The sequence below is a fragment of the Pseudaestuariivita sp. genome (assembly GCF_052825805.1).
Genome location: NZ_JBRBVB010000015.1, coordinates 166,783 through 389,105, shown reverse-complemented (window position 1 = coordinate 389,105; position 222,323 = coordinate 166,783). Strand labels below are relative to the sequence as shown.

Annotated in this window: 219 protein-coding genes, 2 tRNA genes and 1 riboswitch (2 of these 222 only partly in view); of the genes, 126 read left to right on the top strand and 95 right to left on the bottom strand. The window is 65.8% G+C overall.

All coding sequences use genetic code 11. The annotated features are described in order from the left end of the window. A protein-coding gene (locus ACU0B3_RS17950) for a urate hydroxylase PuuD (RefSeq protein WP_446262257.1) crosses the window boundary here: on the top strand, positions 1-774 show its 3' portion. It extends 471 nt beyond the left edge of the window; the window shows 774 of its 1,245 coding nt (coding positions 472-1,245); the start codon falls outside the window, past its left edge; it ends in the stop codon at positions 772-774. Here ACU0B3_RS17950 and ACU0B3_RS17945 read toward each other — a convergent pair. Continuing rightward, entirely contained in the window at positions 771-2,060 is a 1,290-nt protein-coding gene (locus tag ACU0B3_RS17945) for an MFS transporter (RefSeq protein ID WP_446262256.1), read from the bottom strand. The genes ACU0B3_RS17950 and ACU0B3_RS17945 overlap by 4 nt on opposite strands. 147 nt (positions 2,061-2,207) lie before the next feature. On the opposite strand from ACU0B3_RS17945, the gene ACU0B3_RS17940 reads away from it, so the two are divergent. The 6 genes from ACU0B3_RS17940 (at position 2,208) to ACU0B3_RS17915 (ending at position 7,687) form a co-directional block, all read left to right on the top strand. Continuing rightward, positions 2,208-2,390 (top strand): hypothetical protein, encoded by a 183-nt coding sequence (locus ACU0B3_RS17940; RefSeq protein ID WP_446262255.1) that lies wholly within the window; start codon positions 2,208-2,210, stop codon positions 2,388-2,390. A 126-nt stretch (positions 2,391-2,516) separates the two neighbouring features. Next, the gene (locus ACU0B3_RS17935) at positions 2,517-3,851 is read left to right on the top strand and encodes an MmgE/PrpD family protein (protein WP_446262254.1); all 1,335 of its coding nucleotides are present in this window, start codon (positions 2,517-2,519) and stop codon (positions 3,849-3,851) included. A gap of 67 nt (positions 3,852-3,918) precedes the next feature. Then, positions 3,919-5,493, top strand: coding sequence for an ABC transporter substrate-binding protein (locus ACU0B3_RS17930; protein WP_446262253.1), 1,575 nt, complete (start codon positions 3,919-3,921; stop codon positions 5,491-5,493). 127 nt (positions 5,494-5,620) lie between these two features. Continuing rightward, entirely contained in the window at positions 5,621-5,794 is a 174-nt protein-coding gene (locus ACU0B3_RS17925; RefSeq protein ID WP_446262252.1) for a hypothetical protein, read from the top strand. Positions 5,795-5,943: 149 nt separating this feature from the next. Then, positions 5,944-6,489 (top strand): tetratricopeptide repeat protein, encoded by a 546-nt coding sequence (locus ACU0B3_RS17920; protein WP_446262251.1) that lies wholly within the window; start codon positions 5,944-5,946, stop codon positions 6,487-6,489. Between the two features lie 274 nt (positions 6,490-6,763). Continuing rightward, a complete protein-coding gene (locus ACU0B3_RS17915; RefSeq protein ID WP_446262250.1) occupies positions 6,764-7,687 on the top strand; it encodes a lysophospholipid acyltransferase family protein in 924 nt (307 codons plus the stop codon). Between the two features lie 285 nt (positions 7,688-7,972). Here ACU0B3_RS17915 and ACU0B3_RS17910 read toward each other — a convergent pair whose 3' ends face one another. Together ACU0B3_RS17910 and ACU0B3_RS17905 are read right to left on the bottom strand one after the other, a co-directional pair. Further along, the gene (locus ACU0B3_RS17910) at positions 7,973-8,674 is read right to left on the bottom strand and encodes a DUF1223 domain-containing protein (RefSeq protein WP_446262249.1); all 702 of its coding nucleotides are present in this window, start codon (positions 8,672-8,674) and stop codon (positions 7,973-7,975) included. A 158-nt stretch (positions 8,675-8,832) separates the two neighbouring features. After that, positions 8,833-9,453, bottom strand: a complete 621-nt coding sequence (locus ACU0B3_RS17905) for a YdeI/OmpD-associated family protein (RefSeq protein WP_446262248.1) — start codon at positions 9,451-9,453, stop codon at positions 8,833-8,835. A 407-nt stretch (positions 9,454-9,860) separates the two neighbouring features. Between ACU0B3_RS17905 and acnA the strand changes: the two genes are divergently transcribed. Both acnA and ACU0B3_RS17895 read left to right on the top strand, forming a co-directional pair. Next, positions 9,861-12,629 (top strand): aconitate hydratase AcnA, encoded by a 2,769-nt coding sequence (acnA, locus tag ACU0B3_RS17900; RefSeq protein ID WP_446262247.1) that lies wholly within the window; start codon positions 9,861-9,863, stop codon positions 12,627-12,629. Between the two features lie 62 nt (positions 12,630-12,691). After that, a complete protein-coding gene (locus ACU0B3_RS17895) occupies positions 12,692-13,123 on the top strand; it encodes a methyltransferase family protein (protein WP_446262246.1) in 432 nt (143 codons plus the stop codon). A 199-nt stretch (positions 13,124-13,322) separates the two neighbouring features. Here ACU0B3_RS17895 and ACU0B3_RS17890 read toward each other — a convergent pair whose 3' ends face one another. From ACU0B3_RS17890 to yajC, 9 genes are all read right to left on the bottom strand, one after another. Continuing rightward, complete coding sequence (locus tag ACU0B3_RS17890; RefSeq protein WP_446262245.1) at positions 13,323-13,874, bottom strand: DsbE family thiol:disulfide interchange protein; 552 nt, start codon at positions 13,872-13,874, stop codon at positions 13,323-13,325. Beyond that, the gene (locus ACU0B3_RS17885; RefSeq protein ID WP_446262244.1) at positions 13,867-14,043 is read right to left on the bottom strand and encodes a heme exporter protein CcmD; all 177 of its coding nucleotides are present in this window, start codon (positions 14,041-14,043) and stop codon (positions 13,867-13,869) included. Before ACU0B3_RS17885 ends, ACU0B3_RS17890 begins: the two co-directional genes overlap by 8 nt. Next, on the bottom strand, positions 14,040-14,771 hold the full coding sequence (gene ccmC, locus ACU0B3_RS17880) for a heme ABC transporter permease CcmC (protein WP_446262243.1): 732 nt from the start codon (positions 14,769-14,771) through the stop codon (positions 14,040-14,042). The genes ACU0B3_RS17885 and ccmC overlap by 4 nt, the downstream gene beginning before the upstream one ends. Positions 14,772-14,841: 70 nt before the next feature. Beyond that, a complete protein-coding gene (ccmB, locus tag ACU0B3_RS17875; protein WP_446262242.1) occupies positions 14,842-15,498 on the bottom strand; it encodes a heme exporter protein CcmB in 657 nt (218 codons plus the stop codon). Continuing rightward, a complete protein-coding gene (gene ccmA / locus ACU0B3_RS17870) occupies positions 15,495-16,106 on the bottom strand; it encodes a heme ABC exporter ATP-binding protein CcmA (RefSeq protein WP_446262241.1) in 612 nt (203 codons plus the stop codon). Before ccmA ends, ccmB begins: the two co-directional genes overlap by 4 nt. Positions 16,107-16,110: 4 nt before the next feature. Beyond that, the gene (locus tag ACU0B3_RS17865; protein WP_446262240.1) at positions 16,111-16,464 is read right to left on the bottom strand and encodes an Mth938-like domain-containing protein; all 354 of its coding nucleotides are present in this window, start codon (positions 16,462-16,464) and stop codon (positions 16,111-16,113) included. 14 nt (positions 16,465-16,478) lie between these two features. Continuing rightward, complete coding sequence (gene secF, locus ACU0B3_RS17860; RefSeq protein ID WP_446262239.1) at positions 16,479-17,447, bottom strand: protein translocase subunit SecF; 969 nt, start codon at positions 17,445-17,447, stop codon at positions 16,479-16,481. A gap of 3 nt (positions 17,448-17,450) precedes the next feature. Continuing rightward, positions 17,451-19,124, bottom strand: a complete 1,674-nt coding sequence (gene secD, locus ACU0B3_RS17855) for a protein translocase subunit SecD (RefSeq protein WP_446262238.1) — start codon at positions 19,122-19,124, stop codon at positions 17,451-17,453. Between the two features lie 41 nt (positions 19,125-19,165). Continuing rightward, positions 19,166-19,453, bottom strand: coding sequence for a preprotein translocase subunit YajC (yajC, locus tag ACU0B3_RS17850; protein ID WP_446262237.1), 288 nt, complete (start codon positions 19,451-19,453; stop codon positions 19,166-19,168). A gap of 139 nt (positions 19,454-19,592) precedes the next feature. Here yajC and ACU0B3_RS17845 point away from each other — a divergent pair, with 139 nt between their 5' ends. From ACU0B3_RS17845 to ACU0B3_RS17810, 8 genes are all read left to right on the top strand, one after another. Then, positions 19,593-20,273: a hypothetical protein gene (locus ACU0B3_RS17845; RefSeq protein WP_446262236.1), complete on the top strand. Its 681-nt coding sequence runs from the start codon at positions 19,593-19,595 to the stop codon at positions 20,271-20,273. Next, positions 20,266-20,829, top strand: coding sequence for a pentapeptide repeat-containing protein (locus ACU0B3_RS17840; RefSeq protein WP_446262235.1), 564 nt, complete (start codon positions 20,266-20,268; stop codon positions 20,827-20,829). The genes ACU0B3_RS17845 and ACU0B3_RS17840 overlap by 8 nt, the downstream gene beginning before the upstream one ends. A gap of 4 nt (positions 20,830-20,833) precedes the next feature. Beyond that, positions 20,834-21,547, top strand: a complete 714-nt coding sequence (locus tag ACU0B3_RS17835) for a trypsin-like serine peptidase (protein ID WP_446262234.1) — start codon at positions 20,834-20,836, stop codon at positions 21,545-21,547. A gap of 80 nt (positions 21,548-21,627) precedes the next feature. Beyond that, positions 21,628-22,920, top strand: coding sequence for a serine--tRNA ligase (gene serS, locus ACU0B3_RS17830; protein WP_446262233.1), 1,293 nt, complete (start codon positions 21,628-21,630; stop codon positions 22,918-22,920). 293 nt (positions 22,921-23,213) lie between these two features. Next, on the top strand, positions 23,214-24,176 hold the full coding sequence (locus ACU0B3_RS17825) for an ABC transporter permease (protein WP_446262232.1): 963 nt from the start codon (positions 23,214-23,216) through the stop codon (positions 24,174-24,176). A 10-nt stretch (positions 24,177-24,186) separates the two neighbouring features. After that, positions 24,187-25,149, top strand: a complete 963-nt coding sequence (locus ACU0B3_RS17820) for an ABC transporter permease (RefSeq protein ID WP_446262231.1) — start codon at positions 24,187-24,189, stop codon at positions 25,147-25,149. 198 nt (positions 25,150-25,347) lie between these two features. Next, the gene (locus tag ACU0B3_RS17815; RefSeq protein ID WP_446262230.1) at positions 25,348-27,060 is read left to right on the top strand and encodes an ABC transporter ATP-binding protein; all 1,713 of its coding nucleotides are present in this window, start codon (positions 25,348-25,350) and stop codon (positions 27,058-27,060) included. A gap of 1 nt (position 27,061) precedes the next feature. After that, entirely contained in the window at positions 27,062-27,697 is a 636-nt protein-coding gene (locus tag ACU0B3_RS17810; protein ID WP_446262229.1) for a DUF2461 domain-containing protein, read from the top strand. Positions 27,698-27,799: 102 nt separating this feature from the next. Here ACU0B3_RS17810 and ACU0B3_RS17805 read toward each other — a convergent pair whose 3' ends face one another. Beyond that, a complete protein-coding gene (locus ACU0B3_RS17805) occupies positions 27,800-28,570 on the bottom strand; it encodes a transporter substrate-binding domain-containing protein (protein ID WP_446262228.1) in 771 nt (256 codons plus the stop codon). Between the two features lie 123 nt (positions 28,571-28,693). On the opposite strand from ACU0B3_RS17805, the gene ACU0B3_RS17800 reads away from it, so the two are divergent. The 5 genes from ACU0B3_RS17800 to ACU0B3_RS17780 all read left to right on the top strand — a co-directional run bounded on the left by ACU0B3_RS17800 (position 28,694) and on the right by ACU0B3_RS17780 (position 31,470). Further along, entirely contained in the window at positions 28,694-29,431 is a 738-nt protein-coding gene (locus ACU0B3_RS17800) for an amino acid ABC transporter ATP-binding protein (protein ID WP_446262227.1), read from the top strand. A 269-nt stretch (positions 29,432-29,700) separates the two neighbouring features. After that, complete coding sequence (locus ACU0B3_RS17795) at positions 29,701-30,426, top strand: amino acid ABC transporter permease (RefSeq protein WP_446262270.1); 726 nt, start codon at positions 29,701-29,703, stop codon at positions 30,424-30,426. Next, positions 30,426-30,806, top strand: a complete 381-nt coding sequence (locus tag ACU0B3_RS17790; protein WP_446262226.1) for a VOC family protein — start codon at positions 30,426-30,428, stop codon at positions 30,804-30,806. The genes ACU0B3_RS17795 and ACU0B3_RS17790 overlap by 1 nt, the downstream gene beginning before the upstream one ends. After that, a complete protein-coding gene (locus ACU0B3_RS17785) occupies positions 30,803-31,165 on the top strand; it encodes a carboxymuconolactone decarboxylase family protein (protein WP_446262225.1) in 363 nt (120 codons plus the stop codon). The genes ACU0B3_RS17790 and ACU0B3_RS17785 overlap by 4 nt, the downstream gene beginning before the upstream one ends. A gap of 68 nt (positions 31,166-31,233) precedes the next feature. Continuing rightward, positions 31,234-31,470: an Lrp/AsnC ligand binding domain-containing protein gene (locus tag ACU0B3_RS17780; protein WP_446262224.1), complete on the top strand. Its 237-nt coding sequence runs from the start codon at positions 31,234-31,236 to the stop codon at positions 31,468-31,470. Here the strand turns inward: ACU0B3_RS17780 and paaZ are convergent. Further along, complete coding sequence (gene paaZ / locus ACU0B3_RS17775) at positions 31,467-33,488, bottom strand: phenylacetic acid degradation bifunctional protein PaaZ (protein WP_446262223.1); 2,022 nt, start codon at positions 33,486-33,488, stop codon at positions 31,467-31,469. The two genes, ACU0B3_RS17780 and paaZ, sit on opposite strands and share 4 nt — an antisense overlap. A gap of 123 nt (positions 33,489-33,611) precedes the next feature. On the opposite strand from paaZ, the gene ACU0B3_RS17770 reads away from it, so the two are divergent. From ACU0B3_RS17770 to tpiA, 7 genes are all read left to right on the top strand, one after another. Then, positions 33,612-34,865: an aminotransferase class V-fold PLP-dependent enzyme gene (locus tag ACU0B3_RS17770; protein ID WP_446262222.1), complete on the top strand. Its 1,254-nt coding sequence runs from the start codon at positions 33,612-33,614 to the stop codon at positions 34,863-34,865. 73 nt (positions 34,866-34,938) lie between these two features. Beyond that, positions 34,939-35,145 (top strand): hypothetical protein, encoded by a 207-nt coding sequence (locus ACU0B3_RS17765; protein ID WP_446262221.1) that lies wholly within the window; start codon positions 34,939-34,941, stop codon positions 35,143-35,145. 64 nt (positions 35,146-35,209) lie between these two features. Continuing rightward, positions 35,210-35,572: an SUF system Fe-S cluster assembly protein gene (locus tag ACU0B3_RS17760; protein ID WP_446262220.1), complete on the top strand. Its 363-nt coding sequence runs from the start codon at positions 35,210-35,212 to the stop codon at positions 35,570-35,572. Continuing rightward, positions 35,573-35,908 carry a TfoX/Sxy family protein gene (locus ACU0B3_RS17755; RefSeq protein ID WP_446262219.1) on the top strand — a complete coding sequence of 112 codons (336 nt, stop codon included), beginning with the start codon at positions 35,573-35,575 and terminating at the stop codon, positions 35,906-35,908. Positions 35,909-35,930: 22 nt separating this feature from the next. Then, a complete protein-coding gene (locus ACU0B3_RS17750) occupies positions 35,931-36,302 on the top strand; it encodes a HesB/IscA family protein (protein WP_446262218.1) in 372 nt (123 codons plus the stop codon). Positions 36,303-36,535: 233 nt separating this feature from the next. Beyond that, positions 36,536-37,366: a LysR family transcriptional regulator gene (locus ACU0B3_RS17745; RefSeq protein WP_446262217.1), complete on the top strand. Its 831-nt coding sequence runs from the start codon at positions 36,536-36,538 to the stop codon at positions 37,364-37,366. Positions 37,367-37,451: 85 nt separating this feature from the next. Beyond that, positions 37,452-38,192 (top strand): triose-phosphate isomerase, encoded by a 741-nt coding sequence (gene tpiA, locus ACU0B3_RS17740; RefSeq protein ID WP_446262216.1) that lies wholly within the window; start codon positions 37,452-37,454, stop codon positions 38,190-38,192. A gap of 24 nt (positions 38,193-38,216) precedes the next feature. Here tpiA and ACU0B3_RS17735 read toward each other — a convergent pair whose 3' ends face one another. The 7 genes from ACU0B3_RS17735 to ACU0B3_RS17705 form a co-directional block, all read right to left on the bottom strand. Beyond that, positions 38,217-39,221: a hypothetical protein gene (locus ACU0B3_RS17735; protein ID WP_446262215.1), complete on the bottom strand. Its 1,005-nt coding sequence runs from the start codon at positions 39,219-39,221 to the stop codon at positions 38,217-38,219. A 93-nt stretch (positions 39,222-39,314) separates the two neighbouring features. Beyond that, positions 39,315-41,204 carry an SLC13 family permease gene (locus tag ACU0B3_RS17730; RefSeq protein WP_446262214.1) on the bottom strand — a complete coding sequence of 630 codons (1,890 nt, stop codon included), beginning with the start codon at positions 41,202-41,204 and terminating at the stop codon, positions 39,315-39,317. A 442-nt stretch (positions 41,205-41,646) separates the two neighbouring features. After that, positions 41,647-43,023, bottom strand: coding sequence for a TRAP transporter large permease (locus ACU0B3_RS17725; protein ID WP_446262213.1), 1,377 nt, complete (start codon positions 43,021-43,023; stop codon positions 41,647-41,649). Beyond that, positions 43,023-43,694, bottom strand: coding sequence for a TRAP transporter small permease (locus ACU0B3_RS17720; protein ID WP_446262212.1), 672 nt, complete (start codon positions 43,692-43,694; stop codon positions 43,023-43,025). The genes ACU0B3_RS17725 and ACU0B3_RS17720 overlap by 1 nt, the downstream gene beginning before the upstream one ends. Positions 43,695-43,826: 132 nt before the next feature. Then, positions 43,827-44,822, bottom strand: coding sequence for a DctP family TRAP transporter solute-binding subunit (locus ACU0B3_RS17715; RefSeq protein ID WP_446262211.1), 996 nt, complete (start codon positions 44,820-44,822; stop codon positions 43,827-43,829). A gap of 373 nt (positions 44,823-45,195) precedes the next feature. Next, a complete protein-coding gene (locus ACU0B3_RS17710) occupies positions 45,196-46,461 on the bottom strand; it encodes a sigma-54-dependent transcriptional regulator (RefSeq protein ID WP_446262210.1) in 1,266 nt (421 codons plus the stop codon). Next, positions 46,458-48,197: an ATP-binding protein gene (locus ACU0B3_RS17705; protein ID WP_446262209.1), complete on the bottom strand. Its 1,740-nt coding sequence runs from the start codon at positions 48,195-48,197 to the stop codon at positions 46,458-46,460. Before ACU0B3_RS17705 ends, ACU0B3_RS17710 begins: the two co-directional genes overlap by 4 nt. 61 nt (positions 48,198-48,258) lie before the next feature. Between ACU0B3_RS17705 and ACU0B3_RS17700 the strand changes: the two genes are divergently transcribed. Next, positions 48,259-49,431 (top strand): cytochrome P450, encoded by a 1,173-nt coding sequence (locus tag ACU0B3_RS17700; protein ID WP_446262208.1) that lies wholly within the window; start codon positions 48,259-48,261, stop codon positions 49,429-49,431. Positions 49,432-49,651: 220 nt separating this feature from the next. Here ACU0B3_RS17700 and ACU0B3_RS17695 read toward each other — a convergent pair whose 3' ends face one another. Together ACU0B3_RS17695 and ACU0B3_RS17690 are read right to left on the bottom strand one after the other, a co-directional pair. Then, positions 49,652-50,122: a DNA polymerase III subunit chi gene (locus ACU0B3_RS17695; protein WP_446262207.1), complete on the bottom strand. Its 471-nt coding sequence runs from the start codon at positions 50,120-50,122 to the stop codon at positions 49,652-49,654. Between the two features lie 7 nt (positions 50,123-50,129). Continuing rightward, positions 50,130-51,599, bottom strand: a complete 1,470-nt coding sequence (locus ACU0B3_RS17690) for a leucyl aminopeptidase (protein ID WP_446262206.1) — start codon at positions 51,597-51,599, stop codon at positions 50,130-50,132. Between the two features lie 127 nt (positions 51,600-51,726). On the opposite strand from ACU0B3_RS17690, the gene lptF reads away from it, so the two are divergent. Genes lptF through rsmA form a run of 6 tightly spaced genes read left to right on the top strand, consistent with a single transcriptional unit; the run spans position 51,727 to position 59,178 of the window. Continuing rightward, entirely contained in the window at positions 51,727-52,872 is a 1,146-nt protein-coding gene (lptF, locus tag ACU0B3_RS17685; RefSeq protein ID WP_446262205.1) for an LPS export ABC transporter permease LptF, read from the top strand. Continuing rightward, a complete protein-coding gene (gene lptG, locus ACU0B3_RS17680; protein ID WP_446262204.1) occupies positions 52,869-53,963 on the top strand; it encodes an LPS export ABC transporter permease LptG in 1,095 nt (364 codons plus the stop codon). Before lptF ends, lptG begins: the two co-directional genes overlap by 4 nt. Continuing rightward, positions 53,964-56,090 (top strand): LPS-assembly protein LptD, encoded by a 2,127-nt coding sequence (locus ACU0B3_RS17675; protein ID WP_446262203.1) that lies wholly within the window; start codon positions 53,964-53,966, stop codon positions 56,088-56,090. It begins immediately after the preceding gene. Continuing rightward, complete coding sequence (locus ACU0B3_RS17670) at positions 56,087-57,340, top strand: peptidylprolyl isomerase (protein WP_446262202.1); 1,254 nt, start codon at positions 56,087-56,089, stop codon at positions 57,338-57,340. The genes ACU0B3_RS17675 and ACU0B3_RS17670 overlap by 4 nt, the downstream gene beginning before the upstream one ends. Then, positions 57,337-58,317, top strand: a complete 981-nt coding sequence (pdxA, locus tag ACU0B3_RS17665; RefSeq protein WP_446262201.1) for a 4-hydroxythreonine-4-phosphate dehydrogenase PdxA — start codon at positions 57,337-57,339, stop codon at positions 58,315-58,317. The genes ACU0B3_RS17670 and pdxA overlap by 4 nt, the downstream gene beginning before the upstream one ends. 24 nt (positions 58,318-58,341) lie before the next feature. Further along, a complete protein-coding gene (gene rsmA, locus ACU0B3_RS17660; protein WP_446262200.1) occupies positions 58,342-59,178 on the top strand; it encodes a 16S rRNA (adenine(1518)-N(6)/adenine(1519)-N(6))-dimethyltransferase RsmA in 837 nt (278 codons plus the stop codon). On the opposite strand, the gene ACU0B3_RS17655 is transcribed toward rsmA, so the two are convergent. The 4 genes from ACU0B3_RS17655 to prfA form a co-directional block, all read right to left on the bottom strand. Then, positions 59,175-59,711, bottom strand: coding sequence for an NUDIX hydrolase (locus ACU0B3_RS17655; protein WP_446262199.1), 537 nt, complete (start codon positions 59,709-59,711; stop codon positions 59,175-59,177). The two genes, rsmA and ACU0B3_RS17655, sit on opposite strands and share 4 nt — an antisense overlap. After that, positions 59,708-60,304: a DUF4167 domain-containing protein gene (locus tag ACU0B3_RS17650; RefSeq protein WP_446262198.1), complete on the bottom strand. Its 597-nt coding sequence runs from the start codon at positions 60,302-60,304 to the stop codon at positions 59,708-59,710. Before ACU0B3_RS17650 ends, ACU0B3_RS17655 begins: the two co-directional genes overlap by 4 nt. A gap of 192 nt (positions 60,305-60,496) precedes the next feature. Further along, the gene (gene prmC / locus ACU0B3_RS17645; RefSeq protein ID WP_446262197.1) at positions 60,497-61,327 is read right to left on the bottom strand and encodes a peptide chain release factor N(5)-glutamine methyltransferase; all 831 of its coding nucleotides are present in this window, start codon (positions 61,325-61,327) and stop codon (positions 60,497-60,499) included. Further along, positions 61,324-62,379, bottom strand: a complete 1,056-nt coding sequence (gene prfA, locus ACU0B3_RS17640) for a peptide chain release factor 1 (protein ID WP_446262196.1) — start codon at positions 62,377-62,379, stop codon at positions 61,324-61,326. Before prfA ends, prmC begins: the two co-directional genes overlap by 4 nt. Positions 62,380-62,444: 65 nt before the next feature. Between prfA and ACU0B3_RS17635 the strand changes: the two genes are divergently transcribed. Beyond that, positions 62,445-62,738 (top strand): hypothetical protein, encoded by a 294-nt coding sequence (locus tag ACU0B3_RS17635; protein ID WP_446262195.1) that lies wholly within the window; start codon positions 62,445-62,447, stop codon positions 62,736-62,738. Here ACU0B3_RS17635 and ACU0B3_RS17630 read toward each other — a convergent pair. Next, positions 62,682-63,086 (bottom strand): DUF1499 domain-containing protein, encoded by a 405-nt coding sequence (locus tag ACU0B3_RS17630; protein WP_446262194.1) that lies wholly within the window; start codon positions 63,084-63,086, stop codon positions 62,682-62,684. The two genes, ACU0B3_RS17635 and ACU0B3_RS17630, sit on opposite strands and share 57 nt — an antisense overlap. 165 nt (positions 63,087-63,251) lie before the next feature. Beyond that, positions 63,252-64,415, bottom strand: a complete 1,164-nt coding sequence (locus ACU0B3_RS17625) for a M20 aminoacylase family protein (protein WP_446262193.1) — start codon at positions 64,413-64,415, stop codon at positions 63,252-63,254. A 59-nt stretch (positions 64,416-64,474) separates the two neighbouring features. On the opposite strand from ACU0B3_RS17625, the gene mazG reads away from it, so the two are divergent. The 9 genes from mazG to ACU0B3_RS17580 all read left to right on the top strand — a co-directional run bounded on the left by mazG (position 64,475) and on the right by ACU0B3_RS17580 (position 72,582). After that, positions 64,475-65,299 (top strand): nucleoside triphosphate pyrophosphohydrolase, encoded by an 825-nt coding sequence (gene mazG / locus ACU0B3_RS17620; RefSeq protein ID WP_446262192.1) that lies wholly within the window; start codon positions 64,475-64,477, stop codon positions 65,297-65,299. Between the two features lie 367 nt (positions 65,300-65,666). Further along, on the top strand, positions 65,667-66,608 hold the full coding sequence (locus ACU0B3_RS17615) for a nucleoside hydrolase (RefSeq protein ID WP_446262191.1): 942 nt from the start codon (positions 65,667-65,669) through the stop codon (positions 66,606-66,608). Next, positions 66,605-67,063 (top strand): N-acetyltransferase family protein, encoded by a 459-nt coding sequence (locus ACU0B3_RS17610; protein ID WP_446262190.1) that lies wholly within the window; start codon positions 66,605-66,607, stop codon positions 67,061-67,063. The genes ACU0B3_RS17615 and ACU0B3_RS17610 overlap by 4 nt, the downstream gene beginning before the upstream one ends. A gap of 3 nt (positions 67,064-67,066) precedes the next feature. Beyond that, complete coding sequence (locus ACU0B3_RS17605) at positions 67,067-68,464, top strand: protein adenylyltransferase SelO (protein WP_446262189.1); 1,398 nt, start codon at positions 67,067-67,069, stop codon at positions 68,462-68,464. Between the two features lie 55 nt (positions 68,465-68,519). Beyond that, entirely contained in the window at positions 68,520-68,930 is a 411-nt protein-coding gene (locus tag ACU0B3_RS17600; protein ID WP_446262188.1) for a Fur family transcriptional regulator, read from the top strand. A gap of 204 nt (positions 68,931-69,134) precedes the next feature. Then, positions 69,135-70,007, top strand: a complete 873-nt coding sequence (locus ACU0B3_RS17595) for a DMT family transporter (protein ID WP_446262187.1) — start codon at positions 69,135-69,137, stop codon at positions 70,005-70,007. A 79-nt stretch (positions 70,008-70,086) separates the two neighbouring features. Further along, complete coding sequence (gene eno / locus ACU0B3_RS17590) at positions 70,087-71,361, top strand: phosphopyruvate hydratase (RefSeq protein ID WP_446262186.1); 1,275 nt, start codon at positions 70,087-70,089, stop codon at positions 71,359-71,361. A gap of 4 nt (positions 71,362-71,365) precedes the next feature. Then, positions 71,366-71,986 carry a DUF7002 family protein gene (locus ACU0B3_RS17585; RefSeq protein WP_446262185.1) on the top strand — a complete coding sequence of 207 codons (621 nt, stop codon included), beginning with the start codon at positions 71,366-71,368 and terminating at the stop codon, positions 71,984-71,986. Continuing rightward, positions 71,977-72,582, top strand: a complete 606-nt coding sequence (locus tag ACU0B3_RS17580) for a GNAT family N-acetyltransferase (protein ID WP_446262184.1) — start codon at positions 71,977-71,979, stop codon at positions 72,580-72,582. Before ACU0B3_RS17585 ends, ACU0B3_RS17580 begins: the two co-directional genes overlap by 10 nt. On the opposite strand, the gene ACU0B3_RS17575 is transcribed toward ACU0B3_RS17580, so the two are convergent. Continuing rightward, entirely contained in the window at positions 72,573-73,523 is a 951-nt protein-coding gene (locus ACU0B3_RS17575) for a DNA topoisomerase IB (protein WP_446262183.1), read from the bottom strand. The genes ACU0B3_RS17580 and ACU0B3_RS17575 overlap by 10 nt on opposite strands. A 2-nt stretch (positions 73,524-73,525) precedes the next feature. Continuing rightward, complete coding sequence (locus tag ACU0B3_RS17570) at positions 73,526-73,738, bottom strand: DUF2945 domain-containing protein (protein ID WP_446262182.1); 213 nt, start codon at positions 73,736-73,738, stop codon at positions 73,526-73,528. Positions 73,739-73,821: 83 nt separating this feature from the next. Here ACU0B3_RS17570 and ACU0B3_RS17565 point away from each other — a divergent pair, with 83 nt between their 5' ends. Further along, positions 73,822-74,247, top strand: a complete 426-nt coding sequence (locus tag ACU0B3_RS17565; protein WP_446262181.1) for a cupin domain-containing protein — start codon at positions 73,822-73,824, stop codon at positions 74,245-74,247. Positions 74,248-74,335: 88 nt separating this feature from the next. Here ACU0B3_RS17565 and ACU0B3_RS17560 read toward each other — a convergent pair whose 3' ends face one another. After that, a complete protein-coding gene (locus tag ACU0B3_RS17560) occupies positions 74,336-74,797 on the bottom strand; it encodes an Lrp/AsnC family transcriptional regulator (RefSeq protein WP_446262180.1) in 462 nt (153 codons plus the stop codon). Positions 74,798-74,947: 150 nt separating this feature from the next. Here ACU0B3_RS17560 and ACU0B3_RS17555 point away from each other — a divergent pair, with 150 nt between their 5' ends. From ACU0B3_RS17555 to ACU0B3_RS17535, 5 genes are all read left to right on the top strand, one after another. Next, positions 74,948-75,250: a DUF2849 domain-containing protein gene (locus ACU0B3_RS17555; protein ID WP_446262179.1), complete on the top strand. Its 303-nt coding sequence runs from the start codon at positions 74,948-74,950 to the stop codon at positions 75,248-75,250. Beyond that, on the top strand, positions 75,243-76,919 hold the full coding sequence (locus ACU0B3_RS17550; protein WP_446262178.1) for a nitrite/sulfite reductase: 1,677 nt from the start codon (positions 75,243-75,245) through the stop codon (positions 76,917-76,919). Before ACU0B3_RS17555 ends, ACU0B3_RS17550 begins: the two co-directional genes overlap by 8 nt. Further along, complete coding sequence (locus ACU0B3_RS17545; RefSeq protein WP_446262177.1) at positions 76,916-77,644, top strand: phosphoadenylyl-sulfate reductase; 729 nt, start codon at positions 76,916-76,918, stop codon at positions 77,642-77,644. The genes ACU0B3_RS17550 and ACU0B3_RS17545 overlap by 4 nt, the downstream gene beginning before the upstream one ends. A gap of 1 nt (position 77,645) precedes the next feature. Next, complete coding sequence (locus ACU0B3_RS17540; RefSeq protein WP_446262176.1) at positions 77,646-78,050, top strand: DUF934 domain-containing protein; 405 nt, start codon at positions 77,646-77,648, stop codon at positions 78,048-78,050. A 217-nt stretch (positions 78,051-78,267) separates the two neighbouring features. After that, positions 78,268-79,110: a ferredoxin--NADP reductase gene (locus ACU0B3_RS17535; protein WP_446262175.1), complete on the top strand. Its 843-nt coding sequence runs from the start codon at positions 78,268-78,270 to the stop codon at positions 79,108-79,110. A gap of 96 nt (positions 79,111-79,206) precedes the next feature. Here the strand turns inward: ACU0B3_RS17535 and ACU0B3_RS17530 are convergent, their stop codons facing one another. Further along, complete coding sequence (locus ACU0B3_RS17530; protein WP_446262174.1) at positions 79,207-80,637, bottom strand: hypothetical protein; 1,431 nt, start codon at positions 80,635-80,637, stop codon at positions 79,207-79,209. Positions 80,638-80,900: 263 nt separating this feature from the next. Here ACU0B3_RS17530 and infC point away from each other — a divergent pair, with 263 nt between their 5' ends. Next, positions 80,901-81,461, top strand: coding sequence for a translation initiation factor IF-3 (infC, locus tag ACU0B3_RS17525; RefSeq protein WP_446262173.1), 561 nt, complete (start codon positions 80,901-80,903; stop codon positions 81,459-81,461). Between the two features lie 283 nt (positions 81,462-81,744). Here the strand turns inward: infC and ACU0B3_RS17520 are convergent, their stop codons facing one another. The 5 genes from ACU0B3_RS17520 to ACU0B3_RS17500 all read right to left on the bottom strand — a co-directional run bounded on the left by ACU0B3_RS17520 (position 81,745) and on the right by ACU0B3_RS17500 (position 86,568). Then, the gene (locus tag ACU0B3_RS17520; RefSeq protein WP_446262172.1) at positions 81,745-82,752 is read right to left on the bottom strand and encodes a molybdopterin-binding protein; all 1,008 of its coding nucleotides are present in this window, start codon (positions 82,750-82,752) and stop codon (positions 81,745-81,747) included. Continuing rightward, positions 82,749-83,732: an XdhC family protein gene (locus tag ACU0B3_RS17515; RefSeq protein WP_446262171.1), complete on the bottom strand. Its 984-nt coding sequence runs from the start codon at positions 83,730-83,732 to the stop codon at positions 82,749-82,751. The genes ACU0B3_RS17520 and ACU0B3_RS17515 overlap by 4 nt, the downstream gene beginning before the upstream one ends. A 134-nt stretch (positions 83,733-83,866) precedes the next feature. Next, complete coding sequence (locus ACU0B3_RS17510; protein ID WP_446262170.1) at positions 83,867-84,178, bottom strand: hypothetical protein; 312 nt, start codon at positions 84,176-84,178, stop codon at positions 83,867-83,869. A gap of 155 nt (positions 84,179-84,333) precedes the next feature. Then, the gene (locus tag ACU0B3_RS17505) at positions 84,334-85,596 is read right to left on the bottom strand and encodes a vWA domain-containing protein (protein ID WP_446262169.1); all 1,263 of its coding nucleotides are present in this window, start codon (positions 85,594-85,596) and stop codon (positions 84,334-84,336) included. A 63-nt stretch (positions 85,597-85,659) separates the two neighbouring features. Beyond that, the gene (locus ACU0B3_RS17500; protein WP_446262168.1) at positions 85,660-86,568 is read right to left on the bottom strand and encodes an AAA family ATPase; all 909 of its coding nucleotides are present in this window, start codon (positions 86,566-86,568) and stop codon (positions 85,660-85,662) included. Positions 86,569-86,764: 196 nt separating this feature from the next. On the opposite strand from ACU0B3_RS17500, the gene ACU0B3_RS17495 reads away from it, so the two are divergent. The 5 genes from ACU0B3_RS17495 to ACU0B3_RS17475 are packed head-to-tail and all read left to right on the top strand — an operon-like array spanning position 86,765 to position 92,536. Further along, positions 86,765-87,829 carry a glycosyltransferase family 2 protein gene (locus ACU0B3_RS17495; protein ID WP_446262167.1) on the top strand — a complete coding sequence of 355 codons (1,065 nt, stop codon included), beginning with the start codon at positions 86,765-86,767 and terminating at the stop codon, positions 87,827-87,829. Next, on the top strand, positions 87,826-88,461 hold the full coding sequence (locus ACU0B3_RS17490; RefSeq protein ID WP_446262166.1) for a sulfotransferase: 636 nt from the start codon (positions 87,826-87,828) through the stop codon (positions 88,459-88,461). Before ACU0B3_RS17495 ends, ACU0B3_RS17490 begins: the two co-directional genes overlap by 4 nt. Further along, a complete protein-coding gene (locus tag ACU0B3_RS17485; RefSeq protein WP_446262165.1) occupies positions 88,458-90,782 on the top strand; it encodes a glycosyltransferase family 2 protein in 2,325 nt (774 codons plus the stop codon). Before ACU0B3_RS17490 ends, ACU0B3_RS17485 begins: the two co-directional genes overlap by 4 nt. Positions 90,783-90,784: 2 nt before the next feature. After that, on the top strand, positions 90,785-91,486 hold the full coding sequence (locus ACU0B3_RS17480) for an FkbM family methyltransferase (RefSeq protein ID WP_446262164.1): 702 nt from the start codon (positions 90,785-90,787) through the stop codon (positions 91,484-91,486). Between the two features lie 6 nt (positions 91,487-91,492). Continuing rightward, a complete protein-coding gene (locus ACU0B3_RS17475; RefSeq protein ID WP_446262163.1) occupies positions 91,493-92,536 on the top strand; it encodes a glycosyltransferase family 2 protein in 1,044 nt (347 codons plus the stop codon). Here ACU0B3_RS17475 and ACU0B3_RS17470 read toward each other — a convergent pair. Genes ACU0B3_RS17470 through ACU0B3_RS17455 form a run of 4 tightly spaced genes read right to left on the bottom strand, consistent with a single transcriptional unit; the run spans position 92,530 to position 98,563 of the window. Further along, the gene (locus tag ACU0B3_RS17470) at positions 92,530-93,564 is read right to left on the bottom strand and encodes an L-idonate 5-dehydrogenase (RefSeq protein WP_446262162.1); all 1,035 of its coding nucleotides are present in this window, start codon (positions 93,562-93,564) and stop codon (positions 92,530-92,532) included. The genes ACU0B3_RS17475 and ACU0B3_RS17470 overlap by 7 nt on opposite strands. Further along, the gene (locus tag ACU0B3_RS17465; protein ID WP_446262161.1) at positions 93,565-94,788 is read right to left on the bottom strand and encodes an NAD(P)/FAD-dependent oxidoreductase; all 1,224 of its coding nucleotides are present in this window, start codon (positions 94,786-94,788) and stop codon (positions 93,565-93,567) included. Beyond that, positions 94,788-96,494 (bottom strand): hydantoinase B/oxoprolinase family protein, encoded by a 1,707-nt coding sequence (locus tag ACU0B3_RS17460; protein WP_446262160.1) that lies wholly within the window; start codon positions 96,492-96,494, stop codon positions 94,788-94,790. Before ACU0B3_RS17460 ends, ACU0B3_RS17465 begins: the two co-directional genes overlap by 1 nt. Continuing rightward, positions 96,491-98,563, bottom strand: coding sequence for a hydantoinase/oxoprolinase family protein (locus tag ACU0B3_RS17455; RefSeq protein ID WP_446262159.1), 2,073 nt, complete (start codon positions 98,561-98,563; stop codon positions 96,491-96,493). Before ACU0B3_RS17455 ends, ACU0B3_RS17460 begins: the two co-directional genes overlap by 4 nt. A gap of 238 nt (positions 98,564-98,801) precedes the next feature. Here ACU0B3_RS17455 and ACU0B3_RS17450 point away from each other — a divergent pair, with 238 nt between their 5' ends. The 3 genes from ACU0B3_RS17450 to ACU0B3_RS17440 all read left to right on the top strand — a co-directional run bounded on the left by ACU0B3_RS17450 (position 98,802) and on the right by ACU0B3_RS17440 (position 99,461). Further along, positions 98,802-98,966, top strand: a complete 165-nt coding sequence (locus tag ACU0B3_RS17450; protein ID WP_446262158.1) for a hypothetical protein — start codon at positions 98,802-98,804, stop codon at positions 98,964-98,966. Continuing rightward, positions 98,963-99,136 (top strand): hemin uptake protein HemP, encoded by a 174-nt coding sequence (gene hemP, locus ACU0B3_RS17445; RefSeq protein WP_446262157.1) that lies wholly within the window; start codon positions 98,963-98,965, stop codon positions 99,134-99,136. Before ACU0B3_RS17450 ends, hemP begins: the two co-directional genes overlap by 4 nt. A 67-nt stretch (positions 99,137-99,203) precedes the next feature. Continuing rightward, entirely contained in the window at positions 99,204-99,461 is a 258-nt protein-coding gene (locus tag ACU0B3_RS17440) for a DUF1289 domain-containing protein (protein ID WP_446262156.1), read from the top strand. Between the two features lie 58 nt (positions 99,462-99,519). On the opposite strand, the gene ACU0B3_RS17435 is transcribed toward ACU0B3_RS17440, so the two are convergent. Then, positions 99,520-100,197 (bottom strand): DUF1045 domain-containing protein, encoded by a 678-nt coding sequence (locus ACU0B3_RS17435; protein ID WP_446262155.1) that lies wholly within the window; start codon positions 100,195-100,197, stop codon positions 99,520-99,522. Between the two features lie 131 nt (positions 100,198-100,328). Beyond that, positions 100,329-100,543, top strand: a riboswitch (cobalamin riboswitch). Between the two features lie 120 nt (positions 100,544-100,663). On the opposite strand from ACU0B3_RS17435, the gene ACU0B3_RS17430 reads away from it, so the two are divergent. From ACU0B3_RS17430 to ACU0B3_RS17415, 4 genes are read left to right on the top strand one after another with little or no spacing between them, the layout of a single operon-like run. Beyond that, positions 100,664-101,059 carry a DUF1636 family protein gene (locus tag ACU0B3_RS17430; RefSeq protein ID WP_446262154.1) on the top strand — a complete coding sequence of 132 codons (396 nt, stop codon included), beginning with the start codon at positions 100,664-100,666 and terminating at the stop codon, positions 101,057-101,059. Beyond that, a complete protein-coding gene (locus tag ACU0B3_RS17425) occupies positions 101,056-101,856 on the top strand; it encodes an ABC transporter ATP-binding protein (protein ID WP_446262153.1) in 801 nt (266 codons plus the stop codon). The genes ACU0B3_RS17430 and ACU0B3_RS17425 overlap by 4 nt, the downstream gene beginning before the upstream one ends. Continuing rightward, positions 101,853-102,788 carry an ABC transporter substrate-binding protein gene (locus ACU0B3_RS17420; protein WP_446262152.1) on the top strand — a complete coding sequence of 312 codons (936 nt, stop codon included), beginning with the start codon at positions 101,853-101,855 and terminating at the stop codon, positions 102,786-102,788. Before ACU0B3_RS17425 ends, ACU0B3_RS17420 begins: the two co-directional genes overlap by 4 nt. Before the next feature lie 3 nt (positions 102,789-102,791). Then, a complete protein-coding gene (locus ACU0B3_RS17415) occupies positions 102,792-103,898 on the top strand; it encodes a FecCD family ABC transporter permease (protein WP_446262151.1) in 1,107 nt (368 codons plus the stop codon). Between the two features lie 39 nt (positions 103,899-103,937). Here the strand turns inward: ACU0B3_RS17415 and ACU0B3_RS17410 are convergent, their stop codons facing one another. Both ACU0B3_RS17410 and ACU0B3_RS17405 read right to left on the bottom strand, forming a co-directional pair. Next, a complete protein-coding gene (locus tag ACU0B3_RS17410; protein ID WP_446262150.1) occupies positions 103,938-104,411 on the bottom strand; it encodes a Dps family protein in 474 nt (157 codons plus the stop codon). 146 nt (positions 104,412-104,557) lie between these two features. Beyond that, on the bottom strand, positions 104,558-104,977 hold the full coding sequence (locus ACU0B3_RS17405) for a hypothetical protein (RefSeq protein WP_446262149.1): 420 nt from the start codon (positions 104,975-104,977) through the stop codon (positions 104,558-104,560). 312 nt (positions 104,978-105,289) lie between these two features. On the opposite strand from ACU0B3_RS17405, the gene ACU0B3_RS17400 reads away from it, so the two are divergent. Beyond that, complete coding sequence (locus tag ACU0B3_RS17400) at positions 105,290-105,793, top strand: nuclear transport factor 2 family protein (protein WP_446262148.1); 504 nt, start codon at positions 105,290-105,292, stop codon at positions 105,791-105,793. 87 nt (positions 105,794-105,880) lie between these two features. On the opposite strand, the gene ACU0B3_RS17395 is transcribed toward ACU0B3_RS17400, so the two are convergent. The 4 genes from ACU0B3_RS17395 to ACU0B3_RS17380 form a co-directional block, all read right to left on the bottom strand. Then, positions 105,881-106,873 (bottom strand): TRAP transporter substrate-binding protein, encoded by a 993-nt coding sequence (locus tag ACU0B3_RS17395; protein ID WP_446262147.1) that lies wholly within the window; start codon positions 106,871-106,873, stop codon positions 105,881-105,883. Between the two features lie 25 nt (positions 106,874-106,898). After that, positions 106,899-108,170 (bottom strand): TRAP transporter large permease, encoded by a 1,272-nt coding sequence (locus tag ACU0B3_RS17390; RefSeq protein WP_446262146.1) that lies wholly within the window; start codon positions 108,168-108,170, stop codon positions 106,899-106,901. A 1-nt stretch (position 108,171) separates the two neighbouring features. Continuing rightward, positions 108,172-108,699 carry a TRAP transporter small permease gene (locus ACU0B3_RS17385; RefSeq protein WP_446262145.1) on the bottom strand — a complete coding sequence of 176 codons (528 nt, stop codon included), beginning with the start codon at positions 108,697-108,699 and terminating at the stop codon, positions 108,172-108,174. Between the two features lie 61 nt (positions 108,700-108,760). Beyond that, a complete protein-coding gene (locus ACU0B3_RS17380; RefSeq protein ID WP_446262144.1) occupies positions 108,761-108,988 on the bottom strand; it encodes a hypothetical protein in 228 nt (75 codons plus the stop codon). Between the two features lie 294 nt (positions 108,989-109,282). Between ACU0B3_RS17380 and ACU0B3_RS17375 the strand changes: the two genes are divergently transcribed. Both ACU0B3_RS17375 and ACU0B3_RS17370 read left to right on the top strand, forming a co-directional pair. Beyond that, entirely contained in the window at positions 109,283-110,170 is an 888-nt protein-coding gene (locus ACU0B3_RS17375) for a polysaccharide deacetylase family protein (RefSeq protein WP_446262143.1), read from the top strand. Beyond that, on the top strand, positions 110,167-110,673 hold the full coding sequence (locus ACU0B3_RS17370; protein WP_446262142.1) for a GAF domain-containing protein: 507 nt from the start codon (positions 110,167-110,169) through the stop codon (positions 110,671-110,673). Before ACU0B3_RS17375 ends, ACU0B3_RS17370 begins: the two co-directional genes overlap by 4 nt. Before the next feature lies 1 nt (position 110,674). On the opposite strand, the gene ACU0B3_RS17365 is transcribed toward ACU0B3_RS17370, so the two are convergent. From ACU0B3_RS17365 to ACU0B3_RS17345, 5 genes are read right to left on the bottom strand one after another with little or no spacing between them, the layout of a single operon-like run. Then, positions 110,675-111,262: a cupin domain-containing protein gene (locus tag ACU0B3_RS17365; protein WP_446262141.1), complete on the bottom strand. Its 588-nt coding sequence runs from the start codon at positions 111,260-111,262 to the stop codon at positions 110,675-110,677. Further along, complete coding sequence (locus tag ACU0B3_RS17360) at positions 111,259-112,047, bottom strand: ABC transporter ATP-binding protein (RefSeq protein ID WP_446262140.1); 789 nt, start codon at positions 112,045-112,047, stop codon at positions 111,259-111,261. Before ACU0B3_RS17360 ends, ACU0B3_RS17365 begins: the two co-directional genes overlap by 4 nt. Further along, complete coding sequence (locus ACU0B3_RS17355; RefSeq protein WP_446262139.1) at positions 112,044-112,880, bottom strand: ABC transporter ATP-binding protein; 837 nt, start codon at positions 112,878-112,880, stop codon at positions 112,044-112,046. The genes ACU0B3_RS17360 and ACU0B3_RS17355 overlap by 4 nt, the downstream gene beginning before the upstream one ends. Further along, complete coding sequence (locus ACU0B3_RS17350) at positions 112,877-113,782, bottom strand: ABC transporter permease (protein WP_446262138.1); 906 nt, start codon at positions 113,780-113,782, stop codon at positions 112,877-112,879. The genes ACU0B3_RS17355 and ACU0B3_RS17350 overlap by 4 nt, the downstream gene beginning before the upstream one ends. A 3-nt stretch (positions 113,783-113,785) precedes the next feature. After that, entirely contained in the window at positions 113,786-114,844 is a 1,059-nt protein-coding gene (locus ACU0B3_RS17345) for an ABC transporter permease (protein ID WP_446262137.1), read from the bottom strand. 181 nt (positions 114,845-115,025) lie between these two features. Between ACU0B3_RS17345 and ACU0B3_RS17340 the strand changes: the two genes are divergently transcribed. Then, positions 115,026-116,615, top strand: coding sequence for an ABC transporter substrate-binding protein (locus ACU0B3_RS17340; protein WP_446262136.1), 1,590 nt, complete (start codon positions 115,026-115,028; stop codon positions 116,613-116,615). Between the two features lie 90 nt (positions 116,616-116,705). Here the strand turns inward: ACU0B3_RS17340 and ACU0B3_RS17335 are convergent, their stop codons facing one another. The 10 genes from ACU0B3_RS17335 to ACU0B3_RS17290 all read right to left on the bottom strand — a co-directional run bounded on the left by ACU0B3_RS17335 (position 116,706) and on the right by ACU0B3_RS17290 (position 127,580). Further along, positions 116,706-117,386, bottom strand: coding sequence for a glutathione S-transferase family protein (locus ACU0B3_RS17335; RefSeq protein ID WP_446262135.1), 681 nt, complete (start codon positions 117,384-117,386; stop codon positions 116,706-116,708). An 18-nt stretch (positions 117,387-117,404) separates the two neighbouring features. Next, complete coding sequence (locus ACU0B3_RS17330; protein WP_446262134.1) at positions 117,405-118,160, bottom strand: SDR family NAD(P)-dependent oxidoreductase; 756 nt, start codon at positions 118,158-118,160, stop codon at positions 117,405-117,407. Further along, positions 118,157-119,305: a M24 family metallopeptidase gene (locus ACU0B3_RS17325; protein WP_446262133.1), complete on the bottom strand. Its 1,149-nt coding sequence runs from the start codon at positions 119,303-119,305 to the stop codon at positions 118,157-118,159. The genes ACU0B3_RS17330 and ACU0B3_RS17325 overlap by 4 nt, the downstream gene beginning before the upstream one ends. Next, positions 119,281-120,300, bottom strand: coding sequence for an ABC transporter ATP-binding protein (locus ACU0B3_RS17320; RefSeq protein ID WP_446262132.1), 1,020 nt, complete (start codon positions 120,298-120,300; stop codon positions 119,281-119,283). Before ACU0B3_RS17320 ends, ACU0B3_RS17325 begins: the two co-directional genes overlap by 25 nt. Next, on the bottom strand, positions 120,297-121,271 hold the full coding sequence (locus tag ACU0B3_RS17315; protein ID WP_446262131.1) for an ABC transporter ATP-binding protein: 975 nt from the start codon (positions 121,269-121,271) through the stop codon (positions 120,297-120,299). The genes ACU0B3_RS17320 and ACU0B3_RS17315 overlap by 4 nt, the downstream gene beginning before the upstream one ends. 11 nt (positions 121,272-121,282) lie before the next feature. Continuing rightward, positions 121,283-122,179: an ABC transporter permease gene (locus tag ACU0B3_RS17310; protein WP_446262130.1), complete on the bottom strand. Its 897-nt coding sequence runs from the start codon at positions 122,177-122,179 to the stop codon at positions 121,283-121,285. Next, on the bottom strand, positions 122,176-123,153 hold the full coding sequence (locus ACU0B3_RS17305) for an ABC transporter permease (protein ID WP_446262129.1): 978 nt from the start codon (positions 123,151-123,153) through the stop codon (positions 122,176-122,178). The genes ACU0B3_RS17310 and ACU0B3_RS17305 overlap by 4 nt, the downstream gene beginning before the upstream one ends. Before the next feature lie 30 nt (positions 123,154-123,183). Next, positions 123,184-124,791: an ABC transporter substrate-binding protein gene (locus ACU0B3_RS17300; RefSeq protein WP_446262128.1), complete on the bottom strand. Its 1,608-nt coding sequence runs from the start codon at positions 124,789-124,791 to the stop codon at positions 123,184-123,186. A 152-nt stretch (positions 124,792-124,943) separates the two neighbouring features. Further along, positions 124,944-126,392 (bottom strand): NAD-dependent succinate-semialdehyde dehydrogenase, encoded by a 1,449-nt coding sequence (locus tag ACU0B3_RS17295; protein WP_446262269.1) that lies wholly within the window; start codon positions 126,390-126,392, stop codon positions 124,944-124,946. 66 nt (positions 126,393-126,458) lie between these two features. Then, positions 126,459-127,580 carry an NAD(P)/FAD-dependent oxidoreductase gene (locus ACU0B3_RS17290; RefSeq protein WP_446262127.1) on the bottom strand — a complete coding sequence of 374 codons (1,122 nt, stop codon included), beginning with the start codon at positions 127,578-127,580 and terminating at the stop codon, positions 126,459-126,461. 101 nt (positions 127,581-127,681) lie between these two features. Between ACU0B3_RS17290 and ACU0B3_RS17285 the strand changes: the two genes are divergently transcribed. The 3 genes from ACU0B3_RS17285 to ACU0B3_RS17275 are packed head-to-tail and all read left to right on the top strand — an operon-like array spanning position 127,682 to position 130,580. Continuing rightward, positions 127,682-128,515, top strand: a complete 834-nt coding sequence (locus tag ACU0B3_RS17285; RefSeq protein ID WP_446262126.1) for a sugar phosphate isomerase/epimerase family protein — start codon at positions 127,682-127,684, stop codon at positions 128,513-128,515. 23 nt (positions 128,516-128,538) lie between these two features. Next, on the top strand, positions 128,539-129,477 hold the full coding sequence (locus ACU0B3_RS17280; protein WP_446262125.1) for a dihydrodipicolinate synthase family protein: 939 nt from the start codon (positions 128,539-128,541) through the stop codon (positions 129,475-129,477). Beyond that, complete coding sequence (locus tag ACU0B3_RS17275; RefSeq protein ID WP_446262124.1) at positions 129,474-130,580, top strand: NADH:flavin oxidoreductase/NADH oxidase; 1,107 nt, start codon at positions 129,474-129,476, stop codon at positions 130,578-130,580. The genes ACU0B3_RS17280 and ACU0B3_RS17275 overlap by 4 nt, the downstream gene beginning before the upstream one ends. Before the next feature lie 12 nt (positions 130,581-130,592). On the opposite strand, the gene ACU0B3_RS17270 is transcribed toward ACU0B3_RS17275, so the two are convergent. Next, positions 130,593-131,354 (bottom strand): SDR family NAD(P)-dependent oxidoreductase, encoded by a 762-nt coding sequence (locus tag ACU0B3_RS17270; RefSeq protein WP_446262123.1) that lies wholly within the window; start codon positions 131,352-131,354, stop codon positions 130,593-130,595. An 88-nt stretch (positions 131,355-131,442) separates the two neighbouring features. Between ACU0B3_RS17270 and ACU0B3_RS17265 the strand changes: the two genes are divergently transcribed. The 3 genes from ACU0B3_RS17265 to ACU0B3_RS17255 are packed head-to-tail and all read left to right on the top strand — an operon-like array spanning position 131,443 to position 135,165. After that, positions 131,443-132,390, top strand: coding sequence for a 3-hydroxyacyl-CoA dehydrogenase NAD-binding domain-containing protein (locus ACU0B3_RS17265; protein ID WP_446262122.1), 948 nt, complete (start codon positions 131,443-131,445; stop codon positions 132,388-132,390). Continuing rightward, the gene (locus ACU0B3_RS17260) at positions 132,387-134,045 is read left to right on the top strand and encodes an FAD-dependent oxidoreductase (protein WP_446262121.1); all 1,659 of its coding nucleotides are present in this window, start codon (positions 132,387-132,389) and stop codon (positions 134,043-134,045) included. The genes ACU0B3_RS17265 and ACU0B3_RS17260 overlap by 4 nt, the downstream gene beginning before the upstream one ends. Continuing rightward, the gene (locus tag ACU0B3_RS17255; RefSeq protein ID WP_446262120.1) at positions 134,038-135,165 is read left to right on the top strand and encodes an NAD(P)/FAD-dependent oxidoreductase; all 1,128 of its coding nucleotides are present in this window, start codon (positions 134,038-134,040) and stop codon (positions 135,163-135,165) included. The genes ACU0B3_RS17260 and ACU0B3_RS17255 overlap by 8 nt, the downstream gene beginning before the upstream one ends. On the opposite strand, the gene ACU0B3_RS17250 is transcribed toward ACU0B3_RS17255, so the two are convergent. Further along, on the bottom strand, positions 135,162-136,016 hold the full coding sequence (locus tag ACU0B3_RS17250) for an IclR family transcriptional regulator domain-containing protein (RefSeq protein ID WP_446262119.1): 855 nt from the start codon (positions 136,014-136,016) through the stop codon (positions 135,162-135,164). The genes ACU0B3_RS17255 and ACU0B3_RS17250 overlap by 4 nt on opposite strands. Positions 136,017-136,213: 197 nt before the next feature. Here ACU0B3_RS17250 and ACU0B3_RS17245 point away from each other — a divergent pair, with 197 nt between their 5' ends. From ACU0B3_RS17245 to ACU0B3_RS17210, 8 genes are all read left to right on the top strand, one after another. Then, the gene (locus tag ACU0B3_RS17245) at positions 136,214-137,521 is read left to right on the top strand and encodes an ABC transporter substrate-binding protein (RefSeq protein WP_446262118.1); all 1,308 of its coding nucleotides are present in this window, start codon (positions 136,214-136,216) and stop codon (positions 137,519-137,521) included. A gap of 71 nt (positions 137,522-137,592) precedes the next feature. Next, complete coding sequence (locus ACU0B3_RS17240; RefSeq protein WP_446262117.1) at positions 137,593-138,492, top strand: carbohydrate ABC transporter permease; 900 nt, start codon at positions 137,593-137,595, stop codon at positions 138,490-138,492. Continuing rightward, positions 138,492-139,325 (top strand): carbohydrate ABC transporter permease, encoded by an 834-nt coding sequence (locus ACU0B3_RS17235; protein WP_446262116.1) that lies wholly within the window; start codon positions 138,492-138,494, stop codon positions 139,323-139,325. Before ACU0B3_RS17240 ends, ACU0B3_RS17235 begins: the two co-directional genes overlap by 1 nt. A 6-nt stretch (positions 139,326-139,331) precedes the next feature. Then, entirely contained in the window at positions 139,332-140,435 is a 1,104-nt protein-coding gene (locus ACU0B3_RS17230; protein ID WP_446262115.1) for an ABC transporter ATP-binding protein, read from the top strand. Positions 140,436-140,448: 13 nt separating this feature from the next. Further along, the gene (locus ACU0B3_RS17225; protein WP_446262114.1) at positions 140,449-141,852 is read left to right on the top strand and encodes an aminotransferase; all 1,404 of its coding nucleotides are present in this window, start codon (positions 140,449-140,451) and stop codon (positions 141,850-141,852) included. Positions 141,853-141,862: 10 nt separating this feature from the next. Beyond that, positions 141,863-142,858, top strand: coding sequence for a dihydrodipicolinate synthase family protein (locus ACU0B3_RS17220; RefSeq protein ID WP_446262113.1), 996 nt, complete (start codon positions 141,863-141,865; stop codon positions 142,856-142,858). After that, positions 142,822-143,604 carry an SDR family oxidoreductase gene (locus ACU0B3_RS17215; RefSeq protein WP_446262112.1) on the top strand — a complete coding sequence of 261 codons (783 nt, stop codon included), beginning with the start codon at positions 142,822-142,824 and terminating at the stop codon, positions 143,602-143,604. The genes ACU0B3_RS17220 and ACU0B3_RS17215 overlap by 37 nt, the downstream gene beginning before the upstream one ends. Then, entirely contained in the window at positions 143,604-144,305 is a 702-nt protein-coding gene (locus tag ACU0B3_RS17210) for an SDR family oxidoreductase (RefSeq protein ID WP_446262111.1), read from the top strand. Before ACU0B3_RS17215 ends, ACU0B3_RS17210 begins: the two co-directional genes overlap by 1 nt. Before the next feature lie 98 nt (positions 144,306-144,403). Here the strand turns inward: ACU0B3_RS17210 and gcvPB are convergent, their stop codons facing one another. Genes gcvPB through ACU0B3_RS17195 form a run of 3 tightly spaced genes read right to left on the bottom strand, consistent with a single transcriptional unit; the run spans position 144,404 to position 148,468 of the window. Further along, positions 144,404-145,954, bottom strand: a complete 1,551-nt coding sequence (gene gcvPB / locus ACU0B3_RS17205; protein ID WP_446262110.1) for an aminomethyl-transferring glycine dehydrogenase subunit GcvPB — start codon at positions 145,952-145,954, stop codon at positions 144,404-144,406. Next, on the bottom strand, positions 145,951-147,339 hold the full coding sequence (gene gcvPA, locus ACU0B3_RS17200) for an aminomethyl-transferring glycine dehydrogenase subunit GcvPA (RefSeq protein WP_446262109.1): 1,389 nt from the start codon (positions 147,337-147,339) through the stop codon (positions 145,951-145,953). The genes gcvPB and gcvPA overlap by 4 nt, the downstream gene beginning before the upstream one ends. A 34-nt stretch (positions 147,340-147,373) precedes the next feature. After that, positions 147,374-148,468, bottom strand: a complete 1,095-nt coding sequence (locus ACU0B3_RS17195) for an ATP-NAD kinase family protein (protein WP_446262108.1) — start codon at positions 148,466-148,468, stop codon at positions 147,374-147,376. Positions 148,469-148,697: 229 nt separating this feature from the next. Here ACU0B3_RS17195 and ACU0B3_RS17190 point away from each other — a divergent pair, with 229 nt between their 5' ends. Next, positions 148,698-149,198, top strand: a complete 501-nt coding sequence (locus ACU0B3_RS17190; protein ID WP_446262107.1) for a DinB family protein — start codon at positions 148,698-148,700, stop codon at positions 149,196-149,198. A 77-nt stretch (positions 149,199-149,275) separates the two neighbouring features. Here ACU0B3_RS17190 and ACU0B3_RS17185 read toward each other — a convergent pair. Further along, positions 149,276-149,365, bottom strand: a tRNA-Ser gene (locus tag ACU0B3_RS17185). Between the two features lie 223 nt (positions 149,366-149,588). On the opposite strand from ACU0B3_RS17185, the gene ACU0B3_RS17180 reads away from it, so the two are divergent. From ACU0B3_RS17180 to ACU0B3_RS17140, 9 genes are all read left to right on the top strand, one after another. Continuing rightward, the gene (locus tag ACU0B3_RS17180) at positions 149,589-150,461 is read left to right on the top strand and encodes an SPOR domain-containing protein (RefSeq protein ID WP_446262106.1); all 873 of its coding nucleotides are present in this window, start codon (positions 149,589-149,591) and stop codon (positions 150,459-150,461) included. Positions 150,462-150,476: 15 nt separating this feature from the next. After that, entirely contained in the window at positions 150,477-151,667 is a 1,191-nt protein-coding gene (locus tag ACU0B3_RS17175) for a D-alanyl-D-alanine carboxypeptidase family protein (protein ID WP_446262105.1), read from the top strand. Beyond that, a complete protein-coding gene (gene tmk, locus ACU0B3_RS17170; RefSeq protein ID WP_446262104.1) occupies positions 151,664-152,293 on the top strand; it encodes a dTMP kinase in 630 nt (209 codons plus the stop codon). Before ACU0B3_RS17175 ends, tmk begins: the two co-directional genes overlap by 4 nt. Before the next feature lie 6 nt (positions 152,294-152,299). Beyond that, positions 152,300-153,421: a DNA polymerase III subunit delta' gene (locus ACU0B3_RS17165; RefSeq protein ID WP_446262103.1), complete on the top strand. Its 1,122-nt coding sequence runs from the start codon at positions 152,300-152,302 to the stop codon at positions 153,419-153,421. Next, positions 153,418-154,221, top strand: a complete 804-nt coding sequence (locus ACU0B3_RS17160; RefSeq protein ID WP_446262102.1) for a TatD family hydrolase — start codon at positions 153,418-153,420, stop codon at positions 154,219-154,221. Before ACU0B3_RS17165 ends, ACU0B3_RS17160 begins: the two co-directional genes overlap by 4 nt. Beyond that, a complete protein-coding gene (locus ACU0B3_RS17155; RefSeq protein WP_446262101.1) occupies positions 154,221-155,042 on the top strand; it encodes an MBL fold metallo-hydrolase in 822 nt (273 codons plus the stop codon). The genes ACU0B3_RS17160 and ACU0B3_RS17155 overlap by 1 nt, the downstream gene beginning before the upstream one ends. 4 nt (positions 155,043-155,046) lie before the next feature. Beyond that, on the top strand, positions 155,047-155,976 hold the full coding sequence (locus tag ACU0B3_RS17150; RefSeq protein WP_446262100.1) for an AEC family transporter: 930 nt from the start codon (positions 155,047-155,049) through the stop codon (positions 155,974-155,976). Between the two features lie 284 nt (positions 155,977-156,260). Then, entirely contained in the window at positions 156,261-157,259 is a 999-nt protein-coding gene (locus tag ACU0B3_RS17145) for a hypothetical protein (RefSeq protein ID WP_446262099.1), read from the top strand. A gap of 52 nt (positions 157,260-157,311) precedes the next feature. Further along, positions 157,312-158,760 (top strand): cobyric acid synthase, encoded by a 1,449-nt coding sequence (locus ACU0B3_RS17140; RefSeq protein WP_446262098.1) that lies wholly within the window; start codon positions 157,312-157,314, stop codon positions 158,758-158,760. Positions 158,761-158,906: 146 nt separating this feature from the next. On the opposite strand, the gene ACU0B3_RS17135 is transcribed toward ACU0B3_RS17140, so the two are convergent. Both ACU0B3_RS17135 and ACU0B3_RS17130 read right to left on the bottom strand, forming a co-directional pair. Next, positions 158,907-159,065, bottom strand: coding sequence for a DUF2256 domain-containing protein (locus ACU0B3_RS17135; RefSeq protein ID WP_446262097.1), 159 nt, complete (start codon positions 159,063-159,065; stop codon positions 158,907-158,909). Further along, complete coding sequence (locus ACU0B3_RS17130) at positions 159,062-160,567, bottom strand: FAD-binding domain-containing protein (protein ID WP_446262096.1); 1,506 nt, start codon at positions 160,565-160,567, stop codon at positions 159,062-159,064. The genes ACU0B3_RS17135 and ACU0B3_RS17130 overlap by 4 nt, the downstream gene beginning before the upstream one ends. Before the next feature lie 75 nt (positions 160,568-160,642). Here ACU0B3_RS17130 and pepN point away from each other — a divergent pair, with 75 nt between their 5' ends. From pepN to ACU0B3_RS17095, 7 genes are all read left to right on the top strand, one after another. Then, positions 160,643-163,237, top strand: a complete 2,595-nt coding sequence (gene pepN, locus ACU0B3_RS17125; protein ID WP_446262095.1) for an aminopeptidase N — start codon at positions 160,643-160,645, stop codon at positions 163,235-163,237. A 4-nt stretch (positions 163,238-163,241) separates the two neighbouring features. Then, positions 163,242-163,985 carry an SDR family oxidoreductase gene (locus ACU0B3_RS17120; RefSeq protein WP_446262094.1) on the top strand — a complete coding sequence of 248 codons (744 nt, stop codon included), beginning with the start codon at positions 163,242-163,244 and terminating at the stop codon, positions 163,983-163,985. Positions 163,986-163,988: 3 nt separating this feature from the next. After that, on the top strand, positions 163,989-164,420 hold the full coding sequence (locus tag ACU0B3_RS17115) for a hypothetical protein (protein WP_446262093.1): 432 nt from the start codon (positions 163,989-163,991) through the stop codon (positions 164,418-164,420). 307 nt (positions 164,421-164,727) lie between these two features. Next, a complete protein-coding gene (locus ACU0B3_RS17110) occupies positions 164,728-165,993 on the top strand; it encodes a hypothetical protein (RefSeq protein ID WP_446262092.1) in 1,266 nt (421 codons plus the stop codon). A 94-nt stretch (positions 165,994-166,087) separates the two neighbouring features. After that, a complete protein-coding gene (gene gatB, locus ACU0B3_RS17105; protein ID WP_446262091.1) occupies positions 166,088-167,602 on the top strand; it encodes an Asp-tRNA(Asn)/Glu-tRNA(Gln) amidotransferase subunit GatB in 1,515 nt (504 codons plus the stop codon). Between the two features lie 373 nt (positions 167,603-167,975). Beyond that, entirely contained in the window at positions 167,976-169,727 is a 1,752-nt protein-coding gene (locus tag ACU0B3_RS17100; protein WP_446262090.1) for a helix-turn-helix transcriptional regulator, read from the top strand. A gap of 196 nt (positions 169,728-169,923) precedes the next feature. Then, positions 169,924-170,493, top strand: coding sequence for a DUF4177 domain-containing protein (locus ACU0B3_RS17095; RefSeq protein ID WP_446262089.1), 570 nt, complete (start codon positions 169,924-169,926; stop codon positions 170,491-170,493). A gap of 334 nt (positions 170,494-170,827) precedes the next feature. Here ACU0B3_RS17095 and ACU0B3_RS17090 read toward each other — a convergent pair whose 3' ends face one another. Next, the gene (locus tag ACU0B3_RS17090) at positions 170,828-171,088 is read right to left on the bottom strand and encodes a BolA family protein (RefSeq protein WP_446262088.1); all 261 of its coding nucleotides are present in this window, start codon (positions 171,086-171,088) and stop codon (positions 170,828-170,830) included. Between the two features lie 73 nt (positions 171,089-171,161). Here ACU0B3_RS17090 and ACU0B3_RS17085 point away from each other — a divergent pair, with 73 nt between their 5' ends. From ACU0B3_RS17085 to ACU0B3_RS17060, 6 genes are all read left to right on the top strand, one after another. Next, on the top strand, positions 171,162-171,797 hold the full coding sequence (locus ACU0B3_RS17085) for a J domain-containing protein (RefSeq protein ID WP_446262087.1): 636 nt from the start codon (positions 171,162-171,164) through the stop codon (positions 171,795-171,797). A 181-nt stretch (positions 171,798-171,978) separates the two neighbouring features. After that, entirely contained in the window at positions 171,979-172,965 is a 987-nt protein-coding gene (gene cobS / locus ACU0B3_RS17080) for a cobaltochelatase subunit CobS (protein WP_446262086.1), read from the top strand. Then, a complete protein-coding gene (locus ACU0B3_RS17075; RefSeq protein ID WP_446262085.1) occupies positions 172,962-173,426 on the top strand; it encodes a thermonuclease family protein in 465 nt (154 codons plus the stop codon). The genes cobS and ACU0B3_RS17075 overlap by 4 nt, the downstream gene beginning before the upstream one ends. A gap of 312 nt (positions 173,427-173,738) precedes the next feature. Next, a complete protein-coding gene (gene cobT, locus ACU0B3_RS17070) occupies positions 173,739-175,613 on the top strand; it encodes a cobaltochelatase subunit CobT (RefSeq protein ID WP_446262084.1) in 1,875 nt (624 codons plus the stop codon). Positions 175,614-175,711: 98 nt separating this feature from the next. Then, positions 175,712-177,502 (top strand): aminopeptidase P family protein, encoded by a 1,791-nt coding sequence (locus tag ACU0B3_RS17065; RefSeq protein ID WP_446262083.1) that lies wholly within the window; start codon positions 175,712-175,714, stop codon positions 177,500-177,502. Between the two features lie 262 nt (positions 177,503-177,764). Next, complete coding sequence (locus ACU0B3_RS17060; protein WP_446262082.1) at positions 177,765-178,106, top strand: DUF427 domain-containing protein; 342 nt, start codon at positions 177,765-177,767, stop codon at positions 178,104-178,106. A 77-nt stretch (positions 178,107-178,183) separates the two neighbouring features. On the opposite strand, the gene ACU0B3_RS17055 is transcribed toward ACU0B3_RS17060, so the two are convergent. Next, positions 178,184-179,866: a chloride channel protein gene (locus tag ACU0B3_RS17055; RefSeq protein WP_446262081.1), complete on the bottom strand. Its 1,683-nt coding sequence runs from the start codon at positions 179,864-179,866 to the stop codon at positions 178,184-178,186. A gap of 89 nt (positions 179,867-179,955) precedes the next feature. Here ACU0B3_RS17055 and ACU0B3_RS17050 point away from each other — a divergent pair, with 89 nt between their 5' ends. Further along, the gene (locus ACU0B3_RS17050; RefSeq protein WP_446262080.1) at positions 179,956-181,326 is read left to right on the top strand and encodes an FAD-binding oxidoreductase; all 1,371 of its coding nucleotides are present in this window, start codon (positions 179,956-179,958) and stop codon (positions 181,324-181,326) included. A gap of 139 nt (positions 181,327-181,465) precedes the next feature. Here ACU0B3_RS17050 and scpA read toward each other — a convergent pair whose 3' ends face one another. Beyond that, positions 181,466-183,592 (bottom strand): methylmalonyl-CoA mutase, encoded by a 2,127-nt coding sequence (gene scpA / locus ACU0B3_RS17045; protein ID WP_446262079.1) that lies wholly within the window; start codon positions 183,590-183,592, stop codon positions 181,466-181,468. A 111-nt stretch (positions 183,593-183,703) separates the two neighbouring features. Here scpA and ACU0B3_RS17040 point away from each other — a divergent pair, with 111 nt between their 5' ends. Then, entirely contained in the window at positions 183,704-184,234 is a 531-nt protein-coding gene (locus ACU0B3_RS17040) for a DUF4174 domain-containing protein (RefSeq protein WP_446262078.1), read from the top strand. Between the two features lie 100 nt (positions 184,235-184,334). Here ACU0B3_RS17040 and ACU0B3_RS17035 read toward each other — a convergent pair whose 3' ends face one another. From ACU0B3_RS17035 to ACU0B3_RS16990, 10 genes are all read right to left on the bottom strand, one after another. Further along, positions 184,335-185,159: a hypothetical protein gene (locus ACU0B3_RS17035; protein WP_446262077.1), complete on the bottom strand. Its 825-nt coding sequence runs from the start codon at positions 185,157-185,159 to the stop codon at positions 184,335-184,337. A gap of 34 nt (positions 185,160-185,193) precedes the next feature. Further along, positions 185,194-187,194, bottom strand: coding sequence for an acetyl-CoA carboxylase biotin carboxylase subunit (locus ACU0B3_RS17030; RefSeq protein ID WP_446262076.1), 2,001 nt, complete (start codon positions 187,192-187,194; stop codon positions 185,194-185,196). A 90-nt stretch (positions 187,195-187,284) separates the two neighbouring features. Next, positions 187,285-187,485, bottom strand: a complete 201-nt coding sequence (locus ACU0B3_RS17025) for a hypothetical protein (RefSeq protein ID WP_446262075.1) — start codon at positions 187,483-187,485, stop codon at positions 187,285-187,287. 289 nt (positions 187,486-187,774) lie between these two features. Continuing rightward, the gene (locus ACU0B3_RS17020; protein WP_446262074.1) at positions 187,775-188,134 is read right to left on the bottom strand and encodes a hypothetical protein; all 360 of its coding nucleotides are present in this window, start codon (positions 188,132-188,134) and stop codon (positions 187,775-187,777) included. A gap of 117 nt (positions 188,135-188,251) precedes the next feature. Next, positions 188,252-188,395, bottom strand: a complete 144-nt coding sequence (locus ACU0B3_RS17015) for a hypothetical protein (protein ID WP_446262073.1) — start codon at positions 188,393-188,395, stop codon at positions 188,252-188,254. A gap of 214 nt (positions 188,396-188,609) precedes the next feature. Next, on the bottom strand, positions 188,610-189,017 hold the full coding sequence (locus ACU0B3_RS17010; protein ID WP_446262072.1) for a DUF6497 family protein: 408 nt from the start codon (positions 189,015-189,017) through the stop codon (positions 188,610-188,612). Beyond that, the gene (locus tag ACU0B3_RS17005; RefSeq protein WP_446262071.1) at positions 189,014-189,343 is read right to left on the bottom strand and encodes a hypothetical protein; all 330 of its coding nucleotides are present in this window, start codon (positions 189,341-189,343) and stop codon (positions 189,014-189,016) included. Before ACU0B3_RS17005 ends, ACU0B3_RS17010 begins: the two co-directional genes overlap by 4 nt. Next, complete coding sequence (locus ACU0B3_RS17000) at positions 189,340-189,726, bottom strand: cupin domain-containing protein (protein WP_446262070.1); 387 nt, start codon at positions 189,724-189,726, stop codon at positions 189,340-189,342. The genes ACU0B3_RS17005 and ACU0B3_RS17000 overlap by 4 nt, the downstream gene beginning before the upstream one ends. Positions 189,727-189,742: 16 nt before the next feature. Then, positions 189,743-190,006 (bottom strand): DUF7218 family protein, encoded by a 264-nt coding sequence (locus ACU0B3_RS16995; RefSeq protein ID WP_446262069.1) that lies wholly within the window; start codon positions 190,004-190,006, stop codon positions 189,743-189,745. A gap of 122 nt (positions 190,007-190,128) precedes the next feature. Continuing rightward, positions 190,129-191,661 carry an acyl-CoA carboxylase subunit beta gene (locus ACU0B3_RS16990; RefSeq protein ID WP_446262068.1) on the bottom strand — a complete coding sequence of 511 codons (1,533 nt, stop codon included), beginning with the start codon at positions 191,659-191,661 and terminating at the stop codon, positions 190,129-190,131. A gap of 178 nt (positions 191,662-191,839) precedes the next feature. On the opposite strand from ACU0B3_RS16990, the gene ACU0B3_RS16985 reads away from it, so the two are divergent. Both ACU0B3_RS16985 and ACU0B3_RS16980 read left to right on the top strand, forming a co-directional pair. Further along, positions 191,840-193,057, top strand: a complete 1,218-nt coding sequence (locus ACU0B3_RS16985) for a multidrug effflux MFS transporter (RefSeq protein ID WP_446262067.1) — start codon at positions 191,840-191,842, stop codon at positions 193,055-193,057. Positions 193,058-193,121: 64 nt separating this feature from the next. After that, positions 193,122-194,522: a helix-turn-helix domain-containing protein gene (locus ACU0B3_RS16980; protein ID WP_446262066.1), complete on the top strand. Its 1,401-nt coding sequence runs from the start codon at positions 193,122-193,124 to the stop codon at positions 194,520-194,522. Here ACU0B3_RS16980 and ACU0B3_RS16975 read toward each other — a convergent pair whose 3' ends face one another. From ACU0B3_RS16975 to betB, 3 genes are all read right to left on the bottom strand, one after another. After that, the gene (locus tag ACU0B3_RS16975) at positions 194,523-195,125 is read right to left on the bottom strand and encodes a thermonuclease family protein (RefSeq protein ID WP_446262065.1); all 603 of its coding nucleotides are present in this window, start codon (positions 195,123-195,125) and stop codon (positions 194,523-194,525) included. A gap of 287 nt (positions 195,126-195,412) precedes the next feature. Beyond that, a complete protein-coding gene (gene betA, locus ACU0B3_RS16970) occupies positions 195,413-197,074 on the bottom strand; it encodes a choline dehydrogenase (RefSeq protein WP_446262064.1) in 1,662 nt (553 codons plus the stop codon). Next, positions 197,074-198,537: a betaine-aldehyde dehydrogenase gene (betB, locus tag ACU0B3_RS16965; RefSeq protein ID WP_446262063.1), complete on the bottom strand. Its 1,464-nt coding sequence runs from the start codon at positions 198,535-198,537 to the stop codon at positions 197,074-197,076. Before betB ends, betA begins: the two co-directional genes overlap by 1 nt. A gap of 136 nt (positions 198,538-198,673) precedes the next feature. Here betB and betI point away from each other — a divergent pair, with 136 nt between their 5' ends. Beyond that, on the top strand, positions 198,674-199,255 hold the full coding sequence (gene betI / locus ACU0B3_RS16960; RefSeq protein ID WP_446262062.1) for a transcriptional regulator BetI: 582 nt from the start codon (positions 198,674-198,676) through the stop codon (positions 199,253-199,255). Between the two features lie 159 nt (positions 199,256-199,414). Here betI and ACU0B3_RS16955 read toward each other — a convergent pair whose 3' ends face one another. Together ACU0B3_RS16955 and ACU0B3_RS16950 are read right to left on the bottom strand one after the other, a co-directional pair. Continuing rightward, positions 199,415-200,320 (bottom strand): DMT family transporter, encoded by a 906-nt coding sequence (locus tag ACU0B3_RS16955; RefSeq protein WP_446262061.1) that lies wholly within the window; start codon positions 200,318-200,320, stop codon positions 199,415-199,417. Between the two features lie 63 nt (positions 200,321-200,383). Then, positions 200,384-200,977 carry a LysE/ArgO family amino acid transporter gene (locus ACU0B3_RS16950; protein WP_446262060.1) on the bottom strand — a complete coding sequence of 198 codons (594 nt, stop codon included), beginning with the start codon at positions 200,975-200,977 and terminating at the stop codon, positions 200,384-200,386. A 195-nt stretch (positions 200,978-201,172) separates the two neighbouring features. Here ACU0B3_RS16950 and ACU0B3_RS16945 point away from each other — a divergent pair, with 195 nt between their 5' ends. Beyond that, positions 201,173-202,414, top strand: coding sequence for a lytic murein transglycosylase (locus ACU0B3_RS16945; RefSeq protein ID WP_446262059.1), 1,242 nt, complete (start codon positions 201,173-201,175; stop codon positions 202,412-202,414). A 163-nt stretch (positions 202,415-202,577) separates the two neighbouring features. Here the strand turns inward: ACU0B3_RS16945 and ACU0B3_RS16940 are convergent, their stop codons facing one another. Next, positions 202,578-204,011 carry a Glu/Leu/Phe/Val family dehydrogenase gene (locus ACU0B3_RS16940; RefSeq protein ID WP_446262058.1) on the bottom strand — a complete coding sequence of 478 codons (1,434 nt, stop codon included), beginning with the start codon at positions 204,009-204,011 and terminating at the stop codon, positions 202,578-202,580. 391 nt (positions 204,012-204,402) lie between these two features. On the opposite strand from ACU0B3_RS16940, the gene ACU0B3_RS16935 reads away from it, so the two are divergent. The 3 genes from ACU0B3_RS16935 to ACU0B3_RS16925 are packed head-to-tail and all read left to right on the top strand — an operon-like array spanning position 204,403 to position 206,944. Continuing rightward, complete coding sequence (locus ACU0B3_RS16935) at positions 204,403-205,851, top strand: TadE/TadG family type IV pilus assembly protein (protein ID WP_446262057.1); 1,449 nt, start codon at positions 204,403-204,405, stop codon at positions 205,849-205,851. Between the two features lie 8 nt (positions 205,852-205,859). Next, positions 205,860-206,384, top strand: coding sequence for a TadE/TadG family type IV pilus assembly protein (locus tag ACU0B3_RS16930; protein WP_446262056.1), 525 nt, complete (start codon positions 205,860-205,862; stop codon positions 206,382-206,384). Continuing rightward, positions 206,384-206,944 (top strand): TadE/TadG family type IV pilus assembly protein, encoded by a 561-nt coding sequence (locus ACU0B3_RS16925; RefSeq protein WP_446262055.1) that lies wholly within the window; start codon positions 206,384-206,386, stop codon positions 206,942-206,944. The genes ACU0B3_RS16930 and ACU0B3_RS16925 overlap by 1 nt, the downstream gene beginning before the upstream one ends. Before the next feature lie 58 nt (positions 206,945-207,002). Here the strand turns inward: ACU0B3_RS16925 and ACU0B3_RS16920 are convergent, their stop codons facing one another. Then, entirely contained in the window at positions 207,003-207,485 is a 483-nt protein-coding gene (locus ACU0B3_RS16920) for a hypothetical protein (RefSeq protein WP_446262054.1), read from the bottom strand. 62 nt (positions 207,486-207,547) lie between these two features. Beyond that, on the bottom strand, positions 207,548-208,498 hold the full coding sequence (locus tag ACU0B3_RS16915; RefSeq protein ID WP_446262053.1) for an NAD(P)-dependent oxidoreductase: 951 nt from the start codon (positions 208,496-208,498) through the stop codon (positions 207,548-207,550). 204 nt (positions 208,499-208,702) lie between these two features. On the opposite strand from ACU0B3_RS16915, the gene ACU0B3_RS16910 reads away from it, so the two are divergent. Continuing rightward, complete coding sequence (locus ACU0B3_RS16910) at positions 208,703-209,611, top strand: pirin family protein (RefSeq protein ID WP_446262052.1); 909 nt, start codon at positions 208,703-208,705, stop codon at positions 209,609-209,611. Here the strand turns inward: ACU0B3_RS16910 and ACU0B3_RS16905 are convergent. Continuing rightward, positions 209,595-210,260 (bottom strand): TetR/AcrR family transcriptional regulator, encoded by a 666-nt coding sequence (locus ACU0B3_RS16905; protein WP_446262051.1) that lies wholly within the window; start codon positions 210,258-210,260, stop codon positions 209,595-209,597. The two genes, ACU0B3_RS16910 and ACU0B3_RS16905, sit on opposite strands and share 17 nt — an antisense overlap. A 78-nt stretch (positions 210,261-210,338) precedes the next feature. Here ACU0B3_RS16905 and ACU0B3_RS16900 point away from each other — a divergent pair, with 78 nt between their 5' ends. The 10 genes from ACU0B3_RS16900 to urtE all read left to right on the top strand — a co-directional run bounded on the left by ACU0B3_RS16900 (position 210,339) and on the right by urtE (position 221,748). After that, positions 210,339-210,662, top strand: coding sequence for a hypothetical protein (locus ACU0B3_RS16900; RefSeq protein WP_446262050.1), 324 nt, complete (start codon positions 210,339-210,341; stop codon positions 210,660-210,662). 107 nt (positions 210,663-210,769) lie between these two features. Continuing rightward, a complete protein-coding gene (locus ACU0B3_RS16895; RefSeq protein WP_446262049.1) occupies positions 210,770-212,059 on the top strand; it encodes a homoserine dehydrogenase in 1,290 nt (429 codons plus the stop codon). 74 nt (positions 212,060-212,133) lie between these two features. Beyond that, positions 212,134-213,096, top strand: coding sequence for a class II fructose-bisphosphatase (gene glpX / locus ACU0B3_RS16890; protein WP_446262048.1), 963 nt, complete (start codon positions 212,134-212,136; stop codon positions 213,094-213,096). A gap of 129 nt (positions 213,097-213,225) precedes the next feature. Continuing rightward, positions 213,226-215,001, top strand: a complete 1,776-nt coding sequence (gene recJ, locus ACU0B3_RS16885) for a single-stranded-DNA-specific exonuclease RecJ (protein WP_446262047.1) — start codon at positions 213,226-213,228, stop codon at positions 214,999-215,001. Between the two features lie 47 nt (positions 215,002-215,048). Continuing rightward, positions 215,049-215,123: transfer RNA gene (locus ACU0B3_RS16880), tRNA-Glu, on the top strand. A gap of 541 nt (positions 215,124-215,664) precedes the next feature. Beyond that, entirely contained in the window at positions 215,665-216,945 is a 1,281-nt protein-coding gene (urtA, locus tag ACU0B3_RS16875) for an urea ABC transporter substrate-binding protein (RefSeq protein WP_446262046.1), read from the top strand. Positions 216,946-217,023: 78 nt separating this feature from the next. Beyond that, positions 217,024-218,955, top strand: a complete 1,932-nt coding sequence (gene urtB / locus ACU0B3_RS16870; protein ID WP_446262045.1) for an urea ABC transporter permease subunit UrtB — start codon at positions 217,024-217,026, stop codon at positions 218,953-218,955. Positions 218,956-218,959: 4 nt separating this feature from the next. Beyond that, complete coding sequence (gene urtC / locus ACU0B3_RS16865) at positions 218,960-220,216, top strand: urea ABC transporter permease subunit UrtC (RefSeq protein ID WP_446262044.1); 1,257 nt, start codon at positions 218,960-218,962, stop codon at positions 220,214-220,216. 94 nt (positions 220,217-220,310) lie between these two features. Further along, on the top strand, positions 220,311-221,060 hold the full coding sequence (gene urtD / locus ACU0B3_RS16860; RefSeq protein ID WP_446262043.1) for an urea ABC transporter ATP-binding protein UrtD: 750 nt from the start codon (positions 220,311-220,313) through the stop codon (positions 221,058-221,060). Next, positions 221,053-221,748: an urea ABC transporter ATP-binding subunit UrtE gene (urtE, locus tag ACU0B3_RS16855; RefSeq protein ID WP_446262042.1), complete on the top strand. Its 696-nt coding sequence runs from the start codon at positions 221,053-221,055 to the stop codon at positions 221,746-221,748. Before urtD ends, urtE begins: the two co-directional genes overlap by 8 nt. A 17-nt stretch (positions 221,749-221,765) precedes the next feature. Here the strand turns inward: urtE and ACU0B3_RS16850 are convergent, their stop codons facing one another. Further along, positions 221,766-222,323, bottom strand: partial view of a LysR family transcriptional regulator gene (locus ACU0B3_RS16850; RefSeq protein ID WP_446262041.1) — the 3' portion only. 363 nt of this gene lie beyond the right edge of the window; only the last 558 of its 921 coding nucleotides appear in the window; the start codon falls outside the window, past its right edge; it ends in the stop codon at positions 221,766-221,768.

Below are 222,323 nucleotides of genomic sequence, written 5' to 3'. Positions count from 1 at the left end.
GTCGTGCTGGTGGCGATGTCGTGGGGGTACAACCAGGTCTTTACCGGGCGGGCGGCGCTGCTGCACCTCGGCGCCTTTACGGCCACGATCATGACCGCCAACGTGTTCTTCCAGATCATGCCGAACCAGCGCATCGTCGTGGCCGACCTCAAGGCGGGGCGCACGCCCCATGCCAAGTACGGCAAGATCGCCAAGGTCCGCTCGACGCACAACAACTACCTGACGCTGCCGGTCGTGTTCCTGATGCTGTCGAACCACTACCCGCTGGCCTTTGGGACGGCGTATGCGTGGATCATCGCCTCGCTCATCTTCCTGACGGGGGTGACGATCCGGCACTACTTCAACACGATGCACAAGACCGGCAGGGGACCGCACTGGACCTGGGGTGTCACGGTTCTGTTGATGCTGCTGATCGCGTGGCTCTCGGTCGCCCCGATGCAGGACCGGCTGGAGGAGGCCGAGGCCCGCGCGCTCACACCGTTGGAGGAGACGTTCGCCGCGGCAGACGGGTTCGAGGCGGCCTACGACGTCGTGCTGGGCAATTGCTCGATGTGCCACGCGCGTGATCCCTTCTACAGCGAGACCATGCACTGGGCACCCAAGGGCGTGCACCTTGAGACGGTGTCCGATGTCGCGCGGCACGCCGAAGCGATCTACCTGCAGGCCGGGCTCAGCCATGCCATGCCGCCTCCGGGCGCGATCTCGACCATGACCGAGGAGAACCGCCTGGCGCTCGTCGCCTGGTACCGGAACGCGACCCGGCGCGGCGACTAGCCCGCCTTTGTGGAAAGGCGCCGCCCCACTACGCCCACCAGAAGCGCAGCCACCAGCAGAAATGCGGCGCCGAGGGTCCAGGCCACCGGCGTGGAGATCGCCTCGGCGACAGCCCCCGCAAGCACCAGACCCAGCGCCGCTCCCAACTGCTGGATCAGGGAGCGCAGCGACAGCATCGTCGAGCGTTGCCGGTCTTCGACACAGTCATGCAGGATGCTGCTGGCGGGCGTCTCGGTGATGCCGAGCACAACCGAAAAGGCAATGAACGCCGCAACGAACCCGAGGGCACCGCCCTGCAGCGCCAGCGCCACCTGCACGCAGGCCAGAGCCGCAAAGGCCGCCCGAAGCGTCACCGCATGGCGCCGCTTGAACAGACGGCTGACATGCGGCGACAGCCAGGCCCCGAAGGCAATCGCAAAGAAGTACCCGGCCGTCAGCGCCCCGATCGCCGTGTTGGCGTAGTCCGGGTCGAGGAGCGGCTTGGCATAGGTCGGCCAAAGCACTTCGACCGGGTTCGTCGCCATCAGGAAGAAGGCAAGCGCGGCAAGCAGCAAGGGCAAGACCGGGTGCGTCAGCGCAAGGCGGCCCGCCTCCCCGATCACCTCCGGCACCGCGACGAACCCCGCCTTGAGGGCCCGCAGGTGCAGCGGCCGCGGCGTCTCGTCGATGCCGAACCAGGTGTAGGCGAGGACACCCAGCATGACGGCAAAGCTCGCCGCATAGCTGACATCGTAGGCGCTGAACCCCGCGCGTTCGGCCAGCGGTCCGGCAACGTCCGGGAGCAGCCCACCTGCCACCCCCCCCAGCGCCAGCCCCATGGCGCCCGCCCATTGCGCCTTGGCAAGGACCGGTTGCACCTCCGCGCCCGGCGCCGCGCGACGGTAGGTTTCGACGAACCAGGCATCGAGCGTGCCGGACCTGAGCGCGCGCCCGAACCCGATAAACGCAAACGAGAGGGCGAGCACGGCAAACGCGCTGGTCGACAAAAAGAGCGCCAGCGAGATCAGACTGGCGATCACGGCCGCAAGAAACACCGGCTTGCGCCCGATCCGGTCCGCCAGCCCGCCGAACGGCAGCTCCATCGCCATGGTCGTGACCGAATAGACCCCAAAAAGGAGCGAAATCTGGAAAAGGTCCATACCCCGGTCGGTCAATGCCAGCGCGACCACCGCCACCGTCAGCCCCATCGCGAACCGGTCGAGGAACTGGTGCAGCTGAAACACCCTCACATGCCGCCGCGCCAAAGGCGGCAGCGCATCGAACGAAAAGTCTGTCCCCGAGGTCATCGGCCTACCATCCTTACCAATGGTGCGGCGTGCAATCGCCTTTTGGGCAATTCAGCTGGCAAAGCGTTTGAGCCACCCGCAAATCATGCGCCTGCTGCCATCGCTTTATTGTTCTAGCCTAGGCCATTGGACGAGGTGCATCAGGTCATGCCGGCATCAAAAGCCCACCAGATGGTTCTGGCGACCCACGAAATGGCCTTCGCGCGCGATGTGACGGACCGAGTGTGCCTTCTGCACCGGGGGCGGATTTTGGAGAGCGGGACGCCGCAGGAGATGTTTCGTGCGCCGAAGGAGGCGCGGACCCAGGATTTTCCGGCGCGGGTTTTGTGAGAGGCATCGCCTTACTGAAAAGTCTTCTGGCACACCGAACGGCACGCCGCCACGTCGCAAATAGCACATTTAACTGTAATGGACCGTGCAAAGCTCCAACGTGAAGGACTTTCATGGCGGAGCGCTATGTCCCAGCTGCTCGAATTTATACACAACACGACTTACGAAGACTTACCCGCGCAGGCGATAGCAGACGCCAAACGCGGTTTGCTCGACACATTGGGCGTCGCGATTGCGGGCTCGCAAACAGAGTTGTCGCGGATCATTCGATCTCACGCTGTAGCACACTTTGGCGCGGGCACCGGACCAGAGTCGCCTCTTTGGCTGGACGGAAGGATGGTTTCCAGTGTGGGCGCGGCGCTAGCGAACGGGATGACAATCGACGCGCTGGATGCGCACGATGGCTCGAAGCCGACAAAAGGGCATGTCGGATGCGGCGTCGTTGCCGCTTCGCTCGCATTGGCACAATGCCCATGCAGCGGGCAAGAGTTGTTGACCCGCATCGTCATTGGCTACGAAGTGGGGACCCGCGCGGGTATCGCGCTTCATGCCACCGCTTGCGACTATCATACCTCCGGTGCCTGGATTGCTCTTGCAGCGGCAGCCATCGGAGCGCGCACGCTTCGTCTGGAAAAAAGCCAGACACTGCACGCGCTCGGGATCGCGGAATATCACGGACCTCGAAGCCAGATGATGCGTTGCATCGACCATCCGACGATGGTCAAGGATGGCTCGGGTTGGGGGGCTATGGCTGGTGTCTCGGCGGCTTATCTGGCCCAAGACGGCTTCACTGGTGCGCCTTCGGTCACTGCTACGGGCCCCGATGTCTCGCACATCTGGTCCGACCTGGGGAAGCGGTGGTACGTCGGTGAGCAGTACATCAAGCTTTATCCGGTCTGCCGCTGGGCGCAGCCTGCCGTGGAAGGCACTCTGAAAGCCATAAACGATCATGGGCTTGAGCCGCACGACATTAAATCGATCGAGGTCGAAACGTTTCACGAGGCTGCGCGCTTGACCGCCATTCCGACAACGACAGAGGAGGCGCAATACAGCTTGCCGTTTTCAGTCGCTGCTGCCGTGCTGGCAGGCACAATCGGACCAAGCGAGGTCTCTGCGGCTTGGTTCTCTCAAGGTTCAGTATCGAGCCTCGCACAACGCGTATCGACACGCGAGAACGAGGCGTTCAATCAGGCTTTTCCCGCGCGGCGTTTTGGCGACGTCCATGTGACGCTCAAAGATGGCCGGGTGATTTCCTCGGGACGGATCGAAGCTCAAGGCGACCCGGAGACTCCGCTGCCTGCAAAGACCATTGAAGACAAGTTCTTGCGCCTCGCCTCCCCGGTGATCGGGACGGAGAGAGGAGAGGCCATTCGCAAACTTGTTGCTACATTGGATGTGGAGCGCGAAGTGTCAGGTTTGTTGGATGCACTGGCCGCCCCCCATCACACCAATTTGATGTGACCTCCTGACGCACTAGGCTCACCCTCATGCCATTGCCCGGGCACGGGCCACGACCGAGGGACTTCACATGTATCGTTTTCTGAGCGCCACGGCGCTGACACTCACGCTGGCACTGCCGGCGGCGGCGGAGAGCTTTTCCTGGGCGGGGACGACCGACCCGCAGACCATGGACCCGCACGCGGTGAACGCGGCCCCGGTGCTGGGCTTTCTCAACAACGTCTACGAGGGCCTCGTGCGGCGCGGCAAGGACATGTCCGTCGAGCCGGCGCTTGCGACCTCCTGGGAGGCGCTCGACGTCGACGGCGACGGCGGCGGCTGGCGGTTCACGCTACGCCAGGGTGTGAAGTTCCACGGCGGCGAGGACTTCACCGCCGAGGACGTGGTCTTTTCCTACGAACGGGCGTCGTCGCCTGAATCCGACACCTCGAGCTGGTTTGCCGGCGTGACGGATGTGATCGCGGTGAACGACTACACCGTCGACATCCTCACATCCGTGCCAAACCCGATCTTCCCCGACAGCATCGCCAACTGGATGATCATGGACAGCGGCTGGGCGGCCGCGAACGGCGCCGAGCGCCCGGCCAAGGATTCCGAGAACGCCGCGACACTCAACACCAACGGCACCGGCGCCTTTGTGCTGACCGAACGCCAGCCGGGCCTGCGCACCGTTCTGACGCCGTTCGACGGCTGGTGGGGCGAGGCGGAGCACAACATCACCGAGGCGACGTTCACCCCGATCCAGAATTCGGCCACGGCCGTGGCGGCGCTGCTCTCTGGCGACGTCGACATGATCAACCCGGTGCCGATCCAGGACGCGGCGCGGCTTGATGGCCGGGACGGCGTGCAGGTGATCCGGGGGATCGAAGCGCGGGTGATCATGCTCGGCATGGCGCACGGCGCCGACCTCTTGAAATACGGCACCAACGCGGGCGACGCGAACCCGTTCACCAACGTCAAGGTGCGCCAGGCAGTCGCCCATGCCGTCAACGTGCCGGCGATCCTGCAGACGATCATGCGCGGCAGTGCGGAGCCCGCGAGCCAGCTCGTCTCCCCCGCCATGCGCGGCTTTGTCGAGAGCCTCGCCGAGCGCCCGGCTTACGATCCCGAGCGCGCGCGCGAGCTCTTGACCGAAGCGGGCTACCCGGACGGGTTCGGCTTTGGCCTCAAATGCCCGAACGATCGTTACCTGAACGACGAGGCGGTCTGTCAGGCGGTGGTCTCGATGCTGGCGCAGATCGGGCTCGAGGCAGAGCTCGATGCGATGCCGGTGCGCAATTACTGGCCGGAGCTGCGCGAGGACAATTTCGACATGTACCTGCTGGGCTGGTCGCCGGGCACGTTCGATCACGAGCACCCGATCCGCTTCCTCGCCTCGACGCCGAACTCGGAGAAAAAGCTCGGCAGCTGGAACTTTGGCGACTACTCCAACGCGCGGATCGACGAGCTCCTGCCGATGATCCAGGCCGAAGTGGACGACACCAAGCGTCAGACAATGATGGAAGAGGCGGTCTCGCTCTATCAATCCGAGCAAGCTTATGTACCGCTTTACGTGCAGCCGCTGGTGTGGGGGACGCGCGACAACATCGAGCTGACGCAGCGCCCGGACAACTTCTTTATCCTGCGCTGGGTGACGGTAAACTGATTAGGCTGCGGGCACACACTACGCCGGGCGGAGATGTCGCAGTCTCCGCCCGGCAAATTCCGTGACTTTGCAAAAGGTGCGGCTATCGTTTCCCCTACGGAAACAAATGCAACAGGAGAAGACCACTATGCGTGAAGCAGCAGGCATTGCCACACTCCTCGTCATGCTGACACCGACAGTCACGCTCGCCATGGGCTGCAGCGGCGCACACAAGATGGAAGCCGAAACCGCCTCCATCAGCTGCGCCGAGGGCATGTCCTACGACGCGGAAGCCAAGAAATGTGTGGAGATGGTGGGCTAGGCGCACCTCTCACATGGCACGGGAAAGGGTCGGCGCGCCGGCCCTTTTTCTTTGCCGCGCGCATTGCCGCTTTGCGCGGGCTGTTGACGGAAAGTTTAACCCAATCGCCGGCGCGCCGCGTATATGATGAAACAAACGGGAGATCTGACATGCTGAAAAACCTAACCGCACCCGCGCTGGTTGGCGCGCTTGTTCTGGCACCGGGCCTTGCGCTGGCCGCAGGCGGAGGCGGCTCGACGCCGGCCACCACCAGCACGACCAAGCAATGCACCAAAGGCCAGATCTACGACGCCGACAGCAAGGCGTGCGTGGACGCGCAGGAAAGCTCGCTGACCGATGACGAGCGCTATGACGCCGCGCGCGAGTTCGCCTACGTCGGCCAGTACGGCGCTGCACGGGCGGCGCTCGAGGCGATGACGGTCCAGACCGATGGGCGGGTGCAAACATATCTTGGCTTCACCGCGCGCAAGCTCGGCGACATGGATCAGGCTATGGTCCACTACACCGCCGCCTTGGAGCAGGACCCGGACAACATCCTCGCGCGCTCCTACATGGGCCAGGGCTATGCCGAGCTCGGTGACATGGACGCGGCCAAGATGCAGCTGACGGAGATCCGCAAACGCGGAGGTCGTAACACTTGGGCCGAGTTCTCGCTGGCTCAGGCGATCCGCACGGGTGCTGGGTACGCGTACTAACGACATGGCCATTTAGCCGGCGCGTGAGCAACGAAAGTTCACGCGCCGACCCAAGGGGTGGCGCATCGCGCCGCCCCATGGGGGCGGGTCGGCACGGCCTGACAGTGCCTGTCAGGCGGACGCTCTGATCTAAGCGCGCATTTTAAGGCTGACGGGCGACGCATATTAAGTCTAGTGTTGTTGCCGCGCGAAACTTGGCTCTCGCTTCGCCCCACTTGAGGCCCCTCCCCTCCGCCGCTATCTGCTGAGGCAGACTTGGGCAGGCGGGATGGACGTGGCCAAACCTTCCAGAGATCACAGCACCAATGGCACCCGGACGCAGTGGATGCAGAACCTCGTGCTGCGCGGGATCATCCGCTGCCTGCTCGCCCTGCCCTACACATGGCGCGTGCCGCTTATGGGCTGGGCGGCCCGGACGCTTGTGGCCCCAATCGCAGGATGGCGGAGCCGCATTCGCGAGAACCTCGCCTACGTGCGACCCGACCTCTCCGAAGAAGAGGTGACCGGCCTCACCCGCGCAGTCCCCGACAATGTCGGGCGCACGTTGATCGAGATCTACTCAGGCGCCGACTTCGTCAAACGCGCGGTCGCGGCACCGATCGCGGGCTCGGGCCTTGCAGCGCTCGAAGAGGCGCGTGCCGAAGGGCGCCCCGTCATCCTCGTCACCGCGCATTTCGGCAATTACGACGTCGCCCGCGCCAATCTGATCGCGCGCGGGCACAACATGGGCGCGCTCTACCGGCGGATGTCGAACCCGTGGTTCAACGACCACTACGTCGCGGCTATCTCTCAGATAGGCGAGCCGATGTTCGAGCAGGGGCGCAAGGGCATGACCCAGCTCGTCCGGCACATCAAAGGCGGCGGCGTTCTGGGCATTCTGACAGACCTCAACGCCTTCGGCGCGCCCAAGCTCAATTTCTTCGGCAAGCCCGCCTTTACCTCGGTGATCACCGCCGAGCTGGCGCTCAAGTACGACGCGGCGCTGATCCCGATCTACTCGGTCCGGCAGTCAGATGGCATGAGCTTTGAAGTCCGGGTTGAGGCGCCCATCCCGCACACGGACGCCGAGACGATGACGCAGGCCGTCAACGACAACCTCGAGGCGTTGGTGCGGGAGCACATGCACCAGTGGTTCTGGATTCACAAACGCTGGAAGCCGGGCCGTAAGGAGCGGGTTGCGGCGGCGGGCGGTAGCTAACTTATTTGCAGAAACCGGTCGTTCACGCGCCGACCCGAGGGGTGGCGCATCGCGCCGCCCCATGGGGGCGGGACGGCGCGGCCTGACGGTGCCCGTCAGGCAGGCGCTTTGATTTAGGCCGTAGTGAACGCGTATTCTACTGGGAGTGCTATGTACCCCTATGTTCACTCGTCCCGGCCTTGAGCCCGGACCTCAAAACAAAACAGGCGAGGCCCCGGATCGTAGTCCGGGGCGCGATAGCTCCGTGCTCGGACGTACGCCATCCGATCTCGCGCCGAGAAATCCCTACCGAAGCTGCGCCGCGCTGAGCACCATGCCATAGCCCTCGGCCTGCACGATCACCACCACGGGTGCGTCACCGGCGGCCTCTGCGGTCAGCTCGAGGGGCGCGGCGGCGTCCCATGTGGCGAGCGTCTGCCAGGACGTCACGATGTTGTGGTAGGTTAGACGCTTGCCGCGGTTTTCGCCGCGCTTGATGTCGACGGTCTGCTCGGGCGTGTAGCGCACAAGGTGCACCTCGGCCGCAGGCACGTCGGAGAGCGCGGTCGCGACGATTGCCACGCTGTCGCCGCTCCGTGTCAGCTCGAGCGCGACCACCGGCTCGGCCATGGCGTGTTTCTGGATCAGCTCGGCCACGTCCATCGGGCGGGAGCCGACCACGGGATGCAGCCCGCCGACCACCATCTGGGGCGTGTAGATCATCCGCTCGTTCCAGGTCTTGGCGTAGGCGCGTTGGCGCTGGGTGTGGGCCGGCTTGGCAAAGATGTCCTTCCACCCGATGTAATCCCAGTAGTCCACATGCAGCGCCAGCGGGATCACGTCATCGCGCTCGGCCAGCTCGCCCAAGAGCTTGTCCGCGGGCGGGCAGGAATAGCAGCCCTGGCTGGTGTAGAGCTCGACCAGCACCACACGCCCCTCGCTTTGCGCCGACACCGAGGCGGTCAGGGCGGTCAAAAGAGCAGCGGCAGTGGCCAGAATGCGCAGCATGGGAGCAGTCCTTTGGGTCTTGGCAGCCAGCCCCACATAGATGGCCCGGGCGCGCGGCGCCAATCAAGCCTTGGTGAGGGATCAAACTGTTTCCGTGACCTTATGTTGCAGCGCCCGGATTGCGTTGCAGAGTCGGCGCCTCGCTAAGCGCAGCGCCACTACCGCTCGTTGTGGCCCTTACCGGCGAGGATGGCGGCGGCGGCCTTGGCCGCGCGGCTGTCCTGCGTCTCGCGCTTTTTGGCGGACCCGACGTGCAGCGCGTGGCTTTTCCGGCGTCCCGGCGTGAGCGCGTCGAACGCCTCCGAGACTTCCGGCGCGGCGGCGAGCATCTCCACCAGTGCGTCCGGCAGGCTGACGTCCGTGGCCGGCTTGGGGGGCTTCAGACCTTGCGCGGCATAGCCCCTGGCCTCCGCCAGATAGGCGCTGATCGTGCCCGCCAGCGCGCGCACGTCCGCCGCGGATGTGAACCGCAGCGCATCCGCAAAGGCGGTGTTCGGACCTTGCGGGGTCAGCACACCCTCGGGGTCGGCCATCAGCCCAGCGTGAAAGAAACTGAGCCGCACTTCGGACCGGAACGCGCCAAGGATCGCGATGTTTTGCCCGTGGGCGGTGTAGCACGGATGGCCCCACTTGACCGTCTCGGTCAAGCCCGCGTCACGGCAGAGCGCGCGCAGTTCGCTGAGCGCTTCAGACCAGACCCGCGCCGAACAGTCCGCAGTGGCGAACCGCGCACAGCGCCCGCAGCCCTTGGTGAAGTAGTCTTCGATCTCGGTGATCATGGAGGAAGTCTAGCGCAGATTGCCCACGACCCGTAGCACAGATACAAAAGTTCACGCGCCGTCCTGCGGGGTGGCGCAATCGCGCCGCCCGTTTTGCCGAAGGCAAACCTTTGGTTTGACGGGGGCGGGCCATGCCGGAGGCATGACGCGGCCTGACGGTGCCCGTCAGACGGGTGCTCTGATCGAGGCAAGCAATTCGATCTAAATGAACAGCACTTGTTTGAAAGCCTGCCGGTGTACCCTGCAAACCCGTCCGGGACGGTGCTGGCAGCACGTACCGGGCACGATCTCAAAAAACTGTATGCAATCGTACACAAAATTGTCGCACCCTCTTGCGCACAAGGGTTTCGGGCGGCTATTGCAGCGCCAACGTATCCCAAATTGCCAGCCGGAGGAGCGCCAGCCCCATGCCCATCACCGTCGGACAAGACAGCTCGAACACCCGCAAGACCCTCACCGTCGGAGGCCAGTCGGTCTCGTATTACTCGATCGCGGCAGCGACCGAGGCGGGCCTCGGGGATTTCTCCAAGCTGCCCGCGGCGCTCAAGGTGGTGCTCGAGAACATGCTGCGGTTCGAGGACGGCAAGACGGTCTCGACGGACGACATCAAGGCGTTCGCCGAATGGGCCGACAAAGGCGGGAAGAACCCGCGCGAGATCGCCTATCGTCCGGCGCGCGTGCTGATGCAGGACTTCACCGGGGTTCCGGCTGTGGTCGACCTTGCAGCGATGCGCGACGGGATCGTGGCGCTGGGCGGTGACCCGGAAAAGATCAACCCGCTGAACCCTGTGGACCTGGTGATCGACCATTCCGTGATGATCGACGAGTTCGGCAACCCGCGCGCGTTTCAGATGAACGTGGACCGCGAGTACGAGCGCAACATGGAGCGCTACACCTTCCTCAAGTGGGGGCAGTCGGCGTTCAACAACTTCCGCGTGGTGCCTCCGGGGACGGGCATCTGCCACCAGGTTAACCTCGAGTACCTCGCGCAGACCGTCTGGACGGACACCGATCAGAACGGCGAGGAAGTCGCGTACCCCGACACGCTGGTCGGCACCGACTCGCACACCACCATGGTGAACGGCGCGGCCGTTCTGGGCTGGGGCGTTGGCGGGATCGAGGCGGAGGCAGCCATGCTCGGCCAGCCGATCTCGATGCTGATCCCCGAAGTCGTGGGGTTCGAGCTGACCGGCGCCATGGTCGAGGGCACCACCGGCACCGACCTCGTCCTCAAAGTTGTGGAGATGCTGCGCGAAAAGGGCGTCGTCGGCAAATTCGTCGAGTTCTACGGCGCGGGCCTCGACAGCCTGCCGCTTGCCGACCGCGCGACCATCGCCAACATGGCGCCGGAATACGGCGCGACCTGCGGGTTCTTCCCCATCGACGGCGAGACGCTGCGCTACCTCCGCGTGACCGGCCGGGACGAGGACCGCATCGCGCTGGTCGAAGCCTACGCCAAGGAGAACGGCTTCTGGCGGGACGCGGACTACGCGCCCGTCTACACCGACACGCTGCACCTCGACATGGGGACCATCGTGCCGGCGATCTCGGGTCCCAAGCGCCCGCAGGACTACATCGCGCTCGACAAGGCGGCGACCACGTTCCACGCCTATGTCGACGGCCAGCGCGGCAGCGACAAGGCCGCCAAGGAGTGTAAGACCCGCTGGGAGGCCGAGGGCGGCCAGCCCGCGCCGGTCGACATCCCGGGCAACACCGGCAGCCACGCCATGGGCTATAACAAGGACGCCGGCTACCAGCTGCACGACGGCTCGATCGTGATCGCCTCGATCACGTCCTGCACGAACACGTCGAACCCCTACGTGATGATCGGCGCGGGCCTCGTGGCGCGCAAGGCGGCGGCGCTTGGCCTCGACCGCAAGCCCTGGGTCAAGACGTCGCTCGCACCGGGCTCGCAAGTAGTCTCCGCATACCTCGAGGCCGCGGGGCTCCAAGACGATCTGGACAAGATCGGGTTCAACCTCGTTGGCTACGGTTGCACGACCTGCATCGGCAACTCCGGCCCGCTCGAGCCGTCGATCTCGAAGACGATCAACGACAACGACCTGATCGGCGTGTCGGTGCTCTCGGGCAACCGCAACTTTGAAGGGCGCATCTCGCCCGACGTGCGCGCCAACTACCTCGCCTCGCCGCCGCTCGTGGTGGCCTACGCGCTGGTCGGTGACATGAACGTCGACATCACGAAAGAGCCGCTCGGCCAGGACAAGGACGGCAACGACGTCTTCCTCAAGGACATCTGGCCGACCGCCCAGGAGGTCGCCGACCTCGTCGAGCAGACGGTGACGCGCGCCGCCTTCCAGGAGAAATACGCCGACGTCTTCAAGGGAGACGACAAGTGGCAGGGCGTCGAGACGACCGAAAGCCAGACCTACGACTGGCCGGCCACCTCGACCTACGTGCAGAACCCGCCGTATTTCCAGGGCATGACCATGGAGACGCGCAAGATCGAGAACATCGAGGGCGCCAAGGTGCTGGCTCTGCTGGGCGACATGGTCACGACCGACCACATCTCCCCCGCCGGGTCGTTCAAGGAGACGACGCCCGCCGGCAAGTACCTGACCGAGCGCCAGGTGCAGCCGCGCGAGTTCAACTCCTACGGCTCGCGCCGGGGCAACCACGAGATCATGATGCGCGGCACCTTTGCCAACATCCGCATCAAGAACGAGATGCTAGATGGCGTCGAGGGTGGCTACACTAAAGGCCCGGACGGCGCGCAGACGTCGATCTTTGACGCGGCGATGGCCTATCAGGAGGCGGGCACACCGCTCGTGATCTTCGGCGGTGAGCAGTACGGCGCGGGCTCCTCGCGCGACTGGGCCGCCAAAGGGACTGCGCTGCTGGGCGTCAAGGCGGTCATCGCCGAGAGCTTCGAGCGCATCCACCGCTCCAACCTCGTCGGCATGGGCGTGATCCCGTTCGAGTTCACCGGCGGTGACACGCGCAATTCTCTGGGGCTCACGGGCGAGGAGACCGTCTCGATCCACGGGCTCGACACGGTGTCGCCTCTGGCCGAAGTGCCGGCGACGATCACCACGGCGGACGGGTCGACCAAGGAAATTACGCTTAAGTGCCGGATCGATACGGCGGTCGAGATCGAATACATCGAAAACGGCGGCGTTTTGCACTACGTTCTTCGGAACCTGGCCAAGGCGGCCTGACATATCCCGTAGGGTGGGCAGATTTGCCTACCCTACCTTGCCCACCGGAGCGCTGACCTGCGATGAAGTTCCCGCCGTTCTACACGCTTGTGGCCGCCGTTCTGGCGCTGATCCTCAATGCGCTGCCGCTGCTCGAGGTCGGCTCGCGGGCCTTTGGCGGGCTCGTCGCTTTGGCCGGTCTCGTCTTGGCCGGATGGGCGGCGTACCAGTTCCGCGGGCGCCGGACACCGATCCACCCGGGACAAGCACCCGCCGCATTGATCACCACCGGCCCCTTCGCCTTTACCCGCAACCCGATCTACCTCGGCATGATCCTGATCGTCCTCGGCATTGGGTTCAGCCAGGGCAGCCTGCTGGGCCTCTTGCCAGCAGCCGGTCTCTGGTGGCTCCTCGACCGCGACTTTGCCGCGCCGGAGGAGGCCGCGCTGGTGACGGCGTTTGCGGAAGAAGGCGAGACCTACGTTGCGCGTGTGCGGCGCTGGATCGGAGCGTAGAAGGCGGTTTCACACAATTCTGAAATTCGTACGCTTGGCTGTTGTCGGAGCCTCCGGCGGTGGGGTGAGCGGGCTCCTCGAAAACGCTCCGGGGGAGCGTTTTGCCCGAGAACGGGCGGAGCCCTTTGGGAAGATGAAGCTGGAGCCTGGCGCGCTGTTTTGACGGCTGGCCACAGTGGGCGACGTTTGGGTGCCTGCGTTATCCGCCTGCTCCCATCGCCGCGGCGCGCTCCATGGCGGGGCGGAGGGCTTCTTCGAGGACGCGGGATGTGACGGGGCCGGCGATGCGGCGCACGACCGTGCCGTCGCCGGCGATCACAAAGGTCTCGGGCATGCCGTAGACCCCCCATTCGATGGCCATTCGGCCGCGTGGGTCGGCGCCGAGGCCGGTGTAGGGGTTGCCGAGTTCTTCGAGGAACACTTCTGCGTTGGCCAGCGGGTCCTTGTAGTTCACGCCATAGATCGGGATGCCTTCGTCCGCGAGGCGCTCGAGGGTGGGGTGTTCGGCGCGGCAGGGCGCGCACCAGCTGGCCCAGTAGTTGACGAGCACAACCTCTCCGCTGCGCAGGTCTGCGTCGGTGAAGCCAGGCTCGTCGGAGAAGGGTTCGGCAAGCACGGCGGGGGCGGAGGCGCCTTCGGCGGTAGAGGGCAGCTCGCCCTGCCCGTCTCGATTCATCCCAAAATAGGCCATGGCGGCAAAGGCCACGAAGAGCACGGGCGGCAGGGCCATGAGGGGCGAGACTTTAGCCATCGGTAGACCTCGCCGCGCAGGCCTCGGCCGCGCGGAGCGCGCGCGCAGTGGTGCGGTATTGGCGGACAAACACGATGACAAGCGCCAGCATCAACGCGAGGCCCCCGGCGTAGGAAAGCAGCACCTCAGTGGCGTATTTGCCAAGGTCGACGTTCAGGGTCCAGCTCATGCGCGCACCTCCCGCGCCTCGAGCACGGCGATGCGGCGCTGGCGGATCAGCATGATCGTGCGCGCCAGCACGAGCGCGAGGAACATCAGGCCAAAGCCCACCATCGCGGTCACGAGCGGCAGGAAATAGATGTCCGAGATCGTGCGCCCACCCGTCGCCACGGGCACGGTCGTGCCCTGGTGCAGGCCCTGGTTCCAGAAGTTCACGGCGTAGCGGCTGAGCAGTGCAAAGACCGAGCCGACAAGACAGAGCACGGAGGTCAGGTCGGCGGCCGTCTCGGTGTCCTCGATCGCGGTCCAGAGCGCCATGTACCCGAGGTAGAAAAGGAAGAGGATGAGGAAGGATGTCAGGCGCGGATCCCAGGCCCACCACGTCCCCCACATCGGCTGGCCCCAAACCGCGCCGGTCCAGAGCGCGATCAGTGTCATCACCATGCCCACGGGCGCCGCCGCGCGTGCAGCAAGTGCGCTAACGTGGTGGCGGCGGATCAGCCAGATCAGCGAGCAGACCAGCATCATCAGCCAGGCGTTGATCGCCATCAGCGCGGACGGCACGTGCAGGTAGATGATCTTGACCGTGGACTCGAACTTGTCAGCATTGGGGGTGAAAAAGAACCCCCAAACGAGGCCGAGAACCGTCAGGATGCCTGCCGCCCAGGCGACGAACGGCAAGAGGGTTCCGGCGAGGCCGGTGAACTTGCGTGGATTGGCGTATTCCCAAAGCGACATGGGCGTCATTTAATCCCGATCTTTGCGCAGCGCCAGTGACATACGCGTGTCCCGGCCAGACTGCGCGCGCTTATCGCAGGGTCATGCGCAAGACCGCCGCGGTAGCGAAGGGCAAGAGCGCCACGGTGCCGAGCGTGATGCCTCCAAGCAGCGCCAGCGTCGGGCCAAGGTCGAGCCCTTGCGTCCCGCGCCGCGCCACCTCCGCGCCAAAGATCAGCGTCGGCACATAGAGCGGCAGCACGAGCAGCGACAGCAGCAGCCCTCCGCGCCGAAGCCCTACGGTGAGCGCGGCGCCAAACGTGCCGATGGCGCTGAGCGCGGGCGTGCCGACGGCGAGCGAGACCAGCACCCAGGCAAAGCCGGATGCAGGCAGCGAGAGCAGCACGCCGAGGCCCGGCGCGATCACGATGAGCGGCAGCGCGGTGGTCAGCCAATGCGCGAGCGCCTTGATGAGCGCGGCGGCCTCGAGCGGCAGCGGCGCGGTGGCCAAACGGTCGAGCGAGCCGTCCTCGAAGTCGAGCGCAAAGACGCGGTCGAGCGAGAGGAGGCACGCAAGCAGCGCGCCCAGCCACAGGATACCCGGCGCGATCTCGGCCAGCAGCGCGGTGTCAGGCCCCACGGAGAACGGCACCAGCACGACGACGATCAGGAAGAAGGCCAGCGCAAGGCCGAACCCACCGCCCGCGCGCACGGCAAGGGCCATGTCGCGCAGGAGCAGCGCCTTCATTCAAACGCCTCGTCAAAGCCCCGGGGACCGGTGCTTTTGGCCACGAAGGGGCTGACGTCGAGCGTTTCGGCGTCAAGGCCGAGGTCGATATGGGTGGCGATCAGCGCGGCGCCGCCGCCCGCGAGGTGCTCCCGGACCAGCTCTGCGAAGGCTTTGACCGTGAAGGCGTCGAGCGACACGGTCGGCTCGTCCATCACCCAGAGCGGCCGCTGCGCGACAAGGATGCGGGCAAGGCCCACGCGGCGTTTCTGACCGGCAGAGAGCTTGCCTGCCGGGCGGTCGCGCAGTCCTTGCAGGTCGAACGCGTCGAGTGCCGCGTCGATGCCGGCTGTGCCAAAGACCTCTGCCCAGAAGCTCAGGTTTTCACCGACAGTAAGCGCCGTCTTTATCCCGTCGGCGTGGGAGGCGTAGGCGGCAGCGCCCTCCTCCATCTCGATCGTGCCGTCGAGGGGTGGTTGCAGGCCGGCGATGGTACGCAGGAGCGTCGTCTTGCCGATCCCGTTGGGACCGCGCAGGATGAGCGCGCGTCCCGCCGTGACGTCGAACGTCAGCCCTTCAAGCACCGCCGTCCCGCTCCGGCCCACGGCGAGGTCGCGGACGGCGAGCACGGGCTCAGACCGGGAAGAGCGCGCAGGCGACGCGGCGCCCCTCGCTCAAAAGGATGTTGTATGTGCGGCAGGCGGACGGCGCGTTCATCGGCTCGGCACCGATCCCGGCGTCCTCGACCGCCTTGCGGAATGCGGGAGGCAGGTGCGCGATGTCCGCGCCCGTGCCGACAAAGAGCACGTCGATCTTGCCGGCGAGCGCAAGGATTGCCTCGATGTCATCATACCCGCCCCAGGCCGCCACACCGGTCGGCGCCACGATCTGCGGGCCCTCGTGGACTTCGCCGCCGATGCGGAAAAATCCGGGCCCATAACCGTCGATGGGCGGGGCGTCGGAATAGTCGATCTCGTTCAGGCGCATCGCTCAGACCCGCCTCAGGCGTCGACGTTGGCGAATTGGGTGCCGGCGTTGGCGTCGGGCTTGGACCAGTCACGCTTGACCCCGAGCCACAGCAGCATCGCGGAGGCGACGAAGATCGACGAGTAGGTCCCGATGATTACGCCCCAGATCATCGCAAAGACAAAGCCGCGGATCACGTCCCCGCCGAGGACAAAGAGCGAGATCAGCGCGAGCAGCGTCGTCACCGAGGTCATCACCGTGCGGCTCAGCGTCTCGTTGATCGAGATGTTGAGCACCTCTTTCAGTGGGCGTTTTTTGTACTTGCGCAGGTTCTCCCGCACGCGGTCGAACACCACCACCGTGTCGTTGAGCGAGTAGCCGACGATGGTGAGCAGCGCCGCGATGATGGCGAGATCGAACCGGATCTGCAGCTCGGAAAAGATGCCGATGGTCAGCAGAACGTCATGCACCAGCGCCACCACGGCCCCGAGGGCAAACTGCCACTCGAACCGCGCCCAGATGTAGATCAGCACCGCGCCGATGGCGAGGACCACGGCGATGACCGCCGTCTGGATCAGCTCGCCCGAGACCTTGGGACCGACCGATTCCACGGACGTGAACTCGATATCCGGCGCAACGGCCTGCAAGGCGGTCAGCACGTCGTCGACGATGGCGCCCGAGACGCTCTCCTGCCCCTCCTGGGCCTGGATGCGGATCATCGCGACATTCTGATCGGGGCCAAAAGTCGGATCGAACACCTCGGTGATCGTCACATCCCCAAGCTCCAGCTGGTCGATGGCTCCGCGGTAGGCGGCGACGTCGACCGGCTGCGCGCTTTCGGTGCGCACCGTCGTGCCACCGCGGAAGTCGATGCCGTAGTTCAGCCCCTGCAGGAAGAAGGACACGAACGCCAGCACCATCATCAGCGCCGAGAGACCCAGCCACAGCTTGGAGCGGGAAAAGAAGTCCCAGGACGTCTCTTTGGGAACCAGTCGCAGGCGCATTGCTCAGACCTCCAGCACTTTGGGGCGGCGGCGCTCGAACCACATCACCACCATCAGGCGCGTGACAAAGATCGCCGTGAAGACCGAGGTGAGGATGCCGAGACCCAGCGTGACCGCAAAGCCCTGCACCGGCCCAGACCCCATGGTAAAGAGGATCACCGCCGTCAGGAACGTCGTGATGTTGGCGTCGAGGATCGCGGACAGCGCCTTTTCATAGCCCAGCTCGATGGCACGCGCCGGGCCCTTGGCCGTCTTGGTCTCCTCGCGGATGCGCTCGAAGATCAGCACGTTGGCATCCACCGCCATCCCGATGGTCAGCACGATCCCCGCAATCCCCGGCAGCGTCAGCGTCGCCCCGATGAGCGACAAGAGGCCAAAGATCAGACCGACGTTGATGATGAGCGCGATGTTGGCAAAGATGCCGAAGAGGCCATAGCTGAGGAACATGAAGACCAGCACGGCGGCAAAGGCGACGATGCAGGCGATCTGCCCGGCCCGGATCGAGTCGGCGCCCAGCTCCGGCCCGATGGTCCGCTCCTCGAGGAAGGTCAGCTCCGCCGGCAGCGCCCCCGCCCGCAGAAGCACCGCAAGGTTGGTCGATTCCTCGACCGTGAAGTTGCCAGTGATGATGCCCGACCCGCCCGGGATGTGGCTCTGGATAACCGGCGCGCTGATCACCTCTTCGTCGAGCACGATGGCGAAGGGATTGCCGATGTTCTCGGCCGTGTAGTCGCCGAACTTGCGCGCACCCGCCGGGTTAAAGCGGAAGTTCACCGCAGGCCGCCCGTTCTGATCAAAGGCCGGCTGCGCGTCGACCAGCTCCTCTCCCGTGACCACCGGGGCCTGCTCGAGCGTGTAGAAGACGCCCGCCTCGTCGAGCGAGGGCAGGATCTCGTTGCCGATGCCTGCGTTCTCGTCCGGGCTGGAGGCGCGGCCCACCACCGGCTGGAACGTCAGCTGCGCCGTGGTCCCGATGATCTCCTTCAACTCGGAGGCCGACCCGATGCCCGGCACCTGGATCAGGATGCGGTCCGCGCCCTGCCGCTGGATCGTCGGCTCACGGGTGCCGACCTCGTCGATGCGGCGGCGGATGATCTCGAGCGACTGGCGCACGGTGCGGTCGTCGGTGGCGATCTGCTCGGCCTCGCTGATGCGCGCGATCAGAGTGTCACCCTCGGCGGTGAACTCGTAATCCGTCGCGCCAAGGCCCGTCGCGGTCTGCACTGGCTGCGCGAGGCTACGGCCCACTTCCAGCGCGCGGGACATCCCCTCAGGCTGAGAAATGCGCACGCGCAGCTCATCAGGTGCCGAGGGCTGAAGGCGGATCGTGCCAACGGTCGTCCGCTCAGGGCGCAGCGCATCGCGCAGCTCCGGCCAGAACGCCTCCATCCGGGCCTCGTAGACGTCCTCGACCTGCACTTCGGCGAGCAGGTGCGCCCCGCCGCGCAAGTCGAGCCCGAGGTTCACCAGCCCAGACGGCAGGAAGGACGGCCAGAGCCCGGCATCGCCCTCCACCGCGCTGCGGTCTTCCGCGCTCGAACGGTCATTAACCAACACCGCCTGCGCGTCGTTGTAGCGCTCGACCCGGTCATAGAACGTGTTCGGAAAGGCCAGCATCAGCCCCACCGCCACGGTGAGCACGATCAGGATGCGCTTCCAGATGTCGATTTGCAGCATCCGCCGCGCCTCCCGTTGGGACTAGCCGTGTGCGGCGTGGATCAGCTTTTGGCGTCTGCCGGCTCGGTCTTGTTGAGCACCGCCGAGATTGTGTTCTGCACCACGCGCACCTTGACGCCGTCGGCGACCTCGACCTCGATATTGCCGTCACCCGGCACTTTGGAAACCTTGCCGATCATCCCGCCTGCGGTCACCACCTGGTCGCCCCGGCGCAGCGCGTCGACCATCTTCTGGTGCTCCTTCATCTTCTTTTGCTGCGGACGGATCAGCAGGAAGTACATGATCGCGAAGATCAGGATAAGCGGGATAAACTGTGCAATAGCTTCCATGAGGGCCTCTGTCGGTGTCCGAAAAAGAGCGCGCGTGAGGCGTCTCTCAAAGTCGCGCGGAACGTATGCGCGGGGCGTGGGAGTTGCAAGGCGCCTCGTTCCCCTTTGCACCGTTCGGATGGCGGGGCATGGTTGAAGGATGGACACCGTCTGGACCCACCTCCTTGCCACCCCCTGGCCCGCGCATGTGCCGTGGGGAGCGCTGGGCTTCACCGCCCTTCTTGCGATCTGCGGTCTGGGTCTGCTCGCCGGTCCCGCCCGAGGCTGGCAAAAGGCGATGGGGCTCGAGCGTGTCCCGACCTTCGCCTTTCTGGTGCTGGGGCTTCTTTACGCGGTCCTGTCGCTCGTCCTGATCGCGTCGCTGATCTGGCTGGTTGGAAAGGTGGCCTTCACCTTTGATCCCGATATCAACGAGTCCAAGTTCCGCTTCGTCATCGCCCAACTCGTCGCCGTCACCGCCGTGACGGGCGCCGTGGTCACGCTGCCGATCTCACTGGCGCGCTTGGAGGAATTACGTAAACAAAATAGGATTTCCGAACAAACCGCTGTCACAAATCAACTGCTCGATGCCATGTCGCACTTTGCCAGCGAAAGCGCTGCAGTCCGCATGGGAGCGATCCACGCGTTAGAACGTCTGATGAAACAATACCCCTCGGACCGACCCATGGTACTCAAAACGCTGAACGCGTACGTGTTGGATCAGGCCAGAAACCCAAGAGCTGGTGAAGACGAAGGCTACACTAGTTCTCCTATGCCCATAGACCTTCAAGCCGCCATTGACGTGCTTTTGAAAGGGAATGAGGAAGCAACGCATGAGTAATCAACTGCTAAGTTTGGACTTTCGTGCGGCGAACCTATCGCATGCGAACTTGATCGAAGCGAATTTATCCAACGTGAAAGCGCGAGGCGTGAACTTTTCTCATGCCAATCTTACGGGTGCCAAGCTGCACAAAGCTCAGTTGATGGCGTCAAACCTTGCGCATGCAAACCTGTCTCATGCGACTTTAGACCATGCCGATATGACTTCGGTGAACTTGAACAACGCAATCCTAAATTATGCACGACTTAGAGAGGTTATCTTAACCGCCGCCAGCCTGGCTAACGCGCGGCTTAACGGCGCGGACCTAGGCGGGGTCAAACTAAACCGAAGTGTGAACCTCAATCAGGCAAACATGCTTGGTGCTTGCTTACGAAACGTGGACGAAGAAACAGTCGAAGTTCTTCGACCGTTCTGGCAGGACATTTTTGCTGATGGAAGCGTTCAACTGAACAATGGAGCCCGACCATCGCATTGGGCGACGAAAAAGCTAGGCGACAAAGACTTCTTTAAGCAGTGGCACACCTGGCAGAGGTCTATCGGCATGAACCCGGACTAGCTCGGTGATTAAGCTCACAAGTACGCGGCTGGCCATTTCCCTCCTGCTCTGCTGGGCCCTCCCGGCTCTCGCGCAGACACCGCTTCCGGCGCTGAGCGAAGAGGAACGCCAAACCTGGGCGGCGGTGGGCAGGATCAATGTGGCGGGCTACCGGGATCGGTCGTTTTGCACGGGCACGCTTGTGGCGCCGACAAAAGTGCTCACGGCGGCGCATTGCATGGTCTGGGAGGGCGCGCCGAGGGCGCTTCCGAGGATCACTTTTGTCGCGGGCTGGGATCGGGGGGAGATGGTGACCTTTCGGCGCACCACCCGGCTCGAGCTGCATCCGCAGTTTGACCTCACGCGTGGACGGGTGGCGCAGCCGGCCTGGGATCTGGCGGTGCTCACGCTCGACAAGCCGATCACCGAAAGGCAGCTTCCGAGCCTTCCACTCGCGCCGCTTGTGGGCACGCAAAGCGCGGCCATTGTCGGCTATCACCGGGTGCGGCCAGAAGTGTTGAACGGACGGTTCGACTGCGCCTTTGACGCCGTGCGCCTGCGGATCGCGACGCTCGATTGCCCGGTGATCGCGGGCAACTCGGGCGCGCCGGTGCTCCAGCAGACGGACGAAGGATGGCGCGTCGTGGCGGTCGTCTCCGCGCGGCCAAGCGCCGAGGGCGACGTGGGCGCGATTATCACGCGGCTCGATCCCTGGCTGACGGGAGCCCTCGCGGACTGAGCATCTCTGGACGCTGCGGCTGCGCTGGCGTAGAGGCTCACGCATTCCTATCAACATTCCCGTCAACCGGAGTGAGAGACATGCACGACATCCGCGCCATCCGCGAGAACCCCGCCGCCTTTGACGCGGCGCTGGCCCGCCGGGGAGACGCCGCGATGTCGTCAGAGCTTCTTTCCGTGGACGAGGCGCGCCGGGCGCTGATCCACGCCGCTGAGACGGCGCAGGCTGAGCAGAACAAAGCCTCCAAGGAGGTGGGTGCAGCCAAAGCGCGTGGCGACGAGGCCGAGTTCGAGCGCCTCCGCGCGCTGGTTTCCGCCAAGAAGGCCGAGGTCGCCGAGCTGCAGGAGAAAGCCAAGGCGGAAGACGCAAAGCTTACCGACATGCTCGCGCGCATCGCCAACCTCCCAGCCGATGACGTGCCCGAGGGCGCCGATGAAGAGGACAACGTCGAGGTGAGCCGCTGGGGCACACCCCGCGAGACGAACTTCGAGACGAAGGAGCATTTCGAGATCGCGGGCGTCGCGCCCGGCATGGACTTTGCCACCGCCGCCAAGACGTCGGGCGCGCGGTTTGTCATGCTCAAAGCCGCCGTTGCACGGGTGCACCGGGCGCTCGCGCAGTGGATGCTGGACACCCACATCTCGGAGAACGGGCTGACCGAGGTGCAGTCTCCGGTGCTCGTCCGCGATGACGCGATGTACGGGACCGATAAGCTGCCGAAGTTCGGTGAGGACAGCTACCAGACCACGAATGGCTGGTGGCTGATCCCGACCTCCGAGGTGACGCTGACCTATTCGGTGGCGGGGGACGTGCTCGAAGAGGCGCAGCTGCCGATCCGCCTGACGGCGCACACGCTGTGCTTCCGCTCGGAGGCGGGCAGCGCAGGGCGCGACACGGCGGGCATGCTGCGCCAGCACCAGTTCGAGAAGGTCGAAATGGTCTCGATCACCCATCCAGAGCACTCCGATGCCGAGCAAAAGCGGATGCTGCGATGTGCCGAAGGGCTTCTTGAAGCGCTAGGAGTGCCCTACCGGACGGTCGTCCTCTGCACGGGTGACATGGGCTTCGGCGCGCGCCGCACCTACGACATCGAGGCGTGGTTGCCGGGGCAGAATGCGTATCGCGAGATCTCTTCGGTCTCCACTACGGGTAACTTTCAGGCGCGCCGAATGAATGCGCGGTTCAAGCCCGCGGGCGGCGGCAAGCCGGAGTTCGTGCATACGCTGAACGGGTCGGGTCTGGCCGTGGGCCGGTGCCTGATCGCGGTGCTCGAGAACGGGCAGCAGGCGGATGGGTCGGTCGACCTGCCGGAGGTGCTGACGCCTTATTTGGGTGGCAAGACACGGATCGATCCTTCGGGGGCTCTGGTCTGATCGGCAGTGCCCACCTTACCTTGCGTTGATCGATGCGTTGGGTGCGAGGCTGTGCAAGCGCTTTGAACAAGGCGGAGTAAGGTGGGCTGCTTGACGCTGAAGTCTCGGCAGTGCCCACCCTACTCTCCGCAGAATTGCGCGTTGCAGAGGCGTGGAGCACAGGTTTCAGACCGGAGTGGAGTAAGGTGGGCACTGCCGGCAGCCTGTCCATCCCCTAGGCACATGCCTGACGTTTGGGCAAAGAGGCAGGGGAGGCGCTTGACCTCCCTCGCCCCGCGCCGCACCATCACGCGATGATCAGCTTTGTCCTGAGGCGGGTTTTGCAATCCGTCCTTGTCCTCCTCGTCGTCGGCCTCGTGGCCTTTTCGATGTTCACCTTTGTGGGGGACCCGATCGACAACATGCTCGGACAGGAGCGCACGGACGCGGACATCGCGCGCCTGCGCGCTCAGCTGGGTCTCGATCAACCCTTTCCCGTCCAGTACCTGCGGTTCCTCGAGAACGCGATCCAGGGCAATTTCGGCATCTCGTACCGCCAGGGGCGCCCCGTTGCGGACATCCTTCTGGAGCGCGCGCCGGCGACGCTCGAGCTGGCGTTCGTTTCGGGTTTTCTTGCGATCTTCTTCGGCATCGTGCTGGGCGTCTTCACCGCGCTGCGGCGCGGCACGGTCGCGGCCAATGCCGTGATGAGCCTGTCGCTCATCGGGGTGTCGCTGCCGACCTTCCTGATCGGGATCCTCTTGATCTACGTCTTTTCGGTCGAGCTTGACATGCTGCCCTCGTTCGGACGCGGGGAGACGGTGCAGCTTGGCTGGTGGAGCACGGGGTTCCTTACGTCTTCCGGCCTGCAGGCATTGATCCTGCCGTCGATCACGCTGGGGCTCTACCAGATGACGCTGATCATGCGGCTGGTAAGGACCGAGATGCTGGAGGTCTTGCGCCAGGATTACATCCGCTTTGCCCGCGCCCGCGGGCTGCGCGACCGCGCCGTGCATTTCCGCCACGCGCTCAAGAACACACTGGTGCCGGTCATCACTGTGACGGGGCTGCAACTCGGCTCGATCATCGCCTTTGCGATCATCACCGAGACGGTGTTCCAGTGGCCGGGCGTCGGCCTTCTTTTCATCAACGCGATCAGCTTTGTCGATATTCCGGTGATGGCCGCCTACCTGATGCTGATCTCGGTGATGTTCGTGGTGATCAACCTGATCGTCGACCTTTTGTACTTTGCGATTGATCCGAGGCTTAGAACGTGAGGGCGGGCACATGAGCGATCTGACCGACATGCCGGCGGACCGTCCTGCGGTGGTGCCGCCTTCGCGGCTGAAGCGCGCGTGGGACAGTGATTTCGCCTGGTCGTTCCGTCATTCTCCGGTGGCGATGGTGTCGGCGTTCTTCACCGCGCTTCTGGTACTCGCCGCCGTCTTTGCGCCGCTGCTGGCGACCACCAACCCCTACGATCCGGCCTCGCTCAACCTGATGAACGGGTTTACCCCGCCCGGCACGCCCAATGCCTTTACCGGGGACAGCTTTGTGATGGGGACCGACGATCAGGGGCGCGATGTCTTCTCCACCATCCTTTACGGGATGCGCATCTCGCTCTTTGTCGGGGTCTCGGCGGTGCTTTTGGGTATGGTGATCGGCGTGACGCTGGGGCTAATTGCGGGCTATCGCGGCGGCTGGGTGGAGACGCTGATCATGCGCACAGCCGACGTGCAGCTGACGTTTCCGGCGATCCTTGTGGCGATGCTGATCTTTGGCATCGCCAAGGGGATCACCCCGATCGAGTACCGCGACCAGATGGCGATCTGGGTGCTGATCCTTGCGATCGGCCTCAGCGATTGGGTGCAGTTCGCGCGCGTCGTCCGCGGGGCGACGCTGGTCGAAAAGAACAAGGAGTACGTGCAGGCCGCGCAGCTGATCGGCCGGTCGGGCTTTGCGATCACGTTTCGGCACATCCTGCCGAATGTGCTCTCTCCGGTGCTGGTGATCGCAACGATCTCGCTGGCGCTGGCGATCATTGCGGAGGCGACCTTGTCCTTCCTCGGCGTGGGCGCGCCGCCGACGCAGCCGTCCCTTGGGACGTTGATCCGCATTGGGCAAGGGTTCCTGTTCTCTGGGGAGTGGTGGATCCTCTTCTTCCCGGCGGCGACGCTGTTGGTGCTGGCGCTGTCGGTGAATTTGCTGGGCGACTGGCTGCGTGATGCTCTGAACCCGAGGATGCGGTGATGCGCGTTGAAACAGAGGGTCATGCCCGGCCCTGGGAGGGCACCGCAACGCATCTTTTGAGCGCGTACTCCAAAGCACCATCGACGCACACTTTGCGCACGACAGCGCCGTATGCCCTCCCGGGGGGAGGGTCGGGCATGGCCCGGACAAGCCGGGCGGGACAGCGACACTGGGCGCGCTCTAATTCCAGAGGTCGCAATGCCTAACCCCCTCCTCACCATCGACGACCTGACCGTCGCCTTCCCAACCCGCAAGGGCCTGTTCGAAGCGGTCAAAAAGGCCGCACTGACCGTCGAACCGGGAGAAATCCACGGGCTTGTGGGCGAGTCCGGGGCGGGCAAGTCGACCATCGGCGCCGCGATCATGGGCCTTCTCGAAGGGAGCGGGCATATCGCGGGCGGCAGTGTCTCCTACCGGGGCGACGAAATTTCGGGCAAGGACCGCGCGGCCATGCGGCGCCTGCGCGGCAAGACGATCTCGATGATCTTCCAGGACCCGCTGACGTCGCTGAACCCGCTCTTCACCGTGGGCGAGCAGCTGACCGAGACCATGGTGGCGCATCTGAACGTCAGCCAAAGCGAGGCCACGCGCCGGGCCGAAGAGCTCTTGGATCGCGTGGGCATTCCCGATCCCAAGACCCGGCTGAACCAGTACCCGCACCAATTCTCGGGCGGGATGCGGCAGAGGGTGGTGATTGCCCTCGCCCTTTGCTCGGAGCCGGACGTGATCATCGCGGACGAGCCGACAACGGCGCTCGACGTGGCGATCCAGAAGCAAATCCTCGAGCTGATCAGGGACCTCACAACCGAGCGCCAAGTGGGCGTGATCCTGATCACCCACGACATGGGCGTGATTGCCGAGACCACCGATCGCGTGACGGTGATGTACATGGGTGAAGTGGTGGAGAGCGGGCCGACGGCTCAGGTGCTCGGCCAGCCCGAGCATACCTACACGCAGAGCCTGATCGCCGCCGTGCCGCGTCCCGAGGTCAAGGTGCACCGCTTTCCGCAGATCAGCTATGGCGGGCGGGAGACGACCTTCAACATCGCCGATCTGGCGCGCAACTGGCCACAGGTCTCGCCCAAGCCGGGGCCGCTGATCGAGGCCAAGAACCTCACCAAGAAGTTCCTCGAGAAAGGCTCTCTGATCCCGTCGATGCGCCGGTACTTCACCGCCGTGGACGATATCAGTTTCGACATCCAGCCGGGCGAGGTCTTTGGCCTCGTGGGTGAATCCGGGTCGGGCAAGTCGACCATCGCACGGATGATCGCGGGGCTCTACCCGCTCGACGGCGGGTCGGTGCGCTACGAGGGGACCGAAGTGTCGGGCGCGGATGCGCAGACGGTGCTGGCCTACCGACGCGACATCCAGATGATCTTTCAGGACCCGTTCTCTTCGCTCAACCCGCGTCACCGGGTGGATCATATCGTGGCAGAGCCGGCGCTGCATCTGGGGATGATCCCCAAGAACGAGGTGAGCGCGCGGGTGGGAGAGCTTCTCGACCGTGTGGGCCTCGGCGCGGAGGCGGGGCTCAAGTACCCGCACGAGTTCTCGGGCGGGCAGCGCCAGCGTATCTCCATCGCCCGCGCGCTGGCCACGCAGCCGAGGTTCCTGATTTGCGACGAGCCGACCTCGGCGCTCGACGTGTCGATCCAGGCGCAAATCCTGAACATCCTGAAGGACCTGCAAGAGCATCTGGGCCTCACCATGCTCTTCATCTCGCACGACCTCCCGGTGGTGCGGCAGATGTGCGACCGGGTGGGGGTACTCAAAGGCGGCAAGCTGATCGAGCTGGCGGAGACCGAAACGCTCTTTGCCGATCCGCAGACGGAGTACACCAAAGAGCTCCTGAGGCTGATGCCGAAGACAGACCTTTTGTCCACAAAAGGTCTTGAGGCGGAGGCGGTGTGAGGTGGCATTCGACGCGTTTGATCCCGCTCTTTTGACGTTTCTCAAGGAGCTTGAGGCCAACAATGCGCGCGACTGGTTCAACGCGCACAAGCCGACCTACGAGACGCATTACAGAGACGCCGCGGCGCGGTTCTGCGAGGATATGAGCGCGGCGTTAGAGCGCATCTCCCCTGCCCCGGTCACGTCCAAGGTCCTGCGCATCTTTCGCGATGTCCGGTTCTCCAAGGACAAGTCGCCCTACAATGCATACCTGCGGATTTCTTTTTCACCAGATACAGGCCCACCCTGGTTCTTTGGCCTCGACCCACGCGGCGTGTCTCTCGGCACGGGTCAGTTCGAGCTGAAGAAGGAGGCTTTAGAGAGCTTCCGGCACAAGGTGGCTGGCCCTGAAGGAGCAGCCCTGGAAGAGGCCCTGGCGGAAGCTGAGGCATCGGGCCTCAGGCTGTCAGAACCGGACCTCAAACGCGTGCCGGCAGGTTTTGACGCCGATCACCCGCGCGCGGCGCTGCTCAAGCACAAGGGCCTCAGTGTCTGGAAAGACTTCCCACCTGCGTTTGCGTGCGAAGGGGATTTGGTGTCGCGGGCGCTCGAGAACTACCGTCAGATGGTCCCCGTCCGCGATTGGCTGGCGGCATAGAAAACGCCCCGGGGAGTGCCGGAGCGTTTGAGGCGGGCAGCACAATTTGCCCACGAAAACTGTGGACCCATAATCTACTTGCGAAGATTATGGGCGCGCAGCTCATAGGCCGTGCTTGGCTTTCACCTCGTCGAAGAAGCCCTTGGCCTGCTTCACCTTCACCCAGTTGTTCACGTAGTTGATCCAGACCTGGTCGTCCTGCGGCAGGATCATCGCGATGGGCGTGGGTGCGCGGGGCTCGGCGCCGGTCACTTTCACGACCGGGAATTTCGCCTCGAGCGTCGCGCCCTCGATGTTGGAAGTCACGAAGACATCGGCCCGACCGGCGAGCACCTCCTGGAAACCGCGTGCAGGGGCCTCGACCACTTTGATTTCAGCGTTCGGGAACCAGTTCCGCACCAGAGCCTCGAAGGAGGTGCCGAGCGTCGTGGCGACGATCACGCCCTCCTGGTTAATGCTGTCATATCCGTCGAAGCGGTCCGCCTTGTCCTCGGTGGTGAAGGGGAACATCTCAACCGCGATGTAGCTTTCGGAGAAGCCTGCGACCTTCATCCGCGCGGGAGAGATCGAGGCGGAGCCGGTCATGTGGTACTGTCCCGCCACCACGCCATTCACGAGGGTTTTCCAGTCGGTCGGCACAAACTCGACCTCGACGCCGAGATCGGTCGCCAGCTCGGTCATCACGTCGATGTCGAAGCCTTTGTAGGAATTGGTCGCCGGATCGCGCAGCGTCATCGGGTTCCAGTCGCCCGTGGTGCCAACCTTGAGCACGCCACTGTCCAGAATTTCATTCAGCGCCGATTGCGCCATGGCGCTGGTGCTCAGCGCCACGCTCACGAGAGCCGCCGAAGCGGCCATCATCCAATGTTTCATATGTTGGTGTCTCCCAAAGTTGACAGAATGGCCATCCCACCTGTCCATCACCCTTGATGTTCTGTGACATAGACCCGTAAGATCAAGTCACTTTTCGATTTTTCTGCCGAGCATCGGGGCCTCATGTCAGAAACTGCCATCACGATGCGGAACGTCGACAAGTACTTTGGCGACTTTCAGGTGCTGAAGAACATCTCGCTGACCGTGGACGAAGGCGAGCGCGTCGTGATCTGTGGGCCGTCGGGGTCCGGCAAATCGACGGTGGTGCGTTGCATCAACCGGCTTGAGCAGCACCAGGCCGGCACCATTGTGGTGAATGGCCGGGAAGTGACGGAAAAGACCACTGCCGACACGCTGGGGCGGGACGTCGGGATGGTCTTTCAGCAGTTCAACCTCTTTCCCCATCTGACGGTGCTCGAGAACCTGACGCTGGGCCCGATGAAGGCGCTGGGGCTCAGCCGCAAGGACGCCGAGGCGCGGGCGATGACCTACCTAGAGCGGGTGCGCATCCCCGAACAGGCGGGCAAGCGCCCGTCGCAGCTGAGTGGCGGGCAGCAGCAGCGCGTGGCGATTGCGCGGGCGCTGGCGATGCGGCCGAAAGTGCTGCTCTTTGACGAGCCGACCTCGGCGCTCGACCCCGAGATGATCTCGGAAGTGCTCGACGTGATGGTCGAGCTTGCCGAGGATGGGATGACCATGGTGGTCGTGACGCACGAGATGGGCTTTGCCCGCAAGGTGGCGGACCAGATGGTCTTCATGGACGCCGGCGAGATCGTGGAGACCGGTCCGCCGGAGGAGTTCTTTGCCGCGCCGAAGTCGAAGCGCTGCCAGACGTTCCTCAAGCAGATCCTGAGCCATTGAGGAGCGTGCGTATGTCGAGTTTTTGCTTCTCTTTGCGCGCTCTTGCACGTCGAGGTCCCGGGTCGGGCCCGGGACGGGAAGCGTTAAGTTCCGCACGCCCCGGACCTGATCCGGGGCCTCGCGACTTAGGCAACGCACCATCCTCTTGTAGGGGTCCCGGGTCGAGCCCGGGACGCGCCGTGCTGGGATCCACCCGCCCCGGACGTGATCCGGGGCCTCTCGCCCGCCTGCGCACCCTCCGCCTCGTCGCCTTCTTCACCGGCCTCGCCCTGCTTACCGGCTGCGCGTCCTCGTCGACATGGGGCTGGTACGTGATCGACCCGACCACCGCGTCGGGCTGGACCAACGTCAAGTTCCTTGTGGGCGGCATGTGGGCGACCATCCTAGTGTCGGTCATCGCCGCTGCGATCTCGATCACCTTGGGGCTGCTGGTCGCCCTGCCCGGCCTCAGCGACAAGTGGGGCTGGCGCGCAGTGAACCGCGTCTATGTCGAGTTCATCCGGGCGATCCCGCTCCTGCCGATGCTCTTTTGGGTGTTCTACGGGCTGCCGATCATCTTTCGCTCAATGGGGCTGAACATCCCGATCGACCCGTTCTGGGGCGCGATCATCACGCTGGCGATCTCGGACAGCGCGTTTACGGCCGAGATCTACCGCGCGGGCATCCAGTCCATCGCTCGTGGCCAGACGGAGGCGGCGCAGACCATCGGTCTATCCCGCTGGCAATCCATGCGCTACGTGATCCTGCCGCAAGCGATCCGCCGCATCCTGCCCCCCTTGGCCAACCAATTCATCTACATCGTGAAGATGTCCGCCTTTGCCTCCGTCATCGGGATGCAGGAGCTGACCCGCCGCGCCAATGAACTCGTGGTGACGGAGTACCGCCCGCTCGAGATCTACACGCTTTTGATCTTCGAATACCTCGTATTGGTGCTGGTCATCAGCGCGGGCGTGCGCTGGCTCGAGCGGCGGATGGGCGCGGACGAGCGGGGCTGATGATCGATCATCTCACGATCGAGGTGAGTGATTTCGCCGCCGCCCGCGCGTTCTATGATGCGGCGCTCGCTCCGCTGGGGTTGCGATGGGTGTACGAGGTGCCGCCCGAGCAGGCGGGCGGCGTTCAGGTGGGCGCCTACGGCACCAAGCTTGGGGAATTCTGGATTGCCGAGGCAGCGGAGCCGGTGCGTGCCATGCACTTTGCCTTCCGCGCCGGATCCCGTAGCGCGGTTGCCGCGTTCCATGCCAAAGCCCTCGTCGCAGGCGGCACCGACAACGGCGCGCCGGGCCTGCGCCCGCACTACCACGCCAGCTACTACGGCGCGTTCGTGCTGGACCCGGACGGGCACAACGTCGAGGCGGTCTGCCACAAGGCGTGACCCGCAAACGAAAGGACATCGCGATGGACTGGAACGACTTCATGGCCGAGACCGAGGCCAACATCACCGCGCTTGCCAAGGAGATCCCGGCGACCGCCAAGGGATTTGCCACCATGGGCGCGGCGGCCAAGACCAACGGCGCCCTTGATGAAAAGACCAAGGAGATCATGGCCCTGGGCATCGCCATCGCCACACGCTGCGACAGCTGCATCGGGTTCCACGTCCGCGCGCTTGTCCGGCTCGGGATCACCCGGGAGGAGCTGACCGAGGCGCTGGCGATGGCGACCTACATGGGCGGCGGGCCGTCCTACGCCTACTCGGCCAAGGCGCTGAAAGCGTTCGACACATTCTCCGAATAGCGAGAATTTTCGCAGGAAAATTCTGCGCGTCCTGCTAACTTGCCGCAAAGAGCCAAAGGAGACCCGCCATGCACTGCGTCTTTGTCCAGCTGCGCTGCAAACCCGGCACCACCTACGCCGTCGCCGACGCCATTGCCCTGCGCGAGATCCATTCCGAGCTCTACTCGACCTCCGGGGAGTATGACCTGCTGCTCAAGCTTTACATCCCTGAGGATCAGGACGTGGGCAAGTTCATCAACGAAGAGCTCTTGCACATCGACGGAATCGAGCGATCGTTGACGACGCTGACGTTTAAGGCGTTTTAGACCCGCACCATCGTCAGCAGCTCATACGTCGCGAGCAAATCACCCTCCTGATCGCGCAGGGACACCGCCCAGCGCACCTCACCGTACTCCTCCGTCCGGGGCGTCTTTGCCATCACCGTCAGATGCACGGTCAACTCGGTCCCGGCGGGCGCGGGCTTCATAAACCGCAAGTTATCGAGGCCGGTGTTGGCGAGCACGGGGCCCTCATCCGGGTCGACAAAGAGCCCCGCGGCGAAAGACAACAGCAAATAGCCATGCGCCACACGGCCGGGAAAGAACGGGTTTCGCGCCGCTGCCGCCTCGTCCATATGCGCATAGAACGTGTCGCCGGTGAACGTCGCGAAGTGTTCGATGTCTTCGAGCGTGATTGTCCGTGACGGCGTGACCAGCGTCTCGCCAATCTCAAGCTCGGTAAAGGTCCGGCGGAAGGGGTGCTGCGGGCCGTGGTGCGTTTTGGCGCCGGTCACGTGGACGCCGCCGATTGCGCTCAGGATGTCCGGGGAGCCCTGCACAGCCGTCCGCTGCATGTAGTGCATGACGCCGCGAATACCGCCCAGTTCCTCGCCTCCGCCTGCACGTCCCGGACCGCCGTGCACCATGTGCGGGAGGGGAGAGCCGTGGCCCGTCGCCTCCTCCGCCGCGTCATGGTTCATGAAGTAGAGCCGCCCGTTCCAGGCGGCGCTTTCGGCGACCGTCTGCTGCGCGACTTTGCCGTCGCGGGTGAAGACCGACGTGACAAGGCTCCCTCCGCCGCGGTTCACCAATTGGGTGGCGTGGGCGAGGTCCGAGTACACCATAAGCGTCGCGACGGGGCCGAAGGCTTCGGTGTCGTGGATGCGCGTTGCGATGTCCGGGTCCGCGCAATGCAAGAGGATCGGCGGGACGAAGGCGCCGGCCTCGGGGTCTGCGCCGAGGAGGTCGAAGTTTGCAGGATCGCCAATGACACGGGTGGCTTCGGTCTCGAGCGTGGCGAGCGTCTCCAGCACGTCGCGCTTTTGCGCGGCCGAGACGAGCGCGCCCATGCGGACGTCATCGCGGTCAGGTGCGCCCAGCGTCACCTTTGAAAGCCGCGCGCGCACGGCGTCGATCATCGCCTCGGCATGAGCCTCCGGCACCATCACCCGGCGGATTGCGGTGCATTTCTGGCCCGCCTTAGCAGTCATCTCGCGGGTGATCTCGCGGGCGCAGAGGTCGAACTCGGGACTGCCGGGCACTGCATCCGGGCCGAGGACGGTGGCGTTGAGGCTGTCCTGCTCGGCGATGAACAGCGCGCCGCGCTCGGTGAATGCGGGATGGCTGCGCAGCTGACGCGCAGTGGCAGCGGAGCCGGTAAAGCTCACCACGTCCTGCGCGCCCAAGCCGTCGATGAGACTGCCGAGAGAGCCGCTGACCAATTGCAACGACCCCTCGGGGAGAAGGCCGGAGGCCAGCATCTGCCGGACGCATTCTTCGGTGATGTAGGCGCTGGCCGTCGCCGGTTTGACGATGGCTGGCACGCCCGCCAGCAAAGTCGCGCCCAGCTTCTCGAGCATCCCCCAGACCGGGAAGTTGAAGGCGTTGATGTGCAGCGCAACGCCCTGTTTCGGCACGCAGATGTGCTGGCCAAGGAATGTCCCCTGCCGCGAAAGCTGCTCTACCGCGCCGTCCCGGTAGACCTGCGCATCGGGCATCTCCCGCCGCCCCTTCGAGGCGTAAACAAAGAGCGTGGCGATGCCGCCGTCGATGTCGATCTTGGCATCGCTCAGCGTCGCGCCCATGTGGTGCGAGAGGCGGTAGAGCTGGTCCTTGTGCTGATCGAGATGCAGCGCCAGCGCCTTGATCCGCCGCGCCCGGTCATGGAACGTGCCGGCGCGCATGGCAGGACCACCGACCTTGCGCGCGTGATCGAGGATCACGGCATCCGGGCCCTCCCCCGAGGCGACGGCAAAAGGCGCGCTGGTCACCGCGTCAGCAACTTCGCGGAGTTTGCCGCCCGGCGCGTGCCACGCGCCTGCGAGGAATGAGTCGATCTGCCGCATGTGGCCGCCTCCCGTTTGGCGCGCATCTAGCCAGAGCGCGTGGCCGGCGAAAAGCCCTCTCACCGCTGAGGGCCTTGCATCTTGGCCGCCCTACCTTCAGCAAGAGGCACAAAGGAGCGCGCCATGATCGAGAGCACCCCGGGACCGATGGACCCAGACCTTTTGAACGAGGTGCGCGGCAAGTTCGCCCACGTGGACGCCTGCCCCTTCACCGGACCGCGGGTTTTCTTTGAAAACGCGGGCGGCGCGCTGACGCTCAACTCGGTGGTAGAGACGTCCGCGCAGTACGCCGCGATCCCAGACAACCAGGGGCGCGACAACCCGGCATCCAAGGCGCTGATGGACGTGATCGCCAAGGGGAAGGAAGACATGCGCACCTTCTTCAACGCGCCAGACGGTCAGGTTTTTGTCGGCGAATCAGGGACGGAGGTGCTGTTCCGTCTGGTACGCGCGGCGGCGTTTGCCTCTGCCGGGGGCGGCGTGATGCTGGGCTCGACGCTCGAGCACCCGGCCTCCCGCAGTGCGATGCACCACTGGGCCTCGCGGACGGGGCGGGAGCATGTGCTGGTGCCGCATGACGATGCAACTGGCACAGTCACGGTGGGCGCATACCGCGCGGCGCTGACGCCGGAGGTGCGGGTTGCGACGATCGTGGCGACCTCCCCTGTGACCGGCAAGGCGGTCGACGTGAGTGCTATCGCGAATGCCATCCGCACCGCCAGCCCTGACTGCCTCATCGTCGTCGACGGCATCCAGCATGCCAGCCACGGGCGGGTCGATGTCACGGGCGTCGATGGCTACGCAGTCTCGCCGTACAAGATGTTCTCCCGCCACGGCTACGGCGTCGGCTGGGCGTCCGAGCGGATGGAAGCAGGCGCCGAGGCGCTGCAAGGCACCGCGCCAGGCACGTGGGAGCTTGGAACCCGCGACACGGGCGCTTATGCGACGTTCTCGGACGTTGTGGACTACCTGCGCTGGCTCGGCGCCGAGACCGGCGGGACAGGGGACGACCGCGCGCTGATCGAGGCGGCGGCAGACGCCATCCACGCGCAGGAAGCGGCGCTCACCGACGCGATGCTGCACGGCACCGGCAACCACCCGGGCCTGACCCAGATCGAGGGCGTGACGCTGATCGGCGGGACAGGCGCGCGGGAGGGCGTGATCTCGCTCACGCTGGACCGCATGCCCGCGGCGGCACTGGTCGATCACCTGAACGCGCGCGGCATCCGCACACATATCCGCAAGAACGACCATTATTGCGGCAACGTGCTGGGACCGCTCGGGCTCGAAGAGTGCATCCGCGTGAGCTACAGCCACTACAACACGCACGCCGAGGTCGTTCAGTTCCTCGACGCGATGGCGGAGGCCGCACGGTAGCTGTTGCCTTTGCCTGGCAATCGCGGCAAGCTGTGTCCACTTAACTTGACACATCTGAACCGCGAGGCTGGCCATGCGCCTGATACTTCTGGTGATCGTCCTGGGCGTCTACACCGGCGGCTATGCCATGGTGCGGTTCCTCAACTCCGCCGAAGTCGACGGTCAGACGGTCGTGTCCTTGCCGTCTGATCCCGGGGCGGTGCGCGCGATCTTTGGCCCGGCGGCCTGGGTGGACAACCTGATCACCGGCGCCACCGTGGAACAAGTGTCACGCAACTGACACCTTTACGCGCGGCCCCGGCTTTCTTATGTATCTGGTCAGGAATTGACCCCGCAGGTATATGATGAACGATGCGTCACACCCCGTGGAAGGCACGCCGCTGATTGCCCCTTCCTCCACCGATCACCCGCTCTACGACGCGGTCGTGGAGGCGTGCAGGACCGTCTATGACCCTGAAATCCCGGTGAATATCTACGATCTGGGGCTGGTCTACACGATCGACATCAACGCCGAAAACGAAGTGAAGGCGGTGATGACCCTCACCGCGCCCGGCTGTCCCGTCGCCGGCGAGATGCCCGGCTGGGTGGCAGAGGCGATCGAGCCTGTGGCTGGCGTCAAGCAGGTCGACGTCGAGCTCACCTGGGAGCCGCCCTGGGGCATGGACATGATGTCCGACGAGGCGCGGCTGGAGCTGGGGTTCATGTAGATGGCCGTCACCGCCGAAGAAATCGCCTGGGCGCGGGAGGTCTTTCAGGAGGTCCCCGATGTCACCACGCGCAAAATGTTCGGCGGGCTTAGCCTCTACTCCGAAGGCACGATCTTTGCAATCATCGGTCCCGACGAGGAGCTGCTGATCAAGGCCAAGGGCGATCTGGCCGAGGCCCTCGAGGCCGAGGGGTCGCACCAATGGGTCTATGACGGGCACAAGGACAGCGGCAAGAAACCGACCGTGATGCCCTACTGGAGCCTGCCCGACAGCGCGCTCGACGATCCCGAAGAAGCCGCAATGTGGGCGCGCCGGTCGCTCGCGCAAAACGCCTGAACCCTCGAAAAGGAGGCGCACGATGTTCAACATTCCCGGCAAGCAAGCCGTGACGCTCACCCCCGCCGCTGTGGCGCAGATCACCAAGCTGATGGCCAAGGGCGGCCATACCGGCCTCAAGATCGGACTCAAAAAAGGCGGCTGCGCGGGCATGGAATACACCATGGACTACGTCGACGAAGTCTCTGCCAACGACGAGGTGATTGAGCAGGACGGCGCCCGCGTGCTGATCGCGCCCACCGCGCAGATGTTCCTCTTCGGGACCGAGATCGACTACGAGACGGCCCTTCTCGAATCGGGGTTCAAGTTCCGCAACCCCAACGTCGAAGACGCCTGCGGCTGCGGCGAGTCGATCAAGTTCAAGGACGTCTCCGAACTGACCCTGCCGGAGTGATCCTGAGATACCTCAGCAGTTGAAGACGCCGCCGCTTGCGTTCCCAGCGGCGGCGACTGCGCAGGCGCGACGCGTAGAGCGCGGCCTCGCTGCGTGGGTGCGGGCGGCTGTCGGCGGGCAATCTGACATAAAGCGGGTTCATTGCGCATCCTTTCCATTCTGGAAGTCACGCTTACGTTCCGCCAAATGATGCTGCATATATAGAGCATGAATTCGCGACACGACTTTCGAAAATGAAAGACCTGGCCTCTCTCGACGACCTGTTCCTGTTGCTGGCGGTTGCCGACAAGGGCGGCCTGTCGGCAGCCGCACGCGCCACCGGCACCAGCCTGCCAACCCTCAGCCGCAGGATGACCGCGCTCGAAACCCAGCTTGGCCTGCGCCTCTTTGAACGCGGGGCGCAGGGCTACCGTATCACCTCCGAGGCCCGGCAGGTGCTCGAAGCCGCACGTCCACTGCAAGCTGTTGCAAGCCGCGTCGCCAGCGCCGCAAGCGGGCCGGAGCCCGTCCGCGTGCGCCTTACCGCCGGTGTCTGGACGTCCCACGCCCTCGCGCTCGCCCTGCCCGCCACACGGACCGAGCTTTGGTCGCTCGAGTTTCTCAGCTCCAACGCCATCATCGACGTTGCCCGGCGCGAGGCCGACATCGGTATCCGCAACATCCGCCCCGAACAGCCCTGGCTCGCCGCGCGCCGCACCGGCACGATCCGCTATGGCGTCTACGCCGCGCGCGACGCCGCCCTTCCCTTTGCCACACGGCCAGCTGCCAGCGGCATGACCCGCTCCGAACGGTGGCTGCGCGAAGCGCACCCCGACGCATCTTTGACGCTCGTGAACGACCCCCGGCTGGGGCTCGATCTGGCCCGTGCAGGGCTGGCCCGCATCGTCCTGCCGCGTTTTGTCGGCGACCCGGACCCGGCGCTGCACTGCCAATCCGGCACGATCGACGCGCTGACCCATGACGAGTGGCTCGTCTCGCACCACGACGCCCGCCACGACCCTCCGATCCGCGCCGCGCTCGACGCTGTAGGAGCGGTCCTGCGCGCTCGCGCAACTCCAACCTAACCTCGGCCACCAACGCAGCCTACCTTGACCTCGCGCGGATGCTTTGGGATGACGATGGCGCCTCACACCGGACAGGAGCCCTCACATGCGCCGCAAGATCGCCGCAGGCAATTGGAAGATGAACGGCCTCACCGCCAGCCTCACCGAACTCGATACGCTGGCCGCACGGTTCCCAAAGCCCGGCTGTGACGTGCTGATCTGTCCGCCCGCAACCCTGATCGCGCCTGCCAAGGCACGCGCGGGCAGCATCGCCATTGGCGGCCAGGATTGTCACACCGGCGTCTCAGGCGCGCACACGGGAGATGTCTCGGCTGAGATGCTCGCAGACATCGGCGCCAGCCATGTCATCGTCGGACACTCCGAAAGGCGCGACGACCACGGCGAGAGCTCGGAGCTGATCGAGGCCAAGGCCGAAGCCGCCTGGCGCGCCGGCCTCACGGCCGTCATCTGCATCGGCGAGAGCCTCGCGCAGCGCGAGGCAGGCGAGACCTTGGACGTGCTGACCGAGCAACTGGCGCAAAGCACCCCGGACGGCGCAACAGCCGCCAACACCGTGATCGCCTACGAACCCGTCTGGGCCATCGGCACGGGCAAAGTCCCCACGCTCGCGCAGATCGGTGAAGTCCACGACGCCCTCCGCGGCCAGCTCGAGGCGCGCTTCGGCGCCGAAGGCACCGGCATCCGCCTCCTCTATGGTGGCTCCGTGAAACCCTCGAATGCCGCCGAGATCTTCGCCGTCTCCAACGTCGACGGCGCCCTTGTCGGCGGCGCCTCGCTCAAGGCAGACGACTTTGGCGGTATCATCTCGGCGCTAGAGGCGGCCTAGACGCAACCTTACAGCGCCTTTGCCCTACGATCCGGGCTCCGCAGCCTTTGCGGCGGCAGCGGCGCGCTTGGCCTCGGCCTGCTCCGCGGCTTTGACCGCAAGCTCGGCGTAGGTGTCGTTCAGCCCCTTGATCGCGCGCACCTTCCCGTGCCCGTTCAGGATCGCATCGTAGGTCTGGCCGGTGGTGATCTTGCGCCAATCGTCATAGGGCAAGGTGTGCTCAACAGCCCGCGCTGCCTCGCCGTCCGCCGTTCCAAACGTTCGAAAAGAGATCGCATAGGTGATGGTCGGGTCCCCGGAGGTACGCTCGCACCCTGCGACAGGTCCGCTGTCAGAGCATAACTTGCCTGCCGCAATGCGCGGCATCGGCCGTTCGCGCAGGCCGTCTTCCTCAAGCGGAGGCAAAGCGTCCCAGCGCATGATCTTGTAGTCATACTGCGTACGGTAGACGTGCGTCTCGCCGACTTGCACCTGAACGTCATGCGAACAATCGTACGTGACGGGCGTGCCGTACTGAAGCCCGTCCGCATCCGTCACCAACTCGTTGCGCGTACAGGTCTTGGCCACGCGCCGGGTCTCGTACACCGGGTCCGTGCGGTGGATCACCTGTTTGGACGTGACATCGAAAGCCCCCTCGGGCGGTTCGCGCAGGCTGCCTTCGCGCGCCTGCATGGTCTCTTCGTGCAGCGCATAAACCTCGCGTGGCTGATGGAAGCTCCAAGTCGCCGTCATTGCAAGGAGTTGCGCAGGCACCAGTTCAGCGCTCTTGGTCGCATAGCCATAAGCCGCCACGACGCCAAAACCGATAAGGACTGCGCCGCCAACCTTGTTCGAAAAAGTGTCGCCACCGCCTCCGGCGGCATTTGCACCTGGCGTCCCTTTGGCGGCTGCGCGTTTGGCCTCTCTGGCGCGCCGATCTGCGTCTCGCCGCGCCGCCGCATTGGCCGCGTTCTGCCGAGCAATCTGATTGGACCAGGCGAGTGATGCCGCGTCTGTGTTGCTGAGACCCCAGTTTCGATAGTCAGACATCTTGCGCCCCTTCGCTCAGCGTGACTCAGCATGCGCCGAACGAGGTCAAAAGTCCAACGGCGGCGTAGGATGGGTGCTTGCACCCATCACCGTCTAGAAAAAGAGCGCCATGCCGGTCATCGACACGATCAGGAAGAGGATCGTCATGATCCCGCCCGACCGGACAAAGTCGATCACGCGGTAGCCCGCGGGCCCCATGATCAGTGCGTTGACCTGGTGCGTCGGGATCAGGAACGAGTTCGAGGTCGAGATCGCCACCGTCAGGGCAAAGATCGCCGGATCGCCCCCCGCGGCCACGGCGATCGACACCGCCAGAGGCACCAGCAGCACCGTCGCGCCGACGTTTGACATCACCAGCGTGAACGCGGTGGCCAGCACGGCCAGCCCCGATTGCAACGCCCAGAGCGGCCAGCCGTCGAGCAGCGCGAGGACGCCTTGCGCAATCCACTCGGCCGTCCCCGTCGATTGCACCGCGTGTCCCAAGGGAATGAGCGAGGCAAGCAGGAACACTGTGTTCCAGCCCACCGCCTCGTACGCCTCGTCGATCGACAGCACCTTGCTCAGGATCATGCCCACCGCGCCGACCAGGAGGCACAGCGACAGGCGCACGTCGGTAAAGAGGATCAGCGTCAGCGCTACCGCGAAGAAGGCCAGCGCCCAGCCGACCTTGTGCGGGCGCAGCTCCTCCTGTGGAAAGTCCGAGGTCACCACGACAAAATCCCGGTCCCGCTTGGTGCGCGTCAGCCTGTCCCACTGGGTGTGCACCACCAGCGTATCCCCGGCCTGGAACGGCACCGCGCCGATATGGGTGGCCTCGTGGTCCTCGGTCTCCACGTGGCTCATCGTCTCTTCACCGCGGTGGATGGCGAGCAGCGACATGCCGTGCGACTGGCGCAGGCGGATGTCGATGGGGGCCTTGCCGATCACGCTCGAGCCGGGCGGGACCACGACCTCCGCCACACCCGATTGCGTCGGAGCAAAGTCGTCGGCAAAGACATCGAGCGCCGGCAGGATCGTCAGGCCATAGGGATCGGCGAATTCGTCCTCCACCACGCGCCGCAGGCCCAGCACCGCAAGCCGCGCGGGCGCCTCGATGCGTGTGTCCGACATCGGCGCGATGACCTTCTTGCCGCGGTAGGACGTGCCGAGGATGTACATGTGGTGCGCCACCATCATGTCGGTCAGCGTCTGCCCGATCAGGATCGAGCCCTCGGGCACCTCCACCTCGAACATGTCCGCCTTCAGCCCGTAGGTCTTCTGGATATACGCCTGCATCGTCTGCGCCGAGGAGGCGTCACTGCCGCGGTCGCGCTTGTTCGGCAGCACCCATCGGCCGAAGATCACGAAATAGAGGATGCCCGTCGCCACCAGCATCAGCCCCACCGGGGTGACAGCAAAGAGGCCGAACGGTTCCATCTTTTCGCCGGCGGGCAGCATCTCGTTGGCGCTCAGGATCAGGTCGTTGAGCAGGATGAGCGGCGAGGAGCCGACCATCGTGATCGTCCCGCCGAGGATCGCGCAAGAGCCCATCGGCATCAGCAGCCGCGAGAGCGGGATGTTTGTCCGCGCCGAGATGCGGGAGACCACCGGCAGGAAAAGCGCCGCCGCGCCGACGTTCTGCATGAACGACGAAATGATGCCGACGACGCCTGACACGATGGGGATGATGCGCCCCTCGGTGGTGCCGCCCTTCTTCATGATGAGGGCGGCGACCTTGGACATGAGCCCGGTCTTGTCGAGCCCCGCCCCGATGATCATCACCGCGATGATCGAAATGACTGCGTTCGAGGCGAACCCGTTGAAGAGCTGCGTGACGTCGGCCAGGTTGCCCAGCCCCGGCAGGTAGCTGAGCGCACCGAGCAGCACCATGACCGACACGGCGGCCACGTCGATGCGCACGATCTCGGACACGAAAAGCGCCACGGTCAAGCCGAGAAGGGCCAGAACGGCCATCATCTCGAAGGTCAGGGTGATCGGCTCCACGTGCCTCGCCTCGCGCATGTTTTTTGCCAGTATGCATAACAGTTTGACAGCCGTGTGGCATCCCCAACCGGCGCCACGGAATGAGTCCAGTTCGGCGCGGGTGGACGTTCGGTGAGGCCGCGTTTCCTTTGTGCTACGAAGGGCGCGAGGTCGGGTGCGCTAGGTCAGCACATCGACGGGCCGCGGCGCGTCGATCCAGCCGTAGTTCCGAGCGCCTTTATGGTGGCCAAGTCCGGACGACCTCGGAGCGGAGCACTGGCGTCAACGTATCGACGGACCGTCACGCCAGAGGCGTGCCAATCATAGACGGCGCACCTTTGGTGCGACGAGGCGGTCCGTCGATGTGCGGCGCCTGCGGCTTGATTCCACACGAGGGCATTGATCAGCCATAAGAAAAAGGGCGGCCCGAGAGCCGCCCTTGCAAGCCATGCCAAGGGCACGGCTACTTCGTTATGATCTCCGGTCCCATGAACGTATTGGGCAGGTACGTGCTGAGCCAGGGGATATACGTCACCATGATCAGGAAGACGAAGAGCACCGCGAGAAACGGCAGCGCTGCACGCACCACCGCCATCATCGGCATCCCTGCCACCCCCGAGGTCACAAAGAGGTTAAGACCCACGGGCGGCGTGATCATCCCGATCTCCATGTTCACCACCATGATGATGCCGAGGTGGATCGGGTCGATGCCAAGCTCGATCGCGATGGGAAAGACCAGTGGCGCCACGATCACCAGAAGGCCGGACGGCTCCATGAACTGACCGCCGATCAGCAGGATGATGTTGACGATGATCAGGAACATGACCGGACCGTAGCCGGCCTCCAGCATCGCGCCGGCGATGGCCTGCGGCACCTGCTCGTCGGTCAGCACGTGCTTGAGGATCAGCGCGTTGGCGATCACGAAGAGCAGCGTGACCGTCAGCTTGCCCGCGTCGAACAGCGTCTTTTGCGTGTCGGGGTGCACCAGCGCCGTCACCAGCGCCCAGGGCGCGCGCAAGAGGCTCTTGTTCGGTGCGCCATCCTTGCCCGCGAGCGGGCCCATGTCCCGGTAGACAAAGCTGGCGATCAGGAACGAATAGACCGCGGCGACGGCTGCCGCCTCCGTCGGGGTAAAGACACCGCCGTAGATGCCGCCCAGGATGATGACGATCAGCATCAGACCCCAGAGCGCATTGAGGAAGGAGGCGCCGATCTCGCCCCAGCCCTTCCACTCGCCCTTCGGCAAGTTCTTGACCTTGGCGATGACGTAGATCGTGACCATCAGCATGAAGCCCGCCAAAAGGCCAGGGATCACACCCGCGAGGAACATGCGCCCGACCGAGACCTCGACCGCGGCGGCGTAGACGACCATCACGATGGAGGGCGGGATCAGGATGCCGAGCGTGCCGGCGTTGCAGATGACGCCCGCCGCGAACTCCTTGGTGTAGCCGACCTGGCGCATCCCGGCGATCACGATGGTGCCGATGGCGACCACGGTGGCGGGAGACGAGCCCGACAGGGCGGCAAAGAGCATGCAGGCAAAGACGCCCGCGATGGCAAGCCCGCCCGGCAAATGCCCGACGCAGGCGATGGAAAACCGGATGATCCGCTGCGCCACGCCGCCCGTCGTCATGAACGACGAGGCGAGGATAAAGAACGGGATGGCAAGCAGCGTGAAGTGCCCCTGGAACGCCTCGAAGAGCGTGCCGGCCACCGACGCCAGCGAGGACGAAGAAAAGAGCAGAAGGAAGATCGTGGAGCTCAGCCCCAGCGAAATGGCAATCGGCACGCCGATGAGCAAAAGCCCGATCACCATGGAAAAGAGCAGGATGACGTCCATTACTTCGCCTCCTCGGCTGCATGGGATTTCCGCAGCTCATCGAGCTCTTCCTCGACCTCGTGCGAGGCGACGAGGAGCGTGATATCCCCTTTCCACATGGCCACCGCGGCCTGGGAAAAGCGGAAGAGCAGCAGCGCCATCGAGAGCGGCAGCACCACGTAGGGCACGACCCGCGGGATCTTCTCGTAGCTGTCACCGTAGTTGATGAGGTCCTCGAGAAAGCGCAGCGGCGCGATCATCGGGATGTCGAGCGTCTCGTAAAAGCTCTGGCTGCGGAAGCGGTCCTCTAACCCGGTCGGGAACCAGCGGCCAGAGGTGGGCGGCAGGTCCGCAAAGACCGCCCAGTAGTCGTAGGCGCCTTTCAGCAGGAAGACGCAAAAGAGGATGCAGCACGAGACGGCAATCAGGCCAAGGATGCGGCGCACGGGCGGCGCGCAGAGGTTGACGACGGCGTCGACGCCGAGATGGGCGCTTTTCTTGACCGCGTAAGAGGCGCCGAGCAGCACCAGCCAGGCGAACATGAACACGGTCAGCTCGAGCGCCCAGAGGATGTTGGCATTGAACACGTAGCGCGCCACCACATTGGCAAACGTGAGCGCGGTCATCAGACCGAGGAGCGCCGCGATCAGCGTCTCCTCGATGCGGTCGGTGAACGAGGGTCTCTCGGCCATCGGCCTTCCTTCCAGATGTATGGGACGAAGTTGCAAAAAGGGCGCGGCATCGCGTGGACCCGCGCCCTTGATGGATGATGGTGCGATCAGGCCGCGTGGTGCGGCCTGCCAGGCCTTGCGGGCCGTCGGGGCTTACGAGCCGGCGTTGATCGCTTGCGCGGCGTCGATCATGTCCTGACCCACGTCACCCTCGAACTGCGCCCAGACCGGCTTCATCGCGTCGACCCATTCCTGGCGCTGCTCGGCGGTCAGGCTGCGGATTTCGCCGCCGGCCTCGATGATCGACGCCTTGGCGCCTTCGTTCACCGCAAAGGCTTCGGCGTTGCGCGTGGTGGTCACCTCGTCGAGGATCGTCAGGAACTGCTCGCGCGCGCCTGCGTCCATGTTGTCGAGCCAGTCGACCGAGGCCACGACGAGGTAGTCGATGATGCCGTGGTTGGTCTCGGTGATGCCGTCCTGCACCTCGAAGAACTTCTTGCCGTAGATGTTCGACCAGGTATTCTCCTGCCCGTCCACGACGCCCTGCTGGAGTGCACCGTAGACTTCGGAGAAGGCCATCTTTTGCGGGCTGCCGCCGATCGCTTCCATCTGCGCGACAAGCACGTCAGAGGATTGCACGCGGAACTTGAGGCCGTTGGCATCGGTGGGCGAGATCAGCGGCACGTTGGCCGACATCTGCTTCATCCCGTTGTGCCAGAACGCAAGGCCCTGCAGGCCGCGGCGCTGCATGCTGTCCTTCATCGCCTGACCGGCCTCGGAGGCCTGGAACGCGTCGACGGCGTCGATGTTCTTGAACATGAACGGCAGATCGAAGAGGCGGAACTGCTTGGTGAAGGTTTCGAATTTCGACAGCGACGGCGCGGCGAGTTGCACGTCGCCCTGCAGGATCGCCTCGAGCACCTTGTCGTCGTTGTAGAGCGTCGAGTTCGGGAACACCTCCATGCAGGCGGTGCCGTCCATCTCGGTGTTCACGCGCTCCATCAAGAGCGAGGCGGCGATGCCCTTGGGGTGCTTGTCGGTGTTGGTCACGTGGCTGAACTTGATGACCATCTCGCCCGCGTCACACGCGGCGAAGGCGGCGGTTGCGCTCAATGCCAGCGCGGTGGCGGCGGTTGCCAGGTATTTCATGTCCCATCCTCCCATTGATTGACATGTGTCAGCGGTGTCTCCCGCTTGGGAGCCATCAGAGGGCCGCGCGCCGCACCGCTCAAGCGCTCATTTCGCCTGTTGCGCAAACAGTGCCAAAAGCTGCGCGTTCATAAACGGTTAAGGCGTGTGCGGGGTGTGAATATACGGTGCCCCTGTGCGCTGCCGTGCGGTTTGCCGCACAGGCTGTGGCCTGGCTTGTGCGGTTTTCCGCACAGGTGCGCGTGTGGCGAGCCGGGTTGGGGGCTCTGCCCCCGACGTCGAAAATCGGGAGATTTTCGACGCACTCCCCCGAGGTATTTTCAAACCAGAGAAGCTGGACCCCGCCTTGAAGTCTACTGGAAGTCTTGGGCGTCTAGCGGAAGTCCTCGGGCCGCAGGCCGTAGCGCGCGAGTTTGTCGTAGAAGGTCTTGCGCGGCAGTTTGAGGGCGCGGGCCGCGGCGCTGGCCTGGCCGGCGTGGCGTCTGAGCGCCGCCTCGAGGAGGGAGCGTTCGACCTGGGCCATCTGCTCGGCAAGGCCGAGGCCGCTGCCAAGGGTATTGTCGGGGACGCTTTCCCGCGACACGCCAAGCACGTAGCGCATGGCCTCGGTCATCAGTGCGCGCGCATTGCCGGGCCAGTCGCGGGCCATGAGGGTTGCGACGACTTCGGGGGTAACGTCTGGGGCGGGCTGGCCTGACTGCTCGGCGGCCTGGGCGACGTAGCTCTGGAAGAGGTCGGGGATGTCTTCGGGGCGGTCCGCAAGCGCCGGGATGCGCACGGTCATCACCGTCAGGCGGTAGTAAAGGTCCGCGGTGAAGCGTCCTTCGGTCACCGCGCCCTCGACGTCGCGCGTGGTCCCGCCGATCAGCGCCGGGCCGGTGCCGGCCTCGAGCGCATCGAGAAGCTGCACCTGGGTGTCGGGCGGGAGCGCGCCGATGTCATCGAGAAAGAGCGTCCCGTCCTGCGCTTGCGTCAGCCGCGCCTCGAGCGTTGTGGGCGTCATCCCGCGCGCCGCCGCCTTGACGAAGGGGCGTGGGCCGCGCGCCGAGCACAAGTGGATCGCTTCGGCGACCTTACTGACCCCGCCGCCCGGCGGTGAGACCACCAGCGCGTCCGTGCCGGCACGGGCGGCCGCGCGCACGTCGGCGCGCAGTGCCTCGGCCCGGTCGGACACCCCAAAGAGGAGGCGCGCCGCGGCATCGCCCTCTTCGGCCTTGCGGCGGGCGGCGCGGGCGGTGAGCGTGTCGTGCCGGGCGGCGAGTGCCTTGCGCAGGACAGCCACCAGGTCATCGGGCGCGCAGGGTTTTTCCAGAAAATCGAACGCGCCTTGCGCCATGGCTTGCACGGCGAGCGGGATGTCCCCCTCCCCCGTCAGCAGCACCACCGGCAGCTCGGGATCGCGTTCGCGCGCATAAGCCAGAAGGTGAAAGCCGTCCCGCCCGGGCATGCGCAGATCCGAGAGGATGACGCCCTCAAAAGCGCGGGTGATCCGGTCCTTGGCCGCCACGAAGGAGTTGGCGGCGAGCGGTGTCATGTCGTGGAGTTCGAGGGTTTGCGCAAGCGCTTCCCGCACGGCGGCATCGTCGTCGACGAGCAGCACGTGGGGCGCAAGGCCGGAGGTGTCTTGCGCGCCAATCATGCCGCGCTCCGCGCCGTGGCCGCGCCCAGCTCGATGGTAAAGACTGCACCGCCGTCTGCGCCGTTGCTGCCGCGGATCTCCCCGCCGAAGCTCTGCACGATGCCGTAGCTGATCGAGAGGCCAAGCCCCATGCCCTCGGAGGCGCCGACCTCCTTGGTTGAGTAGAAGGGATCGAAGATGCGCCCGGGATCGGCAAGGCCCGGGCCGTTGTCGGCAATCTCGATCCGCACGCGCGCCCCCGCCGCCGTCAGCGAGATCGCCAGCGCCTTGTCCTCCTGCCCCTGCATGGCGTCGCAGGCGTTGGTGATGAGGTTCACGAGCACCTGCACGAGCCGCACATCGCCCGCCTCCGCCCAGACCGGGCCGGGGGGCGGCACAGCGGTCAGGGCGACGCCCTCCCGCAGCCGGCGCTCTTCGGTCATCTCGAGCGCGGTTTCGAGCGCGTCGCGCACGTCCGTCGTGCCGAAAGGCTCGGTCTCCTGCCGGGCAAAGGCGCGCAGGTTCTTGATGATCCGCCCCATGCGGCGCGCCAGATCGGAAATGCGCGTGAGGTTCTCGGCGGCCTTTTCAGGCTTGCCGCGGGCGACAAAGGCCGCGCCGTTCTCGGCAAAGGAGCGGATCGCCATGAGCGGCTGGTTCAGCTCGTGGCTGATGCCGGCGCTCATCTGGCCGAGCGCCGAGAGCTTGGAGGCTTGCACCAGGTCCGCCTGCGCCCGCGTCAGCGCCGCCTCGGCTTCCTCGCGCTCGGCGATCTCGCGCATGAGCGCCGTGTTGGCCGCTGACAGCGCCTCCGTCCGCGCGGCGACGCGGGTTTCGAGCGCGGCGTTCACCTCCGCCAGTGTGCGCCGGCGGATCATCGCCAGCCCGAGGAGCGCGCCGAAGAAGAGCATCAAGCCGCCCACCGCCGCCGCCTGCAGATGCGCGATCCGCCGGGCGGGGGCGACGTCGATCAGCGCCTCGGCGGTCAGGCCGATCACCGGCAACTCCTGCGTCAGGTGCAGCGCGCGCTGCGGCAGGTATGGACTCCAGGACTGTTCCCAGATCGTGCGGCCGTCCGTTTGGCGCAGCGTGGCCGGGCGCGCGCCGGGGGCCGACAGGCCGGCCTCGGTGCGCTGCCAAAAGAGCAGCTCGGACCGGTTGGAGATAAAGACCTCCCGCGCGCCATTCACGAAATAGACCGTAGGCCGTGCGCCGCGCCATTCTGCCTCCACGATGTCCACGTCCGCCGCCACCAGCAGCACGCCCTGCACCCGGCCTGCCGCGTCGAACCCGGGGGCTGCATAAAAGTAGGCGCGCCGTCCCTCGGTGGCATCGACACCCACGTAGGCGCCCAGCGCACCGGTCAGGGCCCGGTCGAAGTCCGCGCGCCCCGCAAAAGAAGCCGGGCCCGGGTGCGAGGCCGCGAGCACAGTTCCGTCCGGTGCGGCATAGGCAAGCATCATCGCCGAGGTCTTGTCCGCGATCTCGAGCAGCAGCCTGTCCGCCTCCGCCCGTGGCGCCCCGTACGTCAGCGCCGTCAACACCGGATGCTCCGCGGTCAGCACGGCCAGCTCCTGGTAGCGTTGCAGCTGGGCGGTGAGCCGGTCCGCGGCCAGCGCCAGGTCCGCCTCGCCCCGCCGCGCCACCTGGTCAAGCGCCTGCCCGTAGCCCAGCCGCCAGACACCCGCCGCGACCGCGCAGGCCAGCGCCACGCCGATCAGCGTCCAAAGGAGAAAGTTGCGCCCGCTGCGTCCCATGGGGACGGGTCTAGCAAGATGTGGCTTGCCTTGAAAAGCGCCGCGCGCCACATCTCGCGCCATGTACCGCCTGCAGCAATCCCCAACCGACCCGGCCTTTGTCCAGGATCCCTACACGGTTTACGCCGACGCCCGCGCCCACGGCCCGCTCGTCTGGTGGGAGGAGTACGGCATGGTCGCCGCCCTCGATCACGCCACGGTGCAGGCGCTGCTGCGCGACCGCCGCTTTGGGCGGGCGCCAATCACGCCGCGCGCCGCCCAGCCGCACCTTGCCGCCTTCGACGCGGTCGAAGCGCACTCGATGCTCGACCTCGAGCCGCCGGTGCACACGCGTCTGCGCGGGCTGGTGCTGCGCGCGTTCACCTCCCGCCGGGTGGCCGCGCTGGCACCCGAGATCGACGCATTGGCGCACCAGCTGATCGACGCATTGCCGCCCGGCCGGTTCGACCTGATCGCGGACTTCGCCACGACGCTGCCGGTGACGATCATCGCGCGCCTCCTTGGCGTGCCGGAGGCGATGGGTCCCCAGCTCCTGGCGTGGTCGAACGCGATGGTGGCCATGTACCAGGCCCGGCGCGACCGCCTTCTCGAGGACGCGGCGAACGCCGCCGCGAAAGACTTCGCCGCGTACCTGCGCACCCTCATCGAGACCAAACGGACCGCGCCCGCGGACGACCTCATCTCCCACCTGATCGCTGCCGAGGAGAACGGCCAAAAGTTGACGACGGATGAGATGATCGGGACCTGCGTGCTGCTCCTCAACGCCGGCCACGAGGCGACCGTGCACACGTTCGGCAACGGGGTAAAGGCGGTCCTCGAAAGCGGCACGCAAGCCGCCTTCCAAGCCGAGGACTGCGACACCGCCGTCGAGGAAGTCCTGCGCCACGACCCGCCGCTGCATATCTTCACGCGGATCGCCTACGACCGCGCAGAGATCGCCAGCCACACGTTCGAACGAGGCGACGAAGTGGCGCTGGTTCTCGGCGCCGCAAACCGCGACCCGGCAGTCTGGCAAGACCCGGACTGCTTCGACCCCGAGCGCCCGGCGCAGCCCATGACGAGCTTCGGCGGCGGCATCCACTTCTGCCTCGGCGCCCCGCTCGCCCGGCTCGAGCTCAAGATCGCGCTCCACGCGCTCTTCACACGGCTGCCGACCCTGCGCATCGCCGCCCCGCCACGCTACGCCAACCTCTACCACTTCCACGGCCTCGAAGCCCTCTGGGTGGACCGTTAAAGCAGCGCGCTCCACTCCAGCTTCATCTTCCAAAGGGCTCCGCCCGTTCGCGGGCAAAACGCTCCCCCGGAGCGTTTTCGAGAAGCCCGCTCACCCCGCCGCCGGAGGCTCCCACCCTATCGGCGCGCACCGACTTCAAGAGTAAGGGCACCACCCCGTAAGGTGGGCAGTGCCGAACAGACCAACCTCTTAAAAAGCGCGGCACTGCCCACCCTACAGGTCAAGCAGACCCGGCGCTTTCCGCCTTCTTCTCCCAGCGGCCACTGTCCTGCGACCAGTATTGCGCGGCGCAGCCCGCCTCGGTCAGGACCTTCCACTGACCCCGCGCGACTTCAAGCGCCTCGGCATCGTGACCGTCGAAGAGCACGCAGACCCGGTCGAGCGCCTGCACTTCATCCGGCCCGACCACCGCGCCGTCGACGCTCATCACACAAGTTGCACCATTCGGCGCAGCGGCCTCGGTCGTCAAAAGCACCGGTTGGCGCGCGTCATGCGGACCGCCGGCGCGGCCATGGGGCAGGAACCGCTCCTCGGGTCCCAGCCACAGCTTGTCGTCGAGCCAGTCGAGCTTTGCCGCATCCGTGCCGCGCACAGCAACCTTCCACCCGGCTCCCAAGGCGCGGGTCAAAAGCTGCGGCAGCGCCACCTCCAGCGGCTCCCGCGTCAGGTGATAGAAATAGGCCGCCCCCACGTGCGGGTCAGCCCTTCTCGCACATGTCCGCCACCAGCCGGTTCAGCGCCATCACGCCCCAGCCGGTCGCACCCTTGGGCGCCAGCGTCGTGTCGGACTTGACCGAGGCGACGCCTGCGATGTCGAGGTGGATCCACGGCACGCCGTCTTTGATAAACCGTTGAAGGAACTGCGCGGCAGTAATCGAGCCTGCGGGGCGTCCGCCCACGTTCTTCATATCGGCGATGCGGCTCTTGAGCTGGTCGTCGTAGCTTTGCCCCAGGGGCATCCGCCAGGCGCCCTCGCCTTCGGTCTTGGCGGCCTTGAGGAAGGCATCGCAAAGCGTGTCGTCGTTCGAGAAAACGCCTGCGTTGTCGTGGCCCAGCCCGATGATGATCGCGCCGGTGAGCGTGGCGAGGTCGATCACGCCCGACGGCTCGAACCGCTGCTGGGCGTACCAGAGCACGTCGCACAGGACGAGCCGCCCTTCGGCGTCGGTGTTGATGATCTCGACCGTGTCGCCTTTCATCGAGGTGATCACGTCGCCCGGACGCGTCGCACGGTCCGACGGCATGTTTTCCACCAGCCCGATCAGCCCGACCACGTTGGCCTTCGCCTTGCGCAGCGCCAGCGCGCGCATCACACCCGAGACGACGCCCGCGCCGCCCATGTCCATGGTCATGTCTTCCATGCCGCCCGCGGGTTTCAGCGAGATGCCGCCCGTGTCGAAGACGACCCCCTTGCCGACCAGCGCGAGCGGCGCCTCGTCGCCGCCGCCCTTCCACTGCATGACCGCCACTTTCGACGGGCTGGCCGAGCCATGGCCCACCGACAAGAGCGTGCGCATCCCGAGCTCTTCGAGCTGGTCTTCCTCGAGCACCTCGACCTCGAGGCCAAGGTCGGCCATCGCCGCCACGCGGTCCGCGAACTCGGTCGTGGTCAGGATGTTGGCCGGCTCGTTTACCAGATCGCGGGTGAAGAAAACGCCGTCAGCAACGGCCAGCAAAGGCGCGGCGGCGGCCTCGGCCTCGTCCGGTTTCGAGCACATCACGCGGATGTCCTCGGCGGCCTTGCTCTCATCGGTCTTGTGGTCGCCAAACGTGTAGTCGCGCACGGCCGCGCCGAAGGCGAGTTCGTGGGCCTTGGGAAGGGCACCCGCACAAATCGTGACCGGCGCGGCGCCGCGCGCGCGGGCGATCCCGGCGCCTGCCTTGCGCAGTGTCTCGGCATCGGCGCGGCGCGGCAGGACGACGACGCTCAGCGCCTCGGCTACCATCCCGACAGGCATTGCCAGCGTGATCACGTCACCCGCCTTGACCTTGGCGAACCTGTCGCTGTCCGCGAGCCGCTGCACGGCACCCTTGGTGACGCGGTTGGCGCGGCGCGCGGCGGCGTCGAGCTTGCCTTCGGGTGTGACGATCACGGCCACGTGGCCCTCGGCCTCGGCGATGGCCTGGATGTCGGTTTCCACAAAGGACACGGAAGCGGGGGTGGTCATTGGCGAACTCCTGCTGATTTCCCACAGACATAAGGCGGCATGGCCAGAGGGGCCAGATACCAGTTTTCCCCAGGGTCCGTTTGGGCTAACTTATGCGAAAAGCAAAAGATGTCACGGGGTGCGGGTTTTGGCGAGGTTCGACAGATATGTCCTGTCGCAGCTGCTGGTGCTCTTTGGCTTTTTCTCGCTCGTGCTGGTGTCGGTCTACTGGGTCAACCGGGCGGTCGTGCTCTTTGACCAGCTGATCGCGGACGGTCAGCCGCTGCGCATCTTTGCCGAATTCATCGCCCTCTCGCTGCCGCCGGTGATCGCGCAAATCCTGCCGATGGCGACCTTTGGCGCGGCGGTTTACGTGACCAACCGGCTGGCGTCCGAAAGTGAGCTGACGGTGGTGCAATCGACCGGCACCTCACCCTGGCGGCTGGCGCGCCCGGTGATCGTCTTCGGTCTGATCGTGACGCTGATGATGGGTATCCTGAGCCATGTGCTGGTGCCGACCGCGCTGAAAGAGCTTAAGGAGCGCGAGCGTGAAATCTCCGGCTCGGTCAGCGCGCGGCTCCTGCAGGAGGGCACGTTCCTGCACCCCGCCGACGGCGTGACCTTCTACATCGGGGAGATCACGACCGAGGGCGAGCTGCGTGACGTGTTCCTGTCGGACCGGCGCACGCCGGACCGCTCGGTCGCCTACACCGCGCAGCAAGCCTACATCTTTGCCGCGGACGCAGGCCCGACGCTGGTGATGGTCGACGGGCTGGCGCAGGTGCTGGTGCACGAGACAGGTCGGCTTTCGACGACGAACTTTTCGGACTTTTCCTATGATATCAGCGGGCTTGTCACGCAGCCCAGCTCTCCGCGGCCGCGTCTGCGGCACGCCGCGACGCTGGACCTGATCCGTACGCCGGAGGCGGTGGCCGAGGCGACGCGCTCGGACCTCGGAGAGGTTGCGGAGGAGTTGCACGCGCGGTTCCAGCAGCCGCTGCTGTGCCTCGTCGCCGCGCTGATCGGGTTCGCCACGCTGACGGCGGGCAGTTTCAGCCGGTTCGGGGTCTGGCGGCAAATCCTGCTCGCGATCTTTTTCCTCGTGATGATCAAGATGGTCGAAAGCGCGGTGATCGAGCCGGTGGAGCAGGATGCCCGGCTCTGGCCTTTGATCTATGCGCCTTCGGTGCTGGGCGGGGTGCTGGTCTGGGCGCTGCTCTTCCGCGCGGCGCATCCGGTGCTGCGTACGCCACCTGAACGCATCGAGCCTGAGCGGATGGAGGAGGTTGCATGAAGTTGCACCTCTATTTCGCGCGTCGCTTTGCGATGGCGTTTCTGGCGACCTTCGGGATTTTTTTCCTCTTTATCCTGCTGATCGACCTCGTCGAGCAGGTGCGCCGGTTCGACACCGATGTGGCGTTTACCGATATCCTGCGGCTGACGCTCCTGAATGCGCCCGAGGGACTTTACCAGTTTTTGCCGCTGATCCTGATCATCGCGGCGATTGCGCTTTACTTGAACCTCGCGCGGTCCTCCGAGCTGGTGATCGCGCGCGCTGTGGGGCGCTCCGGGCTTGGCACGCTGCTCGGGCCCACGGCGGTCGCGGCGCTGATCGGCACTTCGGCGGTGACCATGGGCAATCCCATCGTGGCCGCCACTTCCGAGCGCTATCACGACTTGCGCGAGAGCTTTCGCAGCGGCGGCTCGGACACGTTTTCCATCGGGTCCGAAGGGCTCTGGCTGCGGCAAGGCGATGCGACCGGGCAAACGGTGATCCGTGCAAGCCGCGCCAGCCCGGATGCGGCGGTGCTTTATGACGTCAGCTTCTTCACCTACGCGCCCGGACGCGGTCCGGTGCAGCGCGTCGAGGCGGCACGGGCGACGCTGATCGCGGGCGCCTGGCAGCTGGAGGACGGGAAGATCTGGCCCATCGGCGCGCTCGGCAATCCCGAAGAGGGCGCGCGGGTGTTCGAAGAGTTCGAGCTGGCCTCGACCCTCACACGCGGACGCATCCTCGACAGCCTTGGCGCGCCGCAAGCGGTGCCGGTCTGGGACCTGCCGGCCTTTATCAACCGGCTCGAAGAGGCCGGGTTCAGCGCCAACCGCCACCGGGTGTGGTTCCATATGGAGATGGCGCGGCCGTTCTTCCTCGTCGCGATGGTGCTGGTGGGCGCTGCCTTTACCATGCGCCACACGCGGTTTGGCGGCACGGGTGTCGCGGTACTCTCGGCGGTGATGCTGGGGTTCGGGCTCTATTACATTCGCAACTTTGCGCAGATCCTGGGCGAGAACGGCCAGCTTGATCCCGTGATGGCGGCCTGGGCGCCGCCTGCGGCCTCGATCCTTTTGGCCACGGGCCTGATCCTGCGATCGGAGGACGGGTAGATGCGGCGTCTTTTGGCGGGTCTCCTCGCGCTCTGCCTTCTGAGCGCACCTTTGCAGGCGAGGGACAGCTTGCCGTCCGAGACGGCGGTGCTGGTTGCTGACAGCGTCTTTCTCGAAGGGGACACGCGGCTTATCGCAACCGGCAACGTGCAGGCGCTGCAGGACGGCACGCTGATCACCGCCAGCCAGATCGTCTATGACCGCAGCACCGACAGCATCACCATCACCGGCCCCATCCGCATCGAGGAGCCGGGGGGCACCATCCTAATCGCGGATCAGGCGGAGCTCGATCAGAGCCTAGAGAACGGGATCCTGAACGGCGCGCGGCTGGTGCTGAACCAGCAGCTGCAACTGGCCGCCGTGCAGCTGCAACGGGTGGGCGGACGCTACACGCAGTTGAGCAAGGTGGCCGCGACCTCCTGCCAGGTGTGCGGACCCAACGAGACGCCGCTTTGGCAAATTCGCGCCAAACGCGCGGTGCACGATCAGGAAGAACGGCAGATCTACTTTGACGACGCGCAGTTCCGCGTGCTCGACGTGCCGGTGTTCTACCTGCCGCGCCTGCGCCTGCCGGACCCGACGCTGAAACGCGCGCAGGGCTTTTTGATCCCCTCGATCCGGCAGACGTCGCTGCTCGGGCTGGGGCTCAAGCTGCCGTACTTCATCCCCATCGGCGATCACAAGGACCTGACCGTGACGCCCTATGTCTCGGTCGAGACGACGACGCTCGAGCTGCGCTACAGGCAGGCATTCCGGCGCGGGGACGTCGAGTTCAACGGCGCGGTCTCGCGCGACACGCTCAGCACGGATCTGCGGGGCTACTTCTTTGGAGAGGGCGCGTTTGCCCTGCCGCGCGACTACACGCTGACGTTCGACATCGAGGCGGTGAACGACCGCACGTATCTCGAGGATTACGACTACAGCGGCAAGAGCCGCCTCGACAGCGAGATCGCCCTGACGCGGGTCAAGCGCGATGCGTTCTTCGACACGCGGCTGACGCATTACCAGAGCCTGCGCGCCGGCGAGGACAACTCGCTGATCCCGTCGATCGCCGCCGACATGACCTATGAGCGGCGGTATTTCCCCGGCGGTCCGCGCGGCGGGGAGCTGCGGCTGGGTCTGGCGAGCCACGCGCATTACCGCTGGTCCGAGGTGGACGTGGACGGGCGCGACGTGGCGCGGATCACCGGCGATCTGAGCTGGCAGAAGCGCTGGACGCTGCCGATGGGCCTTCGGCTGGGGCTCACGGGCGGGCTGGCGTTTGACGCGGTGCAGACCTGGCAGGACAGCACCGCCGACTACCGCACCGACACGCTCACCCCCGCCGCCGCGGTCGAGTTGCGCTGGCCTCTGATGGCGCGCACGGCGGGCGGCACGATGCACCTGATAGAGCCTGTGGCGATGATCGGCTGGGCGGGCGGTGACCGTCCCAACACCGCCAATGACGAAAGCGACCGCGTCGAGTTCGACGAGGGCAACCTTCTGTCGCTCAGCCGCTTTCCGGCTGCCGACCGCCGCGAGCGGGGCGCACAAGCCGCCCTGGGCCTGCGCTGGCGCGCGAAGGCCGCCGATGGCTGGCACGCAGGGCTCACCGTGGGCCGGGTCTTCCGCGAGGAGGCGGATGCCGATTTCTCCGCCACGTCCGGGCTCGAGGGCGCCAGCTCCAACTGGCTGATCGCCGGGCAAGTCGCCTGGGACCAAGGGTTCGGCCTGACCGCACGCGGGCTTCTCGACGCCGACCAGCGCTTTGCCAAGGCCGAGGCGCGCGCGGCCTACAACACCGACCGGTTCGACATCGGCGCGGGTTATGTCCTGCTCGGAGCGGACACGGACGAGGACCGGCCCGACACCATCTCCGAATGGACCTTCGACGGCGCCTACCGGGTCAGCCGCAACTGGACGCTCTCGACGGATTTCCGATACGATCTCGTCTCGGACCAGTTCGCCCGCGCCGAGGCCGGGATCGGATACCGCAACGAATGCGTCGAGGTAGACTTCAGCGCCAAGCGCCGGTTCACCTCCTCGTCAAATGCCGACCCGTCCACATCCTTCGGGTTGACGGTCGCCCTAAAAGGCTTCAGCACCGGAGGAAACGCAGGCGCGTACACGAGGAGCTGCCGGAAATGAGACATCCCCAGACCTTTGCCCCCCTTCGGTTTATCGAGACGGTTGTAGCGGCGCTGCTTGTCTTGTTGCTGGCGGGCGCGGCGCTTGCGCAGAACGCCTTTTCCACCGCGATCCAGGTCAACGACAGCGCGATCACGTTCTACGATCTGCAGCAGCGCGAGCGCTTCGTGACGCTGTTGCGCGCGCCGGGCAATCCAGCTGATGTGGCGCGCCAGCAGCTGATCGACGACCGCCTCCGCCTGCAGGCGGCGCGGAACGCCGGCGTGCGCCCGAGCAACCAGGACATCCTCGACGGCATGTCCGAATTTGCAGGCCGCGCCAACCTGACCCGCGAGGAATTCGTGGCCGCCCTCGAAGGCAGCGGCGTGGACCCGCAAACCTTCCGCGACTTTGTCGAGGCCGGCCTCAGCTGGCGCATCTTGGTCCAGCAGCGCTTCGGCAACCGCTCCCGCCCCTCCGACGGGGAGATCGACCGGGCGCTGAACCGCTCGGGCGGGCAGAGCAACATCCGCGTCCTGATCTCCGAGATCATCATCCCCGCCCCGCCCCGCGAGGCCGCGCGTGTGAACGCGATTGCGCAACAGGTCTCGGCCTCCACCTCGGAGGCGGAATTCTCGCGCTATGCCCGCCGGTTCTCGGCCACGCCCTCGCGCCGGGCAGGGGGCAAGCTGCCCTGGCAGAACCTGAGCGACTTGCCGCCTGCCCTGCAGCCGATCATCCTGTCGCTGTCGCGCGGGGAGGTGACCGATCCGTTGCCGATCCCGAATGCCGTGGCGCTCTTCCAGCTGCGCGGGATCGAGGAAGGGCCCTATTCCGCGCCGAGCTACGCCGCGATCGAGTATGCCGCCTTCTACCTGCCCGGCGGGCGCACCGAAGCCACGATCCAGGAGGCGCGGCGCATCAGCCGCCGCATCGACAATTGTGACGACCTTTACGGGGTGGCACGCGGCCTGCCGGAGGACCGGCTGGAGCGCGTGTCGCGCACGCCGGACCAGATCCCGACGGACATCGCCTTTGAGCTGTCGAAGCTCGACCCGGGCGAGACCTCCTACACGCTGACGCGCTCGGACGGTCAGGCGCTCATGCTGCTGATGCTCTGCGGGCGCAGCGCAACGCTGCCGGAGCTCGACGAAGGGGTGGAGGACACCTCTCGCGACGAGATCGCGCTGGGGTTGCGCAACCGGCGTCTGGCGACGCTGGCCGACAGCTACCTCGAGCAACTGCGCGCCGAAGCCCGGATCCGCGAATGAGCAATTCCGCACCCGTGGTCGTGCTGACCTGCGGGGACCCGTCCGGGATCGGGCCGGAGCTGGCCGTGGCCGCGCGCGCGGCTCTGGGTAGAGAGCAGCCCTTTGCGTGGATCGGGGACCCGCGGCATTTGCCGGCCGGGACGGCAGTGTCAGAGATCTCCTCGCCGCGCGATGCCTTGGACGTCGCAGCAGATCATCTCGCGGTCTTGCGCCATGACTTTGCCGCCGAGGCGACGCCCGGCACGCCCGATCCGCGCAATGCGCAAGGTGTGATCGACGTTATCGCCCGGGCGGTGGAGCTGGTTCAGACCGGAGAGGCCGCCGCCGTGTGCACCGCGCCGATCAACAAGAAGGCGTTGCAGGACGGTGCGGGCTTTGCCTACCCCGGTCACACCGAGTACCTCGCTGCGCTTGCCGGAAGCGGCGCGCGGTCGGTGATGATGCTCGCCTGTGACGCGCTGCGCGTGGTGCCGGTGACGATCCACATCCCTTTGAGCGAGGTGCCGGCGGCACTGACGCCCGCGCTTCTGGAAGAGACGCTGCGCCTCACCGCGCGCGACTTCGCTGCGCGTTTCGGCATCGAGGCACCCAGGATTGCGGTCGCCGGGCTCAACCCCCATGCCGGCGAGGGTGGCAAGATGGGGCATGAAGAAATCACCGTGATCGCGCCTGTACTGGACAAGCTGCGCGCCGAAGGGTTCGACATCGCTGGGCCGCTGTCGGCGGACACGATGTTTCACGCGCCCGCCCGCGCGCGCTATGACGTGGCGGTCTGCATGTACCACGATCAGGCGCTGATCCCGATCAAGACGCTGGATTTCGACCGCGGTGTGAACGTGACGCTGGGATTGCCGTTCGTGCGGACCTCACCCGACCACGGCACCGCCTATGACATCGCGGGTCAGGGCGTGGCAAAGCCGACCTCGCTGATCGCGGCACTGCGGATGGCGGCGCGGATGGCCGGGGGCGGGATTTGAGTTTATTTGGGAAGATGAAGACGCATGGCGATTGATGCGCTTCCGCCCCTGCGTGAGGTGATTGCGGCGCATGGTTTGAGTGCAAAGAAAGCGCTTGGCCAGAACTTTCTTCTGGACTTGAACCTGACCTCCAAGATCGCGCGGGCCGCGGGGGATCTGACGGGCGCGGATGTCCTCGAGATCGGACCCGGGCCGGGTGGGCTCACGCGGGGGCTTTTGGCCTCGGGCGCGCGCAAGGTGCTGGCGGTGGAAAAGGATGCACGGTGCCTGCCGGCGCTGGCGGAGATCGCAGAGGCGTATCCCGGGCGGCTCGAGGTGATCGAGGGCGACGCGCTGGAGGTCGATGTGCTGGCGCAATTGCGGGCGCCGGTGAAGGTCGTGGCCAACCTGCCGTATAATGTCGGAACGGAGCTTTTGGTGCGCTGGCTGACGCCGGAGGCGTGGCCACCCTACTGGGCCTCGCTGACGCTGATGTTTCAGCGCGAGGTGGCCGAGCGGATCGTGGCGCAGCCGGGGACCAAGGCCTATGGCCGGCTCGCGCTCTTGGCGCAGTGGCGGTGCGAGGCGCGGATTGCGGTGACGCTGCCGCCCGAAGCCTTTACCCCGCCGCCGAAGGTGGCGAGCGCGGTGGTGCATCTCGAGGCGCTGCCGGCGCCGCGGTTTCCGGCGGATGCAGCGATGCTGGAGCGGGTCGTGGCGCGCGCGTTCAACCAGCGGCGTAAGATGCTGCGGGCGGCGCTCAAGGGGCTGCACCCGGAGATCGAGGATGTGCTGGAGAGTGTGGGCATTCCACCGACGGAGCGGGCCGAACAGGTGTCGCTGGAGGCGTTCTGTGCGTTGGCGCGCGCGCTGAAAGGCTAGAGCAGATCACGCATCCTGAGGATCGAGGGCTCGGTTGTCTTTTCCTCGAGGCGGCCCAGCGGCACCCAAGCGAGCGCGTGGCTTTCGTCTGAAACGTGTGTGTCCCATGTCGCCGCGCCGAAGAGCCAGCGTACGTCGTAGTGTAGATGGGCCGGCTCCCTGGCCGTGGCCGGGATCTGGTGGATGTCGATGTCGAAGACGGTGTGCTGCAAGAGGGTGAGCGAGGATTGGCCGCCTTCCTCCTGCGCCTCGCGGAGCGCGGTCTCGGCGGTGCTGGTGTGGCCGTCACAATGCCCGCCGAGCTGCAGCCAGAGGCCGAGCTTGCGGTGGTGTGTCAGGAGCACTGCACTGCGGTCGGGAGAAAGCAGAAACGCGGAGGCCGTGACGTGACCGCCGATCGTCGCATCGCGGGTAAACGCGCGCGGCTCGGATGCAACGAACCGGGTGATCCGGTCCCAGACCTCGGCGTCCCGATCCGTGCGCGGTGTGAAGTGGCCAAGCCCTTGTGACAGCCCCTGAGGGAGCGGCGTCATTCGGCGGCGTTTTGCGTTTCTTCACCGCCTGCGGGCACATCGGCGGGAGGCGTATCCCCCCCATCATTGGCGGCCTTCTTGGGTTTGCGGCTGCGCGGCGCGCGGCGCTTGGGCTTGTCGGGAGCATTTTCGGGCGTGTCGACGACGTTGCTGTCCTCGCCCTCGCTCGAGGTGTCGATCACGTCCGGTTGCGGCGCCTCCGACGGGTCCTGCGGGGCTGCGTCCTGAGCCGGCTCGGCCGGCTGGTTCGCCTCGCGCTCCTGCCGTTCGGCGCGCTCGCGGTCGCGCTGCGCCTGGCGTTCGCGGTTCTGGCGCTCCTGCTCCTCGCGGCGGGCCTCCTGCTCGCGCTGCGCTTCGCTCAGCATCCGCAGGTAGTGCTCGGCGTGCTGCTGGAAGTTCTCGGTGGCGACCCGGTCGCCGGCAAGCTGCGCATCGCGGGCGAGCTGGTTGTACTTGTCGATGATCTGCTGCGGCGTGCCGCGCACCTTGCCCTCGGGGCCGGAGCTGTCGAAGACACGGTTCACGACATTGCCGACCGACCGATTGTTGTTTCGGTTGTTCTTGTTCCGCGAACGGGACTTGGATGATCTCATGCGAAAAGGCAGCCTTGTTGCGTTCAACTGTCCCAAGCGTCGTGCGGTGCAGCGGCCGGGGCGTCGGGAGGCATCAGGGCGGGTCGCGGAGCAGCGTCCCATGTCGACCTGATAGAGGCGTGAAAGCACGCCAGCCGCCGTGGGGCAAGGGCAAAACCGCCCGATTGCGCGTTTTTCGCGTATTTTGAACGGTCAGGCGGGGGTTTGCACGGCGCGCACCACGCGGTCGCGCCCGTCGAGGTCGGTGAGCACGTTCGTGGCAAAGCCCTGGGCGGCAAAGAGCGCGGCGACAGCACGCGCCTGTGTCGGCCCGATCTCGACAAGGATTGTCCCGCCCGGCGCCAGGTGCCGCGTGCCTGCAAGCGCGATCGCGTGATAGGCGGTCAGCCCGTCCCGCCCGTCCGTCAGCGCCATACGCGGCTCGTAGGCGAGCTCGGGGGCGAGATGCTCCATCTCGGTCGCGGCGATGTAGGGCGGGTTCGAGACGATCAGATCGTAGGGTCCCGCGATCCCGTGATCCCAGTGGGTGGCGATGATCTCGGCGCGCTGTGCGACCCTGTGCGTGACCGCGTTGGCGCTCGCGACAAGGCAAGCCGCCTCGCTGAGGTCCGTGCCGGTGCCGACGGCGCCGGGACGTTCGGCGAGGAGCGTGACGAGGATCGCACCCGAGCCCGTGCCGAGATCGAGGACGGAGGCAAAGGGCTGCGCCAGTGCCGCCTCCACCAGTGTCTCGGTCTCGGGCCGGGGGTCGAGCACATCGGGTGTGACCTGGAAATCCCGTCCGTAGAACGCGCGGCTGCCGGTGAGGTGGCTGACCGGTCGCCGCGCCGCGCGCTCGGCGACGAGCGTGTCGAACCGCTGCGCCACGCTCTGCGGTAGATCGTCCGGTGCCATCAAAGTCACCCGCGTCGCATCAACTCCGGCGGCAAAGGCCAACAGCTTGCGCGCATCGCGAGACGCCTCCGGCACACCGGCCTCCGCCAGCTGCGCGGCCGCCTTTGCCAGCGCCTGTCCTGCGGTCATGCCTCCATCGCCGCAAGCTGGCGCGCTTGTGCATCCGCCGTCAGCGCGTCGATCACCTCGTCGAGGTCACCCTGCATCACCTGATCGAGCTTGTAGAGCGTCAGGTTGATCCGGTGGTCCGTCATGCGGCCTTGCGGGAAGTTGTAGGTCCGAATGCGCTCGGACCGGTCGCCCGAGCCGACCTGTGCCGCGCGGTCCTCGGACCGTTCGGCGTCGATGCGCGAACGCTCCAGATCATAGAGCCGCGTGCGCAGGACCTGCATCGCGATCTCGCGGTTGCGGTGCTGGCTCTTCTCGCTCGAGGTCACGACGATCCCCGACGGCATATGGGTGATCCGAACAGCCGAATCGGTCGTATTCACGTGCTGCCCGCCCGCCCCGGACGAGCGCATGGTGTCGATGCGGATGTCTTCGTTGCGGATCTCGATGTCCACGTCCTCAGCCTCCGGCAGCACCGCCACCGTCGCCGCCGAGGTATGAATGCGCCCGCCACTCTCCGTGGTCGGCACACGCTGCACCCTGTGCACGCCGCTCTCGAACTTGAGCCGGGCAAAGACGTCCTGCCCGGTAACATGCGCGGTGACCTCCTTGATCCCGCCCAGCTCCGTCATCTGCTCCTCGAGCACGTCGAACTTCCACCCCCGCGCCTCGGCAAACCGCTGGTACATGCGCAACAGATCACCCGCAAAAAGCGCTGCCTCCTCGCCGCCCGTGCCGGGCCTGATCTCGATCATCGCAGGCCGCGCATCCGCGCTGTCCTTGGGAAGGAGCGCCAGCTGCAGCGCATGCTCCGCCTCCGGTAGCGCCACCTTGAGCGCGGGAAGCTCCTCGCGCGCAAGCTCCGCCATGTCCGGGTCGCCCAGCATCTCCTCGGCTTCAGCCAGATCCTTCCTAAGCCGCTGATAGGCGGCGATCTGCGCCACCACCGGCTTGAGATCGGCATACTCCTTGGCAAGGACCGCAATGTCCTGCCCATCCAAACCACCCGACATCGCCGCCTCGAGAAACTCGAAACGCTCGGTGATCTGGCGGAGGGTGTCTGCGGGGATCATGCGCCCAGCACATGGGCGACAACCTGTCCTTGGTCAAGCCCGGTGGCCCGTGCTACTCTCGCAACATGAGACATATCCTGACCTGCACCGCCTTCACCCTGATCGCCGGCACAGCCTTGTCGGACGTCACCTCGCCTTCGGGCAAAACCGTCGAATGCTACTGCACCGACCGCACCGGCGCGCGCGTCGAGCTTGGCCAGATGACCTGTCTGCAAGTGGATGGGCGCATGTTCATGGCGCAATGCCAGATGTCGCTGAACTCGCCCATGTGGCGCGAGATCTCGACCGGCTGCCTGTCGTCCTCAGCCGGCGCGCAGCTCAGCCAGCCAGCCGTCGATGCGGGCGGCGTTGACTCCTAGGTCCGCCTGCCCGAACCGCAAACGGCCAAAGACGCGCAGCCGCCCCTGCGCGTAATCCACCGTGGTGTAGTCGGGAAACCCCCACACACGCGAGCGGGTCACATAGGTGACCTGCCCTTCGGCTACCGACCCCGCCAGCACCTCTGTCCGCGGCGTGGCGCGAATGATCCCGTCCAGCCGCTCGAAATCCTCACGCGGCGCCGTCAGCACCCGCACCACCCCCCCAGCCATATCCGTGTCATCCACTTGCGTGGGCGTGGCATGCCACTGATCGGGGTTGCTCGGCGCCAGCCGCACATAAAGCGCAAAGGCCAACACCGCGAGGATCAAAATACTCAGCAATCTCATGCCATGTGACATAACCCGCCCATGCCCAAAGAAAACCGCAGAACCCCCTCCAGCTTCATCTTCCCAGAAAAACTCCCCCCGGAGGGCCGGCCAGCCACAATCTCCCACCCCGTAAGGTGGGCACTGCCGTCACCACATCTCCTGTAAGGTGGGCGCAGCCCACCGTTACCCCACAGGCTGCGCCGTCTCCACGACCCGGGCAAAGAACGACGCCCCCAAAGGCGCCACCGCATCGTTGAAGTCATACCCGGTGTTGTGCAGCCCGGCTCCCGGGCCCTGCCCCAGGAACAGATAGGCCCCCGGCCGCGCCTCGAGCATGTAGGCAAAATCCTCCGCCCCCATCTCCCGATTGGCATCATCAGTCACACGGTCCGCACCCACCAGGTCCCGCGCCACCTCCGCGGCAAAAGCCGCTTTGCCCGGATCATTGACCGTCGCCGGATACCCGTCCTCGATCCTGAGCTTCGCCGTCACGCCATAAGACGCGCCTTGCCCCGCACAGATCGCCTCGAGCCGGTCCCGCACCATCTGCCGCACCTCTGCATCAAACGTGCGGATCGTCCCATTCATATACGCCGTGCCCGGAATGACATTGTCCGTCGAGCCCGTGTGAATCTGCGTCACCGAGACCACCAGATCCCCGAGCCCATGCCGATTGCGCGAGACAATCGTCTGGATCGCCGTCGCGATCCCGCAGGCCGCCACCACCGGATCACATGTCTCATTCGGATAAGCCCCGTGGCCACCAACCCCCTCGATGTCGATGTGGAACGTGTCGACCGCCGCCATGATCGGCCCCGGCGTGGTAAAGAAACTCCCCTCCTCCACATTCGGTACATTGTGCAGCGCGTAGACCTCGCCGATGTCGAAGCGCTCCATGATGCCCTCCTCGACCATCACGCCCGCGCCGCCACCGCCCTCTTCGGCGGGCTGAAAGATCAACGCCACCCGGCCCGCGAAATTGCGCGTCTCCGCCAGATACTTTGCCGCCCCCAAAAGCATCGTCGTATGCCCGTCATGCCCGCAGGCGTGCATCGCGCCCGCGCGGGTGGAGGCATGGGGCAGCCCTGTCGTCTCCGTCATCGGCAGCGCATCCATGTCGGCGCGCAGACCAATCGTCGGCCCGTCGCCGCGCCCCTCGATGATCGCCACGATCCCGGTCTCGGCAATGCCCTCGTGGATCTCCGTGATCCCGAACTCCACAAGCCGCTCCTTCACAAAAGCCGCGGTGTCGTGCAACGCAAATTGCAGCTCGGGAATGGTGTGCAGGTGCCGGCGCCAGGTCTTCATCTCTTCGGCGAACCCAGCGATGCGGTTGATGACGGGCATGGACAGCGACCTCTCTGCGACTACCCTGCCAGCCAAACCCGACTCGCAAGGCCAACGCAATGCACGACGCTGACATCGACGCCGATATCCGTGACAAAAACGGCGGCCTGCCCCGCCTTCTGGAGATCATGCGCCGCCTGCGTGACCCTGAGACAGGCTGCCCCTGGGATGTCGAGCAGACCTTCGCGACCATCGCCCCCTACACGATCGAGGAGGCGTACGAAGTCGCCGACGCCATCGACCGAGGCGACATGCAGGACCTCGAGGCAGAGCTGGGCGACCTCCTCCTCCAAACCGTCTACCAGACCCAGATCGGCGCGGAGGCAGGGCTCTTCGACTTCCACTCCGTCGCGTCCAGGATCGGGACCAAGATGGTCGACCGCCACCCGCATGTCTTCGGCACCGAGAGCAACGCCAAGAGTGCCGAGCAGCAGACCCGCGACTGGGAGGCGCAAAAGGCCGCCGAGCGCGCACGCCGCGGCGAGACCCGCGTGCTCGACGGCGTGGCCATGGGCCTTCCCGGCATGACCCGCGCGGTGAAGCTGCAAAAGCGCATGGCGCGCGTGGGGTTCGACTGGAGCGACGTGAATGACGTGATGGCCAAGGTCGTCGAGGAAGCGGGCGAGCTGGCCGAGGTCAAAGGCTCTGCCGACCCGAACAGGATCGAGGACGAGTTCGGCGACCTGATGTTCGTGATGGCCAACCTCGCCCGCCACCTCGGCGTCGACCCAGAGACCGCCATCCGCCGCACCAACGCCAAGGTCACCCGCCGCTTCAACGCCATCGAAGACCGCCTCGCCGCCACCGGCGCCCGCCCCGAGGACAAGAGCCTCGAAGAGCTCGACGCCCTCTGGGATGCCGTGAAAGCGGAAGAGCGCGATTAGCCGAAAAGCCCACGTACGGAGCCGAACGATGGTGCTCGCCTAAGCTACGCGACCCTCGCAGGTGCCGTGAAAGCGGATGAGCACGGTTAGACCAAAAGCGAGCGCGGAATAGCACCAAAGGTGCCCGGCGCATCGACGGGCCCTCCCCAGGCCCGGCGATACGTCTGACGTCAACGCAACGCTCAAACCTCATGCGGACTTGGCCATTATAAAGCGCACCAGAACGCCCGTTAGGATCGCCGGTCCAGGGCCCGCCGATGCGCTCGCGTAGCGCCCAACGTGACCCGGCGCAGCTCCGCGCATCGGTCCACACCATCGCTTGCACCCACCCGCACGCTGCCCCATCTTGCCGCCAAAGGAGATCGCCATGGCGCCGCGCAAGATCATCATCGACACCGACCCGGGCCAGGACGACGCCGTCGCCATGCTTCTCGCGCTCGCCTCACCGGACGAAATCGATGTCGTCGCGATCACGGTCGTCGCGGGCAACGTGCCCCTCGCGCTCACCGCCAAAAACGCGCTCAAGGTGTGCGAGCTGGCGGGCATGACCTCCGTCCCGGTCCACGCCGGGTGCGACAAGCCCATGGGCCGGCCCCTCGTCACCGCCGAGCACGTGCACGGCGAGACCGGCCTCAACGGCCCCGACCTGCCCGAGCCGACGATGCAGCTCGACCCCAAACACGGCGTCGACGCGATTATCGATATCCTGCGCGCCGAAGCACCGGGCACCGTCACGCTCTGCCCCCTGGGACCACTCACGAACATCGCCGAAGCCTTCACCCGCGCGCCCGACATCGTGGCCCGCGTGCAGGAGATCGTCCTCATGGGCGGCGCCTATTTCGAGGTTGGCAACATCACCCCAACGGCGGAGTTCAACATTTATGTGGACCCGCAAGCCGCTGACATCGTGTTCAAATCCGGCGTGCCGCTTGTGGTCATGCCCCTCGACGTCACGCACAAGGCGCTGGTCACCAAGCCTCGCAACGACGCTTTCCGAGCCTTGGGCAACCGCGCAGGCGTGGCGGTGGCGGAGATGACGGACTTCTTCGAGCGCTTCGATAAGGAGAAATACGGCTCCCAAGGCGCGCCCCTGCACGACCCTTGCGTGACCGCGTATCTCATCAAGCCAGACCTCTTCTCGGGCCGGCACATCAACGTCGAGATCGAGACGACTTCGGAGCTGACCATGGGCATGACCGTCGCCGACTGGTGGCGCGTCACGGACCGCACCCCGAACGCGCTCTTCATGGGGGACATCGACGCCGACGGCTTTTTCGCCCTCCTCACCGAACGGCTGGCACGCCTATGAGTGCGCAGCTGCATCTGGCCCGCGAAGGGCATCTGGACGCACTCTTGCCGCTGGTGGAGGCGATGCACGCCGAGGCGGGGATCGAGAGTACTGTGGAGAGCCGGGCGGCTGGGATTGCGCCGCTGCTGGCACCCGATGACGGGCCGGTGCTGGGGGCGGCGTATCTGATTGGACCGGCAAGGGCGCCGATGGGGTATCTGGTGGTGACCTTCGGGTGGTCGGTGGAGTTCGGCGGGATGGATTGCTTTCTCGACGAGATTTACCTGCGCAAGCCCGTGCGCGGCCGCGGGATCGCGACGGAGGCGATTGCGGATCTGTCCAAGACGCTGACAGCGGCGGGCGTGCGGGCGATGCACCTCGAGGTCGACCGGGAGGACGCGGGGGCGCAAAAGCTCTACGCTCGGGCCAAGTTCCAGATGCGCGAGCGCTACGCGCTGATGACCCGGATGCTCTGAGCCATGGCGGTCTGGGACAACAGCTATGCCGCGTTGCCGGAGGCGTTTTACGCACGGCAGAAAGCGGCGGAGGTGCCGGAGCCAAAGCTCTTTCAGTGGAATGAGGCTTTGGGTGCGCAGCTGGGGCTGAACGACATTCAAGACAAGGCGGAGGTCTTTGGCGGAAACGTCGTGCCAGAGGGCGCGGCGCCGCTGGCGCAGCTTTATGCGGGGCATCAGTTCGGGCACTTCAACCCGCAACTTGGCGACGGACGTGCCTTGCTCTTGGGTGAAGTCTTGGCGGACGGGGCGCGCTACGACGTACAGCTTAAAGGCTCGGGCCAGACGCCCTATTCGCGGAACGGCGACGGACGCGCGGCGCTGGGTCCGGTGCTGCGGGAGTACCTCGTTTCGGAGGCGATGCACGCGATGGGTGTGCCGACGACACGGGCGCTGGCGATTGTCACAACGGGGGCTCGGGTGCAGCGGGAGGTGGGGCTGCCGGGGGCGGTGCTGACGCGTGTGGCGGCGAGCCATCTGCGGGTCGGGACCTTTCAGGTCTTTGCCGCGCGCCAGCAGTACGACCATTTGCAGACGCTCTATGAATACGCCGTGGACAGGCATGCGCCGGGGGCCGAAGACCCGCTCGCCTTCCTCACCCATGTGATCGACGCGCAGGCGCGGCTGGTGGCGCAGTGGATGTCGCTGGGCTTCATCCATGGCGTGATGAACACCGACAATTGTACGATTTCGGGGGAGACGATCGACTACGGGCCCTGCGCCTTTATGGACACCTATCACCCGAACAGGGTCTACAGCTCGATCGACCACACGGGCCGCTACGCCTACGCCAACCAGGTGCGCATCATCGTGTGGAATATGGCGCAGCTGGCGACGGCTTTGGTGCCTTTGATGTCGGAGGAAGACGCGGCCATCGAGGCGTTCACGGCTGCGATCCATGCGATGCCTGTGAAGATCGAGCGGGAGTGGCGGGCGCGGTTCGGGGCGAAGATTGGTCTGGCCTCACCCGTGGCGGAGGATCAGGCGTTGATCGAAGACTTTCTGACGCTGATGGCGGAGGGGCACGCGGACTTTACCAATACGTTCCGGGCCTTGGCGACTGACAAGGCACGGGATCAGTTCCTCGATCCTGCGGCCTTCGATGCGTGGGAGGCGCGGTGGTCCGAGCGGGTGGCCGGTGAAGCGGATCCGCACGCGGTCATGGCGCGGGCGAATCCGGCGGTGATCCCGCGCAATCATCTGGTCGAGGCGGCGATCAATGCCGCCTATGACGGGGATCGCGCGCCGTTTGATGCTTTGCACAAGGTGCTGTCGACGCCTTTCGAGACGCCGGATGATGCCAAGTACACCCGCCCGCCGGCGGACGCAGAAGTGGTGCGTGCCACCTTTTGCGGCACCTGACGCGTTGTCTCCGCTGCCTGCGCAAGGCTATAAGCGGCACGAGGGTGGAGAGCAGATGACCGACACGATTACAGCGCGCTGCGAGGCCAAGGGCCTGCGCATGACCGGCCAGCGCCGGACCATCGCGGGTGTGCTCGAGGAGTCCGACGATCACCCCGATGTCGAGGAACTGCACGCGCGGGCCGCGGCGCGGGATCCCGGCATTTCGATTGCGACGGTCTACCGGACGGTGAAGCTCTTTGAAGAGGCCGGGATCCTCGAGCGGCACGAGTTCGGTGACGGGCGCGCGCGCTACGAGGATGCAGAGCGCGACCACCACGACCACTTGATCGACATGTCTACGGGGGAGGTGATCGAATTCGTGGACGAGGAGATCGAGGCTCTGCAGGAAAAGATCGCTGCCAAGCTGGGGTATGACCTGCGCGGGCATCGGCTGGAGCTTTACGGGATCAAGCGGAAGTCTTGAGGCTTGGGTGGGGCTCAGAAAATGCGTACGCATTTTCTGTGTAGAGGTCTGACTATTGGGGGCTCTGCCCGCCGTCCATTGGGCTTGAACCAATGGCGCCAAATGAACGGCCCCCCGAGATACTTGTAGCCAGAAGAAGTAGGGACCTTGTGCGGGTGGCGGGCCGGGCGTAGGGGTCTTGAGCTGTTGCGTGGATGGCTTTGCATGACCGACAACCTCACAGGAATTCTCTGGATGATCGCCGCGATGGCGGGGTTCGCGCTGGGGGATGTGGGGATCAAGGCGCTGGCCAACCTCGGGATGCCGGTCGGGCAGATCATGCTGGGGCTCGGGGCTGGCGGCACGCTCGGGTTTGCGATGTGGACCCGGGCCAAGGGGTTGCCGCTTTGGACGCCTGAGCTGGCGCGGCCAGCGATGCTGATCCGGTATGTGGCGGAGCTGCTCGCGGCGCTGTGCATGGTGACCGCGTTGGCGCTCACGCCCCTGTCGCTGGTCACGGCGATCTTGCAGGCGGCGCCACTGGTGGTGACGCTTGGAGCCACGCTGATCTTTCAGGAGGCTGTGGGTTGGCGCCGGTGGAGTGCGATTGCGCTCGGGCTGATCGGCGTTCTGGTGATCTTGCGTCCGGGAACGGCGGCCTTCGAGCCGGAAACCTTGTTTGCCGTGGGCGCGATGCTGTCGCTGGCCGCAAGGGATCTCGCGACGCGGGCTGCGCCCAAGAGCATCGCCAATCTGCAGCTCGCGACGTTCGGGTTTTCGGCGCTGATCCTCGCAGGCGCGATCCTGCTGCCGCTTGGGGACGGAATGATCCGGGCGCTGCCGGTGCATTGGCTGTGGATGGTCTTTACCGTTGTCACGACGATTGGCGCCTATTTCGCCATCACCTCCGCGATGCGGGTGGGCGATGTCTCGGCGGTCTCCCCGTTCCGGTACACTCGGCTGCTTTTCGGGTTGGCGCTCGGTGTACTGCTCTTTGGTGAGCGCCCGGATGTCTGGACGCTGGTCGGGTCGGCCATCGTGGTTGGCTCGGGCGTCTACGCGTTTGTGCGCGAGGGGAAGGTGCGGGGGCGCCGTTAGCGCTATCGCATCTGGTTGTCCCGGCGCGTCAGGCGGCGTATGACGCAGCGAAAGCCAACAGCCGACCGGAGCCGCCGCCATGAGCACCATCCTCGACATCCACGCCCGCGAAATCCTCGACAGCCGGGGCAATCCCACGGTGGAGGTCGACGTGACCCTCGAAGACGGCTCGATGGGGCGGGCGGCGGTGCCGTCTGGCGCCTCCACCGGCGCGCACGAGGCGGTCGAAAAGCGGGACGGCGACAAGGCGCGCTACCTCGGCAAGGGTGTGCTGAGCGCCGTCGAAAGCGTGAACGGCGAGCTGGCCGAGGCGCTGGTGGGCTTTGATGCCTGCGAGCAGGTCGCCATCGACGGCGCGATGATCGAGCTAGACGGCACCCCCAACAAGGGGCGGCTTGGCGCGAACGCGATCCTGGGCGTGTCGCTCGCGGTGGCCAAGGCAGCAGCGGAGTTCACCACCCAGCCGCTTTACCGCTATGTCGGAGGCACCTCGGCGCATGTCCTGCCGGTGCCGATGATGAACATCATCAACGGCGGCGAGCACGCGGACAACCCGATCGACATCCAGGAATTCATGATCATGCCCGTTGCGGCGGAGACCATCCGCGAGGCTGTGCGCATGGGCGCGGAGGTGTTCCACACGCTCAAAAAGGAGCTCTCGGCAGCCGGCCTCAGCACCGGGATCGGCGACGAGGGGGGCTTCGCGCCGAACCTTTCGTCGACCCGCGATGCGCTGGATTTCATCCTCAAGTCGATTGAAAAGGCCGGCTACAAGCCCGGCGACGACATCCACCTGGCTCTCGACTGCGCGGCGACGGAATACTTTAAGGACGGCGCCTATGTGCTGTCTGGCGAAGGCAAAACGCTGACGTCTGAGGAGAACGCGGCCTATCTGGCGGCGCTCTGCGACGACTACCCGATCATCTCCATCGAAGACGGCATGGCCGAAGACGACTGGGACGGATGGAAGGCCTTGACTGACATGCTTAGCGGGAAGGTGCAGCTTGTTGGCGACGATCTTTTCGTGACCAATCCAGCACGCCTGTCGGACGGGATCGAGAAAGGCTGCGCCAACTCGATGCTCGTGAAGGTGAACCAGATCGGCACGCTCACCGAGACGCTGCAGGCGGTCGAGATGGCGCACCGCGCGCGCTACACAAACGTCATGTCGCACCGCTCGGGCGAGACGGAAGACGCGACGATTGCCGACCTCGCCGTCGCCACGAACTGCGGTCAGATCAAGACCGGGAGCCTTGCGCGCTCGGACCGGCTGGCCAAGTACAACCAGCTGATCCGTATCGAAGAGCAACTGGGCGAGACGGCGGTTTACGCCGGGCGGTCGATCCTGCGCTAAAGGCTTGAGCCGGGCGCTTTTCGAACGGCTGACGGGCGGCGCGGTGGTGCACATCACCGCCGCCGGCAACCAGGCTTTGATCGAGGAAGGCGGGCTTAAACCGGCACACGAGCTGGCGTGTGATGCTGGCGTTGATCCTACGTCGATCCTGTTAAGATCCGAGCGCATCACCCTCCCGACCGGCGCGATGCTCAATCATCAACGGCCCATCACGCAGGCGCTCAAAGCTGCACATCACGTGCTCGAGGGTCATACGCCTGAAAGCTGGGCGACGCAGCTCGATGCGCGTGTGTTCTTCTGGCCGCACGCAAAAGGTCTCAAATTCGCCGCCTCCATCGCGCGCGACACGCCCATTGCGGTGCTCACGGTCGACGCGGGACGACTCTACGACGCGGTGCAAGATCATCTCGACCTCGCCCCCGCCAACTCCGGCAACTTCAAGCAAGGCGGCGCACATCTGCGGCGGGGCGATTGGCTTTACGTACCCGCCAAGGAGGCAGCACGGTTTCCACGCAGCCGGATAACAAGAGGGCTCAAGACAACGCCCGACACGCTGCGCGAAGTCTCCTTGCGCGGCGCTCTCCCCGCCAGCACATTGGCCACACTCAACCCGAGATGGACATGACAGAGACGCCTCCGCTCACCCCCGGTTTCCACGCTGTCCCGCCTGGAATGGTGGCGACCGTGGTGACTTACTTGGAGATGCGAACCACGCCGGAAACCACGCCGCTTCCCCCGGATGCCGCGCTGGTCCCCGCCCCGACCGAGCCTGAAACCTATCGGTCGCTCTTTCGTGCTGTCGGCGAGGACTGGCTCTGGTTCTCGCGGCTGCAAATCCCAGACCAAGCTTTGCGCGACATCTTGGAGGACCCTGCCTACGAAGCCTACGCACTCGTCAAAGATGGCCGGCAAATTGGCCTTCTTGAACTCGACTTCCGCGAGGAAAGCGCCTGCGAGCTGGCCTTTTTCGGACTGGTGAAAGACGCCGTCGGCACGGGCCTCGGTCGCGCCTTGATGGGCGAGGCCATCCGGCGCGCCTTTGCCCGCCCCATCAGCAGGTTCCACGTACACACCTGCACGCTCGACAGCCCACAGGCGCTTGGGTTTTATCGAAAATCTGGGTTCACACCTATCAAACAAGAGATCGAGATCGCCCCCGATCCACGCCTGACTGGCGACCTGCTACGCAGTGCAGGCGCGCATGTTCCAATTTACGACTGACCCAGCAAGTTGAGCACGCCGGCCTCGGCCTGGGTCAAACCATCCGGCACATCGACAACAGCTTGCGCATCCGCCCCGGCAAGCGCGATGACATCCGGATGCACATAAGAGTTACGCGCAATGGTCGGGGTATTGTGCAGCCGCTCTGCCGCCGCCTCGGTCATCGCTTTGATGCTGGTTCCACCTTGCCGCGCGACATCGTAGGCCGCGACCGTGCCAGCCCATGTGCGAAAGGTCTTGGCCGTCGCATCGCTCCCGGTGTGCTCGGAGAGGTAGTCGTTCAAAGCGCCCGACTGCAAAGGCCGCACCTCCCCGCCAGACACATAGCTCAGCAATGTCGCCCCGCCGTGATCCTGGCACGCCTCCAAAGCGCGGGCCAAGGTCCGGTCACTCCGGCTCTGCCGCACGCGCTGCCCACCCTTGGCGGTGAAATCGAGCCGCACCCGCGTCCCTTCGAGCCGCAGATGCCGGTCCCGCAGGGTCAGCGCACCGTAGGACCCGTTGTCCTGCGCATAGGCTTCGGTCCCGGCGCGCAGAGCCATCCTGTCGATCAACGCCGCTGCCGCCGCAAGAGCAAAATGCAGCTCACCCGCCTCGCCTTTCAGATCCCGGAGGATGCGCCGCCTGAGACGTGGCAACCCCGCTCCAAAGGCCGGAAGCTCCGCAAACTTGTCCCGCGCCCGCGCCTCCACCCAGTCGGGGTGATACCGGTACTGCTTGCGCCGCCGCGCATCGCGGCCTGTCGCCTGCAAATGCCCGGCGGGCTCCGGGCTCATCCACACGTCCTCATAGGCCGGCGGGACGGCCAACGCCTCCAGCCGCGCCCGCTCCGCGCCCCGCGCAATGGTCGTCCCGTCGGGCGCGATGTAGGAAAATCCCCGCCCCCGCCGCAGACGCTGAATGCCCGGTTGGTCGTCGGGATAGTAGATGAGCCCGCCCACGCTCACGCCTTGCGCACCTCAGAGGCGAGCTTGAGCACGCCGTCGCCGTCCTCCTGCTCGATGTAGAGCGCGGGATCATCATCCGACCCGTCTCGGGTCACCTCGCTGCCCTGCAGCTTGCGCGTAATCTTCCGGGTATAGGTCTTTTCGACCTTGCCCGAGGCCGTGCCATCGCCCCAATCCCATTCCACGCGGTCGCCTTCTGAATAGCTCATACCATGTCTCCTGATTGTAGGGTGTTGCCTTGCCAACCCCGGCGCGCAAAACATCGTTCCGAACCTTACGAGGCGTGCCGCACATGACCGCAGACGAGATCATCGCCAAACTCGGGCTCAGCCCCCACCCCGAAGGCGGCTGGTACCGCCAGACGTGGGAGGGCACCGAAACACCCCGCGCCTCCGGCACAGCCATCTACTTCCTGCTGAAAGAGGGCGAGGCCAGCCACTGGCACAAAGTCGACGCCGTCGAAATCTGGCACCACTACGCCGGCGCCCCGCTGATCCTGTCGCTCTCCGCAACGGACGACAGCCCCTATACCGAACACCTGCTGACCCCAGACCTTTCCCAAGGCCGCCCGCAAGTGATCGTGCCCACGGGTCACTGGCAAGCCGCGCGCACCACCGGCGCATGGAGCCTCGTCGGCTGCACCGTCTCCCCCGGCTTCCAATTCTCCGGCTTCACCCTCGCAGACCCCGACTTCACAATCCCGGGCCCCCAAAACTGAGAAATGTAATTCTTCTGGCCAGAAATATCCTCGGGAGGGTGAATGCCCGCAGGGCAGAGGGAGGGCAGACAGCCCTCCCTGCCACGTCTCACAAAGGCAATGCGGTTGTCGACTTGATCTCCTCCATCGACAAAAGCGCCGTCACGTTGTGGATCTTCACCTCTGAAATCAGCGCCTGGTAAAACGCGTCATAGGCCCGCGCATTCGGCACACGCACCTTGAGGATATAGTCGATGTCGCCCGCCAGCCGGTGCGCCTCCTGCACCTCGGGGCGCGCGTTCAGCGCCTCGAGGAACCGCAGCTGCCAGTCGGCCTCATGCTCCGACGTGCGGATCAGCACGTAGAAACAGGCATCGAACCCCAGCGCCTCGGCATCGAGCAGCACCGTCTGCTGCTTGATCACCCCCGCCTCGCGCATCTTGCGAATCCGGTTCCACACCGGCGTCTTGGACGAGCCCACCTCCCGCGCGATGTCATCGAGGGACCGGCTCGCGTCGGCCTGCAAGGCCCCGAGGATTTTCCGGTCGAGCGCATCAATGCGAACAGACATTCCGACTTTCCCTTTCCCGCGTATTGCCACGCCTCAATTCAGCGCATAGCAGAACAAGCGTTCCTATCTTACTGCGCACATCTGCCCTGATGCGGAATAATTTCCTATATGTCTAGTGAGAAACACGCTGCATCTGCGCAGGAGACACCCATGCCCAAGGCCTTTACGCCCAAAGTCATCACCGCCAACGCGCTCCTGGAGGGCGACGTGGTCTACCGGGATGCCAACGGCCAATGGGTGCGTCAACTGGCCGAGGCCGAGGTCCTGACCGACGAGGCAGACGCCGAGCTGCAACTCCTCGAGGCACAGCGCGGGACCGGCGATGTTGTCGGCGTCTACCTCGCAGACGTCACACCCGATGGCACGCCCACGCACTTCCGCGAGGAGTTCCGCCGCACCGGCCCCTCCAACTATTTCCACGGCAAACAGGCGCAGGAGAACGCACATGTATAAGTACAACGCCTTCGACACCGCCTTTGTCGCCGAGCGCAACCGCCAGTTCCGCGCCCAGGTCGAGCGCCGCATCGCGGGCAACCTGACCGAGGACGAGTTCAAACCGCTGCGCCTGATGAACGGCCTCTACCTGCAGCTCCACGCCTACATGCTGCGCGTCGCGATCCCCTACGGCACCCTCAATGGCGTCAAGATGCGGCAGCTCGCCATGATCGCCGACCGCTGGGACAAGGGGTACGGCCACTTCACCACACGCCAGAACATCCAGTTCAACTGGCCCGCCCTGCGCGATGTGCCAGACATGCTCGATGCACTGGCGGAGGTGGAGTTGCACGCCATCCAGACCTCCGGCAACACGATCCGTAACGTGACCTCCGACCACTTCGCGGGCGCTGCCGCGGACGAGATCGAGGACCCCCGCCCCACCGCCGAGCTCTTGCGCCAATGGTCCACCGACCACCCGGAGTTCCAGTTCCTCGGGCGCAAGTTCAAGATCGCCGTGGGCGCGTCAGAGAATGACCGCGCTGTGCTTAAGGCCCACGACCTCGCCGTGCAGATCGTCCGCAAAGACGGCGCTTCTGATGGGGAGATCGGCTACCGCATCTATGTCGGCGGCGGACTTGGCCGCACGCCGATGGTGGGCAAGGTGCTCGCGGACTTCATCCCGCGCGCGGACCTGCTGCCGTATGTCGAGGCCGTGCTGAGCGTCTACAACCTGCTCGGACGGCGCGACAACAAGTACAAGGCGCGCATCAAGATCACCGTGCACGAGACCGGCATCGAGACCATCCGCGAGATGGTCGCCGCCGAATTCGCCTCGATCAAGCCGACCTACGCCGGCGCCGACATGGCCTTGCTCGAAGAGATCAAGACGCACTTCACCGGCCCGGCCTTTGCAACCCTGCCCGAAGATGCCTTTGACACGGCCTACGCTGCCGACCCGCTCTTCCGCTCCTGGGTCGACACCAACGTAACGGCCCACAAAGAAGACGGCTACGCCATTGCCACGATCTCGCTCAAAGCCCACGGCGCAACGCCCGGCGATGCGACCAGCGACCAGATGCGCGTGATGGCCGAGATCGCTGAGACCTACGCCCACGATGAGCTGCGCATCTCCCACGAGCAGAACGTAATCCTGCCCCATGTGCCGCGTGCGCATCTGCCCGCCGTCTTTGCGATGCTTCAGCAGGCGGGGCTTGCCACCGCCAACCTCGGGCTCATCTCCGACATCATCGCCTGCCCCGGCATGGATTACTGCGCGCTGGCCACTGCCCGCTCCATCCCCGTGGCGCAAAAGATCGCGGAGCGCTTCGACGCGTTGAAACTCGAGCAAGACATCGGCCCGCTCAAGCTCAAGATCTCGGGCTGCATCAACGCCTGCGGTCACCACCACGTCGGTCACATCGGCATCCTCGGCCTCGACCGCGCGGGGGTGGAGACCTACCAGATCACGCTTGGCGGCGACGGGACCGAAACAACCACCATCGGCGAACGCACCGGACCCGGTTTCTCCTACGACGAGATCGTGCCCGCCATCGAGCGCCTGATCGACGCCTACCTGGACGTGCGGGAGAGCGCGGAGGAAACCTTCCTCGCCGCCTACCGCCGCCTCGGGATGGCGCCCTTCAAAGAGGCGCTCTACGGTGGAGAGAAGGCTAAGGCAGCATGATCCATGCAGCAAACCTTGCGCCCCAAGCGGCCGCGCTGAACCTTGCGTATCAAGAGCAGGCGGCGCTTTCGCTGCTGTCGTCGGTGCTGATCGGGCGCTCGGCGGGCCGGACGGCAGTGGTCTCGGCTTTTGGCGCGGACAGCGTCGTGATCCTGCACCTCGTCAGCCGGATCGCGCCGAAGACGCCGGTGCTCTTCGTCGACACGGACATGCTCTTTGCCGAGACGCTGACTTACCAGCGCGAGGTGGCGGCGGAGCTTGGCCTGACGGATGTGCGCATCCTGCGCCCCAACACCAACAAAGACGCCACCGAGGACGCGGACAAGACCTTGCACCAGACCAACCCCGACGCTTGCTGCGCACTGCGCAAGACCGCGCCTCTTGATGCCGCCTTGGAAGGGTTCGACGCTTGGATCACCGGGCGCAAGCGCTTTCACGGCGGGCAGCGGGCCAAGGTGCAGACCTTTGCCGCCGATGCGCGCGGGCGCGGCATGACGATCAACCCGCTCGCCACCTGGACCGCGGACGAAGTCGCCAGCTACATGGACCGCCACGCCCTGCCCCGGCACCCTTTGGTGGCAGAAGGCTTCCGCTCAATCGGCTGCGCGCCCTGCACCACCGCCACGCGGGAGGGCGAAGACCCCCGCGCCGGGCGCTGGCGCGGCTCGGACAAGGACGAATGCGGCATCCACATCGTGAACGGCAAAGTGCAGAGAGGCGCTTGAAATGAGCATTCTTGTGACGGACGCGGGCTTTGGCCCGGAAACCTTTGACGGCGCCTTCGTCCCGTTTGGTGAGGCCGCGAACGACGTAGCGGCGGTGGACCTTCCTTCTGACACGGACCCGGCTCTGCTGGAGGGCCAGCTGGGCGCCGAGATGATCCGCATCGACTTTCCCTCCTTCGCAGATGGGCGCGGGTTCACCCTGGCCCGGCGCTTGCGCCGGATGGGCTACACCGGCCGGTTGCGTGCGAAGGGGCACGTGATCTCGGATCAATATGCGATGGCGCGGCGCTGCGGGTTTGACGAGGTGGAGATCTCCGAGGAGTTGGCCGCGCGCCAGCCGGAGGGAGAATGGCTCTTCCGCGCGAACTGGCAGGCGCATGATTATCAGAGCCGTGTGCGGGAGTGATGTGCGGTGAGGCCCCGGGGCGAGCCCGGGACGGGTGCGCCCAGGCGCCCCGCGCGCCGGACCTGATCCGGGGCCTCACAAAAACCCCGCCCCGGACCTGATCCGGGGGCCTCCCAGGCACCCCCTCAAACCCAACCAAGGCACCGCGCCGCGTTGACAGACGGCGCCGAACCTGTGACATCGAAAGGCATCGGGGTGTAACCCCAAGTTGACACATATGACCGAGCAAACACCCGTGAACACCCAGACCGCCGTCAAAGCCATGCCCGACGCCCAGACGATAACCCATGTGGAGCACTGGACGGACCGGCTCTTTTCCTTTCGCTGCACGCGCCCTGCGAGCCTGCGGTTCCGGTCGGGTGAGTTCGTGATGATCGGCCTGATGGGCGAGCCGGACCCCAAGACAGGCAAGCAAAAGCCGCTCTTGCGCGCCTATTCGATCGCCTCGCCAAGCTGGGACGAGGAGCTCGAGTTCTACTCGATCAAGGTGCAGGACGGCCCGCTGACCTCCAAGCTGCAGCACGTGCAGCCGGGCGATCAGCTGATCCTCCGCCCCAAGCCGGTCGGCACGCTGGTGCATGACGCGCTGCTGCCGGGCAAGCGGCTGTGGTTCTTTGCGACCGGGACCGGGTTTGCGCCCTTTGCCTCGCTCCTGCGGGACCCGCAGACGTTTGAGGATTACGAGCAGGTCATCATCACGCACACGTGCCGGGATGTGGCCGAGCTCGAGTACGGCAAGCGCTTGATCGACCACATCCGCACCGATGAGCTTTTCGCCGAGCTGATCGGGCCGGAAAACCTGGCCAAGCTGGTCTATTACCCGACCACGACCCGCGAGGAGAGCCCCAAGATGGGCCGGATCACGGACCTTCTGAAAGATGGCACGGTGTTTGGCGATCTGGGAATTGACGGGATGTCGGCCGACACGGACCGGGCGATGGTCTGCGGGTCGATGGGCCTCAACCTCGACATCAAGGACATCCTTGAAAGCTACGGCCTTGAGGAAGGCGCGAACTCCGATCCCAAGCATTACGTCGTGGAAAAAGCCTTCGTGGGGTGAGGCGTAAGGTGGGCCTCTGCCCACCCTACGTGGCCCGCAAATGAAAAACCGCGCGAGGGGTCCCGCGCGCTTTTCCTGTGCTTAGCCTTGGCCAGCTTAGAGGTTCAAAGCCTCACGCACAGCGGTGATGGCCGCCTCGATCAGCGCGGGATTGTCGGCGGCCTGCTTGACCGTCTCGAGGAGCACGGTCTGCTGCAGGGCGCTCAGGTCGGAGTTCTCGATCATCTCCGTGATCATCGAGGCGTCGAAACCGCCAACGGTCAAAGCTTCCTCTGCGGCCTCCGGCGATGGCGCTGCGGCGGTTGCGGTGTCGTCGGTCGCGGTCGCAGCATCCGACCCTTCGGTCACGGCTTCCATGCCCTCGGAGGTCTGCGTGGCAACGTCTTCGGCTGCCGCCTCGACGTCTTCGGTTGTGGCAGCCGCCGTGCCTTCGGCGCTCTCCGTAGCCGCTTCAGCGCCCTCAGCTACCTCGGATGCCGCGCTTTCAGCCGTGTCGGCAGCGGCGCCTGCGGTGTCCGTGACAGCGTCGGCCGCGCCTTCGGCAGCCTCAGTGGTTGCCTCGGCAGCGTCGGACGCCGCCTCAGTGGTCGCATCGACAGCGGTGTCTGCCGCATCAGCAGCACCTTCAGCTGCTTCTTCCGTTGCGCTGGCAGCACCCTCGACCGCGTCTTCGGTCGCTTCAACGGCGCCCTCGACAGCCTCTTCGGTTGCAGCCGCAGCGCCTTCCACGGCTTCTTCGGTCGCAGAAGCGGCACCTTCGGCAGTCTCGGCTGCCCCCTCGACGGCACCCTCTACAGCTTCTTCAGTTGCAGCGGCAGCGCCTTCGGCAGTCTCGGCAGCCCCTTCCACGGCACCCTCAACAGCCTCTTCCGTTGCGGCGGCTGCGCCCTCCGCGGCCTCGGCGCCTTCGGCAGCGGTGTCGGCAACAGCGTCGGCGGCAGAGGTTGCGGCCTCTTCGGTGGCTTCCGCCGCTTCGGAGGCAGTCTCGGTTGCGCCGTCAGCAACGTCGCCTGCCGTATCCGCGGCGGCGTCAGCTGCGTCACCGGCAGTTTCCTGCGCGGCGTCGGCGGCCCCACCAGCGGTGTCGGCGGCAGCATCGGCGGCGTCTGCAGCCTCGTCGGTCGCCTCATCCGCAGCACCAGTCACGGCGCCAATCGCGTTCTCGACGGCCTCGGTGGCGCCTTCGACCGCTTCGTTCACCGCCGTTTCCGCCTCGGTGGCGGCATTCTCGGCGGCCTCGGTCACGGCGGCAGCGGCGTCATTGGCGGCTTCGGTTGCGCTCTCGGCTGCGCTCTCGATCGCGCCGGCAGCGTCGCCGGCAGTCTCTTCGGCGGCGGTGGTGGCCGTCTCGGCCGCCTCGCCTGCGCTCTCGGCTGCCGTATCAGCCGTTTCGGTGACCGTCTCGACAGCCGCCGTGCCAGCGTCCTGTGCGGACTCGACCGCTTCTTCGACCGATTGTCCGGTGACCACGAAGTAGCCGATCACAGCCACCACGATCACACCCGCAACGAGGATCAGATTCTTCATGTTTCAAACTCCATACCTTGGACTCGCTACACCGCGCGCTGCAGCGCAGCGATGCCGTGGTCTCGCGCAGGACATGGCGCTGATGCGCGCCGGTCTCAAGGGGAAACACCCGAGAATTCGCCCGGGTTCCGGCTTTTGACGCTTGAAACGCTGCGGGTGCGCCTCTACCTTGCGACTTCAAGCATTTGCGCAGCAATTCAAGGATAAAAGCCATAGCCCGCAGACCGCACAACGCGCCGCCCACCCGTGACACTGGCCCTCGTGTGAACGACCGCATACGCGCCTCCGAGATCCGATTGATCGGCGCCGAGGGGGAAAACGTCGGGGTGGTCTCGCCCGCCCGCGCTATGGACATGGCCGCCGATGCCGGGCTCGACCTCGTGGAAATCTCGCCAAACGCGAACCCGCCGGTCTGCAAGATCATGGATTTCGGCAAGTTCAAGTATGAACAGCAAAAGCGGGAATCCGAGGCGCGCAAGAAGCAGAAGACCATCGACATCAAAGAGGTCAAGTTCCGCCCGAACACGGACGTGCATGACTACGGCGTGAAGATGAAGAACGTCTTCAAGTTCCTCGAGAACGGCGACAAGGTGAAGGTGACCCTGCGCTTCCGTGGCCGCGAGATGGCGCACCAGAACCTTGGCCGCGAACTCTTGGAGCGGGTGGCCGAAGACACCAAGGAGATCGGGCGCGTCGAGAACTTCCCCAAGATGGAAGGCCGCCAGATGATCATGCTGATCGGTCCCCTGCCCGCGGGGCAAAAGCCCAAGCCGAAGCCGGCCCCCGAGCCCGAAGCGGCGCCGGAGGCGTCAAGCGGGAGCTGACCTTACGGGTCTGATACTCGTGACAGCGGATGCGCGCGGTGCCGATGGCCCGCGCGTTTTGCTTTGCCGGGGTGTGGGCTGATCGGAGGCGACCTTAAGTTTGATACCGAGGCAAACAGAAGTTCACGCGCCGGACCGAGGGGTGGCGCAATCGCGCCGCCCCATGGGGGCGGGTCATGCCGGAGGCGTGCCTTCGGCATGGCGCGGCCTGACAGTTCCTGTCAGGCGGGAGCTTCGATTAAGACCCCCTGTATCAGATTAGAAGTCGCCTACTGAGATGCCGCTACGCCTCGTGTGCGCGGCGGGGCGCGGGGCGTGTGGGGATCTCCTTGAGCAGGCCGCCAACGCCCATCGCGGCGATGTCGTCGGAGGTCACCGGGACCCCACAGATCGTGCGCGCCAGCACCCAGTCTGCGCCGTTGAGCGCGGGTGAGCGCGCGCAGCCGGGCAGGCCGATCACCGGCACCGGCCCGAGCGTTCCGCAAAAGAGCAGGTTGCCCGGATCGACCGGCATCCCGAACCGCGTGACGGTCCCGCCCGCGGCCCGCAGCGCGGACGGCGCGACGTCGTGCGCGTCGGAAGTCGCCGAGCCGGTGAGCACGAGGATCAGATCGACGGCACCTTGGACCTGGACGTCAGTCAGCGCCGCCGTGAGGGCATCGGTACGGTGCGGCACCGTGAGTGGAGAACCCTGAGTCATATCAAGCGCTTCGAGCCGTGCCGCGATGGCGTCCGTCCCTTTGAGACCCGGGCCGCCGGGCACTTCGGTCACGATCAGCGCTGCGGTTTTGAGCTGCGGTTTGGCAAGCGATATCGCGCCGGCGCCGACAGCCTCCGCTTTCGCGAGACGCGCGCCGGGGACGGCGTAGCTGATGACCTTGACCGTGGCGACGAGCCCTTTGGGTGCGATCTGGTGCAACTCCGGCACCGTCGCGAGGGAGATCATCGGGTCGACGCGGTTCACTTCGGCCAGACGGCCTGCGTCCAGCTGCACGACGCCGGGGCTGGTAGCAACGATATTAACCCGCCCGTTGGTTGGCGGGGTCAGGCGGAGCCCGTTCGGGTCCGGTCCTACAAGTGCCTCGGCCAGACGCTGCGCCGCGTCCGCCTCCGGCACATCGCCGGGCTCGAGACGCGCGACGGTGATCTCGGTGTGGCCCTCGGCGGCGAGCCGGGTGAGGTGGTCGGGCGTCAGGACCTGGCCCTTGCGTAGCCGCCCGGACGCCAGGCCGATGGAGTGTGCGAGGATGGCTCCCGCCCCCTCCCCCAAAGGGACGGGACCAAATTTCATGCGCCCTTGCGCAGCACGCGCGTCATTTCGGCGAGGATCGAGACGGCGATTTCCGCGGGGCCGGAGGCGCCGATGTCGAGGCCGACGGGCGCGTGAATGCGGGCGATCTGGGCCTCGGTCATGCCGGCTTCGGTCAGGCGCTGGACGCGCTTGGCATGGGTTCGGGTCGAGCCCAGCGCGCCGATGTAAAAGGCGTCAGAGGCCAGCCCCTTGAGCAGGGCCGGATCGTCCAGCTTGGGATCGTGCGTCAGGAGCACCAGCGCCGTGCGGGTGTCGAGGCCCGCGGCCTCCACCGCCGCGTCGGGCCAGTCATCGAGAAGCGTTTCGCCGGGGAAGCGCTCGAGCGAGGCAAAGGCGGGGCGCGGGTCGATGATGACCGGGTCGTAGCCTGCCGCGCGCGCCATCTGCGTCAGGTGCTGGGCAATGTGTACCGCGCCGACGATGACGAGCCGCAGGGGTGGGTTGTGGACGGCGACAAAGGTCGCACCGTCCTCCTCGACGCCGGAGCGGTCGAGGCGAAAACGATCGGGGTAGCTGTCCTCGCGCAGGGCGCGGGCGCCGGTTTCGAGGTTCACTTCGTAGGCGACGGGTGTGCGGGCGGCGCGGGCGGCGACAAGCTCGGACAGCATATCGACGAGGAGTGCTGAGCCGATGGGTTCGACGAGCACGCGAATTGTGCCGCCACACGCGAGCCCGACGGCAAAGGCATCGTCGTCGGACACGCCGTAGGTGAGGAGCTTATGGCTCGGTCCCTCACTTAAGTGATCCTCCATGGCCTCCAGCGCTTCGAGGACAACGGCGCCTTCGACGCAGCCGCCGGAGACGGAGCCCTGCATCTCGCCGTCTTCGGCGATCACGAGCTGCGCTCCGGTGCGGCGGGGGGCGGAGCCCCAGGTCTCCACCACGGTGGCAAGCGCGACCTTGCGGCCGGCCTTGTGCCAAGCGAGCGCGGTTTCCGGGGCGCCGGTCAGGTCGTGCATGTCAGGTCCTCAAGCCTTTGGACAAGGCATACAAGCTACCACCGGCAGGGATCAGCGCAAGCGGGTCACGACATGCAAAACGCCCCGCTTCGCATCGAAGCGGGGCGTTTGTGTCAAGCTAGAGAGCCAAGGTGTTAGCCGTCGTTGGTGTCGAGGCTGTCGTCACCATCGAGCGGGTCGTTGGTCGTCTCGAGGTCGGTCATGCCGGCCACCGAGCTGCCACCATCTGCTTGACCCGTGCCCATGTCGTCGGTCATCGGCATGGCGTTGGTGTCCGCGCCACGACCGGGGCCTTCAGCGGCTTGGTTGTCGACGTCAACTTCTTCGCTCGACAGGCACGTGTTGTTTGCGGACAGACCACCTGGGCAATTCGGCACGTTCGCGAAGCCAGCGGTTGCAGTTGCAGCGGTCAGAGCGGTTGCGGCGAAAAGTGTCTTGATATCCATCTTGTACTCCTTGCACCATCCGGTGCGTCTGTTTGTCGGCCACTCGTAAGCGGCGTTGAAGCAGTAATGCGCGCAGCCCGGGTTTGGTTTCTCACAATGAGTTGAGAGGCCGTGCGGGAACCTTTTGCCTGCGCAGCGCGTTCGCGCGCGATCTGTTACTTCGGCAGCTGCGTCATCATTTGAGCTTTCAGGCCGCTATCGGAGCCTTTCGACAGTGCCTTTGCGAGGTCTTCGAGTGAGGCGATCGAATGGCCGGCGCGGAAGGCGTCCACGTGCGGCAGCATCGCAGCGATGCCGCGCGCCTTGGGTGCGAACCCGTCCCAACGCAAGAGCGGGTTGAGCCAGATCAGGTGCTTGCACGACAGGTGGAGCCGTTCCATAGCCCGCGCCAGATCGCCGGTGTCGTCGCGGTCGAGCCCGTCGGTGATCAAAAGCACGACCGCGCCCTGCCCCAGCACCCGCCGCGACCAGTCGCGGTTGAACCGGTCGAGGCACGCACCGATCCGCGTGCCGCCTTCCCAGTCCTGCGCTTCGGCACCCGCTGCGCTCAGGGCAGTATCGACGTCGCGGGTGGCGAGGTGGCGCGTGATGTTGGTCAGGCGCGTGCCGAAGGTGAAGGCGTGTACCTTGGCCCAGCCGGCGCCCTTTTGGTTGGCGACGCTGTGCACGAAGTGCAGGACGAGGCGCGAATACTGGCTCATGGAGCCGGAGATGTCGCAGAGCACCACCAGGTTGGACCAGCGCGTGCGGCGCGTGGCGCGGGCGATGTCCTGCAGGTCCCCGCCCCGCCGTATGGCGCTGCGGAGCGTCGCAGCCCGGTCGATGCGCGTGCCGGAACGGGCGGCAGCGAGCCTGCGGGTGACAAGAGGCGGGACGGGCAAGGTCATCTGCGACAGGAGGCGCTTGGCGGCGGCGACCTCGGCGGTCGACATCTGCTCGAAATCGAGGGTGCGCAGCTTTTCCTCGGCGGACATGGTGAGCGAGGCGTCGATGTCGATCCGCGTTTCCTCGTCGCTCCCTTCGGAGCGCGCCTCGGGCGGGTCCGGCTGCGTCCCGTCGAGGAGCGCTTCGGCGGCGCGTTTCTCGGCGGCCTTGGCGGCGCGTTCTTCCTGCACGCCGCGGATCGAGGGGAGCATGACGCTCATCATGTGTTCGAGGTAGCGCGGGTCGCGCCAGTAGAGGCGGAAGACCTGCGCAAAGGTCGCGCGGTGTTCGGGGCGGGAGACGAAGCAGGCGTGCAGCGTCCAGTAGAAGTCACGTTTGTCGGTGAAACCGGCGGCGGACACCGCCTCGATCGCGTCGATCACGCGTCCGGGGCCGATGGGCAGGCCGGCCTTACGCAGCGCGCGGGCGAAATAGGTGATGTTGCCGGCGAGGCGCGGGGTGTCGGGCAAGTCGAGGGGGGCGTATTCAGGCATGGATTTCTTGGGGCTCTGCCCCAAACCCCGGGATATTTTTAGCCAGAAGAAGCTGAGGGGAGGTCATGCTGAGGCGAGCGATGCCTTGGCTTCGTCGAGGATGCGTTTGGCCTCGGAGCCTTGCAGTTTCTGGATGTCGTCCTGGTATTTGAGGAAGGCGCCGAGGGTGTCGGCGATGACTTGTGGGCTGAGTTCGAGCACGTCGAGGGCGAGCAGGCACTTCGCCCAGTCGATTGTTTCGGCGACGCCCGGTTTCTTGAAGAGGTCCTCGGTGCGCAGGCGCTGGACGAAGGCGACGACTTCGCGGCTGAGGGTGGCGGCAGCTTCGGGCGCACGGGAGGCGAGGATGCCCAGTTCACGCTCGGCGGAGGGGTAGCCTACCCAGTGATAGAGGCAGCGGCGCTTGAGGGCGTCGTGCACTTCGCGCGTGCGGTTAGACGTCAGGATCACGATGGGCGGCTCGGGCGCGGCGATGGTGCCAAGCTCGGGGATGGTCACCTGGAAGTCGCTGAGCGCCTCGAGGAGGAACGCCTCGAACGGCTCGTCGGTGCGGTCGAGCTCGTCGATGAGCAGCACGGGCGGGCCGGCTTTGTGCGGGCGCATGGCTTGCAGCAGTGGGCGTTCGGTGAGGTATTCGGGGCCGAAGAGCTCGGTCTGCAGGGCCTTGCGGTCGGCCTGGCCTGACGCCTCGGCGGTGCGGATGGCGACCATTTGCGCAGGGAAGTTCCAGTCGTAGACGGCGGAGGCGGCGTCGAGCCCTTCGTAGCATTGCAGGCGGATGAGATCGCGTCCGAGGGCGGCGGCGAGCGCCTTGGCGATTTCGGTTTTCCCGGTGCCCGCCTCGCCTTCGAGAAAGAGCGGCCGGCCGAGGCGGAGCGCCAGAAACACCACCGTCGCGAGCGCCCGGTCGCAGATGTAGCCCTGCGTGCCGAGTGTCGTTTCGACCGCGTCGATGGATGACATGTCCGCCATGGAGCCTCCCGCGTTTGCGGCACCCTCGCGCGCAGGCCAGGCGCCGTCAAGGTGGGCCAAAGGACCGGTTGACCCGGCGCCTTTGCCCCTCTTTTGACGTAATTGCGCCCCGATGGCATCATTTTGTTAGGCGATCACGCGCTATGCACCGGGCACGATACGACCCGGAATAATGAGTGCAGGCAGGACGCGAGCAATGTCCAAGAGTACCGCGCCCGAGGGCGGCGCACCGCGGATCACCGCGGTCACATGCGTGAAGAACGAGGGCCCGTTCCTGCTGGAATGGATCGCCTTTCATCGCCTGATCGGCGTGACCGACTTTCTGTTCTATTCGAACGATTGCGACGACGGCACGGACCTGATGCTGGACGCGCTTGCCGCGCGCGGCGCGCTGGTGCATCTGCCGAACCCCGCCGAGGGCCGCAACTACCAGATGGAGGCGCTCAAGGCGGCCGCCCGGCATCCCGTGGTGCAAGGCGCCGACTGGGTCTGGATCGCGGACGTGGACGAGTTCCTGAATATCCATGTGGGTGATCACACCATCCCGGCGCTGATTGCGGCCTGCGGCGATCCCCAGGCGATCTCGGTGACGTTCCAGTTCATGGCGAACGGCGGGATCGAAACCTTCGAGGACCGCCCGGTGACCGAGCAGTTCGCATGGTCACACAACCCCGACATCTGGTGCGCCGAGACGGCGATCGAGGTCAAGTCGCTGGTACGAAACGACTTTCCCCTGCATTACTTTGGCGCGCACCGTCCGTTCTTTCGCGGCGGTCTGGCCAAGGCGGACCGCCCGCGCTGGACCGACGGGTCCGGGCGCGCAGTGCCGGAGACCTACCTGTTGGCCGCCAACAAGCGTCGGATCCGCAAGTTTCCCGCCAAAGGCGCACGCGTGCATGCGACGCTCAACCACTACGCGCTGCGCTCGCTCGACAGTTACCTCGTCAAGAACGACCGGGGCGACGTGAACCGCGACAACCGCGCTTTTGACGACACCTACTGGCGCGAGCGGAACGATGCGGCGGTGCGCGACACGTCGATCCACCGCTACCTGCCGGCGCTCGAGGCAGCGCTGGCGGAGATGAAGCGTGACCCTGAGATTGCCCGCTTGCACGACCTGTGCGTTGCGCGGCACATCGCCAAACGCGACGCGCTGCTGGATCAGGACGCCTACCGCGCCATGCGCGACCAGCTGCGCGCGGCGCCCACCACGCCTCCGGGGGAGACTGAGCTGCTCAAACGGATCGGAGCGGCGGCGTGAGCCTCAAGGTGATCAACCTCGGCCTGCCGAAAACCGGCACGACGACGCTCGCACGCGCCTTGCGCCGGGCGGGGCTCAGCGTGGCAGACCACCGGATCAAGGCCAAGCAGACGGACGATCCGGCGCTGCAGGGCCTTTTTGTCGGGGCGCAGATGTACCGCGACTATTTTGCCAGCGGTGATCCCCTGCGCATCTTGCAAGGCTTTGACGCCTTTACCGAAATCTCGACGCTGACCGGGCGGCGTTCGGTCTGGCCGCAGATGGACTGGGGTCTCTTGCAGGCAATCCGCACGCATCATCCGGGCGTCAAGTTCCTCGCCTCACGACGCGACCCGCGCGATCTTTCGAACGCGATGCTGCGCTGGGGCGATCTGGCAACCGAGCGGCTGCCGAAACGGGCGGTACCGGGCCTGCCGCACGGCTATGGCAAGACGACGCGCGAGCGGATGATCTGGATCGCCGGGCACGACGCGCATCTCGACCGGCTCTTTGCCGGGGACCCGGATTATCTGGCCTATGACATCACCGACCCCGACGCGCCGCGCAAGATCGGTGCGCATATCGGGCGCACGCTGCCGTGGTGGGGCAAGGCAAACGCCAATCCCAGGACGCTTCAAGAGGTCGCGCGATGAAGATCACGTTGCACATCGGGTGCGACCCGTGGGTCTCGGCGCGGCTTCAGGCCGTGATGGACGCCAAGCGCGGCGCGCTCGCTGGCAAGGGCGTGCTCTACCCCCGCAGTCCCGGACGGCGCAACCACACCCGGCTTGGCATGGCGGTGTCTGACCCGGCGCGCGTCGATCTGCTGCGCGCGGCCCGCGGCTTTACCGACCCCGCGCGGCAGGCAGAGCTGCAAAGCGATGTCCTGCAGGCCCTGCAAAAGGAGATCGCCGAACACGCGCCGAAGCGACTTATCCTGTCGTGCCAACAGCTTGGCACGCAGCTGGTGAACGGAGCAGAGCTTTCCCGGCTCAAGGACCTGCTCACCCCGCTCTCGCCGGAGATCGAGGTTGTGCTGTCCGTGACTGAACCCGCCACTGCGCTGGCCCGGCACTATTCTGAGGCCGTGCTCGACGGGCGGCGCAGCGATCTGGACCACGACCTGAAGCTGCTCGAGGCACCCTCGTGGTGGCAGGCGGCGCGGGACAGCCAGCCCGCACCGGACGCGCAGAACGGGATTTTCCCCGAAGTCCAGGGCGCGCCGCATTGGCTCGACACCGCAGACCTCGTCACATTCTGGCAAAGCGCCTTCGACACTGTGCGCCTGACCAGCTGCGACGAGGCGGAGCTGGCCTCCGATGCCGCCCCTGCCGAGATCTCGCGCATGCTGGACCTGCCCAAATTCGGAAAGGCTGACCCGGCGCGGCGTCCAACCCTCCCCTCGGCGGCGTGGCTGTCGCGCGGCGCGGCCTACAACGACCTTCTTCTGCGGCTGATCGCGACCGACGGCCTCACGCTGCCACGCAAGTTCACCCGTCGCCTCATCGCCGAGTTGCACGTGGACGGCCCGGCGCTTGACCCCGGCGCGCTTGGCGCCGTCTCGGACCGCTTCGCGCCGCAGCTTGCGGACCTCGCGCAGCACCACCCCCGGCTCGATCCCACGCATCTTGCGCGCCCCGCGCAAACCGAGCCCTGGAGCCAGCCCGACATGCAAAACCGCTTCCGCGCCAGCCAGTACCTGCTGTCGGACCTGCCGCGCATCAAACGCACCGACAAGGCGGCCAAGGCTGACGCCAAGGCCGAAGCGCAGGACACCGCGCCCACCGCGCTTTCCCAGACCGCGCGTGCGATCCTGCCGGAGGCGGCACAAAAGAACTTCGCACGGCTCCAGCGCTCCGCCTTCCGACCGCACAACCGGCTTGGCATGGTCAACGAGGAAGCGCTCGCCGAAGCCTTTGCCCCCGCGCCCACGCGCGACTTGCCCAAAGGGTCCAGCGGCAACGTCATCGTCGCCTGCATGAAGAACGAGGCGCCCTACATCCTCGAATGGATCGCTTACCACCGCGCGATCGGCGTCGACAATTTCCTCATTTACACCAACGGATGTGAAGACAGCACCTCGACCGTCCTCGACCGCCTGGACGCCCTTGGCATCGTCCAGCACCGCCAGAACGAGGACTGGAAAGGCAAGTCGCCCCAACAGTTTGCCCTCAACCAGGCGCTCAAAGAACCGGTCGTGCAGAACGCCGACTGGATCATCCACATCGACGTCGACGAGTTCATCAACATCCGCTGCGGCAATGGCACCCTCGCCGACTTCTTCGCCCGCGTCCCGGGGGCCACCAACGTCGCAATGACCTGGCGCCTCTTTGGCCACAACGGCGTCACGGCCTTCGACGACCAGCTGGTGATCGACCAGTTCGACACCTGCGCCCCCAGCTTTTGCCCAAAACCGCACACGGTCTGGGGGTTCAAGACGATGTTCCGCAACATCGGCGCCTATCAAAAGATGTCCTGCCACCGCCCCAACAAACTCGAAGAGGCCCGCGCGAGCGACGTCGCTTGGGTCAACGGCTCGGGCAAGGACATCACCGCCGACGTCATCAAGAACGGATGGCGCTCGTCCAAGGGCAACATCGGCTACGACCTTTTGCAGCTCAACCACTACGCCCTGCGCTCGGCCGAGAGTTTCCTGATCAAGCGCCAGCGCGGGCGGGCGCTGCACGTCGACCGATCGATCGGGCTCAACTACTGGATCCGCATGGACTGGTCCGACCACACCGACATCACGATCAAGCGCAACATTCCCCGCGTGCGCGCCGAGATGGACCGCCTGATGGCCGACGACCAGACCCGCGCGCTGCACGACGAGGGCGTCGCCTGGCACCGGGCCAAGGCGGACGCGCTGCACAAAATCCCCGAGTTTGCAGAGCTTTACGACCAGGCGCTCAAGCTGAAACTGACCGAGACCGAGCGTGTGGCCTACGCCCTCGCCCTTGATTTGGAGAGTTAACGATGGACGACCAACAGGGCTTCCAGCCACGCAACCCGTTCTTGCGCTCACGCGGCCTGCGCATCCCCAAGCACCCCCAGTTCACCACGGGCCAGGTGCGCGGCGCGCTGCGCGAGGACCGCTACGAGCTCAAGGAATCGAACGCCGCAAAGCGCATCATCAATGGTGACGACGTGGTGCTCGAGCTGGGCGGCGGCATCGGCTACATGTCTGCTTTCATGGCGAAAGTCTGCGGTGCCAAGCACGTGCACACATTCGAGGCGAACCCGGCGCTCATCCCCTACATCCACGAGGTCCACGCCGCCAACGACATCGAGAACGTGACCGTGCACCACGCGCTGCTCGCAGGCCGCGCCTCCAAGCCGGTGCCGTTCTACGTGCGCAAGAACTTCCTCGCCTCCTCGATGGACAAGGAGAACGCCGAAGGCATCATCGAAGAGGCGTCGGTCGAGGTCCTCGGCCTCAACGCCACGCTCAAGAAGGTCAAACCGACTGTCCTGATGTGCGACATCGAAGGGGCCGAAGCGACGCTGCTTCCGCAGGGCGACTTCACCGGCCTGCGCGCCGCCGTGATCGAAACACACCCTCAGTGGATCGGACAGGCCGGCGTGCAGGCGGTGTTCGACACGATGCACAAGGCTGGGCTGACGTATTTTCCCAAGGCGTCGCACGGCAAGGTCGTCGTCTTCCGCAAGGACTTTTGATCGGCCATGCGCGCGCTGGCGGTCCTGTGCGTGCGCAACGAGGCGGCCTTTCTGCTCGACTGGCTGGCGCATCACCGCGCCTGCGGATTCACCGATTTCCTCGTCTTTTCAAACGATTGCGACGATGGCACGGACCGGATGCTGGATCGGCTCGCGGAGCTGGGCGGGCTGACGCATGTGCGCAACGACGGGCCGTACGATGCGCGCGGAGTGCAGTTCACGGCGCTGAAAATGGCCGGAAAACTTGACGTGGTGCGGGATGCGGACTGGATCCTGCCGCTCGACGTCGACGAGTTCGTGAACATCCACGTGGGCGATCACACGCTTCCGGCTCTCTTCAAGGCCGTCCCGCAGGGGGCCGCGATCACGCTCACTTGGCGGCTCTTCGGCAATGCCGGGCAGGTCAATTACCAGGACACGCCCGTCCCCCAGACCTTTACCCGCGCCGCGCCCGAAATCATGGCCTGGCCTTGGCGTGCGGCGATGTTCAAGACGCTCTATCGCAACGACGGCACCTACCGGAAGCTGGGGGTGCACCGTCCCCGCGACCCGGTGGAGGAGCGACTCGAGAGCACGATCTGGGTCGATGGCAACGGCGAAGCGCTCGACGACCAGTTCAAGACGCGGCGCATCTTTTCGAACTTTGGCCGGCCCATGTACGGCCTCGTGCAGCTCAACCACTACCCGCTTGGCGCGATGGAGAGTTACGTGCTGAAAGCCAACCGGGGCCGCGCGGTGCACAGCGATCACGTGCTGGGCCTCGACTACTGGGTGGAGCGGAACTTCAACACCGACGAAGATACCTCGATCCTCGCGCTTGCGGACCAGACGGCTGAAGAGCGTGCCAAGCTGGTCGACGACCCCGAAATTGCCCGACTGCATGCTGAGGCCGTGGCCTGGCGGAAGGCACGTTTCAACGCACTGATGGCCGAAGAGCCCTACCGAGCGCTTTTTGGGCGTCTGATGATGACGCCGCCCTCTCAGCCGCTTCCCGAGAACGCGGCCCGGATGCTCCGAGCCCACGCGGCCCGGTCGCAAAAGGCTCACTGAAAGGCGATCTGCGCCTTTATCGTCTGGGTGCGGTCGCTGGCCAGCGCGAAGCCTTTCACCGCGTCCTTCATCGGCACCGTGTGGGTGATCAGCGGTTTCACATCGATCCGCCCCGCACGCATCAAGTCCACGCCGATGGCGAACTCGGGATGAAAGCGGAAGGAGCCAAAGACCTTGAGCTCCTTTGTCGTGATGGCGTGCATCGGCATCATCATGTCGCCGCCCAGCCCCACCTGCACGAGGGTCCCGCCGGGCCGCATCGCGGGCACGGCGCCGGCAATCGCTGCCGCCACGCCGGTGCATTCAAACAGCACGTCGAAAAGGCCTTTGTTCGCGGTGTAGGCATCGAGCGCATCCGGTGTCTCGGCAAGGTTGTGCGTCCGGTCCGCGCCTACCTTTGCCGCCAAACCCAGCGTGAAGTCCGTCAGGTCCGTCGCCACAACCTCTGCCGCACCCGCTGCCCGCGCGAGCAGCACACAAAGCGCACCGATGGGTCCAGCCCCCGTCACCAACACCCGCTTTCCAAGCATATCCCCCGCGTGGCCCGCCGCGTGCAAACAGACCGCGAGCGGCTCGGCCATCGCCGCCTCCCCGGGCGTCAAGTCTCCGGCAAACACGCAGTGCCGCGCCTCGGCGATGATGTGCTGGCGGAAGGCGCCTTGGATATGTGGCATTGGCATCGCCGAGCCAAAGAAGCGCATGTCGAGGCAGAAGGCGTGCTTGCCCGCGTCGCAATAGGCGCAGTTCATGCAGGGCCGCGAGGGGCTGAGCGCAACGAGATCGCCAACCTTGAACGTGGTCACACCTTCGCCGAGCGCGGTGACATGACCCGACACCTCGTGCCCTAGGATCATCGGCTGGCGCAGGCGCACCGCGCCAAAGCCACCGTGGTGGTAATAGTGCAGGTCCGAGCCGCAAATCCCACCCGCCGCCATCGCCACCGCGATCTCGCCGGGGCCGGGCGTGCCGACGGCTTGCTCCTCGATCCTCAGATCGTGCACATCGTGCAGCATCAGAACCTTGGTCATCTAAATCACCGCTTTCTCGACAATCGGCGCGTTCCGCACGATCCGGTCAAAGGCAAAAGGCGTCATGTCGAGGCTCCGGTAGGCGCCATAGGTCAGCCACTCCGCCGTGCCGCGCCCCATCGCGGGCGATTGCTGCAGGCCGTGTCCTGAAAAGCCGTTGAGGAAGACAAAGTTCTCAACCTCAGGGTGCGCGCCCATGATCGCGTTCTTGTCAAAGACGTTCATCGCGTAATGGCCCGCCCACTCGGACTGCACCTTGATCGCCTCGAACTGCGGGATGCGGGTGGCGATGGCGGGCCAGGCGTGCTCCTGCCAAAAGCTGTGGTCCATGGCGAAATCGTCAAAGTCCACAGCCGGATCGTACTCCGTGTGACCGCCAGCCAGATAGGTACCGCCGCCGTTCTCGCGCACATGGATGCCCGAGGGGTCGATGGTCAGCGGCAGCTGCTGGCCCAGCGGGTTTTCCGCTTTGAAAATCCAGGTGAAGCGCTTGCGCGGCTCGACGGGGATGTCGATCCCGGCCATCGCAGCGGTGCGCGCGGCGCGGGGACCCGAGGCGTTGACGAGCTGGCCACAGGCGATCACGTCGCCCGAGGCGAGCGTCACGCTTTCGATGCGGGTGCCGGCGGCGTTCCTGGTCATCGCCACGACCTCGCCCTGCAGGTATTCGACGCCCCGTTCGCGCGCCTGCCTGCGCCACCATTCGAAGACTGTGTGTCCGTCCCAGTATCCTTCGTCGACCGTGTTGATCGAGCCGAGCACGATGTCGTCCACGGTGTAGAAGGGGTACGCCGCCTTGATCTCATCCGCCGTCATCAGCTGCGTCGCCGCGCCCGCTGCGCGCTGCACCTTTTGGTTGGCGCGCAGGACATCGGCAAATGCCTCCGTGTCCGCGAGGTACATGTAGCCGTAGGACTGGATGCCGAGCTCGGGGATGCGCGCGTCACCGCCCATGTAGCTGCGGATGTTCTTCACGAAATCTGCGGCGAATTGCGAGATGCGCACGTTGAGCTCGGTGCTGAACTGCTGGCGCATGCAGGAGTTGGTGTGCGCGGTGGAGCACTTTTCATAAGCCGGGTCTTTCTCGATCACGAGGACCGAGCCGTCGAAATCCGCGTTGTCGGTGAGGAACCACGCGGTCGATGAGCCCATGATCGCGCCGCCCACGATGACCACGTCGTAGCTGGCGCGGGAGGGCGTGTCGGTGAAGCCGGAGGCGGGCATCAGAACGTCTCTCCTGTCTTGGCGCGGGCTTGCGTCTCGGTGATCTCGGCCTCGGTCAGGCCGTAGGTGTCCCGCGCAATTTCGGCAGAGATGTAGCCCAGCGCAAGATCGCGGATCACCGCGTGCTTGTCTCGGTCCGAGGGGGCGCCGTAGCCCGCGCCGCCGGGGAAGGCCATGACGACCTTTGCCCCGTGCGGCACGAATTGCTTGCCCTTGCCCTGCATCGCGGCACCGTCGCTGCGGGCGATGGTCGTCGGCGCGCCGTCCGCGCCGCCGCGCCGTCCGCGCGCGGGGTGGTGGACCCGGTCGAACATCGCCTGAAAGTCGAACTCGTGTCCCTCGCGCGCGCCGACCTCCATGTGCTGGCCCAGCCCTCCGCGATGCGCGCCCGCGCCGCCGCTGTCGGGCCGGAGCTCCTTGCGCCAGATGAGCACCGGGCCGACCTGCTCCGTCGCCTCCACCGGCATCGTCATCACGCCCGAGGGGAAGGCCGTTGCGTTCATCCCGTCGAGGCTCGGCCGCGCGCCGGAGCCGCCGGAGTTGAAGGTCAGAACTTCGGCGCGCACGGCATCGTCCGGTGCAGGCGCGTCCATGCGAGGGCGCAAAGAGACCTGGAAATTGCAAAGGCACCCCGCCCCTTCGGCAGGCACGACGCCCGGCAACAGCTGGTCCAAAGCGGCGTAGACCGTGTCCGGGACCATGTGGCCGATCACGTGGCGCAGAGCGACCGGCGCGGGCCAGACTGCGTTCACGATGGTCCCCTCGGGCGCCGTGATCTCGAACGGCGCGAGGGAGGCGGCGTTGTTGGGGATTTCCGGCGCAATGGCGCATTTCAGCGCGTAGCAGGCGTAGGCCTTGGTGTAGACGAGCGGGACGTTGATCCCCTTTTTGTCGACCGGGCTGGTGCCGGTCCAGTCGCTGAGGATGCGGTCCTTTTCGATGGTCAGCCGCACACGCAGGTCGATGGGCTGGGCGTATCCGTCGATGCGCATATGCCCGTCCGCCGTGCCGGGGGTGAGCGCGTTGATGCGTTCCAGCGTGGCCTTGCGCGAGTTGGTGAGGATGAAATCGGAGATGCCGGAGAGGTCCGCCAGGTCAAATTCTTCCATCATCTCGACGAGGCGGCGATGGCCGATCTCATTGCAGTTCGCGAGCGCGTAGATGTCGCCGACGAGCTGGTCGGGTTCCCGCACGTTGCCGCGGATGATCGAAAGGAGCGTTTCGTTGACCTCGCCTGCCTCTGCGAAGCGCATGATGGGGATGTAGAGCCCCTCTTCGTGCACATCGCCTGCGTCCGCGCCAAAGCCGCGTCCGCCGATATCGGTGACATGCGCGGTGCAGGCGAAGAACCCGATGAGCGCGCCCTGGTGGAAGGACGGCGTGACGATGGTGATGTCGTGCTTGTGGCCGGTCCCTTCCCACGGGTCGTTGGTGATGTAGACGTCGCCGGGCTGCATGGTGCCCACGCCGATGCGGCGCATGAAGTGGCCGACGGCGTCCGCCATGGCATTGACGTGACCCGGCGTGCCGGTGACGGCTTGGGCGAGCATGGCGCCAGTCGCGTTGTAAACCCCGGCGGAGAGGTCCCCTGCCTCCCTGACGGAGGTGGAAAAGGCCGTGCGGACAAGGGCTTGGGCTTGTTCCTCCACCACAGAGATAAGGCGGTTCCACATGACTTGATAGGCGACGGTGCTGATCTCGGTCATGGGCGCGTCTCCTTTGCAAAGACATCGAGCGTGCCGTCCTCGAGCACGCGGACAGCGCGGCTGGCAGGGACGACGACGGTTGTTTCGTCTTCGGTGATGAGCGCGGGGCCTTGGGCTTCGGTCAGGGCGTCGCGCGGGATGACGGCGGCGTCGGTGGGTTTACCGAGGGCCGGGTCGAAAAGGGTGCGGGTGGGGTGGTCGGTTGTCGGAGCTGCGCCGCGAGGTCCCGGGTCGAGCCCGGGACGGGTTGTCTGCGCGGTGCGGGCGTTGACGGACCAGACGGTGATCTCGACCTCCATCCCCGCGACGGCACGGCCGAAGAGTGAGACGTAGGCCTCTTCGAAGAGCTCTTTGAAGCGGTTCTGGTCTGGGTTTGCGGCCTCTTCGGCGGTGAGGGAGACGGGGATTTCCCAGCCTTGGCCCGCGTAGCGCATGTAGACGCGGTGGTCGGCGAGGATGTCGGAGGTGGCGTCGCAGGAGCGGACAAAGCGGGTGGCTTCCTCGGTCATCTCCTCGAAGAGCGCGGTGACGGCGCCTGCGTCGAAGGCCGAGAGGCGCATAAAGACGGAGCGGTTCGCCTCGAAGCTGAACGGCGCGCGGAGAAAGCCGATGGCCGATCCGACGCCGGCGCCTTGCGGCACGAGGCAGCGGTCCACGCCCAGCTTTTCGCAGAGCCGTGCGGCGTGCAGGGGCGCGGCGCCGCCGAAGGCGATCATGGTGTAGCCCGCGAGGTCCTCGCCGTTTTCGACAGCGTGCACGCGGGCGGCGTTGGCCATGTTCTCGTCCACGACTTCGGCAAGGCCCCAGGCCGCCTCGGTGGCGTCCATGTCCAGGGTCTGACCGATGGCGGCGTCGAGGGCTGCCTCCGATTTTTCACGGTAAAGCGGGATCGAGCCGCCGGCGAAATTCTGTGGGTCGAGCTTGCCCAGCACCAGGTCGGCGTCGGTCACCGCAGGCCGCGTGCCGCCCCGTCCGTAGGACGCCGGTCCCGGCTCGGACCCGGCGCTTTCGGGGCCAACGCGGATTTGGTTCATCGCGTCCACATGGGCAAGTGAGCCGCCGCCCGCGCCGATCTCGACCATGTCGATCACGGGGATCGAGATGGGCATGCCGGAGCCTTTCTTGAACCGGTAGGTGCGGGCGACTTCGAAGACGCGGGCGGTCTTGGGCGCCTGGTTCTTGATGAGGCAAATCTTGGCCGTGGTGCCGCCCATGTCAAAGCTGAGGACTTTGCTGAGGCCGTGCCGTGCGGCGATGTCGGCTGCAAAGATCGCGCCACCTGCCGGGCCGGATTCAACGAGGCGGACAGGAAATTCGGCGGCGCTCTCGAGCGACATGATCCCACCGCCGGAGTGCATGAGGAAGACCGGGCAGTCCGCCCCTTCGTCCGCCAGACGGCCCTTGAGGCGCGTCAGGTAGGACTTCATCAGCGGCTTGATGTAGGCGTTGGCGATGGTCGTGTTGAAGCGCTCGTATTCGCGCATCTGCGGCGAGACATCTGACGAGAGCGAGACCATCACGCCGGGCAGTTTGGCGGCAAGCACCTCGGCCACCTGCCGCTCATGGGCGTCATTGGCATAGGCGTGCAAAAAGCCGACAGCGACGCTTTCATACTGCGCCGCGCGCAGCGTTTCTGCCAGCGCCTCAACCTCCGCCAGATCGAGCGGGATCAAAACCTCGCCGCGGGCGTCCATTCGCTCGGTCACCGTATACCGGCGGTTGCGCGCCAGAAGCGGCGGCGGAAGCTTGAGGTTCAGATCATACTGCTCGAACCGGCTCTCGGTGCGCATCTCGATCACGTCGCGAAAGCCCTGCGTGGTGATGAGTGCGGTCTTGGCGCCCCGCCGCTCGATCAGGGCGTTGGTGGCGAGCGTCGTGCCGTGGATGATCTGAGTGATCGCGCCGAGGTCGATCCCGGCTTTGCGCGCGACCTGGTGCATCCCGTCGATGATCGCGTCCTCGGGCGCGGCGTAGGTCGTGAGCACCTTGGTCGAGTGCCATCCCTCGGGCGTTTCCAGCACCACGTCGGTGAAGGTGCCGCCGATGTCCACGCCAAGTCTGATCGTCATGTGCCGCGCTCTTTGTTGTCCGTGCGCGGAGCGTAGCGGGAAGTCTCGTAGGGCTCCATTTAGAAAACCGCGCCCCGTGATGAAAATCCCTGCCACTTTGACCGGTCGATAATCTGACTTCTTTTATCGGAATTGACATTCCCGACAAAAACAGTCAGCCTGACGTCATCATGTCTCAGCCACCCGTGGTTTTCCGCGCGGGCAGCCCGGACCATCGCAACACCTCAGGAGGTGACCCATGGACCATGGCTTTCAGGCTGCGCCATTGCCGCAGAGCGCGGCGCTTGGCCCGCGCGAGGACAGCGTGTGCTGGCGCGACATTCTGCAAACCGCTCTGCACGGGCTTTACCCGTCCGATGAGCACCTCGAGCGCTTGCTCGACCATCTGGAGCGGACGCCGTGAACGCCATGACCCAAGTGCCCCGCCCGATGGACGTGCCCGAACGCCCGCAGGTCGCCACCTATGACGCGCGCGACCTGATCCGGGACGGCGTGCAGGCGCAGATCGTTCTGGACGGGCAAACCTACATCCTGCGCATCACAAAGGCGGGCAAGCTGATCCTGACGAAGTGAACTCTTTCGCCGAACCAAGGCAGCACGCGCGGCGTTGAGCCCGCGAGGCAACCGAACAAGGGACCCCATGGCCAAGACACCCAGCCCCTGCATCGACGTGTGCAAGTTCAAACGCGAAGGCCACTGCATCGGCTGTTCGATGACCAAGGCGCAAAAGGCGCTCTTCAAGGGCCTGAAAAAGGACAAGCACCGCGCGGCATTCGTCACCATGCTGGTCGCGCAGCAACGCCAGCTCGGGCGGTACTCGCACTGGACGTCCGCCTATTTGCGCAAGTGCCTCAAGAAGAAGGTCAAGCCGGTCTCAGCCGTGCGGGATGCGGCCTAGGCGGGACTGTGTACCCTCGTGACACAAGGTGCAGGAGCGCGTCTGCGCAGGCAAAAGCCTACGCCGCGCCGCGCAGGGGGAACTGGCCGATGACCTCGAAGGCGCTGTCCTGACGCTCTCCACAAAGGGCGATCTGGTCCAGCACGAATGGAGCCGGCATCGGCGGGAAATGCGCGGCGACCCGCTCGGTCCAAAGGGGCAGATCGGCGGTCGGGATCGGGCCCGTCAGGGTCATGTGAAAGCGGAATTCGTCCAGCACATAGGGATAGCCCCACCGCGCAAGCAGTGCCTCTTGCCGCGGCGTGAGCTGCGCCTTGCGCCGCCGCTCGGTCTCTTCCGCGGTCGGTGCGGCGCGAAAGTCGTCGAGCTCCTGCACACAGGCCGCCGCCACGCTCGCTAGATCGTCCTGGCTCCCGAGCGGCACCAGCGCCAGAAACCGCCCAATCGTCGCCACCTGCAGCCCTGCGCAGCGCGCGGCGGGCGTGCGTTCCGCAAGCGCCTCCACGGCCGCACATAGCTGGTCACCCGTCATGCCCTCGGCCAGTCGGAACGGCGGCTTGAGCGTTGCGTGGAAGCCGTATTTGCGCGGGGTGCGAGTCACGGCGTCCAGCCCTGCGAGGTCGGGCTTCGGCACGGGCACGCCGCGCAACACGTCCCACCCAAGCCAGCGCGCGCCGGCCTCGGCCAAAGCACCTGCGCGGGGGGTGAAGTAGATGGCATGGCGGGCGTACTTCATGCTGCGGCACATACCGCAGATGGCATCTCGGCACCACACGCTATTCGCCTGCGCGCGCGTCTCGGACCCCGAAAACGCCCCTTGAAACATCCCCCAGGGGCGATGCGCGATTGACAGACTCGAAAGGATGCGGCTTTGTCCGCGATGATGGTTCTCGCAAGCCCAAGGCGCGCGGGATGAAAAGGGAACACGGTGCGGCGTAGCCAACAGGCACCAAATCCGTGACTGCCCCCGCAACTGTGAGCGGTGAGCGAGCCCGAGATGAGCCACTGGACGTTGCGTCCGGGAAGGTTCGGGCAAGCAGCGACCCGCGAGTCAGGAGACCTGCCATCGACGGCGCGCACCCGTGCGCCGGAGTTTCAACGCGATGCGGGCGGGGCGCCCGGTCAGGAGCACAGCATGGCGACGCGGCATCTTCCGCAGCGACATGGCCCTTTGCGCCCGCAGGCGCGTGGCGGAGGGCCATATGACACATCGGATCACAATCTGCACCTCGTGCCGGCACAAGGGCACCGACTGCCGCCCGGGCTATGAGCTGATCGACAAGCTGCGCACGGCCATCGCGGCCGCCGGGGCGTCGGTGCCGGAGGATTTCGAGATCTCGGGCGTGGCCTGTATGGCCGGCTGTGACCGCCCCTGCACCGTGGCCTATCACGGCACGAAAAAGGCGACGTATCTCTTTGGCGACATCGAGCCGGAGACGGACATCGCCGACCTCGTGGCCTTCGCGCGCCAGTATGCCTACCTGCACGACGGCTGGTGCGCCTCGGTTGACCGGCCCGGCAAGCTGCGCAAGGCGACGCTTGCGCGGGTGCCTGCGGCAATCATCGCGCTCGAAGAGAGCGAGGCCCGGGCGTCGTGAGCGCGGCAAACCTCACCGTCACCGACCTCTCGTGGTCGCCGGGGCGCAGAGCGCCGACGCTGCTGCATCCGGTGAGCTTTGCGCTCGAGGCGGGGCGCGTATTGGGCATCGTCGGCCCGAACGGCGCCGGCAAGACGACGCTGCTGCGCCTCCTCTACCGGTTCCACCGCCCCACAACAGGCCACGTGCAAGTCGGTGGCGCCGACATCTGGGATATGCCGGCCCGTGCCGTGGCGCAGCGCGTCGCGGCGGTGCTGCAAGAGCAACCCGGCGACTTTGCTCTGACGGTTCAGGAGATCGTCACCCTGGGGCGCACGCCGCATCGGCGCGGCTTTGCCGGCAGCGCCGGTGTGCGTGACGTGCAGATCATCGAGGGCGCGCTGGCCCGGCTCGACCTCGACGGTCTCGCGGAGCGCCACCTCAGCACCCTCTCGGGTGGGGAGCGCCAGCGGGTTATGGTCGCGCGTGCGCTCGCGCAGGAGCCGCAGCTTTTGATCCTCGACGAGCCGACCAACCACCTCGACATCCGCCACCAGCTGGAGGTGCTGGAGCTGATCCGCACCCTGCCCCTGACAATCGTGACCTCGCTGCACGATCTCAACCTGGCCGCCGCCCTCTGCGACGACGTCCTGCTCCTTCACTCCGGGCGCGCGCTCGGATTTGGCCCGCCGCACGAGGTCCTGTCCGAGGCTGCCGTGTCAGATGCCTTTGGCGTTCGGGCGCGCACAGAAACCCTGTCGGTCAGTCAGACCGAGCACCTCACCTACCACCTTCACACTCATGGACCCCAACGATGAAGACGACACTCCTGACCACCGCCGCCCTCGCGCTTACCGCTGGCGCTGCCTTTGCCGAGACAACGGTGCAAAGCTGCAACCGCACCGTGACCTTTGACGAGGTGCCGAGCCGCGCGATCTCGAACGACGTGAACCTGACCGAGATGATGCTCGTGCTCGGGCTGACCGACCACATGGTCGGCTACACCGGCATCTCGGGCTGGAAGACGCTGGATGAGGACATGCGCGCCGGCGTCGAGGCGCTGCCGGAACTTTCGGCCAAGTACCCCTCCAAGGAAGTGCTGGTCGGCGCGGATGCAGACTTCTTCTTTGCCGGCTGGAACTACGGCATGAAAGTCGGTGGCGACGTCACGCCCGAGACGCTCGCCCCCTTCGGCATCGAGGTCTACGAGCTGACGGAAAGCTGCGCGCATATCATGGAGAAGGGCAAGGCCAGCATGGACGACATGTACGCCGACCTGATGAACCTCGGTGCGATCTTCGATGTGGAGGACAAGGCAGCCGCGCTGGTCGAGGGTTACAAGGCGGAGCTGGCCGCGATCACCGCAGGTCTCGAACCCGGCGCGCCGGTGCGCGCCTTCGTCTACGACAGCGGCGAGGACAAGCCCTTCACCGCCGGCCTCTACGCGATGCCCACCGCGCTGATCGAGGCGGCGGGCGGCACCAATGTGATGAACGGCTTTGAGAAGAGCTGGGGCATCGTCACCTGGGAAGAGGTTGTCGAGCAGAACCCGGAGGTCATCGTCATCGTCAACTACGGCACCGTGACCGCCGCGCAAAAGCGGGCCTTCATGATGTCGAACCCCGCCTTTGCCGAGATCGACGCGGTCAAGAACGACCGGTTCGTGACGCTCGAATACGTCGAGGCGACGCCCGGCCCTCGCAACATCGCCGCGGTCAAGACGCTGGCGGACGCGTTCCGGGGCAACTGAGCGATGAGCGATACGGCCGTTCCGTCCCCCGTGCAGTCCCCAGTGCAGTCCGCCGCGCAGTCTCCGGTGCGCGAAGCCAAGAGCCGGGCGCTGGGGCTGACCGCGCTCGGGCTGACTGCATTCGGGCTGGCGGCGCTGCTCGTATCGCTCTCGATCGCCATCTCCGTGGGAGCCGTGCCGGTCCCCACAGGCACGGTCTGGGGGGTGCTGGTGGGCAAGATCTCGCCCGGCATCATCGAGGCGGACTGGAGCCGGGGCCGCGAGGCCATCGTCTGGGACATCCGCTTCCCCCGCGCGCTGCTCGCGATCCTCGTCGGCGCCGGCCTTGCGGTGGTCGGCGCCGCGCTGCAGGCAGTCACGCGCAACCCACTGGCCGATCCGCACCTCCTTGGCATCTCGTCGGGCGGTGCATTTGGCGCGATCTTTGCCCTCCTGCACTCCGGGCTCTTTCTGGGGCTTTTGACGGTTCCGATCCTGGCGTTCTGCGGCGCGCTCCTGGCGACGCTGGTCGTGCTCGGCGTCTCGCGGCTGGCGGATGCGCAAAGCGCGGACCGGCTGGTGCTGGCCGGTGTCGCGGTCTCGTTCATCATCATGGCGGGCGCGAACGGGCTGATCTTTCTCGGCGAGCCGCACGCCTCGCATACGGTGGTCTTCTGGATGCTCGGAGGGCTGGGCCTCGCGCAGTGGGACCACCTGATCTACCCGGCTGTGATCCTTTTGGCTTGCGGCGCGTGGCTGGCCACCCGCACGGCGCAGCTGAACGCGATGACCGTCGGGGACGAGACCGCCGCCACGCTTGGCATCCCCGTCGCGCGGTTCCGGCTGGCCGTGTTCGTCGCCGGCGCGCTCATCACCGGCGTGATGGTCGCGTTCTCCGGGATCATCGGCTTTGTCGGGCTGATGGTGCCGCACGTGGCGCGGATGCTCGTCGGCGGAGACTACCGCCGCGTCCTGCCTGCCTCGGCGCTGATCGGCGCGATCTTCCTCCTCTGGGCCGACATCGCCGCCCGCACCATCATGGCCCCCGAAGACATGCCAATCGGCATCGTCACCGGCCTCGTCGGCGGCGTGTTCTTTGTCTGGCTCCTGGGACGCAGGCGCGGCGTCTAGGGCGGCGAGGTAAGGTGGGCCGTGGCCCACCCTACGGGCTTAGCCCTTGAGGTGGGCGCGGAGGAACCAGGCGAATTTTTCGTGTTCCTGGCCGCGGGCGATGCAGAGGTCCTCGGTGAGCGTGTCACCGTGTTCGGCGGCGAGCGCGCCGGCGCCGGCGAGGGTCGCCGCGAGCGTCTCCTGCGCCTCCTGCATGGCCGCGATCATCTCCTTGTCGGAGGCGTGGCCATCGTGCTCCTTGACCTTGGAGCGCGCGAGCATGCCGGCCAGCGTGCCTTCGGCATGGGCGTCCAACGCCTTCACCCGCTCGGCCAGATCGTCCTGCGCGACGAAGTGGTCCTCGTAAATCTTCTGGAAAAGATCGTGCAGCGGGCCAAAGCCCATCCCCGTCACGTTCCAGTGAAAGTTCTGCGCCAGCATCGTGGCAACGGCGGTCTCGGCGACCGACTGGTTGAGCGCGTCTGCGATGGCGGCGCGCGCGTCGGTGGTGAGCGCTTCGGCTGTCTGGGTCATCCCTTGCTCCCTCTCCTGCAAGTCTGGGGTCTCTCGATCCAGCTGGCTGGCGGACGTGCTGGCTTGCTGTGCGGGAGTACGTAGACACCCGCAAACCAAAAGCAAGATGTTTTTAGAATTATTCTAAAACCGACAAGTTCACTCGGTTACAGATCAAAGCTGACTGCGATCCGGGCGATCAGAAACTTGACGAAGCGCCGGTTCTGCGGCGCCACCCGCGACGCCAGAAGGAACGCGACGCTGGGCGCGTCATCCGCCACGGACGATCGCGCCAGTTGCAAGAGCCACGTCTCGTCGAATGTCATCTCCACTGCGCCCGGCGCATAGAGCCGAGCGGTCTGTCCCAGCGCTTCGGGCAGGCAGCGCATCAGCGCCTCGGCGTAAGCCTCCCGCGAGGCACACTTCTCCACCTGCAACAGCGCGCACGCCTCGAAAAGATCCGTCCGCCGCCGCACCCGGCACTGCATCGCCACAAAGCGCAGATGATTCAGAAACGCCCGCGCGCCGTCGTCGAGCCGCGGCGCAGAGCGCTTCACATGAGGCTGGTCGAGACGTAGGGGCAGCATGTCGCAGACCTTTCTGTCAGGCCGGGCAAGATTGCGGAGGACAACCGCCCTATCCTGAGTATATTTATAGGATATGACCCGGATCACAAGCCTAAGCCTTACGCTTTTGATCACCTTAGCGTCAAGCCAGGCTGACGCTCCCGTCTAGTCAAGCTGACACCTGACCTAAGATGTCGGGTGCACAAGTATACGGTCCAAGTCCTACCCGCGGGCGCCTTCGGCACAGCCTAATACCCTGTCACCACGAAACTATTTTGCATCCAATGTGCTCGACGCTTGCCGGCTTGGCCGCCCCCTTGTACCTTCAAACCCATGGAAAATGCGCCAAACATGTCCGGGCACGAACGCAGCCTTGAGGGCCTGCTCGACAAGGCGGATATCGCAAAAGTCATCCACGACTATTGCTATCATTTCGACCAAGCCGAGATCGAAGCCGTGCTTGCGCTCTTTACCGAAGATGCGGTTGTGGACTACGGGCCGGACGTGCCGACCATGGCGGGGCTCAACGAGCTCCGGCCGATGGTCACGAACGGCCTGACGAGCTTCTTTGCCGCGACGAGCCATCATATCTCGAACATCGACATCCGTTTCGAGACGCGCGACAAGGCGCGCAGCACTTGCTACGTTTACGCGTGGCACCGGTACCAGGACGGGCGCGCGAACAGCGAGTTGTGGGGGCAATATGCGCATGGTTTCGAGCGCACATCGGACGGATGGAAGATTTCCGAACTGGTGCTGAAAGCGGCCGGGTCGGAGAACTTTCACCGCGACCAGATGCACCCGATTGGCCGCCGGGCCGCACCACCCGAAGGCTAACGCGCGCGTCTCGAAAAAAGCCTCTCTTGGGTCCGGTCTTGCGGGACGGGACGACCCGGATGGCCGCCCCGCTTTTGTTGCATCGGCTCAGTTGGACGCGATGAACGCCTCGAACCTGTCCTTGAACTCCGCCGCTTCGGGCTGATCGGTCAGGATGACGTCCCAGCTTTGCTTTGCAGCCTCCATGAAGGGCGCAAGATCGGGCTCGAGGATTTCCACCCCGGCCTCTGCCGCGGTTTCCAGACCGGCATCGGCAAGGCCGTCATGCGCCTCGATCCCGACGGCAATGGCGTCGGTCGCAGCGGTCTGGATCATCTCCTGCACATCTGCCGGCAGGCCATCCCACCAGGACTTGGACAGGACCATGACGGTGGTTGACTGGTGCGCCTTGGTCAGCGTGTAGGTGTTGACCGTCTCGTAGAACCCGTCCGCGACGATCGCATCGGGCGAGATCTCGAGCGCGTCGACAACGTTGTTCTGGATCGCCATGAAAAGCTCGCCATACGACATCGGCGTCGGCTGGGTGCCCATGGCCTTGTACGCCTCGACAAAGCCCGGCGTCGGCAGCACGCGGATCTTCAGACCCTGCATGTCGTCGACGGTCTCGACCCGCGCGGGTGCCTTGGTCGCGACGGACCGTTCGTAAATCGAGCCGAAGCCGAGGCCGTGCATGCCGTACTCACCGAGCAGGTCGAGCATTTCGCGCCCCATGTCGCTTTGCAGCACCTCGTAGGCCTGCGCCTTGTCCTCGAAAAGGTACGGCAGGGAGAGCACGCGGTAGGCCGGCACAACCGTCTCGAGTGTCGAGCCGCCCACGAAGCCGCCGGTCAGAATGCCCGTGCGCATCGACTGGATGGCCCGCGTTTCGTTGCCGGCCTGTCCACAGCACTGGATCTCGACGGCGATGCTGCCGCCAGAGCGTTCTTCGATCAGCGATTTGAACTCGTTGAGCGTGACCTGGTACGGGCTCTGGTCGCTCAACACGTGGGCCATGGTCATCGTGTAGTCCTGCGCCTGCGCGGCACCGGTCCCGACGGCCATCGCCACCGCGACGCCAAAGGCGGTCTGTCTGAATGTCATGTCTGTTGTTTCCCTGTCGAACTGGTTAGCGGAGCAGGACGAGCGAGATGCTCGGGACGTAGGTGATGATCATCAGGTTGGCCAAGAGGACCATCAGGAACACCGCCAGCGGACGCATCAGCTGCTCCATACTGATGCGGGCAATGCCGCAGGCGATGAAGAGGTTGACCCCGACCGGCGGTGTGACCATCCCGACGGCGAGGTTCACGATCATGATCATGCCGAAATGCACGGGGTCGATGCCGTAGCTCACCGCGATCGGCGACAGGATCGGGGCAAGGATGACGATGGCGGCAAACGTCTCCATGAACATGCCGACCACCAGCAGGAAGAGGTTGACCAGCAAGAGGAAGTAGATCGGGTTCTCCGTCACCGTCGTCAAAAGCTGGCCCAGCTGTTGCGGCGCGCGCAACAGGTGCAGCGCAAAGGCGAACATCGCGGCAAAGGCGACGATGATCATGACCACCGACGACGTGACCGCAGCACTTGCAAAGATACGCGGCAGGTCCCGCACCCCGATCTCCCGATAGACGACGACGCTCAGGAAAAGGGCGTAGAACACGGCCACGACAGCCGCCTCCGTGGCGGTAAAGATGCCGCCAAAGATGCCGCCCAGGATGATGACCGGCATGAAGAGTGACAGCGACGCGCGCCAGAACGCACCCGACACATCGCGCACCCAGGGCCGCATCTGAAAAGGCTGGCGCTCGCCGTATCCCATGATCCAGGCCACGAGGATCGCCGTCGTCATGAGGGACACGCCGACCATCAACCCGGGCAGAAAGCCCGCGATGAAAAGGTCCGTGATCGAGATACCGGTGATGACGCCGTAGATCACCATGGCGACCGAAGGCGGGATGATCACGCCCAGCTCGCCCGAGGCCGCCGTCGTCGCGGCGCTGAATGGGCGCGGGTACTTTTGCTTTTCCATTTCCGGGATCAGCATCGACCCGATCGCCGCTGCCGTCGCCGCCGACGAGCCGGAGATCGTGGCAAAGAGCATCGACGTCATGACAACCGCGGCAGCCAGCCCGCCACGCACCCAGCTGACAAGCGCCTTGGCCAGATCGACGAGCCGCTTGGCGATGCCGCCGTGCTGCATCAACCGCCCGGCCAGTACGTAAAGCGGCAGCGCCATCAGCGCAAAGCTGTCCAGCGCCTCGAAGATCACCTGCGGGATCGCGATGAACGGAATGTTCTTGTCGATCAGGGTCGGGATCGCAGCCAGCCCCAGCGACATGGCGATGGGCACGCTTGCGATAAAGAGAACCAGAAGTGCGCCGACCAGCAGGATCATCTCAATCCTCCGGCGCGAAATCGGACGCGAACCGTATGTCGCGCCCTTCGATGAGGGTTTCGGCGATCAGGGCGAGCGAGTTGACGATCATCAGACCCATGCTCACCGGCATCGCCCAGTAGACCTTGTCCTTGGTGATGCCGAGGACGGGGCTGGTCTCCGTCCGGCCAAGCGCGATGAAGTCCAGGCCGGTCGAGAGCAAGAGCCCGAAGAAGGCGATGCAGAGGATCATCACGGCGTAGCGGATCGGAATGCCGGTGCCCGCCGGCAGCTTGCGCACGCCGAATTCCAGCGCGATCATCCGCGCGTGCCGCACGCCGACGGCAGCACCGAGAAACACCATCCAGATCAGGGTGTACCGCGCCAGCTCTTCGGTCCAGGGCGCCGAGATGTTGATGTCGAGCGCCGTCAGGACAAACCGGACCGTCACCTGTGTCATGACCGCAAGCGCGACGACGCACAGCAGGGCGGCCACCAGCAGTGTCACGAGCGCGTTGATCTTGTCGACGATGGTCACGTAGCTCCGCAACAGGCGAGCCCCCACAGCAAGTTCACGTGTGTCAGCGGGCCGGAAAGCGCCGCCCCGCCGATCAGACTACGGATATCTCAAATGTTCGCAATACAAATTTTTGTTCGCTATGCGCACTATTTACAAAGAAAGGCATGGCGATGAGTGCGGAGCCAAGCAGATATTTCACCTTTGGATTGGCAGACTCGAAGAGGAGAGTGGCTTCACCGCGCCGCGAAAAATCGAAGCCAGGCGATAGCGCTTCGAAAGCCGCTTTTAGCCATAAGCCACTGATTTTAAGATAATTCAAGCACGCCCAACCCTACAGTCTGCCGCAACGACCTCAAGTAGCTCCCGCCGCTTCCACCAATTGATTGCGACACATAGCGACAGCGCAGAACGGATCTCGCGGCTGCAATGTCGGCATCGCTTGATCTCTCGGCATTTTGCGAGCAATAGTTCGTTATGCGAACGCGTGCTGTATCTTTCGAGCCCCCCCGAGCCGGCGGAAAGCCCGTGCTGGCACGAGGCTCACGGGCGGTCGTGACAGGGTCGGGCGAGATCGCGCGCATACCTTCCAGCGCCATGTATCGAGGACTATGAGATGACGGATCTGCCCCCACAGGACTGGCCGGAAGAGGTCTGGCGCGGGCATGTGAACCGCGTGCGTGCCGGGCGACGTCTCGCGCCGCCCTCGTGGCCCGGCGGCGCCAAAGCCGCGCTGGCGCTGTCCTTTGACTGCGACCACGAGACCTTTGAGATGGGCGGTGGACGTCATGCCGTCGGCCGGCTGGGATGGGGGGAGTTCGGGCGGCGCGTGGGCGTGCCCCGCATCCTCGAGACGCTGCGCCGCCACGATGCGCACGCCTCCTTCTTCATGCCTGCGGTCGCCGCGCTGATCGACCCCGATGAGCCGCGCCGGATCGTCGAGGCCGGTCACGAGATCGGGGTGCACGGCTGGATCCACGAGGCCAACGCCACCCTCGGCCAGACGCAAGAGCGTGACCTGCTGCTCCGCTCCCGCGACACACTGGAAACCCTCAGCGGCCAGCGTCCCGTCGGTCACCGCGCCGCGCATTGGGATTTGAGCGACCACACGATCGCTCTGGTCGCAGAGGCCGGCTTTGCCTACGACAGCTCCATGATGGCCGATGACAGCTGCTACGAGCTGATCTGCGACGGCTCCCCCACCGGGCTTGTCGAAGTGCCGGTGGATTGGGTGCGCGACGATGCGGTGTACCTGCTCTTCAACCGCGTGCCGCCCACCCGTCCGACGCTGAGCGCGGACGATGTGCTCAAGGTCTTCTTGCGCGAATTCGATGCCGCGTTCGACGAAGGCGGCGTCTGCCAGCTGGTGATGCACCCCTTCGTGATCGGCTATCGCTCGCGCATCTGGATCCTCGACGAATTGCTGCGCCACGCCCGCGCGCGCGGGGATGTGTTCATCGGCACCCATGCCGCCGTCGCCGCCCATGCCAAGGAAGCCGGATGACCATGACCTCGCCAACGGACGCCCTCGCCCGATTTGAAGCAGCGCTCGACGACGCAAAGACCGCCGATGACGCATACAAGGCGCTTGGCGAGCTCGTGGACGTGACCGTCGGGGCGCGCCTCTTTACCATCATGACGGTGGACATGCAGATGATGCTGGCCCGGCGGGCCTACAGCTCGGACCCAGTGAACTACCCGGCCTCCGGCACCAAGGAGATCACGATGAACCGCTGGTTCGATCACGTGCACGGCAAGGGGCAGACGTTCGTGGCGAACACGCTGGCGGAGATCGACGAAGTCTTCCCGGATGCCGCACTCATCGGGCAGCTGGGCTGCGGGTCCGTCGTCAACCTGCCGGTGACCCGAGAGGGCGCGTTGGTGGCGACGATGAACATCCTGCATGCAGAGCAGCACTACACGCCCGAACGGGTGGCCTTTTGCAACGCGCATCTTTCCGGGCCTGCCCACCGCACGGTCGCGCGCGCGGAGGCGCTTGGCGGCTAGGCTAGGTCTCGCCCCGCTCGTCAAAGAGGTTGATCGTCCCGGTCCAGAGCACCCGGACCGGCATATCCGACGGGTTGGCCCAGCCATGCGGACGGCCCGCGTCGTAATGCGCATTGTCGCCTTCGGCCAAGGTCAGCTTTTCGCCGTCCAGCGTCAGCTCGAGCGACCCGGTCAGCACGTAGACGGCCTCCTCGCCCGCGTGGGTCACCATCTCCGAGGTGTAGCCCGGCTCGAGCGTCATGATAAACGACGACAGTTCATTGCCGGGGAACGTGGCGCCCAGCCGCTCGTAGCGCATCTGTGACGCCCCGACGATGAATTGCGGACGGTTCCGGGCGCGGCTGATGCAAGTATTCGGTTGCGGTTTCGCGATCAGAAAGTCGATCCCGACCCCCAGCGCCCGCGCGATGGCCGACAATGTCGTGAGCGTCGGGACGGATTTGTCACGCTCGATCAGGCTGAGATACCCGATGGAAATGCCCGCCGGCTCCGCCACCTCCTGCAACGTCAGACCCAGGTGCTGACGCCGCGCGCGGATGGTCCTGCCGATCTGCAACCCTTCTGCCTTGGCGGCGTCGTCCAAACTCACACGCCTGCTCCCCTGACGCTCACACGTGCCTCGTCCGCGGTCCGGTCCTTTGTGCCGAGGCTGGCGCTGTATAGCTCCTGCGCATAGGGTTCGGCAAATGCCCCGGTGCGCAGCGCCGAAACGGGGGCCTGCTCGACCAGGCTGCCATGCCGCAGAACGCCCAGCCGGTCGCACAGAAAGCCGACGACAGGCAGCGCGTGGGTGACCAGGATATATGTCAGATCGCGCTCCTCGCGCAGGCGGACAAGCAGGTTGAGGATCTCGGCCTGCACGCTCACGTCGAGCGCCGAGGTCGGCTCGTCGAGGAGCAGCAGCCTGGGTTCCAGCATCAACGCCCGGGCGATGGCCACCCTCTGCCGCTGGCCCCCGGACAGCTGGTGCGGAAAGCGGTAACGGAACCGCGGGTCGAGCCCCACATCGCGCATCATCTGCACCACCCGGTCCGCGCGGTCGCCGATGCCATGCACCTTGAGCGGCTCCGACAGGGTCGCGTCCACCGTGCGGCGGGGATGCAGCGAGGCGTAGGGGTCCTGGAAGATCATCTGGCAATGCCGTGCAAACAGCAGGTCGATCCGCCCGGCGCGCGGCACACCGTCAACCTCAATCGTGCCGCGCCAGTCGCGCGCCATGCCGACGATGGCGCGCAGGATCGTCGACTTGCCTGACCCGCTCTCGCCCACCAGCGCATAGCTTTCGCCCTGCCCGACGGCAAAGGAGACATCCCGGACCACATCCGTCCGGCCATAGCGCACAAAGAGGTGCTCGATGTTCAGCGCCGGCGTCATGCGTCGTACACCATGTCGCGGTCCATCACCGGCAGCACCGCGCGGCTTTCGTCCATGCGCGGGACCGCCGCCAAAAGGCCCTGCGTGTAGGGATGCGCGGCCGTGTGCAGCTTGCCGGCCTCGAGCTCCTCGACCACGCGGCCACGATGCATGACCAGAACCAGGTCGCAGTAGCGCGCGACCAGCTCAAGGTCGTGGCTGATCAAGATCAGCGCCATGCCGTTCTTGGCAATCATCGTGTCGATGAGGTCCAGCACCTGCGCCTGCACGCTCACGTCCAGTGCCGACGTCGGCTCGTCCGCGATCAGGATGTCGGGCTGTGGAATGAGCATCATCGCGATCATCACGCGCTGGCCCATGCCGCCCGAAACTTCGTGGGGGTAAAGCTTCATCACGCGGTCCGGGTCCGCGATACGGACCTGATCCAGCATGTCGCGAACCCGCGCCTGCACCTCGCGCCGGGGCAGGTTTTCGTGCACCTTGAGCGCCTCTGCAATCTGCGCCCCGATCGTCATCACCGGGTTGAGAGAGAACTTGGGGTCCTGCATGACCATCGAAATCCGGGCACCGCGGATGTCGCGCATCTGTCTTTCGGAGAGCCGCGTCAGGTCGATCCCGTCAAAGATCAGCCCGCCCGTCTCCACCTGCGCGGGCGGCTTGAGCAGCCGCAACAAGGCGCGCCCCGTCAAGGACTTGCCTGACCCGCTTTCGCCCACAATGCCGAGCCGCTCGCGGCCAAGGTCAAAGGACACGCCGTGCACGACCTGCACCGGGCCGCGCGGTCCGGGAAAGGTGACGCGCAAATCGCGCAATCGCAAAAGTGTTTCCGTCATCGGCCTTCCCTCTGCCTCGGGTCCAGAACGTCGCGCAGCCCGTCCCCGAGAAAACAGAAGCCGAGGCTGACGATGATGATGGCAAAGCCCGGCATTGTCGCAACCCACCACTGGTCGAGGATGAACGAGCGCCCGCGGGAGATCATCGCCCCCCACTCCGGCAGGGGCGGCTGCGCGCCCAGCCCGAGAAAGCCAAGGCCCGCCGCGGTCAGAATGATCCCCGCCATGTCGAGCGTGGCGCGGATGATGGTCGAGGACATGCAGAGCGGCAGCACGTGCACGGCGATCACCCTTAGATGCGACGCGCCCTGCAGCTGCACCGCCGCGATGAATTCCGAGTTACGGAATGTCAGCGTCTCGGCGCGCGCGATCCGCGCATAGGCGGGCCAGGCGGTGATCGCGATCGCAATGATCGCATTTTGCAGACCGGCCCCGAGCGCGGCCACGAACGCCAGCGCCATGATGAGCTTGGGCAGGGACAGGAACACATCGGTGATCGCCATCAGGATCCGGTCCGTCCAGCCCCCGAAATAGCCGGCCACGGCGCCAACGATCAGACCGATCGGCGCGGAGATGACGGCAACCATCACGACGATCAACAGCGTGATGCGCGCGCCATAAAGGATGCGGCTGAGGATATCGCGGCCAAGCTCGTCCGTGCCGAGCCAGTGCTCTGCGCTCGGCGGCATCAGCCGCATCGAGAGGTTCTGGCCCACCGGGGAATGCGGCGCGAGAAACGGCGCAAAGACCGCGATCAGGATCAGCGCGCCAACGATGAACGCGCCCAGCATCGCCAGGGGGTTGCGCGCAAAGCTGCGCCAGATCGCAAAGGCTTGCGCCGCCTGCGCCTGCCATCTCGACGCGGGGGCGTCTGCGGTCAGCCAAAGTCTCAACCGGGTCATGGCTCAGCGGCTCCTCGGGTCGAGGACGCGGTAAAGGACGTCCGTAGTGCGGTTGATCACGATAAAGACCGTGCCGATCAGGATCGTGGCGCCCAGCACCGCGTTCATGTCCGCCGTCAAAAGCGCGGTCGTCAGGTAATTGCCGATGCCGGGCCAGGAAAAGACGATCTCGATCATCACCGAGCCTTCGAGCAGCACCGCATACGAAAGGCCGATCACCGTCACCAGCTGCACCCGGATCGGGTAGAACGCGTGCTTCCAGATCACCGCGCGCTCGCTCACCCCCTTGACGCGCGCCGTCGTGACATACTCCTGGCTGAGCTGATCGAGCATAAACGAACGGGTCATGCGCGCGATGTAGGCGAGGCTGAAGAACCCCAGGATCGAGGCGGGCAGCACCAGGTGCGAGAGCGCGTTGCGAAAGATCAGCATGTCGCCGGCAAGCAGCGCATCGAGGGTCAGGATCCCCGTCACGGTCGGCACGAGACCATCGTAAAAGATGTCGAGCCGCCCGGGCCCCGCCACCCAGCCGAGACCTGCGTAAAAGATCGCAAGCCCCACCAGCCCCATCCAGAAGGCCGGCACCGCATAGCCCAAAAGGCCAAGGACGCGGATGACCTGATCGATCCAGCTGCCAGCGTTGGCGGCCGCGATCACCCCCATCGGCACCCCCAGCACGACACCGATGATGATGCCGAACGTCGCCATCTCGAAGGTGGCCGGGAAGAACCGGACAAGGTCTTCGACCACGGACCGTCCGGTTGAGAGGGACATGCCGAAATTGCCGGTCAGCACGTCACGCACGTAGATGGCGAACTGGGTGACCAGCGGCTTGTCGAGGCCCATCTGCCGGAAGGTCGCGTCATATACCTCCTGCGAGGCCCGGTCCCCGACCACGGCCACAACCGGATCGATGGGAACGATTCGCCCGATAAAGAAGGTGATCGCCAAAAGGCCGAGAAACGTCAGCGCCGTTACCAGAACAAAGCGTCCCACGGTGCCGATACCGGCTTTTAGCCGCGGCGCACGCGAGGCTTCGGGAAAAGGCGACAGGGCAGACATGGGCGCAAAGCCTCCAAATCGGGCAGATGTTCGCATTACGAACAAAAGTTCTTTAAATGTAAACCCACCTTTGGTTATACTAAAAGCGTTTTACTGCCAGTTGACGTTTTTGCCGGCAGGAACCCCGGACCGGATCCACAGGCATCTGGCGGGCAACACCCGTTCACAGGAGACAGACTGGATGAACACTTTCACCCGATCCATCGCGGCGGCGCTCTTGGCCGTTCCGTTGCTTGGCAGCGCGGCGCTTGCCGACACGCCGCCCAACGTGCTGGTGGTGGCACAGAACATCGACGACATCGTCGCCATCGACCCCGCGCAGGCCTACGAGTTCACCTCTTCGGAGATCATGACCAACACCTACGACCGGCTGGTGCAATACGACGCCGAGGACACGACCGAACTGGTCGGCGGCCTCGCCGAAAGCTGGGAGATGGATGCCGATGCCAAGACGCTGACCTTCACCCTGCGCGACGGCGTCAGCTTCCACTCGGGCAATCCGGTCCGCCCCGAGGACGTTGTCTTCTCGTTCAAGCGCGTGATCGAGCTGAACAAGAACCCGGCCTTTATCCTCGCGCAGCTCGGCTGGACGCCCGAGAACTTTGAAGAGATGGTCATGGGCGAGGGCAACACCGTCACCGTGAAGTACTCCGGCGACTTCTCGCCCGCCTTCGTGATGAACGTGCTCGCCGCGCGTCCCGCATCGATCGTGGACCGCGAGCTGGTCATGGCCAACGAGGTCGACGGAGACTGGGGCAATGCCTGGCTCAACCAGAACACCGCCGGCTCCGGCGCGTTCAAGCTCGACATGTACCGCCCGTCCGAATTGCTGCGGTTCTCCGCCAATCCCGACTACTACAAAGGCGCGCCTGGCCTGGAGTCGATCATCATCCGCCACGTCGCCGAGGCGGCAACCCAGCAGCTGCTGCTGCAGCAGGGGGATGTGGACATCGCGCGCAACCTGACGCCGGAACAGATCGCCGGCCTGCCCGAGGACGGGTTCAAAGTCGCGACGCTGCCGCAGGCGACGGTGCACTTCATCTCCTACAACCTCAAGACGCCCGAGCTGAACAACCCGGCCCTCTGGGAAGCCTCGCGCTACCTGATCGACTACGACGGCCTGGCGGACACGCTGCTCAAGGGGCAGATGGAAAAGCACCAGGCATTCTGGCCAAAAGGCTTCCCCGGCGCGCTCGAAGAGACGCCCTACAGCTACGATCCCGAACGGGCCAAGCAAATCCTCGCCGACGGCGGTGTGGAACTGCCGATCACGGTCGAAATGGATGTCTTCAACTTTGCCCCGTTCACCGACGTGGCGCAGTCGATCCAGGCAAGCTTTGCCGAGGCCGGCATCAACTTTGAACTGCAGCCGGGCACGACGGCGGGCATCATCACCAAGTACCGCGCGCGCGAGCACGAGGCGATCATGCTTTACTGGGGGCCGGACTTCAACGATCCACACTCCAACGCCAAAGCCTTTGCCTACAACGCCGACAACTCGGACGAGGCTTACATCTCGACCACCACGTGGCGGAACGCATGGGCCGTGCCGGAAGAGATGAACAAGGCGACGCTGGCCGCCCTGACCGAAGCCGACCCGGAAAAGCGCAACCAGATGTACATCGATCTGCAGCGCGAAGTGCAGAAGACCGCGCCGTTCTTCATCATGTTCCAGGGCACGCTGCAGGTTGCGATGGCGGAAAGCGTCGAGAACTACGTCCACGGGGCAAGCTCGGACCTTGTCTTTTATCGTCTCGTCGAAAAGGAGTGAGCCCAGCCGCGGCTTGCGCCCTTTGACGCCAAACACCAAAACGGCCGCCGGATTTCGGCGGCCGTTCCTGTTTGCAAGGCAGGCTTGCGACTACCGCGCGTCCGCGAAGATCTGCGGGTAGAGGTTGCGGATCGCGGCATCGTCCATCTCGGTCTTGAAGGGGTGCCGGGTCGGCAGGTCGAGCGCCCTTTCAGCGGCAGGACGGGCGTTCAACTCGTCCATCAGCCGCGTGATATGGGTGAACCCGGCCATCGTGGCCTCGTCCAGCATGAACGGGATCCGCGGCGCCCAACCCCAGACCGCCATGTCTAGGATGGTGTAGGTATCGCCCAGCATGTACCGGCCCTTGGACAGCTGGTCGTCGATGATCTTCCAATGCCTGTGCGCCTCGTAGCGGTAACGCTTGATGGCATAGGGGTCCTCGGCAGGCGCAAAGTGCTGGAAATGCACCGCTTGCCCCGAATAGGGACCCACGCCCGAGGCGATGAAAAAGAGCCAGGACAGGAGCGCGGCGCGCTGCTCGGCTGCGGGCATGAACTGCCCGGTCTTTTCGCCGAGATACAAAAGCATCGCGTTGCTGTCGAAGAGCGACACGTCTCCGTCGATCATCGCGGGGACCTTGGCGTTCGGGTTGACCGCGAGAAACGCCTCCGTGTGCTGCTGGCCCAGCTTGGTGTCCACCGGGACCGGACGATAGTCGAGGCCGCTCTCCTCGAGGAAAAGCGCGACCTTCATCGGGTTCGGCGCAGCGTTGAAATAAAAGTCGATCATCAGGCGTCCTTTCACGTCTCAAGGCAAACCGCACGCGACCGGCAGGCAGACACCGGTGATGCCGGAGGCCAGGTCGGAGGCAAGAAAACAGGCGGCGCGGGCGACATCACGTTCCGTGGCGATGCGGCCAAGCGCCGTTTCGGCATTGAGCGCAGCGAGGGCATCAGGAGCAGGTGGCCCGCCGGCCTCGGCGCGGGCCTCGATCCGCGCACGCAGCGCATCGGTCAGGACCGGGCCGGGCGCCAGCGCGTTAACCCGTGTGCCGTCTCGCCCCATGTCGAGCGCGGCCGCACGCATCAGGCCGAGCACCGCGTGTTTGGTTGAGGTATAAAGCGCCTGATCGGGATGGGCGCGATAGCTGTTGATCGACGCCATCATGACGGCCGAACCAAAGGGCGATTGCGCCAGCGCCGGCGCTGCGGCCTTCAGGCTAAGCGCGACGCCGCGGACGTTGAGTGCAAAGGCGCGATCCCACGCGCCCAGATCGAGCGCGCCGATCCGGCTCCATGGCGGGACCATGCCGGCATTGGCAATCAGGATGTCGAGCCGCGCTAGGCCGGCCACATAGGCCGTCAACTCCGCCTCAGCATTGTCGTGTGTGAGGTCGAGCGCGTGCCGCTGCCAGTCGCCCGGCAGCGCAGCCGCGTCGAGGCTTTCCGCCAGATCGACCACCACAACCGACGCCCCTGCCCCGGCCAGAAGCCCGGCGATCGCGCGGCCAAGACCGCGCGCGCCGCCCGTGACAAGCGCGGTGCGTCCGCCGAGGTCGATCATTCGATCACGATCAGCTCCTGGAAGCCCGACGTGAGCGCCTCCCCGCCGCCCGGTCGGGCAACGATGCAGTCCTCGACGCGGGCGCTAAAATCCATGTCGCGGAAGATCGACGGCTCGATGGTAAAGACCATGCCCTCGCGCACCTGGGTCGTGTCGCCTTTCGTCAGGAAGGGCGGCTCGTGCACATCCCAGCCGATGGCATGGCCAAGGCGGTGGCGGAAGTCCTTCCCGTAGCCTGCGTCTTCGAGCACGTCGCGGGCGGCCTTGTCGACCTCCTCGCACGTCACCTCGCCCGCCTTCAGCGCGGCAATCCCGGCGGCCTGGCTCTCCATGACCAGCTTGTGCACCAGGCGCTGCTCTTCGGTCGGCGCCCCGAACGCGATGGTGCGGCCAAAGTCATAGCACATCCCGTCGAGAACGGCGCCGAAGTCGAAGTTCACCGACACCGGCTTGTCGAGCTTGCGCGGCCAAGTGCCCAGCTTGTCGCCGAAGCGCAGCGGGTGATCGGGCCCGGAGTTATAGAGCGACGTCGTGAACGACGGACCAAGCGAGCCGTGCGCGCGCATCTGGTAGTCGATCTCGGAGCTGATCTCGAGCTCGGTCATGCCCATCTTGAGGTTCTTGACCGTCGCTGCAAACGCCTTTTCGGTGATCTCACCGGCGCGGCGCAAGAGGTCGATCTCATCCTGATCCTTGATCACGCGGATCGGGCGCAAAAGCTCGGTGCCGTTGGCGAACTTGACGCCCGGCAGCAGAGTCTGCAGCTCCATCAGGGTCTCTGCCTCGCCATCCTCGGACACCGCCACGGTGGCGCCCTCCCCGATCTCGAGGTCCTTGAGGATCCCGCTGACCATCTCGACCGGATCGTCCCAGTCCCCGAGCACCCGCAGGTCGACACCCTCAATGTTGCCCGCACCGCCGAACTCTGCCGTCATGCGCGGAAGGGTCAGGATCGGGTCCCGCCCCGGCGCGATCCACATGCCCTCGAGCCAGCCTCCGGGGTGCAGGTTGCGCCCGTAGTTCGGGATCTCGCGGTGAATGCCGGTGAGGTAGTCGAGGTCGGTTCCGATCGGGAAGAACACCAGATCGGCCTTGCCGCCGATCGTGCCCTGGAACTTGTTCATCCGGTCTGCGTAGCTGGCCACGTTGGCTCTCCTTTGATGGCGTCTGGTTCGATGAGGTGACAGGCCGCCTGCCGTCCGGGCGCGATGTCGCGCAAGGCGGGACGCGCGCTGCGGCAGCGCGCCTCGGCCAACGGGCAACGGGGGTGGAAGTGGCAGCCCTTTGGCGGGTCGATGGGAGACGGGATGTCCCCCTTGATCGGCGCGTAGACGGTGCGGCGGCGGTCGAGCCGCGGCACACCGTCGATCAGCGCGCGGGTGTAGGGATGTTGCGGGTCGTGAAAGATCTGCTCGGCCGGGCCGCACTCGACAATGCGGCCGAGGTACATCACGATGATGCGGTCGGCGATGTGTTCGACCACGCCAAGGTCATGGCTGATAAAGAGGTAGGTCAGGCCGAACTCGTCCCGCAGGTCCATGAATAGGTTGATGATCTGCGCCTGGATCGACACGTCGAGCGCGGAGACGGCCTCGTCGCAGACGAGGATTTCCGGCTTGACCGCCAGCGCGCGGGCAATGCCGATGCGTTGCCGCTGGCCGCCCGAGAACTGGTGCGAAAAGCGGTCGCGGTAGCTCGCGTCGATGCCGCAACGGTCCATGAGGTCGGTGACGTAGCCGTCGAGGTCCGAAGGAGAGACAATGCGGTGCACACGCGGCGCCTCCCCGATCAGGCTCGACACCCGCTTGCGCGGATTGAGCGACGAGAACGGATCCTGGAAGATCATCTGCATCGGCAGCGGCCCGGTGCTGGCATCGGGCGCCTCAGCCGTAATCTCTCCCTCGGACGGGTCTAGAAGGCCCGCGACCATGCGCCCAAGCGTGGACTTGCCACAGCCCGACTCGCCGACGACGCCCAGCACTTCTCCGCGGTGCAAGTCAAAGCTGACGTCTTCGACGGCGCGCACCACGGGGCGCGGTCGGGCGAGGCCGAGCCGGGCAAGCCCGCGCGCGATCACGTCGCCGCGCCCGCCAAAGCGTTTGGTCACGCCCCGGGCCGACAGGATCACCGGCGCGGTCATGGCGTGTCTCCTGTCAAAGGGTGGACGCAACGAACGGTTCGCGTCTGATCCACAGGCACCATCTCCGGCATGATCTCGCAGGCTGCGGTTGCGCGCGGGCAGCGAGGCGCAAAGGCACAGCCCGGCGGCAAATCCGTCAGGGCCGGCATGCGCCCGGGGATCTGGTTGAGCCTCTGCCCTCGGGTGCCGCGCGCCGGCACCGAGTCGATCAGGCCGCGCGTATAGGGATGCGCCGGGGTGTCGAGCACGGCGTCCACGCCGCCCATCTCTACGATCCGACCGGCATACATGACCGCCAGCCGGTCCGCGATGCCGGCCACGACGGCAAGGTCGTGGGTGATCCAGATCAGCGCCGTCCCGCGCTCACGGCACAGCTGCTGGACCAGCGCGAGGATTTGCCCCTGGATCGTCACGTCGAGCGCTGTCGTCGGCTCGTCCGCGATGATGAGATCGGGCCGGTGCAGCAACGCGATCGCAATCGCAACCCGCTGCCGCATCCCGCCCGAAAGCTGGTGCGGATACGCCCTGAGGCGCGTTTCGGGCGCGGGAATGCCGACTTCGTCGAGCGCTGCAATCGCGCGGCTGCGCGCCTTGCCCTTGCTGATGGTTTCATGCGCCGACAGCGCGTCATACATCTGCGTTTCGATGCGCAACACCGGGTTGAGCGTCATCATCGGGTCCTGAAAGATCATCGCGATCCGCCGGCCGCGCAGCTGGCGCATGTCTTCCTCGCCGAGCGCCAGGACGTCCTCGCCGTGCAGCAGCACCTCACCGCCCACGACCTCGCCCGGCGGGCTGATCAGGCGGTTGATCGAGAAGCCGGTGAGCGATTTGCCCGAGCCGCTTTCCCCCACGAGGCCGAGGATCTCGCCCTGCCCCACGGTCAGCGACACGCGCTGCAAGGCGGCAATCGAGCCCGCCGCGGTGACAAAAGACGTATCGAGATCGCGCACGTCGAGAACCGGTGTCATGCCCTGCTCCTTCACAGCCGCGGATTGAGGACATCGCGCAGGCGGTCGCCGAGCACGTTGGCGCTGATGATGATCGCCAGAAGGACAAGCCCCGGCAGGACGCTGATCCAGTACCGGCCCGACTGCAGGTAGTCGAAACCGTTGGCGATCAGCAGACCCAGCGACGGCCGCGTCGGCGGCAGGCCGAGCCCGAGAAACGACAGCGTCGCCTCCAGCGAGATGGCCATCGCCATCTGCATGGTCGCCACGACCAGCATCGTCGGCAGGCAATTGGGCAGGATGTGTCCCAGAAGGATGCGTAGCCCGCCCAGCCTCAGCCCGCGCGCGGCATCCACGTATTCACGCGCACCCTCGACAAGCGCGACACCGCGCACCGTGCGGGCAAAGTAGGCCCACTGCACGACCACCAGCGCAAAGATGATCTTGTCGACGCCGCGTCCGAGGATCACGAGAAGGATGAGCGCGACGAGGATCGTCGGAAAGCTCAGCTGCAAATCGACGATGCGCATGAGCACCGTGTCGACCCAGCCGCGCCGGTAGGCGGCGATCAGGCCGACAATCGTGCCGACAACCAGCGCCAGAAAGCCGGACAGCAGGCCGACGATCAACGAGATGCGGATGCCATAGAGCATCGCGCTTAGCATGTCGCGGCCCTGCCCGTCGGTGCCCAGCCAGTACCTCATGCCGCCAAAGCTCTCGCTGCCGGGCGGCAGAAGGCTGTCAAGGATGTCGATCTGACGCAAGTCATAGGGGTTCTGCGGTGCGATCAGCGGCGCCCCGAACCCAAGGATGCAAAACCCGAGGAACACCGCGAGCGCAACGACGGCGCTGGGAACCGAGAGGAAGCGTTTGGCCAGATCGCGCGGCGAGCCGGCGACGATCGGCGCAGAGGTTGTCGTCGCACTCATGACTGGCCATCTCCCAGCCGCACCCGCGGATCGAGGATGGAGTAGAGAATGTCCACGACGAGGTTCAGCACCACGAACATGAACACGACGAAAATCAGGTAGGCGACGATCAACGGCCGGTCGAGAACGCCGATCGCGTCGATCAGCATCTTGCCGACACCGGGCCAGCTAAAGATCGACTCGACCACCACCGCAAAGGCGATCACCCCGCCGAACTCCATCCCCAGCACGGTGACGATGGGAATGAGGATGTTCTTCATCACATGCGCCGACAGGATGCGCCGCTCGCGGATGCCATTGGCTCGGGCGAACTTGATGTAATCGGCAAACAGCACCTCGCGCATACCGGCGCGGGTCAGACGGATGACCATCGCCATCATGATCAGCGAAAGCGTGAAGGCGGGCATGGCGAGGTGATGCAGCCCGTCCAGCGTAAGAAAGCTCAGCTCGGCGCCAAAGACCTCGACCGTGTCCCCGCGCCCGATGGAGGGCATCCAGCCCAGCTGAACTGAAAAGACGAGGATCATGATGAGGCCGATCCAGAACACCGGCAGCGAGAACCCGATCATGGAAAAGGCCATGATGCAGCGGCTGGAGAACGCGTCGGGCTTAAGGCCCGCGCGCATCCCCAGCGGCAACCCGACCACCAGCGCGATCACGAGCGCGGCAAAGGCCAGCTCCAGCGTCGCGGGCAAGCGCTCGAAGATCAGCGTCAGGGCGGGGATGCCATGGGTGAACGAATTGCCCATGTCGCCCTGAACGAGGTTGCCGAGAAAGACGAGGTATTGCTCCCAGACCGGCCGGTCGAGACCCAGATCCTCGATGATCAGGGTCAGGCAGGCCTGGTCGCATTCGGACGAGGCGAAGATGTAGACCGGATTGCCGATCACATTGACACCGAAGAACACCAGCACCGTCATCACAAGCAGTACAAGGAGCGCCTGCAACACACGTTTGATGATGAATTCAGCCATCGGGTCTTCGCCTCGTCCTGGGGGTGGCGCTTAGTCGACGCGCGACACTTCGATCGCGAGCGTACGCTCGTTGGTGCGCGGCTGGTGCTCCAGATCGGAGGTCATCGCCCAATTGTTCACCTGGAAGTGGATCGGGATATAGGCGTAGTCGTCCATGCCGATCGTGATGGCCTCCTGGAGGATGCCGCGGCGGGTTTCCGGGTCGATGGTGCGCTTGGCCAGAACCGACCGCGCGTCGATCTCCGGGTTCGAGTAGCGGCCAAAGTTGCCGTTCCCGCCGCCGGTCGCCGCGTTGTAGGTTTCGAGCGTGCCGGACACGGTGTAGGTCGCCTCACCGGCCACGGTGCCCCAGCCGGTCATCGACATCGAAAACTCTGGCACGTCAAAGCCCGGCATCGACAGCTCGTCACCGCGGATCAGCCGCGAGAAGAAGACGTTGCGCGGCATGGCATCGACCTCGGTGGTCACACCCACACGGCTCCACATCTGGGCAACCGCCTCGAGGATGCGCGCATCGTTGATGTAGCGGTCGTTCGGACCGTGCAGCGTGATGCGGAAGCCATCGCCATAGCCCGCCTCGGCAAGCAGCGCCTGCGCCTGTTCGGGATCATAGGGATCGGCTTCGAGACCTTCGACGTAACCGAAAAAGCCCGGCGGCACGATGTTCTTGGCCGGCAGGGAGGCGCCGCCCATGACGCGGTCGCGGATCGCTTCACGGTTTACAGCAAGGCTCAGCGCCTTGCGCACACGCCAGTCGCGCAGCGGGTTCGGAACCATGACGTTGCCGTCGTTGTCGGTGATGAAACGCTCGACGTGCTTATAGCCAGGCATCAGGTAGATGAGACGGTCCGAGGGGATCGTGGACACGGTAAAGTCCGGGTCCTCCTGCAGCTGCGGCAGGTCGATGGTGGGCGGGTAGTCGATCATGTCGACGTCGCGGTTCAGGAGCGCGGCCAGCCGGGAAGCGTCCTGCGTGATCGGGCGGAACACGACCTGGTCCCACTCGACCTCGCCGCCCCACCAGTTGGGGTTCTTCGTGACCGTCACGCGGCTGCCGGGGCTGTATTCCTCGAACATGAAGGGACCGGTGCCGATGGCGGCCTGACCGCTGTTGAAATCAACCGATTCCGTGACGCCGCGCGCCGCGTGCTCGGCAACGATCGGCAGCATCGCGAGGTCTTCGGCCACCGTCGGATACGGACCGTCGGTCGTGATGTGCACGGTGAAATCGTCCACCTTGGTCCACTGCTTGGACCCTTTTTCGAGCTGGAAGGCAGGCGAGGCCGGTGCCCCGGAGATGCCACCGCGCAGCCGGTCGAAGGTAAAGATCACGTCGTCGGCGTTGAACGCCTCTCCATCGTGCCACTGCACCCCTTCGCGCAGTTTGAACTCCCACGTGGTCTCGTCCAGCGGCTGCCAGGACGTGGCAAGGCCGGGAATGGGCTGAGACGCCGAATCGAGCGCGACAAGCTTTTCAAAGATGTGTTCCTGAACCTGCACGTCCGCAGACAGCTGCGTCCAGTGCGGGTCAAGCGAGCTTGCTTCGGAGCGGACCCCGATGGTCAGCACCTCCTGTGCGACGGCAGGCACCGCCGCCAGAAGTGCGGCGCAGAGCAGCCCGGGCTTCCAGAGTTTCATGAGAGCGTCCTTCTTGTTGGAGGGGACGGGCGCCGAAACGATCGTGGCACGGCGCCCATCTTTTTATTGTGGCAGTAAAACTTTTTTAATTTTGATTCCGCCATCTGTCTAACAAATTTTGTTATGCGAACTCCTGTTCGCATAACAAAACATCAAATTCCGCCGATGCAGGTGTATTTTGTCTCCAGATAGTCATCGAGACCCTGCCAGCTGCCCTCCTTGCCGAGCCCGGATTCCTTCAATCCGCCGAATGGCACCTCGGGTGTGACGATGAGCACCTCGTTGATTCCGATCAGGCCGTAGTCGAGCTGATCCTGCAGTCGGAACGCCCGACCGAGGTCGCGCGTGTAAGCGTAAGCGGCGAGCCCGTATTCCGTGTCGTTGGCCATGCGGATTGCGTCCGCCTCGGTCTCGAAACGGTAGACCGGCGCAACCGGTCCAAAGATCTCCTCGCGCGTGACCCGCATGTCGGAGGTCGCGTTCGATACGACCGTGGGCTCAAAGAACAAACCGCCCAGCGCGTGACGCTTGCCTCCCGTCAGAACCGTGCCGCCGTTGGACACCGCGTCCGCGATCAGCTCTTCGGTCTTCTCGATGGCCTCTGCGTCAATCATCGGGCCCTGCTCGGACCCCTCCTCGCCACCGGGGGCCACCTTGAGCGCCGCGGCGCGCTCGGCGAACCGCGCGACGAAGGCATCGTAGATACCTGCCTGCACGAACACGCGGTTCGAGCAGATGCAGGTCTGACCTGCATTGCGGAACTTGGCGATCATCGCCCCGTCCACCGCGCGGTCTAGGTCGGCATCGTCGAAGACGACAAAGGGCGCGTTGCCACCGAGCTCCATCGAGACTTTCTTGACGGTGTCGGCAGAGCCGCGGATCAGCTCCTTGCCGATTTCCGTGGACCCGGTGAAGGTCAGCTTGCGCACGGCCGGGTTGCGCAGGATTTCGCCCCCAATCTTGCGCGCCGAGCCGGTCACGATGTTCACGACGCCAGGCGGAAAGCCGGCCCGTTCGGCCAGGAGGCCCCAGACAAGCCCGCTATATGGTGTGGCCGTCGCCGGCTTGACCACCGCCGTGCACCCCGCTGCGAGCGCGGGGCCGAGCTTGCGGGCGAGCATGGACGACGGGAAATTCCAGGGCGTGATCGCCGCAACCACGCCGATGGGGTGGCGCGTGGTGAGCAGCTTTCGGTTAGGCCAGGGCGACGGGATGACCTCGCCGCCGGCGCGGCGCGCCTCCTCGGCAAACCACAGCACGTAAGCCGCCGACGACATCACCTCCCCACGCGCCTCGGCGAGCGGTTTGCCCTGCTCCGCGGTCAGGAGGGCAGCAAGCGCGTCGACGTTTTGGGTGATCTCGCGGTGAAGGTTGCGCAGCAGGTCCGCGCGCTCGGTCACAGTCAGTCCCGCGAAGCCTGGAAACGCCTTTTCCGCCGCAGCGATCGCGCGCGCCGTCTCGTCATTACCGGAGTTCGGAACGGTCCCGATGACCTTGCCGCTCGACGGGTCGGTGACGTCGATCCGGGCCCCGTCATCGGACTGCACCCACGCACCGTCGATCAGGTTTGCGTCCATCTGGAACTCGGCAAAGCTCATCATGCTCTCCATATGCGAACTATTGTTCGTATATCGAACACTTGGAATTTCGGCAATACGCAAAGCGCGTCAAAGCCCGAACCCGCGCAGATCGACGGCAGGCGTCTCGCCCAACGCCAGGGCCGCAATCGCCTCGGACACCGCTGGCGCCGCCGTGAAACCCATCCAGGGAAAGAGGTTGAGGTAGAAACCGGGCACCTCCGGCGCCTCCCCGAGGATTGGACGCCAGTCCGCCGTGCCGTTGACCATCGCCGCCCAGCTGCGCACGATGTCGACGCCGTGGAGCGCCGGCACAACCTCTTGCGCGATGCTCAGGTTGCGAATCATCGAGCGCTGATCGACGACCGGGTACCCTTTGAGCCGCGCCGGCCACCCGCCTCCGATCAGAAAGCCGCCTTCGGCAGATTGCTTCAGCGTCAGCTTCTCTCCGGTGAAATACAGCAGGTAAGGCAGTGTCTGAGGCCGCTTTTCCGTGACCGAGACCTGGATCGCGTGCGCTTCGATCTCGACGTGGATGCCCGCCATGGCCGCCACGCGCGCGGCATCCGCGCCCGCCGCGTTGACGACGCGCCGCGCGGTGAAATCGGCCTGTGACGCCTTGAGTGTAAACCCGTCCTGCCCTGCTGAAATGGCAACGACGTCGGCGTTGCGGCGCAAATCGAGGCCCAGCGCGATCGCGCGTTTCGCGTAAAGCGGGGCGACTGCGAATGGATCGGCCTTGCCTTCGATACCGCAAAAGGCGCCGAGCTTCATGCCGCTGGCGAGAAACGGAGCCTTGCGGTCCAGCGCGTCCTTGTCCCACAGGTCCACGTCCAGACCCGCGGCGCGCTCGATCTCGACCTTGGCGCGCAGGGCAGCGCAATCGCCCTCGGTCGCAGCCACCATCAGCCCGCCTTTCGCGGACAAACCAAGGTGTCCCTGCAACTCATCCTCGAGCCCGCCCCACTGGCGGATCGACGCCTGAAAGAGCGGCAGCGTCGCCGCGTAGCGCCGCGCCCATTCGGGTCCGAGGTTGCTAAATGGATCAAACGGGATCTGCGCGTGGATCGAGCCGGCGTTCGATCCAGAGGCGCCAAGGTTCAGGTCCCGCCGCTCGAGCAGCAGCACCGACGCGCCGCGCTTGCACGCGTAATAGGCAGTCGCCGCGCCGGCGAGGCCGCCCCCGATGATGGCCAGATCATACTGCGGCATGGCTTGAAAACCCCGTTGAGTCGCGCGACATGTTCGCTATACTAACTTTTGTGCGCATGATGAACAGCCTGCGCAACCGACGCATCAGGAGTTTTTCGCCAATGTCGCAACTGCAAGTGGCCGTCAGTACCTTCCCCCACCTCTATTCCTCGACCGGTCTTGAGTCGCTCAAGCATCTGCACGGGATGGGGTACAAGGCTTTCGAGCTCATGATCTTCCCGCCGCATTGCTGGCCGTCGCTGCTCTCTGCGGACGAGCGCAAGGCGTACAAGTCCTGGCTGGACGGCGAGGGCGCAAAGATCACGTCGTTCTGTTATCCGCTGATCGACAACAATCCGAACTCGCCTGATCCGCACATGCGGCAGTACACGCTCGACCGCTATTACGAGGCGATCGATTTCGCCGCCGAGCTGGATTGCCCCTACGTTGTGATGATCCCCGGCGTCTACGGCGGGCTGATCGATCCCCCGAAGGAGTGGCTCGACGACTGGTTCGTGGAGTCCGCCAAACAGGTCGTCGCCCATGCCAAAGGCACCGGCGTGCGCATCCTGCTTGAAAACGTGCCGTTCACGCACCGCCCGTCGGTGCAGGACATGGTCGACCTCTGCGGCATGATCGGGGACATCGGCGTGAATTACGATGTTTGCAACGGCCTCTATATCGAGGAGGACGCGGGCGACGCGATCCGCCTCCTGGGTGATCTGTGCGAAAACGTGCACATCTCCGACAGCCCGGCCGATGTCTTCAAGCATGAACGCCTCGGCACCGGCATCGTCGATCCCGCGCCGGTCGCGAAGGCGCTCAAAGACATCGGGTACGACAAGCTCACCGTGCTCGAGATGATCTCAGACGCCAACCTGCCCGGCACCGACCCCGATGGCGACATCCGCGCCAGCCACGACATTCTGGCCCAGCACGGCTGGGCGGCCCTCTGAAGGCCGACACGAAGGACATCCCCATGAAACAGTTTCGCGGCAGTCACTCCGTCAACGTGACCCCTTTCACCGCCGATGGAAGCGCCATCGACCTCGAGGCCAACAGGCGCCTCATCGACTGGCAGATCTCGCAGGGCGTTCCGGGGGTCATCATCCTCGGCACCACCGGCGAATTCCTGACCGTGTCGGACGCCGAACGCGCCGCCTTTGTCGAGGACACGGTGGCACATGTGAACGGCCGGATCGACGTCTGGGTCGGGGCGTCCAACGCCTACAGCGTCAACGCCGCCCGCTATGCGCGCGAGGCCGAGGCGGCGGGTGCGGACGGTCTGATGATCATCCCGCCCTACTACTATGCTCCCACCGATGACGAGATCGTCGGCTATTACGACCTGATCACCAAGACCTGCGATCTGCCGATCATGCTCTACAACAACCCGGTCACGTCGAATGTCGACATGTCGGCCAAGCTGGTCGGGCGCCTGACCCGCGCGTTCGACACGGTGCGCTACATCAAGGAAGCCTCGATGGACGTGGCCCGTGTCTACGACATCATCGAGGAGACCGAGGGCGTGATGAACGTCTTTGCCGGGGAGCGCATCGTCGAGTCGTTCCTGCTCGGCGCAGTCGGCTACGTGAACCCCTTCGGCAACTACATCCCGCGCGCCTCGACCGGCATCTGGGACCTGCTCGTCGCGGGCCGGATCGAAGACGCCAAGGCCATCCAGCGGCACATCACGATCATCGAACACACGATCGCCGAGGGTCACCCGACCTATGGTCATCAGTGCTATTCCAAGGCGCTGGCCGCCGAAGCCGGCTGCCCCGTCGGGGACGTGCGCCCGCCGCTGACGCAATTTGCGTCTCTCGGCGAGGAAGGCCGCACGCGCGCCGCCAAGCTCAAGCGCATCATGGCCGACCTCGACACCCTTATGGACGATCTGGAAAGCAAGGCCGCATGAGCGAACTGCCCCCCCTCTTCACTCCGTTCACCCTGCGCGGCGTGACCTGTCCCAACCGGATCACGCTGGCGCCGATGTGCCAGTACCTCGCCGATGACGGGCATCCGAACGACTGGCATGTGGCCCACCACGGGCGGTATGCCACCTCGGGCCTCGGCTGCGCGATCACCGAGGCGACCGGGATCACCGCGGATGGCCGGATCAGTCCCGGCTGCACCGGCATCTACACCGACAGCCAGGTCGAGGCGTGGAAGCCGATCACCGCGCTCTACCGCAAGCAGGGCATCCCGATCTTCATGCAGATCAACCACGCCGGGCCAAAGGGGTCGACCATGCGCCCCTGGGACGGCGGCGGTCCGCTGGACCCGGCCAGCGACGAGAAGCCCTGGGAGACCGTGGCCCCATCGGCAATCCCGGCCCGCGAGGGCTGGCACACGCCCCGCGCCCTCGAGCTGCACGAAATGGCCGGCATCGCCGAGGATTTCGCGACCGCCGCCAAGCGGGCGCTGGCCGCCGGGTTCGACGGCGTGCAAATCCACGGCGCCCACGGCTACTTGCTGCACAGCTTCATGTCCCCCTGGTCGAACCGCCGCGAGGACGCCTATGGCGGACCGGTGGAAAACCGGATGCGCTTGCCGCTCGAAGTGGCCCGGGCGGTACGCGCGGCAGTCCCGGACGATGTGCCGGTGCTCTACCGCGCGTCCTGTGTGGACGGCGAGGGCGGCGGCCTGACGCTCGATGACACGGTTGCGTTGGCGCGCGCGCTCAAGGAGGCCGGCGTCGACCTGATGGACGCCTCCGGGGGCGGCATCCCGGCCGGGATGCGACTTGCCCAGATGAAGACCGGGCCCGGCTTCCAGGTGCCTTACGCCGACCGGATCAAGTCCGAGACCGGCCTGCCCACCATGGCCGTCGGCATGATCACCGAGCCGGAGCTTGCCAACGGCATCATCGCCGAGGGAAAGGCCGACATGGTCGCCATGGCGCGCCAGTTCCTGCGTGAGCCCGCGTGGCCCTATCGGGCGGCACAGGCCCTCGGTCACCCGAACCCGCCGTCGATCCTGCCCAAACTCTATGCCTTCTACTTGCGGATCGCGGCCTGAGCGCACACGGGGTCAGCGCACGTAGCTGGCCCCGTTCACATCCAGCGTCGCGCCCGACAGATGGCGACACCCGCCGCTGAGACAGAACGCCGTCAGCTTGGCGATGTCCGACGGCGGCACGAATTCTCCCATCACCAGGCGATCCTCGACCACGTGGCGACCGCCCTGCGACTCGGCAAAGTCGCGCGACATCTGCGTGTCCACGACACCCGGCGCGATGATGTATGTGCGGATCCCGTCCCGCGCATAGCCCGTCGCGACGGTCTGCAGCGCAGCCTTGAACGCCGCCTTGGAGGCCGCGTAGGCAATCGTGCGGGGATTTGTGACACCCTTTTGCGCCGCCCAGCTCGAGATCCCGACGATGTCACCGCCCCCCACCTCGCGAAAGTGCCGGACGGAGGCGCGCAAAAGACGCGCCGCGGAATGCACGTTGACCTGAAAGGTCTCGTCCCACACGGCGTCCCAGGCGTCATCGCCATCGTCGATCCCGCCGTCAAAGCGCATCACGGCGGCGTTGTTGACCACGCCGTCGATCCGTCCGACCTCTGCGAGCGCCGAGGCGAACAGTTGGTCCGCCCCGTCCCGTGCTGATAGGTCCGCCTGCAGAAGGACCGCGCGGTCTGCCGGGACACCGGACATCGCCTCCTCCGCGCCGGCACGGTCGCGCCCGTAGTGGGCAACGACGCGCGCGCCCTGCCGAGCCGCCTCGCGCGCGATGGACTGGCCGATCCCCTTAGAGGCTCCGGTGACAAGAACGGTCTTTCCATCCAGCATTTTTCTGGTCCTTTTGACTGACATGCGTTGACGCAATCGTCATTTTCGCACATTTGTTCACATATCGAACAACTTCAGATCGGGCAATATGAGTCTTCCTCCGCGTGTCTTCCTTTTGGGTGCCGGGGCCATCGGCACCGCCTTTGCCGCCGCATTCCGCGCAGCAGGCTGGTCCGTGACCCTCTGCGACACCTCACTCGGCGCGCGCGAGGCCGCGGCAGACAGCGTCTCCCGCCATACGCGCAGCTTGCGCCGCGCCAGCTACAGCGAGGCAGAGACGCCTGGCGCACTCGACCTCGTGGACGCCATCCCCGAAGCCAGCCACTTTGACCTCGCGATCGAGGCCGGGCCCGAGCGGCTCGAGCTCAAGGCGGCAGTGTTCCAGGAGATGCTCAAGCGCCTCGGCCCCGACACGATCCTGACAACCGCCTCATCGGCCATTCCGATGTCCGAGATCCTGCCCGAGCCCGCCGATCAGGCGCGCTGCCTCGTGGCACATCCGGGCAACCCGCCAAGCCTGATCCGCGTGATCGAGCTCGTCCCCGCCCCCGGGACCTCGCCGGACACTGTGACCCGCGCGGACATCCTCTTTCGACGCGCAGGCTTCGCGCCGGTCGCGCTTGGCAAGGAGGTCCCTGCGTTTGTCTTCAACAGGTTGCAATCCGCGCTCCTGCGCGAGGCTTATCGGCTGGTCGACGAAGGGGTGGTCGACGTCGACGGCATCGACCGGCTCGTGCGTGACGGGCTCGGTCCACGTTGGGCGCTGTCAGGCCCTTTCGAGACCGCCGACCTCAACACCGCCGGCGGCATACGCGGCCATGCCGAACGGCTCGGCCCGGCCTATGCGGCCATCGGCGCCGCGCGCGGCGAGACGCAGGCCCATTGGTCACCAGACCTTGTCGACAAAGTGGAGGCAGAGCGCCGCGCCATCCTGCCGGAAAAGGACTTGCCGAAACGACGTATGTGGCGTGAAACGGCACTGGCCGACCTCTTGGCCGCCCGCCGCCGCCTCCTGGCAGAGGGATTTGACGAATGACCAAACTGCACTTCACCTTTGACGGCGCGCCCAAGTCGGCGGCCCCGGACCTCTCCGTCGCGGCGGCGCTGACCCGGTCCGGCAACCGTGTGTTCCGTCACAGCGACAGCGATGCGCCGCGCGGCATCTTTTGCGGCATGGGCGTCTGCCAGGATTGCTTGGTGACCATCGACGGCACGCCGAACCAGCGCGCCTGCATGACGCCGCTCCGTGACGGGATGCAGGTCGAGACGCAGGTCCCGCGTCCCAGCCTGACCGTGCCGCCCGCGCAGGAGAAAACGGCGCAGCGATTGTCGCCGTCCGTGCTTGTGATCGGCGGCGGCGCGGGTGGTCTCAACGCAGCGATTGCCGCGCGCGAAAGCGGTGTTGACGTGCTCCTCCTCGACGAGCGCAAGGTGCCGGGCGGGCAGTATTTCAAGCAATCCGCCGCGCCCGATGCCGCGCCAATGGACGCACAGCAATCCGAAGGGCAGGCCCTCGTGCGCAAGGCGCGGGCCGCAGGCGTCGATTTCCTCACCCAGACCGAGGTCTGGGGCGCCTTCGACGGACCCGAGATCATGGCGAGCGATCCAGGCACCGTCTACGCCATCACGCCGCAAAAGGTGATCGTGGCAACCGGGGCCTACGAGCGCCCCGCGATGGTGCCGAACTGGACGTTGCCCGGTGTGATGACAGTTGGCGCAGCGCAGACCCTTTGGCGCAGCTACCGCACCCTGCCCGGGCGCCGCGTGGCACTGTTCGGCAACGGCCCGCTGACCGCGCAGGTGGCGCTGGAACTGGCCGAAGGCGGCGCCGAGGTCGTGCTGCTCGGCGAGGCGGCTCCCTCGCCGTCGCGCGCTCCCGGCGCTGCGCTCGCGATGGCGCGGGCAGATTTCGGTCTGACGCTCAAGGGGATCGGAATGCTGGCACGGCTGCGCCGCAAGGGCATCACCTTGCGCCACGCGTGCCGCCCGACATCCATCGCGCAAGACGGCGACAGCCTGCGCGTCACCTACGAGGCAAACGGCAGCGCCGCAGAGGTCGAGGCGGATGCGGTCTGCATGAACTTCGGCTTCCAGCCGCAAAACGAGATCCTGCGGCTCCTTGGCGTGAAAATGTCGTTCGACACCCGCTTTGACCAACTGCGCCCCGCGCGCACGGCAGAGATGGAGACCTCGGTCAAAGGGGTCTACGCCATCGGGGATTGCTGCGGCCTCGGCGGTGCGCCTGCCGCAGCCGTCGAGGGCCGGATCGCAGGGCGCGCAGCGGCTGTCGGGACGGGCGCGAGCGCCGCAGACCGCGCCGAGCTGCGCCGGCACCGCGCCTTTCAGGACGCGCTCTGGTCGACTTACAGCGCGGCGCCCGCCCAGCTCGAAACGCTTGGCCCCGACACCATCGTGTGCCGCTGCGAGGAGATCACCAAGGGCACGCTCGACGCGGCCTTGTCGGATGGACACACCGACATCGGTGCGGTCAAACGCGCGACGCGGGTCGGCATGGGGCGCTGTCAGGGCCGGTATTGCGCCCCGGCGCTGGCCGGCTACATGGCGCGGCGTACCGGGGCGGATGTCGAGGACCTGTCGTTCTTTGCGCCGCGGATCCCGATCAAGCCTGTGGGGATCGGCACGCTCGTGGCGGCGGAAAAGCTGCTGGACGCAGACGGCGCGGATGACTGACCGGACCGACCTTTTGGTGATCGGCGGCGGGATCACCGGGCAATGCGCCGCCTTGGCCGCCGCCGAAGAGGGCGCTTCGGTGCGAATCGTCGACTTTTCACGCAACGCGGGATCGCACGCCAACGCCGGCAGCCTGCACGTGCAGATGCAGAGCCGTTTCCTGCGCCTCAACCCGCATCTCGCCGGCAACCTCGAAAGCTCCCTGCCGCTGTACCTGCAGGCCGTATCGGCCTGGGAGGCGCTCGACGCCAAGCTGGGCGGTGTCGAGCTGACCCGCGAGGGCGGCCTGATGCTGGCGGACGCGCCCGAGCAGATGGCATTCCTGCGCCAAAAGGCCGAGCGCGAGGCGCGCAAGGGTCTGTCGGTGGACATCCTCGACCGCGACGCGCTTTTCGAGATCGCGCCGTACCTTGGCCAGACCGTCGTCGGCGCCGAGATCTGCCACAACGAAGGCAAGCTCAACCCGCTGGTGGCCAACCGCAAAATGCAGGCCCGGCTCGATGCGCTGGGCGTGGTGCAGGCGCACGACCGGATCACGGGCTTTGACATGGGCAACGGCAGCGCCGTCGCCGTGGGGCGCGCGCGCTACGGTGCCGACCAGATCGTGATCGCCGCGGCCTGGGGGGCGGGCGGTCTGGCCAGCGACCTGGGCCTGCCGATCCCGACCCCGCCCGAGCCCTTGCACATGAACATCACCGAGGCGGGCGCCTACCAGATCCGGCACCTCGTGCAGCATGCCGAACGGCCGATCACGCTCAAGCAGTTCCGCTCCGGGCAAGTTGTGATCGGAGGCGGCTGGGCGGCGCGCGAGGGCAGTGGCGACGCGGTGCCGACAATCCTGCAGCGCAGCCTGATGGGCAACGTGGCGCTTGCCGCAAAGATCGCGCCCGGTATCGGCGGCCTGCGCATCCTGCGCACCTGGGCGGGGTACAACACGCCGGTCGACGGCAAGGCCACGATTGGCCCGTCGCACCGTCACCCGCGCATTCATTTCGCGCTGCCGGGCGATGCCGGATACACGCTGGGACCGATCGTCGGGCAATGTGCTGCGGCACAGGCGCTGGGCTTTGATCCCCTGACCGATCCGGCGCCCTACGCGGTCTCCCGCTGGGCCGCCTAGCGCGCCAGCGACAGCTGGATTTGCTCCGCCGTCTCGCGCAGCTTGGGAAGGTATGTCTCGATGATCATCTCGGGCGTTGCGCGGATCGTCGGCACGGCGATGTTGATCGCGCCCGCCGTCACGCCAGAGCGGTATTGCAACGGGATCGCAAGGGACAGCAGGCCCAGTTCCAGCTCCTGATCGACCAGCGACCAGCCCTGATCGCGGACTTGCTCGAGGGTGCGCCGGAACTCGGCCTTGTTGGTCATGCTGTGCTGCGTCAGCGGCACCAGTCGCGCGTTTGCGATGATCGCGTCCCAGTAATCCTCGGGCTGTGCCGCCAGGAGCACGCGCCCGTTCGCCGTGTAAAAGGCCGACTGCCGGCTGCCGACGGAGATGCCGACGCTGATGATGTTGTGCGCCTGCACACCAGCCACGTAGACCACCTCCATGCCATCGAGGATGGCGGCGGTGCAGCTCTCGCCGGTCTGCTCGGACAGCCGCTCCATGAAGGGGCGGGCGCGGTCCCAGATGCCGATCTTGGAGAGGACCGAAAAGCCGAGCTCCAGCACCTTCGGCGTCAGATCGAAGAGCTTGCCGTCGGTGACGACATAGCCTTCCTTGACGAGGGTCAAAAGGAAGCGGCGGGCCGTGGCGCGGCTCATGTCAGTTTCGGCGGCCACCTCGCTCAGCGTCATCTTGCGCGACGTCCGGCTGAAACTGCTCAGGATCGCAAGCCCGCGGGAGAGGGACGAGACGAAATCGCGGCTCGACAGCTTGTCCTGCTCTTCGAGCGTCGATTCGGGATCAACCGTGCCAAGTCGGTTTTCAGTCGCCACCGGCACACGCGCCTTCGAAGCAGATTTGGCCATTTTAATCACTTTCCCTGCAGTGAGTGGGCATTACCACCTTCGGCGTTTCATCGGAAGGCCGAGGTTTTTCCCTGTCCTGCCTAAAAAATGCTTGCCAAATTCGCTTTCGTCAAATCATATTACGAACATATGTTCGATATGCGAACACAGCGAACCGGAGATGCCACATGACTTCAAAGCCATTCAAGACACCGGCCATGCCGCGCAGAACGATGCTCGCGGGTCTCGCTGCGGCGGGTGCGACAGCTGCGATGCCGATGCGCCTGCGCGCCCAGGAGCAGATCACGCTTCGCTGGTGGTCGCCGCAATCCTCGCCGGAACAGCTGGCCGCGTACCGCACGCAGATCGCGAACTTCGAAGCCCAGCACGAGAACGTCAAAGTCGTCTTCGAGAAGACCTCCGACGAGGGGTATGCCCCGCAGCTTGCAGCCGCCTTCGCGAGCGGTGACGTGCCGAACGTGGTCACGCACCTGCCGTCCTTCGCCGTGTCGACCTACTGGACCAACGGCCTTCTCGAGCCGTTCAACGATGTTATCGACATGATCGGCCCGGACAAGTTCTACCCCGGCGCCAACGACATCTACGAGGTCGACCCTGGTCAATACGCAGGCACCGGCATCGGCAACTCGGCCGCCAACATGATCTGGCTCCGCAAGGACCTGATGGAGAAGGCCGGCATCGACAAGAACCCGCGCACCTGGGACGAGCTGCTCGACGCCGTCGGCAAGATGCAGGGCGGCGGCATCTGGGGCGCTCCCCTGCCCTACGGCCGCAACTCGATGACCTCGCTTGTCTTCATCGGTGTCATCCACCAGGCCGGCGGCCAGGTCTTTGCGCCTGATCTGAGTGTCGCCATCGACTCGGACGCGACCCGCGACGCGCTCGAGTTCTACAAGGCGATGCGCGAATTCTGCCCGCCGGGCGCCACCAACTACAGCTGGGGCGAGAGCCTCACCGCGTTTGTGTCGGGCGCCTGCGCCACCGGCCTTTATACCGGACGCGTGCTGATCAACGTCGCCAATCAAAACCCGTCGATTGCCGATCAGATCACCTGCGATCTCTACCCGACCAAATCCGAGGACATCGCGCCGTGGACGTTCAACGACTTCCCGTCGGTGTTCATTCCCAAGCAGGCGCCGAACATGGAAGCGACCAAGCAGTTTGCCGCGTTCCTCTTCGATCCCGAAGGCTACATCCAGCAGCTGCACGCCGCGCCCGGCCACGTCCTGCCCGTGCTCGAGACAATCAGCAACGATCCGGCCTACCAGACCAACGAGATCATCGAGAAGTACTCGGCCGAGGTCGGGATCATGTCCGAAGCTGCGGCCAACGGCTTTAACCTCGGGTGGGAAAGCCGCGAGCACCAGCCGAATGCAAAGGCCGGTGAGATCGTGAACTCGGGCGTCATCGCAGAGCTTGTGCAGCGCGTCGTCCTGAATGATGAAAACGTGGATCAGGTCCTGGGCGAGACCACCGCCCGGATCGAAGAGATCATGGCCGGTTAAAAGCCGTTTTCATCGCGGGCGGCGTATTCTCCCTATCGCCGCCCGCACGCACGCTTTCGAAGAAAGACACCATGGCTGCCACCCTGACCAACACGCCGCGCCTCGAGCGCAGCTACGCGCGACTTGGCGTGCTCTTGATTGCACCGACCATCCTCGTGTTCTCGCTGGTGATCGTCTACCCGCTGCTTGCCGCGATCTACCTCAGCGTCTTCTCGATCTACACGCCGACGCTCGAAGGCAATTTCGTCGGGGCGGCCAATTACATCGACCTGCTGACCGGCAGGGAGTTCTGGAACTCGCTCTGGGTCACGCTGGTCTGGACGGTCGGCACGTTGTCGCTCCAGATCGTGTTCGGCGTCGGCATGGCGCTGCTGTTGCACCAGAACATCTGGTTTCGCAGCCTCGCGCGCAGCCTCGTGCTCTTTCCTTATTTCCTGTCCACCGTCGTCGCGGTTCTCGTGTGGCGCTGGCTCTTTAACGACCTCTACGGCGCCCTGAACCACGGGTTGATGCAGCTTGGCATCCTCGACATGCCGCTCGACTGGCTCGGGTCCATGCCGAATGCGATGATCGGTGTGATCCTCGTCGGGGCGTGGAAATACTTTCCGTTTGTCGTGATCGCCGTGCTGGCGCGCCTGCAGACGATCCCCGAGCACCTTTACGAGGCGGCCAAGATCGACGGCGCCGGTCCCATCGCGCGGTTCTGGGATGTGACGCTGCCGCAGCTGCGCAACGTGCTCGTCGTCATCATCCTCCTGCGCGCGATCTGGGACTTTAAGGAGTTCGATTTGATCTACCTGCTGACGGGCGGCGGTCCGGTCACCTCGACCCAGACGCTCTCGCTGCTGGTCTATCAGGAGGCGTTCGGCCTCAACCAAATGGGTCAGGCGGCCGCCTATTCGGTCGGCATGATGCTGGTGATGCTCGTCTTCATGGTGGTCTACATCCGCAAAACGGGGCGCGAGGGATAATGCAACACTCCAGACTGCAGAGCCTGATGCTGAACCTCGTCACGTGGACGCTGGTGCTGCTGATCGCCTTCCCGCTATTGTGGATGATCATAACCTCGGTGAAACCGCAATCCGAGCTCTTTCGCATCCCGCCCACCTGGATCCCGGAGACGGTGACGTTCGAACACTACTGGCGGCTCCTGACGGAAACGCCGTTCCTGACCTACTTCCGCAACTCGATGGTGCTGGCGACCTCCACGACGATCTTTGTCGTCGCGCTCGGCACGCTTGGTGCCTACAGCCTCGTCCGGTTCAAGTACCGCGGGCGCGAGACGCTGGCGATGCTGGTGCTCTTCACCTACCTGCTGCCGTCGGTGGTGCTCATCATCCCGCTTTACCTGATGATGGTTGGGATTGGCCTCTCGAACACGCTGGTCAGCCTGATCCTGGCGCACACTACCTTTGCGCTGCCCTACGCGCTGTGGCTCTTGCGCTCGTTCATGGAGGGCGTGCCGGAGGACCTCGAGTCGGCGGCGCTCGTGGACGGCGCGACCCGGATGGGCGCGTTCCGCGACATCATCCTGCCGCAACTCCTGCCGGGGATCATCTCGACCGCGCTCTTTACCTTCATCCTGTCGTGGAACGAGTACCTCTATGCGCTGGTGCTGGTGAATTCCGACAGCGTCGCCCCCCTGACGACGGGCGTGATGTCGATGCTGATCTCGGCGTTCAACATCGAGTGGTCCCTCCTGATGGCGGCCTCCGTGATGATGAGCCTGCCGCTCATCGTCGTCTTCGCCTTCCTGCAAAGCTATCTGACCAGCGGCTTCGGCGCCGGTGGCGTGAAAGGATGATCCCCCTTGGCTGACGTCACTCTCACCAATGTCCGCAAGCAGTTCGGCGACTTCGTCGCGCTCGAGAACCTGGACATCGAAATCAGATCGGGCGAGTTCGTCGCGCTCCTCGGCCCATCCGGCTGCGGCAAGTCCACGACCCTGCGGATGCTGGCCGGGCTGGAGTTTCCCACCTCGGGAGACATCTCCATCGACGGGCGCGTCGTGAACGATGTCGCCCCCGGCAAGCGCGACATCGCCATGGTGTTCCAGTCCTACGCGCTCTACCCGCACATGAGCGTGGCCGAAAACATCGCCTACCCGCTCAAGAAGCGCGGCGTGAGCGCGGCGGACCGCAAGGTCGCGGTGCAGCGGGCGGCGGAGCTGTTGCAGCTCGAGCCGCTGCTCGATCGCAAGCCCAAGCAGCTTTCGGGTGGCCAACAGCAGCGCGTCGCGCTCGGCCGCGCGCTCGTGCGCGAGCCCAAGGTGTTTCTCCTCGACGAGCCCCTGTCGAACCTCGATGCCAAGCTGCGCAGCTACATGCGGGCCGAGCTGATCGAACTGCACCGCCGCCTGGGCAAGACGATGGTCTACGTCACGCACGACCAGCTCGAGGCGATGACGATGGCCAACCGCATCGCCGTGATGCACGGCGGCAAGCTGCAACAATTCGACACGCCGGACGCGGTCTACAACCGCCCGGCCAACCGCTTTGTCGCCAGCTTCATCGGCACGCCTTCGATGAACCAGCTCGAAGGGCATCTCGACGGCGGCCAGTTCCACGTGGCCGGCGAAAGCATCGCAATCGACCGCAGCCGCTTTGCCGACGATCTCGGGACCGGCGAGCTCGCGCTCGGCGTGCGGCCGGAGTTCGTGAACATCGGCGACGGCGGCCTGCCCGCCAAGATCCGCCTGGTGGAGAACACCGGCCACGAGCAGATCGTCACGCTGGAGCTGACCGACGGCACGCGACTTCTCGCCCGCACCGACGCAGGGCGGCGGCTGGATGTGGGGCAAACGGTCAACGTCGGCTTCCAATCGGACGCGATCCACCTCTTTGCCCCCGGCGAGGAGGGCCCAAGGCTCAACAAGGATGATGCGGCACCGGTGATCCCGTTGCGGTCGCGATAGGAAAGGGATGAACATGGCACAGATCAGGGATCTCGACCGAAAATACGTCTTTCACCCGTTCAGCATGGCGCATGCCCACGAACAGAGCGGCGCTGCCATGATGGCGCAAAGCGCCGAAGGCTGCTGGATCACCGACGACGCCGGCAAGCGCTACTTTGACGCGATGGCGGGCCTTTGGTGCGTGAACGTCGGGTACGGGCGCGACCGGATTGCGGACGCGATGGCCGACCAGGCCCGCAAACTCTCGTATTTCCACGGCTTTTCGTCGATGGCGACGGAACCGGCGGCGCTTTTGGCGGAACGCGTGATCGAAAAGGCGCCGGCGGGTTTCAGCAAGGTGTTCTTTGGCGCGTCGGGGTCCGATGCGAACGACACGCAGGCCAAGATCGTCTGGTACTACAACAATGCGCGCGACATGCCGCAAAAGAAAAAGATCATCGCGCGCGACCGCGGCTATCACGGCGTGACCGTGATGACGGGCGGTTTGACCGGGCTGCCGAGCCTGCACGCGGGCTTTGACCTGCCGCTGCCGATGATCCGCCACGTCTCGGCGCCGCACGGCCTCTGGACCCGGTTGCCGGATGAAGACGACGACGCTTTCGCCACGCGTATGGCGCAGGAGCTCGAGGACCTGATCGTCGAGGAAGGGCCCGAGACCGTGGGCGCGTTCATCGCAGAGCCGGTCATGGGTGCGGGCGGCGTGATCGTGCCACCCAAGGGCTATTTCCCGAAAATCCGTGAGGTGCTCGACCGCCATGACGTGCTGCTGATCGCAGACGAGGTGGTCTGCGGCTTCGGCCGGCTCGGCACATGGTTTGGCGCCGAAAAGATGGAGATGGCGCCGGATCTGATGTCGGTCGCCAAGGGCATCACCTCCGGCTACGCGCCGCTCTCGGGCGTGCTGGTCAGTGACAGGATTTGGTCGGTGATCTCCGGCGCGGGTGCGGCAAAATACGGCGCCTTTGGCCACGGATACACCTACACCGCGCATCCCGTCATGGCGGCGGCGGCGCTGACCAACCTCGACATCGTCGAGGAGGAGAACCTCGTCGCCCGCGCCGGCGAGATGGGTGCCTACCTCAACGACACGCTCAAGAAGGCGTTCGACGGCATGCCGATTGCAGCCGAAGTGCGCGGACGCGGGCTGGTTGCCGCGGTCGAGTTCGCCCAGCCGACCGTCGACGGGTGGCGCAAATTCGACCCAAAGCTGACGGTCGGCGCCCGCATCGTGCGCGCCGCCCTCGAAGACGGGGTGATCTCGCGAGCGCTGCCCAATGGCGACGCGGTCTCCTTCTCACCGCCTTTTGTCGTCACCCACGAAGACATCGATCTTGTGATTTCGACGGTCCGGCGCGCTGCCGATCAGATCTGCGCGGCGCTCAAGGCCGAGGGCCACCTTTCCACCATTCCAGCCTGAGGTCAGACACTTGGACAGAACCAGCATCGACTGGACGGGCGCCATGCCCGCCATCACCACCCCCTTCACGGCGTCGGGCGCGGTGGACCACGACGGGCTTGCTGCCAACATCCGCCGCCTCATGGCCGCAGGCGCGACCGGGTTCGTCTCGGCGGGCTGCACCGGGGAATTCTGGAGCCTGACCGAGAAAGAGCGCAGCGCGATCTACAAGACCTCCGCCTCCACGATCGGGGACAAGGGCGCCAAGATTGTCGGCGCGGCGGCCATCACGCCCGCTGCCGTGCTCGAAGCGCTGCATGCGGCCAGGGAGGCCGGCTGCGATGCGGGTCTGGTCATGCCGCCCTACTTTGCGCACCTGACGGACCGCGAGATCATCCGCCACTACGAACTGGTCGCCGCCGATGCGCCGCTGCCGATCATGCTCTACAACATTCCGGGCAACGCGGGAAATGCGCTCACGCCGGACATCGTCGATGTTCTGGCCGACCTCGATCCCGTCGTGGCGATCAAGGAGAGCTCGGGCGACTGGATCAACTTCCACAAGACGCTGAATATCGCCTCGGACCGGATCAAGGTCTTTTGCGGTCCCTCCTCGACCATCGGTGTGCCGGCGATGCTGGCAGGATGTGACGGGTTGGTGGATTGCTTCCCGAACGTGTGGACCGGGTGTATCGACATGTGGTCCCTGTTCAAGGACGGACAGATCGAAACGGCCTGGGACTACCAGGCGCGCGCGCAGGCGCTGACAGATCTGTTTGTCAGCGGCGGGCGCACGCTCTACCCGGCGACCAAGGCGGCGATGGATCACCTCGGGTACCCCGGTGGCGGCACCCCGCGCGCGCCGCTGCAGCCGCTCGAAGGCACGCCGCTGCAGGAGCTGCTGCAGGGGCTGGAGCGTATCCTGGGACGCAAGTCCTCCCGCGGCCTGAGCCGCACGACAACACTGGAACTGGAAGGAAGCACGACACAATGGACCTCGGTCTCAAAGGACGCACCGCAATCGTAAGCGCGGCGAGCAAGGGGCTGGGCCGCGCCTGCGCCATGTCACTGGCCGGCGAGGGGGTGGACCTCGTTTTGAACGCCCGGTCCGAAGAGGCGCTGGATGCCACCGCAGAGGACATCCGGCGCGCGCACGGCGTCAAGGTCACCACCGTCGCCGCAGACTACAACACCGACGAAGGCCGCGAGGCGGTGTTCAGCGCCGCCGGCACGCCCGACATCCTCGTCACCAATCCCGGCGTGCGCCAGATCCCGGGCGATTTCAACGAATGGGACAAGGACGAGTGGCAGTACTGGCTCGACGTGCACTTCTTTTCGTCGCTCCAGATGATCCAGAAGGTCCTGCCCGGCATGCGGGAGCGCAAGTTCGGGCGGATCGTGAACATCTCGGTCAGCTTCATCAAGTTCCCGCAGCAGAACTTTGCCCATTCCCATGCGGCGCGTCTGGCCCTCTCGGGCGCGATTGCCTCGATGGTGCGCGACGTGGCGCCGGACAACGTGACGATGAACACGGTCTGTCCGGGCTTCTTTGACACCGACGCGCTCCACACAAACCTGCACAACCACGCCCGCCGCGGGAACACGACCTACGAGGCGATCGTCGAGAACCGCCTGCAGAGCGTGCCGGCCGGCCGCTTCGCGGATCCTTCGGAATGCGGCGATCTTGTCGCGTTCCTCTGCTCGGCGCAGGCCGGCTTTATCCTCGGCCAGAACATCATCAACGACGGCGGCGTCTACCAGGGCCTCTTCTGATGACGCCCCGGCGCGTGATGGTGTCGGGCGGCGCCCGCGGGCTCGGCGCCGCGCTCGTCCAGCGCTGCCTCGACGACGGGTATGCCGTGTCCGTCGGGGCGCGGGACCCGGGCGCGGTGCGGGATGTGTTTGGGGGCAAAGTGGCGGCCTTCCGGTTCGACGCCGGCGAGCCTGCCACGGCGCAGGGCTGGGTTGACGCCACGGTCGCAGAGGTCGGCGCGCCCGACGCGCTCATCAACAACGCCGGCATTCTCAAGATGGTGACCTTCGAGCAGGGCGACGAAGACGATCTCGACGCCATGTGGAACGTCAACGTCAAGGCGCACTTCCGCGTGATCCGCGCCGCCCTGCCCCACCTCAAGGCATCGGGGCGCGGGCGCGTCGTCAACATCGCCTCCACCGACGGGAAGCGCTACCGCGACGCGACCGCCTCCATCGGCTACGTGATGACGAAACAGGCGCTTGTCGCCATGACCCACGCGGTGCGCTTTGCGGGGTGGGACGAGGGCCTGCGCGGGACGGCCATCTGTCCGGGGGCGATCGACACCGAGCTGATCGCCAACCTGCCCGGCGTCACGCCCAAGGCACAGCGCCTGCAGCCGGAGGACGTGGCCGAGATCGTCTCGATGGTGCTGAAGCTGCCGAACAGGGCAAGCATCCCAGAAATCATCGCGAACACACGTCTGGAAAGCACGATCTGACAGGTAGCGCGTCCGGCGTTGACCGGCGCCGCATTCAAGTCCTTAGACCATGACTGAGAGGGGTCAGCCGCGTTTGGCTGGCCCCTCTGGCTTTTGCGCTATTCCGCGGCGAGGCGCTTGGCGTGCTTGCGGGTGTAGGCGCGCCACGTCGTCGCCCACTGCGCGGGATCGGCCATGTCGGTGCCCTTGATCTGGTGGATCGGCGCGTTGTGCGGCGCGGTCTTGACGACGTCGGGCGTCTCGTAGGCCTCGTTGATGACATGCGCCATCACGTCGATCCAGTAGTCGATGTCCTCCCGCGACCACAGCTCGCCAGCCTCCGGCGTGAAAGGCTCGGCGACCAGCCACGGCTCGTGGCTGAGCCAGAGCGCGTCGATGCCAAAGTCTGTCATTCGGTTCGAGATGTCGACGATGGTGCAGCCGGTGTCCTTGGTCACCTGCTCGACCGAGTGGCGCGTCATCTCCATGCGGGGCGCGGTCACGTCGGGGTTCGAGCGCGAGACGCCCTTCACCTCGGAGAGCCGCTTGTCCATGTAGTTGTTCGCCAGCACCGAGATGTCGGCGGCTGTGCGCAGCCCCTCGCCGCCCATCGCGCGCGCCCAGGCATACGCCTTGAGCACCTGAGGCGCATTGCCCCAGAATTCGCGCACGCGTCCGATGCTCTGCGGCCGGTCGTCGTCCAGCGTGTAGCGACCTCCGTCCTTGACCACGAGCGGAGAGGGCAGGAACGGCACGAGGTGCTCAGCACATCCGTAGGCGCCGACCGCCGGGCCGCCGCCTCCTTTCGGGGCGCCAAACGTCTTGTGCAGCATGTACATGCAGGCGTCAAAGCCCAGCTCCCGCGCGCGCAGGCGGGTCATTACGCCGTTGAAGTTGGCATGGTCGTAAAAGCACAGACCGCCGGCCTCGTGCACGAGCCTGACCCATTCCTTGATGTCGGGATTGTAGATGCCCATGTCGTCGGGGTTGTTCACCATCAGCGCGGCCGTGCGCGGGCCGATCACCGATTTGAGCTGTTCGAGCGACGGGTAGCCGCCCTCCTCGAGGCTGAGCGTGATGACCTCGAACCCGGCCGTGTTGGCGGTGGCGGGCGAACAGGGATGGGTCTGGATCGTGGTGATGATCTGATCGCGTTGCTCCAGCTCGCCGCGCGAGGCGTGATAGGCGCGGGTCACGCAGGCATGGGTGTAGGCAGCATCGGCCCCGCCGCCCGCCTGAAAGACGAACTGGTCCATGCCGCTGACTTCACAGAGAAAGTCGCTGAAATTGTCGTAGAGCTCGAGCACGCCCTGCAGCGTGTCGGGGTGCTGGAGGGGATGCAGGTCCGCCAGATGCTCGAGCGCCGCGCGCTCACCGATGCGCGGGTTGTACTTCATCGTGCAGGTCCCAAAGAGCGACACGCCCATCATCCCCAGCGTCATCTGGCTGAGGTGCAGGTAGTGCCGCAGCGCGTCATGCTCGGTCATTTCCGGCAGGGCTGGCGCGGTCTTGCGCATCGCGCCCATGGGAAGGTCCGGCGCCGGCGCGTCCTCAAAGACGACACCCCGTCGGCCCGGGCACCCCATCTCCATCACCACGGGCTCCGCCCAGCGAGGGGCCTGAAATCCGGTGAACTGAGCTTCGGATCGGTTTGGGATCGGCGCTGTCATGCCAGGACCTCCTTCAATGCGGATACAAGTTTGGCGATATCGTCCGTCGTGTGGGCCTCGGTGACGCAGACCAGCATGGCCTGGCCGGAGGCGCCGGGTTCCCCGCTGATGTCCTTGCCGCCAAAGATGCCCTTGGCGCGCAGGGCGTCAATGACATCGGCCACCTCAGCGCCCTCGAAGCGCACCACGAACTCCTTGAACACAGGGCGCGCGAGGTCCACCGAGCAGCCCGGAACGGCGTCGATCTCTTCCGCTGCATGGCGTGCGCGCGACACGATCAGGCGCCCGATCTCGGCAAAGCCCTCAGGCCCCATCGCGGCCATGTAGGCGGCATTGGCCAGCGCCCAGAGATAGACCGAGTTCCCGGTCCAGTCCTTGCCCTCCTCGCGGCTGCCGTAGGAGCTTTGGTGGAAGAGCGTCAGGCCGAAGCCGTACTCGCCCTCCTTCAACGTTTCGCCGATGGAGATGTTGAGCGTGTTATACTCGCTGGCGTAGCGCTCCTCGTCAGGGCTGGCGATAAAGCCGCCGACCCCGCCGCCGGCGTTCATGTGCACGCCCAGCGGCTGCGTTGGCCCGACCGCGATGGTGGCCCCGTAGGCGCCCGGCGCCTCGAGCAAACCCAGCGAAAGGGGATCGACGCCGACGATCGCCTCGGCGCCGGCCTTGCGCGCCAGCTCGCAGAGGCTGCCGGGGTCCCCCTCGATCACGCCGTGGTAAGAGGGCGTCTCGAAATAGAGGGCCGCCACGCTCTCATCGAGTTTGGCTTGCAGATCATCGCGGTCGATGCAGCCGTCCGCCGCCACCGCCACCTCGACGATTTCGATGTGGCGCGCCATCTCGCGCGGCTCGCAATAGTTGCGCAGAACCGACAGGCGCTCGGGGTCCATCACTGCCGGGATCAGCACCTTGCGCCGCCCCGTCATGCGCGCGGCCATGCGCACCGAATGGCCGATGGCGCAGCCCCACGAGTAGACCGGCAGTCCAACGAAATCCATCTCCACCAAAGCGCCGATCTGGCTGCAGAACTCGAACCATGCCTGGTTGCGGCCGTGATCGGAGGTCGGCGAGCCAAAGACGGACGTCTGCCACTCGTATCGGTTGCACACCTCGTCACAAATCGCGGGCACGTAATGCGGCCAGGCGCCCGCCCCGAGGAAGGACAGCGTGTCGGCGCAGGTCACGTTCTTGCGCATCATGTCATCAAGGTGCCGCGACAGCGCCACCTCCGAGGCAAGCTGCGGCGGCAGGTTGAACGGCTTGCCATAGAGGTGATCTTCGGGGATTTGCGAAAACAGGCTGTCGACGGAGTTCAACCCCAGCGCCGAAAGCATCTCTTGCTGTATCGACGGGACAGAGTTCGCCATCCACGGATGCGCTTTTGTCATGTCTCGGCTCCTTGGTTTATGTTGCAATGTTGTTTCAATGGACGACCCGGACGACTTGACGCCGTCCCGGACCCGTTGCGACCTGGCAGTAGCCCGACAGCCGCGCATCGAGCGCGGTGTCGCCGGTGTCCACGGTCAATTCCTGCGGTTCGAGCGCGTTGAGCTTGTCGATCGCGCAGATCACGTCGATGCGGTCAGGTCCGACCCGCTCGATCACGCGGGACGAGATTTGCTGGTTGCCCCGCCCGAGCAGGAACCCCTGCCCTCCGACAACCGTCAGAACGATGCGCGCTTCGGCCCTAGCCTCGAGATGCGCGAGCAGCTGGTCCTCGCTCAGGTCGCGCGCGATGATGTCTTTGTCCTGTGCGAGGTCGACACCCAGCAGGGTGCCGCCGCCCAGCCGGTCTTTGAGCGCAGACATCGTCGTGCCAGGTCCCAGCACATAAAGGCACCCGGGCCGCATGCGCCGGACATAATCGCCAAGCGCGGCGTCCACCTCGGCCACCATGTCGCCGTTGCCCGCCTTCGGGTTCTGCCGCACGCCGCTTGCGACCGGGCTGCGGACGACGGAAAAGAGACGCGCCGAAAGCCGTCCGCGCCGCCGGGCCTCCTCGTCGATGTCGAGCACCTCGACGAGCTCGACGGGATGGCCCGGGGCGTTCAGGAAAGCCGCCGCGGCTTGCCCTGCCCGTTCGGGGCTGCGCGCAAAGACGCCCGAGTGCATCTTGACCCCCGCCGGCACGCCGAGGACCGGGATACCGGTCCGGTTGGCCGCCGCCACGTCCCGCGCAGTCCCGTCGCCCCCGCAAAATAGGATCAGGTCCACCCGTCCCTGCATGGCCTCCACCACCGCGCGCGTGTCGGCCGCTGCATGTGTCACGTCCGGGACCGAAACCACCTCTGCCGAGGGGACACAGGACTGCCCAAGCTGCCCGGGACCCGTCACGACGGTATGGCCATGGCTTGACTGGAGGAACGCCGCTGCCGCGCGCTCTGCCCGGGACAGCGCGGAAAGCGGTGTGCCGCCCTCTTGCGCCACGGCAACCAGACGCGGATCGTCGCTGCCCTTCTGGCCCAGTGGGCCACCCAGCCCGGCATACGGGTTCACCAGAAATCCAAGGTTCGGCATGCTTTTTTCCGAGTCAGCGCGTTTTCGGACTTTTGTTCGCATAATGAAACATGCACATGCTTGGGGCGGGGAGCAATACGAAAAACGCCGTGAGGCAGGTGAATCTGAAAGATCGGCGCGCGGCACCTCGCCACAGGACCGCAAATGCCGTAGCGCGCAAAAGCCGTCACGCACCCGCTGCACCCGCGGAGCAAAGACCCAAACGCGCCCGAACCTGAGAGGAGTTCCGATGCCCGACAAACGCTACGCCATGGCCATGGCCCGCTACAATCACTGGCAAAACCAAAGCCTGATCGCGGCGGCGGACGGTCTAACGGATGCCGAGCGCACCCGCGACCGCGGCGCATTTTTCGGCTCCATCCTGCGGACGCTGTCGCACATCTATTGGGGCGACAGCCTTTGGATGAGCAAATTCGCCGGCACGCCGCCTCCCCCCGGCGGCATCGCGGACTCCGTCACCCTTCTTGGCAGCTGGGAAGCGTACAAGGCCGCGCGAACCGACCTCGATACCCGGATCACGCAATGGTCGCAAGACGTCGACCCCGATTGGTTCGCCGGTGAGATGAGCTGGTATTCTGCGGTTCAGGGAGCCGAGGTCACGAAATCCAACGCGCGCATCATCATGCACTTCTTCAACCACCAGACGCACCACCGCGGACAGGTCCACGCCATGCTGACCGCCGCAGGCGCGCAGCCGGGCGATACCGACATCGTCTTCATGCCTGATTGATGCTTGGAAAGCGCGTAATCAAGGCAGTGCAACAGATCGGAGCGGCGGATCATCCCTATCTCGGCAGGCGATGGGCTTGGCGGAGGCGGTGGGATTCGAACCCACGGTAGACTTTCACCTACGTCGGTTTTCAAGACCGGTGCATTCAACCACTCTGCCACACCTCCGACGCGTCAGGGCGTAGCGGGCGGGATGCGATTCTGAAAGGTCACAGCGCCACAAAACTTTTGTAGCCGTGCCGAAAAGCTTCCCACAGCCGCCGCGAGCCGCTAATCTGATGCCAATAACGCCGCGCCGGCAACGCACCGGACGGCAGAGCAGTGTGAACATGTCCCGCAGTCAAAACCGCGACCAACGCGGCCCGGGATCGAGGCAAAAGGCAGGTACCCCATGGCTATCGAGAGCAATCCCCCATCCGTGCGCGCGCGCCGCGCTGTGGCCGTCTCCTCCGTTCTGGCGATGAGCCTTGTCCTGTCGGCTTGCTCGGAGGGCCAGGGCTTTTCGCTGAAAAGGGACGGCGCGGGCAGTGGCGACGTGGTCACGGCCAACCGCTCGATCCAGCTGGTCGAGCGCGACGTGGAGGCGCCCGACGTCTTTCAGGCGACCGAGGCGGGGCTTTGGGACGGACGGCCCTCGCTGGGCGGTGTCTGGGTGGCGCACCCGGACGTGACCGACCCCGAGCGGGTCATCATCCGCAACGGGAACAACTCGAAATTCGTGATCGGGGCACTCTTCAAGCGCCAGACCGAAGAGGCAGGCCCGCGCCTGCAGGTCTCTTCCGACGCCGCCGCCGCGTTGGGGATGGAGGCGGGCCAGCCGATGAACCTCAACGTCACCGCGCTGCGCCGCGAGGAGACCGTGGACGACGCCGCGCCCATCCCCGCCGCCTCCGCCGGGCTGACGCCGGCCGCTGCCACCTCCGTTCAGCCGCTCGATCCAGTGGCCGATGTGGCGAGCCGCGCCATCGACAGCGCGCCCATCACGCCCGCCGCCGCAACGGCGACCAACCCCGCACCCAAACCCTCGTCGCTCTCGCGCCCGTTCATCCAGGTCGGCATCTTCTCGATCGAGCAAAATGCGCGGAATACCGCCACCACGCTGTCGGGTCTCGGCATCCTGCCAACTGTTAAGGAGCAGACACTCAAAGGAAAAACCTACTGGCGCGTGGTCGCGGGACCGGCCACGACCAAGGGCGAGCTTCAGGACATCTTGAAAAAGGTGCAGGGCAAGGGCTTTACTGACGCCTATGCTGTGTCGAACTAACCGCAAGGGGATCACATGCGGACGATGACGACAGGGGCCCGGCGGGCCCCTTCTCTTTTGAGCGGGCTTTTCGCGATGATGCTGGCGCTGGCGCTCCCGGCACAGGCGTTCGAGACGCGGGCGAGCTCGGCCTTCGTGCTCGATCAGGGGACGGGGACGGTTCTTTTGAACAAGAACGCCGATGTGCCGTTGCCGCCGGCCTCGATGTCCAAGCTGATGACGCTCTACGTGGCGTTCGAGGCGATCCGCGACGGCCGCCTGCGCATGGACGAAGAGCTGCCGGTCTCGCAACACGCGATGGACTACGGCGGCTCGACCATGTTCCTGCGCGCCGGGGAGCGCGTCTCCGTCGAGGACCTGGTGCGCGGCATCATCGTACTCAGCGGCAACGACGCCTGCGCGGTGATCGCCGAGGCGCTGAGCCCCGACGGCACCGAGCGCGGCTTTGCCCGCTTCATGACCCAGCGCGCCGCGCAGATGGGCATGACCCACTCGACGTTCAAGAATTCAAACGGCTGGCCCGAGGACGGCCACCGTATGTCGATGCGCGATCTGGCGCTGCTGGCGAACCGGCTGATCCTCGACTTCCCCGAGTTCTACCCGATGTTCGCCGAGCGCGAGTTTCTCTTTGATCCCAACGAGTCGCAGAACCGCTACAACCGCAACCCGATCCTGGGGCTCGGGATTGGCGCCGACGGGCTCAAGACCGGCCACACGCAGGAGGCGGGCTACGGCCTTGTCGGGTCGGCCAAGCAGGGCGACCGCCGGGTGATCTTTGTCGTGTCGGGCCTGCAGACCGAGCGCGCCCGCGCCGAAGAAAGCGAGGCGATCGTGAACTGGGCCTTCCGCCAGTTTGCCGAGAAGGAAGTGCTCAAAGCCGGCACACGCGTCGCGACCGCGGACATCTGGATGGGCGATGCCAAGGAAGTCGGCCTTGTCCCGTTCGAGGACCTCAACATGCTGCTGCCGGTGCTGGGTGACGGCACGGTCGAGGCCGAGATCGTCTACGAAGGGCCTCTGTCGGCGCCGATCACGCGGGGCGATCCGCTGGCCGCGCTGGTCATCCGGCCCGATGGTCTGCCTGAACAAACGATCCCGCTCGTCGCCGAGAGCGATGTCGGCCACGCAGGGTTTGTGCAGCGCGTCTCGACCGTGGGCCAGCTCTTGCTGAAGAACCTGCGCGAAGGGCCCGAGGGCGCGTTTTGACGGGCCAGTCAGGGCTGTTCGTCAGCTTTGAAGGCATCGACGGGTCCGGCAAGTCCACGCAGGCGCGGCTGCTCGCCGATGCCTTGCGCGCGGCGGGTCACGAGGTGGTCCTGACGCGCGAGCCGGGTGGCTCGGACGGCGCCGAGGAAATCCGGGCGCTTGTGCTTCAGGGAGACCCTGACCGCTGGTCGGCAGAGACGGAGCTCTTGCTCTTTACCGCGGCACGACGCGACCATCTCGAGCGCCTCATTGCCCCTGCGCTGGACGCGGGCAAGATCGTGATCTGTGACCGGTTCGCCGATTCCACGCGCGTCTATCAGGGCCAGTCGCGCGGCGATCTCAGCACCAAGGTCGATGCCCTGCACCAGCTGATGATCGGGCGCGAGCCTGACGTGACGGTGCTGATCGACATGGACCCGGAGAAGGGCCTTTCCCGTGCCAAGGGACGGCAAGGCGTCGAAGAGCGGTTCGAGGATTTCGGCCTACCCCTGCAACGCGCCATGCGGGACGCCTTTCTCGCGTTGGCGCAAAAGGCGCCAGACCGCTTTGTCGTGATCGATGGGGATGCCGCGCCCGAGGTCGTCGCCCAACGCGTGCTGGACGCCGTGCGCCCGGCCCTGCCATAAGGCGCCATGGCCGACCCGCTTCCCGAACCTGACCGCCTGCCCGGCGCACCACAACCGCGCGAGACAGCGCGGCTGATCGGTCAGGAGGCGGCACAGGCTGCCTTTCTCGACGCGCTCGCAAGCGGGCGTCTGCACCACGCGTGGCTGCTGACCGGCCCGCAGGGCGTGGGCAAGGCCACCCTCGCGTGGAAGATCGCCGCGCATCTGATCGCGCACCCGCCGGTCGAGGACGACGGCCTCTTTGGCGCGCCGCCCCCGCCCGCGTCCCTCGACCTCTCGCCCGACCATCCCGTCTCCCGCCGGATTGCGGCAGGTGCGGAGCCCGGCCTTTTTGCCCTGCGCCCGACGCCGAGCGACACCACCGGCAAGATGCGCGCGCAGATCGTGGTGGACGACGTGCGCAAGCTGCACGGGTTCTTCGCGCTCAGCTCTGCGGATGGAGGACGGCGCGTGGTGATTGTCGACTCGGCGGACCTGCTCAACGTCTCGGCGGCCAATGCGCTGCTCAAGATGCTCGAAGAGCCGCCGAAGAATGCAGTGCTCCTCCTGATCGCGCACCAGCCTGCCCGCCTCTTGCCGACCATCCGCTCGCGGTGCCGCACCTTGCCCCTTACGCCGCTCAGCCCCGAGGATATGGGTGAAGCCCTTGCGCAAGCGGGGGTGGAGGCACAAAACCCAACCGCCGTGGCAGAGCTTTCGGGCGGGTCGGTCGGGACCGCGATCCGTCTGATCTCGGGCGAAGGGCTCGATCTCTACGCGGCGCTGATCAAGCTGGCGGCGACCCTGCCCCGTCTCGACCGCACTCAGGCGCTGGCGCTCGCCGAGCATGTGGGCGCGCGCGGCAAGCCTGAACGGCTGGATATGTTCATCGACCTTCTGGACCTCTTCCTTGCGCGGCTCGCCCGGTCGGGCGCGACAAGCACGCCGCCGCAGGGACAGGCCGCCCCGAACGAGGCAACGGTGATGGCCCGGCTCGCGCCGCACCCGCAGGCGGGACGCGCCTGGGCAGAGCTGGCGCAGAGCCAGGGCGCACGGCTCAGGCACGGGCGCGCGGTGAACCTTGACCCCCAGACGCTGGTGCTCGATACCCTCCTGAGGCTCGACCAACCCGCGCTGACCTTTGCATGACCGCTCCCAAGATCACCGACAGCCACTGCCACATCGACTTCCCCGACTTCGAGGGCGGGCAGGCGGAGCTTGTCGCACGGGCGGCGGAGGCGGGCGTACACCGGATGGTCACGATCTGCACCAAGCTGCGCTGCGAGCCGGACATCCGAGCCATCGCCGAGGCGCATGACCCCGTCTTCTACGCTGCCGGCACGCATCCGATGTCAGCCGCGGACGAGCCGATGGCCACGGTCGATCAGCTGAAGGAGATCGCCAGCCGCCCCAAGATGGTGGGGATCGGCGAGACGGGGCTCGACTATCACTACACCGCCGAGAGCAAGGATGTGCAGCAGGAGAGCCTGCGCGTGCACATCGCGGCGGCACAGGAGACCGGCCTGCCGCTCATCATCCACGCCCGCGCGGCGGATGACGACATGGCGCGCATCCTGACCGAAGGGTACCGCGAGCAAGCCTACACCTGCGTGATGCACTGCTTTTCCTCTTCGGCGGAGCTGGCACGGGCGGCGCTCGATCTCGGCTTTTACCTCAGCATGTCCGGCATCACGGCCTTTCCCAAGAGCCAGGAGCTGCGGGACATCTTTGCGGCGGCGCCTATGGACCGGATCCTGGTGGAGACCGACGCGCCCTACCTCGCCCCGCCCCCGCATAGAGGCAAGCGCAACGAGCCGGCGTTTGTCGCGCATACAGCGCGCAAGGGGGCGGAGGTGTTTGGCATGGACTACGCCGAATTCGCCGCAGCAACCGAAGCAAACTTCGAACGGCTCTTTTCCAAGGCCGCCGCCTGGACGCCGGGAAGCTGATGGCGGAGCTGCGCTTCACCATCCTCGGCTGCGGCTCCTCGGGTGGCGTTCCGCGGCTTGGCGGGCATTGGGGCGCTTGTGATCCAGAGAACCCAAAGAACACCCGCACGCGCTGCTCGATGCTCGTGGAGCGCGTGACCGAGGCTGGCACCACCCGCATCCTCATCGACACCTCCCCCGACATGCGCAGCCAGCTTTTGCGGGCGGAGGTCGGCACGCTCGACGGGGTCGTCTTTACCCATCCCCATGCCGACCACGTGCACGGGCTCGATGACCTGCGGATGATCGTCTTTAACATGCGCCAGCGCCTGCCGGTCTGGGCGGACCCGGAGACGCAGGACGATCTGATCTCGCGGTTCGGCTATGCCTTTGTGCAGCCGCCGAACTCGAGCTATCCGCCGATCCTGGACCTCCACGGCATCGACGGCCCTTTCGAAGTGCCGGGCGCAGGCGGTGCGATCAATCTGACGCCCTTCGAGGTTCAACACGGGCGCATCCGCGCCAAAGGCTTCCGTATCAGTGGACTTGCCTACCTGCCGGATGTCTCGGAGATCCCGGAGACTTCCTGGGAGCACCTTAGAGACCTCGACATCTGGGTGGTCGACGCGCTCCGCCGCGACCCGCACCCGAGCCACAGCCATCTCGAGAACACCCTTGCGTGGATCGAGGATGCAAAGCCCCGCCAGGCGGTGCTCACCAACATGCACATCGACCTCGATTACGAGACGGTGAAGAGGGAGACGCCCGCCAATGTCACGCCCGCCTTTGACGGGATGCAGCTGACCTTGCCTTTGCCCAGCCAACAATCTGAGCAGGCGTAGGCGCTTGGGAGCGCTCCTCCAGGTCGTCCTGCCCGTCTTTCTGGTGATCGGCTTCGGCTATCTCGCGCGCAAGCTCGACTGGGTCACGGATGCCTTCAACGACGGGCTGATGACCTTCGCCCAAAAGTTCGCGATCCCCTGCCTTCTCTTTGGTGCAGTCTCGCAGCTGGCCGTGAGGGACTTCGTCAACCTGCCGCTCCTTGGCACCTACTACGGCGTCGGCCTTCTCATCTTTGCGCTTGGCGTGATTGGCGCGCGCCTCCTCTTCAAGCGCGGGTGGGAAGACAGCGTCGTCATCGGGTTCGGCTGCCTCTTTGCCAACTCGGTTCTGCTGGGCCTGCCCATCTCCGAACGCGCGTTTGGCACCGAAAGCCTGACGGCGAACTTCACCATCATCGCCTTCCATGCGCCCTTTTGCTACGGCCTCGGCATCACCTGCATGGAGATGCTGCGCGCCGGCGGCACGCCCGGACCCGCACAGGTCACGCGTATCTTCAAGGCGATGTTCTCGAACGCCATCATCCTCGGGATCACCGCAGGTCTGATCGTGAGTGTCTCCGGCTTGCCCGTGCCAGACGTCGTCACCGACGCCACCGACATGCTCGCCCGCGCCGCCTTACCCGCCGCACTCTTTGGCCTGGGAGGCATCCTCACGCGGTACAAGCCCGAGGGCGACACGACCACCATTCTCGCCGTGGTCGGCGTGAGCCTTGTGCTGCACCCAGTCCTGACGCTCGGCGTTGGCAGCGTCGTTGGCCTGCCTTCGGGCGAGCTGCGCTCGGCGGTGCTGAACGCCGCCATGCCACCGGGGGTCAACGCCTTCCTCTTTGCGACGATGTACGGGCGGGCCTTGCGCGTGGCGGCCTCCTCGGTGCTGATCGCAACCGCTGGCTCGGTGGTGACGGTCTGGCTGTGGCTCTTGGTCCTTTCTTGAACCAAATGCCCCAGAAGCTAGCCCAGTGAAAACAGTCGTTCACGCGTCGTCCCGCGGGGTGGCGCATCGCGCCGCCCCAGGGGGGCGGGACGGCGCGGCCTGACGGTGCCCGTCAGGCGGGTGCTTTGAACTAAGCTGCGAATATCAGGTTTACAGCTTGCGCTTACACCCCTGCCGCATAGGCGCACCAGACATGCCTTCCTCGTGCCACAGAGTTCGTCTAGGGTCCCGCGCAACCGGCCAAAGAGCCGGGATGTGAGAGTGACAATCGAGTAGACGCGCCGATGCCTGAGGCCCAAACGCCCCCGTTCAATATCGTGATTGTCGCCCAGGGCGGGCGCCTGCAATACGAGGCCGTACTCTTTGCCGCGTCGCTGCGGCACAGCGCGCCGGATTTCCAGGGACGGCTGCTGGTCGCGGAGCCGCAGCCCGGCCCGCTCTGGGACGGCAAGCCCGGCATCTCGAACGGCGACGCACGCAAGGCACTGCAAGAGCTTGGGGCCGAGATCATCCCCTTTGAAAGCAAGCACTTCGGCCAGCGCTATCCCTACGGGAACAAGATCGAGATGCTCTGCGCTTTGCCCGAGGGCGAGCCGTTTGTGTTTTTCGACACCGACACGCTCATCACCGGCGACATCACCGCGGTGCCGTTCGATTTCACGCGCCCGACCGCCTCCATGCGGCGGGAGAACACCTGGCCGAAACAAGAGCTCTACGGACCCGGATATACGCAAACCTGGAAATCGCTCTACGACCAGTGCGAGCTCGACTTCGAAAGCTCGCTCGATGAAAGCTGGCCGGACGAGTACTGGCAGCGCTATCTCTACTTCAACGCCGGGTTCTTTTTCTACGAATGCCCGGTGGAGTTCGGAAAGCACTTCCTGCGCCACGCGCTTACCATTCGCGACACGCCCCCGGCCGAGCTGGTGTGCCAGTCGCTCGACCCGTGGCTCGACCAGATCGCGCTGCCGCTCACGATCCATGCACTTGGGGGCGGGCGGCACACGATCCCCGAGGGGCTGCTCGATGGCGAGATCTCCTGCCACTACCGCGTGCTGCCGATGCTCTACGCGCGCGAGAGCGACCGGGTGGTCGAGGTGCTCGAGGAGGTGAGCGCCCCGCAAAAGATCAAGAAGGTGCTCAAGCAATACGAGCCGATGCTGCGCATGGTCTACCAGGGGCGCGGACAGAAGGTGCGCGCGATGTTCGACCGCGAGAACCTGCCGCGCAAGGAGCAGGCGATCCGCAACCGGCTCAAGCGCGAAGGCTTCTGGATGCGCTGACCGCTTGACGCCCTTCCGCTCTGCGGCCACGACGGGCGGGCGGAGGTGTACGATGGGCAAAGCGATCATGTTGCAGGGCGCCGGCTCGAACGTCGGCAAGTCGATGCTGGTCGCCGGTCTTTGCCGTGCGGCGCGCAAACGCGGGCTGAGCGTCGCACCCTTCAAACCGCAGAACATGTCCAACAACGCGGCCGTGACCGTCGATGGCGGCGAAATTGGCCGCGCACAGGCGCTGCAGGCGCTGGCCTCGGGGCTTGATCCTCACACCGACATGAACCCGGTGCTCTTGAAGCCGGAAACCGAAACCGGCGCGCAGGTCGTGGTGCAGGGAAAGCGCCTCACCTCGGTGCGCGCGCGGGGCTATGCGCAGCTGAAACCACAGCTGATGGCGCCGGTGCTTGAAAGCTTTGAGCGGCTTAAGGCGGCGCATGACCTCGTGATCGTCGAGGGCGCGGGCAGCCCGGCGGAGGTCAACCTGCGCGCCGGCGACATCGCCAACATGGGCTTCGCGCGGGCTGCCGATGTGCCGGTTGTGCTGATCGGAGACATCGACCGGGGCGGTGTGATCGCGCAGATCGTCGGCACGCAGGCCGTGATCGATCCCGAAGACGCCGCCATGGTGGCAGGATTTATGATCAACAAGTTCCGGGGCGACGTCTCCCTCTTCGACGACGGCTACAGGCTGATCGCAGACACCACCCGCTGGCCCGGCTTCGGCACGCTCCCGTGGTTCGCGGACGCGCACAAACTGCCCGCCGAAGACGCGCTCGACCTGCCAAAGGTCTCCCACGGGAGCGGGATCAACATCGCAGTCCTCGGCCTCTCGCGCATCGCCAATTTCGATGACGCCGACCCTCTGGCGCAGGAGCCGGGCGTGCGCCTCACCATGCTCCGCGCGGGCCAAGCGATCCCCGGCGACACCGACCTCGTGATCATCCCCGGGTCAAAGTCCACGATCGGAGACCTTTCCTTCCTCCGCGCGCAAGGCTGGGACATCGACCTTGCCGCCCATGTGCGGCGCGGCGGGCATGTGCTGGGCATCTGCGGCGGGTATCAGATGCTGGGCAGGACCATTGCGGACCCGGACGGGATCGAGGGGCCTGCTGGAGAGATCGCAGGGCTCAGCCTTTTGGACATCACGACGGTGATGACACCGGACAAGCATCTAACGCAGGTGCAGGCCAGACACAACGCGAGCGGCACGACCTTCGACGGTTACGAAATCCACATCGGCGAAAGCTCTGGCGCAGACCGGAGCCGCCCCTTCGCCACCGTCCGAGGCGCGCCGGAAGGCGCGACGAGCGCAACCGGAAGGGTCCAGGGCAGTTACCTGCATGGCATGTTCCGCGACGACACCTTCCGCGCAGCCTTCTTGGCAAGCCTTGGTGCGGAGACGTCTGCGCTCTCCTATAGCGCCGGGGTCGAGGCCACGCTCGATCTGCTCGCCGCGCATGTTGAGACGCATCTCGACGTCGAAGGGCTCTTCTCTTTGGCATGCTGAAGGGCGCCCGCCTCAGTTAAGGAACCCCAAAAACAGAAGTTCACGCGCAGTCCCCGGGTGGCGCAATCGCGCCGCCCATGGGGCGGGTCGGCGCGGCCTGACGGTACCCGTCAGGCGGGAGCTATGATTTAAGCGTTGCTCTGAACTTATGGGCCACCCTCTTTCGGCCCCTTCGCCCGGCACGCCTTCGAGCAGTACTTCACCTCGTCCCAGACCTTCTCCCACTTCTTGCGCCACTCGAAAGGGCGCCCGCAGGTCACGCAGACTTTCTGCGGTTTCGGAGGGCGTTTGCTCTCGCGTCTCACAGGTCGAAACTCATTTGACCGGTGTCTTTCTTCGGCGCAGCCCGGCGCTTCCGAGGTGCGCGGTCGTTGACGAAGTGCCGGTCCTTGCGCGAGGCGTGCTTCTCCACCACGCGGCTCGCCTCGTCGCGGAAGCCGTCTCCGCGCCGCACCGCCCAAATCTTAGACCGCGCCTCCCGCGCTGCCTCGGCCACATCCACGATAGGCGCCGGGTAGCGCAGACGATCCACCTCCTCCCACCTCCAGGGCGCTTGCAAGTGCTTGTCCGGCACCTCCGCCAGCTCCGGCACCCAGCGCCGGGTGAAGGCGCCGGTCGGGTCCTGATCCAGCCCCTGCTTCATCGGATTGTAGATGCGCAGCGTGTTGATCCCCGTCGTGCCCGACTGCATCTGTGTCTGCGCCCAGTGGATGCCCGGCTCGTAGTCGGTGAACTGCCGCGCGAGGTGCAGCCCCGTTTGCCGCCAATCGAGCCAGAGGTGGTAGGAGGCAAAGGCCATCAGCATCGAGCGCATCCGAAAGTTGAGCCAGCCGGTCGCGTTCAGATACCGCATGCAGGCATCGACAAACGGCACCCCCGTCTCGCCCGCCACATAGGCCGCGAGCCTTTCGGGATCGGTGCCGCGCAAGTTGTCGTAGCCCGAGTGCATGTTCCGCCGGTCGAGGTCCGGCATGTCCTCGAGTTTCTGCATGAAGTGCTCTCGCCAGGCGAGCCGTGCCTGAAAGGACTTGAGCGAGCCTGCCCAGCCCTGCCCCGGCTTTTCGCTTTGCCGCGCCGTGGTCGCCTGCACCACCTCTCGCGAGGAGATGCAGCCCAGCGCCAGGTAGGGCGAGAGCCGCGAGCAGGCCCATTCCCCTTCGACCGGAGACGACATCGCCTTGCGGTAGGTCTGGCCCCGCTCGGTCAGAAAGCCGCCCAGCAGCGACAGCGCCATCGGGCGCCCGCCGGGCTGGCGCTCGGGGCAATGGTCCGGTTTGTCGATCGGAGGCCAGGGATCGCTTGGCGCCTCTGCCCACGTCAGCCCTTGCGGCACCTCCACCTGAGGTGCCGCCATGAACATGTTGCGCTGCATCGCCCAGCGGTCGCGGGTGTCGAGGCGGCGCACGACGCCCGACTGCCTGAGCTCGGTCCACGGGATGCCCTGCCCCCGCGCCCAGGCGCCGACCGCCAGATCGCGCTCAAAGGTCCAGAGCGTGCCCGTCTCCTCGTGGCTCACAAGCGCCGCGACCTGCGCCTCGCCAGCCAGCCGCGACAGCACCTCGACAGCGTCCCCGACCCGCAGGCACAAGGCGCCGCCCGTCCCGGCAATCTCCGCCCCGAGGCTCTCGAGGCTCTCCTGCAGGAAGGCAAGTTGACGGCCCGAAGTGTCCGGCTCCTCCCAGAGCTCCGGCTCGAAGATGTAGAGAGGCAGCACCGGACGGCCGAGCGACACGGCATGCGCCAGCGCCGGGTGGTCACCCAGCCGCAGGTCCCTCTTGAACCAAAGCACCGTGATCTCGCGCGTCATTGAAGCTCCCCTGCCTGCGCACTAGGACATAAGGCACAGCGCGCGCCGCGCCAGCACGACAGAAGGACGCCCCGCATGAAAGACGCCGCCCCGCAGACGATCCTGCTCAGCGACTACACGCCCTTCGGCTACCAGATCGAGAGCGTGCACCTGACCTTCAAGCTTGCCCCGCACGCTACGCGGGTGCTGAGCCGGATCGCCTTTGCGCCGAACCCGGAGGCGAGCGATGGCACGTTCTTTCTGCATGGCGAAGAGCTGAAGCTGATCTCGGCCAGGATCGACGGGGCGGAGGTGACGCCGGATGTCACGGACACTGGCCTGACCTGCGAGGTCCCCGAAGGCGCCTTTGCCTGGGAGGCGGAGGTCGAGATCGACCCGGCAAACAACACCGCGCTCGAGGGGCTCTACGTCTCGAACGGGATGTACTGCACCCAGTGCGAGGCCGAAGGGTTCCGCAAGATCACCTACTACCCCGACCGCCCGGACGTGATGGCGACCTTTACCGTGCGCGTGGAATCGGACCTGCCGGTGATGCTGTCGAACGGGAACCCGGGCACGTCGGGCGAAGGCTGGGCGGAGTGGCATGATCCCTGGCCAAAACCGGCCTACCTCTTTGCGCTCGTGGCGGGCGAGCTGGAGGCGCATTCGGACAGCTTCACCACGATGGAGGGGCGCGACGTGGCGCTAAACCTCTACGTGCGTCCCGGAGACCTCGGCAAGTGCGCCTTCGGGATGGAGGCGCTCAAGCGCTCGATGACCTGGGACGAGGAGGTCTACGGGCGGGCCTATGACCTCGACGTCTTCAACATCGTTGCAGTCGACGATTTCAACATGGGAGCGATGGAGAACAAGGGCCTCAACATCTTCAACTCCGCCGCCGTTCTGGCCTCGCCCGAGACGGCGACGGACGCCAATTTCGAGCGGATCGAGGCGATCATCGCGCATGAGTATTTCCACAACTGGACGGGCAACCGGATCACCTGCCGCGACTGGTTCCAGCTGTGCCTCAAGGAGGGGCTGACGGTCTTCCGCGACGCGCAGTTCACTGCCGACGTGCGGTCGGAGCCGGTCAAACGCATCAGCGACGTGATCGACCTGCGCGCGCGTCAGTTCCCCGAAGATCAGGGGCCTTTGAGCCACCCCGTGCGCCCCGACCGGTATCAGGAGATCAACAACTTTTACACCGCCACCGTCTACGAGAAGGGCGCCGAGGTGATCGGGATGCTCAAGCGGCTGGTCGGCGATGACGGATACGCCAAGGGCTGCGCCTTGTATTTTGACCGGCACGACGGGGAAGCCTGCACGATCGAGGATTGGCTTGCCGTCTTCGAGGAGGCGACAGGCCGCGATCTGACCCAGTTCAAACGCTGGTACACGCAGAGCGGCACGCCGCGGTTGAGCGTGTCGGAAGCGTGGCAGGAGGCCCCGGATCAAGTCCAGGGCCTCGACCAGCGTACGGCATTAGGCACCTGCACGCTCACCTTCCGCCAGACGACGCCGCCGGACGCGAACCAAAGTGAAAAGCTGCCACAGGTGCTGCCGATTGCGGTTGGACTTCTTGATGCGGACGGCACGGAGGTGGTTCCGACGCAGCTTTTGGAGATGACGGAGACAGAGCAGAGCTTTTCCTTCGAAGGGCTCATGGCCAAACCAGTCCCATCGATCCTGCGCGGCTTCTCGGCGCCCGTGGTGCTCGCCCGAGAGCAGACGACCGAGGAGCGCGCCTTTCTGCTGGCGCATGACACCGATCCCTTCAACCGCTGGGAAGCGGGGCGCGGGCTGGCGCGGGAGACGTTGGTGGCGATGGTCACACAAGGGGCGGCGCCGGGGGGCGCATACCTTGACGGGCTCTCGGCTGTGGTCACGGACCGGGCGCTCGATCCCGCCTACCGCGCGCTGATGCTCGGCGTGCCGGGCGCCTCCGAGCTGGCGCAGGTGCTCTTCGAGGCAGGCCATACGCCCGACCCTGACGCGATCCACGACGCGCATGAGACGCTCCGGCAAGCCACGGCGACGCAGCTGCAAGACGCTCTGCCAGGGCTATATGCGGCCAACCAGGTGGACGGCCCTTACAGCCCGGATGCAGAGAGCGCTGGCAAACGGGCGCTGGCAAACGCGGCGCTGGGGCTTATCACCCGGCTCGACAGCGGCGCGCAGGCGCAGGCGCAGTACGACGCGGCGGACAACATGACCCAGCAGCTGGCGGCGTTCTCGTGCCTGCTGCTTGCCAAGAAAGGCGAGGCCGCAACGCAAGCCTTCTACGACCAGTGGCATGACGACCGGCTGGTGATCGACAAGTGGTTCTCGCTCCAGATGATCCACGCAGCCCCCGAAGACGCGGTGGCAACGGCAGAACGCCTGACCACACACAAGGACTTCGACGTCAAGAACCCCAACCGCTTCCGCGCGACGCTAGGCGCCTTTGCGATGAACCATGCGGGCTTCCACCGCGCCGATGGATCGGGATATGCGCTGATGTCCGACTGGCTGATCAAGCTCGACGCGCTCAACCCGCAGACGACGGCGCGGATGTGCACGGTCTTCCAGACCTGGCGTCGGTATGACGCCCAGCGGCAGGGCCACGCACAGGCGGCGCTCGAGCGGCTCCTTGCCAAACCTGACCTGTCGCGCGACACATCCGAGATGATCACCCGCATCCTGAAGGCTTGAACCCATGCGCAAGAACCTCTTCATCACCGGCGCCTCGACCGGGATCGGCGCCGCCACCGCGCGCCTCGCCGCAGCCGCCGGCTGGAACGTCGCCATCGGGTACCGCAGCTCGAAAGACGCCGCCGAAGCCGTCGCCGCCGAAGTCGAAGCCGCAGGCGGCACGGCGCTGCTGGTGCCCGGTGACGTGTCCGACACGGACCTGATCCCGAGCCTTTTTGACAAGGCGGGCGAGCTGGGTCCGCTGCATGGGTTCGTGAACAACGCCGGCATCGTGGCGCCTACGTCGCGGGTGGAGGAGTTCACCCCCGAGCGCGTCCGTGAGGTCTTCGACGTGAACGTCATCGGCGCGATCATGTGCGCGCGGGAGGCCGTGCGCCGCATGTCCACCAAACACGGCGGACCGGGCGGGAGCATCGTCAACATCTCTTCGGCCGCCGCCTACATCGGATCACCCAATCAATACGTCGACTACGCCGCCTCGAAAGCTGCCATCGACACCTTCACCAAGGGCCTCGCGCTCGAAGTCGGCCAAGACGGGCTGCGAGTCAATGCCGTACGCCCGGGGCTTATCGAGACGCAGATCCACACCAAGGGCGGTGAGCCCGACAGGCTCGAACGGCTGGCGCACATGGTGCCGATGGGGCGCTCGGGTTCTGCCGGGGAAACCGCCGAAGGCATCCTGTGGCTCCTGTCGGACAAAAGCTCCTACGTGACCGGCACCACGCTCGACGTGACCGGCGGGCGCTGAGCCTTGGCCGCGCCCTTCACCTTTGCCCGACCCGCGCGCACGCAGCGCAATGCGGTGATCGTGCTCGGCGTGGTGTTCGTCCTCCTGATGCTGCGGGTGCTGCTCGATGCGGCCTGGGGGTTCCTCATCCTCGGCGCGCTCCTCGTGCTGCCGGCGGTCTGGGACATGGCGCTGAACCGCGTGGCGACGCTCGAGCTGGACGCCTCAACCCTGCGCTGGAACGCCGCCGGCCAGCGCGGCACGGTCCCGCTCGATGAGATCAAGAAGGTGATCCTCGACACCCGGCTGGATCTCTCGGTGCGCATGAGCGTGGACACCACCGACGGCGCGCGCTTTCGCCTGCCCTCAGAGTGTGTGCCGCAAAAGGACGTGATCGGCGCGGCCTGCGAGGCGCAGGGCCTCAGGGTCGAGCGCAACGCCTTTGCGCTGCTGTGAAAGGCGTAGGCGCTGCCGGATTGCCCAGATTTTTCCCCTAAGGGTTGAGCGAGGCGCGAGTCGAACACCCGTATGGCTCGACGTCAGGCATTGCTACGTCTTTTGATAAATTGACGAAATTCACACGCCGCGCGACAATCCTGGCACTGACGGAGGGATTGGGTGCCGGATCCGGGACGATGCGGGAAATGGCCCGGAACATGGTCCCAAAGAGGCAAGCGCTGGCCGCTTTTTCGCCCCAAATCGGCATCAGAACAGCCCGACGTTACGCTGCTTTACGAATACGGGATGAGTATCTGGGATGTCTATGTTCTCCGTTCTCCCGCGTGCGCTGCCAAAGCCACTGCGCGGGATATTGTCGTCGCGGGTCGCGACCGATCAGAGCCCGGCGGCTGCCACGCCGGCGCTCAGCCTCGGCACGCTGCAACCCCGCCTGGTGATCCCGACCTGTGAGAGGTCGCGGGAGGAAAAGGAGCAGGGCTGGCACCACGACCAGGGCCTGCACCTCGCCCGCCAGGACGAGTGGGATGCGCTCTCCGAGCTGATCACCCGTGCCGACGCCATGCGCGCAACGACCGCCGGGGCCACGCCCGTATCGCTGCTGATGGCGCAGGGGGCGCGGGCGGACCTGACCGCAGCCGCCTCCCGCGCGGGCCGGGTGCACAAGACGCACGTGGCCGGCGTTGCGGCGCTCGATGCGCTGGCCGAAGAGCGGGCGGACGATCCAGCCACCGCGCTGGTCGCGGCGCTTGCGCATGTCGACCTCGGCTGGGCCTATCGCGGGGAGGGCTGGTCCTCAGATCTCGAGAGCCGCGATCACACGGCGTCGGCAGCGCACTTTGGCCGCGCGGCGGGTCTGCTCGACCGCTTTGATCCGGCCGCCCTCGATGCGCCCTCGCTTGCGGCGGCGCGCTGCGCGGTGCTGCCCGGCACCGACAGCGCCGCCCGGCAGGTGATCGCGCGGTACGAGACGGTGATCGGCCTCGAGCCCGGCGCACCCTGCCACATGCGCGCCTTCGGCAACCACCTGCTGCCGCGGTGGTTCGGCGATTACGAGACGCTCAACCTGGAGGCGCGCCGCACCGCCGCGCAGACGGTCGAGACATGGGGCAACGGCGGCTATACCTGGGTCTACATGGACGCGCTCCTGGTCGACGAGCGGGCGTTCGAGATGCTCGACACGGACTTCTTCCTCGATGGCGTGCGCGACATTCTCACCCAGCAGCCAAGCCAGCACCTCGCCAACCTCTTTGCCGCCTACCTCGGCATCTCGTGCCGCGGGCGCGTGCCGCGCGTGGGCGACAAGCGCCGCATCGAACGGGCGCGCGCGCGGCTCACCGCCGGTTTCCGCTGGGTGCTCTCGGACCACCTGCGCGAGCTGCATCCGCTCCTGTGGGCGGAGGCCGCCGAACGCTTCCGCCAGGAGGAGCAGCTGCCCGACCGTGCCGCCCTCGTGCGCGCTGGCCGCGCGACCGCGTTCCGGCGCATCGCAGAGGTCTATTCCCACGTCATGGCCGAGGGCCAGGTGGTCGAATTCGGCCCGGACGGGGTCAACGTCGCACCGGCGCACTGACCCATGCCGGGCGGCGCGCAGCCGCCGCTTGCACCCTACCGGGCGCTCTTCTAAACACCGGGGCATTCGCAGCCCCGGCCAAGGAGCCCGCCCCATGCTCGACCTCACCTACGACGCGCCCAAACCCAAGGTGATCGCCGGGGCCAAGCACGACTGGGAGCTGGTGATCGGCATGGAGGTCCACGCCCAGATCGCCACCAAGGCCAAGCTCTTTTCCGGCGCCTCGACGCAGTTTGGCGCTGAGCCGAACGCCAACGTCGCCTTTTTGGACGCGGCCATGCCGGGCATGCTGCCGGTCATCAACGAGTTCTGCGTCGAGCAGGCCGTGCGCACTGGGCTGGGGCTCAAGGCGAAAATCCACCTCAAGTCCGCCTTTGACCGCAAGAACTACTTTTACCCCGACCTGCCGCAGGGCTACCAGATCAGCCAGCTCTACGAGCCCATCGTCGGCGAGGGCGAGGTGCTGGTGGACATGGAGCCCGGCATCGCGCGGCGCGTGCGCATCGAGCGCATCCACATGGAGCAGGACGCCGGTAAGTCGATTCACGACATGGACCCGGCGATGTCCTTTGTCGATCTCAACCGCACGGGCGTTGCGCTGATGGAGATCGTCTCGCGCCCCGACATCCGCGGCCCCGAAGAGGCCGCCGCCTACGTGACGAAACTGCGCCAGATCCTGCGCTATCTCGGCACCTGTGACGGCAACATGCAGAACGGCAACCTGCGCGCGGACGTGAACGTCTCGATCTGCCGCCCGGGCGATTATGAAAAGTACCAGGAGACGCAGGACTTCTCCCATCTCGGCACGCGCTGCGAGATCAAGAACATGAACTCCATGCGCTTTATCCAGGCCGCCATCGAGGTCGAGGCGCGCCGGCAAATCGCCATCGTCGAGGGCGGCGGCAGCGTGGAGCAGGAGACCCGCCTCTACGATCCCGACAAGAACGAGACGCGTTCCATGCGCTCCAAGGAGGAGGCGCACGACTACCGCTACTTCCCCGATCCGGACTTGCTCCCGCTTGAGATCGAGCAGGGGTGGGTGGACGACATCGCCGCCTCCCTTCCCGAGCTGCCCGACGAGAAAAAGGCGCGTTTCATGTCCGCCTTCGGCCTCAGCGAGTATGACGCCAACGTGCTGACCGCCGAGACTGAGGCTGCCGCCTATTTCGAGGCCGCCGCCGAGGGCCGCGACGGCAAGCTCTGCGCGAACTGGGTCATTAACGAGCTCTTTGGCCGCCTCAAGAAAGACGACACGGACATCACCTCCAGCCCGGTCACTCCGGCGCAGCTGGGCGGGATCGTGGATCTCATCGCCTCGGACGCCATCTCCGGCAAGATCGCCAAGGACCTCTTCGAGATCGTCTACACCGAAGGCGGCGAGCCGACCGAGATCGTCGAGGCGCGCGGGATGAAGCAGGTCACCGACACCGGCGCCATCGAGGCCGCGGTGGACGAGATCATCGCCGCCAACCCCGCACAGGTCGAAAAGGCCAAACAGAACCCCAAGCTCGCCGGCTGGTTCGTCGGCCAGGTGATGAAGGCGACCGGCGGCAAGGCCAACCCCAGGGCGGTCAACCAGATCGTCGCGGCCAAGCTTGCGGATACCTGACGGGGCGAAAGCCTTTTCCATTCTGATGCGTTTGGAACAGTCGCTCACGCGCCGTCCCGCGGGGGTGGCGCAATCGCGCCGCCCATTTTGCTGAAGGCAAACCTACGGTTTGACGGGGGCGGGTCATGCTGGACGCATGCCATAAGCACGACGCGGCCTGACAGTTCCTGTCAGGCGGGCGCTTTGTCTTAGGCGTTGTTTCTGGGGGTGAACATCGCGCCAACCCACCCAAACAAAGCAACACGGAAGGAATACCCCACCTTCGGCACATTTCTGCGTGGATCGACTGCGGGTTTTCCCGCCTTTGAGCCTCCCGACAACACGCGCTATGCTGCGCTCTCAACAGTGAGTGTGCGTAAGTGAGAGTGCCCCGATGCCAACCGAGACGCCCGCGCAAAAGACCGAAGACTGGGACGACCTGATCGGCCGCGTCTACGACGTCGCCCTAGACCCCGCGCGCTACGAGGACCTGCTCGACACCTGGGAAAGCACCGTCGGCCCGCTCCGCAGCGACGCGAACCGGACGATCCTGCTCGAGGAACCCAGCCTGATCGGCCATTTCGAACGTGCCGACGCCGTGCTCGACGGCATGGGCGCCCGTGCAGGCCAAGACGAGGTCACCGGCATCCTCGCGCAGTTCGAGACCGTCGCCGCCGTCGTGATCTCCGACCGGCTTGGCGTGCTCGGCCTCAACCCCGGCGCGCGGCACCTCCTCGGCGCCGAAGTCGGCACACCCGTCTCCGCCTTCGCGATCGAGCCGCAGGACCGCGCCGCCCTCGCCCGCCACGTCGCCAAGATGCTCCACATGGCTGAAAGCGCGCCGTCGGTCTTCCGCGTGCGCGCCGCCGAGGTCGACCGCTTTATCGTGTTCCACATGCGCCGCGCCGCCCGCAAGGACGGCGCGCCCATCGTCATCGCCGTCACCTCTGACCTGCGCTGGCCTGCTGGCTTTGCCGACATCCTGAACGAAGCCTTCGGCCTCTCGAACGCTGAAACCGACGTGGTGCGCCTATTGGTCGAGTGCTGCTCGGTCAAGGACATCGCCGCCACGCGCGGGCGGTCCGTTGAAACCGTAAGGGCGCAGGTCAAGGCCATCCTCGCCAAGACCGAGACCCGCTCCCAGATCGAGCTCATCCGCCTCGCGCTCTCGATGATGGACATTGCCGGCGTGACCGCCGACGCCTCCCCCGGACCGCGCCTTTTGAACGGCGGGACCGGCAGCCTCACGCCGCTGTCGTTCCAGACCACCTACGGTCCTGACGGACGCGCCATCGACTACCTCGTTTACGGCGATCCACTTGGCACGCCGGTCCTCTTCTTCCACATGGATTTCGGCATGATCCGCTGGCCGGCCAGCGCGGAAGCCGAGGCCAAACGGCTGGGCCTCAAGATCATCGCCCCCGTGCGCGGCGGCTTTGGCGGCAGTGACGCAATCCACAAGGGCGCCAGTTTTGGCGAGACGGCAGCCGCCGATGCCCTCGCCGTGCTGGACGCCGAAGACGTCAGCCGCTGCCCCGTGATCGCGCTCGCGGCCGACCACATGATCGCCCTCGCGATGGAGCGCCAGCGCCCCGGCACACTCTCTGCCATCATAGCAGCAGCCGGCTATTTCCCCTGCGTCTCCGCCGAGCAGGTCGAACGGATGCACAAATGGCACCGATTTATCCAGGCCGGCGCGCGTTACACGCCGCACCTTCTGCCGTTCCTCGTCAAGGCCGGCTTTCATCTCGCCCGCCGCAATGGCAAACGCGCCTTCGTGCACTCCGTCTTCGGCGCCTCGCCCGCCGACATCGAAACTTTCGAGGACCCCGAAGTCTTCGAGGCGCTGGTGACCGGGTCCGAGATTTGCCTCTCCGACACGCACAGCGGCCACCGCGCGTTCACCGAACAGACGCTCTGGGAGCACAGCGCCGAGCTGCCCAAGCTACTCGCGTGGAGCGCGGACCTCGGCCTGCCCTACCACTCGCTCAACGGACTTCAGGATCCCGGCACCCACGCCGACACCATCGCCGAGCACCGCGCGATGTACCCCTGGATCGAGTTCGAGACTTACGAGGACGCCGGCCAGCTGCTGTTCTTCCGCCACTGGCGCGACGTGCTTGCGCTCACCTTGCGTTACGTCTGACTTCGCCGGCGCGCGCCGAACGCAAACGCCCCCATCCCTAAACGCCCCGTGCGCGCCACAAACGCTCCGCATTTTTGCACTGATCACACGTCAGAGGTGAAACAAGACACGATCCAGAAACAGTGTTGTGACGGATCGGCTTTGGAAAAACGACCGGCAAGCTGATAGCCTGACCGGAGCAAAAGCAGGACATGCCATGATCGCGTTCGAGTACAAGGTCGTCCCCGCCCCGCAAAAAGGCCAAAAGGCCAAGGGCGTGCGCAGCACCGAAGCCAAGTTCGCCCTCGCCCTCGAGCGGGTGATGAACGAGATGGCCGAAGGCGGCTGGGAGTACCAACGCACCGACACGCTCCCCTGCACCGAACGCGAGGGCCTGATCGGCACCGCGATGACATATCAGTCGATGCTGGTGTTCCGCCGGGCGAAATCCGAGGATGTCGCCGCCTTTCACCCCCGCCAGCTGGAGACACAAACGCCGGTCAAGGCGCTCCCGCCGGCAGAGCCCGCGGCAGCCTCCGATGCGGCAGAACAGAAGACCGCGGCAGACGCGGCAGATGCAGAGCCCACGCCCGAACGCGCCGCACGCCCCGAGCTGTCGGTGGTGAAATCAGACGCCGCGCCTAAGGCTGCGCCCACCGATGCACCCGCTGCGCTGGCAAAACGCCCAAACCCGCGGACTGCGGCACCCGCAAGCCCCGGCCCCGCCCTCATGGCCCGCGCCCGCCAGCTGGCCGCCAAGGCCAACGCGCGGATTGCGGCGGAGTAGCGGTATACAGCTTTGGCTGGATACGGCAGTCAGAGGCGCGACGCGGGCTAAGGTTAGGTTGTGCCTGATTTCAGACAATCAATTTTTTATTTCCAACGCCCACATCAAAGCGCTCGCCTGACAGGCACTGTCAGGCCGCACCGACCCGCCCCCGTCAAACCGTAGGTTTGCCTTCGGCAAAACGGACGGCGCGATTGCGCCACCCCTCGGGTCGGCGCGTGAAATTCCGTAGTGTTGGGCTTGTTCCGCCGTTTACTCGCCGCAAGCGTTTTCAGCAGTTCAACAAAAATGCGTTGAGCGATCGATAGCCGGGCCCGCGCGCCAAACCGAAATCTCAGCCCACATCCAACTCCAACGCCAGCGCGTGGATCTCGGCAATCAGCTCCGGCCCCAGCGCCGCATGCACAGCCCGATGCCGCGCGATGCGGCTTTGCCCCGCAAAGGCCGCGCTCTTCAGACGCACGCGAAAATGGCTCTCGCCGCCCTCCTGAAATCCAGCATGCCCGCGATGCTGCTCGCTCTCGTCGATGACCTCCAAAGCCTTCGGCGCAAACGCCTCGGTCAGAGCTGCTTCAATCCGTCTCGCCCGGCTCATTTTTGTGTTCCCTGCTCTTCCATGTCCCGGTGGGTGGTCTACACTGCCGGTCCCGAGTCGAGAAGGAGGCACCATGAGCAAACCTGATCCCTTCGGTTTCGACATGTCCGTATCCAGCGCCAAGAAGAAAAACCCACGCGGGCGCAGGGGCATGTCCGGGGCCTCTGAGACGTCCACACGCCAGTGCGAACACGAGGGTTGCACGCTGGCCGGCCAATACCGCGCGCCCAAGGCGCCGGACGTGCTCGACGAGTATCGCTGGTTCTGCAAGGAGCACATCCGCGAGTACAACCTCAAATGGAACTTCTTCCAGGGCACGACCGAGGCCGAGATGAACGCCCAGATGTCCAAGGACAAGGTCTGGGAGCGGGAGACCCGCGACTTCCGCGACCCCGAGGCGCGCGCCTGGGCCCGGCTCGGCATCGAGGACCCGCACCAGGTCCTGGGCAAGAACGCCACGCAGAACCCCGGCCGCGCCGCCGCAGGCACTGCCAGCCAGACCCGCCGCCTGCCTCCCACGGAGCGCCGCGCCATCGAGATTCTCGAAGCCAAGGACACCTGGACCAAGGCCGAAGTGCGCAAGAGCTACAAGTCGCTCATCAAGGTCCTGCACCCGGACATGAACGGCGGCGACCGCAGCCAGGAAGAGCAGCTGCAAGAGGTCGTCTGGGCCTGGGACCAAATCAAGGACAGCCGCAACTTCAAGTGACCCGTAAGGTGGGCACTTTGCCCACCCTACCTTGCCCGCGCGCCCGGCTGCTGCCTCTTTGCCCGCCACACACGGCACGCAAGCGGCGACGTCTAGGGCGCACCGGCCCTACCCCTTGCCCTCGGTCGATTTATGTTGCACTGCACGCGGGCTTCACAATTAGCGGTAAAGGACTTCAGCCATGGCCGACGGCGCACTTGATCTCGACATGAAACCCACCGTCGACGTGAACGTGCGCGAGGTCTTTGGCATCGACACCGACATGGTCGTCCGCGGCTTTCCCGAGGCCACCGACCGCGTGCCGGACCGCGATTCGACCTACAAGTTCGACCCGGACACCACCCTCGCCATCCTCGCAGGCTTCAGCCACAACCGCCGGGTGATGGTGCAGGGCTATCACGGCACCGGCAAGTCCACGCATATCGAGCAAGTGGCCGCCCGCCTCAACTGGCCCGCCGTGCGCGTCAACCTCGACAGCCACATCTCCCGGATCGACCTGATCGGCAAGGACGCGATCAAGCTCGCGGACGGCAAGCAGGTGACCGAGTTCCAGGAAGGGATCCTGCCCTGGGCGCTGCGCACGCCGACTGCCATCGTCTTCGACGAATACGACGCGGGCCGCGCGGACGTGATGTTCGTGATCCAGCGCGTGCTCGAGGTCGACGGCAAGCTGACGCTCCTCGACCAGAACCAGGTTATCCACCCGCACCCCTACTTCCGCATCTTTGCGACCGCCAACACCGTGGGTCTTGGCGATACGACGGGGCTCTATCACGGCACCCAGCAGATCAACCAGGGCCAGATGGATCGCTGGTCGCTGGTGGCGACGCTCAACTACCTCAGCATCGATGCCGAGACCGCGATCATTCTCAGCAAGGCGCCGAACTATAACACCGAAGCCGGCCGCAAGACGGTCAAGCAGATGGTGACCGTGGCTGACCTGACGCGGACGGCGTTCATGAACGGCGATCTCAGCACGGTGATGTCGCCCCGGACGGTGATCGCCTGGGCGCAGAACGCCGAGATCTTCCGCGACGTGGGGTACGCGTTCCGCGTGAGCTTCCTCAACAAGTGCGACGAACTCGAGCGGCAGACGGTGGCGGAGTTCTTCCAGCGCTGTTTCGACCAGGAACTGCCCGAGAGCGCCGCCAGCCTGTCGATGAAATGAGGGTGCTCGGCGCTCTGGCCACCCTTGGCCTCAGCGCCTGCGCCACACTCGACCCCGCGTCTGTCCCTTCGACCTTTGGCAGCGACACGTCAGCCATCGCCTTCATTCCGTCCGCCGACAACCCGCGCTGCGCGGTGCGACGGATCGTGGATGGGGACACGATCACGATCCGCTGCGCGAGCGGCGCGGAGAGCGCGGTGCGGCTGGTGGGATACGACGCGCCCGAGACGTTCCAACCGCAATGCACGGCGGAGAAAGAGCTTGGACTTCAGGCCAAAAACGAGCTGCGCAACATCCTGAGCTCCGCCGTCCTCATTGCACCCAAAACGCAAGGAAGAGACAAGTACTCCCGCCCTCTGGTGGCCCTGACCATCGACGGCGTGCCTTTGGCGTCTTTGATGGTCTCACGCGGCGTCGCGCGACCCTATGACGGCGGACGCAGGGATAGCTGGTGCGGATGACGGTCAGTCCCGTCTAAGGGCGGCCAATTGGTCTCGCAAAGCTTCCAGACGGTCCCTATGATCTATCGCCTGCTCCAAAAGCAAACGTGTGAGGTGGACGAGGCCGACAAGCTGAAGCGACTGGCCCCTGCTGAGCGCTCCCCTTCCGAGCGCTTCAACCAGCTACGAGGCACTCTGTTCCACCATCTGGATCGCGCTAAGTTTGGGTGAACGACGCATGACTTTGCATCCTCCTGCGCAACCGCATATGGGTGCTGCAACGACCCTTTCCAATGCACCGGACCAGTGCCGGTGAGCGCCGCCGGACGACCCATGACCAAACCCAACGACAACCCCGCCGAACCGTTCAAAAAGGCGCTTGCCGAAGCGACCAAGGTGATGGCGGACGACCCGGAGCTTGCGGTCAGCTACTCGGTCGATCCAGCAGGGCTTTCGGGCGACCAGATGCGCCTGCCGCAGGTGACGCGACGCATGACCCGGGACGAGGTGCTGGTGGCGCGCGGCACCGCCGACGCGCTCGCGATGTACCGCCGCTACAACGACCCCTCGACCCACGCGCGCTACACGCCCCAGGGCGACATGGCGCGTGACCTCTACGAGGCGATGGAGACGGCCCGGTGCGAGGCGATGGGCGCCCGCGACATGCCCGGCACGGCCTCGAACATCGACGCCAAGATCACGCAGGAGGCGACGCGCAAAGGGTACAGCCAGATCACATCGACCGATGACGCGCCCCTGGCGGCGGCAGCCGGCTACCTGATCCGCCACCTCGCCACCGGGCGAGACCTGCCCGAAGGCGCGGGCAATGTGATGGAGCTTTGGCGCGGCTTCATCGAGCAGCAATGCGGCGACGCACTCGACAACATCGACGACCTTCTCGCCGACCAGTCGGCCTTCGCCCGCTTTGCCCGGCAGATGATCACCGACCTCGGCTATGGCGACCAGCTCGGTGACGATCCCGACCAGTTCGATGAGGATCAGGAGGACGACGCGGAGACCTCCGAGGAGGACCAGGAAGAGCCCGACAGCACCGGCCAGGACGAGAGCGAGGACGAGGCGGAGGCCTCTCCCGAGCAGTCGCAAGAGGACAGTCAGGACGCCGCCCAAGCGCAGGTCTCCATGGACGAGATGGCCGATCAGGAGATGGGCGAAGAGGCGGAAATGCCAGAGGGCGAGGCTCCGATGGAGCCGCCCCAGCCGCAGCCCATCTCGGATGCAGACCCGGACTATCAGGTCTATAGCACTGAATTTGATGAGGAAATTCGGGCCGAAGACCTTGCCGAGCCGATCGAGCTTGAGCGCCTGCGCGCCTACCTCGACCAACAGCTCGAACCCCTGAAAGGCGCCGTCTCCCGGCTCGCGAACAAACTGCAACGCCGGCTGCAGGCTCAGCAGAACCGCTCCTGGGAGTTCGACCTCGAGGAAGGCATGCTCGACGCAGGCCGTCTCGCCCGCGTGGTGGCCAACCCCACGACGCCGCTCAGCTTCAAGGTCGAAAAGGACACCGAGTTCCGCGACACCGTCGTGACGCTCCTTCTCGACAACTCTGGCTCCATGCGGGGCCGTCCGATCTCCATCGCGGCGATCTGTGCGGACGTTCTGGCCCGCACGCTCGAACGCTGCTCGGTCAAGGTGGAAATCCTCGGCTTCACCACCAAGGCGTGGAAGGGCGGGCAGAGCCGCGAGACCTGGCTCAACGCCGGGCGCGACCAGCAACCCGGACGGCTCAATGACTTGCGCCACATCATCTACAAAGGTGCCGACGCGCCCTGGCGCCGGGCACGCCCGAACCTCGGGCTGATGATGAAAGAGGGCCTTCTCAAGGAGAACATCGACGGCGAGGCGCTCGAATGGGCGCACCGGCGCATGGTGAACCGCTCGGAGGCCCGCAAGATCCTGATGGTCATCTCCGATGGCGCGCCCGTGGACGATTCGACGCTATCTGTGAACCCGGCCAACTACCTCGAAAAACACCTGCGCGACGTCATCGCCATGGTCGAGCGCCGCAAACAAGTCGAACTGCTGGCGATCGGGATCGGCCACGATGTGACACGGTACTACGACCGGGCGGTCACGATCACTGATGTCGAACAGCTTGCCGGAGCCATCACCGAGCAGCTTGCCGCGCTCTTTGACGCCGACCCCCGCGCGCGTGCGCGGATCATGGGTATGAAACGGGCGAGCTGACCGCCCGCGACCTGCAAAGCGCGTCGCCCGCAAAGACCGTTGCACGGCGCGCACATTTGGGTAGGTTCGAATCAACTTAAAGGTGAGGGCCTGCCGTTATGTTTCAAACCTTTACCGCGACCGCCTCTCCCGAACAGGGGCCCCCGCGCCTCGCCGCCCTGCGCGCTGCCATGGCCGAACGCGGGCTCTCGGGGTACCTCGTCCCCAAGGCAGACCAGCACCAGGGCGAATACGTCGCGGCATGTGACGACCGGCTCGCGTGGCTCACGGGCTTTACCGGCTCCGCCGGATTTGCCTGCGTTTTGACAGACATGGCGGGTGTGTTCGTCGACGGGCGTTACCGCGTGCAGGTGCGCGATCAGGTGGCAGACGACTTCACCCCGGTCGACTGGCCAGAGGTGCGGCTCGCCGATTGGCTCAAGGCGCAAGGCGCCACCGGGCGCATCGGTTTCGACCCATGGCTCCACACGCTTTACGAGATCGACGCGCTCTACCGCGCCCTCGAGGGGACCGACATCCAGCTCGAACCCGTCGCAAACCTCATCGACCCGCTCTGGGAGGACCGCCCGGCCCCGCCGCGCGCGCCGGCCACCGAGCACCCCGAGGAATTTGCCGGCACCAGCGCCGCCGAGAAACGCGCAACCTGCGCCCAGACGCTCAAGGACGCGGGCCACAGCGCCGCCGTGCTTACACTGCCCGACTCGCTCTGCTGGCTTCTGAACATCCGCGGCGCCGACATCCCGCGCATCCCCATCGTCCAGGCGTTCGGCATCCTGCACGACGACGGCCATGTGGAGGTCTTTTCGGACGTCGAAAAGTTCGCGGACCTCGCGCCCGACCGAGAAGTGACCATCGCCGACTGGAGCGCCTTCGAGCCGGCCCTGTCGCAGCTGGCAGGCCCCGTGCGGCTCGACCCGCAATCCTGCCCCGACGCTGTGCGCCGCATCCTCAGCGCCGCAAATGTCCCCATCGCCGAAGCGCCGGACCCGTGCGTGCTGCCCAAGGCGTGCAAGACCGAGACCGAGATCGCCGGCGCCCGCGCCGCGCATCTGCGCGATGGGGCGGCCATGTGCGAGTTCCTCTGCTGGCTCGACGCCCAGCCGCCCGGCAGCCTGACGGAGATCGACGTGGTCACCGCGCTCGAAGGGTTCCGCCGGGCCACCAACGCGCTGCAGGACATCTCGTTCGAGACCATCGCGGGCGCCGGCCCGCACGGCGCCATCGTGCACTACCGCGTGACCGAAGACACCAACCGCGCCGCAGGCGACGGGGAGCTGCTGCTGGTCGATTCCGGCGGGCAGTACCGTGACGGGACCACCGACATCACGCGCACGATCGCAATCGGCACGCCGACCGAGGAGGCGCGCGCCGCCTTCACCCGCGTGCTGCAGGGCATGATCGCCATCAGCCGCGTGCGTTTTCCGCACGGCATCGCCGGGCGCGACCTCGACGCGCTTGCCCGTGTCCCGCTCTGGAGCGCGGGGCAGGATTACGGCCATGGCACCGGCCACGGCGTTGGTGCCTACCTCAGCGTGCACGAGGGACCCCAGCGGCTCAGCCGCGCGAGCACCGTGCCGCTGCAGGCGGGCATGATCCTGTCCAACGAGCCCGGCTTTTACGCCGAGGGCAAGTTCGGCATCCGCATCGAGAACCTCATTGTTGTGACACCTGCTCCCCAGCTGGAGGGTGCAACCGTCGAGGGGATGCTGAGCTTCGAAACCCTCACCTGGGTGCCGATCGACCGCCGCCTCATCGTGACCGAGATGCTGACCCAAGCCGAGCGCGACTGGCTCGACACCTACCACGCCGAGGTCGCCCGCCGCATGCGCCCTCGCCTGTCGGAGAGCGCCGCGCGCTGGCTCGCGGATGCAACTGCGCCGTTGGGTTGAGGCATCCATCCTTCAATTTCTTAGGGTGAAACACTCGTGCACGCGCCGACCCGAGGGTGGCGCAATCGCGCCGCCCAGTGGGGCGGGTCGGCGCGGCCTGACGTTGCCGTCAGGCGGGCGCTTCGAATGAAGCTAGCACACACCGGGCCAAAGGTCGCGCAATCTAGGACCCAACAACGCACCCACATTCCGACATGGCACACATTGACAAGCCTGTGTTACACGGGCGTGGCAAGAAAATGTGACAGAGAGGGAGCGCATCATGCGGAGCATCACGATCATCAAGGCGGACGGCACCTGGACGGTCCGCGCGGGCGGTGCGGTCATCGGCGAAAGCACCAACGCGCTCGAGCTGACCGAAGGCGACATGCCGTTCGTGATCTACTTCCCGCGCGGCGATCTGGCGATGGCCTTCCTCGAGCCGACCGATCACACGACGACCTGTCCGCACAAGGGCACCGCCTCCTACTTCTCCATCATGACAAAGAGCCAGACGCTGGAAAACGCCGCCTGGTCTTACGAAGACCCCAAGGACAACGTCTCCGAGATCAAGGACCACGTGGCCTTCTTCCCCGGCGAATACGTAACCGTCGAAAAGCTCTGATGCGCCACGGGATGGGTGAAATCACCCATCCTACCTTACCGGGCACCCCGTAGGATGGGTGCTTGCACCCATCTCCCTCAGCTGTGCTCCTCGGCCGCCGTCGCCGCAAGCGCGCGGTTGTACGCCTTGAGCGCATCCACCTGGTAGAGCGCGCCCTTGAGCTCGGGCGCATGGTCCTCCCCGGTCAAGGTGACCACCGGCAGGAACGCCACCCCCATCCGGTCAAAGAGCGGCATCGCCGTCTCCAGCGTCGCGCCCGCATCGACGTATAGCCCTTCGCGGATCAGCTGCCAACAGGCGTCCTCGTCCACCGGGCGCTCGCCGCCAACAGGCCGCATCACCCGCGCCACGCCAAACATCGCGAGCAAATACGCCTGCGGCCCAGCCGCCAGATGAATGTTGCGCCGCTCGAGCTGGGTGAGAAAGAACGACCGGTCCACCAGCCGAGACGAGAGCGCCGTCGACAGCGACACCGACACCATCACCGCTAGGCCCGTCTGCCAGTCCCCCGTCAGCTCGAACACGATCAGCGTCGTGGAGATTGGCGCGCCGAGCACTGCCGCCGAGACTGCCCCCATGCCCGCCAGCGCATAAAGCGTCACCGCCCCCGACGAGTCGGGAAAAAGCGACGTCGCCACCAGCCCGAACGCCAGCCCCGCCAGCGCTCCGACCATCAGCGACGGGGAAAAGACGCCGCCCCCCATGCGCCCGGCCATGGTGACCGCCACGGCCACGACCTTGAGCGCGCAAAACACGATGGCCTCATGCGCCAGCAGCGATCCGGTCAGCGCCGCCGTCGTGGTCTCGTAGCCGACCCCGATGATATGCGGAAACGGCACCGCGATGGCGCCCAGCAGCGCGCCCGCAATCACCGGGCGCAGCCAGCGCGGCAGCCCCACCCGCGCCTGCAAGGCCGAGCCCGTGTCGTCCGCCCAGAAAATCGCCTTCATCATCGCAACGGCAATCAGCCCCGACACGAGCCCGAGGATCAGGAACGCCGGCAACTCCTGGTAGAACTCGAGCGCCGGAGGCTTGGTCAGCATGAATTGCGTCACGTCGCCAAACACCATCCGGTTGATCACCGTCCCCGCCGCCGAGGCGATCACGATCGGCGCGAAGGCGTGCAGCGCAAAGTGGCGCAGGATCACCTCGAGCGCAAAAAGCGCGCCCGCAATGGGCGCGTTGAAGGAGGCCGAGACTGCTGCCGCCACCGCGCATCCCAAAAGGTCCCGCCCGGTGATCCCATCCGCGTTGATGAGGTTCGACACCTTGGTCGAGATGACGGCGGCAAGGTGCACCACCGGCCCCTCCCGCCCCGTCGAGCCGCCCGTGCCAAGCGTCGTGAGGGAGGCCAGCGCCGAGGCGAGGCCCGCCCGCCGCTCCACCCGTCCGTCCTTGAGCGCCGCACCTTCGATCACGTCAGCGACCGAGCGCACGCGCCCGTCCGGCGTGAAATGGTGCAGGATCTGCCCGACGATGAGACCGCCCACGATCGGCACGATCATCACCCAGTACCACGGCAGACCCGCGGCAAATGTGTGGATGCTGCCGCTGTCGAAATGCCCGTAAGCGAGACCCTGGACCGCGGAAATCCCAAGCCGAAAGAGCACGGCGGCAAAGGCGGCCGCAATCCCGATCCCGAGCGCGATGAACCAGAACTGCACCTGCCCCGGCCCGCGGTGGCGCAGCAGCGTCCACCCGGCACTGCAGCGGGCGCAGACGTCGTCCCAATGCTGTCGAAGTCGCAGATTGCCTGCCACCCGCCTCTCCCTCGCGCGGCGCTCTTGAGTGTTTGCAGAGGCCAGGCGCCTCCCCTACCCTGCGCCCGCCCGAACAAGAGGAGTGGCGCATGACAATCCCGGCGGCCCTGGCGGCCTTGGCTCCCTTGTTAGGCGAACGGCTCAGCCGGTCCAAGTCCGATCTCGACCTGCACAGCCGGTCCGAGACGCACTACGCCCCCGTCCCGCCCGATGCAGCCGCTTATCCCGAAACGACCGAAGAGGTCGCGGCCATCGTCGCGATCTGCGCCGAACACAGCTGCCCCGTGATCGGCTGGGGGACGGGCACCGCGCTCGAAGGCCACGCGCTCGCCTTCAACGGCGGGGTGACGGTGGACTTCAGCCGCATGGACGCCGTGCTCGAGGTCCAACCCGAAAACATGATCGCCCGCGTCCAGCCCGGCGTAACGCGCGAGGCGCTGAACCTGCACTTGCGCGATACCGGCCTCTTCTTCCCCGTCGATCCCGGCGCCAACGCCTCCCTCGGCGGCATGGCCGCCACCCGCGCCTCCGGCACGACCGCAGTGCGCTACGGCACGATGAAGGACAACGTCGCCGGCCTCGAAGTCGTGCTCGCCGACGGCCGCGTGATCCGCACTGGAGGAGCGTCCAAGAAAAGCTCCGCAGGATACGACCTGACAGCGCTCATGGTCGGCTCCGAAGGCACGCTCGGCCTGATGACCGAATTGACGCTGCGCCTGCAGGGCCAGCCGGAGGCGATCTCCGCCGCCATCTGCGCCTTCCCCTCGATGCAGGACGCTGTGGCCGCAGTGACGGACACGATGCAGATGGGCGTGCCCATGTCCCGGATCGAGTTTCTCGACGCCGCCACCGTGCGCGCCTTCAACGCGTACGCGGGCGAGACGATGCCTGAGGTCCCGCACTTGATGCTCGAATTCCACGGCTCCGCAAGCCAGGTCGCCGAGCAGGCCGAGACCTTTGGCGACATCGCAGCGGATCACGGCGGCAAGGGCTTCCGATGGTCCAGCAAACCCGAAGACCGCACGGCACTCTGGGCCATGCGCCACAACGGATACTACGCGATCCTGCAGTCGAAACCCGGTCACCGCGCCCTCGTCACGGACATCTGTGTCCCCATGTCCGAGCTCGCCTCCGCCGTCGACGCCGCCCAACGCGACATCGCCGCCTCCTCGATCACCGGCCCGATCCTCGGCCACGTCGGCGACGGCAACTTTCACGCGATCCTGATGGTCGCCACGGACGCCGACCTTTCCGAAGCGCACCGCTTGTCGGACCAAATGGTCCGCCGCGCTCTGGCCGTCGGCGGCACTGCGACCGGCGAGCACGGCGTCGGTGTCGGCAAGCTCGACTACATGGCCGCCGAACATGGCGCAGGCTGGGACGTCATGGGTGAGATCAAACGCGCGCTCGACCCCAAGAACATCCTCAACCCCGGCAAGGTTGTGCGCCTGAATGGCTGACCAAGATAGGTATTTATGAACCAGAGAAAATAGGACCGCAGCGCTCGTATCTTCTTCTGGCTCTAAATATCCCGGGGGGAGCGGTGGAAATCCATGGATTTTCGCCGTGGGGGGCTGGCCCCCCATCCAGTCCGCGAAGCTAAGCCCGGCTTTCGCGAATGAGGCGCAATATATCAGCAGCGGCTTCCGGGATGTTGGTGCCCGGACCGAAGATCGCCTTGACACCCGCACCGTAGAGGAAATCGTAATCCTGGTGCGGGATCACGCCGCCGCAGATGACGATGATGTCTTCGGCGCCTGCCTCCTTGAGCGCTTTGACAAGTTGTGGAGCGAGGGTCTTGTGACCTGCGGCCTGCGAGGAGATGCCGACGACGTGCACGTCGTTGTCGACGGCATCCTGCGCGGCCTCGGCGGGAGTTTGGAACAACGGGCCCACGTCCACGTCAAAGCCGATGTCGGCAAAGGCGGTCGCGATCACCTTGGCGCCGCGGTCGTGGCCGTCCTGGCCAATCTTGACCACCAGCATGCGGGGGCGGCGGCCTTCGCCCTCGGCAAAGCTCTCCACGTCCTTCTGGATTTGCGCGAAGCCCGCGTCCCCTTCGTAGGCGGCGCCGTAGACGCCGGCGAGGGTTTTGACCTCGGCGCGGTGGCGGCCGAACACTTTTTCCATGGCCATCGAGATCTCTCCGACTGTGGCGCGGTGGCGGGCGGCGTCGACCGCCGCCTCGAGGACGTTGCCGCCTTCGGTGCAGCGGCGGGTGAGTTCCGAAAGGGCGGCGTCGCAGGCCGCCTGGTCGCGGCTGGCGCGGATGCGTTCGAGGCGCGCGATCTGGCTGTCCCGCACGGCCATGTTGTCGACGTCGAGGATGTCGATCTCGTCCTCTTTCTCGAGGCGGTACTTGTTGACGCCAACGATGACCTCGTCGCCCCGGTCGATCTGCGCCTGCCGCTGGGCGGCGCTTTCCTCGATCCTGAGCTTGGGAAGGCCGGAGGCCACCGCTTTGGTCATCCCGCCCATCTCGTCGATCTCTTCGATCATCTTCCAGGCGGCATCCGCGAGGTCAGCGGTGAGCTTTTCGACGTAGTAGGAGCCCGCGAGCGGGTCGACCACCTTGGTCACCCCCGTCTCCTCCTGCAGGATCAGTTGCGTGTTGCGTGCAATCCGGGCGGAGAAGTCGGTCGGCAGCGCAATCGCCTCGTCCAGCGCGTTGGTGTGCAGCGACTGGGTCCCACCCAGCACCGCGCTCATCGCCTCATAAGCAGTGCGCACCACGTTGTTGTAGGGGTCCTGCTCCTGCAGGCTGACACCGGACGTCTGGCAGTGGGTGCGCAGCATCTTGGACCGGTCGGATTTGGCCCCGGCCTCGGTCATGATGCGGTGCCACAAGAGACGGGCAGCGCGGAGCTTGGCCGCCTCCATGAAAAAGTTCATGCCTATCGCAAAGAAGAACGACAAGCGCCCGGCGAATTTGTCGACATCCATGCCGGCGTCCACGGCGGCGCGCACGTATTCCTTGCCGTCCGCGAGGGTGTAGGCGAGCTCTTGCACGAGGTTCGCGCCCGCCTCCTGCATGTGGTAGCCGGAGATCGAGATGGAGTTGAACTTCGGCATCTCGTTCGAGGTGTACTCGATGATGTCCGACACGATCCGCATCGAAGGTTCGGGCGGGTAGATGTAGGTGTTGCGGACCATAAACTCCTTGAGGATGTCGTTCTGGATCGTCCCCGAGAGCTGCTCGCGGCTGACGCCCTGCTCCTCGCCGGCCACGATGAAGGACGCGAGGACCGGGATCACAGCGCCGTTCATGGTCATCGAGACGGACACTTTGTCGAGCGGGATGCCGTCGAAGAGGATTTTCATGTCCTCGACCGAGTCGATGGCCACCCCGGCCTTGCCAACATCCCCTTCGACCCGTTCGTGGTCGCTGTCGTAGCCCCGGTGCGTGGCCAGATCGAAAGCGACCGAGACGCCCTGCTGCCCGGCGGCGAGGTTGCGGCGGTAGAACGCGTTGCTCTCCTCGGCGGTCGAGAACCCGGCGTACTGGCGGATAGTCCAGGGGCGGCCTGCGTACATCGTCGAGCGAACGCCGCGCGTGAAGGGCGCCTCTCCCGGAAGCGTGCCGATGTGGTCCACACCGTCGAGATCGGAGGCGTCGTAGACCGGTTGCACGTCGATCCCTTCGAGCGTCTTCCAGGTCAAGTCCTCGAGCGGGCGGCCGCGCAGCTCTTTTTCGGCGCGGGCGCGCCAGTCGTCTTTGGTGCTCATGTGGGAAAACCCTCCCGGGGCTTGGAATGACGGAACGGAGCGACCATCCGGCGCTGGCCGGGCATCGCAATCGGAGAATTTGCGCCTACATTGAAAGCAAATGGAGGCAACATGCAGCGCATCACTACACTCGCTCTGATGGCCACGCTGGCGGCACCGGCGCTGGCGCAAGACACCGCAAGCCCGGCTGGCACCTCAAGCGCGACCGGCACCGCCAGCAGCGCGGGCGTGGAAACACCTGAAACGCCCGTGGAGGAGGCCGCGATGACCGACGCCCCACTGATCCGCGACGGTGCGGAGGTCGACCTGTCGGAGTTCCGCTGGACGGCGCGCCCCATCGTCGTCTTTGCCGACAGCCCGGCGGACCCGGCGTTCCAACGGCAGATCGCGCTCTTGACCGCGCGGGAGTACGAGCTGCGCGAGCGTGACGTGATCGTGTTCACCGATACGGACCCGGACGGGGAGAGCGCCCTGCGCACGCAGCTGCGCCCGCGCGGGTTCATGCTGGCGCTCATCGGCAAGGACGGCGGGGTCAAGCTGCGCAAACCGCTGCCGTGGGACGTGCGCGAGATCTCCCGCGTGATCGACAAGATGCCCCAGCGGCAACAGGAAATCCGCGACCGGCGCGCCTCGGGCAGCTGAGACTTGAGCGCGTGATGCGGAGCGCGTAGATTAGTGCCGCACATAGGAGCAACGCCCATGGACTGGCTTCCTGACAAGGACATCGGCACCCGTCCACCCATCACCGGCCGGACCGGTCCGCGCCCCGGCTACTAGAGCCCGCGCTGCCCATCTTCCTGGCCGCCCGCCGCGCGGCGCGTTTTGAGCCGCGCGCATAGGCGTTGATCAGCGCCAGCGCCTCGAGGCCGGTGCGCAGGGTCTGACGCTTCATCTCGATGTAATCGCGGTACATGTTGATCCGGCGCTCCTGCGCGAGCGTCTTGACCTCGGGGCTGCGCAGGTCCTCGACCATGGCCGCCACTGCCTCCCGCTGGGCGTAATATTCCACCACCGGATCGATGGTTTCGCGCGGCAGGACCTGGATGTCCGGGATCAGCGTGTCGAACACCTTGGAGGGCTGCTCGCGCGGCACCAGCGGCACAAAACCGGGATTGGCCTGCATGATCTCGACCATCTGGCGGCCGTATTCGCTGAGCACATCGTCCGATTGCAGGTTCGCCAAGTGGGTGCGGATCTCGGCATAAAGCGCGCGGTGCACATCTCGCAGGCGTTCGGCCCGGTCCCGCGACTTGCCGACTTGCGCGAAAACGGCCGTCGTGAGCCAGCCGGTCGCGATGATCGTCGCCGCGATGATTGCCTGCCAGATCGGCGTCTCGACCGTCACCACCTGCGCCACAGCATAAAGCGCCCCGCCTAGGATCAACCCGAGCGGCAACGCGATGGTCAGCAGGAACTGCGCAATCACCCGCCACGCCACCCGCGCCGAGTAGAACCGCAGCAGCGCCAGCATCACGAGCGCAACCAGCAGCACCGGCCACACCCAGCCCGGCACAGTTATCGGCAACGCCGCCGTGACGGCGTCCGCAAAGGCGCGCAGCTGCTCCATCAAAATGGCTCCCGCGATATGTCAGCGCATCGGATCATTCGAACTCGAGGATGACCTCGTCCACGGCGAGGCTGTCGCCGGGGCCTGCGTTGATCTTGCTCACCACTGCGCGTTTCTCGGCGCGCAGGATGTTCTCCATCTTCATCGCCTCGACGGTGCAAAGCGCCTGGCCCTCCTGCACTTCGTCGCCGACCTCGACGTCGATCTTCACCACCAGCCCCGGCATCGGGCAAAGCAGCATCTTGGAGGTATCGGGCGGCAGCTTTTCCGGCATCAGCGCGGCCAGCTCGGCCTGACGCGGGGAGCGCACATGGACCTTGAGATCCGCACCCCGGTAGCGCATGCGGAAGCCTTGGGTGATCTTGCCCACCTTGAGCGTCAACGCCGTGCCATCCGCGTCGATATGCGCGAGCGTGTCGCCGGGCGTCCAGCCCGAGGCCACGCGGATCGCGGTGCCGTCCTCGAACGTCACGGTCGAGCCTTCGCGGTCGGCGGCAATCGTGACCGGCATCGAGACGCCCTGCGCGCTCACCACCCAGTCCGTGCCGACCTTGCGCTCGTGATTGTCCATCCGGCCCGACACGCGGGTGCGCCGGATCTCCGCAACCCGGTGCATCGCCGCCGCCGCCGCTGCGACCCGGCGCAGGCTGGTCTCGCCCAGCGTCACGCCCTCGAACCCCTCGGGATACTCCTCGGCGATGAACGCCGTCGTGATCTCCCCCGAGACAAAGCGCGGGTGGTCCATCACGGCGGCGCAGAAGGGCAGGTTGTGGCCGATCCCCTCCACCTCGAACCCGTCAAGCGCGTCGCGCATCCCGTCGATGGCCTCCTCCCGCGTCGCGCCCCAGGTGCAGAGCTTGGCGATCATCGGGTCATAATACATGCTGATCTCGCCGCCCTCGTAGACGCCGGTGTCATTGCGCACGATACGCGGGCCGGTGTCCACTTCGGCGGGAGGACGATACCGCGTCAGACGCCCGATGGAGGGCAGGAAGTTGCGGTAAGGGTCCTCGGCATAGAGCCGGCTCTCCATCGCCCAACCGTTGATCCCGATGTCCTCCTGCGCCAGCGTCAGCGTTTCGCCATAGGCCACGCGGATCATCTGCTCGACGAGATCGACGCCCGTGATCAGCTCCGTCACCGGGTGCTCCACCTGCAAACGCGTGTTCATCTCGAGGAAGTAGAAGTTGCGCTCCCCATCCACGATGAACTCCACCGTCCCGGCCGAGGTATAACCCACCGCACGCGCCAGATCGCAGGACTGCTGGCCCATCGCCTGCCGCGTCGCTTCATCGAGGAAGGGCGACGGCGCCTCCTCGATCACCTTCTGGTTGCGGCGCTGGATCGAGCATTCCCGCTCGTTGAGGTAGATGCAGTTGCCGTGCGCGTCGGCGAGCACCTGGATCTCGATATGCCGCGGCTGGGTGACAAATTTCTCGATAAAGATGCGGTCATCTCCAAAGGAATTCGCCGCCTCGTTCTTCGAACTCTGGAACCCCTCGCGCGCCTCCTGGTCGTTCCAGGCGATACGCATGCCCTTGCCGCCACCGCCCGCGCTCGCCTTGATCATCACCGGATAGCCGATCTCGGTGGAGATTTTCACCGCCTCGTCCGCATCCTCAATGAGGCCCATGTAGCCAGGCACTGTGCTGACGCCGGCCTCCTGAGCGATCTTCTTCGAGGTGATCTTGTCCCCCATCTGCTCGATCGCGCTGGCGGGCGGGCCGATAAAGGCAACGCCCTCTTTCTCCAGAGCCTCGGCGAAGAGCTTGTTTTCGCTCAGAAACCCGTAGCCCGGATGCACTGCCTCCGCGCCGGTCTGGCGGATGGCGTCCATGATCTTGTCGATTACGATGTAGGACTGGTTGGCGGGCGCCGGGCCGATATGCACCGCCTCGTCGGCCATCTGCACGTGCAGCGCCTGCGCGTCCGCGTCCGAGTAGACCGCCACCGTGGCAATGCCCATCTTCCGCGCGGTCTTGATCACCCGGCACGCAATTTCGCCCCGGTTGGCGATCAGTATTTTCTTGAACATGGCCCAGTCCCTTCAGGCATGAAAAAACCTGCGCGCCGGTCAGGCACGCAGGTCCACGCGGCAGCGCCGCGACGTGAGATTGTGGTGGCGTCAGCCGTCTTCGCAGACACCCGCCTCGTCACAGAGCGCGCCGGCGGCAGCGCCCGCAGCGGCGGCGGTGGCAACGTTGTTGTCGGTAATGGCGGCAGCCGTCGCGGCCGTGAGGGCGCCAGCGGTCGCACGCTCCCCGTCGGTGCCGGTGCAGGCCGCGAGGGTGACGATTGCGGAGGTGGCGAGGGCGATGCGGAGCATGGAGAAAATCCTTTGGCGTTGCGTGCTGTTGCACCACAAACGCTGCGCCGCGTGCGAGGTTCCGCTGGAAATCCCGGCTCGGCGCCTCGCCGCCCCGAAGCCGGTCTGACCGGGCACCGACCAGACCGACCGTCAGGGGTAGGGACGCAAGCGCCAAAGCTCCGCGTACCCGGGTCTGACACTCGCTGGGGTTGAGCATGGCGCCGTGCGGGCCAACCCGGCAAGCGCCGTCCGTTCGCATCCGCGCCGTGGGCCATTTCCCGCCCAGTTCTGAAGGCCTTGCGCAAAATCATGCCCACCACGTCCCGTCGAAGGCATCCGGGAAGCTCACTCTTGCGGCCCGCTCATCCAGCACCAGCCGCGCCTCGTAATCGGCGGGATCAAACGGATCGTCGAACGGCAGCACCTCGCGCCCGAAGAGCCAGCTGAGCCGTCCCGCATCGAGGTTCCCGCGCTCGAATGGCTCCGTGCCGAACTGGACGAACAGCGCCGAGACAAAGGCCGCATCCGCCCGCCGGTCCGCCGGCTTGCGATCGGCAAAGCGCTCGCGCCGCACGATCGGTGTCGCGCCCTTGGGGTTTGCGCGCCGCAGGGTAAACTGGAAATCCGTACCGGGCAGACGCCCCGGAAAGCCGCGATGCTTGATCATCCGCACCTCCCGGACCCGGGGCGCTGGCGGCTGGGATGGGCGGACCCGAAAGTCCGCCCGTCCGAAGGACACACCCGTGTCAGGCCGCCTGCTGCGACCCGACCATACAGAGGCGTCTTACTTGAACTTGCCGGTGTAGACCGGCTCGACCGAGATCGGCTCCGGTGCGATGACAACGAACTCTTCGTCATTGCCCTTGGCACAGGCCGCAACACCGGCGACGAGGCCAAGCGCGACCAGCAGTTTGATGCTCTTCGACATCCCTCACTCCTGTTTTTGTTGTCCGCACAGGCCCGGTCAAAACGCCGCGTGCCCACACGTCCGTGAGATCGGGTTCCTTGATGGAGCCCTTGGCGCATATTAACGAGGCACCGCGCCGTTGAACATTGGCACGCGGCGGTTGCGCTCGAATGTGGCGGCAATGCCGCAAATCCGCCCCAGTCCGGCACCAGACCCGCAAGATGTTGGGGACCCATCAGAAGATCTCCCAAATGCAGAGGCCGTCCTTGACGGCGTAGGCTTCGAAAAACTGCGTGACGGTCGCATCGCTCGCCCCAAACTCGGTCGCCTGATCGGCGAGGGACACCACGATCTGGCGCGGCTTGGGTCCGACCTCGGACAGTTTGGGAACCGCATAGAACTGGCAAAGATGGAACATGTCGTCCGCCACCTCGCCAAAGGTCAGCCCTTTGCCGGCTGGCGAAATGTCCGGCGCGATGAACCGGAAGCGGTACATCAGCCCCTCGCCCGCCGCATCCGCCACGAACTCCTGAAAGGTCACGAACTGGCCCGACGGGACAAAGATCGGCGCCTGCGCCACATCCGCCGTAGCTCCGCTTGCGAGCCAGACAGCGGCCGCCACACCTAGCCACCGCCCCGTCATGCCGACCACCGCGCCCAGCGCGCGCGCCGCGCCGGGTCCTCGAGCAGTTCCGCGATACGCGCAGACACTCCCGGTGGCACAGCCCCGTCGATCCGCCCGCCCGCCTCCAGCGCAACACCGCGCTCGCTCCGCCGCGCGCGCACCACCGGGCTGAAACCACGCACCCGCTGGAGCGCCCGCCACAAATCCTGCCGCACGTGATGTACCAGCGGCAAGAGGCGCATGTCCGGCAACACGGTCTCCGCCACGACATCCATGCGCACCGGCACCCGCCGCGTCAGCGTCACGCCGTCCGACGCGCGCAGCAGATGCCAGCCCCGGCTCATGCCGGCGCGTCCTCGGCCCGCGTCTCGAACTCCGCGGGTGCGGTGATCTCGATAAGCTCCATGTCGTCCGAGTGGCGCACCTCGCGGTGCACGATCCCCGGCGGCTGCAACACGGACGAGCCTGCGCGCATAACCACCTCGCCATGACCCTCGTACTCGAAGATCACCCAGCCCTTGGTGACGTAGACCATCTGGAAATTGAGCGCGTGCGAATGCCAGCCGCCCGGGCTCTCTTCGCCCGGCACCGCCCGGATGACATGGGCGCCAAACCCGCCCGCCGTCGCCTCCGCGATGCCAAGACCGCGATACTCGAAAAAGGCCCGCAGCCCCTGCCCCTCGAACTTGCCGTCATCGGCATGGCGAATGGTGAGCGGCTGGGTCATGCCACGCCCCCCGGCACTACCGGTCCCTGAGCGCCTCGATCAATTGATCCTTGCTCATGTCCGACCGCCCGTCGACGTCCAGCTCCTGCGCCCGCGCGTAGAGATCGTCCTTCGTCCACTCCTCGTAGGGCGGCGCCTTGCCGCCCTTCACCGAAGGTTCCTGATCGTCCGAGGCCTGCGCATTGGCGATCCGCGCCGCCTTCTCCTTGGACGCCCCATCCTCGCGAAGCGCTTCGTAGACGTCGTCCCGCTTCACGCTCTTTCCGTGATCCTTGGCCATGTTGCTCTCCTTTGCAGGATAAGCTTCGGCTCAACATCTCAGTTCCCATGTCGCTTCTTCTGGCTGGAAATATCCTCGGGGGTCCGGGGGCAGACCGCCCCCGGGAACTTGCCACCCCGCGCTTAGAGCGGAATGTTGTCGTGCTTTTTCCAAGGGTTCTTGAGCGACTTGCCCCGCAAGGAGGCAAAGGCGCGGGCGACCCGGCGGCGCGTCGAGCGGGGCTGAATCACCTCGTCGATGAACCCGCGCTCGGCAGCGACGAAGGGGTTTGCAAACCGGTCCTCGTAATCCTTGGTGTGCTGGGCGATCTTCTCGGCGTCCCCGAGGTCCGCGCGGTGGATGATCTCGGTTGCGCCCTTGGCGCCCATCACCGCGATCTCCGCGCTCGGCCAGGCATAGTTGAAGTCCCCCCGCAGGTGTTTGGACGCCATCACGTCATAGGCGCCGCCGTAGGCTTTGCGCGTGATCACCGTCACCTTCGGGACCGTCGCCTCGCCATAGGCAAAGAGCAGCTTGGCCCCGTGCTTGATCACGCCGCCGTACTCCTGGCTGGTCCCCGGCAAGAAGCCCGGCACATCGACCAGCGTGAGGATCGGGATTTCAAAACAGTCGCAGAAGCGCACGAATCGCGCCGCCTTTCGCGAGCTGTCGATGTCGAGGCACCCGGCCAGCACCATTGGCTGGTTGGCCACGACACCCACCGTCTGGCCCTCGATACGGATGAACCCGGTGATGATGTTCTTGGCGTAATCCTCCTGGATCTCGTAGAAATCGCCCTCGTCCGCGACCTTCCCGATCAGCTCCTTCATGTCGTAGGGCGTGTTCGGGTTGGCGGGGATCAGCGTATCGAGCGATGCCTCCACCCGGTCCGGCGCGTCAAAGAAGGGGCGCACGGGTGGCTTCTCGCGGTTGCTGAGCGGGAGAAAGTCCACGAGCCGCCGCACTTCCGCCAGCGCCTCCACGTCGTTCTCGAAGGCGCCATCGGCCACCGAGGACTTGCGCGTGTGGGTCGAGGCGCCGCCCAGTTCCTCGGCGGTGACCACCTCGTTGGTGACCGTCTTCACCACATCAGGCCCGGTCACGAACATGTAGGACGTGTCCTTGACCATAAAGATGAAGTCCGTCATCGCCGGCGAATAGACCGCCCCACCGGCGCAGGGCCCCATCACGACGCTGATCTGCGGCACGACGCCCGAGGCAAGGATGTTGCGCTGAAAGACCTCCGCATAGCCGGCGAGGGAGGCGACGCCCTCCTGGATGCGCGCCCCGCCCGAGTCGTTGATGCCGATCACCGGTGCGCCGTTCTGCACCGCCATGTCCATGATCTTGCAGATCTTTTGCGCGTGCGTCTCCGACAGGGAGCCGCCGAACACGGTAAAATCCTGGCTAAAGAGGTAGACCATCCGGCCGTTGATCGTGCCCCAGCCCGTGACGACGCCGTCGCCGGCGGGCTTGTTCGCCTCCATCCCGAAGTCGGTGCAGCGGTGGGTGACGAACATGTCGAACTCTTCGAACGAGCCCTCGTCGAGCAAGAGCTCGATCCGCTCGCGTGCGGTCAGCTTGCCCCGCGCGTGCTGCGCGTCGATGCGGCGCTGGCCGCCGCCAAGCCGGGCGGCGCTCCGGCGCGCCTCAAGTTCTGCGCTGACATCGATCATGGGGAGCCCTCCCAAAGGCCACAAATTCGTGCAAGGCTACGTACAAGCTGCACTGCAGCACGACCAGTTCTATCTCGCAAATTTGCAAATTATTTGCGCGCGCAAACTGCACATCTGCAAAGTATGCAAACCTGCGATTTTTCTTGCAACCAAATGAACACAGGTGGAGTTTGCTGACATGTCTCAAGACACAGGCACGCGGTATTTCGACCGCGCGACGCCTCCGCATATCTCCACGCTGATCCTCATGGCGGGCCTTTCCGCCATGGCGATGAACGTGTTTCTGCCGTCCCTTCCGGCGATGTCGGAGTATTTCGAGGCCGATTACGCCATCGTGCAGATGTCCGTCGCGGTCTACCTTGGCGTGAACGCGATCCTGCAGCTCTTTATCGGACCGATCAGCGACAAGTTGGGGCGCAGGCCGGTCAACCTCGCCGGGATCGTCATCTTTCTGCTCGCCACGCTCGGCTGCATCTGGGCGACCAACGTCTGGGTGTTCCTGTTCTTTCGCATGATCCAGGCCGCCATCGTGGTCGGCATGGTGCTCAGCCGCGCCGTCGCGCGCGACATTTCCGGCACGAACCAGGCCGCCTCGCTCATCGCCTACGTGACGATGGGGATGGCCGTGGTGCCGATGATCGCACCGGCCATCGGCGGACTCCTAGACGGCGTCTTTGGCTGGCAGGCAAATTTCTGGATGCTCTTTGGCCTCGGGATCGTGACATTCGTGGTCTGCTATTTCGACCAGGGGGAGACGGCCGTCTCTTCGGGTCACACGCTCCGCCAGCAATTCGCCGAATACCCCGAGCTTTTGACCTCTCCGCGGTTCTGGGCCTACGCGCTGGCGGCGGCGTTCTGCTCGGGGGCTTTCTTTGCCTATCTCGGCGGGGCGCCCTTCATCGGGACCGACGTCTTTGGCATGTCACCCGAGCGGCTGGGCCTCTTTTTCGGAGCGCCTGCGATCGGCTATTTCCTCGGCAACTTCTTTTCGGGGCGCAACGCGGTGCGGTTCGGGGTCAACCAGATGGTGCTCTGGGGCTCGCTCATCTCCGCCTTTGGCGTGGCGCTGTCGACGGCGCTCTACCTCGCCGGTTATGGCAACGAGTGGACCTTCTTTGGCCTGATGACCTTTGTCGGGCTCGGCAACGGGCTGACCATCCCGAACGCCACGGCGGGCATGCTCTCGGTGCGACCGCATCTGGCCGGCACCGCCTCCGGCCTCGGCGGGTCGATCATGATCGGTGGCGGCGCGGGCCTCTCCGCCCTTGCCGGGCACCTCCTCAGCCCCGGCAGCGGTCCAACGCCGCTCCTCGGGTTGATGCTGATCACCTCGCTGCTGGCGATTGCCGCCATCGGGTTTGTCTACGTCCGTGAGCGGCAGCTGAAAGTCGCCTGAGCCGGGTGTGGCACAAAGTTTGCAAACCCGCTAGGACAGGGTTTGCAACACGGCGGAACTTCCCATGGCGCAACCCAAACTCTTTGCCGGACCCAAGCTGCGCGAGACGCGCAAGGGACTTGGCCTGACCCAAAAGGCATTTGCCGCCAAGCTGGGCGTGTCGCTGCCGTATCTCAACCAGATGGAGAACAACAACCGCCCGGTCTCCTCGACCGTGCTTCTGGCGCTGGCGCAGGATTTTGGCGTCGACATCACGGCGTTCGGGTCCGGTGTGACCGATAGGCTGGTGTCGGACATGACCGAAGTGCTGGGCGATCCGGTCTTTGACGGCGCGGCGCCGCCCCTCGCCGATTTGCGCCTAGCTGCCTCGAACGCGCCGGACCTCGCGCACGCCTTTTTGGCATTGCACCGCGCCTACCGTGCCTCGCACGAACGGCTAGCCTCCCTCGACGAGGCGCTGGGCCAGGCCGGCAGTGGCGCGCTGCAGTCGCCCTGGGAAGAGGTGCGCGACTTCTTCCACTATTGCGACAATTACATCGACGCGGTCGACCGCGCGGCCGAGAACACCGCGCGCGCCTGGGGCGGCGCCGTGGCCACCCCCACCGCCATCCGCGCCCGGCTCGACGCACTTGGGGTCACAACTGTCCTCGCCGAAAGCGATGGCCTGCGCCACTACGAGCCTACGACACGCGTCCTGACGCTCTCGACGCGTGCGCCAGCGGCGACGCTGTCTTTCCAGATGCTGCTGCAGCTGGCGCTCCTGTCGCATGGCAAGCTCATCGACGCAACGCTTGACCTGGCCCGGTTCCGTTCGGAGGCGGCGCGCGCCATCGCCAAGATCGGCCTTGCCAACTACTTCGCCGGCGCCGCGCTCATGCCCTACGGGCAGTTTCTGGAGGCGGCCCGGCGCGAACGGCACGACCTCGAGCGGCTCGCACAGGATTTCGGCGCCTCCATCGAGCAGGTCGCGCACCGGCTTTCGACGTTGCAGCGACCCGAGGCGCGCGGCGTGCCGTTCTTCTTCGTGCGGGTCGATCAAGCGGGCACGATCACCAAACGGCATTCGGCGACGCGGCTGCAATTCGCGCGCTTTGGCGGGGCCTGTCCCCTCTGGAACGTGCACCGCGCGTTCGAGACGCCCGGCCAGTTCCTGCGCCAGCAAGCCGAAACCCCGGACGGCGTGCGCTACTTCCTTTTGGCGCGCGACATTTCGAAATCGGCAGGCTCCTACGGCGCGCCGGTCCGGCGGTTCGCCATCGCGCTGGGATGCGAGATCGCCTACGCCGAGAGCCTCGTCTATGCCGACGGCCTGCCTCTGGACCGCGCCGACGCGTTCGAGCCGATCGGCATCTCCTGCCGCATCTGCGACCGCGCCGAATGCCACCAACGCTCCGTGCCGCCCCTCGAAAGCAGGCTCACCGCGGACCCGGACACGCACAAGGTCCTGCCCTACGACGTCGGATGATCAGCGCCGAGCCTTGCGCCAGCCGGCCCCCAACGCCTCCGCCTCGCTGCAAAACCAGCGCTCGCCGCGCTCGATGCGGATCCCTGTGCGCTCGTAGTGCGCCTGTCCCGGCAGATGGTAAGTGCGCACGCCCTTGGAGGACACGTTCCCCTTGATCCGGCAGGCCCGATCCGGCGGCAATCGCCCTTCGGCCCGCGTCGCCCGAAACCACGCCGGGCGCGTCACATTCATCGCCCAAAGCCCGCGGTCCGCAGCCGCCGCCTGTTTCTCAACCAGATCGTAACTCATTGAATAGCGGCGGTAGGCAAAGCCGTATCCCTCCGCAACGATCCAGCCGCCGACATCCACGCCGCCGACCTGACACGTCGCCACGACACGGTCGTACCTGTCCCGGTCCAAGGGCAGGCACTCAGCCAACGTCCCGTCAAACCGCGCGTGCACTCGCGAGGTCACCCACGCCCCGCAAGCCCAGGCCACGCCTTGCTCGGTGGTGCACGTCTGGCCGCGCTCTGGCGCGTCGATCCCGTGCAGCCGCACCCGCGTGCCGGCCACCTCGAACGTGTCGCCGTCGATCACGCGAATCTCGCCTGCCACTTCCGCCATCGCAGGCAAGACCGACAAAAGGTAAACGCACAGGAAAGCCCTTAACATCTCGTTAACCTGCGCGCTGGCCGCCTGCCACGCAAGCCGCGTCAAGGTTAACGCGCGCCGCCTCTCACAAAGCGCAGCGCTTCTGGACCCGTCCGGCCATTAGGTATTTTTGAACCAGAGAAGGGACAAGGACAGCGCCAGGTCCTTCTCTGGTTTATAAATACCTTCTTCGCGACCTCACAGCTGGCGCAAACGCTTTTAAACTGGGTCCACACACCGTCGCGCGCATTGGCCGAGCGTCAACGTTGCGCAGTGCGCCATTGCGGATGCTCCCACGGCACGAGGTTCGCGCGAGGCAAGGCCGTCCGACCGAGGATATGATCGGATGCCTTCTCCCCCACCATGATCGAGGGCGCGTTAAGGTTACCGTTGGGGATGCGCGGAAAGACCGAACTGTCCGCCACCCGCAGGTCCTCGACGCCGATCACCCGGCACTCCGGGTCGACAACCGCGTTGCCATCGTCCACCGCGCCCATCTTGCAGGTCCCGCACGGATGGTAGGCGCTTTCGACATGCTCGCGGATAAATGCGTCGAGCGCCGCATCCGAAGCCACTTCGGGCCCGGGCTGGATTTCCCGCTCGACAAACGGAGCCATAGGCGCCTGCGCAAAGATCTCGCGCGTCAGGCGGATACAGGCGCGGAAATCCTCCCAGTCGCTGGCGTGGCTCATGTAGTTGAAGAGGATATGCGGCGCATCTTCCGGGCGCGGCGAGGCCAGCGACACCGCTCCGCGCGAGGCGGATCGCATTGGTCCGACATGCGCCTGGAACCCGTGCCCCTCGGCAGCACTCTGGCCGTCGTAGCGCACGGCGATCGGCAGGAAGTGGTACTGGATGTCGGGATAGCGGACCCCGGCGCGCGAGCGGATGAACCCGGCGCTCTCGAACTGGTTCGACGCACCCAGCCCGGTCCTGGTAAAGAGCCAGCGTGCGCCCACCCACGCCTTGCCCCAGAGCGACCAGTAGGACGCGAGCGTGATCGGCTGCTTGCATGCGTACTGGATGTAAAGTTCGAGGTGATCCTGCAGGTTCTGACCGACGCCGCGCCGGTCCGCGCGCACCTCGATCCCGTGCTCCCTAAGGTGCTCCGCTGGACCGATGCCGGACAGCATCAGCAGCTTGGGCGAGTTGATGGACGACGCGGCGAGGATCACCTCGCGCTCCGCCTCCACAACCTGGGTTCCGCCGCGCGCGCGGATCTCGACGCCCGTGGCGCGCCGCCCGTCAAAGACCACCCGCGTCGCAAGTCCGTTCACAACCCGCACCCGCCCCGTGGCCAGCGCCGGCTTGAGATACGCCGCATAGGCCGACCAGCGCCGGCCCTTGTGCACGGTCATGTCCATGGGGCCAAACCCCTCTTGCCGCGCGCCGTTGTAGTCGTCGGTCGCGGCATAGCCCGCCGCCTCCGCCGCCGCCACAAAGGCCGCGTGCAGCGGGTTGTCGCGCGGGCCACGCGTCACGTGCAGCGGGCCGTCCGTGCCGCGCCAATCCGGGTCGCCGCCATGCCCGCCGTCCGTCCAGTTCTCCTGTCGCTGAAAGTAGGGCAGCACATCGGCGTAGGACCAGCCGCGCGCGCCGCTCTCCTCCCAATGGTCGAAGTCGCCCGCATGCCCACGCACATAGACCATGCCGTTGATCGAGGACGAGCCGCCTAGCACCTTGCCCCGCGGACAGGCCAGCCGGCGCCCGCCCAGATGCGGCTCGGGTCCGGACTGGTACCCCCAGTCGTAGCGCGCCATGTTCATCGGGTAGCTCAGCGCCGCCGGCATCTGGATAAAGGGCCCGACGTCGGTGCCGCCGTATTCAATCACGATCACCGAGTGGCCGGCCTCGCTCAACCGGTAGGCCATAGCGCAGCCCGCGCTGCCGGCCCCGACGATCACGTAGTCCGCGCGCGCCATCAGAAGGGCGCCTCGACGTCACCCATGCGGACGTAGACCGACTTGACCTGGCTGTAATGCGCGATCGCCTCCTTCGAGTTCTCGCGCCCGACCCCCGACGCCTTGACCCCGCCAAAGGGCGCCTCCACGGGCGCGTCGTTGTAGGAGTTGATGAAACAGCTGCCCGCCTCCAGGGCGCCGATCACCCGGTGCGCGCGGGTCAGATCGCTGGTAAAGACACCCGCCGAGAGGCCGAACGGCGTGGCGTTGGCGCGCGCAATCATCTCGGCCTCGTCCTCGAAATCGAGGACCGCCATGACGGGTCCGAAAATTTCCTCGCGCGCGATGGTCATGTCGTCTGTGACGTCGGCAAAGACGGTGGGCGGGATGTAATAGCCGTCGCGCTCAAGACGCGCACCGCCGCACACGAGCCGCGCGCCCTCGTCCCGGCCTTTCGCGATGTAGCCCTCGACGATCTCCATCTGCGTCGCGCTCACCATCGGGCCAAACGTCGTCGCTTCGTCGAGCGGATCGCCGATCACGGCCCCCTCGAGGCGCGCCGAAAGGCGCGACAAGAAAGCCTCCTTGATCGCTTTGTGCACAAAGACGCGCGTGCCGTTCGAGCAGACTTGACCTGAGGAATAGAAATTCCCGAGGATCGCGCCGCCCACGGCGTTTTCGAGGTCCGCGTCGTCAAAGATGATCAGGGGCGACTTGCCACCGAGCTCCATCGTGACGTGCTTCATGCCTTCGGCAGCGGCGGCATAGACCTTGCGCCCGGTCGGCACCGAGCCGGTCAGCGACACCTTGTCGACGCGCGGATCGGTGACGAGCGGCGCGCCCACGCCGCCCGCACCCTGGATGACGTTGTAAAGCCCGGCAGGCAGGCCGGCCTCGTACAGGATTTCCGCCACCTTGAGCGCGCAGAGCGGCGTCGTTTCCGAGGGTTTGAAGACCATCGCATTGCCCATCGCCAGCGCCGGCGCGCCCTTCCAGCAGGCAATCTGTGTGGGGTAGTTCCAGGCACCGATCCCGACGCACAGGCCCAGCGGCTCGCGCCGGGTGTAGACCCAGTCCTGGCCCAGGGGAATGTGCTCGCCCGTGATGCTGCCGGCCAACCCGCCAAAGTATTCGAGCGCGTCCGCCCCCGATGTGGCATCGACATACAGCGTCTCTGACAGTGGTTTGCCCGTGTCGCATGTCTCGAGGATCGACAGCTCCCGATTGCGCTCCCGGATCATGTCTGCAGCCCGGCGCAGGATGCGCCCGCGTTCGGTTCCGCTGAGCGCGGCCCACGCCGGCTGCGCAGCCTTGGCCGACGCGATGGCGCGCTCGATGATCGCCGGCGTCGCCTCATGCACCTGCGCGATCACCTCGCCCGTGTGGGGATAGACGACGTCCCGCACCGCACCCGCGGTGTCTTCGACATAGGCCCCGTCGACAAAGTGGCTGGCGGTGGGCTGGCAGGTGACGCCTTCGATCATGGGGATGGTCCAAACTTGAGAAATAGGATTTCTGACGCCCGTACCAAATCTTAAATATTCATTCAAGAATTTGAACAACCATCCAAACCGCCGTCTGACCCTTTGCTTTTGCGCGGCGATCCCGCAGAACGGTCCCATGGCAAGGCGCATCCGTGACATCCGTGAAGACGAGCTGATCGAGGGCGCGATCCGCGCGATCTCGAAATCGGGCTATGCGCAGATCACGCTGGCCGGGATCGGGCGCGAGGTCGGGGCCTCCGCCCCGTCGATCAACTACTATTTCGGGTCCAAGGAGCGGCTGATGGAGGCGACGATGCGGCGGCTCCTGTCGCTCCTGCAGGCGGCACATGTGGCGCGCCTCAAGGATGCCTCAGGCCCACGCGCAAGGCTCGATGCTCTGGTCTCGGCCAACTTTGCCGCGCGGCTCTTCACGCCGGCACAATGCGCAGTGTGGGTCCAATTCTGGGCGGCGGCGTCTTACACGCCGCAGCTGGCGCGGTTGCAGGTGCTGAACCGCGCGCGTGTCCGCAGCCACTTTCGCGGCACCCTCCGCGCGCTTGTCCCAGCCAAAGACGTCGACCCGCTGCGACGCGCGATGCAGGCCTACATGGACGGAGTCTGGCTGGCCGCCGCCCAGAACGGCGCCGAGGTCAATGCCCAGCGCGCAGAGCGCGAAGCTCTGGAGTTCTTGGCGGCTTTGCTGGATAGGCGGGCCTAAGTTACTTTTGTGCGTTGAGGTCGCGCCTGCGAGCCTTCGCAGGATGCTACGACAGGCAAACGCGGGGTCAGTTCCGAAGCGCTGCGCATTTCCCGGCTCTGGGTGAAGCGGAGTTGACCTTATCTTCGGCTGAGCCCGCGCGGCATATCGGCCAAAGCTCTAAAGCTTGGTCGCGTTGGCCGGCGGCGTGATCGCTTGCCGCTTCAGCACGGCCTCGCGCCAGGTGATAAAGCTGACGGCGGCCAGGATCACCACGCCGCCCAGGATCACAAATCCATCGACCGGCTCGCCAAACACAAGCGCGCCGAGCAGCACCGCCCAGATCAGCTGCAGGAACGTCACCGGCTGGGTGACGGTGACTGGCGCCGCCTTGAACGCAAGTGTCATCGCGTAGTGCCCGCCGGTCGCAAAGATCGCCACGGCAAAGAGCATCGCCAGCTCGTAAGGCGTCGGCCAGACCCAGACCGCGATGGCAAAGGGCGCGAGCCCGATCGTCACCGTGATCGACAGCATCGCCACCACAACCGCCGGCGCGACCTCGTCCGACACGATCTTGGCGCTGAGGTAGCTGACGGCAAACAGGATAGCCGTGCCGAGCATCGCGACGTGTCCGAGGTTCACCTCTCGAAAGCCGGGACGCAGGATGATCGCAACGCCGATCAGCGCCACGACGATCGCCAGCACGCGCCGCGCGGCCAGCCGTTCGCCGAGAACCAGCGCCGCGCCTAGCGTGACATAAACCGGCGAGAGGTAGTTCATCGCCGTCACCTCCGAGAGTGGAATGCGCGTCATCGCGTAAAACCACAGGATGACGGCCACCGTGTGGCCCGCTCCGCGGATCGTGAAAATCCTATAGAGCCGCGCGTCGAGTTTAGCTGCGCGCAGTGGTTTGATCATCGGGATGAGGAACACGAGTCCCAAGAGGTACCGCAGGAACGCCTGCTCGGCGGCCGGGATGCGGGCGCCCAGCGTCTTGACCAGCGCGGTGACCGCGACAAAGCAGAGGCCCGCCGTCACCATCCAGAGCATGCCGGCGACGGGGCGTTGAGGTGTGGCGGAGGTCATGGCGCCTTTGTCTGCCCTTCGGCGCCCGGGTGCAAGGCGGCGTAGGGTGGTTGCACACCCACCTTACAGGAGCAGCTTGAGCGCGATCGCCCACATCACCAGCGCGATCCCGGCGTCGAGCACGCGCCAACTGCCGGGCCGGGCAAAGAGCGGCGCAAGCAGCCGCGCGCCATACCCCAGCGAGAAAAAGAAGACAAAGCTCGCCACCATCGCGCCCACCCCGAACAGCAGCGGCTGCGGGAAACTTGCCGCGATGGAGCCGACGAGGATCACCGTGTCCAGATAGACATGCGGGTTGAGCCAGGTCAGCGCGAGCACGGTCAGAAGCGTCGGCATGAGCGGCTGTTTGACCGCGTCCGCCGCCTCCAGCGCCTGCCCGCCGCGCCAGGCAGAGAGCGCCGCGCGCGCGCCATACCAGATCAGGAACGCCGCCCCGCCATAGCGCATGGCCGGCTCGAACCACGGCGCGATCTCCAAAAGCGCGCCCAGCCCGACCACACCGGCAAAGATGAGGATGGCGTCCGACACCGCGCAGGCGAGGCAGACGGCAAACACATGCTCGCGCCGCAATCCCTGGCGCAGCACAAACGCATTCTGCGCGCCAATCGCGAGGATCAGGCCAAAGCCCGTCGCAAAGCCGGTGAAGAATGTGGTCATCGTGCCCCCCTGCCCGCGTCATGCGCTGCAAACCCGGGCAGTTCAATCGAAATTGCGCGCCAGGCCGGCGGCATAGCTCCGCCGATGGCGCGGGTCCGGTATTCCGCCCCTTGTGCAGCCTGCGCCGCTGGCGTCCAATGCGCGAAATGATGCGGGGCAACAAGACCCCGGTGCGCAATTCGAGCGAGGCACAACATGATGGGTTCCCGACGGTCTTTGATCCTGGGCGCGGCGGCGCTTGGCGCGCTGGCGGCGTGTGGCGGCAGTCCAGCGCCGCGGCGTGCGGCCCCGGCGGCGGCGCCTGCGCGGTTCCGTACCGTTGCGAACCCCGGTTACAGCGCATGGGTGGCCGGCTTTCAGGCGCGGGCGCGCGCGGCGGGCATACCGGAGAGCGTGCTGGCGCGCGCGTTTCGCGGCACGGGCTTCATCCCCGAAGTTGTTCGCCTCGACCGCAACCAAGCGGAGACCACGCGCTCGCTCGAGGATTACCTCGCCATCGCGACCTCAGACAGCCGCGTGGCCGACGGGCGGCGGGAGAGGGCGCGGCATGCAGCGCTGCTGCGGCAACTCGAGGACCGCTATGGCGTGCCCGGCCATGTGGTCACCGCGATCTGGGGGCTCGAGAGCCGGTACGGGACGCGCATGGGCGAGGTGCCGGTGATCTCGGCCCTCTCGACGCTGGCCTATGACGGTCGGCGGGGCGTTTTCTTTGAACGCCAACTGCTTGCGGCGCTGCGGATCCTCGCCAATGGCGACATCGCACCAGAGCGGATGCTGGGCAGCTGGGCCGGGGCGATGGGGCACACGCAGTTTATCCCGACGACCTACGAAGCCTATGCCGTGGATTTTGGCGGAGACGGGCGGCGCGACATCTGGGCGCCGAACGATCCGACCGACGGGCTGGCCTCAGCCGCGGCCTACCTCAGCCGGTCGGGCTGGCGGCGCGGGGCGCCCTGGGGACTCGAAGTGCAAGTGCCGGCGTCGCTGGTGGGCGCTGCAGGATCGTCGCGCTCGGTCGCGGCGTGGCGCTCGGCAGGGGTGACGGCCGCGCGCGGCGGGGCCGTTCCCGACCAGGGCAGCGCCACTTTGGTGATCCCGGACCCGAACGGGCCGCGTTTCTTGACCTTTGCCAACGCGCGGGTGCTGCGGCGCTATAACAATGCGACGAAGTATGTGCTGGGCGTGGGCGTGCTGTCGGACCTCATCAATGGCGCGCGTCTACTAGCGCGGGGCTTTGGGCCGGATGCTAACGGATTGACGCTCGAAGAGCGCAAGGAGATGCAGCGTCTGCTGAACCGGCGCGGGTTTGACGCAGGCGATGCCGACGGCGTGGTGGGGCCTGCGACCGAAGCCGCGATCACGGGCTTTCAGCGGCAGGCGGGACTTTCGCAAGACGGGCGCGCCACGCCGCAAGTGCTGGCCGCTCTCCGGCGCTGAGCGCGCTCGCCGCGCGGTGCCCTGCGCGTCTCGCTTGGGCTCGCGGCACCGCGTCCCGGCCTCGAGGCGGGACCTCTTAGATCGCCGGCGGGCATGAAATGGGAGGCCCCGGCTCGAGGCCGGGGCGGTGGGTTCTGATCCATGCCTTCCTTGAAATAGAAGCTCAGAGCCCCTTGGACTGATAGCTCAGCGCCACCCGGCCAATCGCCACGATATACGCCGCCGTCCGCAGGTCCTCGACGTCGTCGCGATCAAGCCAGACCTGGCGCATCGCCTGGTAGGATTGCCGCATCGTGTCATCGAGCCCGGAGCGCACGAGCTCCAGCTCTCCGGCGCCCTTGAGGTACTTGTCCTTGAACCCCGGCGAGAGCGTCCAGTTGATCGAGCTGTCCCGGCTGATCCGCTCGAGCTCATCGACCAGCAGCTGGTGGCGCGCCTCCTCCTGCCGGCGCTGCATCCGCCCAAAGCGGATATGGCTGAGGTTCTTGACCCACTCGAAGTAGCTGACCGTCACACCGCCCGCGTTTGCGTACATGTCAGGGATGATGACGACGCCTTTCTTGCGCAGGATGTCGTCGGCGCCAAAGGTCACCGGGCCGTTGGCGGCCTCGATGATGAGGTTCGCCTTGATGTTGTCGGCGTTGCCCTGGTTGATCACGCCTTCGAGCGCCGCGGGGATCAGGATGTGGCACTCCTCTTCGAGGACCTTGCCGCCGTCCTCGACATATTCGGCGTCCGCGTAGCCCTGCACGCCGCCGTGTTTGGCGATCCAGCCGCGCACCGCCTCGACGTCGAGGCCGTCGTGGTCGACCAGCGCGCCGTCGTGCTCGATGATCCCGACGACCTTGGCGCCGTCCTCCTCGCTGACGAACTTGGCGGCGTGATAGCCGACGTTGCCGAGGCCCTGCACGATGACCTTCTTGCCGTCGAGGGAGCCCTCCATCCCGGCCTTCTGCACGTCCTCGCTGTGGCGGAAGAATTCGCGCAGCGCGTATTGCACGCCGCGCCCGGTCGCCTCGGTCCGGCCCTGGATGCCGCCCGCGTTGATCGGCTTGCCGGTCACGCAGGCCGCAGCGTTGATGTCGGACGTGTTCATGCGCCGGTACTGGTCGGCGATCCAGGCCATCTCGCGCTCGCCCGTGCCCATGTCGGGCGCCGGCACGTTCTGGGCGGGGTCGATCAGGTCGCGCTTGGCGAGCTCATAGGCAAAGCGGCGCGTGATCCGCTCCATCTCCTCGGCGTCGTACTGGCGCGGATCGATGCAGAGCCCGCCTTTGGAGCCTCCGAACGGCGTCTCCACGAGCGCGCATTTGAACGTCATCAGCGCCGCGAGCGCCTCCACCTCGTCCTGGCTCACACCGAGCGAAAAGCGGATGCCGCCCTTGACCGGCTCGACGTGCTCGGAATGCACGGAGCGGTAGCCGGTAAAGGTCTGGATGCCGCCGCGCAGCCGCACGCCGAAGCGCACCGTGTAGGTCGAGTTGCACACGCGGATCTTTTCCTCGAGGCCGGGACTGAGGTCCATGAGCGCCACGGCGCGGTTGAACATCAGATCGACGCTTTCGCGAAAGCTCGGCTCGTTGTCGGGGGCGGACATATATGTCTCCTGAAGGGTCAGCAAAGGACGAGTCGCGGCACATGCCGCGTCCCCAGCCTAGACGGGCTTGGACCGGAGGTGCGACTAAAAATTGGGCAAAATGTGAACGGCGTGACGGGCGGGCGCGAGGCAGTGCGTCGGCACGCAGTCGGCACAGGCAAGCGTCATTGTCGCGAGCATCGAAACAAAACCGCCCAACCGGGTGGCATTTTCGATAAATCCTCAACGTTTTCAGAGACCTGCCATGTTTGGCGCCGCAATTCCGCCCGATTTTGGCGCCATAGGATTGGCCCGTGACAAGTGCCCCCACCCTGCCCGGCCGAGCGATCGGAGTGTGCCGTGGCGGGCCCGGAGTATCGCCGAAAAGGTCTGAAACGTGCGTTCTACGTTTGTGCAACATCGAAATGCTGTTACCGGCGAGGCCGTTCGTGGCACATCTGCCCGTGGTGACTGCGCGCGCGGCGGCTTCTGGCAACGCGCCCGCGTATTTGCGGAGCGTGAGGACGGCACGCTGTCGATCTTTGCGCTCTTCATGTTCTTCATGATCCTAATGGCGGGCGGTGTCGGCGTCGATTTGATGCTCAACGAGATGAAGCGCACGCAGCTGCAGCACACCATCGACCGCGCCGTGCTGGCGGCAGCTGACCTGGAACAGACGCTCGATCCGACAGCGGTGGTCAACGACTACTTTGCCAAGGCGGGGATGGCCGAACTCTTGACCGGGGTCGAGGTGGACCGCGGCCTCGATTACAAGATCGTCAGCGCCACGGCGGAATCCACGACCGACACGATTTTCATGAACCTGCTCGGCGTCGAGGGGCTGACCGCCCCTGCCGCTGGCCGCGCCGAAGAGCGCGTGGGCCAGGTCGAAATCTCGATGGTGCTCGACATCTCCGGCTCGATGCGCTGGAACAACAAGATGACCAACATGCGCGACGCGGGTGTTGTGTTCCTCAACACCGTGCTGACCGAAAACACCCAGGACCTCGTGTCCGTCTCGGTCGTGCCCTACACCGCGCAGGTCAACGCAGGCCCGGCGATCTACAATGCGCTGAACGTGACACACCGGCACGATTTCTCGCACTGCCTGGAGTTCCTGAACTCCGAGTTCAACACCACCGCGCTCAACACCGGCCGCGTGTGGGAGCAGATGCAGCACATGGAATGGTCGAGCCGCAGCACCATCGGGCCGCTCTCGAACCCCGGCTGCCCGCGCCACAGCTATGAACGGATCACCGCGCACAGCCAGAACCTGTCGGCCCTGTCGACGCAGATCGGGCAGCTGCAGGCGCGCGCCAACACCTCGATCCACCTCGGGATGAAGTGGGCGGCGGCGCTGCTGGACCCGTCCTTCCGCCCGGTGGCCAACCAGCTTGTGACCGGCGGGCAGATGCCCTCGGTGTTCTCGGGGCGGCCACACGATTTCGACGATCCCGACACGCTCAAGACGATCGTGCTGATGACCGACGGGCAAAACGTGCAGACCAACCGCATCGCGGACATCGCCTACGCCAATCCGAACCACTACTATCACTGGTCGCGCTACCCGGTCTGGACCTACCTCAACACGTATGTGCCGCAGCACCTGCGGAGCAGTTTCACGGAGACGGCCTACACCTCGAGCCAGGCGGACACGCTGCTGCAGCAAACATGCACCGCGGCCAAGGACAACGGGATCATCGTCTGGGCGATCGGGTTCGAGACAAGCACGCACGCCTCGAACGTGATGCGCAACTGCGCCTCCTCGCCCGCGCACTACTTCGACGTCGAAGGGACCGAGATCGTGGCCGCCTTCCAGTCGATCGCGCGGCAGATCAACCAGCTGAAGCTGACGCAATGAGGGGCCGGATGCGACACCACCTGCGCCGGCTCTGGCAGCGCGAGGACGCCTCGATCACGGTCGAGTTCGCGCTGTGGTTCCCGGTCTTCATGGCGCTCTTGCTCGCCTCGGTCGAGCTTGGCGTGATCACCGTGCGCAACACGCTGCTCGAGCGCTCGCTCGACCTCGTAGTGCGCGACATCCGCCTCGGCACCGGGACCGCACCGCAACACGACGAGATCAAGACGCAGATTTGCGACAACATGGCGCTGGCGCCAAATTGCGCCGAGAACCTGCGGCTCGAGATGGTGCGGCGCGACCTGCGCGGCTGGATCGCAGTGTCGGCGAATGCCGATTGCACCGACCAGTCCGAAGAGGTGAGCCCCGTGCGCAGCTTTACCCACGGGTTCGAGAACCAGCTGATGGTACTGCGCGCCTGCCTCAAGTTCGAGCCGATCTTTCCCACCACGGCCTTCGGCGCGGCGCTGGCCAAGGACGCCAACGGCGATGTCGGCCTGATCGCCACCAGCGCCTTTGTGCAGGAGCCTCAGTGATGCTGCGCCGCCTGTCCCGCGCCCTGCGCGCCTACCGCCGCGACGAGCGCGCCGGCCTCACGGTGGAGGCCGTCATCGTGCTGCCGGTCCTCTTTTGGGCCTTTGCGGCGATGTTCGTCTTTTTCGACAACTTCCGCGCGCATTCGATTGCGCAGAAGGCGGCCTTTACCATCGGCGACATGATCAGCCGCGAGACGGAATACGTGACCAACGCCTATCTCGACGGAGCGCAATCACTTCTGCAGTTCCTGTCGGAATCCGCCCCCGGCGACACGTCGCTGCGCATCACGGTGATCCGCTACGACGCCGAGGAAGAGGCATACGGCCGCGTCTGGTCGCAAGTGCGCGGCAGTGCGTTCCAGGTGCTCTCGGGTGTCGACGTGTCGAACCTGGCGGACGACTTGCCGGTCATGGTCGACAACGAGCAGCTGATCCTCGTGGAGACCAACACCCGCGTGCGCCAGATCGGCAATGTGGGCCTTTTGAACGACCGGGTGGAGACGTTTGTCTTTACCCGCCCCCGTTTTGCGCCGCAGGTTCTCTGGTCGGACACGTTGTAGCGCCGCGATTGTGTTGCGTTACTTTTGGCCTGTGACTTTGCAGGGACCAGGCCGAAGCCTACCCTTCTTCGCCCTCGGCCAGGCGCATTGCGATGATGTCTGCCATCAGCTTGCCCTGTGCGGCAGTCGTGACGCCACCGACGCCGATCCGGCGTCCCATCTGCCAGTAAAGGCCCGGCGCCCAGGCGCGCGGCGCCTTGGCCTTGCGCGTCACGAGAAACCCGTTGGACGGCTTGAAGGCGAGCATCCCGCGCTCGACCTTGGCGATGTCGTCCCAGGGCGCGATCATCTCGCCGGTGTCGAGCTCGAGCCCGCGCTCGGTCAGGTGCAGGCTGCGCTCGGTCGCCGACCACATGCGCATCGCACCAAAGAGCGAGGCGATCCCCAGCACCAACAGCACAACCATCAGCCCGAGCGAGGCAGGCGGCGTGCGGAACACGATCCAGAGAAGCACGAGGCCGAGGACGGCAAAGACCGTCACGCCAAACACCCTGCGCGGCCCGGACGCGGACAGGGTCGTGAGGATTTCAGTCTGGGTCATCGGCGTCTCTCTCCCTCGCGGCGCCTCGCGATGTACGTCAGCGGCGCGCAAAAGGCGAGCGGCTATGCGCGCCCGCGCGGGATGACCTCGGCGCCGGGCGCCTCAAGCTCGTCATCGACCATCTCCGCAGGAAAACCCGGGGCGGTGACCTCGAGCCCGGTGCGGTCTTCGAGCCGCTTGATGATGTTGGGCGAAAGCTCGCGCGCGCCATAGGTGGCGATGGCCTCGTCAAAAAGGCGCACGAGCAGCGGCGAGACGTCGAGCGGCACGTGGCTCGCGTCGGCGATCGCCTGGAAGAGGCCGATGTCCTTGGCCACCAGATCCATCGTAAAGGAGATGTCGCGCGAGCCGTTCAGGATCACCTGGCTTTCGGTCTCGTGCACAAACGACGTGCCGGAGGAGATGCGGATCGCCTCGTAGGATGTGGCGAGATCCATGCCCGCCGCCTTGCACACCGTCAGCGCCTCGGCGCAGGCCACGAGGTTAGCGGTCGCAAGGTAGTTCGTCACGACCTTGAGCACCGACGCGCTGCCCAGATCGCCGGTGTGCAAAACGCGCCGCCCGAGCGTGGTGAGGACCGGCAGCACCCGGTCAAACGTCGCCCGGTCGCAGCCGGCAAAGATCGAAATGTTGCCCGTGTCCGCCCGGTGGCATCCGCCGGACACCGGGCAATCGACCGCCGCTCCGCCCGCGGCGATGAACGCTTGGCCAAGCTCCTGCACATCGGCGGCGTCCGTCGTCGACATCTCAAGCCAGACTTTGCCCGGTCCGACGTGAGGCAGCATCTCGGCCATCACCGCGCGGGACGCGGCAGGAGACGGCAGGCAGGTGATGACCAGGTCGCAAGCGCGCATGAGCTCTGCCGGGGACTGTCCGTCCTCTGCGCCGCGCCCGACAAAACCGGCCACGAGCTCCGCATCGAGGTCATGCACCCTGAGCGCGTAGCCATTGCGCAAAAGCGAGCCGGCAAGTTTGCCGCCCACATTGCCAAGCCCGATAAAGCCGATGTCCATGATATGCGCCCTCCCCGCGTCTTTCGTGTGCAGAGAACCGCGCCGCCGGACCCGCGTCTGCCGCGAAAACGACACGGCGGCCGCGGGGCGACGGGAATTCCCCTTTTGTGCATCTACGCACCTTTTATAGCCGTTTGCGCCAATTGCGTGCACACACGCAAGGACCTACATCGGGGTCAACATCAGTCACAGGAGGACAACAAGATGTCTGTCAGACCCGTTCTCGAAACCCGCAACGCGACGCCGCACCTCGAAGGGGCGGGCGTGCATCTGCACAGGGCCTTCGGGTTCCAGGACCCGTCGGAGCTCGACCCGTTCCTGCTCTTCGACGACTTTCGCAACGAGGACCCGAACCAGTTCGAAAAAGGCTTTCCCTGGCACCCGCACCGGGGGATCGAGACGATCACCTACGTGCTGAACGGCGAGGTCGATCACGGCGATTCGCTGGGCAATACCGGCACGCTTGGCGCTGGCGACGTGCAGTGGATGACCGCCGGGTCGGGCATCCTGCACCAGGAGATGCCGCGCGGGAATGCCAAGGGCCAGATGCACGGCTTTCAGCTGTGGGCGAACCTGCCCTCGTCGCTCAAGATGACGGCGCCGCGCTATCAGGACGTCGAGGGCAAGGACATCCCGGAGATCATCGACGATGACGGCACCCGGGTGAAGGTGATCGTGGGCGCGTTCTGGGGCAAGTCGGGTCCCGTCGACGGCATCGCGGCGGACCCGCAGTACCTCGATATCTACGTGCCGCCTGGCGTGACCAAGACGCTGCCGGTCGACACGTACCGGCGGGCCTTTGCCTACGTGTTCGAAGGGGCCGGCCAGTTCGTCGACGCGTCCCAGCCGGAAGGCGTGCTTCTGGAAAAGGAGATCGCAGGGCGTGAAGTCCACATGCGCGACATGTCGGGCAACCGGACGCTTGTGCGGTTCGGCACGGGCGACAGTGTGACGGTGCAGGCCGGGCCGGAGGGTGTGCGGTTCCTCTTGATCTCCGGCGCGCCGATCCAGGAGCCGGTGGCTTGGCACGGGCCGATCGTGATGAACACCCAGGCCGAGCTGCAGCAGGCGTTCAGCGATCTGCGGCGCGGGACGTTCATTCAGCCGGTGTAGGCTCGGACGCGCCCTCGGACGCAGGCCCTGACAGGGCTTCCAAACTTGGGGCGGGCAGATCTGCCCGTCCCGCCACGCGTAGCACGAGGGCGGTGTAGCTTTGCGCCACTTCGTCCTCGCTCAGCCGCCCGTCGGGGCGGTACCAGGTGGTGATCTCGGTCAGCATCGCGATGATCGCGAGGGTCGCCAGCTTGCTGTCCTCGAAGACAAACGCGCCGCTGCGCGCGCCGCGCTGCAGGATCTCTTCGAGCCGGTTCTCGTAGTCCCGCCGCAGCGCCTCGATCGCGGCAAAGTTCTCGGGCTCGAGGCTGCGCAGCTCCATGTAGGCGATGAAAACGGCGTCGGGCCGCGCCAGGTGGAAGCGGATGTGGAAATCGACAAACGCCTCGAGCGCGGTCACAGGTGGAGCCTCGCGCAGGGCAGCCGGCACGGCGGCGAGGAGCTCGCGCATGTGGTGGCGCATGAGGTCGAAGAGCAGCGACTGCTTGTCGGGCGTGTAGTTGTAGAGCGCGCCGGCCTGCACGCCCACCTCGCCCGCGATCTGGCGCATGGAGACGGCGGCATATCCGAACCTTGCGAACAGGCTTTGTGCCGCGCTGCGGATGCGCGGGCCGGTGACGTCGGAAAAGCTGCCTTGTGTGCGGGCCATGCGCCAGTGGTAACTGAACGGGCGTTCAGATCAACCCTGTGCCTTGCGCCGGGCGCCCGCGTCCCGCTACACCGGGCGGTGAACCAGCCGGAGAGCGCGATGCGCGGCACGATTGCAAAGACACGCCATGGCCTGCTGGTCGCCGGGCTTTGTGCGCTGGGGGCCTGTGCGCAGTTCCCCGAGCTGGATGCGGCGACGGACCCGGCGGTCTTTGACAGGGACTACCCGCGCATCCTTCCGATCGATGGCCTGCTGACGGGACCGGAGCCACGCGCGACACCCGAAGTGGCGGGCAGCGTTCAGGCGCGGGCCGCAGCGCTGAAGGCGCGGGCGGCGCGGCTCGGCGGGCCGGTGGTGGACGCCCGGACAAAGGCGCGCATGGCGCGCGGCGTGCCGGGCTGAGCGCTCCTTCTTCGCCACCGTCCTGACGCCATTGCGTGCCGGGGACCTTCGGGCTAGACCCGCCTCGCGCGCAAGACGCGCTAGAGAGCCACGATAGGACCCGAGCCATGAGCGAACCGTTGAGACTGGGCATTGCCGGGCTGGGCACCGTCGGCGTCGGCGTCGTCAAGATCATCCGCCAGAAAACGGCACTGCTCACCGCCCGCACGGGCCGGGACGTGACGATCTCGGCGGTGTGCGCGCGCTCGCGCAGCAAGGATCGCGGTGTGGCGCTGACCGGCTACGCCTGGGAGGACGACCCGGTCCGGCTCGCAACGCGCGACGACGTCGATGTCTTTGTCGAGCTGATGGGCGGCGAGGACGGTCCGGCCAAGGCCGCGACGGAGGCGGCGCTGAACGCGGGCAAGGACGTGATCACCGCCAACAAGGCACTTCTGGCGCACCACGGGCAGGCGCTTGCCGAACTGGCCGAAGCCAATGGCGCGGCGCTGCGGTTCGAGGCGGCGGTCGCGGGCGGCATCCCCGTCGTCAAGGCGCTGACCGAGGGGCTTGCCGGCAACGACGTCACCCGCGTGATGGGCGTGATGAACGGCACCTGCAACTATATCCTGACCCGGATGGAAGACGCGGGCCTGACCTATGACGAAGCCTTTGCGGAGGCGGACGGGCTGGGCTACCTCGAGGCCGATCCGAACCTGGACGTGGGCGGGATCGACGCCGGGCACAAGCTGGCGCTGCTCGCCTCGATCGCGTTTGGCACGCAGGTCGCGTTCGACGCGGTCGACCTGCAGGGCATCGGCTCGGTCACCATCGAGGACATCCGCACGGCGGCAGACCTCGGCTACAAGATCAAGCTCTTGGGCGTGTGCCAGCTGACGGGCCGCGGGCTCGAACAGCGGATGACGCCCTGCCTTGTGCCGGCGATCTCTCCCCTGGGGCAGCTGACGGGCGGGACGAACATGGTCGTGCTCGAGGGTGATCACGTGGGCCAGATCGTGCTGCGCGGCGCCGGCGCAGGCGAGGGGCCGACCGCCAGCGCGGTCATGTCCGACGTCATCGACCTGGCGCGCGGCACGCGGGTGTCGACCTTCGGCGTGCCGGCGGCCTCGCTGGTGCCGGCCAAGCCCGCCAAGTCGGTCACGCCCGCCGCCTATTACCTGCGGCTGCAGCTCCTGGACAAGCCGGGCGCGCTGGCCAAGGTGGCGCAGGTGCTCGGCGAGGCGGCGATCTCGATCGACCGGATGCGGCAGACGGCGCATGACGACGCCGCCACCGCCCCGGTGCTGATCGTCACGCATAGAGCCGCGCCCGCCGATCTGGAGCAGGCGCTCACCGGGATCGCGCAGCTTGATGTCGTCGAGGGCACACCCGTCGCGCTTCGTATCGAGCAGCCCTGACCGGGCGCCCTTGGCGGTTCACGGCCGCGCGGCAAGCTGGTAAAGGTCCGTCAACTCGACAGAAGGACCGCGTCATGGCCGCCAAATCCGATTTCAACGACCGCATGCTTTCGCTCGGGCTCGCCCGCGTCGCCGAGCAAGCCGCCATCGCCTCGGCCGACTGGATCGGGCGCGGGGACGAGAAGGCCGCCGACCAGGCCGCCGTGAACGCCATGCGCGACCAGCTCAACCGGCTCGAGATCAAGGGCGTCGTGGTCATCGGCGAGGGCGAGCGCGACGAGGCGCCGATGCTGTACATCGGCGAAGAGGTCGGCACGGGTGACGGCCCGGGCGTGGACATCGCGCTCGACCCGCTCGAAGGCACGACGCTGACGGCCAAGGACATGCCGAACGCGCTGACGGTGATCGCCATGGGTCCGCGCGGCTCGATGCTGCACGCGCCGGACGTCTACATGGACAAGCTCGCCATCGGGCCGGGCTTTCGCCCCGGGGTGGTCACGCTCGACATGTCGCCCGCCGAGCGCGTCTCGAACCTCGCCGCCGCCAAGGGGTGCTCGACGAATGACATCACGGTCTGCGTGCTGGAACGCCCCCGTCACGAAGAGATGCTGTCTGAGCTGCGCGGCACCGGCTGCGCGATCCGCATGATCACCGACGGCGACGTGGCCGGCGTCATGCACTGCGCCGAGCCCGAGCAGACGGGCATCGACATGTACATGGGCTCGGGCGGCGCGCCGGAGGGCGTGCTTGCAGCTGCGGCGCTCAAGTGCATGGGCGGTCAGATCTTTGGCCGGCTCCTCTTCCGCAACGACGATGAGAAGGGCCGCGCCAAGGCGGCGGGCATCACCAATTTCGACCGCGTCTACACCCGCGACGACATGGTGACCGAGGACGTGATCTTTGCCGCGACGGGCGTGACGGGCGGCTCGCTTTTGCCGGGGATCAAGCGCGAGGTCGGCTGGCTGACCACCGAGACGATCCTGATGCGGTCGAAAACCGGCTCCGTGCGCCGCGTGATTTACCGCAACCCGGCCTGACCAGATCTGGCCTAACTGGTCATGGATGGGTGCAAGCACCCATCCTACGCCCCACTGCCTGCATTTTCCTGTGCACAACACCTTGCGTGCCCTTGGCGCGGTGGGGCCATATCCGGTAGTGTCGTGGCCATGAACCAGTCCCTGCCCCTGTCCCCTGCCTTTCTCGGCGTCGAAAGCTCGCTCACCGGGCGGCGCTGGGTCGGCCCCTCCGCGGCGACCGAGCGCGCGGCAGCGGCACTGGTGCAGTCGGCAGGTGTGAGCCAGGCGATGGCGCTGGTGCTCGCGCGGCTGGGCGTTGGGGCGGAGGCGGTTGAAGGCTACCTTGCCCCAAAGCTGCGCGACCTGCTGCCGGACCCGCGCGCGATGCGCGACGCGGAGACCGCGGCGGCACGGCTGGTCAGCGCGGTGCAGGCGCGCGAACGTATCGCGGTATTTGCCGATTACGACGTGGACGGCGGGACCTCGTCGGCACTGCTTCTGACCTGGCTGCGCCATTTCGGCCAGACCGCGACGCTCTACGTGCCGGACCGGATCGACGAGGGGTACGGGCCAAACGCCCCGGCGATGCAGGCGCTTGCACGGGAACACGACCTGATCGTCTGCGTCGATTGCGGCACGCTGAGCCATGACGCGCTGGCGGCAGCGGACGGCGCGGATGTAATCGTGCTTGACCACCATTTGGGCGGCGAAACGCTGCCCCCGGCGCTGGCCGTCGTGAACCCCAACCGGCAGGACGAGACGGGCGATCTGGCGCACCTTTGCGCGGCGGCGGTTGTGTTCCTGACGCTGGTAGAGGCAGGCCGGCAGCTGCGCACGGCGGGTCAGGCAGGGCCAGACCTAATGGCGCTCCTCGACCTTGTGGCGCTGGCGACGGTGGCCGACGTGGCGCCTCTGACCGGCGTCAATCGCGCGTTTGTGCAGCAGGGGCTCAAGGTGATGGCGCGGCGGGAACGGGCGGGACTGGTCGCGCTCTGCGATGCGGCCCGGCTCGATACGGCGCCGGCGGCCTACCACCTGGGCTACGTGCTGGGACCGCGGATCAATGCCGGCGGGCGCGTCGGGCGCGCGGACCTCGGCGCACGGCTATTGGCGACGACGGACGCTGATGAGGCGAGTGCGCTGGCGGACCGGCTCGAGGCGCTCAACGCCGAGCGGCGCGAGGTGGAGGCCGCCGTGCGCGCCGCCGCGCTGGCACAAGCTGAAGAGCGCGGCCTCGACGCCCCCCTCGCCTGGGCGGCCGGAGACGGCTGGCACGCAGGCGTCGTCGGCATCGTCGCCTCACGCCTCAAGGAGCAAGCCAACCGCCCCTCGATCGTGATCGGGTTCGATGGTGATGCGGGCAAGGGATCGGGCCGGTCAGTCACCGGCATCGACCTGGGCGCCGCGATCCAGCGGCTCGCGCGCGAGGGGCTGATCGAAAAGGGCGGCGGTCACAAGATGGCCGCGGGCCTGTCGCTGAGCCGCGCGCAGCTGGAGCCGGCGATGGCGCGCCTGTCCGAGCTGATGGCGGCGCAGGGCGCGGGCAGCCTCGGTCCGCGCGATCTGCGCCTCGACGGGACGGTGATGCCGGGCGCGGTGCAGACCGAGCTGATCCACGATCTCGACCGCGCCGGCCCTTTTGGCGCCAGCGCGCCGCCGCCCCGCTTTGCCCTGCCGGACATGCGTGTGGCGCACGCACGCGAAGTCGGCACGGGCCATCTCAAAGTGACGTTCAAGGATGGGCTCGGCACATCGCTCGACGCCATCGCTTTTGGCGCGTTCGACGGCCCGCTCGGTCTCGCGCTGATGGCCCACGGCGGCGGCGCGTTTCACATTGCAGGCCGCTTCGAGGTCAACACATGGCAGGGCCGGTCGCGCCCACAACTGGCGCTGCTGGATGCCGCACCCAGCCCGTCCGTTTCGTGATTTTTTCACTTGCGCGCGCGCGGCGCTTTGCCTAAATCAGCGCTCGTGGCCCGTTCGTCTATCGGTTAGGACGCCAGGTTTTCAACCTGGAAAGAGGGGTTCGATTCCCCTACGGGCTGCCACTTCTCATCCAAGAATACTCCGATGGTCGTGCATGTTGCGACATGCGCGTTTGGCTGCTCATCCGGGATGCGCGCCTGCGACAGGTCCGAAGGTTAGAAGGGCTTTCGTATCAGGCATGGTATTCGACAACCGCAACCGGGCCATCGAGTGAGGCATCGTTCGCAGGTCAGCCACGCTTATCCGTCGCCAAACGTAGTGCCGCGATGCGCAAACTTCACCCGCGTGAGATGCAGGCCATTCGCGCCGCGCACTCCACCCGCTCAAAAATTCAGCAAAATCATGCCCCTTGCTGAAATTGGAAGCAACAACCCCGCCGAAAAACAGGAGCGACGCGTTTTGCGAGGACTCAGCGGAACCTTTCGGGTCCGGTCGCCGCAGCTCAACTCGAGCGTCGAGCGCCTCACGAGGACCATCGTGGCAGATGAAGCGTCCCCGCGAGGCCACAACATGACTGTTGCAGGCCGTACATAGGCACGCAGCCGCCCGATCAAAAGGGGGGTCTGTGCCGAAAGGGGTCTGCCCAACCTGGGACAAAGAACCATGGCGAGACTTTTCACGACACCCACCCTCGCGGCGGCCGGCCTTGTGGCGGCCACCTCCGCGATGGCTTGCGACGACCCGGTCAAGGTCGGCGTGCTGCATTCGCTCTCCGGCACGATGGCCATCTCGGAGACCACGCTGAAAGACACGATGGAACTCTTGATCGAAGAGCAGAACGCCAAGGGCGGCGTGCTTGGCTGCGAGATCGAGGCCGTGGTTGTCGACCCCGCCTCCGACTGGCCCCTTTTCGCGGAAAAGGCGCGTGAGCTCCTGACAGTCTCCGAAGTCGACGTGATCTTTGGCTCCTGGACCTCGGTGTCGCGCAAATCCGCGCTGCCGGTTCTCGAAGAGCTGAACGGCCTCATGTTCTACCCCGTCCAGTACGAGGGTGAGGAAAGCTCCAAGAACGTATTCTACACCGGCGCCGCGCCCAACCAGCAGGCGATCCCGGCCACCGATTATTTCCTCGAGGAACTGGGCGTCGAGAAATTTGCGCTGCTCGGCACCGACTACGTCTACCCGCGCACCACGAACAACATCCTCGAGAGCTATCTCAAGGACAAAGGCATCGCCGAGGAAGACATCTTTGTGAACTACACGCCGTTTGGCCATTCCGACTGGGCGACCATCGTCGCGGACGTCGTGGCACTCGGCGCGGATGGCAAGCAGGTGGGCGTCATCTCGACCATCAACGGCGACGCCAACATCGGCTTTTACAAGGAACTTGCGGCGGCTGGCATCTCGGCTGATGACATCCCCGTCGTGGCCTTCTCGGTGGGCGAAGAAGAGCTCTCCGGCCTCGACACCTCCAACCTCGTCGGTCACCTCGCCGCCTGGAACTACTTCCAGTCCGCCGAGTCCGAAGCCAACGACGCCTGGGTCGCCGCCTGGAAGGCCAAGATGGGCGAGGACCGCGTGACGAACGACCCGATGGAGGCGCATTACATCGGCTTCAACATGTGGATCAATGCGGTCACCGAGGCCGGCACCACCGACGTCGATGCCGTGCGCGAGGCGATGTACGGTCAGGAGTTCCCGAACCTGACCGGCGGCACTGCCGTCATGCTGCCGAACCACCACCTCGCCAAGCCGGTGCTCATCGGTGAGATCACCGCCGACGGCCAGTTCGACATCATCAGTCAGACCGAGGAAGTGCCGGGCGACGCCTGGACCGACTTCCTGCCCGAGTCGGCGGTGCTCACCTCCGATTGGAAAGAGCTCGGCTGCGGGATGTACAACACCGAGACGAACACCTGCGTGCAGCTGACGTCCAACTACTAAGCCTAACGGGCGCGCGGGCAGGTCCTCGCGCGCCCGTTTTCACCGTGCTTCACTTCCAACGTACGGGTCCTGGACGACATGCTCAGACTTCTTTGCCTCGCGCTGGCGCTCTGCCTGACGCTGCCTGCCGCAGGCTCCGCACAATCCCTTCAGACATTGCTGCAAACCCACGCCGATGAGGTTGTCAAACCCGGGCGACGCACCGTGGGTGCGGTGCTGGATGACCTTCTGGCAAGCGGGTTGCCGCAGGTTGTCCCCTTCCTCGAGGCCTGGCGGGATCGCGAGATCGTGCGCCGGGAGGAGGACGGGTTCTTCCTGCGCCGCGTGGACGATGTGCTCTTTGACCTCGACACCGGCGCGGAGATTGGCAGTGCGGATGGGGTCGACCTCAAGCCCTCCCGCCCCAACGGCGGTGTCCGGCGCGCGCTCGGGGACGCCTTGGTGCAGTTCCAGCTCTCGGACCCGGACATCACCAAAAGGCAGGCGGCCGTGCAGGCGATCCAGCGCTCGATGGACGCCAGCCAACTCGCTCCTTTGCAAGGCTCCATTGCGGACGAGCCTGACCCAGCTTTGAAGGCCGTGAAGACGCGCCTCGCAGGCATGCTCGCCGCACGCTTTGCGGACGCGCCAGAAGCAAGGATCGCTGCGATCGAGGCGCTTTCCGGCGACCTTTCCGTCGACGTGCGGGCGACGCTCAACCAAATCCTCGCGACCGAGGTGGAGGCCGCGCCCACCCTGCCCGAGGACCGCAACATCGCCCGTGTCCTGACCCCCGGCACCGACATTCCCGAGGGAGAAGCCTACGCGCTCCTCGTGTCGCAAGACCTGGCCCCTGCCCTCACGACCTCCGATGAAATCCGCCAAACGCTGGCAGAGAACATCGACGGCGCCCGCGTCGGCGGCGTGCCAGTCGCGCGTCTGAACACCGATGCAGCCCGCGCCGAGGCCTATGCCGCACTCGCCACCGACGGCAAAGCCGCGCCTCTCGTGACCGAGGACGACCGCGCAGAGACCCTCGACAGCTACACCTTCTTCGAAGCCTACGCCGAACCAAACGCGGACATTACCACAGCCGCCCGCACCGCCCTCGACGGCATCGAAACCCGCGTAGCGATCTCACAAGCCGCCGACCTCGGCCTCGACGCGCTTTCGCTCGCCTCGATCTACTTTCTCGCCGCCATCGGCCTTGCCATCACCTTTGGCGTCATGGGCGTCATCAACATGGCCCACGGCGAGTTCATCATGATGGGCGCCTACACCGGCTACGTCGTGCAGCTCTTCGTGCCCGACTACACGCTCTCGATCCTGATCGCGCTGCCGCTTGCCTTTGCCGTGACTTTCGGCGCGGGCGTGACGATGGAGCGGCTGGTCATCCGCCACCTCTATCACCGGCCGCTCGAAACGCTGCTCGCGACCTTCGGCATCTCGATCGCGCTCCAGCAACTGGCCAAGAACATCTTCGGCACGCAGGCCCGCCCCCTCACCTCGCCCGGATGGCTCGATGGGGCCCTGGTCTTCAACGACGTCATCGCCATCAGCTACATCCGGATCGCGATCTTCTTGATGGCGCTGATCTTCCTCGCGCTGATCCTCTACGTTCTCAAACGCACCCGCCTCGGCCTCGAAGTGCGCGCTGTCACCCAAAACCCGGGCATGGCCGCCTCGATGGGCATCAACCCCGACCGGATCAACATGCTCACCTTCGGCCTCGGCTCCGGCATCGCCGGGATCGCCGGTGTTGCCATCGGCCTCTACGCCAAGGTCACCTCCGAGATGGGCGCCGACTACATCGTGCAAAGCTTCATGACTGTCGTGGTGGGCGGCGTGGGCAATGTCTGGGGCACGCTCGCAGGCGCGTCGCTCATCGGCTTCCTGCAAAAGGGGATCGAGTGGCTCAACCCCTCGAACACGCTGGCGGCACAGACCTACATGATCCTCTTCATCATCCTCTTCATCCAATTCCGGCCCAAGGGCATTGTCGCCCTCAAAGGCCGCGCTGCGGCGGACTAAGCGCATGGCAAACGACACTTCTTCTGGCCCGAAATATCCCGGGGGAGCGCGAGGGGGCAGCGCCCCCTCGCCCAGCGCGACGCCCAAAGGCGGCGCAAACAGGTCCTTCATCGCGCAGAACCCGTCGGTCCTGTGGTTCCTCCTCGCGCTCGCCCTCTTCACCCTCGGCGTCACGATACTGGCCGAAGCGACTGGCACGGGCCTTCTCTCCACCTCCTTCGTCAAGACGCTGGGGAAGACCCTGTGCCTCTGCCTCATCGCCATCGCGATGGACGTGGTCTGGGGGTACTGCGGCATCCTCAGCCTCGGGCATTTCGCCTTTTTCGGCCTTGGCGGCTACGCGATCGGCATGTGGCTCATGTATGCCCGCACCGAAGTTATCGTCCTCGAGAGCTTCGCCGCCGCCAGCATCCCCCCAACCCCTCGGGAAGTCTCGGACGCCATCGGCAACCAGATCTTCGGCGTGGTCGGCTCGAGTGAATTCCCGCTGATCTGGGCGTTTGCCGACAGCCTCTTCCTGCAACTCCTGATGGTGGTGCTGGTCCCGGGCCTTCTGGCGCTGGTCTTTGGCTGGCTCGCCTTCCGCAGCCGGGTGACGGGCGTGTACCTCTCGATCCTCACTCAAGCGATGACACTCGCCCTCTCGCTCTACCTCTTCCAGAACGACAGCGGCCTTCGGGGCAACAACGGCCTTTCGGGCCTTCAGAACATCCCCGGTTTCGAAGAGACGCCGCAGGCTGTCATCTCCATCGTCTTCTTCTACACCTCGGCAGCGGCGCTGGCGGGAGGGTATATCTTCTTTGCCTGGATCACCTCGGGCAAGATGGGCAGCGTCATCAAAGGCATCCGCGACAACGAGGCGCGGGTGCGCTTCCTTGGGTACCACGTGGAGACCTACAAGCTCTTTGTCTTCACCATCACCGCCATCGTCTCCGCCATCGCCGGCGCGCTCTATTACCCGCAAGCCGGGATCATCAACCCCGGAGAGATCGCCCCCATCGCCTCCATCTACCTCGCCGTCTGGGTCGCCATCGGCGGACGGGGACGGCTCTACGGCGCGGTGATCGGCGCGGCCTTTGTCTCGCTTCTCTCGAGCTGGTTCACCGGCGGCGGCGCGCCCGACGTGCCGCTGGGGGTCTACACGATCCAGTGGACCGATTGGTGGCTGGTGCTGCTGGGCGTGTCCTTCGTGGCCGTCACCCTCTTTTTCCCGCGCGGAATCGGCGGGCTCTTTGACACTCTCGTGAGGAAGCAACCATGATCACGTGCCGCCACGCGCCGGACCTGATCCGGCGCCTCATCTCTCTCGCGCGTGCCGAGGAGGTCCCGGGTCAGGCCCGGGACGGGAAGCGCGCATGAGCACCCTTCTCGAAGTCTCCGGCGTCTCGATCACCTTTGACGGGTTCCGCGCCATCAACAACCTGTCGATCCAGTTCGCCGAGCCTGAGCTGCGTGCGATCATCGGACCGAACGGCGCAGGCAAGACAACCTTTATGGATATCGTGACCGGCAAGACCAAACCGGACGAAGGCAAAGTGATCTGGGGCGACAGGAACATCTCCCTCCTCGGTCTTAGCGAAAGCCAGATCGCGCTGGAGGGGATCGGGCGCAAGTTCCAGAAACCCACCGTCTTTGAGGCGCAAACCGTGCGCGAAAACCTCGCCATGGCGCTCAAGACGCCGCGCGGTCCAATGGCGGTGCTCTTTCACAAGAAGACCGCCGAAAACGCCGCCCGGATCGAAGAGATCGCCGCGCAGATTGGCCTGACGGACAGCCTCACCCGCGTGGCGGGCGAGCTGAGCCACGGGCAAAAGCAATGGCTCGAGATCGGGATGCTGCTCGCGCAGGAGCCCCGGCTCCTTTTGGTCGACGAGCCCGCCGCGGGCATGACCGCCGAAGAGCGCGAAAAGACCACCGACATCCTGCGCGAGGCCGCCCGCACACGGGCTGTCGTCGTGGTGGAGCACGATATGGAGTTCGTCCGCCGCCTCGACTGCAAGGTCACGGTCCTGCACGAAGGCGCGGTGCTCGCCGAAGGCTCCCTCGATCACGTGACGTCGGACCAGAAGGTGATCGACGTCTACCTGGGGCGCGCACATGCTTGATGTCTCGGATCTCTGCCTCAAGTACGGCCAAAGCCAAATCCTCTACGACGTGTCCTTGCGCGCAGAGGCGGGTCAGATCACGACGCTGATGGGCAACAACGGCGTCGGCAAGACGAGCCTTCTCAAGGCCATTGCGGGACGGCATCCCTTCTCCGCGGGAAGCGTGTCGGTGGCGGGCACCACGCTCAAGCGCAGCACCGCCTTCGACAATGCCCGCGCCGGGGTGGCTTATGTACCACAGGGGCGCGAAGTCTTTCCGATGATGAGCGTACAGGAGAACCTCGAGACGGGGTTTGCCTGCTTGCCGAAATCCGAGCACGAGGTGCCGGACGAAGTCTTCGAGCTCTTCCCGGTCCTCCACGACATGCGCGCGCGGCGCGGCGGGGACCTCTCTGGCGGTCAGCAACAGCAGCTTGCCATCGCGAGGGCGCTGATCACGCGCCCCAAGGTGCTGCTCCTCGACGAGCCGACCGAAGGCATCCAGCCGAACGTGATCGACCAGATCGGCGACGCGCTGGAGCTTTTGCGGGACAAGGGAAGCATGGCCATCGTACTGGTGGAGCAGAACGCCGACTTTGCCTATACACTTGCCGACCGCATCTACGTGATGACGCGCGGGGCGATCAAACGCAAGGTCGCCAAGACGGACATCACCAAGCGCGCCCTGCTGGACGAGCTTGCGCTCTGAGCGCGCGGCGCTGCTCTCTAGACCCGGGACACTGACGCCGCTCCGTCGCTCCGCTCCTCGAGCGACACGAGGCTGGTCCACGCCTGATCGAGCGCGGGGGCGTGGCGGCGCAGCGTCCGCACACCGACGAGCTCCAAGAGCGTGCTCGGCAGTTGACCAGAGAGATCGTGCAGATGGCCCGCGGCGATGTCGGTGCGGGCCATGGTCTCGGGCAGCCATGCCACGCCAGACCCCTCCCGCGCGAGCGAATGCGCCGCCGGCGCCAGCGCAGTCTCGGCGCGCGGGACGAGGCGCAGCGCCTCCGGCAGGCGCGGCGCGATGCGTTCGGCAAAGACCTGGCCCAGAAAGACGTCTCCCGGATACCCGACCAGCCGCAGCGTGCCGCTCAAAATCCGTGCCGCCTCGCGCTCGGTTGCCACGGGGATCAGGCGTTCGGCGGCAAGTCCGGCCACCTCCACCTCCGAGGGGCGGTGCCAGATCGGCTCGGTCGGGGTGCGGTGCACGATCGCGATGTCAGCCTCCCCGACCATCAGCATGGCGATGCAATTGTCGCGATTGGCCGAGCGGAGGCGCAC

Bases quoted from the DNA above. Each gene is read 5' to 3' on its own strand.
- ACU0B3_RS17945 (WP_446262256.1), bottom strand. From the start codon at position 2,060: ATGACCTCGGGGACAGACTTTTCGTTCGATGCGCTGCCGCCTTTGGCG.
- ACU0B3_RS17940 (WP_446262255.1), top strand. From the start codon at position 2,208: ATGCCGGCATCAAAAGCCCACCAGATGGTTCTGGCGACCCACGAAATG.
- ACU0B3_RS17935 (WP_446262254.1), top strand. From the start codon at position 2,517: ATGTCCCAGCTGCTCGAATTTATACACAACACGACTTACGAAGACTTA.
- ACU0B3_RS17930 (WP_446262253.1), top strand. From the start codon at position 3,919: ATGTATCGTTTTCTGAGCGCCACGGCGCTGACACTCACGCTGGCACTG.
- ACU0B3_RS17925 (WP_446262252.1), top strand. From the start codon at position 5,621: ATGCGTGAAGCAGCAGGCATTGCCACACTCCTCGTCATGCTGACACCG.
- ACU0B3_RS17920 (WP_446262251.1), top strand. From the start codon at position 5,944: ATGCTGAAAAACCTAACCGCACCCGCGCTGGTTGGCGCGCTTGTTCTG.
- ACU0B3_RS17910 (WP_446262249.1), bottom strand. From the start codon at position 8,674: ATGCTGCGCATTCTGGCCACTGCCGCTGCTCTTTTGACCGCCCTGACC.
- ACU0B3_RS17905 (WP_446262248.1), bottom strand. From the start codon at position 9,453: ATGATCACCGAGATCGAAGACTACTTCACCAAGGGCTGCGGGCGCTGT.
- acnA (WP_446262247.1), top strand. From the start codon at position 9,861: ATGCCCATCACCGTCGGACAAGACAGCTCGAACACCCGCAAGACCCTC.
- ACU0B3_RS17895 (WP_446262246.1), top strand. From the start codon at position 12,692: ATGAAGTTCCCGCCGTTCTACACGCTTGTGGCCGCCGTTCTGGCGCTG.
- ACU0B3_RS17890 (WP_446262245.1), bottom strand. From the start codon at position 13,874: ATGGCTAAAGTCTCGCCCCTCATGGCCCTGCCGCCCGTGCTCTTCGTG.
- ACU0B3_RS17885 (WP_446262244.1), bottom strand. From the start codon at position 14,043: ATGAGCTGGACCCTGAACGTCGACCTTGGCAAATACGCCACTGAGGTG.
- ccmC (WP_446262243.1), bottom strand. From the start codon at position 14,771: ATGTCGCTTTGGGAATACGCCAATCCACGCAAGTTCACCGGCCTCGCC.
- ccmB (WP_446262242.1), bottom strand. From the start codon at position 15,498: ATGAAGGCGCTGCTCCTGCGCGACATGGCCCTTGCCGTGCGCGCGGGC.
- ACU0B3_RS17865 (WP_446262240.1), bottom strand. From the start codon at position 16,464: ATGCGCCTGAACGAGATCGACTATTCCGACGCCCCGCCCATCGACGGT.
- secF (WP_446262239.1), bottom strand. From the start codon at position 17,447: ATGCGCCTGCGACTGGTTCCCAAAGAGACGTCCTGGGACTTCTTTTCC.
- secD (WP_446262238.1), bottom strand. From the start codon at position 19,124: ATGCTGCAAATCGACATCTGGAAGCGCATCCTGATCGTGCTCACCGTG.
- yajC (WP_446262237.1), bottom strand. From the start codon at position 19,453: ATGGAAGCTATTGCACAGTTTATCCCGCTTATCCTGATCTTCGCGATC.
- ACU0B3_RS17845 (WP_446262236.1), top strand. From the start codon at position 19,593: ATGGACACCGTCTGGACCCACCTCCTTGCCACCCCCTGGCCCGCGCAT.
- ACU0B3_RS17840 (WP_446262235.1), top strand. From the start codon at position 20,266: ATGAGTAATCAACTGCTAAGTTTGGACTTTCGTGCGGCGAACCTATCG.
- serS (WP_446262233.1), top strand. From the start codon at position 21,628: ATGCACGACATCCGCGCCATCCGCGAGAACCCCGCCGCCTTTGACGCG.
- ACU0B3_RS17825 (WP_446262232.1), top strand. From the start codon at position 23,214: ATGATCAGCTTTGTCCTGAGGCGGGTTTTGCAATCCGTCCTTGTCCTC.
- ACU0B3_RS17820 (WP_446262231.1), top strand. From the start codon at position 24,187: ATGAGCGATCTGACCGACATGCCGGCGGACCGTCCTGCGGTGGTGCCG.
- ACU0B3_RS17815 (WP_446262230.1), top strand. From the start codon at position 25,348: ATGCCTAACCCCCTCCTCACCATCGACGACCTGACCGTCGCCTTCCCA.
- ACU0B3_RS17805 (WP_446262228.1), bottom strand. From the start codon at position 28,570: ATGAAACATTGGATGATGGCCGCTTCGGCGGCTCTCGTGAGCGTGGCG.
- ACU0B3_RS17800 (WP_446262227.1), top strand. From the start codon at position 28,694: ATGTCAGAAACTGCCATCACGATGCGGAACGTCGACAAGTACTTTGGC.
- ACU0B3_RS17790 (WP_446262226.1), top strand. From the start codon at position 30,426: ATGATCGATCATCTCACGATCGAGGTGAGTGATTTCGCCGCCGCCCGC.
- ACU0B3_RS17780 (WP_446262224.1), top strand. From the start codon at position 31,234: ATGCACTGCGTCTTTGTCCAGCTGCGCTGCAAACCCGGCACCACCTAC.
- paaZ (WP_446262223.1), bottom strand. From the start codon at position 33,488: ATGCGGCAGATCGACTCATTCCTCGCAGGCGCGTGGCACGCGCCGGGC.
- ACU0B3_RS17770 (WP_446262222.1), top strand. From the start codon at position 33,612: ATGATCGAGAGCACCCCGGGACCGATGGACCCAGACCTTTTGAACGAG.
- ACU0B3_RS17765 (WP_446262221.1), top strand. From the start codon at position 34,939: ATGCGCCTGATACTTCTGGTGATCGTCCTGGGCGTCTACACCGGCGGC.
- ACU0B3_RS17760 (WP_446262220.1), top strand. From the start codon at position 35,210: ATGAACGATGCGTCACACCCCGTGGAAGGCACGCCGCTGATTGCCCCT.
- ACU0B3_RS17755 (WP_446262219.1), top strand. From the start codon at position 35,573: ATGGCCGTCACCGCCGAAGAAATCGCCTGGGCGCGGGAGGTCTTTCAG.
- ACU0B3_RS17750 (WP_446262218.1), top strand. From the start codon at position 35,931: ATGTTCAACATTCCCGGCAAGCAAGCCGTGACGCTCACCCCCGCCGCT.
- ACU0B3_RS17745 (WP_446262217.1), top strand. From the start codon at position 36,536: ATGAAAGACCTGGCCTCTCTCGACGACCTGTTCCTGTTGCTGGCGGTT.
- tpiA (WP_446262216.1), top strand. From the start codon at position 37,452: ATGCGCCGCAAGATCGCCGCAGGCAATTGGAAGATGAACGGCCTCACC.
- ACU0B3_RS17735 (WP_446262215.1), bottom strand. From the start codon at position 39,221: ATGTCTGACTATCGAAACTGGGGTCTCAGCAACACAGACGCGGCATCA.
- ACU0B3_RS17725 (WP_446262213.1), bottom strand. From the start codon at position 43,023: ATGGACGTCATCCTGCTCTTTTCCATGGTGATCGGGCTTTTGCTCATC.
- ACU0B3_RS17720 (WP_446262212.1), bottom strand. From the start codon at position 43,694: ATGGCCGAGAGACCCTCGTTCACCGACCGCATCGAGGAGACGCTGATC.
- ACU0B3_RS17715 (WP_446262211.1), bottom strand. From the start codon at position 44,822: ATGAAATACCTGGCAACCGCCGCCACCGCGCTGGCATTGAGCGCAACC.
- ACU0B3_RS17710 (WP_446262210.1), bottom strand. From the start codon at position 46,461: ATGATTGGCGCGCAAGACACCTCCGGCCTTGCGCCCCACGTGCTGCTC.
- ACU0B3_RS17705 (WP_446262209.1), bottom strand. From the start codon at position 48,197: ATGGGACGCAGCGGGCGCAACTTTCTCCTTTGGACGCTGATCGGCGTG.
- ACU0B3_RS17700 (WP_446262208.1), top strand. From the start codon at position 48,259: ATGTACCGCCTGCAGCAATCCCCAACCGACCCGGCCTTTGTCCAGGAT.
- ACU0B3_RS17690 (WP_446262206.1), bottom strand. From the start codon at position 51,599: ATGACCACCCCCGCTTCCGTGTCCTTTGTGGAAACCGACATCCAGGCC.
- lptG (WP_446262204.1), top strand. From the start codon at position 52,869: ATGAAGTTGCACCTCTATTTCGCGCGTCGCTTTGCGATGGCGTTTCTG.
- ACU0B3_RS17675 (WP_446262203.1), top strand. From the start codon at position 53,964: ATGCGGCGTCTTTTGGCGGGTCTCCTCGCGCTCTGCCTTCTGAGCGCA.
- ACU0B3_RS17670 (WP_446262202.1), top strand. From the start codon at position 56,087: ATGAGACATCCCCAGACCTTTGCCCCCCTTCGGTTTATCGAGACGGTT.
- pdxA (WP_446262201.1), top strand. From the start codon at position 57,337: ATGAGCAATTCCGCACCCGTGGTCGTGCTGACCTGCGGGGACCCGTCC.
- rsmA (WP_446262200.1), top strand. From the start codon at position 58,342: ATGGCGATTGATGCGCTTCCGCCCCTGCGTGAGGTGATTGCGGCGCAT.
- ACU0B3_RS17655 (WP_446262199.1), bottom strand. From the start codon at position 59,711: ATGACGCCGCTCCCTCAGGGGCTGTCACAAGGGCTTGGCCACTTCACA.
- ACU0B3_RS17650 (WP_446262198.1), bottom strand. From the start codon at position 60,304: ATGAGATCATCCAAGTCCCGTTCGCGGAACAAGAACAACCGAAACAAC.
- prmC (WP_446262197.1), bottom strand. From the start codon at position 61,327: ATGACCGCAGGACAGGCGCTGGCAAAGGCGGCCGCGCAGCTGGCGGAG.
- prfA (WP_446262196.1), bottom strand. From the start codon at position 62,379: ATGATCCCCGCAGACACCCTCCGCCAGATCACCGAGCGTTTCGAGTTT.
- ACU0B3_RS17635 (WP_446262195.1), top strand. From the start codon at position 62,445: ATGAGACATATCCTGACCTGCACCGCCTTCACCCTGATCGCCGGCACA.
- ACU0B3_RS17630 (WP_446262194.1), bottom strand. From the start codon at position 63,086: ATGAGATTGCTGAGTATTTTGATCCTCGCGGTGTTGGCCTTTGCGCTT.
- ACU0B3_RS17625 (WP_446262193.1), bottom strand. From the start codon at position 64,415: ATGCCCGTCATCAACCGCATCGCTGGGTTCGCCGAAGAGATGAAGACC.
- mazG (WP_446262192.1), top strand. From the start codon at position 64,475: ATGCACGACGCTGACATCGACGCCGATATCCGTGACAAAAACGGCGGC.
- ACU0B3_RS17615 (WP_446262191.1), top strand. From the start codon at position 65,667: ATGGCGCCGCGCAAGATCATCATCGACACCGACCCGGGCCAGGACGAC.
- ACU0B3_RS17610 (WP_446262190.1), top strand. From the start codon at position 66,605: ATGAGTGCGCAGCTGCATCTGGCCCGCGAAGGGCATCTGGACGCACTC.
- ACU0B3_RS17605 (WP_446262189.1), top strand. From the start codon at position 67,067: ATGGCGGTCTGGGACAACAGCTATGCCGCGTTGCCGGAGGCGTTTTAC.
- ACU0B3_RS17600 (WP_446262188.1), top strand. From the start codon at position 68,520: ATGACCGACACGATTACAGCGCGCTGCGAGGCCAAGGGCCTGCGCATG.
- ACU0B3_RS17595 (WP_446262187.1), top strand. From the start codon at position 69,135: ATGACCGACAACCTCACAGGAATTCTCTGGATGATCGCCGCGATGGCG.
- eno (WP_446262186.1), top strand. From the start codon at position 70,087: ATGAGCACCATCCTCGACATCCACGCCCGCGAAATCCTCGACAGCCGG.
- ACU0B3_RS17580 (WP_446262184.1), top strand. From the start codon at position 71,977: ATGGACATGACAGAGACGCCTCCGCTCACCCCCGGTTTCCACGCTGTC.
- ACU0B3_RS17570 (WP_446262182.1), bottom strand. From the start codon at position 73,738: ATGAGCTATTCAGAAGGCGACCGCGTGGAATGGGATTGGGGCGATGGC.
- ACU0B3_RS17565 (WP_446262181.1), top strand. From the start codon at position 73,822: ATGACCGCAGACGAGATCATCGCCAAACTCGGGCTCAGCCCCCACCCC.
- ACU0B3_RS17560 (WP_446262180.1), bottom strand. From the start codon at position 74,797: ATGTCTGTTCGCATTGATGCGCTCGACCGGAAAATCCTCGGGGCCTTG.
- ACU0B3_RS17555 (WP_446262179.1), top strand. From the start codon at position 74,948: ATGCCCAAGGCCTTTACGCCCAAAGTCATCACCGCCAACGCGCTCCTG.
- ACU0B3_RS17550 (WP_446262178.1), top strand. From the start codon at position 75,243: ATGTATAAGTACAACGCCTTCGACACCGCCTTTGTCGCCGAGCGCAAC.
- ACU0B3_RS17545 (WP_446262177.1), top strand. From the start codon at position 76,916: ATGATCCATGCAGCAAACCTTGCGCCCCAAGCGGCCGCGCTGAACCTT.
- ACU0B3_RS17540 (WP_446262176.1), top strand. From the start codon at position 77,646: ATGAGCATTCTTGTGACGGACGCGGGCTTTGGCCCGGAAACCTTTGAC.
- ACU0B3_RS17535 (WP_446262175.1), top strand. From the start codon at position 78,268: ATGACCGAGCAAACACCCGTGAACACCCAGACCGCCGTCAAAGCCATG.
- ACU0B3_RS17530 (WP_446262174.1), bottom strand. From the start codon at position 80,637: ATGAAGAATCTGATCCTCGTTGCGGGTGTGATCGTGGTGGCTGTGATC.
- ACU0B3_RS17520 (WP_446262172.1), bottom strand. From the start codon at position 82,752: ATGAAATTTGGTCCCGTCCCTTTGGGGGAGGGGGCGGGAGCCATCCTC.
- ACU0B3_RS17515 (WP_446262171.1), bottom strand. From the start codon at position 83,732: ATGCACGACCTGACCGGCGCCCCGGAAACCGCGCTCGCTTGGCACAAG.
- ACU0B3_RS17510 (WP_446262170.1), bottom strand. From the start codon at position 84,178: ATGGATATCAAGACACTTTTCGCCGCAACCGCTCTGACCGCTGCAACT.
- ACU0B3_RS17505 (WP_446262169.1), bottom strand. From the start codon at position 85,596: ATGCCTGAATACGCCCCCCTCGACTTGCCCGACACCCCGCGCCTCGCC.
- ACU0B3_RS17500 (WP_446262168.1), bottom strand. From the start codon at position 86,568: ATGGCGGACATGTCATCCATCGACGCGGTCGAAACGACACTCGGCACG.
- ACU0B3_RS17495 (WP_446262167.1), top strand. From the start codon at position 86,765: ATGTCCAAGAGTACCGCGCCCGAGGGCGGCGCACCGCGGATCACCGCG.
- ACU0B3_RS17485 (WP_446262165.1), top strand. From the start codon at position 88,458: ATGAAGATCACGTTGCACATCGGGTGCGACCCGTGGGTCTCGGCGCGG.
- ACU0B3_RS17480 (WP_446262164.1), top strand. From the start codon at position 90,785: ATGGACGACCAACAGGGCTTCCAGCCACGCAACCCGTTCTTGCGCTCA.
- ACU0B3_RS17475 (WP_446262163.1), top strand. From the start codon at position 91,493: ATGCGCGCGCTGGCGGTCCTGTGCGTGCGCAACGAGGCGGCCTTTCTG.
- ACU0B3_RS17470 (WP_446262162.1), bottom strand. From the start codon at position 93,564: ATGACCAAGGTTCTGATGCTGCACGATGTGCACGATCTGAGGATCGAG.
- ACU0B3_RS17465 (WP_446262161.1), bottom strand. From the start codon at position 94,788: ATGCCCGCCTCCGGCTTCACCGACACGCCCTCCCGCGCCAGCTACGAC.
- ACU0B3_RS17460 (WP_446262160.1), bottom strand. From the start codon at position 96,494: ATGACCGAGATCAGCACCGTCGCCTATCAAGTCATGTGGAACCGCCTT.
- ACU0B3_RS17455 (WP_446262159.1), bottom strand. From the start codon at position 98,563: ATGACGATCAGACTTGGCGTGGACATCGGCGGCACCTTCACCGACGTG.
- ACU0B3_RS17450 (WP_446262158.1), top strand. From the start codon at position 98,802: ATGGACCATGGCTTTCAGGCTGCGCCATTGCCGCAGAGCGCGGCGCTT.
- ACU0B3_RS17440 (WP_446262156.1), top strand. From the start codon at position 99,204: ATGGCCAAGACACCCAGCCCCTGCATCGACGTGTGCAAGTTCAAACGC.
- ACU0B3_RS17435 (WP_446262155.1), bottom strand. From the start codon at position 100,197: ATGAAGTACGCCCGCCATGCCATCTACTTCACCCCCCGCGCAGGTGCT.
- ACU0B3_RS17430 (WP_446262154.1), top strand. From the start codon at position 100,664: ATGACACATCGGATCACAATCTGCACCTCGTGCCGGCACAAGGGCACC.
- ACU0B3_RS17420 (WP_446262152.1), top strand. From the start codon at position 101,853: ATGAAGACGACACTCCTGACCACCGCCGCCCTCGCGCTTACCGCTGGC.
- ACU0B3_RS17415 (WP_446262151.1), top strand. From the start codon at position 102,792: ATGAGCGATACGGCCGTTCCGTCCCCCGTGCAGTCCCCAGTGCAGTCC.
- ACU0B3_RS17410 (WP_446262150.1), bottom strand. From the start codon at position 104,411: ATGACCCAGACAGCCGAAGCGCTCACCACCGACGCGCGCGCCGCCATC.
- ACU0B3_RS17405 (WP_446262149.1), bottom strand. From the start codon at position 104,977: ATGCTGCCCCTACGTCTCGACCAGCCTCATGTGAAGCGCTCTGCGCCG.
- ACU0B3_RS17400 (WP_446262148.1), top strand. From the start codon at position 105,290: ATGGAAAATGCGCCAAACATGTCCGGGCACGAACGCAGCCTTGAGGGC.
- ACU0B3_RS17395 (WP_446262147.1), bottom strand. From the start codon at position 106,873: ATGACATTCAGACAGACCGCCTTTGGCGTCGCGGTGGCGATGGCCGTC.
- ACU0B3_RS17390 (WP_446262146.1), bottom strand. From the start codon at position 108,170: ATGATCCTGCTGGTCGGCGCACTTCTGGTTCTCTTTATCGCAAGCGTG.
- ACU0B3_RS17375 (WP_446262143.1), top strand. From the start codon at position 109,283: ATGACGGATCTGCCCCCACAGGACTGGCCGGAAGAGGTCTGGCGCGGG.
- ACU0B3_RS17370 (WP_446262142.1), top strand. From the start codon at position 110,167: ATGACCATGACCTCGCCAACGGACGCCCTCGCCCGATTTGAAGCAGCG.
- ACU0B3_RS17360 (WP_446262140.1), bottom strand. From the start codon at position 112,047: ATGACGCCGGCGCTGAACATCGAGCACCTCTTTGTGCGCTATGGCCGG.
- ACU0B3_RS17355 (WP_446262139.1), bottom strand. From the start codon at position 112,880: ATGACGGAAACACTTTTGCGATTGCGCGATTTGCGCGTCACCTTTCCC.
- ACU0B3_RS17350 (WP_446262138.1), bottom strand. From the start codon at position 113,782: ATGACCCGGTTGAGACTTTGGCTGACCGCAGACGCCCCCGCGTCGAGA.
- ACU0B3_RS17345 (WP_446262137.1), bottom strand. From the start codon at position 114,844: ATGTCTGCCCTGTCGCCTTTTCCCGAAGCCTCGCGTGCGCCGCGGCTA.
- ACU0B3_RS17340 (WP_446262136.1), top strand. From the start codon at position 115,026: ATGAACACTTTCACCCGATCCATCGCGGCGGCGCTCTTGGCCGTTCCG.
- ACU0B3_RS17335 (WP_446262135.1), bottom strand. From the start codon at position 117,386: ATGATCGACTTTTATTTCAACGCTGCGCCGAACCCGATGAAGGTCGCG.
- ACU0B3_RS17330 (WP_446262134.1), bottom strand. From the start codon at position 118,160: ATGATCGACCTCGGCGGACGCACCGCGCTTGTCACGGGCGGCGCGCGC.
- ACU0B3_RS17320 (WP_446262132.1), bottom strand. From the start codon at position 120,300: ATGACCGCGCCGGTGATCCTGTCGGCCCGGGGCGTGACCAAACGCTTT.
- ACU0B3_RS17315 (WP_446262131.1), bottom strand. From the start codon at position 121,271: ATGACACCGGTTCTCGACGTGCGCGATCTCGATACGTCTTTTGTCACC.
- ACU0B3_RS17310 (WP_446262130.1), bottom strand. From the start codon at position 122,179: ATGAGTGCGACGACAACCTCTGCGCCGATCGTCGCCGGCTCGCCGCGC.
- ACU0B3_RS17305 (WP_446262129.1), bottom strand. From the start codon at position 123,153: ATGGCTGAATTCATCATCAAACGTGTGTTGCAGGCGCTCCTTGTACTG.
- ACU0B3_RS17300 (WP_446262128.1), bottom strand. From the start codon at position 124,791: ATGAAACTCTGGAAGCCCGGGCTGCTCTGCGCCGCACTTCTGGCGGCG.
- ACU0B3_RS17295 (WP_446262269.1), bottom strand. From the start codon at position 126,392: ATGATGAGCTTTGCCGAGTTCCAGATGGACGCAAACCTGATCGACGGT.
- ACU0B3_RS17290 (WP_446262127.1), bottom strand. From the start codon at position 127,580: ATGCCGCAGTATGATCTGGCCATCATCGGGGGCGGCCTCGCCGGCGCG.
- ACU0B3_RS17285 (WP_446262126.1), top strand. From the start codon at position 127,682: ATGTCGCAACTGCAAGTGGCCGTCAGTACCTTCCCCCACCTCTATTCC.
- ACU0B3_RS17280 (WP_446262125.1), top strand. From the start codon at position 128,539: ATGAAACAGTTTCGCGGCAGTCACTCCGTCAACGTGACCCCTTTCACC.
- ACU0B3_RS17275 (WP_446262124.1), top strand. From the start codon at position 129,474: ATGAGCGAACTGCCCCCCCTCTTCACTCCGTTCACCCTGCGCGGCGTG.
- ACU0B3_RS17270 (WP_446262123.1), bottom strand. From the start codon at position 131,354: ATGCTGGATGGAAAGACCGTTCTTGTCACCGGAGCCTCTAAGGGGATC.
- ACU0B3_RS17265 (WP_446262122.1), top strand. From the start codon at position 131,443: ATGAGTCTTCCTCCGCGTGTCTTCCTTTTGGGTGCCGGGGCCATCGGC.
- ACU0B3_RS17260 (WP_446262121.1), top strand. From the start codon at position 132,387: ATGACCAAACTGCACTTCACCTTTGACGGCGCGCCCAAGTCGGCGGCC.
- ACU0B3_RS17255 (WP_446262120.1), top strand. From the start codon at position 134,038: ATGACTGACCGGACCGACCTTTTGGTGATCGGCGGCGGGATCACCGGG.
- ACU0B3_RS17250 (WP_446262119.1), bottom strand. From the start codon at position 136,016: ATGGCCAAATCTGCTTCGAAGGCGCGTGTGCCGGTGGCGACTGAAAAC.
- ACU0B3_RS17245 (WP_446262118.1), top strand. From the start codon at position 136,214: ATGCCGCGCAGAACGATGCTCGCGGGTCTCGCTGCGGCGGGTGCGACA.
- ACU0B3_RS17240 (WP_446262117.1), top strand. From the start codon at position 137,593: ATGGCTGCCACCCTGACCAACACGCCGCGCCTCGAGCGCAGCTACGCG.
- ACU0B3_RS17235 (WP_446262116.1), top strand. From the start codon at position 138,492: ATGCAACACTCCAGACTGCAGAGCCTGATGCTGAACCTCGTCACGTGG.
- ACU0B3_RS17225 (WP_446262114.1), top strand. From the start codon at position 140,449: ATGGCACAGATCAGGGATCTCGACCGAAAATACGTCTTTCACCCGTTC.
- ACU0B3_RS17215 (WP_446262112.1), top strand. From the start codon at position 142,822: ATGGACCTCGGTCTCAAAGGACGCACCGCAATCGTAAGCGCGGCGAGC.
- ACU0B3_RS17210 (WP_446262111.1), top strand. From the start codon at position 143,604: ATGACGCCCCGGCGCGTGATGGTGTCGGGCGGCGCCCGCGGGCTCGGC.
- gcvPB (WP_446262110.1), bottom strand. From the start codon at position 145,954: ATGACAGCGCCGATCCCAAACCGATCCGAAGCTCAGTTCACCGGATTT.
- gcvPA (WP_446262109.1), bottom strand. From the start codon at position 147,339: ATGACAAAAGCGCATCCGTGGATGGCGAACTCTGTCCCGTCGATACAG.
- ACU0B3_RS17195 (WP_446262108.1), bottom strand. From the start codon at position 148,468: ATGCCGAACCTTGGATTTCTGGTGAACCCGTATGCCGGGCTGGGTGGC.
- ACU0B3_RS17190 (WP_446262107.1), top strand. From the start codon at position 148,698: ATGCCCGACAAACGCTACGCCATGGCCATGGCCCGCTACAATCACTGG.
- ACU0B3_RS17180 (WP_446262106.1), top strand. From the start codon at position 149,589: ATGGCTATCGAGAGCAATCCCCCATCCGTGCGCGCGCGCCGCGCTGTG.
- ACU0B3_RS17175 (WP_446262105.1), top strand. From the start codon at position 150,477: ATGCGGACGATGACGACAGGGGCCCGGCGGGCCCCTTCTCTTTTGAGC.
- ACU0B3_RS17165 (WP_446262103.1), top strand. From the start codon at position 152,300: ATGGCCGACCCGCTTCCCGAACCTGACCGCCTGCCCGGCGCACCACAA.
- ACU0B3_RS17160 (WP_446262102.1), top strand. From the start codon at position 153,418: ATGACCGCTCCCAAGATCACCGACAGCCACTGCCACATCGACTTCCCC.
- ACU0B3_RS17155 (WP_446262101.1), top strand. From the start codon at position 154,221: ATGGCGGAGCTGCGCTTCACCATCCTCGGCTGCGGCTCCTCGGGTGGC.
- ACU0B3_RS17145 (WP_446262099.1), top strand. From the start codon at position 156,261: ATGCCTGAGGCCCAAACGCCCCCGTTCAATATCGTGATTGTCGCCCAG.
- ACU0B3_RS17140 (WP_446262098.1), top strand. From the start codon at position 157,312: ATGGGCAAAGCGATCATGTTGCAGGGCGCCGGCTCGAACGTCGGCAAG.
- ACU0B3_RS17130 (WP_446262096.1), bottom strand. From the start codon at position 160,567: ATGACGCGCGAGATCACGGTGCTTTGGTTCAAGAGGGACCTGCGGCTG.
- pepN (WP_446262095.1), top strand. From the start codon at position 160,643: ATGAAAGACGCCGCCCCGCAGACGATCCTGCTCAGCGACTACACGCCC.
- ACU0B3_RS17120 (WP_446262094.1), top strand. From the start codon at position 163,242: ATGCGCAAGAACCTCTTCATCACCGGCGCCTCGACCGGGATCGGCGCC.
- ACU0B3_RS17110 (WP_446262092.1), top strand. From the start codon at position 164,728: ATGTTCTCCGTTCTCCCGCGTGCGCTGCCAAAGCCACTGCGCGGGATA.
- gatB (WP_446262091.1), top strand. From the start codon at position 166,088: ATGCTCGACCTCACCTACGACGCGCCCAAACCCAAGGTGATCGCCGGG.
- ACU0B3_RS17100 (WP_446262090.1), top strand. From the start codon at position 167,976: ATGCCAACCGAGACGCCCGCGCAAAAGACCGAAGACTGGGACGACCTG.
- ACU0B3_RS17095 (WP_446262089.1), top strand. From the start codon at position 169,924: ATGATCGCGTTCGAGTACAAGGTCGTCCCCGCCCCGCAAAAAGGCCAA.
- ACU0B3_RS17090 (WP_446262088.1), bottom strand. From the start codon at position 171,088: ATGAGCCGGGCGAGACGGATTGAAGCAGCTCTGACCGAGGCGTTTGCG.
- ACU0B3_RS17085 (WP_446262087.1), top strand. From the start codon at position 171,162: ATGAGCAAACCTGATCCCTTCGGTTTCGACATGTCCGTATCCAGCGCC.
- cobS (WP_446262086.1), top strand. From the start codon at position 171,979: ATGGCCGACGGCGCACTTGATCTCGACATGAAACCCACCGTCGACGTG.
- ACU0B3_RS17075 (WP_446262085.1), top strand. From the start codon at position 172,962: ATGAGGGTGCTCGGCGCTCTGGCCACCCTTGGCCTCAGCGCCTGCGCC.
- cobT (WP_446262084.1), top strand. From the start codon at position 173,739: ATGACCAAACCCAACGACAACCCCGCCGAACCGTTCAAAAAGGCGCTT.
- ACU0B3_RS17065 (WP_446262083.1), top strand. From the start codon at position 175,712: ATGTTTCAAACCTTTACCGCGACCGCCTCTCCCGAACAGGGGCCCCCG.
- ACU0B3_RS17060 (WP_446262082.1), top strand. From the start codon at position 177,765: ATGCGGAGCATCACGATCATCAAGGCGGACGGCACCTGGACGGTCCGC.
- ACU0B3_RS17050 (WP_446262080.1), top strand. From the start codon at position 179,956: ATGACAATCCCGGCGGCCCTGGCGGCCTTGGCTCCCTTGTTAGGCGAA.
- scpA (WP_446262079.1), bottom strand. From the start codon at position 183,592: ATGAGCACCAAAGACGACTGGCGCGCCCGCGCCGAAAAAGAGCTGCGC.
- ACU0B3_RS17040 (WP_446262078.1), top strand. From the start codon at position 183,704: ATGCAGCGCATCACTACACTCGCTCTGATGGCCACGCTGGCGGCACCG.
- ACU0B3_RS17035 (WP_446262077.1), bottom strand. From the start codon at position 185,159: ATGGAGCAGCTGCGCGCCTTTGCGGACGCCGTCACGGCGGCGTTGCCG.
- ACU0B3_RS17030 (WP_446262076.1), bottom strand. From the start codon at position 187,194: ATGTTCAAGAAAATACTGATCGCCAACCGGGGCGAAATTGCGTGCCGG.
- ACU0B3_RS17025 (WP_446262075.1), bottom strand. From the start codon at position 187,485: ATGCTCCGCATCGCCCTCGCCACCTCCGCAATCGTCACCCTCGCGGCC.
- ACU0B3_RS17020 (WP_446262074.1), bottom strand. From the start codon at position 188,134: ATGATCAAGCATCGCGGCTTTCCGGGGCGTCTGCCCGGTACGGATTTC.
- ACU0B3_RS17015 (WP_446262073.1), bottom strand. From the start codon at position 188,395: ATGTCGAAGAGCATCAAACTGCTGGTCGCGCTTGGCCTCGTCGCCGGT.
- ACU0B3_RS17010 (WP_446262072.1), bottom strand. From the start codon at position 189,017: ATGACGGGGCGGTGGCTAGGTGTGGCGGCCGCTGTCTGGCTCGCAAGC.
- ACU0B3_RS17005 (WP_446262071.1), bottom strand. From the start codon at position 189,343: ATGAGCCGGGGCTGGCATCTGCTGCGCGCGTCGGACGGCGTGACGCTG.
- ACU0B3_RS17000 (WP_446262070.1), bottom strand. From the start codon at position 189,726: ATGACCCAGCCGCTCACCATTCGCCATGCCGATGACGGCAAGTTCGAG.
- ACU0B3_RS16995 (WP_446262069.1), bottom strand. From the start codon at position 190,006: ATGGCCAAGGATCACGGAAAGAGCGTGAAGCGGGACGACGTCTACGAA.
- ACU0B3_RS16990 (WP_446262068.1), bottom strand. From the start codon at position 191,661: ATGATCGATGTCAGCGCAGAACTTGAGGCGCGCCGGAGCGCCGCCCGG.
- ACU0B3_RS16985 (WP_446262067.1), top strand. From the start codon at position 191,840: ATGTCTCAAGACACAGGCACGCGGTATTTCGACCGCGCGACGCCTCCG.
- ACU0B3_RS16980 (WP_446262066.1), top strand. From the start codon at position 193,122: ATGGCGCAACCCAAACTCTTTGCCGGACCCAAGCTGCGCGAGACGCGC.
- ACU0B3_RS16975 (WP_446262065.1), bottom strand. From the start codon at position 195,125: ATGGCGGAAGTGGCAGGCGAGATTCGCGTGATCGACGGCGACACGTTC.
- betA (WP_446262064.1), bottom strand. From the start codon at position 197,074: ATGGCGCGCGCGGACTACGTGATCGTCGGGGCCGGCAGCGCGGGCTGC.
- betB (WP_446262063.1), bottom strand. From the start codon at position 198,537: ATGATCGAAGGCGTCACCTGCCAGCCCACCGCCAGCCACTTTGTCGAC.
- betI (WP_446262062.1), top strand. From the start codon at position 198,674: ATGGCAAGGCGCATCCGTGACATCCGTGAAGACGAGCTGATCGAGGGC.
- ACU0B3_RS16955 (WP_446262061.1), bottom strand. From the start codon at position 200,320: ATGACCTCCGCCACACCTCAACGCCCCGTCGCCGGCATGCTCTGGATG.
- ACU0B3_RS16950 (WP_446262060.1), bottom strand. From the start codon at position 200,977: ATGACCACATTCTTCACCGGCTTTGCGACGGGCTTTGGCCTGATCCTC.
- ACU0B3_RS16945 (WP_446262059.1), top strand. From the start codon at position 201,173: ATGATGGGTTCCCGACGGTCTTTGATCCTGGGCGCGGCGGCGCTTGGC.
- ACU0B3_RS16940 (WP_446262058.1), bottom strand. From the start codon at position 204,011: ATGTCCGCCCCCGACAACGAGCCGAGCTTTCGCGAAAGCGTCGATCTG.
- ACU0B3_RS16930 (WP_446262056.1), top strand. From the start codon at position 205,860: ATGCGACACCACCTGCGCCGGCTCTGGCAGCGCGAGGACGCCTCGATC.
- ACU0B3_RS16925 (WP_446262055.1), top strand. From the start codon at position 206,384: ATGCTGCGCCGCCTGTCCCGCGCCCTGCGCGCCTACCGCCGCGACGAG.
- ACU0B3_RS16920 (WP_446262054.1), bottom strand. From the start codon at position 207,485: ATGACCCAGACTGAAATCCTCACGACCCTGTCCGCGTCCGGGCCGCGC.
- ACU0B3_RS16915 (WP_446262053.1), bottom strand. From the start codon at position 208,498: ATGGACATCGGCTTTATCGGGCTTGGCAATGTGGGCGGCAAACTTGCC.
- ACU0B3_RS16910 (WP_446262052.1), top strand. From the start codon at position 208,703: ATGTCTGTCAGACCCGTTCTCGAAACCCGCAACGCGACGCCGCACCTC.
- ACU0B3_RS16905 (WP_446262051.1), bottom strand. From the start codon at position 210,260: ATGGCCCGCACACAAGGCAGCTTTTCCGACGTCACCGGCCCGCGCATC.
- ACU0B3_RS16895 (WP_446262049.1), top strand. From the start codon at position 210,770: ATGAGCGAACCGTTGAGACTGGGCATTGCCGGGCTGGGCACCGTCGGC.
- glpX (WP_446262048.1), top strand. From the start codon at position 212,134: ATGGCCGCCAAATCCGATTTCAACGACCGCATGCTTTCGCTCGGGCTC.
- recJ (WP_446262047.1), top strand. From the start codon at position 213,226: ATGAACCAGTCCCTGCCCCTGTCCCCTGCCTTTCTCGGCGTCGAAAGC.
- urtA (WP_446262046.1), top strand. From the start codon at position 215,665: ATGGCGAGACTTTTCACGACACCCACCCTCGCGGCGGCCGGCCTTGTG.
- urtB (WP_446262045.1), top strand. From the start codon at position 217,024: ATGCTCAGACTTCTTTGCCTCGCGCTGGCGCTCTGCCTGACGCTGCCT.
- urtC (WP_446262044.1), top strand. From the start codon at position 218,960: ATGGCAAACGACACTTCTTCTGGCCCGAAATATCCCGGGGGAGCGCGA.
- urtD (WP_446262043.1), top strand. From the start codon at position 220,311: ATGAGCACCCTTCTCGAAGTCTCCGGCGTCTCGATCACCTTTGACGGG.
- urtE (WP_446262042.1), top strand. From the start codon at position 221,053: ATGCTTGATGTCTCGGATCTCTGCCTCAAGTACGGCCAAAGCCAAATC.